This is a genomic window from Janibacter terrae (genome assembly GCF_039636765.1).
Classification (GTDB): Bacteria; Actinomycetota; Actinomycetes; order Actinomycetales; family Dermatophilaceae; genus Janibacter; species Janibacter terrae.
The window spans coordinates 666,506-891,570 of record NZ_CP144167.1; the positions used below are offsets into that span (position 1 = coordinate 666,506).

The window sequence follows — 225,065 nt, forward strand, 5'->3', positions numbered from 1 at the left end:
CTTGCCCTGCAGGTCGAGGTCCATCGACACGTCGATCCGCGTGGACCCCTCGGCGCCGGGCAGCACCGAGATGTCGACCGTGGCCGCGGCGCTGCCGGCCCCGCGGGCCTCGGTGCCGCGCGCTCGGATGTGGATCGCCCGGGACGGCTCGTCGTAGCGCAGGGTGCCCTCGCCGCCGTAGTTCAGCCGCATCGGCCCGAGGCCGACGGACATCTTGCCGGTGAAGTCCTCACCCGACAGGGACGTGAGGGTGACCCCGGGCAGGCTCTCGACCACCGTCTCGGGCCGCTGCAGCAACGGCCAGACCCGGTCGATGTCTGCGTGGATGGTCAGGGTGTGATCGATCTGCACGGTCACTCTCCTCCGGAGGTCGCGGTTGCCGCGCGCTCGCGCAGCAGTCGTCGGACGTGGTCTGGGTTGACGGGCGTGGAGCGCACCACGACGTCGTGCGGCCGAAGGGCGTCCTCCACGGCGTTGGCGATGGCCGCCTGCGGCCCGACGGCACCACCCTCGCCGAGCCCCTTGACGCCGAGGCGGTTGGTCGGGGTGGGGTAGCAGACCTCACCGAGACGGATCTCGGGCACCGTCTCCACGGTGGGCATGAGGTAGTCCATGTAGCTGGCGGTCGACGGCTGGCCGTTGGCGTCGTACTTGAGGTGCTCCAGGAGGGCGCCGCCGATGCCCTGGACCGCCCCGCCGAGGATCTGGCCGTCGGCGATCACGGGGTTGACGATGTTGCCCGCCTCGTGGACCACGACGTAGTCGAGGATCGTCGTGGCGCCGGTGGCGGTGTCGACCTCCACGACAGCGGCGTGCAACCCGCTGGAGGTCGCGTAGTTCGGCGGCTTGAAGTACGCGTGCGCGGACAGCCCGGCGCTCGGGTCGTCGCTCGGCGACCGCGTGAGCGCCCGGACCAGCTCGGCCAGGGTCATCGGTGCGGCGCCCGCCACGAGGACCTTGCCCGACTCGAGGCGCACGTCCTGCTCCGGCACGCCGTGCAGACCGGCCGCGGCGCGCTCGACCTGCGCGCGCAGCTCGCGGCAGGCCATGTCGATCGCGTTGCCCGCGGTCACCATCGCCCGGCTGGCGATCGTGCCCACGCCGTACTGGAGGTTCTGCGTGTCGCCGCCGACGAGCTCGATGGCCTCCATCGGGACGTCGAGGGCGTCCGAGGCGACCTGGACGAAGGTCGTGGCGTGCCCCTGTCCCTGCGACGGGGAACCCGTCGAGATCCGGACGGTGCCGGAGGGCAGGACGGTGGCCCGGGCCGACTCGAAGGGGCCCAGCCCGGACATCTCGATGTACATGCCCAGGCCCACGCCCCGGTGGATGCCGTCGCCGCGCAGCCGTTCCTGCTCCTCGCGGAAGGCCGGGAAGTCGATCATCTCCTCGACCATGTCGAGCATCTTCACGTAGTCGCCGGAGTCGATCTCCTGGGGCAGACCACGCCGGTCGAGCAACCCCGAGAAGTACGGCATGTCCTCCTCGGTGAGGAGGTTGATGCGCCGCACCTCCGCCGGGTCCTTGCCCAGCCGCAGGGCGAGCCGGTCCATGGCCCGCTCCATGGCGAACGCCGCCTCGGGACGGCCGGCTCCGCGGTAGGGAGTCGTGAACATCGTGTTGGTCAGCGTGCCGAAGACCTCGAGGTCGAGGTGCGGAACGCGGTAGGCGCCGGTGAGGTGCACGAGCGCGTTGTAGGCCACGACGAGACCGACGACGTTGCGGCAGCCCATGTTGGTGATGCAGCGGTCGCGGACCGCGAGCAACCGACCGTCCGCGTCGGCGGCGACCGTCAGGTGGTGGATCTGCTCCCGGGCGTGGGTGTCCGCGACCAGGTTCTCCGTCCGGTCGGCCTGCCAGCGCACGGTGCGGCCCAGCGCGCGGGCGGCGAAGGGGATGAGGATCTCCTCGACGATGAGGATCCCCTTCTGCCCGAAGCCACCTCCCACGTCGGGCGTGATGACGGCGACGTCGTCCGTCGACAGGCCGAGGCTGTGGGCGATGTGGTCACGGACGCGGTGCGGGGTCTGGGTGTTGGACCAGACCGTGAGCCGGTCGGTGTACGGGTCGACCGTCGCCACGATCCCGCGGGTCTCCATCGGGGAGGGGACGTAACGCTGGGAGGCGAAGGTCTCCTCGAGGACCACGGGCGCCGCGGCAATGGCGGCGTCGGCGTCACCGGTGCTGATGTGGGCGTGCAGCCCGATGTTGTCCTCGGCCTCGAGCAGGGCCTTGGGGGAGGAGGGGTCCAGGGCCGCCTCGGGGTCGATGACGACGGGCAGCGGCTCGTAGTCGACTCGGACCTCCTCGAGGGCGTCCTCGGCCAGGTACCGCGACTCGGCGACGACCATCACCATCGGCTGGCCGACGTAGTTGACCTCGTCGTGCGCGAGGGGAGGCATCGGCTGGATCTTGACCGTGGGGGCCACGTGCTCGACCAGTCCCGGGGGGACACGCACCTCCTCGATGTTGACGAGCGGCTCGACGACACCGAGCAGCGACCTCCCGTCGTAGACGGCCACGACGCCCGGGGCGCTCTGGGCTCCGGAGATGTCGATGGAGCGGATGCGCGCGTGCGCATGGGGGCTGCGGAGGAAGGCGAGGTGCAGCTGGTCCGGGAGCACCACGTCGTCGACGTAGCGCCCCTGCCCGCGCAGCAGACGGTCGTCCTCCACGCGCGGGACGGACTGGCCGACGAGGCGGGGTGCCTCGGTCGCCTCGGGCTCGTGGGTCGACTCACTCATGACCATCGCCCTCCTGCGCGACGCGCACGGACTGCCTCGCCGCACGCTCGATGCCCCGGTAGCCGGTGCAGCGACAGATGTTGCCGCTCAGCTGGTCCATCAGCTCGTCCTCGTCGACCGCCTCCTCGCGCTCGTGGAGCTCGGTGATCGACATGAGGAACCCGGAGGTGCAGAAGCCGCACTGGAGGCCGTGGTGGTCGTGGAAGGCCTGCTGCACCGGGTGCAGGGCACCCTCCGCCAACCCCTCCACGGTCCGGATCTCCCGGCCCGAGCACGCAGCGGCGAGCGTCAGGCAGGAGCGGACGGCGCGGCCGTCGACGAGGACGGTGCAGGCGCCGCAGGCGCCCTGCTCGCACCCCACGTGGGTGCCCGTGAGGGTGAGCCGCTCCCGCAGGAAGTCGCTCAGCAGCAGCCGGGACTCGACGTCCGCCGACACCCCGTGGCCGTTGACCTCGAGGTCGACGTGGCACCAGGCGGAGGGCTCGACGAGCAGGGGGGTGAGCGGGCTGCGCAGCGCAGCGGTCTTGTCGGTGGTCATCGGCACAGCTCCCAGGCGCGTCGGATGGATCGTTCGAGGAGGGTGCTCGCCAGCTCCAGCCGCAGCTCGGTGCTGGCGTGCACGTCGGTGGGTGGGTCCAGGGCGAGGGTGAGTGCGTGCCCGACCGCCGCCCAGTCGGCGGCATCGGGGTGCTGCCCCTCGAGCATCTCCTCGACGGCGGCGACGCGGACGGGGGTGCCGCCCACGCCGAAGAAGACCGCACGTGGTGCGCTCAGGCGGTCCTGCCGGCGGCCGGTACGGGTGGCCACGCCGACGGTCGCGAAGTCGCCGCGTCGCTGGGTGAACTCGCTGACGTCGTGGCGTGTGCCCTCGGGGGAGGGCGGGAACTCGACGGCGGTGACCAGCTCGTCGGGCTGGAGATCGGTCGTGAAGGTGCCGACGAAGAAGTCCGCGGCCGGGACCCGGCGCTGGCCCCGAGGGCCCACGACGTGGATCTCGGCATCGAGCAGGACAGCGACCGCCGGGAGCTCCGCGGACGAGTCGGCGTGGGCGAGGCTGCCGCAGACCGTGCCGCTGTTGCGGATCTGCGGGTGGCCGATGTGCCGGATCGCGCCGGTCACGGCCGGCCATCCCCTGCGCACCAGCGGGTGCGCCAGGGCATCGGACTGGCGTACCGCGGCACCGATGCGCAGCGCGCCGTCGGCCGTCACGTCGATGGCCTGGAGCTCGGGGACCCTCGTGATGTCCACGAGGACCTGCGGTCGGGCCAGGCGCATGTTGAGCACGGGGATCAGGGACTGGCCCCCGGCGAGGACCTTGACCTCTCGATCGTCCCTGGCCAGGTGGTTGACGACGTCCGCGACCGATGTGGCCGTGGCGTAGTCGAAGGGGGCGGGCTTCATTGCTGCTCCTCGGGGTTCGCGACCACTAAACCTTATCGCTCAACTGTTTTGGGGTAAACGGTCCCTGCGAGTCCGTCGGGCGCTCGACCTCCCTCTTGACCGATGCCCCTCACGTGATGCAAAGTAACTTACAGCCAAATAGTTGAGCACAAAGATGTGCACTGGCTCGGACCCCGGAGGAACCTGATGAAGACATCCCGCATGGTGGCGCTGGCCGGAGCCGCGAGCCTGGTCGTCGTCCTGGCCGGCTGCGGTGGCGACGACGCCGGCGCAAGCGCTGCCGCGACCGACGGCACGCTGGAGAAGACCGACCTCAAGGTCGGCTCGCTCCCCCTCACCGACTACGCCGCCCTCTACTGGGCGAACGAGAAGGGCTTCTTCGAGAAGGAGGGTCTCAAGGTCACCATCGAGCCCGTCCAGGGTGGCCCCGCCGGCGTCCAGAAGGTCGTCTCCGGCGAGCTCGACCTCACCAACTCCACCCCCTTCGGCACGGCCATGGCCGTCGACTCCGGCCTGCCGATCCGCTCCGTCGTCCTCACGAGTGCGCTCGCGGACAACGGCATCGGGATCTTCGTGCCCAAGGCCTCGCCGATCAAGGACATCAAGGACCTCGACGGCAAGTCGGTCGGCATCAACACGACGAAGAACATGGGCGACATCACCTTCAACAACCTCGCCAAGAGCGAGGGCGTGGACGTCACGCCGAAGTGGGTCGAGGTCCCCTTCCCCGAGATGATCAGCGGCATCAAGGCGAAGTCGATCGACGCCGGGTACATGCCCGAGCCCTTCATGTCAGGCGCCCGCAACGCCGGTCTGCGTCAGGTCGTCGACAACACCGACGGGCCCAACAAGGGTCTGGCCGGCTCGACCTACGTCGCCAGCCAGAAGTTCCTCGACGCCAACCCCGACACCGCCGCGGCCTTCGCCCGCGCGATGTACAAGGCCGGCGGCGACCTCAACGAGCACAAGGACGAGGCGCGCGCCTGGCTGCCCTCCATCGCCAAGCTCGACAAGTCCGTCGCCAAGGGCATCCCGCTGCCGACGTACTACGACGAGATGGACAAGGAGTCCTACACCAAGGCCGTCGACATCCTCAAGGAGCAGGAGCTCGTCAAGGCGGACCTGGACGTCGACTCGACGCTCTGGGCCCCCAAGGAGTAAGGCACCACTCCTCGAAGGGAGGACCGGATGAAACTCATCCACGAACCATTGGGCACCGCCCGGCAGGCAGTGCTCGGCGTCACCGGCGTCGTCGGTGTGGCGGTCGTCGCCGAGCTGCTCATGCGCACCCTCGTCACCAAGGACGGGCTGCCCGTCCCCAGCAAGGTCCTGGGCAGCCTCGGTGACCTCTTCGCCGACGAGAGCTTCTGGAGCGCCGTCGGCTTCACGATGGCGGAGTGGATGCTCGCGCTGCTCATGGCAGCCGTCGTCGGTGTCCTGGTGGGTGCCGCCATGGGCGCGTCGAGGGCGGCCATGATCACCTTCAACCTGCCGGTCGAGGCCTTCCGGGTCCTCCCTTCGATCGCCCTCGGGCCGATCCTCGTGCTCCTCCTCGGCAACGGCATGCTGCCGCTGTCCATCACCGTGGCGCTCGCCTGCGTGTGGCCGATCCTCCTCAACACCATGTACGGGGTGAAGGGGGCGGACACCACCGCCATCCAGACGGCCGAGTCCTTCGGGCTCTCCCGCGCGCAGGTCGTGCGCCGCGTCATCCTGCCGAGCGCCCTGCCCTTTGCCTTCACCGGCGTGCGGGTGGCCGCGTCCATCGGCCTCATCGTGGCAGTCTCCGCGGAGCTGCTCGTCGGCGGGGGCAACGGCATCGGCGGCTACATCCTCGTGGGCAGCGCCAACGCGACCAACCTCGACCTCGTGTACGCCGCCACGCTCGTGGCCGGTGTCCTGGGCGTGCTGGTCTCGCTGGTCATGTCGTTCATCGACGCCAAGGTCTTCGACTGGAAGAAGGGGTTGGCCCAGTGACCATCGCCCAGACCCGCTCCGGCGCCCGCGTCGCGGCCGCGCCCAGGACACGCAGGGGCAGGCTCACCCTCCCGGTCCGCATCGGCCTGCGGCTCCTGGTCCCCGTCGTCATCCTCCTCGTGTGGTGGGCCCTGTCCCGCTCCGCCACGAGCGGATACTTCGTCCCCAGCCCCCTGGAGTCCCTCCGCGCGGTCGGGACGATGTTCCTCTCCAGCGACCCCGGCCGGCTCTTCCTCGGCGAGGCGACCTTCACCCACTTCGTCCCGAGCGTGCTGCGGGCCCTGGCCGGTCTCGGCCTGGCGATCCTCGTGGGCGTGGGGGTGGGCGTGCTCCTCGGTGTCTTCCCGGTGCTGCACGCGCTCTTCCAGCCGCTCGTGCACGTGGGTCGCTCGTTGCCCAGCCCGGCGCTGCTCGGGGTCTTCTTCCTGCTCTTCGGCATCGGGGACTCGCCGAAGATCTTCCTCATCGCCTTCAGCGTCGTCTGGCCGATCCTCTTCAACACGATCGACGGCGTCATGTCGGTCGGCGAGGTCCGCTCCCAGGCCGCCGCCGTCTACCGGATCCCGACCCGGCTGGTCCTCACCCACATCGTCCTGCCGGGAGCCTCGCCCAAGATCTTCGCCGGCGTCAGGACGGCCATGTCCATGTCCCTGATCATCATGATCATCTCCGAGCTGCAGAAGTCCGACAACGGACTGGGCTACCTGCTCGTCTCCACCCAGCGCGACTTCGACTACCCCGGCTTCTTCGCCGTGCTCATCGTGCTCGCCGTGCTCGGCGTGGTCATGAACTTCATCTTCCTGCAGATCGAGCGCCGGGTCCTGGCCTGGCACCGAGGAGTGACGGCTCAAAATGACTGACACCACCACCCGCGCCATCAACGGCGTGCCCGAGCTCCAGCTCGACGGGATCTCCAAGAGCTATGGGAGCAACCTGGCGGTCCGTTCCATCACGGCCGACATCCCGGCGCACAAGATCTCCGTCATCGTCGGCCCCTCCGGCTGTGGCAAGTCGACGTTGCTGCGGATCATCAGCGGTCTCGACGAGCCCACCGAGGGCAGCGTGAACTTCGAGGGCCAGGCCGTGACCGGTGTCCCGGAGGGCCTCGCGATGGTCTTCCAGGACTACTCCCGATCGCTCTACCCGTGGATGCGCGTCGACAAGAACGTCGCCTTCCCGCTCTCCAAGCTGCCGAAGGCCGAGCGCGTGCGTCGGGTGGCCGAGGCGCTGGACGCGGTGGGCCTGACCGGTCGCACGCACCTCTACCCGTGGCAGATGTCGGGTGGCATGCAGCAGCGCGTCGCGATCGCCCGAGCCCTGGCCTCCCACCCCAAGCTGCTCGTCATGGACGAGCCCTACGCCTCGGTCGACGCGCAGACCCGTGCGGACCTCGAGGACCTGCTCCTGCGAATCCAGCGCGAGCTGGGCATCACCGTCCTCGTCGTCACCCACGACATCGACGAGAGCGTCTACCTGGCCGACCACATCATCGTCCTGTCGACGCCGCCGAGCGTCGTCACCGAGACGATCGACGTCGACCTGCCTCACCCTCGCGACCAGGTGACGACGAAGGCTGATCCGCGGTTCGTCGAGATCCGCGGCCACGTGGCCCGACTCCTGCGCCACCGCGAGCTGCAGGCGGTCGAGGAGGCGTCGTGAACCGTCGGGTCGCGGTCGTGGGCCACGGCGTCATCGGCGCCCGGGTGGCGGAGGAGCTGGCCCGGGGCGGCGTGGACGGCGCCGAGCTCGTCGGCATCGTCGTGCGGCACGCGCCGGACACCCCTGCGGGACCGCTCCTCACCCTCGAGCAGGCGCTGGACGCCGCGGACCTGGTCGTCGAGTGCGCCGGCCAGCCCGTGGTGCACGAGATCGTCGACGCGGTCCTCTCCCGCGGCTCCGACCTCGTCGTGACGTCGGTCGGGGCTCTGCTCGACGACCGGCTCGGTCCGCGGCTGGGCTCGCTCGGCCCGGGGCGGCTGCTCGCCACGCACGGCGCCGTAGGCGGCCTGGACCTGCTTGCCTCCGCTGCCCGCTCGGGTGGGCTGGACACCGTCCACGTCCGCACGACGAAGAAGGCTCCCGCGCTCGTGCGCGACTGGATGTCGGCCGCCGAGGCGGAGCGCATCACGCAGTCACCCGAGCCGGTGACCGTCTTCTGCGGGGGGCCGAGCGAGGCGGCCCGGCTCTTCCCCGACTCGCTCAACGTCGTCGCGGCGCTGGCCACGGCGGTCGGGTCCACCGACCGGGTCACCGTCGAGCTCGTCGGCGACCCCTCGGCGACCCGCACGACCCACGAGATCACGGCGAGCGGTGACATCGGGGACTACAGCTTCGTCATCCGCAACACCCCGAGCGCGCAGAACCCCCGCACGAGCGCGGTCACGGCCTGGTCCGTGCTGCAGACGATCGCCTCGCTCACGGGGCGCGCCCCCCTCATCGCCTGACCACCCCCCTTCGTCCCGCACGGAGGAAAACTCTTGACAGAAAATATCTTTGCGCTCAGACTTATGGCAACGACGGAAGGTAGGCCTCGGTTCAATGTCGACTGAGATCGCTCCACGAGGAGCAGAGCTGGCCCTGAGCCACCTCCTGCGCGACGAGGTCTTCGTCGCAGGCAGCTGGCGCACCGGCGCCGGTGAGGTCATCGAGACCGTCGACCCCGCGTCGGGCCGGGTCTTCGCCCGGCTGCACGCGGCCACCGTCGACGACGTGGACGAGGCCGTGCGGGCCGGTCAGCGAGCCGTCGTCGAGAGCGGCTGGCGGGCCGCCGCCCCCCACGAGCGCGCCGCGGTCCTGCGTCGCATCGGTGACGCGATCCTGCGGCGCGCCGACGACATCTCCGCCCTGCAGACCCTCGACACGGGCAAGACCGTGGGCGAGACCACCGCGCTGGCCCGCAGTGCTGCCGGCACCTTCCTCTACGTCGCCTCTGCGCTGGAGACCCTCGAGGACCAGGTGACGCCGTCGCGGGGCCCGTGGATGACGATCGCCACCTGGGAGCCCGTCGGGGTCGTCGCCTCGATCACTCCGTGGAACTCGCCCATCGCCAGCGACGCGCAGAAGATCGCCCCTGCGCTCGCCGCCGGCAACGCAGTCGTCGCCAAGCCGCCGGCCTGGGCTCCGTGGGTGACCCTGCTGCTCGCCCGCATCGCCGAGGAGGAGGGCCTGCCCGCCGGGCTGCTGTCCGTGCTCCCCGGACCCGGCCGGACGGTCGGCGAAGCGCTCGTCGCACACCCGGGCGTCGGCAAGCTGACCTTCACCGGTGGCACCTCGACCGGCCGTCACCTGGCCCACGTCGCCGCGGACAAGCTCATGCCGGCCACCCTCGAGCTCGGGGGCAAGTCGCCGACGATCGTCTTCGAGGACGCCGACCTCACCCAGGCGGTCGCCGGCATCCTCTACGGCGTCTTCTCCTCGAGCGGCCAGAGCTGCATCGCCGGCTCGCGGATCTTCGTCCAGCGCACGATCTTCGACGACGTCGTGGCCCGGCTCGTCGACGCGACCAGCCGGCTGCGCGTCGGTCCCGGCACCGACCCGCGCACCCAGGTCGGGCCGCTCATCACCCACAGCCACCGTGACCAGGTGGCCGCCATGGTGGACGCGGCCGTGGCGGAGGGGGCGCAGGTGCTCGTCGGGGGAGGGATCCCGCTGGACCCGGCCCTCGCGGACGGTGCCTACTACCTGCCGACGATCCTCGGCGGCGTCGACAACTCGGCGACGATCTGTCGCGAGGAGGTCTTCGGCCCCGTGGCCGTCGTCCTCCCCTTCGACGGCGAGGACGACCTGATCGCCCAGGCCAACGACAGCGACTACGGCCTCGCCAGCGGGATCTGGACCGCGGACTACCGCCGGATCCACCGCATCGCACGGGCGCTCGTCGCGGGGACGGTCTACGTCAACACGTACAAGCAGTTCAGCATCTCCACCCCCTTCGCCGGCGTCCGCGACAGCGGGGTCGGGGTCGAGAAGGGGCGGGAGGGCATCCGCTCGTACATGCGGCAGAAGTCCGTCTACATCGACCTGAGCGGTGAGCCCCTCCCGTGGGCCGCCGAGGAGGCGCGCGCCGCGTGCGCGCAGCCCCACGACCACAGCACCGCCTGACCACCACCACACCAGGAGAAGGACATGACCCAGCAGACCCACACCGAAGACACCCTGCAGCCCGGCGCGGACCTGGAGCAGCTCATCGACTCGTGCGTCGCCAGCCGCGAGACCCGCCTCGAGGACTGGGACGCCCTCGGCTTCCAGGCCGAGGCCGGCGGCGACCGCTTCCGCCGCGCCCAGATCCGGTACGTCGGCTCCGGTGCCACCGGCAACTTCGACAACGACAGCCGGATCATCCCCTCGCGAGGATTCACCTTCTCCAACATGCGCCTGCCCGCGGGTGCGGTCGGTCCGGAGCACACCCACAGCGACGTCGAGGAGGCCTTCTTCGTCCTCGAGGGGCAGATCGAGGTGTCCGTGCACGACGTGGCCGACGGCACCAAGACCGCGACCCGCACGCTCGGCTACCGCGACATGATCGTCGTGCCCGCGGGCGTGCCGCGCAGCCTGCGCAACGCGACGGACGAGGACGCGCTCTTCTGCGTCATCATCGGGACCAAGAAGCCGCAGCTCCCGACGTACCCCGAGACGTCGGAGATGCACGGCGTCACCCGCTGAGCCCGTCCACCCGTCACACCCAGCGCGAGGAGTTGTCATGAAGATCGGTTCGGAGTCGAGCCAGGTCCTGCGCGTCCACCAGAAGACGTGGGAGGCGCGGGGAGTCACGAGCGTCACGTTCGTCCACCCGCACGGCGAGGCGCTGCCCCGCTGGGAGCCCGGTGCGCACCTGTCCCTGCACCTGCCCGGTGGTCTCGTGCGCGAGTACTCGCTGTGCTCCGACCCCGACGACACCTCGCGCTGGACGGTGGCGGTGCTGCGCGTCGAGGACTCCCGCGGCGGCAGCAGCCTGATCCACGACCAGCTGCCCATCGGCGCCGAGATCCTCGTCGACGGCCCGCGCAACCTCTTCGAGCTCGATGACGCGTCCCCGCGTCACCTCCTCGTGGCAGGCGGCATCGGCATCACCCCGATCGTCGCCATGACCCGGGCGCTGCAGGCGAAGGGGGCCGACTGGCACCTCCTCTACACCGGCAGGTCCCGGGAGGTCATGGCCTTCGTCGACGAGATCAGCGGGCTGCCGCCCGAGCGGGTCACGATCCACGTCGACGACGAGGTGGGCGGTTTTGCCGACATCTCCGGCATGGTCGGTGGGATCGATCAGGAGACCACCGTCTACTGCTGCGGGCCGGCCACCCTCATGGAGGCCGTCGAGATCAACGTGCCCGACACCTCGCGGCTGCGCCTGGAGCGGTTCCGTGCGCCGGAGCCCAAGGTGGACGCGGACGCTGCGCCCGACGGGGCCTTCGACGTCGTCATCAGCAGCACCGGCGAGCGCATCCCCGTGGACGCGCAGACCTCCGTCCTCGACGCGCTCGCCGCCGCCGGTCACGACGTGCCCTTCTCGTGCACGGAGGGGATCTGCGGGACCTGCGAGACCGGCGTCGTCTCGGGCGAGATCGACCACCGTGACTTCCTCCTCACGGACGAGGAGAAGGAGTCCGGCTCCACGATGTGCATCTGCGTGTCGCGCTGCCGCGGCCCCGAGCTCGTCCTCGACCTCTGATACCAGCACCGACCCAGGAGCCGACATGAACTACTGCGACGAGCCCGTCGTCACCCTCCGCGGACTGCGCTCGGTGACCTTGCGCGTGCCCGAGGTCATCACGGCCAAGGACTTCTACACGCAGGTGTGGGGCCTGGGCCTGAGCGAGGAGGACGGCAACCGCTTCTGGCTGCGCGGTACCGGCCAGGACCACCACATCCTCCGGCTCGAGGAGCACCAGTCCAACGCCATGGGCGGGATCTCCTTCGCGGTCGCGACCCCGCGGGAGGTCGACGAGGCCGCCAGGCGGCTGGAGGCCGCCGGGATCCCGCTGCTGCGTGAGCCGGGCCGGCACGACGCCACCGCCGGCGGCTACTCGCTGGCCTTCGTCGACCCCGAGGGGCGCGTCGTCGAGCTCGCGAGCGAGCTCAACGCGGTCGTCCACCAGGACCGCGACGGCTACCCGAGCGTCCCCCGCCAGCTGGCGCACGTCGTCCTCAACACCGTCGACATCGAGGCGGCCACGCAGTTCTACACGCAGGTCCTCGGCATGCGGATCTCGGACTGGTCCGAGCGGCAGATGGCCTTCCTGCGCTGCACCCCCAAGCACCACGTCATCGCCTTCAACCAGGCACCCTGGACGTCGATCAACCACGTCGCCTACGAGCTGACGAGCATCGACCACTTCATGCGCGGCATCGGCAACCTCAAGGTGCACGGGATCGAGCCGCAGTGGGGGCCGGGTCGGCACGGTCCCGGCAACAACACCTTCTCCTACTTCACCGACCCGGCCGGGCTGGTGTGCGAGTACACCTCCGAGGTCGAGGAGATCGACGAGGACAGCTGGCTCTGCCGCACCTGGCGCCGCACCCCCGAGCTGTCCGACCAGTGGCGCACGGCGGGACCGCCGACCCAGGGGGTGCGCTCGGCGATGGCGGGCGTCCCCGACCTCGGGGCGCGGGACTCCGTGGACGCGGCGCCCGGGTACTTCCTCACCGACGGGCGCGAGGGCGTCGAGACGCCCGACCAGCGCGCTGCCACCGGCCGGTTCTGATGAGCACCATGGCGATCACCGGCTCACGCTCCTGGACCCTGGACGGGACCTCCCTCGTCGAGCACCGACCCGAGGGGACCCCGACCCGCACCGCTGTGCTCCTGCACGGGATCGGTGGCAACGCCGCGTCGCTCGGCGAGCTCGGTGACCGGCTTGCCGACCAGGGGGTCCTCGCGATCGCGTGGGACGCCCCCGGCTACGGCCGCTCCCGTGACCCGCGGGGGCCGGTCGACCTCGTCGACCGGCTCGCCGGGGTGATCACCGCCCGCCGGCTGGGCCGGGTCGACCTCGTCGGCACCTCGTGGGGTGGTGTCATCGCGACGGTCCTCGCGCACCGGCGTCCGGAGCTGGTCCGCTCGCTGGTCCTCGCCGACTCCACCCGGGGCTCGGCGACCGACGACGACAAGGCCCGCGCCATGCGCGCCAGGGTGGCCGAGCTCGAGAGCCTAGGTGCCGAGGAGTTCGCCGCCCGGCGCGCAGGACGGCTGGTCTCGCCGCACGCCGACGACGACGTCGCGGTGCAGGTGCGCCAGCAGATGGCCCGCGTGCGGGTCCCGGGCTACCGGGTGGCTGCCGAGTTCATGGCCGGCGCCGACACCGGCCCTCTCCTGCGCGGCATCACGGCGCCCACCTTGGTCGTCGTGGGGGAGGACGACGTCGTGACCGGGGTGCCCGAGTCCCGCCTGCTCGCCGATCGGATCCCGGGCGCGCAGCTGGGCATCATTCCCCTGGCCGGCCACGCGGCGGTCACGGAGCGTCCCGCAGCCGTTGCCGATGCGATCCTCGACTTCTGGGGTGGTCTGCGTGGGTGAGTCCCGTCTCGTCGTCGTCACCGGAGCGGCGCGGGGACTCGGCCGGGCGATCGCCGAGCGCTTCGTCGGTGACCGGCTCGTGCTGGCCGACATCCGCCTCGACCTTCTGGAGGCCACCGCCGCGGCGCTGCGCAGCGACGGGGCCGACGTGCAGGCCGTGCCCCTCGACATCGCGGATCGGGACTCGGTGCGGGCCCTGGCCCGTCTGGTCGAGGGCCTCGGCGGGGCGGACGTCCTCGTCAACAACGCGGCCAAGGCCGACGGCGTCGGTGGAGATGCCTTCTGGGAGCTCGACGAGGACCGGTTCGAGGAGATCCTGCGCATCAACACCACGGGCACATGGATGGTGAGCAAGCACCTCGTGGGCCCGATGCTGGCCCGGCGGTCCGGTGCGATCGTCAACATCGCGTCCGACGCAGCCTTCTACGGCTCGCCCCGGCTCGTGCACTACGTGGGGTCGAAGGGAGCGGTGCTCGCCATGACGCGGACGATGGCCCGCGACGCCGGCCCGTACGGGGTGCGGGTGAACGCCGTCGCGCCGGGCCTGACCCGGGTCGAGGCCACCGAGAGCGTGCCCGCGGACCGGTATGCGCTCTACGAGACCAACCGGGCGCTGGACCGCGACGCGACGCCCGCGGACATCGCCGGCGTCGTCCACTTCGTCGCCTCCGACGCGGCCGCGTACATGACGGGCCAGGCGCTCGTCGTGGACGGCGGCTTCGTCATGCCCACCTGACCCGAAGGACCCCCATGGATCTCCAGCTCACGGACCGCACGGTCCTCGTCACAGGCGCCAGCTCCGGCGTCGGCCTCGCGGTGACCCGCATGCTCGTCGCGGAAGGCGCCCGGGTCGTCGCCGTCGCGCGCGACGCGGCGCGCCTGGACGAGGTCGTGGCCGAGCTCGGCGCTGCCCAGGTCCTGGCGGTGACCGCCGACGTCACGGACCGCGCAGCGGTCGAGTTCGCGGTGACCGCCGGCGCCGAGCACTTCGGCGGTCTCGATGCCGTCGTCTGCAACGCGGGACGTTCGCTCATGGCCCGCATCAGCGACACCACGGACGAGCAGATCCGTGAGGAGCTGGACCTGAAGATCTTCGGGGCGTGGAACGTCATCCGTGCGGCGCGCCCCCACCTGACGGCCTCGCCGCTGGGTGCGGTCGTCAACACCAACGCCATCCTCGCCAAGCAGCCCGAGGGCAACCTGGCGATCACCTCGGCCGCCCGCGCGGCGCTGCTCAACCTCAGCCGCACCCTCGCCGAGGAGCTCGCCCCCGACGGGATCCGGGTCAACTCCGTCAACCTCGGACTCATCGACACCGGCCAGTGGCGCCGGCGCTTCGAGACCTACCGCGACGAGGGCGGCGACCTCGACTACGAGGCCTGGAGCGCCGGGATCGCCGCCGACCGGGGCATCTCCCTCGGCCGCTTCGGCACCGCCGACGAGGTCGCCTTCGCCATCATCTCCCTGCTCAGCCCCCGTGCTTCATACATCACCGGCGCGCACGTCGACGTCGGCGGAGGAGTGACCCGACAGCCATGACCCAGACCACGACAGACCTCAGCGCGGACCGCCACCAGGCGCGTCAGGCGACGGGCGGCGACGTCCTCGTCGAGGTGATGCGCCGCCACGGCATCACGCACGCCTTCGGCGTCATCAGCATCCACAACCTGCCTCTGGTCGAGGCGGTCTCGCGCGAGCTGACCTTCGTCGAGGTCCGGCACGAGGCGGCTGCAGTGAATGCCGCTGACGCCTTCGCCCGCGTGACCGGCGGGGTCGGCGTCGCCCTGACGTCCACCGGGACCGGTGCCGGCAACGCGGCGGGGTCCATGCTCGAGGCCCTCACCGCCGGCTCGCGCGTCCTGCACGTCACCGGCCAGGTCGAGGCGGACTGGATCGGCAGCAACCGCGGCATCATCCACGAGGTCCCGGCGCAGCTGGAGATGCTCACCGCGATCTCGAAGTCGGCGGCCCGCATCACCGTGGCCGAGGACTCCGCCCGGGTGCTGGAGGAGTCCGTCGCGACGATCCTCACCCCGCCCCACGGGCCCGTCTCCGTGGAGTGGCCCACCGACCTGCAGTACCTGGCGCGCCCGGACGCCCAGGTCGGCGCCGAGGCCCTGCCGGTCCCCGCACCGAGCGAAGGTTCGGTCGACGAGCTCGACGCCGCGGCAGCACTGCTGGCGGGTGCCCGCCGCCCCCTCCTGTGGCTCGGCGGTGGGGCTGCCGGAGCAGGCGAGCAGGTGCGCGAGCTCGCCCACCGGCTCGGGGCCGGGATCATCACGAGCAACTCGGGCCGGGGCATCGTGCCGGAGGACGACGACCTCGTCATCGGCAACTTCGGCTCGACCCCCCAGGGTGCCGCCCTGCTCGAGGACGCTGACGTCCTGCTGAGCATCGGCACCCACTTCCGCTCCAACGAGACCCGGAGCTACTCCCTTCGCCTCCCGCAGCAGCACGTGCAGGTGGACGTGGACCCGGCGGCCCTCGGGCGTGTGCACCCGGCGACGGTCGGTGTGCAGGGCGGCGCCGCGCACGTGGTGACCGCCCTCCTGGAGCGCATCACGCAGCCGGCGACCGAGGAGGGGTGGGCCGACCGGTCCCGCAGCGTGCGCCGTGAGGTCCGTGACCACCTGACCGGGTACATCGGCGGCTACGCCGAGATCTGTGGCGAGCTGCGCGCGCAGCTGCCCCGGGAGTCGGTCATCGCCCGGGACGTCACGATCCCGTCGAGCCAGTGGGGCAACCGGCTGCTCGAGATGTACTCCCGGGAGACCAACGTCTTCCCGCTCGGCGGTGGCATCGGCCAGGGGTTGGCGATGGGCATCGGCGCGGCGGTCGCACGTCCGGACGTCCCCACCGTCGTGATCGCCGGGGACGGCGGCCTGTCGGTCCACCTGGGTGAGCTGGCCTCCCTCCGGGGGAGCGGCGCCCACTGCGCCGTCATCGTCTTCAACGACTCCGGCTACGGCGTGCTGCGCAACATGCAGCAGGCCAACGACATGCGGCGGGCTGCGGTGGACCTGTGGACCCCGGACTTCCGGGCGCTCGCCGAGTCGATGGACATGCCCTACTGGCGCGTCGGCACACCGGGCAGCTTCGGCCCCGCACTCCGCGAGGCGCTGGCCACCGGCGCTCCCACGCTGATCGAGGTGGACGTCACCGCGCTCGAGCCCACGCCCGGAGCCTTCACGCCCCCGGTCCACATCCCGCAGCAGGAGGCGAGTGCCTGATGGACGACCTCACCCGACCCGTGGCCCTCGTGGGGGCCGACCGGGGCGAGCCGCCGAAGGGGGTGCGGTCCGTCACCGTGACGGGCGCTGACCGGGACACCTGGGCGAGCGGGGCCGCACGCCAGCTCACCGAGGGCATGCACGTCATCGCCATCGGCCACGACGCACCCGGCGCCCTGACCCTCGCAGCCAGCCACGCCGAGCGGGTCGTCTCGCTCGTCCTCGTCGACCCCGAGGTCGACCTCGAGGACGCCGAGCACGGCGCGACGATGGCCCGCATCGTCGTCCCGACGCTCGTCATCGCCTCGGCGCCGACCTCCGACGCGTCCATCGAGCAGCCGCAGTCCATCGCCGGCGGCGTCGACAACGGGGTCTTCGTGGTCATCGACGGTGCGACCGCACCGACGCTCGTCAACCGTCCGTCCTCAGTCCTCGAGTGGTCCTCCGCCTTCATGGAGATCGCCGAGGGCCTGGCCGAGACCCGCACCGACCTCATCCCACCGCGCGACCAGTCCTGAGGAGGAACCATGTCGCAGTACCTCGTGGTGCACCAGACGCACCCAGAACCCTTCAGCCCCTACGAGACCAAGCTGGCCGGCTCCATCATGGAGATCTTCGGCCGGGGGACCCACGACCTGCCCGGTCTCGTCGCGGGGCTCAACGACCTCGGCCTGCACGCCCCCGACGGGGGCCAGTGGACCGAGGACAACTTCCGTGACGAGATGCGAAGGATGGGCGACTGACATGACGACCACTGCACACGACACCCCGGCAGCCCCCGCGAGTGCCCGCCCGCGCCACGCCGTCGGCACGCGGCGCACCCTGACCGCGGACGAGCTGTCCGCCTTCGGCCTGCGCGACCGCTGGTACCCGATCCTGCCCGGGCACATGCTCGGCAACGGGTCGATGCAGAAGGTCACGCGCCTGGGCGTGGACTGGCTGCTCTTCCGTGACGCCACCGGGCGGGTCCGCATGCTCGAGGACCGGTGCCCGCACCGCAGCGCCCCTCTGTCGGCCGGGCAGCACCTCGGCGACCGGGTGGCCTGCCGCTACCACGGTGTCCAGGTGGACGGCACCGGCACCGTCATCTCCGTGCCCGGCATGCCCGGCTGCGCCCTCGAGGGTCGCCAGGCGACCGTCTCGCTCGAGGTCGTCGAGGCGGCCGGCGTGATCTTCGCCTTCGTGCCGCTCACCGAGGACAGCGAGCCCACCCCCTTCGTCCTGCCGGACCGCCTGGACGACGAGGAGCACTCGTACTTCCTCAACTACGTGGAGTGGGCGGGTCCGTGGCGCTTCTACATGGACAACGTGCTCGACCCGATGCACGGCGCCTTCCTGCACCGTGACTCGCACTCGATGTCCGGCGGGGACAACTCGGCACGCTTCCGCATCCGGGAGACCGAGCGCGGGTTCTTCTTCGAGAAGACCGACCAGCGCGGCAAGAACTTCGACTGGGTCGAGTTCGTCCGCGGCTCGATGGACCACGTCGACCTGGAGATCCCCTACGGCGACGAGGCCGGCCCCGGTGGGTCCTTCGGCATCGTGGGCATGTCCGTCCCGGTCGACGCCGACAACGTGTGCGTCTTCCACTGGCGCACCCGCAAGGTCTCGGGGTGGGAGCGGGAGGTGTGGCGCTTCCTCTACCGCACCGCGCTCGAGGAGAAGCACTGGAACGTGCTCGAGCAGGACCGTGCCGTCCTGGAGATCCTCGCGCACGACGCCGACTCCCACGAGCACCTCTACCAGCACGACCTCGGGGTCTCGCGCATCCGTCGCATGTACAAGGCGGATGCCAAGGCTCAGGCGAAGGTGCTGGCGGGAGAGGCATGACCGAGTCCGGGGCCCAGCGGGACGGTGAGCTCATGCTCACCGTCCTGCTCCGGCACGACCAGGGCCAGCACCTGGAGCAGATCCAGTCCTCGCTGGAGGAGCGTGACTGGTGGCACGGGTTCCCGCCCGAGGGCTGCGAGATCGTCTCCTGGGTGGTCGCGATGGGCATCGGGCAGATCGTCACGCTGCGCTTCCCGGCGGAGCGCCTCGCCGCGGTCAACGTCGAGCTCGAGCGTCGGGCGTGGGGGGTCTTCGCCACGGAGTTCTACCCCACCTACGACTTCCTCCCCGTCCGGGAGCGACTCACCCGCGAGGCCGACGAGCGAAGGGGGAGTGCGTGAGGGTCTCCGCCGACTCCGTGCCCGAGCCGCCGCGTCCGGGGATGTTCAGCAACGCCGTCGTCCGCGGGGACCGCTTCTGGGTCTCGGGGATGCATGCCGGTGGGCCGGACGGACCCGTGGGTGGCGACGACGTCCACCTGCAGGCGCGTGAGGCCTTCCGCCGCGTCGTGGCCCTCGTCGAGGCCTGCGGTGCGACCACCTCCGATGTGACCGCCCTGCGGATCTACCTCACCGATGTCGCCGACAAGGTGGCTGTCGGGCGCGCCAGGGCAGAGTTCTTCACCGGGGAGATGCCGTGCTCCACCCTCGTCGGCGTCAGCGCGCTCGTCGAGCCCGGCCTCGCGGTCGAGGTCGAGGCGGAGGGCGTCACCGGCACCACGTCGAGGTCGGTTCAGCCGTCGTGAGCCGACGCCTCGACATCCTGGTGTCCGGCGCGGGGATCGCTGGTTGCGCAGCAGCGATAGCGCTGGCCGAGGCCGGCCACGACGTGCGGCTCGTCGAGCGGCAGGAGGAGTGGGCGTTCGCCAGCTCTGGCATATTCCTCTACGCCAACGCCCTGGTGAGCCTCGAGGCGCTCGGAGCGCTCGACCCGGTCCTCGCCGCCGGCTTCGTCGTCCCCGAGGGGCGCAACCTCTACCTCGACCACCTCGGGGACCCGATCGTCACCACGTACTACCCCACGGCGGACGACGGGCGGATCCCGGCGGTCGTCGGGATCAAGCGGGCCGAGCTGCACCGCATCCTCGCCGACCGCCTCGCGGAGGTAGGTGTCGACGTCGAGCTCGGGACCACGATCGCCGACCTCGCCGAGGAGGCGCAGGGCGTCCGGGTCGTCACGAGCGACGGGCGAGTGTGCTCCCACGACCTCGTGGTCTCCTGCGAGGGGCTGCGGTCCCCCCTTCGGCAGTACGTCGCCCCCGGCAGCGAGGTGCGCTACTCGGGCTTCGGCATCTGGCGCAGCGTCCACGAGCGACCGCGGGACCTGACCGACAAGATCATGCAGATGGGAGCCGGCACCCGGCTCGGCATCATGCCGATCAGCGAGGACAGGCTCTACACCTTCGGTACCGTCGTCGACCCCGACAAGACCTGGCACCAGCGCGCGGACTGGCCGCGACTCATGCGCGAAGCCCTCGCCGAGCACCAGGGCCCGGCGCGCCCACTGCTCGACGAGGTGGACGACGCCACCGACGTCCTCTACACGGCTGTGGAGGAGGTGGCTCTGCCGCTTCCGTGGCACCGGGGGCGGGTGGTCCTCATCGGGGACGCCGCGCATGCCAGCACCCCCTTCATGGGGCAGGGCGGGGCGATGGCGCTCGAGGACACGCTGGTCCTGGCGCAGTCCCTCGAGGGGGACGACCTCGAGCAGGCGCTCACGCGGTTCGGAGAGCTCCGCCACCCCGTGTGCACGTACGCCCAGGACGTGTCCCGCCGGGTGGGTGAGGCGGGTGCCCGCGTCCGCGACGACTTCGCCGAGTTCGCGGCCGGTGCCCAGGCGGCCGTCGACGGCTTCTACGCCGAGCTGGACCGGCTGCGCACCGGGTCGGTGGTCTGAGCCGGGCTCAGGCGTCCTGCACGCGGGCGTCCGGCACGGCCTCGTGGATGGACCTCTCGAGCTTGCCCAGGCTCTTGGCCAAGCTGGCCCGCTCCGCGGTCGACAGGCCGACGAGGAGCCGGTCGAGGTTGGCGAAGTGCTGCTCCGCGACCCGGTCGACGAGCTCGACCCCCTTGTCGGTCAGCTGGACGTGGACGACGCGGTTGTCGCGGGTGTCCCGGGTGCGGACCACCAGGCCGTCGGCCTCCAGCCGACGCACCCGGAGGGTGAGGCCGCCCGTGGTGACGAGGGTGCTCTGCGCGAGGTCGCCTGCGGCGGCTCGGAACTCGGGCTGGCGCCGCAGCGCTGCGAGGACCTCGAAGCCCGACGCGCTCGTCCCGAGCGCCTCGAAGAGGTCGTTGATCTCCTTGCGGTAGAGCAGGAAGTTGCGGTGCAGCCGGCTGAAGACGTGCATCGGCGACACGTCGAGGCCGGGCTTGACCGTGGCCCATGACTCGATGATCTGGTCGACCTGGTCTGGCTGGTTCTTCATCACGGGTCCCCGGGAGGTGGTTGTTGTCACACAAAGAATATTAGCGCTAAGACGTTGGTTGTGCACACCACTGTGGTGGTTCTCGCCGGCGCCGCAGCGCCGTAATGTACGTCCATGCCTGCCGATGCCGCGTTCCTCGTCGCGGGGCTGGCCCTCCTCGTCGCCGTCGTCCTCCCGGGCCTGACTCGGAAGCTGGCCGTCTCCGCGCCGATGGTGCTGATCGGTCTGGGCATGGCCATCGGCCTGCTGCCCGTGCCCGACGGCGCCAATCTCGACCCCGTGGACTCCCGGGTGATCGTCGAGCACGTCACCGAGTTCACCGTGCTCGTGGCGCTCATGGGCGTGGGTCTCGCCCTGGACCGCCCGCTGTCCCTGCGTCGGCCGGGCACCTTCCGAGCCTGGGGGGCGACGTGGGGGCTGCTCCTGGTGACGATGCCGCTGACCATCGGCGCGGTGGCGCTGCTCGGGTGGACCGTCGGTGGGCTCGCGCCCGCGACCGCGCTCCTGCTGGGTGCCGTGCTCGCTCCCACCGATCCCGTGCTCGCGAGCGACGTGCAGGTGGAGGGGCCGGCGGTGGAGACCGACGACTCCCCGGTCGACGAGCGCGACGAGGTCCGCTTCGCCCTGACCTCGGAGGCGGGGCTCAACGACGGGCTGGCCTTCCCCTTCGTCCACGCGGCGATCCTCATGCTCACCGCCGGTGCCGTGTCCGACTGGGGGCCGCGCTGGCTCCTCTGGGACCTCGTCGGCAAGGTGGCGGTGGGGGTCGTCGTGGGCGTCGCGGCCGGGTGGCTGCTGGCCAAGCTCGCCTTCCGCGCCCCGAACCCGGCGGTACGCACCGCTGACCTGGGAGAGCCGACCTTCGCGCTGGCCGCCGTGTTCGCCGCCTACGGGGCCAGCGAGCTCCTCGGGGGATACGGGTTCCTGGCCGTCTTCGTGACGGCGATGACCATCCGGTCAGCGGACCGCGACCACGTCTACCACCGCCACATGCACGAGTTCGTCAACCGGCTCGAGCACCTGCTCGTCTTCGTCATCCTCCTGCTGCTGGGCGTGGCGCTCACGCGCGGGATCCTCGGGCACCTCGACGCGCGCGGCGCACTCCTCGGCGCGGGAGTCGTGCTCGTCGCGCGGCCACTGGCCGGCGCCGCCGGCCTGTGGATCGGCCGGCGGCGCGGTGGGCGGATCCACGGGCTGGACGTCCGGGAGCGAGCGGTGACCGCCTTCTTCGGCGTGCGGGGCATCGGCTCGCTGTACTACCTGGCCTACGCGGCCGGGCACGCACCGGTCGAGGGCGAACGCTGGCTGTGGTCGACGGTCACCTTCACCATCGTGCTGTCCGTCGTCGCCCACGGCGTCCTCGTCACGCCCGCCATGAGCTGGATCGAGCGCCACGGTGAGGACGGCATCGGTCCGGTCGAGGCCCTCACTCCTTCGCCGCACCCTCCTCGGCGCCCTCCATCGCCGCCTGGGCCTCGGTGACGATGCGACGGGTGGTCTCCTCCGCGAGCTCGGCGTGACCCGCGGCGACGGCCGCCGCGACCTCGACGTGCCAGTCGATGGCCCTCTGCTCGGGGATCTGCGGCATGAGGTCGTGCTCCGTGCGGCCGGTGAGTGCCTCGGCGACGAAGGGGGCGAAGCCCGACAGCAGCGCGTTGCCCGAGGCCTCGAGCAGAGTCCGGTGGAAGTCGATGTCGTGCTGCAGGTAGGGCCACAGGTCTCCCCGTGGCCCAGTGCTGGCCATCCCCGAGGCGGCGGCGCGCAGCTGCTCGACCTGCTCGGCGGTGGCGCGCTGGGAGGCGAGCCGGGCGGCCTGCGGTTCGATGCCCCGGCGCAGCTCGCTCACCTCGCGCAGCTGGGAGAGGCGCTGCGGTCCCTCCAGGCGCCAGTGGATGATCACCGGGCTGAGCGCCTCCCAGGAGTCCTCCGGCTGGATCGTCACGCCGACGCGGCGGCGTGAGGACGCCACGCCGATCGACTCGAGCACCTTGATGACCTCGCGCACGACGGTCCGCGAGACGCCGTAGCGGGCCTCGAACTGCTCCATGGAGAACACGTCGCCGGCCGACAGGCGTCCGTCCATGAGGTCGGACCCGATCTGCGTGAGCACCGTGTGGTGCAGGCCCCCGCCCCGCGTGCTGGTCATGGATCGGATTGTCGCAGAGGCGGGCGTCCTGGCCCCACGACGACGGTGCGCTCTTGCGCAATAAGCATACTTTTGTCACAGTGGGCGCCGCGGGCCGACGTGGGCCTGCCCCACGCCACCCGTAGGAGACACCGATGTTTCTCGTCGAGGACGCCGTCCCTGAGCCTGCCTACGGCTCCGGGGTCCTGCTCGCCATCGCCGCAGCGGCCGTGGCGCTGCTGCTCGTGCTGATCATCCGCTTCAAGGTCCACGCCTTCGTGGCCCTCGTGCTCGTCAGCTTCCTCACCGCGCTCGCGACGAGGATCGCGCCCGCCGACGTCGTGACGACGATGACCGACGGCTTCGGCCAGACCCTCGCCTCGGTCGCGCTCCTCGTCGGGCTGGGCGCGATGATCGGCCGGCTCCTCGAGGTGACCGGCGGGGCCCAGGTGCTCGCGGACACCCTCATCGCACGATTCGGCGAGGACCGGGCCCCCTTCGCCCTCGGCATCGCGTCGTTGCTCTTCGGCTTCCCGATCTTCTTCGACGCCGGCCTCGTCGTCATGCTGCCGATCATCTTCAGCGTCGCGCGGCGTTTCGGCGGGTCGGTCCTGCGCTACGCCTTCCCCGCGGCCGGTGCCTTCGCCGTCATGCACGCCTTCGTGCCGCCGCACCCCGGCCCGGTCGCCTCGGCCGAGCTCGTCGGCGCCGACATCGGCCTGCTCCTCGTCTTCGGTCTCCTCGTCGGCCTGCCGACCTGGTACGTCGCGTCCTATCTCTACGGCCTGTGGGCCGGCAGCCGGTACATGGTCGACGTCCCCGACCTGCTCTCCGGGGGCGACGTGGCAGGGGCGAAGGGGGAGACCCGCCTCCCGTCCTTCGCTCTCGTGCTCACGGTGCTCCTGCTCCCTATAGTCCTGATCTTCGTCGACACCGGCCTCAACACGCTCGCCACGTCGGGTGTGGTCGACGGTGACGCCACGTGGGTCAACGCGCTGCGCATCATCGGCAAGACGCCGATCGCGCTGCTCATCACGACCCTCTTCGCGATGGTGGCCCTCGGCTGGCGCAACCGGTCCAGGGCGATGACGGAGTCGATCCTGAACGACGCACTCGGGCCGGTGTGCGCGATCATCCTCATCACGGGTGCCGGCGGCATGTTCGGTGGAGTCCTGCGCGCCAGCGGCATCGGCCAGGCGCTCGCGGGCACGCTGGAGTCGACCGGGCTGCCCGTCATCGTCGCGGCTTTCGTCGTCGCCGCCACGCTGCGCATCGCGCAGGGCAGCGCGACCGTTGCCCTGACGACCGCCGCCGGCCTCATGGCCCCGACGATCGAGGCGACGTCGGGGCTGAGCTCGATCGACCTGGTGCTCATCGTCCTCGCGATCGCCGGCGGTGCCACGGTGCTGTCGCACGTCAACGACTCGGGCTTCTGGCTCGTCGGGCGCTTCCTGGGCATGGACGAGAAGACGACGCTCAAGACGTGGACCGTCATGGAGACGCTCATCGGCGTCGTCGGGTTCCTCATCGCCTTCGCCCTGAGCCTGGTGCTCTGACGTGACCACCCACGTCGTCGTCATGGGCGTCTCCGGGAGCGGCAAGACGACGGTGGCCGAGGGGGTCGCCGACCGCACCGGATGGATCTTCGCGGAGGCCGACGCCTTCCACCCGCAGGCCAACATCGACAAGATGGCGAGCGGCACGCCGCTCACCGACGAGGACCGGTGGCCCTGGCTGAGGGACCTCGCGGCGTGGATGGCCGAGCACGCGGCCCGCGGCGAGGACACCGTCATCACCTGCTCCGCCCTCAAGCGGGCCTACCGCGACGTGCTGCGCGCGGACGTCGCGGCTCTCGGTGCCGGGCACCGGATGGTCTTCGCCCACCTCGACGGCTCGGCGGAGGTCCTCGCCGAGCGACTCGCGGGGCGCCGGGGGCACTTCATGCCCGCGTCGCTCCTGCAGTCGCAGATCACCACCCTCGAGCCGCTCGGCCCGGACGAGGACGGTGTCCACCTGGACCTCACCGACACCCCCCGGCAGCTGGTTGAGCGGACCATGGCGAGCACCGTTCCGACGGGCTGAGCACCGGCCACGCGCACGAAGGGCGGTACCCCGGTCGGGGTACCGCCCTTCGTGCGCGTCCGGGGCCGGCTATCCGAAGATGGCCACCGCCGCGACTGTCGAGATGATCAGCCCGGCCATCACGGGTAGGAAGCACATCCGTGCCAGCTCGAGCACATTGACCCGAGCGAAGCCGGCCACCGCGATGAGCGAGGACCACGCGACGAAGGTGCCACCACCGGACCAGATGTTGCCCATCTGGCCGACGGCCGCGAGCGTCTCCGGGGAGACCCCGACGACCGGGGCGAGGCTGCCGGCGAGGGAACCGGTCAGGGGGAGGCCCGAGAACCCCGACCCGTCGAGCCCGGCGATGATGCCGATGGCGAGGATGCCCATCGCCGAGACGTACCCGTTCTCCGGGATGTACGCCTGAGCGCTGAGCACCGCGTCGAACAGGAGCGAGGGGCCCTGCGTGACACCTTCCGCGTTGGGCTCGACGCCGAGGATCGTGCCGGAGAAGTCCCCGTTGCCGATGAAGAAGAAGCCGGCGATCGGGAGGACGACGCCCATGGCCTTGAACGCGAAGACGAGGCCGTCGACGACGTGCTCGGCGGAGCGCTCGAGGAAGTTCTTGCGGCTCTCGGCGAAGGCTGCGAAGAAGATCGTCAGGGCCGCGATGCCACCGACGAGGGCAGCCGCGTCGCCACCGGTGACGCCGCTGTCCGACGTGAGCGTCCACACGAGGTAGACGATGAGGACCAGGTAGGCCAACGGCACCGCGAGTGCGAACGCCTTGGAGACCTTCGTCGAGATGCCGGGAGGCGTGTCGAAGTCGTCGGAATCGGGGTCGACGACCTCGCCCTCACGAGCGTGGGCGTGGGCGGACATCTCGTCACGCCGCAGTGCTGCCCCGTGCCCGGTCGTCGGTGAGTCGACGGCCGTGTGCTCCTCGAACTTGTCGACCGTGCCCTCCCACTCTGCCAAGTGCGCCGGGTCAGCGGTGCGCATCTTGCGGAACTCGAGGACGTAACCGATGGCCAGGGCGACACCACCGGTGATGAGCGAGAGCACGAGAGCCCGGTTGGCGATGATGTCCGGGTTGGCGTTGGCCGCCTTCGCGGACAGCCCCGGCGCCACTCGGATGACGAAGTCGCTCGAGAGCGCCATGCCCTGTCCGGCGACAGCGATCGCGAAGCCCGCGGCCAGGGGGCGCAGCCCGGAGCGGATGGCCACCGGGACGAGCACCGCACCGATGAGCGGGACCGCCGGGGTCGGCCAGAAGAAGAGCGAGATGATGTAGGTCGCGACGACGATGGTCCAGAAGGACAGGTGGCCGTTGCGCATCACCGGGCGGAATGGGGCGACCATCCGCTTGTCGGAGCCGAGCGCCTGGAGAGCCCCGAGCATCCCCGTCACCAGGGCGATGATGAGGAAGATGTTGAAAAGCTCCTTCGCCGCCACGAGGGTGGCGTTGAAGATCGCCGCAATGCCTGCCGGGAGGGAGCCGGTGTAGACGATTCCCACGAGCATGGTGAAGAAGACGGCCGGCACGATGATGTTCTTGCGCGCGAGCATCGTCGCGAGGATGGCGACGATGCCGATGAGATAGACCCAATGAGCTGCGGTGATCTCGATCACTTGGTTCTCCTGATCGAAGAGGGTGGTGCGTGGATGATGCGTCAGCCTGCCCAGCGGGTGTGACGCAGGTCTACGTGAAGGCTGCACAGTTGACGGCCCGAGATCCTGTGCACTCCTGCTGTAGGCGGGTGTCCTGCCGCAGATGAGGGTTGCCTCAGGGAAGATGTGTCAGCCTGCACCCGGACAGGCATCACGCGACGAAGGATGGTGGGCCGTGGGCGTCGAGACCGATCGCCGGACCGCGGTGGCCGCAGCCGGCGCGCTGCTGCTCGTCACCGTCATCGGCACCATGTCCAACAACATCATCAACGTCCCCCTGCGTCGGGTCGCGGCCGACTTCGACCAGCCCGTGGCCTATGCGGTCCTCTGCGTCAGCGCCTTCACCCTGATGCTCGCGATCAGCCTGCCCCTCACCGGCTGGCTCGGCGACCGGCTGGGTCGCAAGCGGGTGCTCGTCGGGTCCCTCGTCCTGATGAGCGTCGCGCAGGTCGCCGCGTCGCTGGCGCCCTCGCTGCCCTTCCTCATCGTCACGCGGGCCGTGCAGGGCCTCGCCTGCTCGGCGATCCCGCCCCTCGTCATGGGCATCCTCATGGTCCTCTACCCGGGGAGCCGTGGCCGCCTCATGGGGGCCTGGGCCACGGCCAACGGCGTCGGCCAGGCACTCGGTCCGCCGATCGGGGGTGTGCTCGCCGACTACTTCGGGTGGCGCTCCGTCTTCGTCCTCGTCGCGGTCCTCTCCGTCGTCACGATGGCCGTCATCCAGGTCACCGTGCCCAGCCTCGCTCCGCGCGAGTCCCCCTTCCACGTGGCCGGCGCCGTGCTGCTGACCGCGGGTGCGGGCCTGCTCCTGCTGAGCGGGACGCTCCTGTCCCAGCCCTCCGTCCCGGTGGCGCTCGACGTGGCGCTCGCCGTGGCCGGGCTGGGGCTGCTCGTGGGCTTCGTGACGTCCTCGCGCGGCAACCCGCGCGCCCTCATCCCCCTCCACCTCATCGTCGAGGTGCGCTTCCTGCGCAGCTGCTTCGCCGCCTTCGCGCAGATGTTCCTCCTCGGCACCTCGCTCGTCGCGGTCCCCCTCGTCCTGACCGGCCCGATGCACCTGTCCTACAGCAGCGCCGGCGCGTTGTTCTTCGTCCTGCCCGTGGTCATGGCCGTGTGCGCCCCGCTCGTCGGGCGCCAGTCCGAGCGCGGCTCGCCGCGTGCGGTCCTGCGCACCGGGCTGCTGCTCATGGTCGTCGCCGGGGTGGTCACCGCGTCCGTCGTCAGCGGGGACGCCCCGACGATCGCGCCCGTCCTCGCCTGCCTGCTCTTCATGGGTGGCGCGATGTCGATGGTCCAGACGCCGGCAGCGACCGGCGCGACCCGGTCGCCGGCCGGGGCATACGGCTCAGCGCTGGGGTTGTTCAACCTCACCCGCTTCGCCGGCATGACGGCCGGCGCCGCCTGGGTCGGCGTGCTCACGCCCCTCGACGGGCGCGCCTGGATGTTCGGCGGTGCGGCGGTCGTCGCGGCCGGGGCGCTCGCCGTGAGCTTCGCCGGGACCAGTCCCGCGGTCAAGGCCTCCTCGGCGCCCGCCTGAGCTCACCCGGAGTCGACGGACCGCGCGGCCCGGTCGGCAGTCGTGGCGAGCAGGTCGAGCTTCATCGCGAGCCACACGCCGAACTGGGTCTCGGGGTCGCGCAGGTCCTGCGCGATGGCCTTGGAGGCGCGGTCGAGCTTGTAGAGCATCGTGTTGCGGTGGACGTTGAGGTCCCGTGATGCCTGGGTGAGGTTGCCCCCGTCCTCGATGTACGTCCGGGTCGCCTCCTCGAGGTCCCCGGACGCGGAGCGAAGGGGGTCGAGCATCTCCGCCGCGTAGGTGCGTCCGCTGGAGCTCAGGGCCAGGTCGAGGAGGGTCACGTGGGTGCGCATCTGCAGGAAGCCGACCGGCTCGGTCTTGCCGAGCTGGTCCGCGAGCGAGAGCGCGATGCGCGCCTCGCGATAGCTGTCGCTGATCTGCATGGCCCCGTCCACGGGCCGACCGTAGGCGACGAGGAGGTGGCGGCTGGTCTCCGTCTGCAGCCGGCGGTGCAGGGCGCTCGCGTAGCCGGCGAGCTCCGCGCTGCCCTTGTCGCTGCCCGAGCGGGTGGCAGGAGCCACCTCGCGCACGACCGCGATGACGTCGCCGACGACGGCGGAGAGGGCCGCCCGGTCGTCGGCGCCGCGCAGCCGCAGGGCGGTGCGCGCCATGTTGGACAGGTGCTGGGGCGAGTCGTTCTCGGCGATGAGGCCCTCCGCCTGCACGATGACCACGCCGAAGCGGCGGTCCGTGGGGAAGCGCCGGTGGGCGGCGCGAGCCGCGAGGTCGGCCGCGCTCGGGAAGCGCCCGTGGAGCAGGGCGTGGACGAAGTTGCCGCGGGCGCGCTCCTCGGCGCGCTCGATGCTGCGCATCCGCAGCACTTCGGTCCCGACGATGGAGACGGCCTCCTGCAGGGCGATGACCCGGGTGGTCGTCTCGTGGCCGGTGTGCGCGTCGGACGGTGAGATGAGCACGAGCCAGCCCTCGGAGCGCTCGGCCACGGTCACCTCCGCGGCGATGACCTGGGCCACGTGCCCGTCGACCTCGACGCGGTGCTCGTGCACCGGGTGCTGGTCGGCGTCAAGGGCCCGGGGGACCTCCCCTTCCTCCGCGATCACCTTGCGGGCGATCGAGCCCGCCGTCGTCGAGTCCACCCAGGGGTGCCGGTCGCGGGAGACAGCCTGCATGGTGCTGGTCGTGTCGACGAAGGCGACCGCGCAGTCGGTGAGGCGCTCGAGCTGCTGGCAGATCGCCTCGAGGCCGGCGCCGCGGTGGAGCAGGGTCGCGAGGCGTTCGTGGATGCCGGTCGCGTAGCGCAGCACGTGGCTCTCATGGGCGAGGGCCAGCTGCGCGACGAGCCGGATGACCCCGTCGATCGAGGTGCCGGAGCCGAAGCCGAGGACCGGCATCGCCGCCCGCGCACCGGTCCACCGTGCCTCCTGCGGCTCGCGGACGAGGACCGCGGCGGCTCCGCGCTCGGCGAGGACCGGGAGGACGTCGGGGGTGAGCACGCCGTCGTCGCCCACGATGAGGGTGCGGGTGAGGTCGCTGGCGTTGGAGAGCGCCTCCTGGGCCGAGCGAGCCCACTCGAGGGGTGTCGTGCGGTCGCCGTCGCAGATCGTCGTCGCGTGACGCAGCAGGTGCTCCTCGAGGAGGCGGTCGAGGGTGAGGTGCTCGGAGACCTCGGCGTCCAACCGTTCCATTTGTGCAGTTTAACCATCTGGAGGTCCCGATTTACGTTCACTCGGTCCATTGAGTTGGGCACCTTCGTCGTCCACTGTGGGTCGTGACCACCCGTCGCCGCCCACGAAGGACGCGCCATGCACTCGATCTACCGCATCACCCTCGACGACGCCCTGCCCGTGCTCGCCGCAGCCCGCGCCAAGGCCGACGAGATCGGGGTGAAGCAGACCCTGTGCATCGTCGACGAGAGCGCCAACGTCATCGCCCTGCACCGCATCCCCGGGGCTCGGCTCACCGGCGTCGACATCTCGATCGCCAAGGCCTTCACCGCCGCCGGCCACGAGCGGGCGACGCACAAGTTCAACGAGGAGCCGAGCGGCCCGGCCCTCCCCGGCAACGAGGCCTTCGGCATCAGCCACATGATCCCCGGCAAGTTCGCGATCTTCGTCGGCGGGTTCCCGCTCGAGTACGAGGGCCAGATCGTCGGTGGCATCGGCGTGTCCGGCGGCAACGGCGAGCAGGACAAGGCCGTGGGCGCGGCGGCGATCGCGGCCTTCGAGCAGCATCTGGCGGCCAACCCTCCGGTCTGACACGATCGGGCTCGTGCCGTCGATGGAGACCAGCCCGAGCCCCGTGCCCGTCACCGCCCAGCGCCGCAGCGCGGGCGAGTGGAAGCAGGAGATCCTGCGCGCCTACAACCGGGTCACCCAGGAGCTCACGGGCGGTGGCGTCAGCCAGCAGCGCGTCCACCTGGCCGAGGAGTACGTCCTCGTCGTCGCGCGGCACCAGCGGGTGCCTACCCTGCGCACGATCGCGACAGTGGACGCCGCGTTGGCCCGGTGGGCCGACGTGGCGGTCGTCGACGCGGTGAAGGTCCGCTTCGGGCAGGTGCTGACCGACCTGGGTCTCGACGTCGTCACGGTCCTCAAGGACTACGACCCCGTCGCCGAGCTGACGGCCACCGTCGTGGTCCTCGGCTCGCCGGTCCCCTACGGCGACCCCTCGCCGGGGAGTGCGCCACCGGCCGCGATGTGATACACATCACCTACCTCGCCCGGTCCGCCGTCTCGTGACGGCGCCCTCGGGACAGGACCTCACACCCCACGAACGACCGCGGGAACTTCGACCGAAGAGCCCGCCCGTCCTCGCTGGTGGCGGGCTCGTTGAGCCCGATCCCCGGAGCCGACCGGCCCGGGGGCCATCCGAGCACGGAAGGTCGATCCCGTGGACACCACACCCCTCGCACCGCCCCCTTCGTCCCGCCCCTCGTCTGCGCCTCACGCCCCGGCGGTGACCCGATGAGCGCGCAGGCCCCCTGGGTCTACATCGCCGGTGTCATCGTGCTGATCGTCGTCATGGCGATGCGCCGCAATGTCATCGTCCCAGCCGTCATCGCGACGGCGGTCACGGCCTGGGCGTACACAGGCTCCTTCTTCAAGGGGCTCGCTGCCCCCTTCAACGGGCTCATCGTCGCGACGACCGAGCTGCTCAACATCTTCCTCGTCCTCGCCGTCATCGGTGCCCTCACCGGGGCCATGCGCGCGATGGACATCGACGCCCGGATGCTGCGGCCGCTCGTGCGGTTCATGCGCAACGGCCACCTCGCCTTCGGCGTGCTCTTCGTCGCGTCCTACCTCATGTCCCTCGTCTTCTGGCCGACACCGACCCTCGCGATCCTGGCCGCCGTGCTCATCCCCGCAGCCATCGCGGCCGGCCTGACCCGCCTGGGCGCCGCCATCGCCGTGGCGATCTCCGGGCAGGGGATGGCCCTGGCCTCCGACTACGTCATGGGGGTGGCCCCCGGGATCACGGCCAGCGGTGGCACCCTGGACGCCGACCTCATCGCCCACCGGGCGCTCATCCTCTCGTGGATCGTCGGCGCAGTCGCTGCGGCCCTGGCCTACCTCTGGACCTCGCGCGGCCACCTCGTCGTCGCCGAGTCCGAGAGACTGGTCGACGACCGCGAGGTCGTCAGTGCCGTCTCCGCCGGGCTGACCCGCAAGGAGACCGACCCGATCGAGGCGGTGCGCGACGAGGGGATCCTCAGCATCGGCGACGGCCGCTCGACCTACGCCGAGCGGCCGACGAGTGACCTGCAGAAGCGCATCATGGCGGTCGTCGTCCCCCTCGGCTTCCTCGCGATGGTCGTCGTCCTCTTTCTCTCCCGGTTCACCGATCTCTTCGCGGTGCTGCAGGAGGTGTCCGGGGCCGCGCTCATCGGCGGCGTCGGGTTCGCGCTCCTCTTCGTCATCTGCTTCCTCAGCGCGGCCGAGCCGCTCGAGGCGGTGGCCGACAACGTCGTCGACGGGCTCGTCTTCGCGTACAAGGCGATGGGGGCGGTGCTGCCGGTCGCGGGCTTCGTGCTCATGGGTGTCGGCGACTTCTCCGGTCGGATCATGACCCTGCCGGAGGGAGCCGACGCACCGGCCTTCCTCTTCGACGTCATCGTCGCCGGGCAGGACCACGTGCCCGCCTTCGCCCCCGCGACCTGCCTGGCCCTCATGGTGGCCGGCATGCTCATCGGTCTCGACGGCTCGGGCTGGGCCGGGCTGCCCCTCATCGGCTCGCTGTCCGAGGCGCTCGCCCCCGCTGCAGGGGTGGCCCCCGAGACGCTCGCGGCCATCGGCCAGAACGCGGCGTCGTGGACGGGAGGTGGGACGCTCGTCGTGTGGTCCTCCCTCGTGGCGGTCGCCGGCGTCACCGGCGTGCCCGTCATCGAGCTGGTCAGACGGCTCTTCGTCCCGGTCGTCAGCGGTCTCGTCGTGGCGACGCTCGCGGCGGGGGTGATCTTCTGATGGCCGGGCCCCAGTTCGTCCCGGAGCAGTCGGCACTCGTCGTCGTCGACATGCAGAACGCCTTCCTCGACCCCGCCGTCCGGTTCCGGTACGCACCCGCGGCGCTGGACATCGTCGGTCCGATCAACGCCCTGGCGCGCTGGTTCCGGTCCGCGGGCTCCCAGGTCGTCTGGGTGCGCACGACGAGCCGGGACGACCCCGCGGACTGGCCGAGCCTGCGCCGCCTGCTGGGCGACGAGGCCATGGACTTCCGGAGCGCGGTCCTCGCCGAGGACGCCCCCGGACAGGCGATGTGGCCCGGCATGGAGGTGGCGCCGCAGGACCGCGTCGTGCGCAAGTACCGGTACAGCGCCATGGTCGAGCCGGGCGGGGAGCTGCAGACGGTCCTGCAGGAGCAGGGCACGCGGATGCTCTTCGTCGCCGGCACCCAGACCAACATCTGCTGCGAGTCCACGGCCCGCGACGCGATGATGCTCGGTCATGACGCCGTCCTCGTGTCCGACTGCCTCGCTGCGGAGACGCCCGAGCTGCACGAGGCCTCGCTGGCGAGCTATGCCAGCGCCTTCGGTGGCGTGGTCAGCTCTGCGGAGATCATCGGGGGGTGACGCGCGTCGGCCGGGCAGGTCCCACGTGGGACCTGCCCGGCCGGGCGGGACGGGTTCGGTCAGCCGACCTGCGCGGTCAGCTCGATCTCGACGGGGGCGTCGCCGGGCAGGCTGGCGACACCCACCGCGGAGCGGGCGCAGCGGCCACGCGCGCCCAGGTGCGCCACGAGGGCATCGGTGGCGGCGTCGGCGACCCGCGAGTGCTCGGTGAACCCGCTGGCGGCGTGCACGTACACGGTCATCCGCAGCAGCGCGATGACCCGCTCGAGGCCGCCCGCCTCGGCGACGAGCGCGGAGAGCGCGTTCGTCGCGCTGATGGCGGCCGCCCGGCGGGCTTCGTCGACGTCGACCGCGTCACCCACGCGTCCGGTGACGGCGAGGACGCCGTCGACGCGCGGGGTCATCCCCGCGGTCACGACGACGTCACCGACCCTGCTCGTGGGGACGTAGTGCCCCTGGGGGTGGGGCGGGGCGGGCAGCTCGGGTGGGGTCACCATGCGACGGCGCTTCCTTCCATGCGTGGGTCGGCGCCCGCGGACAGGACGCCGGTCGTGGGGTTGCGGCTGATGGCCAGGGCGGATCCGCCCGGGCCGCCGCGCTGGACGGGGATCTCGCGGACCCGGTGCCCCGCGGTGCGCAGGGCGTCGAGCGTCTCGGGGGGCAGGCCGGCCTCGATCCGCACCTCCTGGGGCTCGTGGACGACGTCCGCGTCCGACCCGGGGAAGACGGTGAGGCGCGGCAGGGCCACGGCCTGCTGCGGGTCGAGCCCGTGGTCGACGAGATGGCTGAGGACCTGCATGTTCCACTGCACCTGCCCGTCGCCGCCGGGGCAGTTGCCGACGTGGCGCAGGCCGTCCTCGTCGTCGGCGACCCACGCGTTGAGGGTGTGCAGCGGCTTGCGCCGGGGCCGCACCTCGTTGGGGTGGTCCGGGACGAGGTAGGCCCCGCGGCCCAGACGGTTGTTGAGGACCACGCCTGTGCCGGGGACGGTGATCCGGGCGCCGAAGGTGAAGGCGAGCGAGTGGATCAGGCTCACGGACCTCCCTTCGTCGTCGACGCACACGGTGCTCGTCGTGTCACCGTCGATGCGGGCGGCGAGGGGTGCCTCGGAGGGCCTGCCGAGGTCCGTCCGCTGGCGGGTCAGGCGCTCGGGGTCGAGGAGCTCGCGCCAGGCGCCGTTGTCCGCGTTGACGTGGGTCAAGCGGTCGTCGAAGGCCGCGCGTGCCGCGCCCGCGAGCAGGGCGCACGAGCGGGCGTCGAGGAGGTCGAGGCCACCGAGGAGGCCATCCAGCAGCCCCGCCTGGTGCAGCACCATCCACCCGGCGGAGGGGACGGGCGTCTGGTGGAGGGTGAGACCGCCGTACGACCCGGTGATCGCCGCCTCCTCCTCGAGGGCGGCGCCGAGGGCCCACTCCGGACCGGCGAAGGGGGCGCCCCCCTTCGTCAGGAAGTCCAGGCAGCGCTCGGCCAGCTCGCCGCGGTAGAAGGACAGGGGGTCGTCGGCCAGCCGCTCGAGCGTGTCCGCGAGGTCTCGCTGGTGCAGGACCCGGCCGAGGTCGGGGACCTCACCGTCGGGGAGGAAGCACGCGGCGGTCGACGGGTCCGCGGCGAGCGGCTCCCGACGTTCGGTGATGTCGGCGCGGTTCTTCGCGGTGCAGGCAAAGCCGTTGCGCGCCAGGGAGATCCCCGTCGCCCAGAGCGAAGGGAGGCCCCACCGGGCGTGGCGGGCGAGGACGGCGTGCGCCGCCGGCGCCCCCGGGACGGCGACGGACAGCGGCCCGGTGAGGGGGATCGCGGCGTGGCCCCGGGACCGGTAGAAGTCGGCCGTGCCGCCGTCGGGCCCGAAACCGCTCCCGCCGACCGTCCAGACGCGGCCGTCCGGCTCCCGGACGATGGCGAAGAGGTCACCGCCGATCCCGCACTGGCCGGGCAGGACGACCCAGCCGACGGCAGCCATGGCCAAGCTCGCGTCGACGGCGTTGCCCCCGGCCGCGAGCACCCGCGCACCCTCGGTCGTGATGAGCGGGTGGCTCGACGCGACGGCGGACGAGCGCCCGAGCACCACCTGCTGGTGCTGTCCGAGGGTGGCGGGCGGGGTCATTCGCGCGGCTTCTTGCGGCGCGGACCCCCGTGCTCGATGTCCTTGCGACTCACGCCGACGAAGACCTCGCCGTCCTCCTCCTTGACCGCGTAGACGGCGATCGGCTCGGTGGCCGGCGGGTAGATGGGCTCCCCGCCGTCGAGCTCGAAGACGCTGCCGTGGCACGAGCAGCGGATGCCGTCGTCCTGCAGCTTGCCGCTGCTCAGCAGGCAGTCGAGGTGGGTGCAGTAGTTGCTCGTCGCGTAGGCCTTGCCCTTCAGGCGCGCGACGGCGCACTCGAGCTCGTCGACGTAGAAGCGCCGGACGTAGCCCTCGGGTACCTGGCCGCTGCGGCAGACCCGGTGGAAGACGACCTCGTCGTCGGGCGTGGTCTGGTCGCTGGTCTCGGTGTGCTCGCTCATGGTGTGGTCCTCCGGTCAGGGGGTGAAGTAGACAGTCTTGTCGGTGGTGTAGAAGCTCATCATCGAGGCGCCGGCCTGCTCCTTGAAGGTCTGCGTCGACGAGTGCTTCATGCCGCCGAAGGGGGCGTTCATCGCCATGCCGTTGGTGGCCTGGTTGACCTTGACCAACCCGGTGGCGACGTCTTGCGAGAACTGGATGGCCCGGCCGATGTCGGAGGTGACGATGCCTGCCGACAGGCCGTACCGGGTGTTGTTGACGACCCGGACCGCCTCGTCGTAGGACGACACGGTGATGAAGGCCAGTACGGGGGAGAAGACCTCCTCCTGGGCGAGCGCGGACAGCGGGTCGACATCGCGGAAGACCGTCGGTCGCACGAAGTAGCCACCGCCCGGGGGGTCCTCGTGGCTGTCCGCGGGCTCGACGAGCACGGCGCCGTCGGCGGCCGCGCCGTCGACGTAGTGGCGGAACTTGTCGATCTGAGCCCGGTTGGCGAGGGGACCAAAGGTCACCCCGTCGTCGAGGCCGTTGCCGACCCGGGCCGCCTTCGCCACCTCGCCGATGCGGCGGACGAGCTCGTCGGCCACCGCCTCGTGGACGACGACCCGGGAGGTCCCGGTGCAGGCCTGGCCGGACAGGCCGAAGGCGCCCTTGGCGATGATCGTGGCGGCCCGGTCGAGGTCGGAGTCCTCGAGGACGACGAGCGCGTTCTTGCCGCCCATCTCCAGCTGGGTGCGCACATCCACCCCGGTGACGTCGTGGATCGCGGTGCCCACCTCGGTCGAGCCGGTGAAGGTGACCGCGCGGACCTCGTCGTTGGCGACCATGGCCCGGCCGACGTCGGCGTGCCCGTGGACCAGGGCGAGGGCCCCCGACGGGACGCCCGCCTGGACGAGGGCCTCGACGAGCCGCTGCCCCATGAGGGGGGTGATCTCGCTCGGCTTGTAGATCACGGCGTTGCCGGCGGCGAGCGCCGGCCCGAGCTTGCGCGAGGGGATGTTCAGCGGGAAGTTCCACGGCGTGATGGCGGCGACGATGCCGACCGGCTCGCGGCGGGAGAACACGAGGCTGCCGTCACCGGTGGGGTAGGTCTCCCCGGTCATGCGCAGGGCCTCCCCGGCGAAGAAGCGCAGGTTCTGCGGGGTCCGCGTCGCCTCCATCCGTGCCTCGGAGAGGGTCTTGCCCTCCTCGCGCACGAGCTCGACCGCGAGGTCCTCGGCCTGGCCGGCGAGGATGTCGGCGGCGGCGACGAGGACGTCGGCCCGCTTCTCCGGGGACGTCGCCGCCCACGCGTGGCGGTGCTCGGCCAGGTGCGCGACGGCGTCGTCGACGTCCTGGGAGCTCGACTCGGGGGCGATCGAGACGAGCTCGTCCGGACGGGCGGGGTTGGTCCTCTCGAAGGACTCGCCCGACGCCGGCCAGACCCAGTCACCTCCGATGTAGTTGCCCTTGAGCTTGGTCATGACGCGGCTCCTTCCAGGGCCTCGAAGAGATCCCGTTCGGGATCGATGAGCAGGTCGGTCGGAACGGAGGCGGACATGTTGACCAGCTCCCGCGCCAGGCCGATCGTCTCCTCGTCGTTGAGCGAGAAGACGGCCGACACGACGCCCTGCCGGATGAAGAACGCGGTGAAGCTCTCGCTGTCGATGTCGCCGCGAACGACCATCTCGTCCCCGGGCTCGGGGTGTCCCACGCCCTGGAGGTTCATGCCGAACTGGTCGGACCAGTACCAGTGGGGATCGGAGTGGCTGGCATCGGCGCCGAGCATGGACTGCGCTGCCACCGAGGCCTGCTTGCTCGCGCTGTCGAAGTGCTCGACCCGGATCCGACCGTCGACCTGGGGGTGGTCCTGGTTGGCGACGTCACCGGCCGCCCAGACACCCGGCATGCTCGTGCGACCGGAGGCGTCCACGAGGATGCCGTTGTCGCACGCGATGCCGGAGGCCTCGGCGACCGCGGTGTCCGGCACGATGCCGATGGCGACGACGACGTGGTCGGCGTGCACCTCTCCCTGGTCGGTCTCGACCACGACACCGTTGTCGGTCTCGTGGATGTCGAGGACGGCGGTGGACAGGCGCAGGTCGACCCCCTTCGCCTCCTGGAGTCGGGCGCAGACGCGGGCCAGGTCGTCGCCGAGGGCGCGCAGCATGGGCTGGGCGGCCGCCTCGATGACGGTGACCTCGAGCCCGGCCTCACGCGCGGCGGAGGCGATCTCGGCGCCGATGAAGCCGCCGCCGACGATCGCGAGCCGGGTCGACGCGGCCATCGCGGCGCGGAGCCGGTCGGCGTCGTCGCGGGTACGCAGGTGATGGATCCGCTCGCCGGTCACGCCGCCGAGGGTCCGCGGGCTGCCACCCGTCGCGAGGAGCACGGCGTCGGCGGGCAGGCGTTCGCCCTCGGTCGTCACGACGACCGGGCCGTCCTCGATGCGCTCGACGGTCACGTCCGTGCGGACGGTGACGTCCTGGGCGCTCGTCCAGTCCTCCGGCAGGAGGTCGATGCTCGCGCCGGCGTCGGCCAGGTACTCCTTCGACAGCGGCGGGCGCTGGTAGGGGCGGTGGGGCTCGGCACCGAGCACGGTGATCGGGCCGGTGTACTTCTTGCGGCGCAGGGTGCGTGCTGCGACGGCGGCCGACTGGCCCCCGCCGACGATGACGACACCGGCCGGGAGGAGGGTGGGCTCGCTCATGCCGTGACCGCCGCGCCGGCCTCGGCGTCCTTGTCGGCGGGGTCGAGGCTCACCGAGATGGTGCCGTCCTCGGCCACGCGCACGGCGTAGGTCGGCTGGCACCCGTCCTGGTCCTCGGGCTCGCCGGTCGCCGGGTCGAACTTCCACTGGTGGCCGGGGCAGATCACCTTGCCGAAGAGGAGGGTCCCCTTGCTGAGCCGGCGTTCCTCGTGGATGCAGATGTCGTTGAGGGCGTAGACCTTGTCGCCGACGTAGAAGAGCGCGACCGCGACGTCACCGATCTCCACGCCCTTCTTCTTGCGCAGCTTGAGGTCCTTGACGTTGCCCACGTCGTGCCAGTTGCTCATCTCGTGCTCCAGGGGTCTGGGTGCCGGCCGGGCCGGCGGGGGGAGGTGCGGGTAGACGAAGAGCGGGCGCCCGGGACAGGCGCCCGCTCCGTGCCGGTCTCGGGTCAGGCGACGGCCGGCTCGAGGTCCTCGGCGACGTAGCTGTCGTAGAGGCTCTTGGTGTAGCTGAAGCGCATCTCGGCGCCGATGCGGACCGCCTCGAGGCAGCGCTGCTGCAGCTCGGGGGTGTCCGCGCCCTCGAGCACGATCTGGTAGCCGCGCTCGCCGTGGACCACGTCCGAGGTGATGTGCAGGTCGAAGAACTCGATCTCGTCCTCGGTGAAGCCGTAGGTCTCGCGCAGGGGGATGATCTGCTTCTTGTAGATGTCCGGGACCTGCGACTCGAGGCCGACGACCAGGGCGGCCGTCGCGACGACGTAGTGCTCGCGGTCGGCGATCTGGTAGCACCATGCCTGCAGGCCGCGGGTCACGGCGTTCATGTTGCGCGGGTCCTCGATGCGCTCGGCGGTCGTGCCGCACGCCTCGGCGAAGCGGATGAGCAGGTCGGTGTGCCGGATGTCGGCGAGCTCCTCCTCGTACATGTTCTGGAGGAGGAAGTCCTTGGCGTCCTTGTGGGTGTCCGGGGTGTTGCGGTAGACGAGCCCGAGGTAGTCGGCGAAGAAGCCGACGTAGTGGTAGTGGTTCTCCGCCCAGCGGGCGAAGTGCTTGCGCTGGAGCCGACCCTCGGCCCAAGCCTTGCTGAAGTTGGCGGTTGCGGCCTCGCGGCCCTTGATCGCGTCCTGCAGGGCGGCGCGGAAGTCTTCCTTGGAGAGAAGCTCAGCCATGTCAGTCACCATTTCTTGGTTCGATGCGGTCTCGTTCGATTCGCGGTAGGCGGGGGTGAATCGATGTCTCCACGCTAGGTCGGGCGGCAGCCCGTCGGCCACGGTCGAGGTGCACAAGGATCATGCCCATTTGTCATGCAGCATGACCCGGGCTCGGCGCACGCGCGCCAGCAAGGATGGGCGGGTGAGCCGATCCCGCACCACACCCGCGCCCCTCATCCGCCTGGACGACCTGCACCGACTGTCCACCACCGTCCTGGGCTCGGTCGGCATGCCGACCGAGCACGCCCGCTGGACCGCGGACGCCCTCGTCTGGGCGGACGCACACGGACTCCCGGCGCACGGCGTCGCGACCAAGCTCGTGCAGTGCGTCGAGCGCATCCGTGCCGGTGGCACCGTCGCCGACCCGCAGATCCGGGTCCTCCAGGACCGTCCGTCGCGGCAGGTCCTCGACGCCGGTGACGCCTGGGGTCAGGTCGTCGGCACCCTCGCCATGGAGCGGGCCGTCGAGCTGTCGCGGGTCACCGGGCTGGGCGCGGTCTCGGTGCGCAACGCGACCTCGGCCGCCGCGATGGGGTACTTCGCGGACCTGGCCGCCGAGCGCGGTTGCATCGGCCTCGCGGTGACCAACGGGCCCGCGCTCATCGCCGCCCCCGAGGGCACCCGCCGGGTCGTCGGCAACCAGGGCCACGCGTTGGCGGCGCCGGGCGAAGGGGGCGCCCGCCTCCTCTACGACACGGCCACGACGACGATGTCCACCGGCACGATGGACGGCTACCACGAGCGCGGTGAGCGGCTCCCGGACGGCGTGCTGCGGGACGCCGCCGGGGAGCCGACGAGCGACCCGGCGCTGTGGACCACCGGCCTGCTCGAGCCGATCGGCGGCCACCGGGGCTTCGGCCTCAGCCTCGCCCTCGAGGTCCTCACCGGCGTCCTCGCCGGCGGTGACCGCTTCGGGGCCGATGTCGGGCTGCCGACCCGGCTCGCCGAGCCGCAGGGCGTCAGCCTCTTCATGCTCGCTGTGGAGCCGACGGCCGGCGACGACCTCACCGGCCGGGTCCAGCACCTCCTCGACGTCGTCGCCGCGTCCGGTGAGGGGGCGCGCGCGCCCGGGGTGCGGGCCGTGCAGGAGTCGCGTCGGGCCCGGGAGCACGGGGTGGCCTACACGCCGGCCCAGGTCGCCCGGCTCACCGACCTTGCCCGCTCGTGCGGGGTGGCGGCGGACCTCGGCGCCTGAGCCACCGTGTCAGGCGGGGACGGTCACCGGCTCGACCGTCCGCTTGTCCAGCCGGGTGGCGACGGCGGCCCCGATCAGGAGCTGGAGCTGGTGGTAGAGCATGAGCGGCAGGACGACGAGACCCACCTGCTGGTCGGCGAAGAGGACGGAGGCCATCGGCAGGCCGGTGGCGAGTGACTTCGTCGAGCCGCAGAAGAGGATCGTCACGCTGTCGGCGCGCGAGAAGCCGGCCCGCTGCGCGACCAGCCACGTCGAGGCCAGGACGATGCCGAGCAGCAGGAGGCAGACGAGCGCCAGCAGCACGAGTCGCCCGACGGACAGGCTGGACCAGATGCCCTCGTTCATCCCCTTGCTGAAGGCCACGTAGACGACGAGCAGGATCGAGCCCCGGTCCACGACCTTGAGCGGCTTGCCCTTCTCCTTGACCCACCGCCCGATCCAGCGCCGCATCGCCTGGCCCGCGAGGAAGGGGAGGAGCAGCATGACGAAGATCTCCATGACGGCCGAGCCGTTGATCCCCCCGCCCTGGGCACGCATCAGCAGCCCGACGAGGAGGGGGGTGACGAAGATGCCGAGCAGGCTGGAGGCGCTCGCCGCGACGACCGCGGCCGGGATGTTGCCCCGCGCGACGGACACGAGGGCGATCGCCGACTGCACCGTCGAGGGCAGCACGCAGAGGTAGAGCAGGCCGAGGTACAGGGGCTCCCCGAGGAGCGCCGGGACGAAGCTCTTGAAGACCAGGCCGAGCACGGGGAACGCGAGGAAGGTCGTCACGAGGATGAAGGCCTGCAGTCGCCAGTGCCGCACGCCGTGGAGGACCTCGCTGCTCGAGAGCCTCGCCCCGTAGAGGAAGAACAACAGGCCGATGGCGATCTTCGAGGCCCAGCCGAAGGCGCTGAGGGCCACCCCGTCCGCTGGCAGCAGGGCCGCCACCAGCACGGTGGTGAGGATCATGAGGAGGAAGGGGTCGATACGGCTGGACGCCAGGAGCCGGGAGAGCATGCTCTCGACGGTAACCATTGCCCGCTGGTAACGGAACGCGATGAGCGAGGTAGTTGCCATCACGTTTCTTGATAACCTGCGTCGGTGTTCGACCCGACGCACCTGCGCAGCTTTCTGGCGGTGGAGAGCGCCCGCAACTTCACCGCCGCCGCCCGTCGCCTGGGCCTGCGCCAGAGCACGGTCAGCCAGCACGTCGCCAAGCTCGAGCAGGCCGCTGGCCGACGGCTGCTCCTGCGCGACACCCACTCGATGGAGCTCACCGCGGACGGTGCGGCCATGCTCGGCTTCGCGCGGGAGATCCTTGAGCGGGAGGAGGCCGCCCGGCGGTACTTCTCCGAGTCCACCCTCCGCGGTCGGGTGCGCTTCGGGGCGTCCGAGGACCTCGTCCTCCACGAGCTGCCGACGGTGCTCGCCGAGTTCCGCCGGGACCACCCCCGCGTCGACCTCGAGCTGACCGTCGCCCTGAGCGAGGACCTCAACCAGCTGATGGCCGACGGCCACCTGGACATCGCCTTCGGCAAGCAGCGCTCAGGGCTCGGGGACCGGGACCCCCGGGTGGTCTTCAGCGACGAGCTCGTGCTGCACTCGGCGCCCGGCTTCGTCCTCGACGACGGGGAGCCCATCCCCTTCGTCACCTACCCGCCCCCGGCCCTCACCCGAGCCATCGCGCTGGAGATGTTCCGCCGGGCGGGCATCCCGCACCGCATCACCTGCACGAGCGGCAGCCTGAACGGGCTGCGCGCCGCGGCACTGGCCGGGATGGGTGTCGTCCTGCACGCGGCCGGCATGCCACCGGACGGGCTGGTGCCCTTCGAGCACCCCCTCGTGCCGTCCGCCGGCCCGATCGACGTCGTCCTGACGACCCGACGCTCGGTGCCGAGCGCGCCCGAGGAGGCGCTCGTGCGGGCCATCCGGGCCAACGCCGACCGTCTGGCGCCGGGACGTCGGCGCCGATGAGCCGGTCCCGATGAGCCCGGCCTAGGCGCCGGCCACGCGCACGATCAGGGCCTGCGGGTCGACGCTCACCCGCAGCCGCGAGGCCTCCCCGATGACGTCGCCGTCGACCTGCACGGGGTGCGGCTCGTCGACCTCGGCGGTGTAGACCGAGCCGGAGGTGCGGATCAGCTCGGAGCCGTCGCGCATGCTGCGGCCGAGGACCCGGACCGCGACCGAGCCCCAGCCGATGAGCGTCCTCGGGGCGACGACCACGCCGTCGAGCAGACCGTCCTCGAGCCGGGCGCTCGGGACGAGCTGGATCCCGCCCTGCAGGGTGCCGCAGTTGCAGATGAGGAAGCTCCGGGCGCTCACCGGGTCCTGCTCCCGTCCGTCGACGCTCCACCGCACGCGGAAGCGGGTGACGAAGAGCTTGCGCAGCCCGGTGACGAAGTAGGCCGACCAGCCCACCCTGGCCTTGAGGTCCTCGCTCGTGCCGTCCATGATCTCCGCGTCGAAGCCCATGCCCGCCATGACGAGGAAGGGGTGGCGCTGCACCGGCGGACCCTCGACCGGGTGCTCGGCCTGCCCGGAGTCCTCGGTCGCCGGCTCCTCGGCGGGGTCGAGCTCGAGCCACGCGACGTCGATGGCCTTGTTGCGACCGTTGTACGCGACCCGGAGCGCGGGGACGAGGTCCACGCCGACGGGGATGTCGAGGTTGCGGGCCAGGAGGTTGCCCGTGCCGCGGGGGAGCAGCCCCATCGGTGTGCGCGTGCCGGCGAGGGCCACCGCGACCGCGCGGATGGTGCCGTCACCGCCGAGCGGGCAGACGACGTGGACGCCCTCGTCGAGCGCCTGACGCGTCTGGCCGGTCCCCGGGTCGTCGATCGTGGTCTCGATGAAGAGCGGCTCGGCCCAGCCGAGCTGGGTGCTCGCGGCCGCGAGCTCGGCGCGGGTCGCGGCGACGTCGGTGAACTTCGTCGGGTTGATGATGATCGCCGCCCGCCGGGGCGTCTCCCGCGCGTCCTTGTCCTTGCGGAAGCTGCCGCGGGTCGGGCGGGGCTTGCGGTGCCGAGCGCTCGGGGCGCCGGGGCCGGCGAGCACGAGCGCAGCGGCGACGCCGACGAGTACGAGGGAGAGCGCGATGACGATCGCCAAGAGGGTCCAGTCCGACACGCCGGTGACGCTACCGGACCGTAGGCCGTGGGCCCGTCGTCGACCGGGCCGGGGCGCCGGGCCGACAGCGTCCACATCGCGGATATCCTGCGTGTCGTGATCGACCTCAAGTTCCTGCGCGACCAGCCCGATGCCGTCCGAGCGAGCCAGCGTGCCCGCGGCGAGGACGAGTCACTCGTCGACACGGTGGTCGCCGCCGACGAGCGGCGCCGCGCGGCGATCGGGGCCTACGAGAGCGCGCGGGCGGAGCAGAAGGCCGCGAGCAAGGAGCTCGGTCCCGTCATGGGTCGTCTCGCCAGGGCGAAGAAGGCCGGGGAGGACGTCGCGGACCTCGAGGTCGAGGCGGCCGCCCTGCGGGACAAGGGGGCCGCGATGTCGGCCCGGGTCAAGGAGCTCGAGGCCGCGGCCGACGAGGCGAAGGGGGAGCTGGACACCTCCCTTCGCGCCATCGGCAATGTCATCCAGCCGGGCGTGCCCGCGGGCGGCGAGGAGGACTTCGACCTCGTCGAGGAGGTCGGTACCCCACGCGACTTCGCCGCGGAGGGCTTCGAGCCCAGGGACCACCTCGAGCTCGGCGAGCTGCTCGGCGCCATCGACATGGAGCGCGGTGCGAAGGTGAGCGGCAGCCGCTTCTACTACCTCACCGGGGTCGGTGCACAGCTCGAGTGGGCGCTCATGGGGCTGGCGCAGCGGATCGCCGGCGAGGAGGGGTTCACGCCCCTCGTCGTGCCCAACCTCGTGCGTCCGGAGACGATGGCCGGCGCCGGCTTCCTCGACGCGCACGGCGACGAGGTCTACCAGCTCCCCGCCGACGACCTGTACCTCACGGGCACCTCCGAGGTCGCGCTCGCCGGCTTCCACGCCGACGAGATCCTCGACCTGTCGCAGGGCCCGCTGCGCTACGTCTCGACCTCGACCTGCTACCGCCGCGAGGCCGGCAGCTACGGCAAGGACACCCGCGGCATCTTCCGGGTGCACCAGTTCCAGAAGACGGAGATGTTCGTCTTCTGCCGCCCCGAGGACGCCGTCGCCGAGCACGACAACCTGCTGCGCATCGAGCGCCGGGTCCTCGAGGCGCTCGAGCTGCCCTACCGGGTCATCGACGTCGCGGCCGGTGACCTCGGCGGGCCGGCGAGCCGCAAGTACGACTGCGAGGCGTGGGTGCCGACGCAGGCGAAGTACCGGGAGCTGACCTCGACGAGCAACTGCACGACCTTCCAGGCGCGTCGTCTGAACATCCGCGAGCGCAACGCGGAGGGCGGCGGCACGCGCACGATCGCCACGCTCAACGGGACGGCGATCACGAGCACCCGTCCGATCGTCGCGCTCCTCGAGAACCACCAGCAGGCCGACGGCTCCGTGCGCGTGCCCGCGGCCCTCCAGCCCTTCCTCGGTCGCGAGGTCATCGCCCCTCGTTGAGCACCACGGCGGACGCGAAGGGGGTCCCCCGGCGGCGCTCAGGTCCGTTGGCTAACTTGGAGGTGTCCGCCGACGGCGGTGGAGACGGAGGAGCTGGAGTGGATCTCGCTGCGCGGCACGCCGTGGGCACCCCCGCCCCGGTCGGTCGTGCCCGCCTCGTGGGCGCGGTGACCGCACGGGTCCTCGACGGCCAGGCGGTCGCGATCCACGGACCCCGCGGGATGGGGCGCAGCACCGTCCTCGACCTCGTGACGGCGGCGGTGCCCAACGCGGTGCCGGTGCGGCTGCACCGTCGGGGCACCCGGGGCCACGCCGCACAGGTCATCGCGCAGGCCTTCCCGGCCGAGACCCTGGACGAGCTGCCGGAGCGGATGCGCGCGCGGCTCGCCGACACCCGCCTGCTCTCCGGCAACGACCCGACGGCCCAGCTCGGGGACGCCCTGACCGAGCTGCTCACCACCCACGCCGCCCGAGCCCCCTTCGTCCTCGTCCTCGACGACGCCCAGCACCTCGACCTGCTGAGCCTCGTCGCGCTGCGGACGGCCGCCAGCCGCTCGCTCGGGCCCGGCACGCTCGGGATCCTGCTGTCGGTGGGGCCGGCGGAGGTGTCGGCGCGCACCGGCTTCGTGCCGGACCCGCTCGACACCCGGGAGATCCCGCTGCTGCACATCGACCTCGCGCCACTGGCCGGCGCGGACACGGTCGAGATGCTCACGTCCGTCGGTGTGCCGACCGACACGGCCCTGTGGGCGCACCGCGAGTCGGGTGGCAACCCCGGCCTGGCGCACCAGCTCGCGGCCGCGACGGACTCCCAGAGCCCCCTGGAGATGACCCGGGCGGTCGACGCCCTCGCGCGCGGCCACGCCAACGCGCTGTCCGAGCAGGTGCGCACGACGCTGCGCCGCGTCGCGGCCATGCACCAGCCGACGGCGGCGGTCCTCGGACGGATCTTCGGCCCGGACGCCGACGCGAGCATCGCCACGGCCCGGGCGCTCGCGATGATCGTCACCGAGGACGACTACCTGCGCCTCACGCCGGCTGCCCTGGGCGACGTGCTGCTCGAGTCGATCGACAGCGACGAGCTCGTGCGCCTGCACCGCGAGCTCGCCGAGCACGCCGACAACGACGGCCTGGTGCGTTACCACCTCGCGCTCGCCGGCGACCCGTCGACGAGCCCCGCCGACCTCGCGTCCTCCGCCGCTGGGGCCGCTGCGCGCGGCGAGCACGACCTCGCCGGCCACCTCTACCTGCTGGCCGCGGACGCCGGGACGCCCGAACGAGCCGAGTGGCTCACCTGCTGCCTGGAGAACGCGGTCATCGGCAAGGAGACCCGCGTCCTGCACCGCGCCGTCCAGGCCGCCGTCGAGCTCACCGACCCCAACCACCGGGTGCGCGCCGACCTCGCCCTCGTCGAGCTGGGCGACCCTGCTCCCGACGAGGTCCTCGTCTCCGCGATGCAGGCCTCGCGCCGGCACCCCGAGCTGCAGGCCCGCGTGCTGCTGCAGCGCGCCCGTGTCCTCCTCAGCACGCACGACCTGCGCACGGCACTCGACCTGGCCCGCCGCTCGGCGGAGCTGGCCGCCCGCGCCGACCGCCCGGACATCGAGGTCGAGGCGCTCACCGCCGCGGCCTCGGTGAGTCGCACGCTGGGCGAAGGGGGGGCCCGCGAGCTCATCGAGGAGGCCGCCGCGCTCGCCGCTCCGCCGCGGCCGGGCCAGGTGCACACCTCCGCGCGCTACATCGCGGCGCGCTTCGCGCTGCACGACGACGACCTGCAGCGAGCGCGCGCGGAGTTCGTCGACATGCTCGCCGACGTCGGCCAGGACGCCGGGTACGACACCGTGCACATCCTGCGCAGCCTCGTCGAGATCGTCGCGCGGCAGGGACGAGGACGCGAGGCGCTGGAGCTGGCGGGGCGGGCGACCCGGGCGGCGACGCACTTCGACACCCCGGTCGCGACCACCTGGTACATCGAGTCGGTGGCCGAGTCGGTGGGCGGGACCTTCGAGAGGTGCGCGGTGGTGAGCGCCCGCGGGGTCGCGCTCGCCCGGGAGCAGGACGACGAGCGCTACCTGCGCCGCCAGCTCACCTGTCTCGGGCTCGCTCGGCTGCACCTCGACGACCTCACGGGGGCGGTGGCGGTCTACCGGGAGCTGCGCGCGATCGACGCGGCGAGCGGGATCCAGGACGTGACGGCGCTGCGCTGGCACACCGATGCGGTGACGGCCCTCGCCCTCACCGGCGAGGTGGCCGAGGCCGAGGAGCTGCTGGCCCTGGTGCGCGAGAGCCTCGACTCCGGGCAGGGCGCCCCCGGCGTCGTCATCGCCGCGGACCGGGCGGCTGCCGAGATCGCGGCCGCGCGGGGTGACCTCGACGAGGCGCGCCGGCTCGTGACCCGGGCGGCCACGGCCGCCGCGGAGCGCCGGCTGCCCATCGAGCAGGCCCGCTCCCTGGTCGCGCTCGCCCACCTCGAGCGCCGGGCCCGGCGGACCGGTCGCAGCCGCGAGGCGTCCGAGCGGGCCCGTGAGGTGCTGCGGCCGCTGCATGCGGAGCCGTGGACGGCGTGGGTGCAGGCCCGGTTCCCCGAGGGCGCGGCGCTGCACAGCCTCGAGCCCGAGCAGTCGGACAGCGCCGACCCGCTCGCCGAGCTGACGCTCACCGAGCAGCAGGTCGCCGCCCTGGTCGCCGACGGCGCGAGCAACCGCGAGATCGCCCAGCGCCTCCACCTGAGCGTCAAGACGGTCGAGGGGACCCTGACGCGGATCTACCGCAAGTCCGGCGTGCGCTCGCGCACCCAGCTCGCGACCCTCGTCCTCGGCCATGGTTGGCGCTGATCCAAGGGAGGCGACCGGCCCCCACCCGACCCGCCGCCAACCTCCGCGTCAGTCCGTCGTCCGGGCGTTGAAGGCGCGCAGCGCCAGCGGCGCGATGACGAGCGTGATCCCGACGGACCAGATGATCGTCGCGAGCTCGGGGTGGTGCAGCGGCCACGGGGCGTCCGCGCGCAGGGGCTGACCGGCGACGCCCCAGTTGTCGCGCATGGCCTGGCTCAGGGCGCTGATGGGGTTCCACTCCGCGATCGTGCGCAGCCAGGTCGGCATGACGTCGGTGCGCGCGAAGGCGTTGGAGAGGAAGGTGACCGGGAAGATCGTCGTGAACATCAGCCCGTTGACCGCCTCGACGGAGCGCATGGCCGAGCCGACGAGGATGCCGATCCAGATCATCGCGAAGCCGAAGAGCAGCAGCAGCCCGTACCCGACGAGCGCGTTGACCACCCCGTCGTGGAGCCGCCACCCGATGAACAGACCCGTCACCGACATGACCGCGACGCCGATGCTCGAGTGGATGAGCGCGGCGATGCTGCGGGAGACGAGGATCGAGGAGCGCTGGATGGGCAGGGAGCGCAGGCGGTCGACCATGCCCTTGCCGATGTCGGTGTTGAGGCCGACGGCGACGATGAAGGAGCTGAAGGCGATGGTCTGCGCCATGATCCCGGGCAGCAGCCACGGCTTGTAGTCCACGCCGGGGATGTTGATGGAGCCGCCGAAGACGTACGCGAAGAGCAGCACGAACATGACCGGCTGGATCGTCACGTCGGTGAGCATCTCGGGCTGGCGCTTGATGTGCGTGAGGTTGCGGCGCACGAGGGTGGTGATCTGGCGGGTGCGGCTCGCCCCGGTCATGCCGGTGCCTCCTGGTTGCTGGACTCCCCGGCCGTGTGACCGGTGAGGGAGAGGAAGACGTCGTCGAGGCTGGGCCGCTGCATGCCGAGGTCGTCGACCTCGATCCCGGCCCCGTCGAGCTCGCCCGCGATCCGGGTCAGCTCCGCGACGGCGGCGCCCGGGGCGGTGAGCCGCCGAGCGTCCGCGTCGACGTGCAGCTCGCCGACGATCCGGCGGACGAGCCCGGCGGCCCGGCCGACCTCGTCGTGCCGGGAGACCGTGACGACGAGGCTCGTCGCGCCGGACTGGTTCTTCAGCTCGAGCGGGGTGCCCTGGGCGATGATCCTCCCGTGGTCGATGACGCAGACCCGGTCGGCCAGCTGGTCGGCCTCGTCGAGGTACTGCGTCGTAAGCAGCAGCGTCGTGCCGTCGCGCACGAGGTCACGCAGCACGTCCCACAGCTCGACGCGGCTGCGCGGGTCGAGGCCGGTGGTCGGCTCGTCGAGGAAGAGGACCGACGGGTGGGCGACGAGGCTGACCGCGAGGTCGATGCGCCGTCGCATGCCGCCGGAGTAGTCCCGGACCACCTTGTTGCCCGCCTCGGTCAGCGAGAACCGCTCGAGCAGGTCGTCGGCACGCCGGCGCACCTCGCGCCCGGGCAGGCCGTAGAGGTCGCCGATCAGACGCAGGTTCTCCCGCCCGGTCAGCAGGTCGTCGACCGTCGCGCTCTGGGCGGTCAGGCCCATGCTCGCGCGCACCGCGTCGGGCTGCGTCGCCACGTCGTGGCCGGCGACCCGGGCTGACCCGCTCGTGGGGACCGTCAGCGTCGTCATCATCCGCACGGTGGTCGTCTTGCCCGCGCCGTTGGGCCCCAGGAGGCCGAAGACGGTGCCCCGGGGCACCGTGAAGCTCACGTCGTCGACGGCCGTGAAGTCGCCGAATCGCTTGACCAGGCCCTCGGCCTCGATCACCGGTGTCGTCATGTCGGACCACGCTAGGGCCGGCACCCGAGCGCGCACTACCGCTTTTCGAGCTCGATGTGGTCGTCGGGGTCGTGGCTGCGGCGCAGCGAGCGGCGGACCATCCACACGAGCACACCGACGGCGGTCAGGACGATGAGCGCGTAGACGACCTTGCTGATCGGGTCCATGTACCGCTCGACGAGCTCGTAGCGGTCGCCGAGCTGGAACCCGATCCACACGAAGAGGCTGTTCCAGATGAGCGACCCGGCGCTCGTGTAGCCGACGAACTTCGCCAGCGGCATCCGGTCGATGCCGGCCGGGATCGAGATGAGGCTGCGGATGCCCGGCACGAAGCGCCCGAAGAAGACCGCCTTGGCCCCGTGCCTGGAGAACCACGCGTCGGTCTTGTCGATGTCCGCGACGTCGACGAGCGGCATCCGGCGCGCGATGCCCCGCAGCCGGTCCATGCCCAGCGCGGCGCCCAGCCCGTACAGCAGCAGCGCGCCCGTGACCGAGCCCAGCGTCGCCCAGAGGATCGCCTCGACGACGGAGTACCGGCCCTGCGCGGCGGTGAAACCGGCCAGGGGCAGGATCACCTCGCTCGGGATCGGCGGGAAGATGTTCTCGAGGAAGATCCCGAGCGCGATGCCGGGCCCCCCGATGCTGTCCATGAGGTCGAGGACCCACTGGACGATGGTGTTCATGCGGCCCTTCCGAGGGTGGCGTCTACGGTGGGGCCCCGTGGGCACCCCGGATGATCATGCCAAGGCTACGGGCGCTCCCTTCGCGCACCCTGTGAACCACGGGGTCGGGCCGTGGGAGGGTGACTGGCCGCAGGACGAGCGCCTCGACCCGCAGCTGCTCCGCGAGGGCGACCGGCGCAACGTCGAGGACCGGTACCGCTACTGGTCGCACGACGCGATCACCGCGGACCTGGCCACGCGGCGCCACGCCTTCCACGTCGCGATCGAGAACTGGGAGCACGACTTCAACATCGGCTCGGTGGTGCGCACCGCCAACGCGTTGGGGGCGGCCGCCTTCCACATCGTCGGCAAGCGGCGGTGGAACCGTCGCGGCGCGATGGTCACGGACCGCTACCAGGTCGAGCACCACCACCCCGACGTCCCGTCCTTCCTCGCCTGGGCGAGCACTGCGGGCGAAGGAGGGACCCCCCTTCCCGTCATCGGCATCGACAACGTGCCGGGATCGGTCCCGATCGAGACCCACGACCTGCCGCGCGGGTGCGTCCTCGTCCTCGGGCAGGAGGGCCCCGGCATCAGCCCGGAGATGCTCGCTGCCTGCGACGTGGTCCTGGCGATCAGCCAGTTCGGCTCGACGCGCTCGATGAACGCAGGTGCCGCCGCAGCCATCGCGATGCACGCGTGGGTGCGGCGGCACACCTTCGGTCAGGTACCCGGCGAGGGCTGACCCTGCGGTCGGGCGCTACCTGGTCGCGGCGAGGTCGATGTCCCCGCGGGAGGCGCCGAGCTCGCGCTCCATGCTGTCGAACTCGGCCTGGATCTCCGGGTCCGTGGACGGCTTGGCGAGCGAGACGGCGACCGTGACGAGCAGGTTGAGCAGGAAGCCGGGGACGATCTCGTACATCCGGTCGCTCAGGCTGTCGATGTTGCCCCAGACGAAGACCGTGACCGCGCCGACGACCATGCCGGCGAGGGCGCCGGTGGCCGTGAGGCGCCGCCAGTAGAGCGAGAGCAGGACGATCGGGCCGAAGGCGGCACCGAAGCCGGCCCACGCGAAGGCGACGAGCTCGAGGATCGCCGAGTCGGGGTCGAGGGCGAGGACGAGGCCGACGAGCGCGACGACGAGCACGCCGACCCGGCCGTAGAGGAGCAGCGCCTTGTCCGAGGCCTTGCGCCCGGTGAGGTTGACCAGGTCCTCGACGAGGGCGGAGGAGCAGACGACGAGCTGGCTCGACATCGTCGACATGATCGCGGCGAGGACGGCGGCGAGCACGAAGCCGGCGACGAGGGGGTGGAAGAAGATCTGCGCCAGCAGGAGGAAGACGGTCTCGGGGTCCTCGATCTGCTTCGCCGGGTCGGCACCGTTGAAGTAGGCGACACCGATGATCGCGGTGGTGATCGCGCCGAGCGCCGTGATGATCATCCAGGTGGTGCTGACGATCCGGCCGTAGTGCGCGTCGGCAGGGGTGCGCAGCGCCATGAACCGCACGATGATGTGCGGCTGGCCGAAGTAGCCCAGGCCCCACGCGGCCGTCGAGATGATCGCGAGGACGAGCAGGCCGGTGCCCTCGTCGCCGGCGAACAGGTTGAACACGTCCGGGTTGACGGCACGGGCACCGTCGGCGATCTCGCCCGGCGAGCCGACCTCGAAGAGCGCGACGAAGGGGACGGCGACGAGCGCGGCGAACATCAGCAGGCCCTGCGCGACGTCGGTGAGGGTCGCCCCGAGGAAGCCGCCGAAGAGCGTGTAGGCCAGCGTGACCGCGGCGACGAGGAGCACGCCGTGCAGGTAGGTCCAGCCGAAGGAGCTCTCGAAGAACTTGCCCGCGGCGACCATGCCGGAGGAGACGTAGAAGGTGAAGAAGGCGAGGATGACGACCGCCGCGACGATGCGCAGCAGGTTGGTCCGGTCGCGCAGGCGGCGCCCGAAGTAGCTCGGGATGGTGATCGAGTCGCCGGCGATCTCGGTGTAGGCGCGCAGGCGGGGCGCGACGAACTTCCAGTTGAGCCACGCGCCGATCGTCAGGCCGATGGCGATCCAGCTCTCGATGAGGCCGGAGGCGTAGATGGCACCGGGCAGGCCCATGAGCAGCCAGCCGGACATGTCGGCGGCGTTGGCGGACAGGGCCGCGACGGCCGGGTGCAGGCCGCGCTCGGCGAGCATGTACCCGTCGATGTTGCGGGTGCGGGTGTAGGCGTAGTAGCCGATCGCGAGCATCGCGGTGAAGTACACGCCGATGGCGATGAGCTGGTAGGTCGTCTCGGACACGACGAGGTCCTCTCCGGTTGGTGTGGCCGGGGCACACTACATCCGAAGGCGCCCGCACACACCCTGCGTCCTCCCTCGCTCCCTGAGGAGGTCGCGCAGCGACCGTCCCGAAGGGCAGTGTGAGGATGGACCCCATGGACAGCCGTGACACCCCCTTCGCCCCGTCCGCCCGGTCCGCGGTTGCCCCCTTCGAGGTCATGGACGTGCTCGCCACCGTCGCGCGGATGCGAGCTGAGGGAAGGGAGGTCGTCTCCCTCTGCGCCGGCGAGCCGAGCCAGGGCGCGCCGAGCGCGGTGCAGGTGGCGGCGGCCCGGATCCACGCGGAGGCACGGCCCCTCGGGTACACGCCGGCGCTCGGCACGACCCCCCTCCGGGCCGCGATCGCGGGCCACTACTCCCGCTGGTACGGCCTCGACGTCGACCCGGCCGAGGTCGCCGTGACGACCGGGAGCTCCGGTGGCTTCGTCCTGGCCTTCCTCGCGGCCTTCGACCACGGCGAGCGCGTCGCGCTGGCCCGCCCCGGCTACCCGGCGTACCGCAACATCCTCGAGGCGCTCGGCTGCGAGGTCGTCGACATCGCGACCGGCCCCACGGAGCGCTACCAGCCGACCGTCGCGCAGCTCGAGGCCGTCCACGCGCAGGCCCCGCTCGCCGGCCTCGTCCTCGCCTCGCCGGCGAACCCGACGGGCACGATGGTCGACCGCGGCGAGCTCACCGCGATCGCCGCCTGGTGCAGCGCCCACGGCGTCCGCCTCGTGAGCGACGAGATCTACCACGGCGTGACGTACGGCGAGGGCCCGGACGCGAAGGGGGTGAGCGCCCGGGAGGTCGACGAGCACGCGATCGTCGTCTCGTCCTTCAGCAAGTACTGGGGGATGACGGGGTGGCGACTGGGCTGGCTGCTCGTGCCGCAGGACCTGCGGTCGGCCGTCGACGCCCTCGCGGGCAACATCGCGCTGTGCCCGCCCGCCGCGGCGCAGGAGGCGGCGGTCGCGGCCTTCGCCGAGGAGACGTACGCGGAGGGCGAGGCCGCGCGGCTGCAGTTCGCGCGGGCGCGCGAGGTGCTGCTCCAGCGTGCCCCCGAGCTCGGGTGGGGCGCGGCGGCGCCCGCGGACGGCGCCTTCTACTACTGGGCCGAGCTCGGTGACGCGCTCGCGGGCTTCGCCGACTCCGGCGAGTACGCGGCCGCGCTGCTCGAGGCGACCGGTGTCGCGGTGACGCCCGGCGGGGACTTCGACCCGGTGATCGGGTCGCGCTGCGTGCGGCTGTCCCTCGCCGCCGGCCCGGAGGCCATCGCCGAGGCGCTCGACCGGATCATCGCCTGGCAGGCGTCGCGCTGACCGCATCCCGGCCGTCTCGCTCCCTGACGCGCGGAGCTACCCGGGCGTAACGGCGGTGACCCTTGGCCGGGCGCCGGGCGGATCTGCGAGGATCAGCAGGACGACCACCGAGCCGTGCCAGGAGGCCCACCGCCATGCCCATCGCAACCCCCGACGTCTATCGAGACATGCTCGACCGCGCGAAGGCCGGGTCCTTCGCCTACCCGGCCATCAACGTCACCTCGAGCCAGACCCTCAACGCCGCCATCCGCGGCTTCGCCGAGGCCGGCAGCGACGGCATCGTCCAGGTGTCCACCGGTGGTGGCGAGTACCTGTCCGGCCCGACCATCAAGGACATGGTCACCGGCTCGCTCGCGCTCGCGGCCTACGCGCAGGAGGTGGCGAAGAACTACGACGTCAACATCGCCCTGCACACCGACCACTGCCCCAAGGACAAGCTCGACGGGTTCGTCCGTCCGCTGCTCGCCGCGAGCAAGGAGCGGCGGGACGCCACCGGGCTGCCGATCTTCCAGTCGCACATGTGGGACGGGTCGGCGGTGCCGCTGGCCGAGAACCTGCAGATCGCCCAGGAGCTGCTCGAGCTGGCCAGGGCGGCCGACATCATCCTCGAGGTCGAGATCGGTGTCGTCGGCGGCGAGGAGGACGGGGTCGCCAACGAGATCAACGAGCAGCTGTACACGACCCCCGAGGACGCGCTCGCGACCGTCGAGGCCCTCGGTCTCGGTGAGAAGGGTCGCTACATGACGGCCCTCACCTTCGGCAACGTCCACGGCGTCTACAAGCCGGGCAACGTCAAGCTGCGCCCCGAGATCCTGAAGCAGTGCCAGGACGCGATCGTCGCGAAGTACGGCAGCGACCACGGCGAGCACCCGCTCGACCTCGTCTTCCACGGTGGCTCGGGCTCGAGCGCCCAGGAGATCAGCGACGCGGTCGACTTCGGCGTCGTCAAGATGAACGTCGACACCGACACGCAGTACGCCTTCACCCGCCCGGTCGCCGGCTGGATGCTCGAGAACTACACGGGCGTGCTGAAGATCGACGGCGAGGTCGGCAACAAGAAGCAGTACGACCCCCGCGCGTGGGGCAAGGAGGCCGAGGCGTCGATGGCCGCCCGCGTCGTCGAGGCCTGCGAGAACCTCCGCTCGGCCGGGACGTCGGTGAAGGCCTGATGGACAACCTGCTCGGCATCCCTGAGACCAAGCTGCCCGAGGACCCCGCCGCGGCGCGGATCGACGGGGGCGAGGACGCGGCGAAGGTGGCGGCGGACCTCCCTTCGTCCTCCCTGCCGTGGGCCGTCCTCGCCGAGACCGCGCTCGACGGCGGCCGCTCGATCGAGGCCTACGCCTACGCGCGGACCGGCTACCACCGCGGTCTCGACGCGCTGCGCCGCTCGGGCTGGAAGGGGCAGGGGCCGGTGCCGTGGGCCCATGTGCCCAACCGCGGCTTCCTGCGCTCCCTCGCCGCGCTGGCCCAGGCCGCCGGCGAGATCGGTGAGGCCGACGAGGAGCTGCGCTGCCGTACCTTCCTCAGCGACTCCTCGCTGGAGGCGGCCCGCGCGCTGCTCGGCTAACCCGGGACACACGAAGGGCGTCACGACCGTGGTCGTGACGCCCTGCGTGTCGGTCCGGTGTCCCGCAGCCCGGAGCATCCGGCGGGAGGCGCCGCTGAGAAGTCCCCTGATTTCGTGTGCGGCGCCCCCGCACTGATCACAGTTTGCACCATTCGTCCACGTGATCCCGGCACCCGACGGCCACTGGCACTAACATGCCACGCATGTCCCCGACCGCGGCACCCGACGACGAGCCGCTGCGCCGCCTCGAGCGCTACCTCGCCGCAGACACCATCCGCGTCGAGGAGGCCCGCGAGCGGCTCACCGACATCGGTGACCTCCTCATCACGCTGCGGGCCCGGATGCACAACATCGACCTCGGCGACGACCCCGGTGTGCAGGTGCTCACGCAGGACGTCGCCGCGCCGATCATCGACCGCATCGCCAGCCAGGTCGCGCGCGTCGACAACGTCGTCACCGACATCGAGCCGGGGGCGGGTCGCGAGGAGACCAGCACGCGCCACGAGCGCGACCGGGCGATGGCCGGGCAGGTGCAGCGCACGCTCGTCCACCCGATCGTCCTCGAGAGCGAGATCTCCAGCGCCGAGCTGGCCGCCGGCCGGACCGCCGGACAGCTGCAGCGGGTGTCCGACCTCGTCGAGTCCGCATTCTGCGTCCTGGGGGAGGAGGCCGTCCTCACCCTCGCCACGTGGGCCGACCCCACGTCCAACTACGTCCTGATCCGCAACCCCGCGCTCGTGCACCACTTCCGGGCGTGGTTCGAGCTGCTGTGGTCGCACGCACCGGTCATCGAGGCCGCCGATGCCGACGCCGACGAGGCGCTGCTGCACATGCTCATGCTCGGGGCCAAGGACGAGATGATCGCCCGCTCGCTCCACGTCGGTCTGCGCACCGTGCGCCGCCGGGTGGCCGCACTCATGGACCGCTACGGCGTCGCCACGCGCTTCCAGCTGGGCGCAGCGCTGGAGCGCGACGGTCGGCTGTCGGGGCCCGCTCGGTAGAGTGAGGGGGAGCAGCCACGGGCGCGCCCGTGGCTGGACTGCTGTCGAGACCCGCACCTGGTGCGGGCGAGGAGGACCGATGCCGGCGATCGTGCTGGTCGGCGCCCAGTGGGGCGACGAGGGCAAGGGCAAGGCCACCGACCTGATGGGCAACGACGTCGACTACGTCGTGAAGTTCAACGGTGGCAACAACGCGGGTCACACCGTCGTCATCGACGGTGAGAAGTACGCCCTGCACCTGCTGCCCTCGGGCATCCTCACCCCGAGCGTCGTGCCGGTCATCGGCAACGGCGTGGTCATCGACCTCGAGGTCCTCTTCCAGGAGCTCGACGGGCTCGACGAGCGCGGGGTGGACACCTCCAGGCTGCTCATCAGCGCCAACGCGCACATCATCGCGCCGTACAACCGCACGCTCGACAAGGTCACCGAGCGCTTCCTCGGCAAGCGCAAGATCGGCACCACGGGCCGTGGCATCGGCCCGACCTACGCCGACAAGATGAACCGCGTCGGCATCCGGGTGCAGGACATCTTCGACGAGGGGATCCTGCGGCAGAAGGTCGAGGCCGCCCTGGACCTCAAGAACCAGATCCTCGCCAAGGTCTACAACACGCGCGCCGCCGACGTCGACGCCGTCGTCGACGAGCTGCTCTCCTACGCCGACCGGCTGCGGCCCATGGTCGCCGACACCACCCTCGAGCTCGAGCAGGCGCTCGACGCCGGCAAGAACGTGCTCCTCGAGGCCGGTCAGGCGACCCTGCTCGACGTCGACCACGGCACCTACCCCTTCGTCACCTCGTCCTCGGCGACCGCCGGCGGTGCGTGCACCGGGTCGGGCATCCCGCCGACCCGCGTGAGCCGCGTCATCGCGATCCTCAAGGCGTACTCGACACGCGTGGGCGAGGGGCCCTTCCCGACCGAGCTCTTCGACGACGACGGCGAGTTCCTGCGCAAGACCGGCCACGAGTACGGCACGACGACCGGCCGGCCGCGCCGGTGCGGCTGGCTCGACGTGGTCGTCGGGCGCTACGCCACCCGCATCAACGGCGTCACGGACTTCGTCGTCACCAAGCTCGACGTCCTCACGGGGCTGGAGCGCGTGCCGATCTGCGTCGCCTACGAGATCGACGGCGAGCGGGTCGAGCAGATGCCCGTCAACCAGTCCGACGTGCACCACGCGAAGCCGATCTACGAGTACCTCGACGGCTGGTGGGAGGACATCACCCACTGCCGCACCTTCGAGGAGCTGCCCGCCAACGCCCAGGCCTACGTGCTGCGGGTCGAGGAGCTCGTCGGGGCGCGGGTCTCGGCCATCGGGGTCGGCCCGGCGCGCGAGGAGATCATCCCGCGGCACCCGTTGCTCGACGCCTGAGCCCCCCTTCGTCCGGCCAAATGCCGTTGCCAGCGAGGCCCGCGTGCACCATGGTGGGTGCACGGGCCCGCGGTCGCGGTCCCGGCCCCGAGCGAAGGGAGGTCCCATGAGCAACCACGAGAGCGCTCCCGAGGACGTGAAGGCGAAGTTCCGGGAGGCGCTGGAGAAGAAGCAGGCGCACGGCGGAGCCAATGTCTCGCCGAACGGGGCGCACGGCAAGGTCGAGGACGAGCACCGCGCCGAGACCAGTGCGACCCAGCAGATGTTCCGCCGCAAGAGCGGCTGACCACTCACTCCACCCGCGGCCCCCGGAGCGATTGCTCCGGGGGCCTTCGGGGTAGGGGGAACCCGTCCGACCTGCCCCAGACCCGAGGAGGCGCGCCCATGGGTGCCGACGACGCCACAGACCACGACCTGTCCGGGTCCGAACCGGTGCGGTGGACGACGAGTGCGTCCCCCGAGCGGGTGTGGGCGGTGATCGAGGACGCCTGGACCTACGGCGCCTGGGTCGTCGGGGCCTCCCGCGTGCGCTCCGTCGACGACTCCTGGCCGGCTGCCGGAGCTCAGCTGCACCACTCGATCGGCGTCTGGCCGGTCGTGCGTGACGACACGACGTCGGTCCTCGAGCACGACCCGGAGTGCCTGCGCATGGTGCTGGAGGCGCGGGTGCGGCCCTTCGGCACCCAGGTCGTCGAGCTCGAGGTGGGCCCCGGCCCGCGGGGCACCGTCGTCACGATGCGCGAGGACGCATCGGGCGGACTCGCGGCCCTGGTGCCCCGGCCGGTGCGCCAGGCCGGGCTGCGGGTCCGCAATCGTGAGGCCCTGCACCGCCTGTGCCTGCTGGCCGAGCGGGAGACCCGGGTCGAGAGGGCCTGACGCATGGAGACCGTCGACGCCGTCGTCATCGGTGCGGGCCACCACGGCCTCGTCACCGCCGCGTACCTCGCGGACTCCGGCTGGGACGTGCTCGTCGTCGAGGAGCGTGCGCAGGTCGGCGGGGCGGTCTCGAGCCGCAGCGACGGGGGCTGGACCGAGGACGAGTTCAGCGCCTGCCACCCGCTCGCGCTGGCCTCGCCGGTGCTTCGCGAGCTGGACCTCGAGGCACACGGGCTGGAGTGGCGCCACGCGCCGCGACCGCTCGCCCACCTCTCCGGTCCCGGCGAAGGGGGCGTCGCCCTCCACGCGGACCCGCAGGACACCGCTGCGGACCTCGAGCGGGAGCACCCGGGCGACGGGGCCGCCTGGCTCGAGATGGTCGAGCAGTGGCAGCGCGTGCGCGAGCCGCTCCTCGCCGCGCTGCTCACCCGCTGGCCCCCGGTGAAGGACGTCGCCCGCCTGGTCGCCCGGCTCGGAGTGCGCGAGGCGCCGGACCTCGCGCGGCTCGCCGTGCTGCCGGTGACCCAGCTGGCGCGCGAGGGCTTCGGCGGCACGGGGGCCGGGCAGCTGCTCGCGGGCAACGCGATGCACGCCGACATCCCACCGACCGCTCCGGGCAGCGGCCTGTACGGCTGGCTCATGACGATGCTGTGCCAGGAGGTGGGCTTCCCCTCGCCGCGCGGAGGCACCGGCCGGCTCGCCGAGGCGCTCCGGCGTCGTGCCGAGGGCGCGGGCGCCCGGATCGAGACCGGCACCTCGGTCGAGCGGGTCGTCGTCTCCGGAGGGCGGGTGCACGGGGTCGAGCTCGACGGCGGCCGCCGGGTGCGCACGCGACGGGCCGTCGTGGCGGACACGAGCGCGCAGGCACTCTACGAGGACCTGCTCGACACCGACGACGTGCCGCAGGGGCTGCGTCGCCGACTGCGGCGGTTCACCTGGGACCTGCCGACGGTCAAGCTCAACCTGCGCCTCGACGCGCCGATGCCCTGGTCCTCGCCCGCAGCGCGCGGCGCCGGCGTCCTGCACGTCGGCCACGACGTGCCGGGACTCGTCCGGTGGTCCGCGGACCTGGAGGCGGGAGAGGTGCCTGGGGCCCCCTTCGCCCTCGTCGGGCAGATGACGACGATCGACCCGTCGCGCTCACCCGCCGGTACCGAGGCGCTGTGGCTCTACACCCACCTCCCGCGCGACCGGTACGACGACCCCGCCGCGGTCGCGGCGACCGTCGCCGGGTGCGAGGAGATGCTCGACGCCCTCGCGCCGGGCTGGTCCGCCCACGAGGTCGGCCGCTGGGTGCAGGGCCCGCAGGACCTGGAGGCGGCGGACGCCAACCTCGGCCACGGCGCGGTGGGCGGCGGGACCCAGCAGCTCTTCCAGCAGGCGATCTGGCGACCGGTGACCGGTCTGGGTGGGCCCCGCACGCACGTCGCGGGCCTCTACCTGGGCAGCGCGGCCTCCCACCCCGGCGGCGGCGTGCACGGCGGGTGCGGGTACCTCGCGGCCCGCGCGGCCCTGCAGGACTCGCGGTGGTGGGGACGCCCGCGAGAGCAGCTGCTCGTCTCGGCGCTGCGCCGCTTCCACGACGAGCCCGCCTGAGCCAGGCGTCAGTCGGTCGGGCGCAGCACCGTCATCCGGTGCGCCGCGCGGGTGAGCACGACGTAGAGCACACGGGCCCCGCCGGGCGACTCCGCGACGATGGCGTCGGGGTCGACGACGAGCGTCGCGTCCCACTCCAGGCCCTTGGTCGACAGCGGGTCGATGACGACGACGCGACCCCCGTGCGAGCCGTCGAGCGGCAGGAGCGCCGCCGCGTGCCGCTGGGGCGCGATGACCGCGATGGACCCGTCGACCTCCGCGGCGAGGTCCGAGAGAGCCTGCGCCGCGAGGGTGGCGACGTCGGGTCGTGAGTCGTCGAGCGCGTCGCCGAAGGTGAGCTCGACCGGGCGTACGCCCGTCTCGCGCACCGCATCGGGGATGTCCGCGTCCGGGACCACGGGCAGGATGACCTCGCGCGCGTAGTCGAAGATCTCCTGCGCGTTGCGGTAGTTGGTCGTCATGTGGAAGGACTGCCGCGGCTGGGTGCCGTAGGCCTCGTCACGCGCCCGCTCGGCCTCGGCAACGTCCGGCCAGGAGGCCTGCGCGACGTCGCCGACGACGGTCCACGAGGCACGCCGGCCACGACGGCCGATCATCCGCCACTGCATGGGGGAGAGGTCCTGGGCCTCGTCGACGAGCACGTGCGCGTACTCACCGGGACGGCCCACCGTGCCGACGAGCAGGCGCTCGCGGGCGGTGGTCGGGGTGAGCTCGTGCTCGACCTCGGGCGCGCGGATCGCCGAGCCCATCGCCTGCAGCTCCTCGACGCCGTCGAGCTCCTCGATCTCGTAGAAGGAGCGCTCCTCCTGCTCGGGTGCCTCGACCTGGCCGACGCGGACCGACAGCTCGTCGACGAGGGCGACGTCGGAGACGCTCCACGTGCCGAGGCGCAGCGTCTCGCGGGCGGCGTGCGCGAGGTCCGCGGCGTCGCCCTGGCTGAGGACGGAGCGGCAGACCTCGTAGGCCAGCTCGGTGTCCTCGAGCCAGAGCAGGGCCTCGCGCGGGTCGACCTGGGGCCACCAGGCGGCGACGAAGTCGTCGATGGCCAGCGACTCGTCGAAGGCGTCCATGAACTCGTCGCGGTCCCCGTGGCGCACCTGCTTCCACGCGGCCTCGGCGAGCAGCTCGCGGGCGAACCGGGTCGCTTGGTTGCGGGTGCGGTCGCGCAGCGCCTTGCGGCGGATGTCGGCGAGGGCACGCTCGTCGAGGTGGAAGGGCAGGCCGTTGACCATGGCGCGCAGGCTCGTCGGGGCGCCCGGGACGGCGCGCGCCGCGAGCCGCGACAGGACCGTGCGCATCTGCAGCGAGCCCTTGGTCGCGGCGGTGGACGGCGGGTCGTGGCGGATGGCGGTGATGACGTCGACGATGTCACCCACCGAGCGCAGGGTGACCGAGTCCTCGCCGAGCGAAGGGAGGACCCGCTCGATGTACGCGGTGTACGCCGACGACGGTCCGATGACGAGGATGCCGCCGCTCTCGTAGCGGCGTCGGTTGGCGTAGAGCAGGTAGGCGGCGCGGTGCAGCGCGACGACGGTCTTGCCCGTCCCGGGGCCGCCGCTGATCTCGGTGATGCCACGGTCGGTGGCCCGGATCGCCTCGTCCTGGTGGGTCTGGATCGTCGCGACGATGTCGCGCATCTGCTGGCCGCGGCTGCGGGTCAGCGCCGCGAGCAGCGCACCGTCACCGACGACGACCATGTCGTCGGGGGCAACGGGGACCATGAGGTCGTCCTCGACGCCGACGACCCGCTCGCCGCGGCAGCGCAGCACCCGACGGCGGATGACGCCGTGGTTGTCGCCGGGGGTCGCCCGGTAGAAGGGGGAGGCGGCGGGGGCGCGCCAGTCGATGACGAGCGGCTCGTAGTCGTCGTCGCGGACCCCGAGGCGACCGATGTAGCGGATCTCCCGGTCGGGGTCCGCCTCCTGCCCGGCGTGGTCGAGGTCGAGCCGGCCGAAGACGAGGCCCTCGTGCTGGTGCTCGAGGTGTGCGACCCGGCGGGCGGCGTTGAAGACGAGGGCGTCGCGCTCGAAGAGCCCGGACATCTCCTCGTCGCGTACGTCACCGGTGCGGTCGGTGCGGCCGCGGGACATGCCGTCGACGGCGACGAGATCGGCACGCTTTCCGGCCTTGGTCAGTTCCGTGTAGACGCGGTCCAGGTGCTGCTGCTCAGTGGCGATCTCCGCAGCGACGGCGTCGACGTGGGTGTCGGTCACGGGTCGAGCTGCTCCCCTCCGGTTCGGGCGAAAGTGCGAGTCTACGGGGTCGGGCGGGCCGCTCGGTGACCTCCCGTGACCGTCTGGGTGTCCGCTCGGAGAGCGCCTCGACAAGTCTCATCATTCCCGTCTTGATTTCAACCTCAACGAAGTGTCACTATCTGGAGGTCGGCTTCGGCCGACGGTCGCGCGGTCGGTGTCCCCCCTGATGTCTGGACCCGCGACCCGGGGCGCAGCTCACGGCAGATACCCCCTGCCTGCCGAGAGCTGCGCCCCACTTTCATGTCCGGGCATCCGCAGGAGGCCGTCCGCGGCCGTCTTTGCTCGTGCTCCCTGAGGAGGCCGTCCGCGGCCGTCTCGAAGGGCCGTAGGCTCGCCCCGTGAAGGTTCTCGTCATCGGCTCCGGCGCCCGCGAGCACGCCCTCGTCCGCGCCCTCACCCTCGACCCCACGGTGGACGCGGTCATCGCCGCGCCAGGCAACCCCGGCACGGACGTGCTGGCACTCAACGAGCCGGTCGACCCCACCGACCCGGGCGCGGTCGTCGAGCTGGCCCGCCGGCACGAGGTCGACCTCGTCGTCGTCGGACCCGAGGCCCCGCTCGTCGCGGGCGTGGCAGATGCGCTGCGCGAGGCCGGCATCCGCTGCTTCGGCCCGGGCGCCGAGGCAGCGCGCCTCGAGGGCAGCAAGGCCTACGCCAAGGAGGTCATGGCCGCCGCTGAGGTGCCGACCGCCATGGCCCACGTCTGCACGACCGAGGAGCAGCTCGCCGAGGCGCTCGACTCCTTCGGTGCCCCCTACGTCGTCAAGGACGACGGGCTGGCGGCCGGCAAGGGGGTCGTCGTCACCGAGGACCGCGCCGCTGCCATGCGGCACGGCCTGGCCTGCCTGGCGAAGGGGGAGGACGCGCAGGTGGTCATCGAGGAGTTCCTCGACGGCCCCGAGGCGAGCCTCTTCTGCATCTGCGACGGCACCACGGTGGTCCCGCTCGACCTCGCCCAGGACTTCAAGCGGATCTTCGACGGCGACGAGGGTCCCAACACCGGCGGCATGGGGGCCTACAGCCCGCTGGCGTGGGCCCCGGACGGGCTCGTCGAGGACGTCGTGGCCCGGGTGGCCCAGCCGGTCGTGGAGGAGATGGCCCGGCGGGGGACCCCCTTCGTCGGGGTGCTGTACGTCGGCCTGGCGCTGACCTCTCGCGGCCCGAGGGTCATCGAGTTCAACGTGCGCTTCGGTGACCCCGAGACCCAGTCCGTCCTGGCCCGTCTGGAGTCGCCGCTGGCCGTGCTCCTCGCGGCGGCCGCGGACGGCAGCCTCGACGACCACGACCCGCTGCGCTGGAGCCCGCAGTCGGCCGTCACGGTCGTCATCGCGGCCGAGGGCTACCCGGCCTCGCCCCGCACCGGGGTCGCGATCGGGGGGCTCGAGGAGCTGACCTTCGGCGAGCTCGCTGAGCACGTCCACGTGCTGCACGCCGGCACCGCCTGCGACGACGCCGGGGAGCTCGTCTCGGCGGGCGGGAGGGTGCTGTCCGTCGTCGCGCTGGGCGACGACCTCGTGCAGGCCCGCGAGCGCGCCTACGCGGCGGTCGCGCAGATCGAGCTCGAGGGCGGCCACCACCGCACCGACATCGCGCTGCGCGCCGCGCGGGGCGAGATCCACGCCTGATCCCCTCGTCGGTGGGCGTGCCGGTCGCCCGACGGGGTAGGTGTGGTCCATGGACGAAGCACACCGCAGACCGGACGGCGTCAACGACCAGACGGTCGAGGCGCTCGGCAAGCTGTCCGAGGCCCTCGAGGTCGTCGAGGAGACCCGAGGGCACCTCTACGCCTTCCACCGTCGGTGCGGCACCGCCGACCTGACCCTCCAGGAGGCCGTGCGCCTCCTGCGCGAGGCCGGTCACGCCGAGATCGCCGAGGGCCTCCAGACCGACCTCGTGGGGCGCAACGTGCTCCCGGACCGCTGGAGCTACCAGATCGTCGAGGAGTACGACGCCCTGTACTACGAGCCCTTCCGTGCCGCCGAGGCCGCGGCACGCGAGGCGCTCGTCGAGGGCAAGCGGCACCTGTACGAGGCGGAGATGAAGGTGGCCGAGCGCCGCGACGGTCCCTGAGGCCGCCTGCGAGGATGACCCCATGAGCGAGGTACCCCTGCAGCTGCCCGGTTACGCCCACGTCTACTCGGGCAAGGTCCGCGATCTCTACGCGCCGCTCGGGGCCGACGGCGCCCCGCGCGCGGACCAGCTGCTGCTCGTCGCGAGCGACCGGATGTCGGCGTACGACTTCGTGCTCGACACCCCGATCCCCGACAAGGGCGTCGTGCTCACCCAGATGTCGCTGTGGTGGTTCGACCGGCTCGCCGACCTCGTGCCGCACCACGTCGTCTCCACGGACGTGCCGGCCGCGGTCGCCGGGCGCGCCGTCCTCGTCGAGCGCCTCGAGATGCTGCCCGTCGAGTGCGTGGCGCGTGCCTACCTCACGGGTGGGGGCCTGAACGAGTACCGCTCGACCGGTGCCGTCTCCGGGATCGCGCTGCCCGAGGGCCTCGTCGACGGTTCGCGCCTGCCGGAGCCGATCTTCACCCCGTCGACCAAGGCGCCCGTCGGCGAGCACGACGAGCCGATCCCGTACGCGGGGGTCGTGGCCGAGATCGGCGAGGACCTGGCGGCCCGCGTGCGCGACCTGACGGTGCGGATCCTCCAGCGCGGCAACGAGATCGCGACCGACCGGGGCATCATCCTCGCCGACACCAAGGTCGAGTTCGGCATGCGCGGCGACGACGTCGTCCTCGCCGACGAGGTCCTCACGCCCGACTCCTCGCGCTTCTGGCCCGCCGACCAGTGGGAGCCAGGGCACCCGCAGCCGAGCTACGACAAGCAGTTCGTCCGGGACTGGCTCACCTCACCGGCCTCGGGCTGGGACAAGGCCTCGGGCGAGGCCCCGCCGGCCCTGCCGGACGACGTCGTCGAGCAGACGCGGGCGAAGTACGTCGAGGCGTACGAACGCCTCACGGGGCAGACCTTCCGCGCCTGAGCCCGGCGAGGCAGACTGCGGGCATGACATCGACGGAGATGGACATCGCCCGCGCCAACGGACTCGCAGAGGTGTTGCGCCGCAGCGCTGCCCGCCACCGCGACAAGATCGCGATCATCGACGGGGACACCCGGTGGAGCTTTCGCGAGCTCGACGAGGTCGTGACCTCCGTGGCCGCCGGTCTGGCAGAGCGCGGGGTGACGCAGGGCGACCGGGTCGCCCTGCTCAGCCGCAACAGCGCCGACTTCGTCGCGATCGCCTGGGGTGCGGCGCGGCTCGGCGCGATCCTCGTGCCGATCAACTTCATGCTCACCGCCGACGAGGTCGGCTGGATCCTCGGTGACAGCGAGCCGGTCGCCTTCGTCGCGCAGGCCGAGTTCGTCGGGACCGCGGAGTCCGCGATCGAGGGCAGCGGGCAGGAGGTGACCACGCGGATCGTCTCCGGGGGAGGAGCCTCGGGGTGGACCCCCTTCGCCGATCTCGTCGGGACCGACTCCTCCGGCTGGACTCCGCCGGTCGTCGCGGACGACGACCCGATCCGCCTCATGTACACCTCGGGCACGGAGTCGCGGCCGAAGGGGGCGCTGCTCACCTCGCGCGCGCTGCAGGCCGAGTACCTGAGCGCGATCATCGACGGCGGCATGAGCGGGGACGACGTCGACCTGCACACCCTGCCGCTCTACCACTGCGCGCAGCTCGACTGCTTCCTCGGGCCGGACATCATGCTCGGCGCGACGAGCATCATCCTGCCCGCGCCGGACCCGGCGACCGTGCTCGCGAAGATCGCCGAGCACGGGGTGACGAAGTACTTCGCGCCGCCGACCGTGTGGATCGGGCTGCTGCGGCACGCGGACCTCGACGCGACCGACCTGTCGAGCCTGCGCAAGGGCTACTACGGCGCCTCGCCCATGCCCGTCGAGGTGCTCAAGGAGATCCAGCAGCGGCTGCCCGGGGTCGACCTGTGGAACTTCTACGGGCAGACCGAGCTCGCTCCCGTCGCGACGATCCTGCCGCCGCACGAGCAGCTGTCCCACGCCGGCTCCGCCGGGCGGCCCGTGCTCAACGTCGAGACCCGCCTCGTCGACGACGACGGCAACGAGGTGCCGGTGGGCGAGGTCGGCGAGGTCGTGCACCGCAGCCCGCAGATCGCCGCCGGGTACTGGCGCAACGAGGCCAAGACCGCCGAGGCCTTCGTGGGTGGCTGGTTCCACTCCGGCGACCTGGCCGTCGCGGACGACGAAGGGCGGATCACGATCGTCGACCGCAAGAAGGACATGATCAAGACCGGCGGGGAGAACGTCGCCTCCCGCGAGGTCGAGGAGGCGATCTACGCCCACCCGGACGTCGCCGAGGTCGCCGTCTTCGCCCTGCCGGACGCGACGTGGGTCGAGGCCGTCACGGCCACCGTCGTCGCGAAGGAGGGCTCCGGCCTGACCGTCGAGTCGGTCCGGGAGCACTGCGCCTCGGCCCTCGCGCCGTACAAGCGGCCCAAGCGGGTCGAGATCCTCACCGAGCTGCCCAAGAACCCGAGCGGCAAGATCCTCAAGCGACAGCTGCGGGAGATGTTCGGCTGATCGGAGGGTCTCCGCCGGGCTCAGATCCGGTACGCATCCCTGCGGTGGGAGATCGTGACGATGTGGACGCGCACGACCTCGTCGTCGATCTCGTAGATCACCCGGAACTGTCCGCTCCGGGCGGAGTGCAGGCCGTCCAACGGTGCGCGCAACGGCTTCCCGACGCGGTGCGGGTTGTCGCTGAGCGCGCCCAGGGCGAACTCCAGGCACGCGGCCGCCACGGGTTCGGGCAGGTCCGCGGTCAAGGCCCTGTGGGACTGCTTCGACCAGGTGATCTCGTAGGTCATCGCGAGGTCTGGGGCCGGCCTCGCCCGGCAGCGCGCATGGCCTCGACGACCTCGGCCGTGCTGAGGACCTCGCCCTGCCGTGCCTCATCCAAGGATGTGCCGATGTCGCGCACGAGCTCCGCGTCGGAGAGGACGTCGAGGGTCTCGATGAGGATGTCGTAGTCCTCGGCGCTCAGCAGGACCGCCTCCCGCCGCCCGTTGCGGGTGATCTCCACGCGCTGGTGCGTCCGCACGGCCTCGTCGACCATGCGGGACAGGTGGGCGCGAGCCTCGGCCAAGGGAACCATCGACATGTACATGATTCTAGCGTCTTTGGCGCCGGGGCGTCCCAGCTCGGGAACATCTCCGACTCGGCCGAGGATCGAGCGGGTGCGCACGGCGTCCGGGTCACGCCGACCGATACTGGGGCATGGCCACCTACATCGCCTTCCTCCGCGCGATCAACCTCGGCGCCACGCGCAGGTTCCCCAAGGCCGACGTGCAGCGGGTCGTCGAGGAGACCGGCGCGACCGACGTCGCGGTGCACCTCAACACCGGCAACGTGCGGCTGACGAGCCGGCAGCGCTCGACGGCCGCGGTGGCCGCGACGCTCGAGGCGGCCTTCCTCGCGGACAGGGGGTTCGAGGTCCCGACGATCGTCCTCACGCCGGAGGGGCTCGTCCAGGTCGTGGCGGACGCGGAAGAGGTGGCGCAGCAGGCCCCCTTCGCGGTGGCGGCGCACTACGTGACGCTGATGCGGGAGGCGCCCGACCGGGCCGGCGTCGCCCTGCTGGCCCACGAGGACGAAGGGGAGGTCGCCGCCGTCCGCGGACGGGCCGTGCACCTGGTGCTCGACGGCAAGGACCGCTACCACCAGGTGAAGCTGCCGGCGGCGGCCGACCGGGCCATGGGCGTGTGGACCAACCGCAACCTCATGGTCGTGCGCGACCTGGCCTCCCGCTGGGGCTAGCTAGCCCTCGTCGCGCGAGGGGTGGCTGCGCGCGATCTCCCGGTCGGTCAGCACGATGTGCACGCCGAGCGCCACGGCGGCCAGGACGGCGACGCTGAAGAAGAGCATCGCGATCGCCGGGAACCCGAGGACCGTCACGTCGGTCTCGACGCGCATCATCATCGCCGCGCCGATGATCGTCGCCGCGATGATCAGGCCGAGCGTCAGCCGGTTGGCGACCCGCTGCAGCACGAGGTGCAGCCGCTGCTCGTCGATGGCGTCCACCCGCAGCCGCATCTCGCCGCGGGCGAGGGTGTCGAGGATGCGGTTGGCCCGCTTGGGCAGCTGCGCGGTGAACTCCTTGGTCTCGATGGCGGCGGTGAGCAGGCCGCCGGGGGAGACCTTGAGCGAGGAGACGAAGATGTCCGAGACGTTGTCCCGGATCGCCTCCGCGGGGGAGAAGTCCGGGTCGAGGTGCGTCGTCGTCTGGTCGAGGTTGAGCAGAGCCTTGCCGATCATCGCCATCTCGGCGGGCGGCCGCAGGCCGTGGACCCCGGAGAGCCGGGACAGCTCGACGAGCAGCCGGCCGGCCTGCACGTCCGAGCCGCTGGCCACGGCCTCGCTCACGAGGTGCGCCACCTCGTCGCGGAAGGCGCCCGCGTCGTGGTCCTCGAGCGGGTGGCCCATGTCGGCCAGGACCGCCGCGGCCTCCTCGCCCTCCCCGTCGTTGATCGCGAGCAGCAGCTTGGTCACGTGCGTCTGGACCCGCTGGGGCACGGTGGCGACCATCCCGAGGTCGAGCAGCGCCAGGCGCCCGTCGTCGGTGACGAGCAGGTTGCCCGGGTGCGGGTCGGCGTGCAGCACCCCGTCGTCGAGGATCATCCGCAGGTAGCAGTGGAAGAGCTGCTCGACGAGGGGGCGGGCGTCGAGGTCGATGAGCGCCAGGGGGCCGAGGTCGGTGACCTTGCGGCCCTCGATGTGCTCCATCGTGAGCACCCGCGTCGTCGTCAGCTGGAGCACCGGCTCGGGCACGACGAGCCGGTCGTGCTCCTCGGTCAGCTCGATGAAGCGCAGCAGGTTGCGCGCCTCGCGGCGGTAGTCGAGCTCGTCGACGAGCGAGCGCCGGAACTGGCGCAGCAGCTGGTTGAGCCCGTAGGAGCGGCCGACGCTCGTGTGCTTGTCCGCGAGGCCGGTGATGGTGTCGAGCGCGTCCATGTCGCCGCGGACGGTCTCGCGCACGTCGGGCCGCTGCACCTTGACGACGACGTCCCGGCCGGAGCGGGTGGTCGCCCGGTGGACCTGACCGAGCGAGGCCGCCGCGAGCGGCTCCTCGTCGAAGGTGGCGAAGAGGTCCTTGATCCGCGCCCCGAGCTCCGCCTCGACGATCTCGCGGACCTGCTCGAAGGGGAACGGTTCCACCGAGTCCTGCAGCCGCGTCAGCGCCTCGGTGTAGGCCGGTGGCAGCAGGTCGAAGCGGGTGGAGAGCAGCTGGCCGAGCTTGATGTAGGTCGGCCCCATCGCCTCGAGGTCCGCGGCGAAGGCCTCGGCGCCCTCCGTCGTCCCCTGCGGGAGGTCCGCGTCGTCGGCGAGGTCGTCCTGCTGGGCTCCCGCGAAGAGGTCGCCCCGTCCGTGGCGCAGGAGGAGTCGCACGAGGTCGGAGTACCGGCTGCTGCTCATGGGCACATCCTGCCCAACTAGACTCGACGCCGGACGCACCCCCCTTCGCCAGTTCAGGAGACGCCCCGTGGGACGCATCGTCGTCGACGTCATGCTCAAGCCCGAGATCCTCGACCCGCAGGGTCAGGCGGTCCGCGGGGCGCTGCCCCGGCTCGGCCTGGACCAGTTCACCGACGTGAGGCAGGGCAAGCGCTTCGTCCTCTCCGTGGACGGTGACGTCACCGACGCGCACCTCGCACAGGCCCGGGAGGCCGCCGAGACGCTCCTGTCCAACCCCGTCATCGAGGACGTCGTGAGCGTCCACGAGCTGACGAGCGACGAGCCGGAGCAGGCGCCGATCACCGGGGCCGGCGCGTGAGGATCGGCGTCGTCACCTTCCCCGGCAGCCTCGACGACTCCGACGCCCGCCGCGCCGTCCGCATCGCCGGCGGCGAGGCCGTCGAGCTGTGGCACGGTCACGCGGACCTGCGCGGCGTCGACGCGGTCGTCATCCCCGGCGGGTTCTCGTACGGCGACTACCTGCGCGCGGGGGCCATCGCCCGCTTCGCCCCGGTCATGAGCGAGATCATCACGGCCGCGAAGGGGGGGCTCCCGGTCCTCGGGATCTGCAACGGCTTCCAGATCCTCACCGAGTCGCACCTGCTGCCGGGCTCGATGATCCAGAACGACCACCGCCGGTTCCTCTGCCGTGACCAGGTCCTGCGCGTCGAGAACGCGTCGACCGCGTGGACCACCGGTTTCGAGGACGGGCAGGAGATCACCGTCGTCCTGAAGAACCAGGACGGCCAGTTCGTCGCCGACGAGGCCACCCTCGACCGGCTCGAGGGCGAGGGCCAGGTCGCCTTCCGCTACGTCGGCGACAACCCCAACGGCTCCTCCCGCGGCATCGCCGGCATCACCAACGAGCGCGGCAACGTCGTCGGCCTCATGCCGCACCCCGAGCACGCCGTCGAGGAGGGCTACGGCCCGGGCCTCGACGGGCGCACCTTCTTCACCTCCGTCCTCGAGCAGATGGCGAGCGCATGAGTCAGCACCGCATGAGTACCCTCGACACCGTCACCCGCGCGGGCGAGAGCCCCGACACCGAGCAGCCCTGGGCCGAGCTCGGTCTCAAGGAGGACGAGTACGCGCGCATCCGCGAGATCCTCGGCCGTCGCCCGACGAGCGCCGAGCTGGCGATGTACTCGGTCATGTGGTCGGAGCACTGCAGCTACAAGTCCTCCAAGGTGCACCTGCGCCGCTTCGGTGACCTGCCGAGCGAGACCCCGCTCGGCAAGACCCTCGCCGGCATCGGCGAGAACGCGGGCGTCATCGACATCGGCCAGGGCTGGGCGGTGACCTTCAAGGTCGAGTCCCACAACCACCCGAGCTATGTCGAGCCCTACCAGGGTGCGGCGACCGGCATCGGCGGCATCGTCCGCGACATCATGGCGATGGGCGCGCGCCCGATCGCGGTGATGGACCCCCTTCGCTTCGGCGCCATCGACCACCCCGACACCGCGCGCGTCCTGCCCGGCGTCGTCAAGGGCATCGGCGGCTACGGCAACTCCCTCGGCCTGCCCAACATCGGCGGCGAGGTCGTCTTCGACGAGTGCTACCAGGGCAACCCGCTCGTCAACGCCCTGTGCGTCGGCTCGCTGCGCCACGAGGACCTGCACCTGGCCAACGCGTCGGGCGCGGGCAACAAGATCGTCCTCTTCGGCGCCAAGACGGGCGGCGACGGCATCGGTGGCGTCTCCGTGCTCGCCTCCGAGAGCTTTTCGGACGGCCCGACTGCGTCTTCTCGGCGGCCCGCCGTCCAGGTCGGCGACCCCTTCGCGGAGAAGGTGCTCATCGAGTGCTGCCTCGACCTCTACGCCGCCGGCGTCGTCGAGGGCATCCAGGACCTCGGTGGCGCGGGCCTGTCCTGCGCGACCTCCGAGCTCGCCTCCGCCGGTGACGGCGGCATGGCCGTCGAGCTCGACCGCGTCCCGCTGCGCGACTCCACGCTCTCCCCCGAGGAGATCCTCATGTCGGAGTCGCAGGAGCGGATGATGGCCGTGGTCGCGCCCGACAAGCTCGACGCCTTCCTCGAGATCACCGGTCGCTGGGACGTCGAGGCCGCCGTGCTCGGCGAGGTCACCGAGGGTGACCGCCTCACCGTCACGTGGCACGGCGAGACCATCGTCGACGTGCCGCCGCGCTCCGTGGCCCACGACGGCCCGGTCTACGAGCGTCCGATCGCCCGGCCGCAGTGGCTCGACGCGCTGCAGGAGGACGGGAGCGGCTCCCTTCCCCGTCCGAGCGACCTCGGCGCGGACCTGCTCGCGCTGCTCGCCTCGCCCAACATCTGCGACAAGTCCTGGGTCACCGACCAGTACGACCGCTACGTCCTGGGCAACACCAGGCGCGCGATGCCGCACGACTCCGGCGTGGTCCGCGTCGACGAGGAGTCCGGTCTCGGCGTCGCCGTCTCGACGGACTGCAACGGCCGCTTCGGCCGGCTCGACCCGTACGCCGGCGCGCAGCTGGCGCTCGCCGAGTCCTACCGCAATGTCGCGACGTCGGGGGCGTTGCCCCTGGCGGTCACCGACTGCCTCAACTTCGGCTCGCCGGAGGACCCGGCCGTCATGTGGCAGTTCCAGCAGGCCATCGACGGGCTCTTCGACGCGTGCCTCGAGCTCGGCATCCCGGTGACCGGCGGCAACGTCTCCTTCTACAACCAGACCGGGGAGACCGCGATCCACCCGACCCCGGTGGTCGGCGTGCTCGGCGTCCTCGACGACGTCGCGACGAGCGTCTCCTCCGGCTTCGGGGCGAAGGGGGAGACCGTCCTCCTCCTCGGCGCGACCCGCGACGAGCTCGACGGCGGCGAGTGGGCGCACGCGCTGCACGGCCACCTCGGCGGACGTCCGCCCCGGGTCGACCTCGCCGCGGAGAAGGCGCTCGCCGGCTTCTTCGGCGACGCGGTGCGCCGCGGCCTGCTCACCAGCGCCCACGACCTCTCCGACGGCGGCCTCGCGGTCGCCCTCGCCGAGTCCGTGCTCCACGGCGGCACCGGCGCGTCCGTCGACCTCGCCCCGGTCCTGGAGCGGGACGGCATCGACGCCTTCACCGCGCTGTACTCCGAGTCCACGGCGCGCGCCGTCGTCACCGTCTCCTCCGAGGAGGACCTCGCCGCGGTCGTCGGCATCGCCGAGACCCACGGGGTGCCGGTGGCGCGCATCGGCTCCACCGACGGCGGGACGCTCAAGGTCAAGGGTGCCTTCGAGCTGTCGCTCGAGCAGCTGCGCGAGGCGCACACGGGCACGATGGCGCGCTACTTCGGCTGACATGGGTGCCGACTGGCTGGTGGTCTTCGACTGCGACGGTGTGCTCGTCGACAGCGAACGCCTGAACGTGCGCACCTGGACCGGCATGATGCGTGACGCCGGGGTCGACTTCACCGAGACCGATGCGGTCGAGGCCTTCGTCGGCAAGGCCTACAAGGACAACCGGGTCACGCTCACCGAGCTCACCGGGGCGGTGCCCGACCCCGAGTGGGAGCGGGCCTGGCGGGCCGAGTTCGCGCGCAGCCAGGAGGAGCTCGAGCCGGTCGCCGGGGCGGCCGAGGCCGTCGCCGCCGTGCGCGACCTCGGCCTGCAGGTCTGCGTCGCCTCGGGGTCGCTGCTCGCGGCCATCGGCACCAAGCTCGAGCGCACCGGGCTCGACGGGTTCTTCCCGGAGGGGGTACGGTTCAGCGCCGAGCAGGTCGAGCACGGCAAGCCGGCGCCCGACGTCTTCCTCCTCGCGGCCCGTGAGATGGGCTACCCGCCGGAGCGCTGCATCGTCGTCGAGGACAGCCGCGCGGGCATCGAGGCGGCGGTCGCGGCCGGCATGCCGGTCGTCGGCTACCGCAGCGACATGACGCCGACGGGCTGGATGGCGGGCGCCAGCGCCGTCGTCGACGACCTGGCCGACCTCCCTTCGGTCCTCACCCGACTGACCGGCCTGGGCTGATCAGCGCACCCGCCAGCGCCCCGGGTCGGGAGCCGTGGGCGAAGGGCGGGACCCGGCGTCGGTGATCGCCTTCCCGGTCGCGGTGCGCCGGGTCAGCTCGGCGCCGGCCAGGACACCCGAGGGGAAGGGCCAGCGCCCCACCTGCCGTCGGATCTCGTCGAGATCGAGCGGGCGGTGCGCGGCGACGAGCACGGCGTTGCCGTAGCGGCGGCCCTTGAGGACATCGCGCATGGCGACGAGCGCCACGTGCTCGCACGCGGTGCGCAGCCCGGCGACGACGTCCGCGAGGTGGCGCCACCCCGGCTCGTCGGGGCAGTTCATGACGAGCACCCCGTCCGGTCGCAGCACCCGCGCCACGTGCCCGAAGAACTCGACGGTCTGGAGGTCCGCCGGGACCCTCCCCGCGTCGAAGGCGTCGACGACGACCGCGTGGGCCGACGCGTCCTTGAGCGCCTCGAGCCCGGGGCGACCGAGCTGGGGCCGCACCCGGATCCGGTGACCGCGCGGCAGCGGCAGCTCCTCGCGGACGACGGCGGTGAGGGCCTCGTCGGGCTCGAGGACGATCTGCGGCGACCCCGGGCGGGTGGCGTGGACCCAGCGGGGCAGGCTCAGGCCGGCGCCGCCGACGTGCGTCACCCCGATCGGGTCGGGCCCGGGGAAGACCGCGTCGAGCACCGCGGCCATGTGCTGCACGTACTCGAAGACGAGGTGCTCCGGGTCGTCGACGTCGACGTGGCTCTGCGGATGCCCGTCCCGCATGACCGTCACCCCGCCGTGATCGTCGGGCACGAACTCGATCTGCGTCTCAGCCACCCCCCGATCCTCCCCCACGCACGATCGGCCGGGCACGACGAAGGGGGCCACACACCGGATCTGGTACGTGACCCCCTTCGTCAGGCTGCTACTTGTTGTTGCCGACCCCGGGGCGGACCTTGGTGTCATTGCCCACGCCGGGGCGACCGTCGGCAGCGCCGGGGCGCTCACCGAGCTGGTTGCCCTTGCCGGGGCGCTCCGCGGCGTTGCCCTTGCCGGGGCGTGCGGAGTCACCAGCCGTGACCGTGACGGGGAAGGTCGCCGTGGTCCCGCTCGGCGCGGCGACCAGGGTGACGGTCGCGTCACCGGTCACCCCCTCGGGGACGGTGAAGCTGATGTCGGCGGTGCCGTTGCGGGTCGGGACGCCGTCGATCAGGCCCGCGGTGATCGGGAAGGTCCCGACGGAGCCGTCGCCGACGAAGACCTCGACCTGGGTGTTGGTCGGGGCGCCGAGGGAGGTGAGGTCGAAGCCGGAGGCCGTGAAGGAGACCTCCTCACCGGCGGTCAGGGCGGTGGGCTGGTCCGTGATGGCGATGGCCTGCTTGCGGAAGTCCGGGCCGACCTCGTCGCGCGCGGAGAAGTAGTTGACGAAGGCGTCGGTGTCGATGAGGCCGGTGTCCTTGGCGTTGCTGCCCTCCTGCAGGACGGTGAAGTTGTCACCGCCACCGATGAGGAAGGACCCGGAGCTGATCGTGTACGTCGCGGCCTCGTCGATGGGCGCGCCGTCGATGCTCACCGAGGTGATGTGGCTGCCCTTCGCCGCGTCGGGGTCGAAGGTGTAGGTCACGTTGTCCGACAGGCCCAGCTTGAGGAAGGGGCGCGAGGACCCCTCCGGCTGCCACTGCTCCTCCAGCAGGGTGATGACCTGGGCGCCCGTGAGGTCGACCGTCATCAGCGTGTTGGCGAAGGGGTTGATCGACGCCGCCTCGGCGTAGGTCACCTCGCCCGGGCCCTCGTCGGTGGACGGGGCGTACAGCAGCTCGGCCCGCAGCCCACCGGGGTTCATGATGCCGATGTCGGCGCCGGAGCGACCGGGCGCGTTGAGGGCGTCGAGCCAGATGTCGGCGGTGAGGTTGCCGAGGGTGGACTCGCGCTGGCGGTTGTCGCGCGTGCCGTCGGTGTGGGCGGTCGTGATGTCGTCGCTCACCGAGCCGATGACCTGCTTGCCGACCTCCTCGGCCTGCGCGACGGCCTCGTCGACGATCCGCGCGGCCGAGGTGTAGGCCGGGTCGTTCGCGCACCCGGCGGTCGGGGCCGCGACCGGGACGTTGGTGGCGGAGTACTGGGTGACCTTGCCGGTCGCGGGGTCGTATCCGAGCTCGAGCTGGCCGAGGTTGTCGGCGTAGGAGCCGGTCTGGAGGACCGGGCGGGTGCCCTCTTCGCCGGGGACGGGGGCGTCCCAGGCGTACTCCTTGTGGGTGTGGCCGGTGAAGATCGCGTCGACCTCGGCGGTCGTGTCGGTGACGATCTTGGCGAAGGCCCCGCCGGCGTCGATCTGCTCCTGCAGGGTCGTCACGCCGTCGCTCTCGGTCGCACCCTCGTGGTACTCGGCGACGACGATGTCGGCCTCGCCGTTGGTGGCGTCGCCGTCCTTGAGCTGGGCGGCCACGCGGTTGACCGCCTCGACCGGGTCGCCGAAGTCCAGGCCGGCGACGCCCTGCGGGGAGACGAGGGTCGGGGTGTCCTGGGTGACCGCGCCGACGATGCCGACGTCGAGGCCGCCGATCTCGAGGACCGTGTACTCCTGCATCGCGGGGATGGTCGTGCCGCGCTCGTAGACGTTGGCGCCGAGCTGGTCGTAGTCCGCCGCCCGGTCGACCCGACCGGTGAGGTCGGAGAAGCCGCGGTCGAACTCGTGGTTGCCGACGGCGGTGGCCCGCAGGCCGACCGCGTTGAGGAACTCGATCGTCGGCAGGTCCTCCTGGGAGGCCGAGGTGAAGGGCGAGGCGCCGATGTTGTCGCCGGCCGCCACGAGGGCGGTCGAGCCCTCGCCGAGTGACGCGCGGGTCGTGACGATCGTGCAGGCGAAGGCCTTGCCGAGGTCACCGGTGCCGTCGTCGTCGATGCGACCGTGGAAGTCGTTGAGGTTGAGCAGGTTGACCGTGGTCAGCGAGGCGTCGATGCCACCGGGGGCGACGGGGTCGGCGGCGTGGGCTGCACCGGCCGTGGCGAAGAGTGCGGTGGCCGCACCCGCGCCGACCAGCAGCGACAGGCCCTTCTTCGTGAGGGACATGCGGGGTTCCTCCCAGAACACAGGTGTGACGTGCCCGACAGCTGGGCATACAGGGAGGATCGTGCCTCACCCGGGATACCTCCGCAGTCCGAGCGACGACCCGTGGGTGGCTGATCGGTGAACGGTTCGACGGTGGGAGGATGGCCCCGTGCCGGCACGACGACGCATCCCCGTGGACGAAGGGTGGTCCGCCCTGCGCGCGTGGACCACGAGCGAGGACCGGGACGCGGTCGCTCGCCCGACGATCGCGACGGCCGTGCGGCACACCGTCGCCGAACTCGCGGACGCCGCCCCCGGCCGCAGCGTCGAGGTGCGGGTCCCCCCCTTCGCTGCCGCGCAGTGCGTCGAGGGACCGGTCCACACCCGCGGCACCCCGCCCGCCGTCGTCGAGACCGACGCCCGGACGTGGCTCGAGCTGGCCACCGGCGAGCTCGCCTGGGCCGACGGCGTGGCCTCCGGCCGCGTGCGGGTCAGCGGGCAGCGCACGGACCTGTCCGCGCACCTCCCGCTCGCCCGACCCTAGGGACGAAGGGAGCGGAGCAGCTCCTCGGCCACCTCGAGGATCCGCACGCTCTCGTCGAGCGGCATGAACGGGGACTCGGTCTCGCCCGCGGTGACCCGCAGCGCCACCTCGGTGGCCTCGTGGCGCAGACCCCGGTGCTTCTCGACGGGGTCGCCCGCCATCTCGTCGAGGACGACGCCGTCGGCGCCGACGAGCCGTATCGTCGTCGGCGTGTAGAACTGCGTGTCGAGCTCGAGCCGGGCCCGCGTGCCGTTCACCGAGGCGGTCGTCGGGGACGAGACGGACATGTCGGTCGCGAGCGAGGCGACCGCGCCCGTCGGTCCCTGCGTCACGAAGGCCAGGCGCCGGTCGACGCCACGGTCGGTGAGCGACCCGAGACCGGCCGCCGCGGTGAGCCCACCGAGCGCCAGCGAGGCGAAGGACAGTGGGTAGATGCCGAGGTCGAGCATCGCGCCACCGGCGAGGTCCGGGCTGGCGAGCCGCTCCGGGCCGTCCGGCCACAGCGGGATCGAGTGGTCCGCGAGGACCGTGCTCACCTCGCCCAGCAACCCCGCGTCGAGGACCTGGCGGAGGACGTCGATGTGGGGGAGGAAGCGGGTCCACATCGCCTCCATGCAGAAGATGCCGGCGGACCGGGCGGCCGCGACGATCTGCCGGGCCTCGGCCGCGGTGGGAGCCATCGGTTTCTCGACGAGGACGTGCTTGCCGGCCCCGATCGCGAGCAGCGCGTGCTCGAGGTGCTCGCTGTGCGGGCTCGCGACGTACACGACGTCGACCTGCGGGTCGGTGACGAGCGCGGCGTAGTCGCCGTGGGCCCGTGCGCCGGGCGCGTGCTCGGCGACGAAGGCCTGCGCGCGCCCGAGGTCGCGCGAGCCGACCGCGACGACCTCCTGCGAGGTGCCGCGGAGGGCGTCGGCGAGCTGGGCGGCGATCCACCCGGCACCGAGCAGACCCCACCGCAGACCGGGTGCCGAGGCCGGGTCCGGGGTCCGCGGCGCGGGCAGCGTCATGCCGGGCAGCGTCATGCCGGGCAGCGTCATGCCGGGCACGTCGGCAGGGGGGCGCTCGGTGCTCATGCGACCAACCTACGATGGAGGGGTGAAACCGAACCGCCCCCGCAGCCACCCGAAGCCCCTGCCCTTCGTCGCCACGGGCGCGGTCATCGGCTTCATCGTCTTCGGGCTCGTCTCCTGGTTCGGCCCCAACCGCAACGAGGGCTTCGACATCACCTACGACCCGGGCGCCACCCTCGGGTACATGAGCGTCCTCGGACTGTGCGTCGGCGGACTCGTCGGTGCCGTCGTCGCGGCGCTCCTCACGTACCGCAGGTAGGGGTCGACCGCGTCCTGTGGGACACTGGGCCCCGTGCCACGCGGAGACGGAAAGCTGTCCCATGACCTCCTCCCAGGTGAGAAGGGACCCCAGGACGCCTGCGGTGTCTTCGGCGTCTGGGCCCCGGGCGAGGACGTCGCCAAGCTGACCTACTACGGGCTGTACGCGCTGCAGCACCGTGGCCAGGAGTCCGCGGGCATCGCGACCTCCAACGGCCACCAGATCCTCGTCTACAAGGACATGGGCCTGGTGTCCCAGGTCTTCGACGAGCGGAGCCTGTCCACCCTTCGCGGCCACATGGCCGTCGGGCACTGCCGCTACTCCACGACCGGCGGGTCCACGTGGGAGAACGCGCAGCCGACGCTCGGCGGTCACGAGACCGGCACCGTCGCGCTCGCCCACAACGGCAACCTCGTCAACTCCGCCGAGCTGCGCGAGCTCGTCGAGAGCTACGGCGAGGAGATCCCCGGCGACGACGGCCGGATCCGCCGGATCACCGACGGCGAGCTGCGTCGCGGCAACACCTCCGACACGGCGCTCGTCACCGCGCTGCTCGCCCACGACGAGGACAGCAGCCTCGAGGAGGCGGCCATGGCGCTGCTCCCCAAGCTGCAGGGCGCCTTCTGCTTCGTCTTCATGAACGAGGACACCCTCTACGCCGCGCGCGACCCGCAGGGCCTGCGCCCGCTCGTCATCGGCCGGCTCGAGCGCGGCTGGGTCGTCGCCTCCGAGACCGCGGCCCTCGACATCGTCGGCGCCTCCTTCGTCCGCGAGATCGAGCCCGGCGAGCTCGTCGCGATCGACGAGGACGGCCTGCGCACCCGCCAGTTCGCGCAGCCGCGGCGCAAGGGCTGCGTCTTCGAGTACGTCTACCTCGCCCGTCCGGACACGACGATCAACGGCCGCACGGTCCACGAGGCCCGCGTCGAGATGGGCCGCGCCCTCGCCCGCGAGCACCCCGTGGAGGCCGACCTCGTCATCCCGACGCCGGAGTCCGGCACACCGGCGGCGATCGGCTACGCCCAGGAGTCCGGCGTCCCCTTCGGGCAGGGCCTGGTGAAGAACGCCTACGTCGGCCGCACCTTCATCCAGCCCAGCCAGACGATCCGCCAGCTCGGGATCCGGCTGAAGCTCAACCCGCTCAAGCACGTCATCAAGGGCAAGCGCCTCATCGTCGTCGACGACTCGATCGTCCGCGGCAACACCCAGCGCGCCCTCGTGCGCATGCTGCGCGAGGCCGGCGCGGCAGAGGTGCACGTGCGCATCTCCTCGCCGCCGATCAAGTGGCCCTGCTTCTTCGGCATCGACTTCGCGACCCGCGCCGAGCTCATCGCGACCGGGCTCGGCGTGGACGAGATCCGCACCTCGCTCGGCGCCGACTCCCTCGGCTACATCAGCGAGGAGGGCATGATCGCCGCGACCGAGCAGCCCGAGCACGAGCTCTGCACGGCCTGCTTCTCCGGCACCTACCCGATGGAGCTGCCGAGCGAGGACCGCCTCGGCAAGTCCCTGCTCGAGCTCGAGTTCACCCCCACCGAGGAAGCGGTACGACGCCCGTGACGACGCCGGACAAGACCCCGATCACCTACGCAGACGCCGGCGTCGACGTCGAGGCCGGTGACCGGGCCGTCGACCTGATGAAGGAGTCGGTCCGGCGCGCCACCCGGCCCGAGGTCCTCGGCGGGCTCGGCGGCTTCGCCGGCATGTTCGACGCGAGCGCCCTGCGGGGCATGCGACGGCCGGTGCTCGCGACCTCCACCGACGGCGTCGGCACCAAGGTCGCGATCGCCCAGGCCATGGACCGTCACGACACGATCGGCCAGGACCTCGTCGGCATGGTCGTCGACGACATCGTCGTCTGCGGCGCCGAGCCGCTCTTCATGACCGACTACATCGCGACGGGCAAGGTCGTCCCCGAGCGCATCGCGGCGATCGTCGCGGGCATCGCGAAGGGGTGCGAGCTCGCGGGTGTCGCGCTCGTCGGCGGCGAGACCGCGGAGCACCCCGGCCTGCTGGACCCGGACGAGTACGACGTGGCCGGTGCCGCCACCGGCGTCGTCGAGCACGACGAGGTCCTCGGGCCGGACCGCGTCGCCCCCGGCGACGTCGTCCTCGCGCTCGCCTCCTCGGGCCTGCACTCCAACGGCTACTCGCTCGTGCGGCAGGTCATCGCCTCGGCCGGCTGGGCGCTCGACCGCCACGTCGACGAGCTCGGCCGCGCCCTCGGCGACGAGCTCCTCGAGCCGACCCGCATCTACACCCGGGCGCTGCTCAACCTCGTCCGCGCGGAGGACGTCGACGTCCACGCGCTCAGCCACGTCACGGGCGGCGGCCTGGCCGCCAACCTCGCGCGGGTGCTGCCCGAGGGCACGATCGCCCGGGTCGACCGCGCGACGTGGACCCCGCCCGCGATCTTCTCGCTCGTCGGCGAGCTCGGCTCCGTGCCGCGCGCGGACCTCGAGCGCACGCTCAACATGGGCATCGGTTTCGTCGCGGCGCTGCCGCAGGCCTCCGTCGACACCGCCATCGCCCGCTCGCGGGCCGCCGGCATCGACGCCTGGGTCCTCGGTGAGGTCTCCGACGCCGCGACGACCCGCCCCGTGGCCGGCGTCGAGGTCGTCCAGGGCGCCAAGGGCGTGCACGGCGGGGCCGTGCAGGTCGTCGGGGAGCACGCCTGACCCCCGTGCGGGTGCTGGTGGCGGACGCCGAGGAGCAGCGTCGCCAGGCCCTCGTCGACGTCCTGGCCGCCGAGCCGGACCTGGAGGTGCTGACGCCCGCGGCCACGGTCGCCGAGATCGCCTCGACCCCGGAGCCGGCCGTCGTGCTGCTCGTGGGCGGCCTGCGGTTCTCCGGGCCCGTCGAGGCGCTCGGTCAGGTCCGTCACGACGACGCGCCGGCGTGGGTCGTCCTCACCGAGGACACCGACGAGCTGGCGGCGATCATCGCCGCGGGCGCCGACGGGTGCCTCGCGGAGTCGAGCACGCCGGTGCAGATCGGTGCCGCCGTGCGCGCGGCCGCCAACGGCGACCAGGCGTCGCTGGACCAGCCGGTGACCGGGCCCCTCGTGCAGCGGGTGCGCCGGGAGCGGCCACCGCTGACCGAGCGTGAGATCGAGGTGCTGCAGCTGGTGGAGGCCGGGCTGGGCAACCAGGAGATCGCCGCCCGGCTCTACCTCAGCCTGTCGAGCGTGAAGTCACACCTGTCGCACACGTACGGTCGTCTCGGGGTCCGGCGCCGTGAGGCAGCCGTCGCCGAAGCGCGTCGTCAGGGACTGATCTGACGGAGCGTCACCGCTCCGCCGAGGACCAGGGGTCGTGCTCGTAGTCCTCGTCGGTGTCCTGGGTGTCGTTGCGCGTCGCGCGACGAACCGGGTTGTCCGACTGACCGTGAAGTTCCGCCTCAAGCGCTCGCAGATCAGTGTCCGGCGAGTAGTACTTCAACTCGCGGGCCACCTTGGTCTGCTTCGCCTTCGCTCGGCCGCGCCCCATGGCGTGACCCCCTCATACGCTAGTGCGGGTCGGCACTGATCTTCCCGCCATCCCCAGGGGACGGCGGATCTACCAGAGCGGACCCGGATCTGTGTGGTTTCTCGTGAGTCCAACCGTACATGGTCCGAGTCTGTTCCGTACCATCGGTGCGAGGCGCGACCCGTAGGATCTGCCCGGACCGGCAGACGAAGGGAGCCCAGGTGGCAGCGGACGAGGTGGGGACCCCCCTTCGCGCCCTCGTGGTGACCGTCGTGCACCACCCGCAGGACTCCCGGATCCGGCACCGCGAGATCTCCGCGCTGCTCGCGGCGGGTTGGCAGGTGACCTATCTCGCTCCCTTCGTCGCCCACGAGCTCGAGGTCCCGGCGCCTGCCGGAGGGCTGGAGTGCCACGACCTGCCCCGCGCCGCCGGCCGTGACCGCCTGACCGCCGCCCGGGCCGCCCGCGCGGCCGTCCGCCGGCTCGGCCCGGAGCACGACGTGGTGGTCGTCCACGACCCCGAGCTGCTCCCCGCGACCGCCGGTCTGGGGCTGGAGCACCTGGTCTGGGACGTCCACGAGGACCCGGCCGGCGCGCTGGCGGTCAAGGAGTGGATGCCCGGTCCGCTGCGCCGCCCGGTCGCCGGGGCCTGGCGCCTCGCCGAGCGGCTCGTGGAGCGCCGGCACCCGCTGCTGCTCGCCGAGCACGCGTACGCCGACCGGTTCCGGGGCGAGCACGCCGTCGTGCCCAATGCCGTCGTCGTGCCCGAGGAGGTCCCGCCCGCCGGGGGCGCCCGGCTCGTGCACGTCGGCAACCTCACGCTCGCCCGAGGCAGCGAGGTCATGGCCGAGGTGGCCCGTCTGGCCCACGCCGGGTCCGACGGTGCGATCACGCTGGAGGTCGTCGGTCCGGCCCGGGACGAGGGCTCGCGGACGGCGATGGAGGCCGCAGCTGCCGAGGGGGTGCTCGTGTGGCACGGCTTCCAGCCCGCGGAGCGGGCGATGGCGATGATCGACGGTGCGCTCGCCGGGCTGTCCCTGCTGCGCGACCTGCCGAACTACCGCGGTTCGATGCCGACCAAGGTCGTCGAGTACCTGGCCCACGGCGTGCCCGCCATCACGACCCCGCTGCCGCTCGCCCGCGAGGTCGTCGAGGAGGCGGACGCGGGGGTGGTCGTGCCCTTCGACGACGCGCGCGCCGCCGCCGACGCCGCGCTGCGGCTCTGGCGCGACCCGTCCGGAGCGGCCGCGATGGGCGCCCGCGGCCGCGCGCTCGTGCGCGAGCGCTACGACTGGGCGAAGGGGGGCGCCGCCTTCGTCGACGCCCTCACGCAGATCGCCGCGGCCCGCTCGCCGCGCCGCGCCTGACCCCCCTTCGCCCGACCGCTCGTCCGCATTGCCCTAGGGGAATGCAGCCTCTCGCCGCCAGGACTCCGCATTGCCCTAGGGGAATGCAGAGTCCTGGCGCGCGAACCCTAGGACGAGGTGGGGGTGCCGGGGTCGCCGGCCGCCACGATCCGGCCCAGCCCGCCACGCAGGCGCGGGGGCAGGGCGTCGACGGTCCCGACGAGCGTGATCTCGCGGGGGGCGAGGCGCACGAGGGCCTTGCGGACCTGCGCGGGCAGGCGCTCGCTGCGGGTGAGCAGGAGCGGCGCGCCGGTGTGCCCCGAGGCGGCGATGGCGGTGAGCATCTCGACGCCCGTGGAGTGGACCGTGATCATCACGTCGCCGCCGGGCTCCACGGCGTCGTGCAGGGCGGCCGAGATGGCCATCGGGCCGCCATCAGGACCGAACTCGATCTCCGCCCCGGTCGCCGCGCGCAGCGCCTCGACGGTCTCGGTCTCCCAGTCCTCCTCGTCGCCCGCGAGCAGCAGCCGCTGCGGGCCGAGGTCGGCCAGCGCGGCGCGCAGCTCCTCGGGCAGGGTCTCGGACTCGCAGACGACGACCGCCCGGCCGTGGGCGGCCGCGACCTGCGAGATGACCGGCGCGCGGCCGGCGCTCGAGCCCAGCGTGACGTGGACGGTGTCGGTGTCGGCCGGGGGGAAGAGCTGGAGCAGGCGCGCGGAGACCACGGCCGCGTCATCGCTGTCGACGTGCTCGACCGGGCCGCCGGTGATCTCCTCGAGCGTCGCCCGGGTGTCGGGGTGGACGTGCTCGTCACCACCGACGACGACGACCCGCTCGGCGGCGAGCCGCTCCAGCTCCTCGCGCGCGGAGCCGGGCACGGAGCCGGGCCGCACCCACAGCAGTGGCCAGCCGAGGCGCGCGGCGATCGGCGCGACGGCGCGGGCCATGGCGGCACGCTGGACGCTGACGACGAAGACGCCCTCGACACCAGGGTCCCAGGTGCCGCGCACGGTGGCGGCCGTGACCTCGAACCGGTTGCTGCCGCCGAAGCGCCGCGTGCCCGCGACCTCGGGGTCGGGGACGGACGCGGTCTTGCGCTGCACGCGCTTGGGCAGGGTCGCCTCGTACTGCGGCAGGACCTCGTCGGTCGGGCCGTCCGCGATGAGCCGGCCCTGCTCCATCCACAGCACCCGGTCGCAGATCTGGCGGATGTTGCCGTTGGAGTGCGAGACGAGGAAGACGGTGCCGGCCTGCTCGCGGATCTGGGCGATGCGCTCGGCGCTCTTCTGCCGGAAGGCCCCGTCGCCGGTGGCCAGGGCCTCGTCGATCATCAGCACGTCGGGGGCGGCCGCGGTCGAGATCGCGAAGCGCAGCCGCGCGCCCATGCCGGAGGAGTACGTGCTCATCGGCAGGTAGACGGCGTCGCCGATCCCGGAGAACTCGACGATCTCGTCGAAACGCTCGGCGATCTCGTCCTTGCTCAGCCCGAGGGCCTGGGCGCCGATGTAGATGTTGCGCTCGCCGCTCAGCTTGCTCATGAGGACGGCGTTGACGCCCAGGAGGGAGGGCTCGCCGGCCACCCACAGCCGCCCGGCGGAAGGGGGGATGAGCCCCGCCACGGCGCGCAGCAGCGTCGACTTGCCCGAGCCGTTGCGGCCGATGATGCCGATGGACTCGCCGTGGTGCGCGACGAAGCTGACGTCCTTGACGGCATGCACCTCGCGCGTGCGCGGCATCCGCTCGGCGCCCACCATCGAGCGGAGCGAGCGCGCGCGGCCCTGCCCGGAGGGGGTGCCGCGGCGCCCGCCGCCGAAGACCTGGTACTTGACGTCGAGGTGGCTCACGACGACCGTCGGGGTGCCGATCTCGGGGCCCGTGCCCGGTGCGTGCTCAGCCACGGCCGTACTTCGCCTCGTCGCGCCAGAAGATGACCAGGCCCACGCAGGCGAGCCCGATGCCCCAGGCGGCCATCGCGAGCCAGTCGGTGAGGACGACGCCGTGCTCGGCGTCGGTGAGCAGGGCCTGGCGGCCGATCGTCAGCATGAGCGAGAAGGGCTGGTAGACGAGCAGGTCGTGCCAGACCGTCGGGAGGTTCTGCGCGTAGTGCTCGACCGGGAAGAAGACGCCCGAGACGTAGCGCAGGAGCCGCACCGTGACGGGGATGAGGTTGCCGATGTCGCGCGAGGCGTTGACCAGCCGGGCGCCGATGAAGGCGATGCCGAGCAGCGCGAGCCCCTGGAGCGCGAGCGCGACGGGGAAGAGCAGCCACTCCCAGTCGGGCGTCTCCCCGGTGACGAACATCAGGACGAAGAGCAGGAGGAAGGCCGGCAGCGCCGCGAGGAGCTCGGTGAGGGTCACCGAGATCGGCAGGATCGCGCGGGGGAAGTGCAGCGCGCGCACCAGCGAGAGGTTGCCGGTGATCGCCTTGACGCCGCGCGTGATGACCGACGAGGTGAACATGAACATCACCACGCCGATGGCGAGGAAGGCGATGAAGTTCTCGACGCCACCCTGGGTGTTGAGCAGCAGCCCGAAGATGACGAAGTAGCTGCCGATGAGCATCGCCGGGTTCAGCACGGCCCAGAGCTGCCCGAGGTGGTTGTCCTCGTTCCTGGCGTACGACTCGGCGGACGACAGGGTCCACACGAAGGACCGCCGGCGCCACAGGTCCCCGAGGTACCGGCGGAGGGGCGGACGCTCGGAGAGCGTCCGCAGCCCGTGCCGGGCCGCGAGCTCCGCGGCCTCCTCGCTGCTGAGTGCCGGGGGGAGGGGGGCCCGCTCGGGGGCCTCCGTCACAGGCGCTCGACCTTGTCGCTGTCCTGGGCGACGCCGCGCGTGTCGAAGAAGCGCTGCGCCGTGCCGGCGAGCGCCTCCACGTCGAAGGTCTTGTGGTTCTGGACGAGGACGGTCAGGTCCGCGGCGGCCACGGCGGCGTCGAGGTCCTCGACGCGCTCGGCCTCGGGCACGGCTCGCCAGTCGGCGACCTTGGCGTCGAAGTACTGGACCGTCGCCCCCTTCGCGATGAGCTGCTGGGCCAGCGGGACGGCCGGCGACTCACGCTGGTCGGCGATGTCGGGCTTGTACGTCACGCCGAGCAGGAGCACCGTCGAGCCCCGCAGCGGCTTGGCGTCCTCGTTGAGGATGTTCTGCGCGCGCTGGACGATGTACGCCGGCATCGTCGAGTTGATCTCCTGGGCGAGCTCGACGAAGCGGAAGGGGTAGCCCAGCTTCGCGCGGACGTTGTAGGAGAGGTAGTTGGGGTCGATCGGGATGCAGTGCCCGCCGACGCCGGGGCCGGGGTAGAAGGCCTGGAAGCCGAAGGGCTTGGTCTTGGCCGCCGCGATGACGTCCCACAGGTCGATGTCGAGGTCGTGGCAGAAGCGCGCCATCTCGTTGACCAGGGCGATGTTGATGTGGCGGTAGGTGTTCTCCAGCAGCTTGGCCGTCTCGGCCTCGCGGGTGCCCTTGGCCCGCACGACGGTGTCGACGAACTGGCCGTAGAAGGCCGCGGCCGCGTCACCGCAGGCGGGGGTGTGGCCGCCGACGACCTTGGGGGTGTTCTTGGCACCGAACTTCTCGTTGCCCGGGTCGATCCGCTCCGGCGAGAAGGCGAGGTGGAAGTCCTGGCCCGCGACGAGGCCCTTGGCCTCGAGGACCGGGCGGACGACCTCGTCGGTCGTGCCGGGGTAGGTCGTCGACTCGAGGATGACCGTCTGGCCGGCGTGCAGGTGCTCGGCGATCGTCGCGACGGCCGAGTTGATCGGGCCGAGGTCCGGGCCGCCGTCCTCGGAGAGGGGGGTCGGCACGCAGATGACGATCGTCGTGACCTCGTCGAGGCGACCGGCGTCGGTCGTGGCCTCGAAGCCCGCGTCGAGCATCGCGCGGATGTCGTCGTCCGACAGGTCGTCGACGTGCGACCTCCCGGAGTTCAGCGCGTCGACGACGCCCTGGTTGATGTCGAAACCGAGGACCTTGACCCCGACCTTGGAGGCTTCCTGGGCCAAGGGCAGTCCGACATAGCCCTGGCCGATGATCGCGACGTCCGCCACTGTGCATCCTTCTCGGTAGTCGTGCCCCGGAGGGCATGGGTAGCCACCGGGCGTCCGGTGGCTGGCGCGATCATACCGGCCGCCCCTGCGGGGTCGCAGGGCACGCGCCTACAGTGGCGCCATGCCAGGCGCGCCCGGAACCCCCCTTCCCGTCGTCCTCGCCACGAGCAACGGCGTCGGCATGGGGCACCTGACCCGGCAGCTCACGGTCGCGCTCAGCGCGCCGGACACCCTCGATCCCGTCCTCATGTCGCTCTCGGGCGCGCTGCCGACCGTCCGCACGGCCGTCGCCGAGGGGCGCCTGCCGGAGCTGCACGGCGTGCGCACCGAGTACTGCCCGTCACGCAAGAGCGGATGGCTGCCGAAGGGGGGACCTGCCCGGCGGTTGCGCGAGGTCCACCCCGCGTACAACTGGGAGCCGTACTTCGCCGACCGGGTCCGCGCTCTCGTCGCCGAGACCGGTGCCCGGCTCGTGCTCTTCGACGGCGTCGTCCCGTACGCCGGCCTGCGGTCCGCCCGCGAGCGGCTCGCGTCGACCCCCTTCGTCTGGATGCGCCGGGGTATGTGGCGCCCGGGCGCGGGCGAGAAGTTCCTCGAGCACGCCGCCCTCTTCGACCTCGTCGTCGAGCCGGGCGACTTCGCGCAGGCCGCGGACCGCGGCCCGACGGCCGGCCGCGGCGACGCGACCCGGGTCGCCCCGATCTCCATCGGCGAGGTGATCACGCTCCAGGACCGTGTGGAGGCCCGGCGGGCGCTCGGCCTGGACCCGGACCGGCCCGCGCTCCTGCTCACCCCCGGCACCGGGGCGCTCGAGGACGTCGGGTCCCCGGTGCGCGTGGCCCTGGAGACGCTGCGCCGCTCCGCGCCCGACTGGCAGGTCGCGGTGACCAGCCCCGCCCTCGCCCGGCACGGGATCGCCGGCGACGACGTCGTGCTCCTCACCGACGCCTACCCGCTCGCGCGCTCGCTCGCGGCCTTCGACGCGGCGGTGAGCGCGGCCGGCTACAACTCGGTCCACGAGCTGCTCGGTGCCGCGGTCCCGACCGTGCTCGTGCCGGGCCAGGCCCTGGGCACCGACGACCAGCCCGGTCGCGCCGCGGAGCTCGCCTCGGCCGGCGCCTGCCTCGCCGTCGCCCCGGACGACCCGGACGCGATGCGGACCGCGGTCGCCCGGGTCGTCGACCCGTCCGCCGCGGACGACCTGCGCGCCGCCTGCCGGGACCTGCCGCGCGCCACGGGCGGCGCCGAGACCGCCGAGCTCCTCGTCGAGCTCGCCGCGGGCGCTCCCGTCCCGGCGAGCCTGACGGAGGGCGGGCCGTGGGGACCTCCGGCGTGGCGCCGCGCGCTGCCCGACCCGCGCACCCCCGTCGAGATCGTCTCCGAGGGCGGTGCCGACGATGCGGTGCGAAGGGGGGCCCGCCCCCTTCGCGTCACGCAGGACCTGCCGGCGCACCGGGTCGGCGAGGACCCGCTCGAGCACCTCGTCGAGGGGTCCTCGGACGAGTACCGCCGGGTGCGGATGGACGTCGCGCGCTGGATCTACCGGTCCGGGCGTTGACGGCGGCGGGCGACCTCTCGGCGCGCCCGGCCCACCCGACGGCGGGCCAGCCGCAGCAGCGCCACCGGTGCCGAGTGCTCGCGGGCGACGCGGCGCGACCACGCCTCGTCGTCGACCGCACCGATGCCGACGACGGCGCCGTCGACCCAGGTGCGCCAACGTCCGGCCGCCGGGTCCTCGACGGGGGTCGGGCCGTCGACGTGGAGCAGGTCGGCCGCCTCCGCGATGCGCCGGTCCAGGCCCGGCGCGTCGGCGACGAGGTCGGCGGCACCGACACCGTGCCGCAGTGCGGTCGCGAGCAGCTCGCTGCGGGCGAGGTAGCAGGGGCCGGCCGCGCTGTGGACGCGCACGAGCCGGCGGTGCGGACGGTGCAGGTGGCGCACGAGGCGCTCGACCGCACCGTCGACGAAGACGGTGCCTTCCCGGTGCACGAGCACGAGCTCGGACGAGGCGACGGCCGCGGCGAGGGCCTCGGGGGCGCCCGGCGCGTCGGCGTCGACGCGGACGGGCGCGGCGTGTCCGGCAGGCATGGCCTCACCCTACGGGCGGGCGCGGTGGATAGCGTGGCCCCATGCGCGCGCTGACCACGGACCCCGCGGCGGGGGACACCCCGCTCGGCCGGGTGCCCGGGCCGGACAGCGACCGCCGGGCCCGGCTCGACCTCACCGGCACGGGCTGGACCCTGAGGAGCCCGTGGCGCCGGGGCACCGGCGGCACCTGGCAGCAGCCCGGCGCGCTCGCCGACGGGCTCGCGCGGCTCGACCACGTCCACGCCCTGGTGGTCGGCGCCGAGCCGACCGGCCCCTCGCCCGACGCCGCGACGACCGCGGCCCTGGCCACCTTCGTCACCCGGGCGATCGCCCGCGGCACCTTCGTCGTGGGCGACCTGCCCGCCGTCGTCTCCCGCCGGGTGCACGCCGACGTGCCGGGCGCCGCCCACGGCCGGCCCGGCGACCTCGCCTTCGACGTCGCGTCGGTGCGCCAGCGGCGGCAGGTGCTCGAGCCCCGCGTCGGGCACTCCCTGGCCCCGACGGTCTCGGTGCTCCTCGCCACCCGCCGGCCGCACCTGCTCGACGCGATCGCCGCGATGCTGCGCGCCCAGACCTACCGCCGGCTCGAGGTCGTCGTCGCCGTCCACGGCGGCGACCCCGACGACCTGCCCCGGCCCGACCTCGGCGACCTCGACGTGCGGGTCATCGCCACGCCGGCCGACCGCAGCCTCGGGCACGCCCTCGCGCTCGCGGCCGAGGCGGCGAGCGGCGAGCTGCTCACCAAGGTCGACGACGACGACCACTACGGGCCCGACCACGTCCTCGACCTCGTCATCGCCCGCCACGTCTCGGGGGCTCCGGTCGTCGGCAAGAGCAGCACCGTCGTCCACGTCGAGTCGCTGGACACCACCGTGCGGCGAGTCGTCGGGACCCCCGAGTCGCTGGTGCACCGGGTCGCGGGCGGCACGATCCTCGTCGGCGCCGACGAGCTGCGCGCCCTCGGCGGGTGGGCCGACGTGCCCCGGGCCGTGGACAGCGCCCTCATGCGGGCCGCGACCGCCGCCGGCGCGGCGATCTACCGACCGCACGACATCGGCTACGTCTACGTGCGGCACGCCGGCGAGGGCCACACGTGGTCCGCGGACGCCGGTCACTTCCTCGCCAACGCGCGCGAGCAGTGGCTCGGCCTGCTGCGCCACCCGGACTTCGGTACCTGAGGGCACGCCGGGTCCGCGTTTCGGAGCCTCGCAGGGGTGCGTGCCAGACTGATCAGCCGTACCACGCCCCCGATACGGCAAAGGACCACGATGGCTCCCCTGGTTGTGCACGTCACCGGTGCCCGCCCGAACTTCCCCAAGGCAGCGCCCGTCCTCGAGGCGCTCGGCACCTACGACGTGGAGCAGCTGCTCGTGCACACGGGCCAGCACTACGACGACAAGATGTCCGACATCTTCTTCCGCCAGCTGGGCATCCCCAAGCCCGACGTCAACCTCGGTGTCGGCTCCGGCCCGCACGGCGCGCAGACCGCCAAGGTCATGGAGGCGCTCGAGCAGCTCTTCACCGAGCGCCGCCCCGACCTCGTGGTCGTCTACGGCGACGTCAACTCCACCGTGGCCGCCGCGCTCGTCGCATCGAAGATGGGCATCACCTTCGCCCACGTCGAGGCGGGCCTGCGCTCCTTCGACATGACGATGCCCGAGGAGATCAACCGGCTCGTCACGGACAAGCTGTCCGACCTGCTGCTCACGACGAGCACCGACGCCATCGGCCACCTCGGCAACGAGGGCACCGACCCCGACAAGATCCACTTCGTCGGCAACCCGATGATCGACACGCTCCTGAAGAACAAGGACCGCTTCGACGTCGAGGCCGCCCGCCGCGAGGTCGGCCTCGAGGGCGACTACATCGTCGCCACGCTGCACCGCCCCGGCAACGTCGACGACCCGGAGGACGTCCGGGCGCTCGTCGCCGCGATGCACGCCGTCGCCGACCAGGCGCAGGTCGTCATCCCGCTGCACCCGCGCGGCCGGGCCCGCCTCGAGGAGGCCGGCTTCCTCGACCACGACCGGATGCGCGTCATCGACCCGCTCGGCTACCTCGAGTTCATGGGCCTCGTCCGCGGCGCCGCCGCGGTCGTCACCGACTCCGGGGGCGTGCAGGAGGAGACGACGATCCTCGGGGTCCCGTGCCTCACCCTTCGTCCCAACACCGAGCGCCCGGTGACCATCACCCACGGCACCAACCAGCTCGTCACCCGGGAGACCCTCTCCGACCGCGTGCGCGAGGTGCTCGCCACCGGTCCGCTGCAGGCCTGGGACACCCCGCCCCTCTGGGACGGGCACGCCGGTGAGCGCATCGCCAAGGTGCTCGCCGGGTCCGTGGGCGCTCCCCGACGAGGGCAGGCGTGACCGCCGGGCCGGGGGACACCACGCTGACCGCGGACGCCAAGGAGTCGGCCGCCGAGGCGCACCACGGGGCGAAGGGGAAGAAGAACCTCCGTGGCGACATCGAGGGGCTGCGGGCGGTCGCCGTCGGCACCGTCCTGCTCTACCACGTCGGCATCCCGTTCATCCCGGGCGGCTTCGTCGGCGTCGACATCTTCTTCGTCATCTCCGGGTTCCTCATCACCTCCCTGCTGCTGCGCGAGGCGGTGCGCACCGGCGGGATCTCGATCGGCGACTTCTACGCCCGACGGGCCCGCCGCCTGCTGCCGGCCGCGTCGGTCGTGCTGCTGTTCACCGCCGTCGCGGGGTGGCTCGTGCTCCCCGGGCCGGACCGGCTCAACCTCGGCACCGACGTCATCGCCGCGACCTTCTACGTCATCAACTGGGCGCTCGCGCTGCGGTCGGTGGACTACCTCGCGGAGGACGCGGCCCCCTCGGCGCTGCAGCACTACTGGTCGCTGTCCGTCGAGGAGCAGTTCTACGTCGTCTGGCCGCTCATCATCATCGCCGGGCTCTTCCTGGCCCGCCGCACGAGGATGCGGCCCAAGCCCTTGCTCTTCGGCATCCTCGGGATCATCGCGGCGGCCTCGCTCGTCTACTCGGTGCTGCACACGAGGTCCGACCCGGCGACCGCGTACTTCTACACGACGACGCGCGTGTGGGAGCTGGCCATCGGCGCGCTGCTCGCCTTCCTCGTGCTGCGCCTCACCGCGCTGCCGCGGCTCGCGGCCGAGCTCCTCGGCGGGCTCGGGCTGCTCATGATCCTGTGGTCGGCCTTCTTCCTGACCTCCAAGACCCCGTGGCCGGGGTCCTGGGCGCTCGTGCCGACCCTCGGCGCCGCCTGCATCATCGCCGCGGGCTGCTCGACGCAGGCCACGGCCACCGCGCGCCTGCTGAGCCTGAAGCCGATGGTGTGGATCGGTGGCCTGTCCTACGCGATCTACCTGTGGCACTGGCCGCTCATCACGCTCGCGCAGTCGGCCTACCCCGAGGTGCGCATCCGCCACCTCGTGGTGCTCGGCATCATCTCGATCGTCCTCGCCTGGCTGACGAAGCACCTCGTCGAGGACCCGATCCGCTTCCACCCCGGCCTGAGCGCCAAGGCCTCCCGCGGCCTGCTCTTCGGCCTGGCGTCGATGATCGTCACCGCGCTCGTCGGCACCGCGGTCTGGGCGACGGTGCCCAAGCTCGACGAGAACGCGAAGGTGACGGGCGCGACGAGCCTCGTCGCCAACCCCGAGAGCGACGACTGGACCATCCGCGAGGACCTCGACCAGGTCGTCACGAACTCGGGGACGGTCACGCCGGACCCGGCGGTGGCCCCCGAGGACGTGCCGAGCTACTACGACGACGACTGCCAGGTGCAGCCCGGCGACTCCGCGGTCGACACGTCCTGCGTCTACGGCGCCGCGGACGGCGACAAGACGATCGCCATGCTCGGCGACTCCAAGATGGGCCAGTGGTTCCCGGCCGTGGAGTCGATCGCGGGCAGCGAGGGCTGGCGCCTGGAGCTCTACCTCAAGTCGGCCTGCGCCTTCACCTACGACGGCGCCAAGTCCGACTGCGAGGAGTTCTCCAAGAACGCCAACAAGCACTTCGACGAGGAGGGTGCGCCCGACATCGCGCTCGTCTCCCAGGGTGCGCCCAGCTCGAAGGACCTGCGCGGCGGGATCGCCGAGGCGGTCAAGGAGCTGCAGGCCAAGGGCACCGAGGTCGTCATCGTCTCCGACTCCCCGCGCCCCGACCAGGGCGCCGTCTACACCTGCGTGGAGGAGCACCCGGACGACTTCTCGGCGTGCAGCTTCCCCGCCGCGGACAAGGGCCGCAAGGGCACCGGCACCAAGGCCCTCAAGGCCGCCGCCGACGAGACCACGGCGCCCTTCGTCGATCTCAACGAGTGGATCTGCCCGCCCGGTGACGAGTGCCCGCCGGTCATCGGCGACACGCTCGTCTACCGCCAGGGCAGCCACGTGACCGCCAGCTACATCCGTAGCCTGACGCCCATGCTCTACCGGGCGCTCGCCGCGGAGGACCTCACGACGAAGAACTCCAGCGAGATCACCGTCGACGACGTCCCGTAGCCAAGCCAAGGGCACGACGAAGGGGGGCCGCACCGGATCACCGGTGCGGCCCCCCGCTTCGTCGTCGGCGGACTCAGCCGAGCAGGCGGTGGTAGGCCTCGTCGGCGATCCGGGTGACATCGCTCCAGTCCCGCTCGGCGAGGACCCACTCGCGGGCCTGGCGGCCCATGCGCTCGCGCAGCTGCGGGTCGTCGAGGTAGCGAGCGATCTGGCGGGCCAGGTCGCTCGCGTCGCCCTTGTCGAAGACGAGGCCCCGCACGTCGGGCTCGACGATCTCGGTGAGCGCCGCGACCGAGCTGGAGATGCACGCCTTGCCCATCGCCATGGACTCGAAGGGCTTGATCGGGCTGATCAGCTCGCACACCGGCAGCGGCAGTCGGGGGAAGGGGGTCACCTGGAAGATCGACAGGTAGCGGGCGACCTCCTCGTGCGGCACGCGCCCGGTGAAGGTGACGACGTCGAGGACGTCGAGGTCGCGCGCCAGGCGGTGCAGGTAACCCTCGTAGTGGCCGTCGCCGACGATGATGACGGCGAAGTCGTCGCGGGTCGCCTTCAGCTGTGCCGCCGCCTCGAGGAGCAGGTCCAGGCCCTCGTAGTCGACGAGGCCGCCGGCGTAGCCGATGACGGTCTTGCCGCGCAGGCCGAGCTCGTCGAGCAGCGCCTCGTCGGGCTGGCGGGGCTCGAACTGCGCGGTGTGGACACCGTTGGGCAGCACGGCGATCCGGTCGGCGGGGCCGCCGCGGCGGATCATCTCCTCGCGCAGCGCCTCGGTGATGACGAAGGTGAGGTCGGCGTTCTGGACGATGTGCAGCTCCAGCGCGGTCATGTACCGGTAGGCGTCGGTCGTGCCGAAGGCCGGGTTGCGCGAGATCTTCATCAGGTCCTCGAGACCGCGCATCTCGTAGACGAAGGGGATGCCCAGCCGTCGCGCGGCGCGCAGGCCGGCGAGGCCGTTGTTCTGGAAGCTGCTCGCGTGGATCAGGCCGGCGCGGTGCTCGCGGGCGACCTCCTCGACGCGGCTGGCGAAGCGCTCGATGTAGCCGGCCATCGGGGTCGTCGGGTACTCCCGCTCGCCGGGCTCGAGCAGCCGCACGTAGGTCATCGTGTCGACGGTGCTCGTGGGCTCGACCACGCGGCGGTCGCCCTGCCCCCAGAAGTCGTACGGGAAGCCGAGGCGGGTCGCGGCGAGCATGTCCCAGCCCAGGCCCTGCAGGCCGGTGAGGATGCCGTGGCTGCGCGTGGCGTAGCCGCCCGAGCGGTGCGGCAGGGACTGCGCGAGGACGGACAGCACGGCGCGGGGGCGCGGCTCGTAGGCCCGCTCCCGGGCCTCGTCGACGGGCCAGCCGGTGCGGCCGATGTGGATCTGGTCGCTGACCTGGTCGTGGGTGGGGCGAGCCTTCTTGAGCCCGCCCTCGACGAGGCGCCCGGTGATGACCTGGGCCGTGTCGAGCCACCCCGCCCGGGCGGCACGCTGGGCGAGGGAGAGGGAGGTCTTCTTCGGGACGTTGCCGATCGTCTCGAGGCTGCTCGCGCGGTAGAGCTCGCGCAGCTCGTCCCAGCCCCTGAGGTTGCCGAGGGCGCGCGTGGCGGAGCGGAAGCCCTCGGGTGAGGTCAGGCCCACCTCGAGTGCGGTCGCGCGCTGGGCGTCGTCGTCGCCGGCGCCGCGGATCCTGGTCTCGGTGCGCACGAGCTCGAGGGAGTGCTGGCTGTGGCTGACCCGCCACGTGGCGGCGTTGGCGAGGAAGGCCTCGGCCTCGGTGACGTCGTCGGCCGCGAACCAGCCGAGGAGCCGCTCGGCGTCCTTGGTCGTGCGGGGCTGGGTCGTCGCGGCGAGGGCGTTGGCGCGGGTGACGAGCTCGCGGTTGCGGGCGCGCTGGGCGACGGCCATCGACAGGCCGAGCGCCTCGGCGTCGGGCTCCAGGTCGAGGGCGGTGCGGGCCTCCACGAGCGCCTCGTCGAGCCGGCCCAGGGACATGTAGGACCAGGCCCGCAGGCCGTGACCGGTGGCGCCCAGGGCGGACTCCGGCAGGCGCCCGAGGAGGCGCAGGCCCTGCTCGTACTGCTTGCCGCCGAGGACGAGCAGGCGGGCCTGGGCGAAGATCGCGCGCATCCCGACCGAGCCGCCGTGGCTCGGCAGGGCGGCCAGCGGCTCGAGCGGCACGCGGCGGACGACGGCGCGCGCGGCACGCTTGCCCTGGGACTTCGCGGTGTTCTTGTCGATGGAGGCCAATGGGGGTCCTTGTCGTCGTCGGTCGCGGGGTCGCCGCGGGTCAGAGGCTCACGTGGGTCGTCGGGTCACCGTAGAAGAGCAGGCGCCCGGTCGCGGTGAGGAAGGTCGAGTCGGTGACCGTCCAGGTGTGCGAGAGGCGGTCGTCGCCGCGCACGGAGACGTAGTTGTAGCGGTCGCCGGACCACACGCGCACGCCCTGGGCCATCGAGCGGTCGAGGATGTCGGAGTCGACGGCGCGCGGGATGTCGCTGAAGCGGACCTCGCGCACGACGTCCCCGGCGAAGAGCATCGAGCCGCCCTGGATCCGCCGCTCGTAGCGGTGCTCGGAGTCGGGGTAGCGCAGCACGACGGCGCCGGTGGAGCGCAGCCACACGTAGTGGGCCCACTTGCCGACGATCCCGGCGTCGGTGTGCGCGAAGGCGCCGAGCAGGTCCGACAGGTAGCGCGGCCCGTAGATGTTGTCGTCGTCCATCTTGGCGATGTACCGGCCACCGGCCGCGTCGACGCCGAGGTTCATGCACGCCCCGAGGGTGAGCGAGGCATCGGCGTGGACGATCTGCAGGTCCGTGACGCCCGCCTCGGTGGCGCGGCGGCGCAGGTCGGCGTCGTCGGTGTCGAGGCCGTGCAGGACGAGGACTAGCTCGACGGCGGGGTGGTCCTGCCGGCCGAGGTTGGCGAAGACATTGTCCAGCTCGTGGGTGCGGTTGGTCGGCACGACGGCCGAGATCGTCGCGGGCGTGATCGCGGGGACCTCGAGCCCGGCGGCCGTGGCGAGCTCGCGGGCGCGGTGGGCGCCGGTGTGCCCGGCGAGGATCGCGCGCTGCAGCCGCAGCCCCTCGCGGGCGACGAGCTCCTCCTGGTTGACCCTGGCGACGAGCTCGCTGCGCAGGGACCTGCTGTCGGTGACGCGAGGGACGAGGGCGTCGACCTCCGCGGGCAGGTCGGCGTGCGCCTCGGTGCCGACGACCGGCGTGCGGGCGGCTGCGGCGGCGACCGTCGTCCAGGCCGCGTCGGGGGAGGTGGCCGACAGGTCGAGCAGGACGCTCGCGTCACTCGCGGTGACGGCGTCGCCCACGCGCTCGGCGAGGCCCGCGGGCAGGGTCACGACGGCGGACTTGCCCGGGCGGCGCACGAGACGCGTCTGCGAGCGCGGCATCGGGGTGAGCGCCTCCTCGACGAGGCGGAGGGAGGAGTCGTCGGCGAGGCGGGAGAGGCCGTCGACGACGGCGAGCGCGCCGGAGCGCCGTCCGGTCGTCGGGTCCTCGCGGTCGTCGCCCACGGTGCGCGGCTGGGCCGCGGGGGCCCACCGCTGCGCCTCGCGGCCGCTCGCGGAGATGGCGTCGATCGCGGCCTGCGAGGAGGCACCGACGACGGTGACGTCCTGCGCCCAGGCCCCGGGCGCGGTGTCGTCGGTGACCCAGAGGACGACGGGCAGGTCGGCCCCCTTCGCGTTCGTGAGCAGCTCGCCGAGCGCGCTGCCGTCACCCCACCCGGGGACGGAGCCGCCGCGTCCCTCGAGGACGAGCAGGTCGGCGCGCGTGAGCGCCTCGCGCCAGCTGCGGCGGTCGAGGTCACGCTGGGTCCACTCCGGGGCGAGCAGGCCGCCGAGGTGCGGGCCGGCGGCGACGGCGACCGTGAGGTCGAGCGCGGGGACCGGCGAGTGCGGGGCGGTGGTGGTGGGCGAAGGGGGCGACGCCAGCTCGGGCTGCGCGGTCGGCTGCTCCTGCGGTGCCGGCCCGGCGGTCGCGGGTGCGACGGGCGCGGCGGGGGCTGCGGGAGTGCTCGGCCGCAGCTCGCCGACCGCGGCACGGGCAGCCCGTCGCAACCTGTCGGTGAGGGCGGCGGGGTTCGTCGATCGGCTCACGACGGGTCATCCTTCCACGTCGGCACCCCGGTCGCCGGGAGGGGGACGACGAAGGGCGTCACCGTGACGGTGACGCCCTTCGAGTGTGGCTCCGGTGGCCAGGGGCGGGGTCGAACCGCCGACCTTCCGATTTTCAGTCGGACGCTCGTACCAACTGAGCTACCTGGCCGAGCCGGTCCGAACCGGACCAGCGAGCGACCCTGACGGGACTCGAACCCGCGACCTCCGCCGTGACAGGGCGGCGCGCTAACCAACTGCGCTACAGGGCCTTGATGGTGCAAGGCTTCTTGCGTATCCCCAACGGGATTCGAACCCGTGCTACCGCCGTGAAAGGGCGGGGTCCTAGGCCGCTAGACGATGGGGACCCGTCTCCGAGAACCCCTCGCTACGCAGCAGGCAGCACCCGAATCCGTCGAGGACTCGGAAAGCATACGCAGACACTCGCCGGATCGCCAAAACGAGTCATTCCGGCCGTGCCCAGGCGGCCAGACGGTCGGCGTCCCACGTCGTGACGATGCGCTCCAGCGGAACCCCGAGACGCTCCGCGCGCTCGGCGCCGTAGGCCTTCATCTCCAGCTGGCCGGGGGCGTGCGCGTCGGAGTCGACGGCGAAGAGGCAGCCGATCTCCAGGGCCAGCTCGACGAGCTCGTCGGGTGGGTCGCAGCGCTCGGGGCGGGAGTTGATCTCCACGGCGACGTCGTGCTCGGCGCAGGCCTCGAAGACCGCCCGTGCGTCGAACTCGCTCTGCGGCCGCGTCCCGCGACCGCCCGTGACGAGCCGGCCGGTGCAGTGCCCGAGGACGTTGACCCGGGGGTTGCTCACGGCCGCGACCATGCGCCGGGTCATCGGGCCCTTGGCCATCCTGAGCTTGGAGTGCACGGACGCGGTGACGAGGTCGAGGCGGGCGAGCATCTCCGGCGTCTGGTCCAGCTCGCCGTCGTCGAGGATGTCGACCTCGATGCCGGATATGACCCGGAAGCTGTCGCCGAGCGAGGCGTCGATCTTGGCGAGCAGGTCCAGCTGCTGCGAGAGGCGTTGTGCCGTCAGCCCGTTGGCGATCCGCAGGCGGGGGGAGTGGTCGGTGAGGACCATCCACTCCTGCCCGAGCTCGTAGGCCGTGAGCACCATCTCGTCGATCGGGCTGCCGCCGTCGGACCAGTCCGAGTGCAGGTGGCAGTCGCCGATGATCGCCTCGGCGTACGCCTCGCCGCCCTCGACGAGCGGGCCGCCGTGCTCCTCCTGCTGGCGGGCGAGGTAGTCGGGCATCTCGCCGCGTACGGCCTGCTCGATGACGCCGGCCGTGGACTTCCCGATGCCGGCGAGGTCGGTGATGGTGCCGTCCTGCACCCGCTGCGCGACCTCCCCTTCGGCCAGGCCGCGCAGGACCTTGACCGCGCCGCGGAAGGCCTCGACGCGCCGGGTGTGCTGGCGCGCGCGCTCGAGGAGGAAGCCGACGCGCCGGAGTGCCTCGACCGGGTCGACCGGGGCCTGCAGGGGCTCGAGGGACCTCATCGCGTCACCACGAGGTGTGCAGGGGCCGGCCCTCGGCGAACCCGGCGGTGGACTGGAGGCCGACGAGGGCGCGCTCGTGGAACTCCTCGAGCGTCGTCGCCCCTGAGTACGTGCACGAGCTGCGCACCCCGCCGATGATCTCGTCGATGACGTCCTCGACGCCCGGCCCGGCGGGGTCGATGTACATCCGCGAGTTGGAGATGCCCTCCTCGAAGAGCGACTTGCGCGCCCGGTCGAAGGGGGAGTCCGTCGCCGTGCGGTTCTGCACCGCCCGCGCGGAGGCCATGCCGAAGGACTCCTTGTAGCTGCGACCGTCGGCGTCGGTCACGAGGTCGCCCGGGGACTCGAGGGTCCCCGCGAACCACGAGCCGATCATGACATTGCTCGCCCCGGCGGCCAGGGCCAGCGCGACGTCGCGCGGGTGGCGCACCCCGCCGTCGGCCCACACGTGCTTGCCGAGCTCGCGGGCCGCGGCCGCGCACTCGAGCACCGCCGAGAACTGGGGCCGTCCCACCGCGGTCATCATGCGGGTCGTGCACATCGCCCCCGGCCCCACGCCGACCTTGACGATGTCGGCGCCGGCCTCGATGAGCTCGCGGGTGCCCGCGGCCGAGACGACGTTGCCGGCGACGACCGGCACCTGCGGGTCGAGGGCGCGCACGGCAGCGAGGGCCTCGAGCATCTTGGTCTGGTGCCCGTGCGCGGTGTCGACGACGAGGACGTCGGCGCCCGCCGCGAGCAGGGCCGCGGCCTTGCCGCCGACGTCGCCGTTGATCCCGACGGCGGCGGCGACCCGCAGCCGCCCGTCCGCGTCGACGGCCGGGGTGTACATGCTGGCGCGCACCGCGCCCTGCCGGGTCTGGATGCCGACGAGCTTGCCGTCGGCGTCGACGACCGGGGCCACCCGGCGGCGCGCGCGGTCCAGCTCCTCGAAGGCCGACCGCGGGTCAGCGTCGGCCGGCAGCGTCATGAGGTCGGGGGACATGACGTCCTGCACCTGGGCGAAGCGGTCGACCTGGTCGAGGTCGCGTTCGGTGACGACACCGATGGGCCGCCCCCCTTCGACGACGATGCCCGCACCGTGGGCGCGCTTGTGGATCAGCGCGAGCGCCTCGCCGGCCGTCGCCGTCGGCGCGAGGGTGATCGGGGTGTCGTGCACGAGGTCGCGGCTCTTGACGAAGGCGATGACCTCGGCGACGACGTCCACCGGGATGTCCTGCGGGATGACGGTGAGGCCGCCGCGACGGGCGGTCGTCTCGGCCATGCGGCGCCCGGCGATGGCCGTCATGTTGGCGACGACGAGCGGGATCGTCGTGCCCGTACCGTCGCCCGTGCGCAGGTCGACCTCGTGGCGGCTCGCCACGTCGCTGCGCCGCGGCACCATGAAGACGTCGTCGTAGGTCAGGTCGAGCTGGGGCATCAGGCCGTTGAGGAAGTCCACGATGACGAGTCTAGGTGCGTCGGTGGGGGAGGATCTGGGCGTGAGCTTCCTGCACGAGACCCCCGCGGACGCCCGTCGCCGCGCCGCCCTGCGCCGCATGCGGACGGTGGCCACCGGCCTGCTCGTCCTCGCCGCCGTCGTCTTCCTCGCCACGCTCCGGCTCGACCACGACGGGGTGTGGGGCTTCGTCAACACCGCCGCCGAGGCCGCGATGGTGGGCGCGCTCGCGGACTGGTTCGCGGTCACCGCGCTCTTCCGGCACCCGCTCGGCATCCCCGTGCCGCACACGGCCCTGGTCAAGAAGCGGAAGGACGAGCTGGGGCGCAACCTGCAGGAGTTCGTCACGGAGAACTTCCTCACCGAGGAGATCGCGCGGGACCGGCTCGCCACCGCCCGCGTGGCCGAGCGGCTCGGCGCCTGGCTCCTCGTGCCGCGGCACCGTCGACGGGTGCTCGAGGAGATCGCCCGGGGCGGGACGCGGTCGCTGGAGCGGGTGGAGGACCAGGACGTCCACGACTTCCTCGCCGAGCTGCTGCTCCCGCGCCTCGCGCAGGAGCCGGTCAGCCCGATCCTCGGCTCGCTCCTCGAGGGCGTCGTCGACGGCGGCAACCACACGGGCCTGGTCGACCTGGGCATCGACGAGGTGCGGCAGTGGCTCGGCGACAACCCGCATCTATTCAAGCAGGTCGTCGGGGACAAGGCTCCCTGGTGGACCCCCGAGTGGGTCGACGACAAGGTCATCGACTGGACCTACCGGCAGGCCCTCGGCTGGCTCGACGAGATGCGTCGCAACGCGCACCACCCCGCCCGGGTCGCGCTCGACGACCTGCTCCAGCGCCTGGCCTCCGACCTGCAGCACGACTCCGACGTCATGGCGAGCGCCGAGGCGCTCAAGGAGCGGCTGCTGGCGCACCCCCAGGTGCCGACGAGCGCGGTCGCCGTGTGGCAGTCGCTGCGCACCTCGTTGCTCGGCGCGATGGCCGAGCGGGAGTCCTACTTCTGGAGCCGCGGCGACGAGCTGCTCACCCACCTGGGTACGCACCTCGTCGAGGACGAGGCCTGGCAGCAGCGCCTGGAGACCCATCTGGGCGAGGTCGTCGCCTTCTTCGTCAACACCTACGGCGACGAGCTCGCCGAGGTCATCTCGGTGACCGTCGAGCGCTGGGACGCCGACGAGGCGAGCGAGCGGATCGAGCTCTTCGTCGGCCGCGACCTGCAGTTCATCCGGATCAACGGCACCGTCGTCGGCGCGCTCGCCGGCCTGGCGATCCACACGGTCGCCGTCCTCCTCTCCTGACGACGAGGACGAAGGGGGGACCTCCCCTTCGCCCGCGGTGGGTCACGTCATGCACTACACCGGGGGCGATGGTGCACGACGTGACCCTCCACCGGGCTCAGCGGTGGGCGGCGAAGATCGCCCGCCGCTCGAGGTGCGCCGGGGTGTGCACCGGCAGGTCGGCGGGGTGGAGGTCGCCGCTCGGGCGGGGGGCGAGGCCCAGCCGCATCGCCGGGCGCTCGACGAGCCGCCACGAGGCGATCGCGAAGGGGAGCGTGCACGCGAAGGAGACGAGCCCGAAGACCGGCGCGGGGACGAGCGCGCCGAGGCCGAGCATGCCGAGCAGCTGCTGCACCGGCCAGCCGTAGACGTAGAGGCCGTAGGAGACGTCCTCCCGCGCGGCGATCCGGGTGCGCCAGGTCGCGCCGGCATGGAGCAGCGCGTAGGCGAGCGGGATCGGGGCGAGCAAGTTGAGCGCCGTCTCCGAGGTGGCAGCCAGCCCGGCGACCGTGAGGGCGGCGAGCACCGCGACCGGGGTGCTCGTGCGCAGCCGGTCGCGCAGCGCGTACGCGAGCACGCCGACGGCGAAGAAGGAGAAGAGCCGCAGCGCGCTCGTGATCATGTGCGCTGGGCCGGAGAGGTCGCCGACCAGCCACGACAGCACCGGGAGGGCGACGGCCGCGATGCCCGCGCTGAGCGCGAGGTGGCGGCGGACCCAGCCGATGCCGAGGGCGGCGCCGCACAGCAGGTACGCGGCGAACTCGTGCACGAGCGTCCACAGCGAGCCGTTCCACATGCCGGGGTTGGGCGCGCCGGCGAGCGTCCCGCCGATCGTCGGGTTGGTCATCAGGAGCATCGCGTTGTCGAGCACGTAGGCGAGCGACTGGGCGGGGTCCCACCCGTGGCCGCCGAGGAGGCCGCCGAGCGGCGCGAGGACGAAGGCGGTGACGGCCAGGCAGGCCCAGAACCCGGGGAAGATCCGCTGCGCCCTGCGCCGGATGTACGTCCCGAAGCCGTTGCGCAGCCGGCTGCCGGCGATGAGGTAGCCGGACAGCGCGAAGAACCCGCCCACGCCGATCGCCCCGAGCCGCTCCATCGCGCTCGGCCCGTAGCCGCCGAGCGGCCACGCGTGGGCGAGGATCACCGCCGCGGCGAGCAGGAGGCGCACCGCGCCCAGCGAGTTGTCGCGGGTGGACAGGGCGGCACCGACAGGGGAAGGCATCACCTCGACGGTAACGAAGAGGTAACGGCCCGTCACCTCGGGGTGGCGTGGCCTCCCTCACCGGGGCCACTCGTCTGCATTGCCCTAGGGGAATGCAGACGTCGGGGGGTCAGCGCAGGGGGTCGAAGGGGGTGAGCTCGGGGGCGGGACGTCCGGTCACCATCGTCTCCGCGAGGAGCTGCCCGGTCGCGGGGCCGAGCGTCATGCCCCACATGCCATGGCCTCCGGCCACGTGGACGAAGGGGGACCCCGTCGCCCCGATGAGGGGGAGGCCGTCGGCGGTGCAGGGCCGCGAGCCGACCCACTCGTCCTGCCGGTCGTCGAGGTCGACGCCGGTGAGGTACGGGCGGCTGGCGTCGACGATCGCGTCGATGCGCCGCGGGTCGAGCGCGGCCTCGGGCTTGCGGAACTCCATCATCCCGGCGACGCGCAGCCGGCCGCCGAGCGGCGTGCAGGCGACGCGCTGGACCGGCAGGTACACCGGGCCGCGCGGCTCGTGCTCGATCGGCACGGAGAAGCTGTACCCGCGCCCGGCCTGCACGTGCTCGCGCACGCCGAAGGGCTTGGCGAGCGCGTCGAGCCAGGTGCCGGTCGCGACGACGACCCGGTCGAAGCGCTCGTCGCCGGCGCCCGAGATCGTGAGGCGGACCCCCTTCGCCTCCTCCGTGATCGCGGTGACCTCGGCGCCCTCGCGGATCTTGCCCCCGCGGGCGCGCACGGAGTCGGCGAGGGAGTCGACGAACTCGCCGGGGTTGAGGTAGCGCTGCCCGAGGAGGCGGATGCCGGCGCCGATGCGGTCGGAGAAGGTCGGCTCGGCCGCGCGGACCTCGTCGCCGGTGAGCTCCTCGAAGCCGACCTCCTGGCCGGACGCGGCGATGTGCTGCAGCTCGGTGAGGAGGAACTCGGTCTCGGCCTTGGTCTCGTAGCCGGCGATGAAGGACTTCGCCTCGTGCGCGGGGGCGGTCACCCCGCCGGCGGCCAGCACGTCGAAGGCCGGCAGGGCGCGGCCGTTGATCGGCACGAGCGCCCGCATCGAGAGCGACCACCGGCGCATCGTGCTGTTGCGGGTGAAGGCGGCGAGGAACTTCAGCAGCCGCGGGTCCGTCGTCACCGGCACGTAGACGGGCGAGGCGGGGGAGATCACGGCCTTGATGCCGTAGGAGAGGACGGCCGGGTCGGGCAGCGGCGTCGAGATGCCCGGGGTGATCCAGCCGGCGTTGCCCCACGACGAGCCGGCGGCGACGCCGGTGCGGTCGAGGACCTCGACCTCGACCCCGTGCTCCTGCAGGAACCACGCGGTCGACAGGCCGACCATGCCGGCGCCGACGACGGCGACCTTGCGGGGGGCTGGGGTGGGGCTCATGACGTCCTCTCGTGCTGGTCGCCGCGGGGTCTCCGCGGGCTCCAGCCCACTGTGCCCCACGTCACAGGTGCGTGGCAAAGAGGGGCGAAGGGGGGAGCGCCCGGGCATGAGAACGCACTGACCCTGCCCTCAGCCAGGCGCCGAGGGGGAGGCCGGCGGCTGAACTCTTGCGTGCAGGGCGAGTGTTGCGAGGACCAGAAAGCCCCCGACCAGCAGTCCACCCGCGGCGCTCCTCCAGCTTTCCGAGAACGACCCGTGCATCAACGCCCAAGCAGGCACGGCCGCCGTCATGATCCCTTCGACCAGGGCGACGGCCCCGGTGAGGGCCCCGAGACGCAACCGGTCGAGGCCCAGCAGGAGGAAGAAGAGCAACCAGAGTCCAGCCCACGCCATCCAGATGACCCCGAACACGGGAGCGTCGTCTCTGAAGTTGAGGATCGCGTACCCCACGGCCGCGACCGCAACGAAGAGCGAGAACCACCCGAGGCCATGACCGGGGAGGTCGGCGAGGGCATTGATGCCCACCCAGAGGTAGGTGAAGCCGAACAGGTACAGTCCAGCCGCGGCCGCGACGACGGACTCGTCGCCGCCCGATGTCACGATGAGGTAGGTCGGGGTGAAGATCTGCATCGCTCCGACGAACAGGTTGAGCGGGGCGGCACCTCGTGGCGAGACCCCGCCCAGCAGCATGACGCCATTGACGATGAGGACGGCGCCGACGTAGAAGAGTCCGACGTTGGACATTGAAGTTCACCTCCTGGGGTCCCGGTGGCCGATCGCGACTGGCGATGGGCCACCGGGACAAACGAGATCACTCGGGCTTGGGCAGGATGTCTTTGTCGAAGATGTCCAGCGGGACCTTGAGAACGACAGCCGCGTTCGGGATGTCGACGATCCCACCGACGTGCATCTCGCAAGGAGCGACCGAGATGATCGTGTACGCCTGCTCCGGCGTGTACCCGAACTTCCCGAGGTACTCGATCGCCTGCTCCAGGGCCTGGACCGCGGCCATCGTGGTGTCGAGGTACTTCTGGTCCGATCCGCTGGCCGAGAGGCCGGTGAACGAGAGGTACCGGGTCCCGAACTGCGGGTCGAAAGGGGACGGTCGGAACATGGGCGTGCGGACGCCGTAGCGGGCCATGCCGTCCTTTACGACGCCGAACCGGTACCAGCCGACGCCATCCATCTCAATGGCGTTCCAGGTAACCTCCCCGTCCCCCTCGGCGAAGTGGAAGTCGCCGGAGGAGAAGAGTGCTCCGTCCACGAAGACCGGGTAGTAGACGCGTGATCCTCTCGAGAGGTTCTTGATGTCCATGTTCCCGCCGTTCTCACGAGGCGGGATGGTCCGCGCGGCGGTTTCGGCGACCCGGCGCCAGTCGTCACCCTCGAGATCTCTGAGCACCGCTTGGTCGATCGCGTCCGCCCGGGGCCCGGCGAGCCCGTCGGCAATGAGCGGGTCCTCGCGGTCATTCCAGATCTTGAGCAACTCGTGGGACGGCGCGACGCCCATGATCCCGGGGTGGCTGATAGCCGGGATCTCGACTCCTGGGATCTGGCGGCTCGTGGCATATGTGCCGTGCAGATCCCAGACCGTCTTGTACCCCTCCGGGAACGAGGACGCGAGCGGCCCGCCCATGCCGGGGAGGATGTTCGAGTAGCCGACCCCCGACAGCGGTTGTACGTCGAGGACGTCGACGACCAGCAGGTCGCCGGCCTTGACACCGTCGACGCGCACCGGACCGGTCAGTGGGTGGGTGCGCGTCAGGTCGAAGCTGTGGATGTCGCCATCGTCATCGACGTCCTTCAACTGGTAGTCGTCGTAGCCCCCTGTCTCGAGGATCAACTCGTCGCCGATGCCGACCTCCACCAGTGGCGGGATGTCCGGATGCCACCTGTTGTGACCGAGGTGCTTCTGCTCAGCCAGCGGGACACCGACCTCGCAGCTGAACCTCTGGACTCCCAGATCCCGCGTCTTGAAGCGGGAGACGCCCGAACGAGAGAAATCCGTGTCGTCAGTCATGACGTGCCTCCTTGTCGAGTAGGTGGCACCAAAGTACTTCCATGTGGAAATAAGTCAAGAGATTTTGGCAAGCAGCGCCGCCAGTGTCGCGGCCTCCCAGTCGGCGAGGGCGCCTAGCTTGGGCTCCAACGCCTCCGAGATCCGAGACGCAGCCTGACCGTGCCAGACGCGCCCGCGCTCGGTCACGCCGACCAGAACTCGGCGACGGTCCAAGCCATCGAGGGTCCGGTGGACCAACGCACGGTCAACCAAGCCATCGACGATCCGTGTCAGACTCGCCGCAGGTATGCCCAACGACGAACTGAGTTCACTCATCGTGCGCCCCTCGCTCCCTCGCGCCAAGGCGTTGACGACCTGCCACTGCGGTACTCCCAAGCCCTTCTCTGTCAGGGCGGAGGCTATTGACCTCTGGAGCGTCCCCGAGAGGCTCAGGACACGACTGGCCAGTTCGTCGGGAGGCAGCAGGCCGCCTCCTGACGAATTGCCCTTGACGACATCGCGCTTCCCCTGCATACTCGCCAACTATTCCATATGAGAGCGTCGCCCCCCAATCGTCGACCCCTTCGGAGGCCACATGGAGCCCCTCCGGATCGGTCTTGCCATCCCCCTTCAGGGGCCAGCGGGCATTTTTGGCCCATCATGCGAGGCTGCGGCTGCACTGGCGGTCGCCCAGCTCAACGAGCGCTCCGGGATCCTTGGCAGGCACGTTGAGCTCGACGTGGTGGACGCCGGAGCTCCGATAGAAACCTTCTGCGACCTCACGACGAAGAAGGTCCGTTCGGGCGAGCTGCACGCCGTTGTGGGCTGGCACATCTCGTCGGTTCGTCAGCACATGGCCCCGGTCCTCGCTCACCATGACGTCCCCTACGTTTACACCTCCCTGCATGAAGGGGCTGGCCAAGAGGAGGTTCTGTGCTCGGGCGAGACACCAGCCCTGCAGGTCCTGCCCGGCCTGCGATGGCTGAGGGAGCAGATGGGTATCCGGCGGTGGGCCGTCGTGGGCGCCGACTACGTGTGGCCCCGCCGCACCATGGGCGCCATCCGGCACTTCGCCTCTCTTGCTGGCATCGAGATCGTCCACGAGGAGACGGTGGCCTACGGCAACCGTGACTTCCGGGCAGTCTTGGGCCGCATAGCCGAAACACACGCGGAGGGGGTGGTCATGCTCCTCGTCGGACGAGACGCGGTGCTCTTCAACCGTCAGTTCGGGACCCAAGGACTGCACGAGCGGCTGCTGCGGTTCACGCCGCTGATGGAGGAAAACATGCTCCTCGCGTCCGGGGCGACCGCCACCCGCAATCTCTTCGTCGCGGCCGCGTACTTCAACACGCTCGCAACCGCTTCCGCACTCAACTTCGGGGGTTCGTACGCCGCTCGCTTCGGCTCGGCGGCGCCAGCACTGAACAACGCCGGGGAATCCTGCTACGAAGGTATTCTCGCGCTGGCTGCCTGCGCCGATGCGGCCGCCAGCCCGAACGCGAAGGCGATGCTGGCGAGGGTGGCGGACGCCGGGGTGACGTACGAAGGTCCGCGCGGGACCGTCCGGATCGGGCGGGGCGAATCTCAGCAGGCGGTGCACATCGCCAGCGCCGATGACAACGAGTTCACCGTCTTGGGGGCCCTGCCAGGTCGACCTCTCGCCGGCTGATGGTGGGAGGCGCATGTGCACGACCTGCCGCCCTCGTGGGACGGTTCATGACGAAGCAGCCACCAAGGGTCGCTGTTCTTGTCGTGACGTGTTCCAGTCGTCATGGCGCAGTTACGGGCGCGGTCGCTGGCAGCGGTCTACTCCCGAGACGAGACAGAGCCTCGATTGAGCGAGGCCTGGATCTTCGCACCGTGGACGGTATGAACTCTGAGACCCGTCCCGACCCCTTGCACTCCGCCGACCTCCGCCATCTGTCTCCCCGAGCGCGGGACGAGCGGTCCGGTTCGGCCTGTAGCCTCCCCTCGGGGGTTTCCTGCCCGATTCTTCCCAGCTTTTCCGCACCAAAGTTCCAACTAAACTCCCCATCCCCCGGGCCTCTAGCTCAACGGTCAGAGCTGCGGACTTTTAATCCGTAGGTTGTGGGTTCGAATCCCACGGGGCCCACCCACCACGACAGGAGCGTGAGGCGTGACGGCAGGCGTCGCCCTGGACCTCGTCCTCGTCCTGGCGCTCGCCCTGCACGCCGTCGCGATGTACCGGGTCGGGCTGGTCACCAGCGCCTTGTCCGTCCTCGGGTTGCTCGCCGGGGGCCTGCTCGCCCTGTGGGGGCTGCCCGGTGTCATCGACCGGCTGGGCCCCGTGGCCGACGACCCCCTGCTGCGCACCCTGGCCATGGTCGTCGGGGTCGTCGTCGTGGCCGGCCTCGGGCAGCAGCTCGGCGGGCTGCTCGGCGTGAGCCTGCGAGGGCTCGTCCGGCTGCGCCTCGCCCGCCATCTCGACTCGGTGCTCGGCGCGGCCGGTGCGCTCGTCGTGGGCGCGGTCCTCGTCTGGCTCGCGGCCGGCGCCGTGGTCGCTGCCCTGCCCGCGCCACCGGAGGCGATCACCTCCTCGCGGGTCGTCCAGGGCATCGACCGGGTCATGCCCGCCGGCGCCGACAAGGTCATGAGCAACGCCTACCGCTCGCTCGGGCCGGACGGCCTCCCCCGGGTCTTCACCGGCGTCGGCGCCGAGCCGATCATGCCGGTCGACCCGCCGTCGGCGGACGTCGTCCGGGGGCGGGGGATCGAGGCGGCTGCGGCCTCCGTGGTCAGGGTCGCCGGGCAGGCCGAGTGCGGCCGCGGGCAGACGGGCAGCGGCTGGGTCGCCGCGCCGGGCCGCATCGTCACCAACGCGCACGTCGTCGCCGGAGTCGACCACCCCTCCGTGCAGGTCGGCGGTACCGGCCCGGCCCATGACGCGACCGTCGTGGCCTTCGACCCCCGACGCGATGTCGCGGTCCTCGCCGTCCCGGGACTGGACGCCCCCGCGCTGCCGACCGGCCCGGCGCCGTCGCGCGGGGACGACGTCGTCGTCGCCGGGTTCCCGCTCGGCGGCCCCTACGACCTCGAGCCCGGCCGGGTGCGCTCCTCCCTCGAGGCGCGCGGCGCCGGCATCGACGGCAGCACCGGTGTCGTCCGTGACATCTACTCCGTCAACGTCCTGGTCGAGCACGGCAACTCGGGCGGCCCCCTGCTCACGCCTGCCGGGCAGGTCGTCGGGACGGTCTTCGCCACGTCCCGGACGCATGACCGCACCGGCTACGTCCTCACCCTCGACGAGACCCGATCGGTCATCGCGCAGGGCACGCGGTCGACCACAGCGGTCCCGACCGGGGCGTGCGTGTCGTGACCGACCTCGACCTCCACCTCGAGCGGGAGCGGGTCCAGCGCCGCACGCTGCGCGTCGTCGTCGCGAGCCAGGTGCTCGGCGGCGCCGGCCTGGCCGCCGGCATCGCGGTCGGGGCGCTGCTCGCCGAGGACATGCTCGGGTCGGAGGGACTGTCCGGCCTGCCGACGGCCCTGTTCACCCTCGGGTCCGCGCTCGCCGCCTTCCTCGTCGGGCGCTCGAGCCAGCGGCTCGGCCGCCGGGTCGGGCTCGGTCTCGGCTTCGCCGCCGGAGGGCTCGGCGCCGCCGGGGTCGTCCTCGCCGCGGTCATCGACAGCGTGCCCCTGCTCTTCGTCACCCTCTTCGTCTACGGCGCGGGCACGGCGACCAACCTGCAGGCCCGCTACGCCGGGACCGACCTCGCCCCTCCCGAGGGTCGCGGGCGCGCCGTCAGCGTCGCCATGGTCTCGACGACCTTCGGCGCCGTCGCCGGGCCCAACCTCATCGAACCCATGGGCAGCCTCGCCGCCGGCATCGGGATCCCCGTGCTCGCCGGGCCCTTCCTGCTGTCGGCGGTCGCCTACCTCGCCGCCGGCGCCGTCCTGCTGCTCCTCCTGCGCCCCGACCCCTACCTCCTCGCCCGGCGCATCGAGGCGGCGAGCGCGGTGGACGACGCGGCCGGGCCGGTGGTCGTGCCGCGGCCGGGCGTCGGGGCGTGGGTCGGGGCCGCGGTCATGGTCCTCACCCAGGTCGCCATGGTCGCGATCATGACGATGACCCCGGTGCACATGCGCGCCCACGACCACGGGATGGGCGCCGTCGGGCTCGTCATCAGCCTGCACGTCGCGGCGATGTTCCTCCCTTCGCTCGTCACGGGGGCGCTCGTCGACCGCGTCGGCCGCACCCAGATGGCGGTCGCGGCCGGCGTGACCCTGCTCGCCGCCGGCCTCGTCGCCGCCGTCGCGCCGACCGACTCGCTCGGGCTGCTCGTCCTGGCGCTCGTGCTCCTCGGGCTGGGCTGGAACTTCGGCCTGATCTCCGGCACCGCCCTCGTCGTCGATGCCACCGTCCCCGCCAACCGGCCGGGCACCCAGGGCACGATCGACGTGACGATCGCCCTCTCCGGCGCCGGCAGCGGCGTCATGTCCGGTGTCGTCATGGCCTCGACGAGCTACGCCGCCCTCGCCCTCGCCGGCGGCCTGCTCGCGCTCCTCCTGGTCCCCGTCCTGCTGTGGGCGAAGGGGGTCAGCGCACCGCCCGTCCCGCGTTGACGACGCCCTCGCCGAAGATGCCGTTGCGCTGGGTCGTGCCGACGCAGCGGACGCTCCCTTCGTCCGGGGGGCACGGCGCATCCGTGGCGCTCTGCTCCAGCTTCGCCGCGACGTCGGCAGGGGCCATCCGGTCGCCGTGGGCGCTGATGACCAGCGCGGCGACGCCCGAGGCGTGAGGGGAGGCCATCGACGTGCCCTGCAACCAGGTGTAGAGACCGCAGCGGCCGTCGGGGTCGGGATCGGTGTCGCCGATGCCCCCCGGGCAGCCGCGCACGACGCGCCGCGCACCCTCCTCGGTCACCCGCCCCCGGTCGTCGATGGCGCCCTCCGCGAGGGCGAGGCGGCGCGGCATCGCGGACAGCACGCCGCCCATGCCGTCGGTCTCCTCGCCGCCGGGTGCGGCCACGTCGACCTGGTCGCGGTCGAGCACGGAGGTCCAGTTGGAGAAGGTCGAGCGCTGCCCGTCCTCGTCGACGGAGGCGACACCGATGACGTGCTCTCCGTCGAGGGGGAGGCGCTCGCAGCGCTGCGGGTCGACGCGCCGGGATCGGGTCTCGCCACCGTAGTTGGGGCTCGTGTCGTCGCGGCGGGCGGCGCCGACGTCGCTGGACTCGTTGCCGGCCGAGCTGATGAGCGTCACGCCGGCCTCGTGGGTGAGGTCGTGGGCGCGGTGCATGAGCTCGATCGCCACGTCCTGGGCGTCGGCCTGCTCCGGGGTGTCGCCGGGGGCGCCGCCCCGGCAGGCGAGCAGCCACGGGTCGACGTAGAAGCTCATGTTGACCACGTCGAGGCGCTGGTCGGCCGCGTGCGTGAGCGCGTTGACCGTGGGGCCGAGGAAGAACATCCCCGAGTCCTGACCGGCGCGCAGGTCCACGAGGGTGGCGCCGGGCGCGACCCCGGTGACGCCGAGGTCGTTGGCCGCGGCGGCGATGGTCCCCGCGACGTGTGTGCCGTGGCCGTTGTCGTCGGTGCCGACGGGATCGACGCAGCCCTTGCTCTCGCACCGCCCGTCGAGGTCGACGATGTCGGCGACGAAGCTCTCGGACAGCTGCGTGTCGAGCACCGGTGCGAGGTCGGGGTGCGTGGCGTCGACGCCGGTGTCCATGACGCCGACGCGCACCTCGCGCCGCCCCTGCGTCACCTGGTGCGCGCCGCTCCCGTCGATCGTCTCCATGCCCCAGAGGAACCCGTCGAGCGGGTCGCCGCCCTCCGGCGCCGCGGGGGGCGAAGGGAGGTCCCGCGCGGGTGTGGTGTCGCCGGGCGTCGGCTCGGCGGGCGGCTCGGGCGTCCACCCGGCCTGTCGGTCGGTGACGGCCGCGCCGACCCCCTCGATCGCCTCGGCGCGCTCGGCGACGTCGTCGTCCTCGCTGCGCAGCGTGACCATGCCGACCGCGGAGTTGGTCGAGGTGAGGTCGAAGCCGTCGGCCTCGAGCGCGTCGGCGACCTGCGTGGTGTCGCCGGGCTCGTCGACGAGGACGACCCAGTCACGGCCCTGCGCCGGTGGGTCGAAGAGCTCGAAGGAGGACTGCGCCCGCGTGCTCGACGGCGTGCTGGAGCTGCTCGTGGGGTCGCCGTCGTCGGAGGAGCCCTCGAGGAGCGAGCAGCCGCTCGCCGCCAGGGCCAGCGTCGCGGCGCCCGCCGCCATGGCCGTCCACCTGCGTCGCTGCACGTCGTCCCCCTTCGTCCCTGCCGGAGGCAGCAGTCTGTCAGAGGCGTCGTCACGGCCCACCGAGCGTGGCGTAGGGTCGGCCCCGAGTCAGACGCACATCCGTGCAGAGGGAATCCGGTGCAAATCCGGAGCTGTCGCGCAGCGGTGAGGGTGACTGACGAGGCACTGTCCACTGGACCCACGTGGTCCGGGAAGGAGCCCCGTCGGGACGAACCCGAGTCCGAAAACCTGCTGGCTCGCTCGTCATCCGACCGGGCCTCGCGATCTGGGCCCCCGATGCACCTGGAGCCCTCGTGTCCCATGACCGCCCCGGCGGCCGCCGCGTCCCTGTCGTGCCGCTGTTCGCCACCCTCACCGGCGTGACCCTCGTCAGCGCCGTCGTCTCGCTCGCCCTGGGCTCGGAGCCGCTGCGCGTCGGTGGTGTCGTGGACGTCCTGCGGGCCCGGCTCACGGGGGTCCACGGACCCGACCCCACGTACGACACGATCGTCTGGGAGCTGCGCGCCCCGCGCATCGTCCTGGGCATGGTCGTGGGCGCGGGCCTGGCCGTGGCCGGCGCGTGCATGCAGACCCTCGTGCGCAACCCGCTCGCCGACCCCTACCTCCTCGGTGTCTCCTCGGGTGCGGGCGTCGGCGCGACCCTCGTCATCGTGCTCGGGGTGCTCAGCGGGTTCGGGGTGTGGGCGCTCTCGCTCGGCGCCCTCGCGGGCGCGTTGGTGGCGACGGCCCTCGTCCTCGGGGTCTCGCTGTGGCAGGGCGGGATCACCCCCCTTCGCCTCGTGCTGACGGGCGTGGTGATGTCTGCCGCCTTCTCCTCGGTCTCGAGCTTCCTCGTCTTCTTCAGCGCCGACCCGCGGGCGACGCAGTCGGTGCTCTTCTGGCTGCTCGGCAGCCTGTCCGGGTCCGTGTGGGACCAGGTGCTGCCGTCCGTGCTCGTCGTGGCCATCGGGCTGGTCGTGCTCCTGGCGCTGCACGCCTGGCTCGACGCGCTCGCCGCCGGGGGCGACGTCGCCGCCGCGCTCGGGGTGCCGGTGCGGGCACTGCGGACCGGGCTCTTCGTCCTGACCTCCGTGCTCGTCGGCGTCCTCGTCGCGGTCTCCGGCGGCATCGGGTTCGTCGGTCTCGTGGTGCCGCACCTGGCGCGCCTCCTCGTCGGCGCGCTCCACCGCAACGTCCTGCCGGTCGCCGCGGTGGGGGGCGCGCTCCTCATGCTCTGGGTCGACGTCGCCGCCCGGGTCGTCGTGCGCCCGCAGGAGATCCCGCTGAGCGTCGTCACGGGCCTCGTCGGGGCGCCGATCTTCCTGCTCCTCCTCGGCCGTCGTCACTACACCCACTCCGGGGGCGGCGCATGAGCCACCTCAGCTGCCACGGCCTCGCCTGCGCGGTCGGCGGCCGCACGGTCGTCACGGACGTCGACCTGAGCGTCGCGAAGGGGGAGATGCTCGCCCTCGTCGGCCGCAACGGCAGCGGCAAGTCCACGCTCGTCCGCACCCTCGTCGGGCTGCTCCCCGCCGTCGCCGGGACCGTCCACGTCGACGGCACCGACCTGCGTGGCCTCACCCCGCGCCGGCGCGCCAGCCGCCTCGCGTACGTCGGCCAGGAGGAGGGCCCGCCCGAGGACCTGCTCGTCGGTGAGATGGTCGCCCTGGGTCGCGTCCCGCACCGTGCACCGTGGTCGGTCGGGGCGAAGGGGGAGCACCACCTCGTCCTCGATGCCCTCACCGCCGTCGGGCTGGCGCACGAGGTCGACCGGCCCTGCCAGCACCTGTCCGGCGGCGAGCGCCGCCGCGCGATGCTCGCCCGCGGACTCGCCCAGGGCACCGACCTGCTGGTCCTCGACGAGCCGACCAACCACCTCGACATCCACCACCAGGTCCAGCTGCTCGACACCGTCCGTGGGCTCGGGCGCACGGTCCTCGCGGCCGTGCACGACCTGTCCCTCGCGGTCTCGCACTTCGACCGGGTGGCCGTGCTCCACGAGGGCCGGCTGCACGCGGTGGGGGAGCCGACCGAGGTGCTCACCCCACAGCTCGTCCGCGAGGTCTTCGGGGTCGAGGCCGTCCAGCTCACCGACCCGGCCACCGGTCGGGTCCACCTCTCCCTCGGCCCGGGCGCCCTGCCCGTGGCCGCCGACCGGAAGGCGCTCGCATGACCTCCCTTCGTCCGGCCCGCGCCGCCGCGGGCGTCCTCCTCGCCGGGACCCTGCTCGCCGCCTGCGGGAGCTCCGAGACCCGTGACGTCCCGCGCCCGGCCGAGGTGACGCTCGACAACTGCGGCACGGAGGCGAGCTTCCCCTCGCCGGCGCAGCGGATGTACGTCGCGGGCGACGGCAACCTGCTCGCGATGGTGCTCTCCCTCGGCGCGCAGGACCAGGTCGCCGGGGTGAGCGGCCTCGACGGCTCGCGGCGGGCGCTGTCGACGGCCTACGGTGCCGATGTCGTGGACGGGCTGCCGGTCGCGACCAAGGACTACCCGAGCATGGAGAACGTCATCGCCAGACGGCCCGACGTCATGCTCGCCGGCTGGAGCTACGGGTACTCCGAGGACAGCCGGCTCACCCCCGACCTCCTGCGTGAGCGGGGAGTCGCCGGGTACGTCCTGTCGGAGAGCTGCCGCCGGGCGGACGGCCGCCGCGGGACGATGCCCCCGTGGGAGGCGCTCGAGGCCGACCTCGACAACCTCGGCGCGATCACCGGTCGCGAGGACGAGGCGAAGGGGGTCACCGCCGACATCTCCCGCCGGCTGGCCGCGCTCGAGGAGGCCCCGCAGGCGACGGAGGCACCGACGGTCTTCCTCTTCGACTCCGGCACCCAGCAGATCTTCACCTCCGGCGCCTACGGGGCGCCGCAGGCGATCATCGAGGCCGCCGGGGGGCGCAATGCCACCGCGGGCATCAAGGACACGTGGACCGAGGTGTCGTGGGAGGAGCTGGTCAGCTCGCGCCCGGACTACATCGCCTTCGTCGACTACGCCGGGCAGAGCTACGAGGACAAGGTGCGGGTCCTCGAGTCCAACCCGGCCACCCGCGACCTGCCCGCCGTCACGGAGGAGCGCTACCTCAACCTGCCGATCTCGGCGTGGACGAGCAGCCCGCTCAACATCGACGCGGCGGAGTCGCTGCGGCGCGGGCTCGAGGAGCACGACCTCGTGCCGGCGAGCCCCATCGAGCCCGAGCACGACCTGGCGGTGCGGTGACTATGGTGGATCGCGTGGGAGTCACGTACACGGCATCAGAGCGTCTGGCACGCATCGTCCTCGACCGGCCCGAGGCCGGCAACGCCCTCGACCTGGCGATGGCCCGGCAGCTGCGCGACCGGCTCGAGCGCGCCCTCGGCGACCCCTATGTCGACATCATCGTCCTGACCGCCAACGGGCCCGACTTCTGCGTCGGCTCCGACACGACGGAGGCCGAGCAGGCCGACGACCCGACCACCGCGGTCTTCGAGCTGGCGGCGGCCCTCGAGGAGCTCTTCGCGATGCTCAACTCCTCGAGCAAGCTCGTCCTCGTCGGCGTCCACGGTCGGGCGATGGGCTCCGGCCTCGGCCTCGTGCTCGCCGGCGACCTCGCCTTCTGCAGCAACGACGCGAGCTTCCGCGTCTCGCCGCAGGGTGGGACCGGGGCACCCGACCCGGGGCTGGCCTGGCTGCTTCCCCGCGCCATCGGGCAGCAGCGCGCCCTGGCCTTCGGGCTCGGAGGCCGCACCCTCGACGCATCGACGGCCGACGACTGGGGCATCGCCGAGCTCGCCCCGGACGGGGACGTGCCTGCGGCGCTCAAGGACGCCGCCGACAACCTCGGCGGCAAGCACCTGTGGGCCAACTCGGAGATGCGGCGCCTGCTGCACGCGTCGTGGGAGACCTCGCGCACCGAGCTCTCGCAGTCCGAGGCCGTGACCCTCGTGCGCGCCCTGCTCATGCGCAACAAGGGCTGAGCGATGTCCGAGCCGGGCAAGCCCCGGCGTCCGCTCCACTTCGGGCCGGACGCCATGGAGGCGCACGGCGGCACCCTGCCCGACCCCGCCGAGACGGCCGAGGCCGCGCACGCCGCCGCGCGCACCGTGGTCGACGCCGGTCGTGGCGATGCCTCCCTGGCCACGACCGACCGGCTCGTGCGCCTCGTCGACGACCTGGGCATCGACACCCTCGCCCAGCTGTGGGCCGGCCGCCCCGCCCGCAGCCTGCCGGGCGCGCTGTGGCGGGTCTACGTCCTGCGCACCTGGATCCAGCGCGCCCCCGAGGTCGCTGCCCGCGAGTACGGGGCCGGGCTGGCGGTCGCGGAGGTGAGCCACGCGATCGCCGGTGTGGTCGACCCGCCGCGTGCGGGCGAGGTGCGCGAGCTGTCCGACCGCATCCTCTCCGGCGTGTTCGACGGCGACCTCGCCGTGGCGCTGGAGCGCGCCGCGGCCTTCTGCCGGGTGGTCGCGACCGGCAGGGCCCACCTCGAGGACGGCGACCTCGTCGCGGCCGCGTCGATGGTGACGACCGCCGAGGACCTCGAGGCGTGCGCGCGGTTGTGGCGGCGCGACGCGCTGCACTGATCGGCTGCATATCCCGGGATCGGCCGGCGCGCGACTCCAGCGGGCACTGTGCAGATGTGGTTCACCAACTGTTCACCGTTTGCGAGCCGACCGGACACCGGGGCTACCTACCTTCGGGACGTACGACCACGGCGGTCGCGGCGGGCTGCCCTCGTCGCGCGTCCGTGTCCCACCCCTCCAGAGAGGTTCGACAGACGTGATTCGCTCCACCCGCAGCCGCAAGGTCCTGACCGCCACCGCTGCTCTTGCACTCTCGTTCTCGATGGCCGCGTGTGGCGCGGGCAACGAGGGCGGCAACGACTCCTCCGGCTCCAGCGAGGGCGAAGGCTCCTCCGCCGCCGGCTCGATCAAGGGCGCCGGCGCCAGCTCCATGGAGAAGGCCCAGAACGAGTGGATCGCCAAGTTCACCGAGGAGGCCCCCGACGCCACCGTCGAGTACGCCCCCGACGGCTCCGGCACCGGCCGTGAGAAGTTCATCAACGGCGCCGTGGACTTCGCCGGCACCGACTCGGCCATGGACGACGAGGAGATGGCCTCCGCCAAGGACAAGGGCTGCACCGGCGAGACCATCCAGTTCCCGGTCTACGTCTCGCCGATCGCCGTCGCCTACAACCTCAAGGGCGTCGACAGCCTCAACCTCAGCGCCGACGTCATCGCCGACATCTTCTCCGGCAAGATCAAGACGTGGGACGACCCGGCGATCGCCAAGGAGAACGAGGGCGTCGAGCTCCCCGACACCAAGATCACCCCGGTCAACCGCTCGGACGAGTCCGGCACCTCGAAGAACTTCTCCTCGTACCTGGCCGAGGCCGCCCCGGAGAACTGGAAGCACGAGCCCGAGGACGTCTGGCCCATCAAGGGTGGCGAGGCCGCCAAGGGCACGTCCGGTGTCGTCGACACCATCGGCGCGGGCGAGGGCAACATCGGCTACGCCGACGCCTCGCAGATCGGTGACCTCAAGGCCGCCAAGATCAAGGCCGGCAAGGAGTACATCGAGTACAGCCCCGAGGCCGCCGCCAAGATCCTCGAGAGCGCCAAGCGCGTCGACGAGGCGAGCAAGACCAACTACGCCGTCAAGCTCGACCGCGGCAACGCGGGCGAGGGTGTCTACCCGGTCGTCCTGGTCTCCTACGCCGTCGCCTGCACGGACTACGAGGACCCCGAGGTCGCGGGCACCGTCAAGTCCTACCTCGAGTACGCCGTGTCCGAGGACGGCCAGGCGGCCGCCTCCGAGGCGGCCGGTTCGGCCCCGCTGAGCGAGACCGCGTCCAAGAACGCCACCGACGCGCTGGGCCAGATCAAGACCGACTGACTAGCGTGACCCCAGGGTCGTCTCCGATCGGCCCTGTGGCTGCTGAGCAGTCACAGGGCCGATCGGTCTGTCGCCCCCACGTCTCACCCTCCCCCTGAAGGAAGCAGCAGGAGCTCGTGACCAGCACCTCCGTGGACCAGAACTCGTCCAGCCTGACGTCAGGCCGGCGCTATGGGGACAGCATCTTCAGTGCGCTGTCCTTCTCCGCCGGCATCGCGATCCTCGCCGTCCTCGTCGGCGTCACGGCCTTCCTGTTCTTCGGCGCCAAGGACGCGATCGTCGCCGACCCGAGCGAGGTCCGCGGTGGCAACGGCCTGATCAGCTACGTCGGGCCACTGATCTTCGGCACCCTGCTCTCATCGGTCATCGCCCTGCTCATCGCACTGCCGCTGTCGGTCGGCATCGCGCTCTTCATCAGCCACTACGCGCCGCGGCGGCTCGCCGCGGGCCTGGGCTACGTCGTCGACCTCCTCGCGGCCGTGCCCTCGATCATCTTCGGCCTGTGGGGCATGCAGATCGCCGGCAGCGCCGTGCCGGTCTTCGAGTTCCTCTTCGACCAGCTGGGGTTCATCCCGCTCTTCTCCGGTGAGTCCGTCACCACCACCGGCCGCACGATGCTCATGATCGGCATCGTCCTGGCGATCATGATCCTGCCGATCATGACGGCCGTGAACCGCGAGGTCTTCCTCCAGACCCCGCGCCTGCACGAGGAGGCCTCGTTGGCCCTGGGTGCCACCCGCTGGGAGATGATCCGCCAGACGGTCATCCCCTTCGGCAAGTCCGGCGTCATCTCCGGTGCCATGCTCGGCCTCGGCCGCGCGCTCGGCGAGACGATGGCCGTCGCGATCATCCTCTCGGCGAGCGGCGGCGGTTACTCCTGGGAGCTGCTCACGTCGAACACGCCGGGCACCATCGCCGGTGACATCGCGCTGAACTTCCCCGAGTCCTTCGGTGTCGAGCGCAGCACCCTCTTCGTCTCGGGTCTCGCCCTCTTCGTCGTCACCTTCCTCGTCAACATGTTCGCCCGGTGGATCATCTCCCGCCGTTCCGAGTTCTCAGGAGCCAACTGATGACCACGACGACCCACGACGACGTCCACGCAGAGGGGCGCCTGGAGCAGCCCGTGCGCTGGGCGATCCTCGGCGGCTCGGCCGTCGCGGCCATCGCGCTCATGGCGGTCCTCGGGGCGCTCAACCCGCTGAGCGTCGTCCTCGTCGGCGCGCTCGTCTACTGCGTCGTCATCTACGTCGCGGCCCGGGCCGTCGAGGGTCCGCGGCACGCGACCGACCGGCTCGTCACCGGCGTCGTGACGACGACCTTCCTGCTGGCGATGATCCCGCTGCTGTCGGTGATCTGGACGATCCTGTCCAAGGGCCTCGACCGTCTCGACGTCGAGTTCTTCACCTTCTCCATGCGTGGCGTCGGTTCCGGCGAGATCGGTGGTGCGTACCACGCGATCATCGGCACGCTCATCACCACGGGCATCGCGACCCTCATCTCGGTGCCGATCGGGCTGTTCGCCGCGATCTACCTCACCGAGTACGGCAACAAGAGCCTCATCTCCCGGGGCCTGACCTTCTTCGTCGACGTCATGACGGGCATCCCGTCGATCGTCGCCGGACTGTTCGCGATCGGCCTGTTCACCTGGCTGCTCCAGGACGTCGCCTACCAGGCCGGCATCGTCGGTGCCGTCGCGCTCTCCGTGCTGATGATCCCGACCGTCGTGCGCTCGAGCGAGGAGATGCTGCGCCTGGTCCCCAACGAGCTGCGCGAGGCGAGCTACGCCCTGGGCGTCTCGAAGTGGCTGACGATCGTCAAGGTCGTCCTGCCGACGGCCGTCGCCGGCCTGGCCACGGGCATCACCCTGGCCATCGCCCGCGTCATGGGCGAGACCGCCCCGCTCCTCATCACCATGGGCGCGGCCAAGGCCGTGAACTTCAATCCCTTCGAGGGGTCGATGTCCGCGCTGCCGCTCTTCGCCTACAGCTCGTACGCGAACCCCGGCACCAACAAGGAGGACAGCCTGGCCGCCGCGTGGACCGCGGCCCTGGTCCTCATGGCGATCGTCATGCTGCTCAACGTCGTGGCCCGCCTCATCTCCAAGTTCTTCGCCCCCAAGACCGGTCGCTGACGGCCACCAGATAAGGATCCCACCGTGTCCAAGCGCATCGACGTCAAGAACCTCGACATCTACTACGGCGACTTCCTCGCCGTGAAGGACGTGTCCGTCACCATCGAGCCCCGCTCGGTGACCGCCCTCATCGGTCCCTCGGGCTGTGGCAAGTCGACCTTCCTCCGCTCGCTCAACCGGATGCACGAGGTCATCCCGGGTGCCCACGTCGACGGCGAGGTCATCGTCGACGGGGAGAACCTCTACGCCAAGGGCGTCGACCCGGTCATGGTCCGCCGCAAGGTCGGCATGGTCTTCCAGAAGCCCAACCCCTTCCCGACGATGTCGATCAAGGAGAACGTCCTCGCGGGCGTCAAGCTCAACAACAAGCGCATCAAGCGATCGGACGCCGATGCGCTCGTGGAGTCCAGCCTGCGCGGCGCCAACCTGTGGAACGAGGTCAAGGACCGCCTCGACAAGCCCGGCTCCGGCCTGTCCGGCGGCCAGCAGCAGCGACTGTGCATCGCCCGCACCATCGCGGTCCGGCCCGAGGTCGTCCTCATGGACGAGCCCTGCTCGGCGCTCGACCCCATCTCCACGCTCGCGATCGAGGACCTGATCACCGAGCTCAAGGAGAACTACACGATCGTCATCGTGACGCACAACATGCAGCAGGCCGCGCGCGTGTCCGACCGGACCGGCTTCTTCAACATCGAGGGCACCGGCAAGCCGGGGCAGCTCGTCGAGTTCGACGACACGCAGAAGATCTTCAACAACCCGGGCCAGAAGGCGACCGAGGACTACATCTCCGGCCGCTTCGGGTGAGCGACCTCCCCTTCGTCACGAGGGGGAACGGCGACGGCCGGCGGATCCGACAGGGGGGATCCGCCGGCCGTTCGTCGTCTCCTCGCCCGGGTGGCGGGCTCAGACGCCGAACGCGCGGCTGAGCACCCACATGCACACGGCGGCCAGGGCTCCCGCGCCCGGGAAGGTGAAGATCCAGGCGCCGACGATGTTCTTGGCGACCCCCCACCGGACGGCCTTGAGGGACTTCGTCGCCCCGACGCCCATGATGGCCGAGGTGATCGCGTGGGTCGTCGAGATCGGTGCCCGGAGCATCGTCGCGACGTAGAGGATCGACGCCGCGGTGACCTCGGCGGCGAAGCCCTGCGGCGGGTCGAGGTGGATGATGCCGCGCCCGAGCGTGCGCATGATGCGCCACCCGCCGGCGTAGGTGCCGAGGGAGATGACGACGGCCGACATGACGAGGACCCACAGGGGGATGCTGTGGTCGCCGCCCGGCTGGTAGCCGGCGACGGTGAGGGCGAGGACGACGACTCCGGCCGTCTTGGCCGCGTCCTGCATGCCGTGGCCGAAGGCCATCGCGGCCGCCGAGGCGGTCTGGGCCATGCGGAAGCCGCGCTTGGTGCGCCCGGGGTTCGCGTCGTGGAAGATCCGCAGGATCACCTTCATGACGCAGAAGCCGAGGATGACGCCGACGACGGGTGAGATGAGCATCGGGATGATGACCTTCTCGAGGATGCCGGCCCACTTCACCGTGGCACCGGCTGCCAGCGCCGCGCCGCCGAGGCCGCCGATGAGGGCATGCGACGAGGACGAGGGGAGTCCGAACCACCAGGTGAGCAGGTTCCAGCCGATGGCGCCGAGCAGCGCCGCACCGCACAGGACGAGACCGAGGTGCCCGTCGGGGGCGTCGATGATGCCGTTGCCGACCGTCTCGGCGACCTTGGCGCCGAAGAAGGCGCCGAAGAGGTTGGCCACGGCCGCCATGGCGAGCGCGGCCCGCGGCGTGAGGGCCCGCGTCGAGACCGACGTCGCGATCGCGTTGGCGGCGTCGTGGAAACCGTTGGTGTAGTTGAAGCCCATCGCCAGGAGGGTGACGAGCGCGACGGGGAGCCACTCCACGAGGGTCAGGACTCCTTGATGGCGATGGTCTCGACCCGGTGGGCGACGGTCTCGAAGGCGTCGGCCGCCTGCTCGAGCCGCTCGATGATGTCCTTGTGCTTGATCACCTCGATGGGGTCGGTGACCGCGCCGCCGAAGAGGTCGCGCAGCAGCGTGCGGTGGATGACATCGCCCTCGTTCTCCAGGCGGTTGATCTCCACCCAGTACTCGGGCAGTTCCTTCATCGTGGCCAGCCGCGGCATGGTCTCGGCCGTGAGCGCGGCCATCCGCGTGATGACCTCGAGCTGCCGCGTGACGTCGGGCATGAGGCCGTCCATGCGGTAGAGCACGACCATCTGACCGACCTGCTCCAGGGCGTCGGTGCAGTCGTCGAGGGAGGCTGCGAGCTCGACGATGTCACCGTGGTCGAAGGGGGTGACGAAGCTCGAGTTGACCTTGTGGATGATGGCGTGGGTCGCCTCGTCCGCCTCGTGCTCGATGTCCTTGAGCCGAGGGAGGATCACCTCGCGCCCGGCGGCGTCGGAGGCCAGCAGCTCGGTGAGGACCTCTGCGGCGGCGACGGCCTGGTGGGCGCTGTCGGCGAGGAGCTGGAAGAACGCGTCGTCCCGGGAGGACGGTCGGAAGAAGCCCACGGGCGTCAGACTCCGGTTCGTGAGGGTGGAAGGTCGCCCCCAGCGTAGGACCGATCTGTCACGTGCGCGTCATCGGCCGTTCATCCAGACGGACGAGGAGTGCACCGGGTCGGGAAGCGCCTCACGGCGCACGGCCGCTCGTGGCGGCGAATTTTGGGACCCGGGGCTACCGCGACCCGGTGCACTGCCCAAGGGTAACCGCGACGGGCGCCCTCGTGTTCCCGGGCGGGACGAAGGGGGCTCAGCCGCGGTCGAGCGGGTGGTGCCGCTCCGCGGCGATGATCCGGGCCTGCGGCCCGGTGCCGACGACGTGCGCGATGAGCGCCTCGCCCTTGGCCAGTCCCTGCGCGAGGACGTCGTCGATGACCGAGCGGGCGACGAGTCCCGGGGCGAAGGTGGGGTCGACCCGTTCGCGCAGCAGGCCCACGAGGTCCGGGAGCACCGGCCCGTGGCTGCACAGCGCCGCCGGCACCCCGCGCTCGAGGAGGTGGTCCAGGTGGTGCGCCGCGCGGCTCGGGTCCTGCGCGTGCCCCTCCTCGGAGAGGCCGGGCTTGAGCCGCAGCCTGCCGCCCGTCGCGGTGGCGTAGGGGGCGAGGGTCTCGCTCGCCCGGGTCGAGGGGCTGCTCACGAGCCGCTCGATGCCGAACCCGGCGAGCAGCGGCACGAGGTCTGCGGCCTGCTCGCGCCCGTGGTCGTCGAGCGGGCGCAGCCAGTCGCTGTCGTCCCAGGAGGACCGGGGGCGGGCCTTGGCATGCCGGAGCAGCGCGAGCGGCCACGTCGAGAGGTTGCCCGCGGCGTCCGCGGCGATGATGGCCTCGACCTGCGCACGGTCGCGGCCGTAGGTCAGCCGGTCCCGGGCCCCGGTGGCCTCGAGCCAGGCGACCTCGTCGACCTCGTGGACGAGCCCGCCGTCACCGCCGGTGACCTCGGCGGCCCAGTAGCGCACCTCCTTGACCGCGGGTGCGCCACCGGAGACGACCGTGTACGTCGTCGTCGGCAGCGGGTGGCCGAGCCGGACGCGCAGGCCGGTCTCCTCGAGCGTCTCCCGCGCCGCGGCGACGGGGAAGGTCTCGCCCGGGTCGAGCTTGCCCTTGGCCCACGACCAGTCGTCGTAGCGCGGCCGGTGGACGAGGGCCAGCTCCAGCTGCCCACGACGACGCCGCCACGGCAGGGTCCCCGCGGCCAGGACGGTGGCCATCCTCAGCGCCGCGCCTTGCGGCGACGCCGGGCGTGCTGGGCGATCAGGGCGGCCTGGATGTCGGGCAGGGGGGTGCTGTCGGCGGCGAGGTGCACGCGGCGCCAGCGGCCGTCACCGTCGAGGGACCAGTGCGCGTAGTCGCCGGACATGCCCCGCTCGACGAGGTCGAAGACCTGCTCGACGTGACGCTCCTCCTTGATCCGCACGAGCGCCTCGACACGGCGGTCGAGGTTGCGGTGCATGAGGTCGGCCGAGCCGATCCACGCCTCGCGGTCGGGGCCGGTGCCGAAGAGGAAGATCCGCGAGTGCTCGAGGAACCGGCCGAGGACGGAGTGCACGGTGATGTTCTCGCTGAGGCCGACGACGCCGGGTCGGATCGCGCAGATCCCGCGGACCCAGATGTCGACGCGCACGCCGGCGCCGCTCGCCCGGTAGAGCGCGTCGATCGTCTTCTCGTCGACGAGCGAGTTGACCTTGAAGGCGACGTAGCCGTCACCGGTGCGCCCCTGGCGCTGGATCTCCCGCTCGATCCGCTCGAGCAGCCCGTCGCGGATGCTGCGCGGGGCGACGAGCAGCCGCTTGAACTTGCTGCGCGGTGCGAGCCCGGACAGCTGGTTGAACAACCGGGTGAGGTCCTGGCCGACCTCCGGGTCGGAGGTGAGCAGGCCGAAGTCCTCGTAGAGCCGCGCGGTCTTGGGGTTGTAGTTGCCGGTGCCGACGTGGCAGTACCGCTTGACGCCGTCGGGCTCCTGCCGGACGACGAGCGCCAGCTTGCAGTGGGTCTTCAGCCCGACGATGCCGTAGACGACGTGCACGCCGGCGTGCTCGAGCTTGCGCGCCCACTCGATGTTGTTCTGCTCGTCGAAGCGGGCCTTGATCTCGACGACGGCGAGCACCTGCTTGCCGGCCTCGGCGGCGTCGATGAGCGCGTCGACGACGGGGCTGTCACCGCTCGTGCGGTAGAGCGTCTGCTTGATCGCAAGGACCTGCGGGTCGGCGGCGGCCTGCTCGATGAAGGCCTGCACCGACGTCGAGAAGGAGTCGTAGGGGTGCTGCAGCAGGACGTCCTGCTTGGCGATGCGGCCGATGAGGTTGGCGGCCTTGGAGGACTCGGCGGGGGCGAGGTCGGCGTTGGTCCGGGCGACGAAGGGGGGGTAGTGCAGGTCGGTCCGGTCGATGTCGGCGATCTCGTTGAGACCGCGCAGGTCGAGCGGGGCGGGGAGGCGGTAGACCTCGTCCTCGGTGACCCCGAGCTCGCGGGAGAGCAGCTCCATGACGTGGTCGTCGAGGTCCTCCTCGACCTCCAGGCGCACCGGCGGACCGAAGCGGCGTCGGGTCAGCTCCCTCTCGAGGGCGGCGAGCAGGTTCTCGGCGTCGTCCTCCTCGACCTCGAGGTCCTCGTTGCGGGTGACCCGGAAGGAGTAGTGCTCGTGGACCTCCATGCCCGGGAAGAGCTGGTCGAGGTGGGCGGCGATGACGTCCTCGAGCGGGACGAAGCGGGCCTCGAAGAGGTCAGCGGTCACTGACGCCCGGGCGCGGCGCACCTTGAGGAAGCGGGGGAGCGAGGGCGGCATCTTGATGCGCGCGAAGTGCTCCTTGCCCGTCTTGGGGTTGATGAGGATCACGGCGAGGTTGAGCGAGAGCCCCGAGATGTACGGGAAGGGGTGCGCCGGGTCGACCGCGAGCGGCGTGAGCACGGGGTAGATCTCGTCGCTGAAGAGCTCGCCCAGGCGCTCCTGCTCGGACGCCTCGACCTCGCTCCAGCGCACGATGCTGATGCCCTCCTCCACGAGGGCCGGGCGCACGCTCTCGTCGAAGATGCGGGTCTGCATGCGTGTCAGGTCGTGCGCGATCCGCGAGATCTGCTCGAGCACCTCGCGCGGCTCGAGGCCGGAGGGGCTGCGCACCGCGATGCCGGTGGCGATGCGGCGCTTGAGCCCGGCCACGCGGACCATGAAGAACTCGTCGAGGTTGCTCGTGAAGATCGCGAGGAAGCGGGCGCGCTCGAGCAGCGGGACCTGCTCGTCCGCCGCGAGCTGGAGCACCCGCTCGTTGAACTGCAGCCAGCTGATCTCCCGGTCGAGGTACCGGTCGACGGGCAGGTCGAGGGCGTCGACGGTGTCCGGGTCCTCATCGTTGACCACCCGGACGAACCGGCCGTTGGAGCCCCGGGGCCGCAGCTCCGGGGTGGCGCCGGGGGAGGACGAGGTGATCGAGACGTCGCCGGTCGTCGGCCGCGGGGCGACCGCGGGGCGGGGTTGGGGGGAGGAGTCCGGCATGGCCGTCATCCTGCCACTGCGGTGTGAACCTCACGTGAATACATGACGTGCAGGGCGCTGCGGGTGAAACCGGCCCGTTCGTAGGTCGCCAGGGCGGGTGCGTTGTCGCCCTCGACGTACAGCTCGACCTCGCGCACGCCCCGTCGCGCGAGGTGCGCCAGGCCCAGGCGGGTGAGCGGTCCGGCGAGCCCGCGGCCGTGGTGGTCGGGGCGGATGCCGACGACGTAGACCTCGCCGACGTCGCCGTCGGGCGGGTCGACCTTGGTCCAGTGGAAGCCGATGATCTCGCCCGCCTCCTCGAGCAGGACGAGCCCGTCGGCGTCGAACCACGGCTGGGCCATGCGCTCCTGCAGGCCGGCGGTGTCGAGCGCCCCCTGCTCGGGGTGGTCGGCGAAGGCGGCGGCGTTGACGGCGAGCAGCTCCTCGTCGTCGGCCCCGGGCACGAAGGCGCGGTGCCGGACGCCGTCGGGCAGTGGCGGGTCCTGCTCGTCGCCGGGCTGCACGGGCCGGGCGAGGACGAGCAGCTCGCGCACGACGGCCAGGCCGAGCGAGGCGGCGAGAGCAGCGGCGCCGGGCAGGTTGCCGTGCGCCCACGGGCGCGCGTCCGGGCGACGCTCGAGGGCGGCGGTCAGGAGGGCGGTCCCGACCCCCTTCGCCCGCTCCTTCGGGGCCACGAAGGCCTCGACGGACCCGTCCGCGGCGATCGCCGCGTATCCGAGCACCCGGTCCCCGTCGGTCGCGAGGAGGTGCTCGCCCTCCCGCGGCAGGCCGAGGAGGAAGGCCTCGCTCAGCGGGGCCGTGCCGTCGGCGGTCGTCGCGGACCGGGCGAGGGCCCGGACCTGCTCCACGTGGTCCGGCTCGAGCCGGACGAAGGGAGTCACCGTCACCTTCACGAGATCACCTCTGCCTCTGCGTCGTCGTCCGGCTCCCGGGTGGGGACGAAGCGGTAGCCGACATTGCGCACGGTACCGATGAGTTGCTCGTGCTCGGCGCCGAGCTTGGCCCGCAGCCGGCGCACGTGCACGTCGACCGTGCGCGTGCCGCCGTAGTAGTCGTAGCCCCAGACCTCCTGCAGCAGCTGGGCGCGGGTGAAGACCCGGCCCGGGTGCTGGGCGAGGTGCTTGAGCAGCTCGAACTCCTTGTACGTGAGATCGAGCAGGCGCGACCCGAGCCGGGCGGAGTAGCTCGCCTCGTCGATGACCAGGTCGCCGGCGACGATCCGCTCGTCCGCCTCGTCCTCGTCCTCGGTGCGCGTCATCGCCAGGCGCAACCGGGCCTCGACCTCGGCCGGGCCGGCGCGGTCGAGGAGGATGTCGTCGACCGCCCACTCGGCGTTGACCGCGGTGAGCCCGCCCTCGGTGAGGATCGCGATGACCGGCATCGTCGTCCCGCTCACTCGCAGCACCCGGCACAGGGAGCGCGCCTGGGCGAGCTCGATGCGCGCGTCGACGAGGACGACGTCGACGCTCGGGGCATCGATGACCGCGGAGGCCTGCGCCGGCAGCGTGCGCACCTGGTGCCCGAGCAGGCCCAGCGCCGGCAGCACCTCGGCGCTCGGCGCCAGGTCGTCCGTGAGGAGCAGGAGTCGGGCCATCGGCCTCAGAATATGCGGCGGGGGCCGATACCCTCGCCACGTGACCACCCCCGTGCCCGCCGAGCCACAGACCCGCGCCGCGCGCCGGCAGACGCTGCGCGCCGGGACCCGCCCCGCGGACGCAGGAGCCCCGGTCGCCCGTCCCCGCCCCGTCGTGGCGGCCGCCACCGTCGTCACCGGGCTCCTCCTGTCAGCGGCTGCCGCGTCGGGGGAGCACCTCCTGTGGGTCGGGGTCCTCGTCGTCGCCGGTCTGGTCGTGGCGGTCGGCTGGCCGCGGCTGGTCGGGTCGCGCAGCCCCGGGGGTGCCGCGGTCGTCCTGGCCGTCACCGCCGTCGCGCTCGGTGTCGCGCTCGGCCTGCGGGACGCCGAGCCCTTCCTCGAGCACGTGCCCGCCGCGCTGGCCACCGGCATCATCGCCATGTGCCTGCACCCGCTCGTGCAGGCCTCCGCCCGGGTGGACCTCGCGCGCGCGCTCACGGGGACGGGGCTGGGCGTGCTCATCATCGGTGGCTCGGGCCTGATGCTCAGCACGACCTTCGCCGGTGACTCGGGTCCGCCCGTCGTCGTCGGCATCAGCGTGGCGGTCGCCGCGCTGGCGGACCTGGGGCTCGAGCGCCGCCGCACGAGCGCCTGGATGCTCCCGGTCGCGATGCTCGTCGGCGCGGTCGTCGGCGTGCTCGCCCACCTCGTGCTCGCGGGCGAGGTCGCCGCCTGGCCGGCGCTGCTCGGTGTGACGGCCAGCGGCACGGCGGTCGCCCTGCGGCGGGTGCTCGCGCAGCAGCCGGCCATCGACACCCTGCCCGGTGCGGCCGCAGCCGGCGTCAGCTCGGTCCTCGTCGTCGCGCCCCTGGTCCACCTCGTGGCCCGCCTGCCCCTCGGCTGACCCCTCTACGATGGGCGCGTGTTCACCCTCGACCCCACGATCCACCCGGACATCGCCCCCCTCGCCTGGCTCGTCGGCCGCTGGGAGGGTGCCGGTGTCCTCGGCTACCCGACGATCGAGTCGGCCCACTTCGGCCAGGAGGTCGTCGTCACCCACGACGGGCGGCCCTTCCTGAGGTGGGAGAGCCAGTCGTGGATCCTCGACGAGGAGGGCAACAAGCTGCGCCCCTCCGGCACCGAGCTCGGCTTCTGGCGTCCCGGGGGCGAAGGGGAGGCGGAGCTGCTCCTCGTGCACCCCACGGGCATCGTGGAGATGTACTACGGGACCGTGGAGCCCGGCCGCATCCACCTGCAGACCGACGGGGTCATCCGCAGCCCCCACGCCAAGGAGTACTCCGCGGCCAAGCGCATGTACGGCCTCGTGCAGTCCAACCTCATGTGGGTCATGGACATGGCCGCCATGGGCCAGCCCCTGACGAGCCACCTCTCGGCGGAGCTCAAGCGCATCGAGTGACCGCCGTGACCCCGCATTCCCCTAGTGCAATGCGCCAGGACCCTGCATTCCCCTAAGGCAATGCGCCAGGACGCTGCATTCCCCTAGGGCAATGCAGGGTCCTGGCGTCCCGCGGGCTACGGCTGGTAGCTCTCCATGCGGTCGGTGCGCAGGGCGTCGCTCAGCTCGCTCATGCCCTGCTCGTCGAGGACGTCGATCGACCCGCCGTCGGGCGCCGTGCCGTAGCCGCTGAAGGGCGCGGTGACGAAGTGGATGTCGCTCCCGCGCACCGAGCGCATCTTGACGGCCTCGCTGCGGATCTTGCCGCCGGTGAGCGAGTTGTCGACGACCGTGTTGGACGTGCCCGCGTCGATCACCGCGTTGAGCTTGCCCGGGTTGAGCAGCACGCCCGGGGTGAGCGTCTTGGCCATGATCCCCTTGAGCCAGGCCTGCTGGCGCTGGCCGCGGGAGATGTCCCCCTCGGCGAGGGTCTTGCGCTCGCGCACGTAGAGCAGGGCGCGCTCGCCGTCCAGGTCGACCGAGCCTCGGGGGAACTGCGGGCTGGGCTGGGAGTTGTTGACCGTGACGCCCCCGAGGGCGTCGGTGAGGTTCTTGAACCCCTCGAAGTCGGTCTTGGCGACGTGGTCGACCTTCACGCCGACGAGGTCCTGGATCGTGCGGACGAGCAGCGGGGACTGGCCGTAGGCGTAGGCCGCGTTGATCTTGTCCTCGCCGCGGCCGGGGATCGGCACGTAGAGGTCACGGGGGAAGTGGATGATCCAGACCTGGCCGCGGTCCTGGTCCACGTGGACCAGCTGGATCACGTCGGCACGGCTCGCGGTCTCGCCGGGGCGCGCGTCGGACCCGATGAGCAGGTAGTTGGTGCCCTCGTCGGCGACGAGCTTCTTGCCCTTGCTCGTCGTGGTCTGCCCCGCCGCGCTGCCGAGCAGCGCCTCGTGCTTGAGGTTGCGGTCGACCTTGCTCGAGAGGAACCAGCCGTACCCGCCGACGCCGACGACGACGAGCAGCAGGAGGGCCAGCACCGACACGACGATGCGTCGGCCGCGTCCCAGGCGGCGGTGCCGCCTGGGGTGCTCCCCCCCGGTCCCGTCGGCGGTCTCGTCCTGGCCGTCGTCGAACTCTTCGAGCATGGCGTCATCGTACGGGCCCGACGTCGTCGGGGCGGCCGGGTCGTAGATTGGTCCCATGGACGATCCGGGCGAGGTGCTGCGCCGCGCGGGCCTGCGGATGACCGACCAGCGTCGGCGTGTCCTCGACGTGCTCACCGTGCGGTCGCACCTCACGCCCGAGGTGATCGCGCAGGTGGTGGCCGAGGACGGGGGCCCGGCCCTGCCCCCTTCGACCATCTACCGCACGCTCGACGCGCTCGAGGGCGTCGGCCTCGTCGACCACACCCACCTCGACCACCGGGCCCCGACCTACCACCTGGCCGGGCACCACGGGCACCTCCACCTCGTCTGCCGGTCGTGCGCGCGAGTCGTCGAGGTGTCCCCGGGGCTCGCCGCGTCCATGGTCGAGCAGCTCCGCACCGAGGTCGGCTTCGTGGCCGACCCGACCCACATGGCCATCCACGGCCGGTGCGCCGAGTGCGCACGGACCCCCGAAGGAGGGGCATGACCACCTCACCACTGCTCCAGGCACCCGGCGCCGTCCCCGGCGACGGCCTCGACGCCGGCGTCGCGGCCCACTACGGCGACCCGATGCGCGAGCAACGTCTCCTCGCCGAGGGGCTCGGCGTCGTCGACCTCTCCCACCGCGGCGTCATCACGGTGACCGGGCCCGATCGCCTCTCGTGGCTGCACTCGCTCACCTCGCAGCAGCTGACCGGGCTGCCGCCGCGCACCTCTGCCGAGTCGCTCGTCCTGAGCCCCAAGGGCCACGTCGAGCACGCGCTGCACCTCGTCGACGACGGCGGGACGACGTGGATCACGGTCGAGCCCGGCACCGCGCCGGCGCTCGCGGCATGGCTCGACGGGATGCGGTTCATGCTCCGGGTCGAGGTCGCCGACGTGTCCGAGGAGTACGCCGTGCTCGGCGAGACCGTCGACCGCGAGGGCGACGAAGGGGAGCCCCCCACGTGGGTGGACCCGTGGCCCCGGGTCGTCGGGGACACCGCGACCTACGGGCCGCCGGAGGAGGAGCACCCGGGGCGGGACCGCCGCTGGCGCGAGGTGATCGTGCCCGCCGGCGAACTGTCCACCGCGGTCGGCGACCGCGAGCTCGCCGGCACCTGGGCCGCCGAGGCCCTGCGCGTCGCCGCCTGGCGCCCGCGCCTCGGTGCGGAGACCGACCACCGCACCATCGCCCACGAGGTCGACTGGCTGCGCACCGCGGTGCACCTGCACAAGGGCTGCTACCGCGGCCAGGAGACGATCGCCCGGGTGCACAACCTCGGTCGGCCGCCCCGTCGTCTGGCCTTCCTCCACCTCGACGGGTCCGGCCACACGCTCCCCGACATCGGCGCGGAAATCTCGTCGGGGGACAAGGTCGTCGGCCACATCACCTCCCGCGCGCGCCACCACGACGACGGCCCCATCGCCCTCGCCGTGCTCAAGCGCAACACCGACGCCGAGGCCGAGCTGCTCGTCGCGCCCGACATCGCCGCGGCGCAGACCGAGATCGTCCCCCGCTGACGCGGGAGGTGAGGTCGCTCACCTGTGCTGTCCAGGGCTTGCACGTGCTAACCATGGCAAGCACAATGGAGTCATGTCGAAGAACCCGCTCGAGGGCCTGCCCGGTGCGTTGGGCAACAACCTGGGGGACTACCTACGCGAGCAGCGCCTGCTCGCCAAGCTCTCCGTGCGGCAGCTGTCGGCACTCGCCGGTGTCTCCAACCCCTACCTGAGTCAGATCGAACGAGGGGTCAAGCGGCCGAGCGCCGAGATCCTCCAGCAGATCGCCCGGGGGCTGTCGATCTCCGCCGAGACCCTCTACGTCCAGGCGGGTCTGCTCGACCCCAAGGACGCGGCGGCGGAGGCCGGGGCGACGACCCGCGCGGCCATCCGCACCGATCCCGCGCTCACGGCGCGCCAGCGACAGACCCTGCTCGAGATCTACGAGTCCTTCGTCGGGGCGGGCGCTGCGGCGCTCGACCCGGCGGAGCCCTCCCGGCCGACCCCTCGGTCGCGGGCGACCCACAAGGCCGCCAGGCAGGCGAAGGGGGCCACCCCGGCCCCCGCGCAGAAGAAGGCCGCGTCCCCCGCCCGGGGGAAGGCGGCCGGCACCAAGGGCTCGACGACGACGTCGCGCTCGAAGACCTCGGCGGCGAAGAAGTCTGCCGGGCGTTCGACCACGACCTCGTCCCGTACGAGCACCACAAGGAGAACCTCATGAGCGTCACCACCACCGTCAAGAAGGTCGTCACCGACCAGACCTACGCCACGATCGGCGCGACCGACCTCACCGTCGAGACCGTCCGCGGCTACACCACCCAGCTCGCCGCCCTGCGCGCCGAGCTCGAGCCCAAGAAGGTCCAGGCGCGCGTCAAGTCCGCCCCGGCCGACGCGCAGGCCTACTACGCCGACCTCGCCAAGCGTGGCGAGGCACTCGTGACCCGCATCCGCAACCAGAAGGCCACCAAGGACCTCGTCGGCCAGGCCGAGTCCACCGTCGCGCTGGGCAAGGGCGCCGTCACCACGGTCAAGAAGGCCGTCGCCGACGTCGAGCGGTCCGCCAAGGCCACCCTGACCATCGGTCGCAAGGAGGCCGCCAAGGCCGCCGACGCCGTCGTCGACTCCGTGGACGTCGACGTCAAGGTCGACACCGCCAAGGCGAAGAAGGCCGTCTCCACCTCGGCCAAGCGCACCACGACCGCCGCCAAGCGCACCTCCACGACCACCAAGAAGGCCGCGGCCCGCACCCGCACCGCGACCAAGTCGACCGCGACCGCCGCCAAGACGACGGCCGCCAAGACCGCCGTGGCTGCTGACAAGGCTGCCGACAAGGTCGGCGACTGACGGTAGCCTCCGGCGGGTGACCGCCCAGGCTCCTGACCCCACCGCCCTCGACGACGCCCCCGTGCTGGTCCACGTGACCCGCGGGGGCTTCGTCGAGTCCGCCCACCGCGCGACGCTCGTCGCGACCGACGCTGCCGGGGGGACCCCCCTTCGCCACGGCCGGGTGGACGACCCCGTCCTGCCGCGCTCCTCGCTCAAGCCGGTCCAGGCCCTCGCGATGGTCCGTCACGGCCTCGACCTCCCGCCGCACCTGCTCGCCCTCGTGTGCTCGAGCCACTCCGCGGAGGAGGTCCACCGCGAGGCCGTCGCCGAGATCCTCGCGCGCGTCGACCTCGACCTCACCGCGCTGCAGAACACGCCCGCCCTGCCGCTCGGCGAGCTCGAGCACGCGCGCTGGCTCGTCGCCGGCACCGCCCCCGCACCGGTCGCCCAGGACTGCTCCGGCAAGCACGCGGGCATGCTCGTCACCTGCCGCGTCAACGGCTGGCCCATCGAGGACTACCTCGACCCCGGGCACCCCCTCCAGCAGGCGATCGCTGCGACGACGGCCGAGGTCGTCGGCCCCGTCTCGCACACGACCGTGGACGGCTGCGGCGCACCGCTCTTCGCCGTCCCGCTGTCGGGCCTGGCGGCGTCCTTCGGGCACCTCGCCTCCGCCGGTGCCGAGAGCGACGAAGGGAGGGTCGCGGCCGCCATGCGTGCCGCGCCGCACATGGTCGGCGGCACCGGTCGGGACGTCACCGCCTTCATGGAGGCCGTGCCCGGACTCATCGCCAAGGACGGCGCCGAGTCCGTCTACGCGGCAGGGCTGCCCGACGGTCGCGGGGTCGCGGTCAAGGTCGCCGACGGGGCTCCCGTCGCCCGCGCCCGGCAGGGCCTGCTCGCGCACGCCCTCCTCGAGCTCGGGGTCGACACCCCCGGTCTGCGCGCGCTCGCCGACCAGCCCGTCCTCGGCCACGGCCGGCCCGTCGGGGCCGTCGAGGTCGTCGGCCTGGGCGCGTGACGGGCACGGCATGAGGACCGTCCTGCAGCGGGTCACCTCGGCCCGGGTCACCGTCGCCGGCGAGGTCGTCGGCGAGATCGGGACCGGGCTCGTCGCCCTCGTCGGTGTCACGCACGACGACGGGCCGGAGGAGGTCGCGACCACCGTGCGCAAGATCACCGAGCTGCGGATCATGCGCGACGAGCAGTCGGTGACCGACTGCGGCGCAGCGGTGCTCGTCGTCAGCCAGTTCACCCTCCACGCCGACGTGCGCAAGGGGCGCCGCCCCTCCTGGAACGCCGCCGCCCCCGGGTCCGTCGCGGAGCCGGTCGTCGAGGCCGTCGTCGCCGGCCTGCGGGAGCGGGGGATCGAGGTGGCGACGGGCCGGTTCGGCGCGCAGATGGCGCTCGACGTCCACGGGGACGGTCCGGTGACCATCGTCCTGGACGTGCCCGTCTAGTCTGTGGCGGTGGACATCTTCGGCCAGATCCAGGGATGGATCGTCCTGGTACTCGGACTGCTCGCGCTGTGCGCGGAGGTCTTCGCCCTCGTGCACGCGGTGCGCCAGCGCCCGGACGCCTTCGTCGCGACCAGCAAGCAGACCAAGGTCTTCTGGGTCGTCGCGCTCGCGATCGCGACGCTCATGGGCCTCGCGGCCCTCGGGGGCATCGGCATCCTCGCGATCATCGGCATCGTCATCGCCGGCGTCTACCTCGCGGACGTGCGCCCCGCCATCGACGAGGTCATGGGTCGGCGTCGCTGAGTCGGGCACAATGACCGGGCACACGACCGTGCACCGCACCACCAGCCAAGGGGAATACGTGAGCCATCTGCCGGACCCTCGAGAGGGCATGTTCGTCTCGGAGCGCCCGTGGGGTGGCTTCCAGCAGTTCACCTGCAACGAGCCGTCGACGGTCAAGGTCATCACGGTCGACCCCGGCCACCGGCTGTCGCTGCAGACGCACGAGCGCCGGGCCGAGTTCTGGCAGGTCCTCGACGGCCCGATCGACGTCACCGTCGGCGAGGACTCGTGGAGCGCCCAGCCGGGTGAGCAGATCTGGGTCCCCGTGGGGGCCAGGCACCGCATGGGCAACACCTCGGACCGGCCCGCCCGGGTCCTGGAGATCGGGTACGGCGAGTTCGACGAGGACGACATCGAGCGCCTCGAGGACGACTACCAGCGCTGAGCCAGCGGACCGCTCCGCGGGGCGACGACCGCCCACGGGAGGGTCAGCTCGCCGAGGCGCCAGCGCGCCGGGCCGCCGAGGACCGCCACCCGCTCCGCGACCTCCGTGCAGGCGGCCACGGCCTGCTGCCGCGCGCCGTACGGGGCGAAGGGGGAGGCCCGCCGCCACGCGTCGTCGAGCAGCCGGAGCAGGTCGTGCACCGGCTCGCCCGGGATGTTGCGGTGGATGAGCGCCTTGGGCAGCCGCTCGGCGACGACGGAGGGCAGACGCTGCGCACCGAGGTCGCGCAGCCGCCACGAGAGCGTCAGGGTGAGCGGACCGGTCGCGTCGAGCGTGATCCAGCTGCCGAGGCGCCCCAGCTCGTCGCACGTGCCCTCGACGAGGATCCCGAGCGGGTCGAGCCGGTCGATCATCGTGCGCCAGGGTCCCTCGACCTCGGTCTCGTCGTACTGGCGGAGCACGTTGAAGGCGCGCACCACCCGCGCGTCGGCGTCCCCGGGCAGCGGCACCTCGAAGCCGCCGAGTGCGAAGTCCACCCCCGACCGCGCCCACGCCTGGGCCGCGGCGACCCGCTCCGGGTCGATCTCCAGGCCGGTGACGTGCAGGTCCGGCCGCACCGGGGCCAGCCGGTCCGCCCACTCGACGGTCGTCACGCCGCTCGCGCCGTGGCCGAGGTCGACGAGGTGTGGAGGTCCCCCCTTCGTCAGGCGGTCGCGGTGGGTCGCGAGCAGCCAGCGGTCGCACCGACGCAACCGGTTGGGGTTGGTCGTGCCGCGCGTGATGTTGCCGAGGTGGCGCTGGGTGGGCACGTCGGCAGCGTAGGCGCCGCGCCGAACTAGGGTGATGGGGTGTGGCACGCGGACCGGAGGGTGAGCTGGAGCATGGTGGCCCTGCTCCTCTCCCTGAGCGGTGCCCTCCTGCTGGCCCTGAGCATCTGGGTCCCGCCCGCCCTCGGCCGTGACTCGGGGGTCCGTCCGGTGCAGCCCGGGCTGCTCGTCGTGGCGCCCGAGGCGAGCGGTGTCGTCACCCTCGGTGAGGGGCGCGCGGTCCAGCTCGACGGGAGCGGGTTGCGCCTGACCAACCGCGGCAGCCTGCTCTTCCGCACGGTGCGCGGCGGCTCGCCGGTCTCCGCGCTGCAGGGCGAGGTCGAGGGCCGCGGCACCGAGCGCCACGAGGAGATCTCGCACGCGCTGAGCAACCTCGAGATCGATCGCCTGTCGATCCAGCCGGGGGAGGCCACGTGGTCGGGCCGGCTCACCGGCGATGACCGCGAGCTGCCCGCGACCGTCACCGTCCGGTACGTCGGCTCGTACCTCACCCTCGAGGTCACGGCGAAGGGGGCCGACGCCGTCGTCGTGCACTCCGCCCAGGAGCTCGGCACGGTCGGCCGCCAGCCGGGCCTGCCGGAGCAGCCGCTCCGCACGCGCGCGTGGTGGGTCGGGGACGGGCCGGCACCCGTGCGCGATGCGTACCGCACCGAGCTCGGGACCCTGGTCGGCATCGGTCCCGAGGGGTCGCACCGGGGTGTCGACCTGCGTCGGATGGGCCACACCGACCTGCACGCGTGGTCCCCGTCGGCGACGCTGTCCGTGACGAGCTACCGAAGGGTGATCGAGAGTGAGTGAGCACACGAGCGGCCGGGAGGTCCGCCGGGTCGCGATGATCAGCGTGCACACCTCGCCGCTGGCGCAGCCGGGCACGGGTGACGCCGGCGGCCTCAACGTCTACGTCGTCGAGGCCGCCCGCGAGCTGGCGAGGCGCGGGGTCGAGGTCGTCATCTTCACCCGGCGCACCGCGGCGGACCTGCCCGACGAGGTCGAGATGTTCCCCGGGGTCACCGTGCGCCACGTCGATGCCGGACCCTACGAGGGCCTGGTCAAGGAGGACCTGCCCGGGCAGCTGTGCGCCTTCGCCGCCGGGATCATGCGCGAGATCGCCATGGTGCCCGCGGGCCACTACGACGTCGCGCACTCGCACTACTGGCTCTCGGGGCAGGTCGGGTGGCTCGTCGCCGAGCGGTGGCAGGTCCCGCTCGTGCACACGATGCACACGATGGCCCGGGTGAAGAACCGCCAGCTGGCCGAGGACGACGTCCCCGAGCCGGCCGGGCGCGAGATCGGCGAGTCGCAGGTCGTCGACATCGCCGACCGGCTCCTGGCCAACACCGAGCGGGAGGCGAGCGAGCTCGTCGAGTACTACGACGCGGACCCGGCGAAGGTCGTCGTCGTGCCGCCGGGCGTCGACCTCGACATCTTCACGCCGGGTGACCGGGACGCCGCCCGTGAGCGGGTCGGCATCGCCCGCGACGCGGTCGTCCTGCTCTTCGTCGGGCGCATCCAGCCACTCAAGGCACCGGACGTGCTCGTGCGGGCGGCCGCCGAGTTGCTCGAGCGCCGTCCCGGCCTGCGCGATCGCCTCGTCGTCGCCGTGCTCGGCGGCGCCTCCGGCCGCGGGCTCGCGGCCCCGGACCGCCTGCGGCTGCTCGGTGAGGAGCTCGGCGTCTCCGACGTGCTCCACCTCGCGCCGCCGTCGACCCGCACCGAGCTGGCCGACTGGTACCGCGCCGCGGACGTCGTCACCGTCCCCTCGTACACCGAGTCCTTCGGCCTCGTCGCCATCGAGGCGCTGGCCTCGGGCGCGGTGGTCCTCGCGGCCGAGGTGGGTGGCCTGCCCACCGCCGTCGGCGACGCGGGCGTCCTCGTGCCGGGGCACGACCCGCGCCGCTGGGCCGACGAGCTCCTCGCCGTCCTCGAGGACCCCGAGCGGGCCGCGGACCTGCGATCGCGCGCGCGCCGGCACGCCGAGGCCTTCGGCTGGTCGAGCACCGTCGACCGGCTGCTCGACGTCTACGGCGACGCCGTCGCCGCGCGCACGTCCGCAACCACCCTGGAGGTCTCCCGATGACCACGTCCGATCGTGAGCAGGCCCTGGCGGTCGTCACCCGAGTCGTGACCGACGCCGACCTCGAGCACGAAGGGGGTGCCCGCGACGGCGAGCTCGTCGTCACCCTGCCGGGGGACAAGAAGCTCAAGACCGTCGTCTCCCTCGTCGTCGGCGACAACGCGCTGTCGGTCTCGGCCTTCGTCATCCGCAACGCGGACGAGAACCACGAGGAGTTCTACCGCTACCTCCTGCGCCGCAACCTGCGCATGCCCCTCCTCGCGTACTCCATCGATGCCTCCGGTGACGTCTACGTCGGCGGGCGGATCCCCCTTCGCGCGGTGACCGACGAGCTCGTCGACCAGGTGCTCGGGGTGGTGCTCGAGGCGGCCGACGCACCCTTCAACGAGCTGCTGCTCCTCGGGTTCCGGTCCTCGATGCAGAAGGAGTGGGACTGGCGCGTCTCGCGCGGCGAGTCGCTGCGCAACCTCGAGGCATTCCGGGCCGTGCTCGAGCGCACGGACGGCCCCGCCGAGGCCTGACGGGCGTCGATACGCTGTGCCCATGTCGACTCTGATCCTGCTGCGCCACGGCCGTTCCGACTGGAACGAGAAGAACCTCTTCACCGGATGGGTCGACGTCGACCTCATCGACCGGGGACGCGCCGAGGCGGTGCGCGGCGGCGAGCTGATGAAGGAGGCGGGCATCCTCCCCGACGTCGTGCACACCTCCGTCCTGCGCCGGGCCATCACCACCGCCAACCTCGCCCTCGACGCCGCCGACCGCCACTGGATCCCGGTGCGGCGCGACTGGCGGCTCAACGAGCGCCACTACGGTGCGCTGCAGGGGCTCGACAAGGCCGCGACGCGGGAGAAGTACGGCGAGGAGCAGTTCATGCTCTGGCGGCGCAGCTTCGACACCCCGCCGCCGGCCATCGACGTCGACAACGAGTTCGCGCAGACGGACGACCCGCGCTACGCGGGCCTGGAGGTGCCGCGCACCGAGTGCCTCAAGGACGTCATCGAGCGCCTCATGCCGTACTGGGAGGGTCCGATCCGCGAGGACCTCGCCACCGGCCGCACCGTCCTGGTCACCGCGCACGGCAACTCGCTGCGCGCTCTCGTCAAGCACCTCGACGGCATCAGCGACGAGGACATCGCCGGGCTCAACATCCCGACCGGCATGCCGCTCGTCTACGACCTCGGCGAGGACTTCATGCCGACGCGTCCGGCCGAGTACCTCGACCCGGAGGCCGCGGCCGCCGAGGCCGCCGCCGTCGCCAACCAGGGCAAGTAGCGAGACCCGGTCGGGACCCCGTCTCGGGCGCGGGGCCGTGGGCGCTCGGCTCAGACGCCGTCGTCGACGTCGAGGGCGTCGTCGGAAGGGTGGAACTCACCGGTGACGAGGAAGCCGACCCGACGGGCGATCGTCACGGCGTGGTCGCCGAAGCGCTCGTAGTAGCGGCTGAGCAGCGCGGCGTCGACGGCCCGCGTCGTGCCGTGCTGCCAGGTGCCCTCGGCCAGCTGGGTGAACATGTCGCGGTGCAGCTCGTCGAGGCGGTCGTCGATCTGCTCGATGGCGCGGGCACCGTAGGCGTCCTGGGTGCGGATGGTGTCGGCGGCACGTGCGACGATCTCCTCCGCGGCGCGTCCCATGCTCGCGAAGGACTCGCGCACCTCGTCCGGGATCGCGTTCTCGGGATAGCGCAGGCGCACCACCTGCGCGACGTGGCGGGCGAGGTCGCCCATGCGCTCGAGGTCGCCGGAGATGCGCATCGAGGCGACGACCGTGCGCAGGTCGCTCGCGACGGGGGCCTGGCGCGCGAGCAGGTCGATCGACCGCTGGTCGAGCTCGTTGCGACGCCGGTCGATCTCCTGGTCCGCGGCGATCACCGCGTCGGCGACCTGCACGTCGGCGTCGAGGAGGGCGGCCGTCGACTGGCGGATGGCGCCCGCGACGAGGTGGGCGAGCTCGACGAGGTCGGCGGCGACCTGCTCCAGCTCGTCGTGGAAGACCTGACGCATCGGCAGCTCCTGTGATCGGTGGTGGAAGAGGGTGTCCCGGCCCCATGAGACCTCGTCCGGGTGAACGTCGTCGGGCGAGCAGGTGAACTCCGCGGAGGACCGTGCGGTGCCCGGCCACCCGGTCCCAGCATGCCCCACCGGAGAAGTACCCTCGGTGACGTGGAGCCAACGACAGCGGCAATTCTCGGTGGCATCGCCGGCCTGCTCATCGGCTTCCTCGTTTGGGCGGCGATCGACTTCAGCGATCGCGAGCGCGCTGTGCCACCGGAGCCGGAGCCGGAGGTGCCGCGGGGCGTCGGCGACGTCCTCGCCGTGCTGCGCTCGTCCGGGGTCGTGCTCGACCGGACCGGGCGGGTCGTCACCAACTCACCCGCGGCAGTCAGCTACGGCCTCGTCCGCAACGGTCGTCTGGCCCACCCGGCGATCTCCACCATGGTCGAGCAGGTCGCGCGCGACGACGTGATCCGTGACGCCCAGCTGGAGATCGCCCGCCCGGGCCTGAGCTCCGTCGTCTACGTCTCGGCCCGCGTGGCCCCGCTCGGCGCCGACCACCTGCTGCTCCTCGTCGACGACCAGACCCAGGGCCGCCGGCTCGAGGAGACCCGGCGCGACTTCGTCGCCAACGTCAGCCACGAGCTCAAGACCCCCGTCGGTGGCATCTCGCTGCTCGCCGAGGCCGTCATGGACGCCAAGGACGACCCCGAGGCCGTCGACCGCTTCGCCCGGCGGATGCAGGGCGAGGCCACCCGCCTGTCGAGCCTGATCAAGGAGATCGTCGAGCTCTCGCGGCTCCAGGGCACCCCTGTCCTGCAGGACCCGCAGCTCGTCGACGTCGAGGACGTCGTAGCCCTCGCGCTGGAGCACCTGCGCATTGAGGCCGAGGCCAAGGACATCACCCTGACCGACAAGGTCTCCGAGGAGCTCTACGTCCGGGGCGACGAGGACATGCTCATCACGGCCGTGCGCAACCTCGTCGGCAATGCGATCTCCTACTCCGACCCCGGGACGGCGGTCGGCGTCGGCGCCCGCCTGCAGGGCGACACCGTGGAGATCGCCGTGACCGACCAGGGGCCCGGGATCCCCGAGCACGAGCAGACGCGGATCTTCGAGCGCTTCTACCGGATGGACGCCGCCCGGTCACGCGCCACCGGGGGGACCGGGCTGGGGCTGTCGATCGTCAAGCACATCTGCGCCAACCACGGCGGCGACATCCAGGTGTGGAGCGACGGCGCGCACGGCTCGACCTTCACCATCCGCCTGCCCGTCGCGCCGGAGACCCTCGAGGTCGAGCGCCCCGCGCCTCCCGTCACCCCCTCACCCACCACCCCCTGAATGAAGGAGAGCCGCTGATGACACGCATCCTCGTGGTCGAGGACGAGGTGTCCTTCTCGGACCCCCTGTCCTATCTGCTCGACAAGGAGGGATACGACGTCGAGGTCGCCGAGACCGGGCCCGACGCGATCTCGGCCTTCGACGCGGACGGTGCCGACCTCGTGCTCCTGGACCTCATGCTCCCCGGGCTGTCCGGCATCGACGTGTGCCGGGCCATCCGGCAGCGGTCCAACGTCCCGGTGATCATGCTGACCGCCAAGGACGGCGAGATCGACAAGGTCGTCGGGCTCGAGATCGGTGCCGACGACTACGTCACCAAGCCCTACAGCTCGCGTGAGCTGCTCGCGCGCGTCAAGGCGGTGCTGCGTCGCAACAGCGAGCCCGAGGAGCTGCTGCCCGCGACGATCGAGGGCGGCCCGGTGCGCATGGACATCGACCGTCACGTCGTCTCCGTCAACGGCACCCAGGTGCAGCTGCCGCTCAAGGAGTTCGAGCTGCTCGAGATGCTCCTGCGCAACGTGGGCCGGGTGCTCACCCGCGTGCAGATCATCGATCGGGTGTGGGGCAGCGACTACGTCGGCGACACCAAGACCCTCGACGTCCACATCAAGCGGCTGCGCGCCAAGATCGAGCCGGACCCGGCCAAGCCGGTCCACATCGTCACCGTGCGCGGCCTGGGCTACAAGTTCGAGGGCTGAGGGTTCCCCCCTTCGTCCTGACGCACCGGAGGCCGGTACCCGTCGCGGGTACCGGCCTCCGGTGCGTGGTGCCGAGCGGGTCGTTCGCCCGTGGGTCAGTGGCCCTCGGACTCGCCGTCGTCGGCCTTCGTCGGACCGGGGGTCGGGGTCCAGCCCTCGGGGGCGTAGTCCTCGTAGTAGCCGGCCGGGTCGAGGACGGGGACGCTCACCGGCGTGGTCTCGGAGCCGTCGGAGACCTCCGCGTCGGTCATGTCGCCGGGGCCGGCGTCGACCTTGTCGAGCGTGAGGTGCTTGTCCTCGCTGAGCGAGACCGTCTGGTGCGCGGGGATGCGGGTCCTGACCGAGGCGTCGCCGACGCTGAGGGAGAAGGTGAGCGGCTTGCCGGAGGTGTTCTCCACGGTGCCGGTGACCGTGGCCTCGCCGCCCTGGCCCCCGCTGACGAGGGCGAGGTTGCGCACCTGGGCGCTCTCGAGGTCGACGGGGACGCCGTCGCCCAAGGACATGGTCTCGGCCGTCTGGAAGGGGGAGTTGACCGAGCAGCCGGCAGTGCCGGCCGCGAGGGCGAGGGCCACGAGGACGGCGCGGCTGCGGGTGACGAGGTTGCGCTTCACGGGGCACAGCCTAGCGGGGGCGTCCTCGGAGGTGGGTACCGGTGCGGCACACCCCACGCGCGCCCTCGCCTGCCCGGCCCCTAGGCGCGGAGGTGCGCGGGCGCGGAGGGCCATTGTGGTGCCGTGAGCGCCGGTGCGACCCACGACACGCCGTGATATTCTGGAGGTCGCGAAAGGGGAAATCTCCACATGGTTTTCAAGGTCGGCGAGACGGTCGTGTACCCCCACCACGGGGCTGCTCTGATCGAAGAGATCAAGATCCGAACGATCAAGGGTGAGGACAAGCAGTACCTCAAGCTCAAGGTGGCCCAGGGTGACCTGACCATCGAGGTGCCCGCCGAGAACTGCGACCTCGTGGGTGTCCGCGACGTCGTGGGCAAGGAGGGCTTGGACCGCGTCTTCGAGGTGCTGCGCACGCCGCACGCCGAGGAGCCGACGAACTGGTCCCGCCGCTACAAGGCGAACCTCGAGAAGCTGGCCTCCGGTGACGTCATCAAGGTGGCCGAGGTCGTCCGCGACCTGTGGCGCCGTGAGAAGGACCGGGGCCTGTCCGCCGGTGAGAAGCGGATGCTGGCCAAGGCGCGCCAGATCCTCGTCTCCGAGCTCGCGCTCGCCGAGAAGACGGACGAGGACAAGGCCGAGGTCATCCTCGACGAGGTCCTGGCTTCCTGAGCACACACCTGACCGACGACGCCCGCACCGCTCCCGGTGTGGGCGTCGTCGTCGTCGCGGCCGGCTCGGGGACCCGCCTCGGGGCCGACCGGCCCAAGGCCTTCGTCGAGCTCGCCGGCGCGACCATCCTCGAGCACGCCCTCCGAGGGGTGCTCGCCGCCGGACCCGCCGAGGTCGTCCTCGTCGTGCCGCAGGCGCAGCTGGCACCCGCCGGCCAGATCGTCGGGCGGGTCCCCGCGCAGGACGTCGGGGTGGCCGTGGTCGCCGGTGGCGCCGAGCGGACCGAGTCCGTCGCCCGCGGGCTCGACGCGCTCTCCGAGCGGGTGACGATGGTCCTCGTGCACGACGCCGCCCGGTGCCTCACGCCCGTCGCGGTCTTCGACCGGGTCGTCGCCGCGGTCGCGACAGGTGCTGCCGGCGCGATCCCCGGGCTGCCGGTCGTCGACACCATCAAGGTCGTCGACGAGCGGGGGGTCATCACGTCGACGCCGGTGCGCGAGAGCCTGCGCGCCGTGCAGACCCCCCAGGGCTTCGACCGCGCGGTCCTCGCCGCCGCCCACGCCGCCGGAGTCCTCGCCACCGATGACGCGGCCCTCGTCGAGGCCCTCGGCCACGACGTGGTCGTCGTCGAGGGCGACCCCCGCGCGCTCAAGATCACGACCCCCGAGGACCTCGCCCGCGCCGAGCGCCTCCTGGCCGCGTCCGGCTGAGTCCGTCCTCCCCCCTTCCTGCATTGCCCTAGGGGAATGCAGGTTCAGGCGTGCATTGCCCTAGGGGAATGCAGGGTTCAGGTGCGCAGGTCCGCTGGTGGGGCGGCGGAGAGCTGGCGCCGCACGGCGAGAGCCGCGGCGCGGCCGGCGCGGTTGCCGCCGATCGTGCTCGCCGACGGCCCGTAGCCCACGAGCTGCACGCGGGGGTCGACCGCGCTCGTGACGGAGGTCTGCACGTCCCGGCTGCCGGGCAGCAGGGCGATGCCGCCCGCGGCGCTGCGCAGGCGAAGGGGGGCGAGGTGCCGGATCGCGGGGCGGAACCCCGTGGCCCACAGGATCGCGTCGGCGGCGGCGAAGCTCCCGTCCGCCCAACGCACCCCGTCACGCTCGACCCGCTCGAACATCGGTCGACGCCGCCCGTAGACGCCGGTGCGTGCCGCGGTCATCTCCTGGGGGCGCAGCGCCAGGCCCGTGACGGACACGACGCTGGCGGGGGGCCTCCCTTCGCGCACCCGGCGCTCGACGAGCTCGACGGCGTCCCGGCCGGAGAACTGCGGGTTCCACACCGGCTCGCGTCGCGTCACCCAGGTGACCTCGGCGATCGGTGCGATCTCGCCGATGAACTGCACGGCCGAGGCGCCGCCACCGACGACGACGACCTGCAGGCCGCGGAAGTGCTCGGCGCCCGGGTAGGCGACCGTGTGCCACTGCTCCCCGGCGAAGTCCCGCTGGCCCGGGTACGTCGGCACGAAGGGGTGCGTCCACGTCCCCGTCGCGTTGACGAGCGTCCGCGTGGTCCAGGTCCTCGAGCCCGCGTGGACGACGAGCAGGCCGTCCTCGTCGGTGACCCGGTCGACGCGGACGGGCCGCAGGACGGGCAGGTCGTGGGTCTGCTCGTACTCGTCGAACCACCGCGCGATGACCTCGTTGGCCCGGTCGGCGGAACCGCCCGGGGCAGGGGCATCGGGCAGGTCGGCGACCCCGTGCACGTCGTCCATCGACAGCGAGTCCCAGCGGTGCTGCCACGCGCCGCCCGCCCGCTCGTTGCCGTCCAGGACGACGTGGTCGATGCCGAGACGGCGCAGGTGGAAGGACGCGGACAGACCGCCCTGGCCGGCGCCGATGACGAGCGAGTCGAGGGTCTCCACGCTCGTGCAACGCCCGGTCGCGACGCGTTGATCCCTGCGGCTGCGACACTGCCGCCATGACTGCGAACCACATCGACGGCGTCGGTCGGCTGCCACGGACCGGGATCGGCGTCGACGTCCACGCCCTCGCGGCCCCCGAGTCGGGGCGCCAGCTCTGGGTCGCCGGTCTGCTGTGGCCCGGCGAGGTCGGGCTCGAGGGCCACTCCGACGCGGACGTCGCCTGCCACGCCGCGTGCGACGCGCTCTTCTCCGCGGCCGGGATCGGCGACCTCGGCACGCACTTCGGGACCGGGCGCCCCGAGCTCGAGGGCGCTTCGGGCGCAAGGCTGCTCGCGGAGGCGGCCCGGCTCGTGCGGGCAGCGGGCTACGAGATCGGCAACATCGCCGTGCAGGTCATCGGCAACCGGCCCAAGATCGGCACCCGCCGTGAGGAGGCCCAGGAGGCCATGTCGGCGGCCTGCGGCGCGCCGGTGAGCGTCAGCGGCACGACGACCGACGGGCTCGGCCTGACGGGTCGGGGCGAGGGGGCGGCCGCGGTCGCGACCGCGCTCGTCGTCCCCGCCTGAGGGCGAAGGGGAGGACTCAGGTCCTGCGGCGGTCGGCGAGCTCGCGGACGAAGGCCCGGACGACGGGACGCCAGGCCTCGGCCACGCGCGGCTGCGCCTGCTCGACCTCGGCCAGCGCGGTGGGCACGTCGGTGCCGGACACGGCCGGGGTGTCGGGCTCCTTGGCCGCCCAGCGGGCGACGACGGGGAGGTCGGCCTCGGGGTGCCCCTGCACGCCCCAGACGGTCGGTGCGAGACGGGCGAGGAGCAGGTCGCCGTGCTCGTTGGCGGCGAGGGCGACCGCCCCCTCGGGCAGGGCCGTGACGATGTCGTCGTTCCACTGCGCGACGGGGGCACCGGTCGTGCTGCCGAGGACCGGGTCGCCCGCGAGGTGCCCGGTGTCGCTCACGGTGCACACGCCGATCGTGCGGCCGCGCGGGTTGCGCGCGACGTCGCCGCCGAGCGCGACGGCCGCGAGCTGGTGCCCGAGGCAGATGCCCATGGTCGGGGTCGCCCGCTCCGCGGCCGTGCGGATCAGCTCGCGCACGGTCGGCAGCCACGGGGCCACGTCGTCGTCGCGGCAGCCCATCTCGCCCCCGAGGACGAGCAGGCCGTCGTGCTGCTCGAGGTCACTCGGCAGCGCGTCGCCGACGTAGGGGCGCCGGACGTCGAGCTCGACGCCGGCCTCGGTGAGCCAGGTCCCGACGAGTGCCGGTGGGCAGGTCTCCTGGTGCTGGACGACGAGGAGGCTCATCGGGTGGTCGTCGGCGCTCGCCGCCCGGTGACGGCCCCCGCGCCGAGGAGGCCGAGCCCGACCACGTTCAGCAGCAGGGCCGGGGCCGACACGAGCCAGTGGAACTGGTAGCCGCGGTCGAGCTGCATGATGAGGAAGGTGCCGAAGGCGCTCATGAGCTGCCCCATCACGAGCACGGCGGCACCGCCGACGACGAGCTTCCACCAGAGACCGGCGTCGCGGCGCACCAGGGCGATCACGCCGATCACGGCTACGGTGATCATGGCCGGGAGCGACCAGCCGAGCTGCGTCAGCAGGTAGGTGAACTGGTGGTCGAGGCCCATGCGCGCCACCCTATGTCGCTGCCGGTCGCGGGGTGCGTCAGGCCGTCCTGACGCGGGGCCGCGGCGAGGCGAGCCGGGCGAGCCGCTGCAGCTCGGAGATGTGACCGCACAGGGCCTCGCGGCCGGCGGGAGTGAGGGTCACTCGCGTCGTGCGTCGACCGTCCGTCAGCTCCCGCCCCACCGTGACGTAGCCCTCGGCCTCGAGGCTGCGTAGGTGCTTGCTCAGCGCGGAGTCCGACAGGCCGATCTCGTCGCGGACCTCGGCGAAGGGCAGGCCCCGAGTCGGTGCCAGCAGGGCACAGATCTGCAGCCGGTGCGGCTGGTGCACCACCGGGTCGAAGATCGGCCGAGGCATGGCACCCAGAGTAGGTGACTTGCCTCGGCGGCAAGACGCCGCTCGCCCGCCGCCGCAGGCGGATCCGCGGCCACCCCGGACCCGCGGCTGTCGTCCCCTTCGCCCGTGGGCCACGATGGGGGCAGAGACCGGGCCACCCGGCCCACCAGCGAAGGGAGTCGCGTCGTGCCGCAGACCGTCAAGGCAGTCATCGCCCGCTCGAAGGGAGCCGACGTCGAGCTCGTCGACATCGTCGTCCCCGACCCCGGACCCGGCGAGGCCGTCGTCCAGGTGCACTCCTGCGGGGTGTGCCACACCGACCTGCACTACCGCGAGGGCGGGATCAACGACGAGTTCCCCTTCCTCCTCGGCCACGAGGCGGCCGGCGTCGTCGAGGCCGTCGGCGAGGGTGTCACCGACGTCGCGCCGGGCGACTTCGTCATCCTCAACTGGCGCGCCGTGTGCGGCCAGTGCCGCGCCTGCCTCAAGGGCAAGCCCCAGTACTGCTTCGACACCCACAACGCCACCCAGCGGATGACCATCGCCGAGACCGGCGAGGAGCTCACCCCGGCCCTCGGGATCGGCGCCTTCGCGGAGAAGACCCTCGTCGCCGCCGGCCAGTGCACCAAGGTCGACGGCGAGGCCGACGCGGCCGCCGTGGGCCTGCTCGGCTGCGGCGTCATGGCCGGCTTCGGCGCGGCGGTCAACACCGGCGAGGTCACCCGCGGCGAGTCGATCGCCGTCATCGGCTGCGGGGGCGTCGGCAACGCGGCCATCGCGGGCGCGCAGGTCGCCGGCGCGACGACGATCATCGCCGTCGACACCGACCCCCGCAAGCTCGAGATCGCCAAGGGCTTCGGCGCCACGCACACCGTCGACGCGAGCGCCGAGGACACCGTCGAGCGGGTCCGCGAGCTCACCGGCGGCTTCGGCGCGGACGTCGTCGTCGAGGCGGTCGGCCTGCCGCAGACCTACGAGCAGGCCTTCTACGCCCGCGATCTCGCCGGGCGCCTCGTGCTCGTCGGCGTGCCGACCCCCGACAAGGAGGTCACCCTCCCGATGATCGAGATCTTCGGTCGCGGCGGCTCGCTGAGGTCCAGCTGGTACGGCGACTGCCTGCCGAGCCGCGACTTCCCGATGCTCGTCGACCTCTACCGCCAGGGCCGCTTCGACCTCGACGCCTTCGTCACCGAGCGGATCGGGCTGGGCGACATCGAGTCCGCCTTCGACAAGATGCACTCCGGTGACGTGCTGCGATCGGTCGTGGTCCTGTGACGGCGCGCACCGACAAGGTCGTCACCTCGGGCACCTTCGAGCTCGACGGCGGGTCCTGGGAGGTCGACAACAACGTGTGGGTCGTCGGCGACGACGCGGAGTGCATCGTCATCGACGCCGGCCACGAGGCCGCCCCTATCCTCGAGGCGATCGGCGACCGGACGCTCGTGGCCGTCGTGAGCACCCACGCCCACAACGACCACGTCAACGCGGCGGCCGAGGTCGCGGATGCCAAGGGCGCCCCGATCTGGCTGCACCCCGACGAGGCGCCGCTGTGGGAGATGACCTACCCCGACCGGGCCCCCGACGGCGCACTCGCCCACGGTCAGGTCATCACCGTCGCCGGCACCGAGCTCACCGTGCTGCACACGCCGGGCCACGCGCCCGGTGCCTGCTGCCTGCACGCCCCCGGTCTCGGGGTCCTCTTCTCCGGGGACACCCTCTTCCAGGGGGGTCCCGGCGCGACCGGCCGCTCGTTCTCCGACTTCCCGACGATCGTCGAGTCGATCCGCGAGGAGCTGCTCGTCCTGCCCCCGGCCACCGTCGTCCACACCGGCCACGGGGACGACACGACGATCGGCGCGGAGGCACCGCACGTGCAGGAGTGGCTCGACCGCGGGCACTGAGCCGTCGGCGCGGCGGCGCGTGGCGGTTAACCTTGGGCCCGTGACCCTGCAGCTCTTCGACACCGCCACGCGCACCCAGCGCGACTTCGTCCCCGTGACCCCCGGTCGGGTGGGGATGTACATCTGCGGTCTCACGACGCAGGGCGCGCCGCACATCGGCCACCTGCGCTTCGCCGTCTCCTTCGACGTGCTGCGGCGCTGGCTCGTGCGCGGTCACGGCTACGACGTGACGCTCGTGCGCAATGTCACCGACATCGACGACAAGATCCTGCGCAAGGCGGCCGAGTCCGGCGAGGAGTGGTGGGCGCTCAGCTACCGCAACGAGCGCTACACGACCCAGGCCCTCGAGCTGCTCGGTGTGCTGCCGCCGACGTACGAGCCGCGCGCCACCGGCCACATCCCCGAGATGGTCCAGCTCGTCGACACCCTCGTCGAGCGCGGGCACGCCTACCCGGCGGCCGACGGCAGCGGGGACGTCTACTTCGACGTCAAGAGCTGGGCCGACTACGGCGAGCTGTCCAACCAGGGCCTCGACGACATGGTCGCCGCCGACGATGCCGACCCGCGCGGCAAGCGCGACCCGCGCGACTTCGCCCTGTGGAAGGGCCGCAAGGACGACGAGCCCGGGACCGCCACGTGGCCCACCCCCTACGGCCCCGGCCGCCCCGGCTGGCACCTCGAGTGCTCCGCCATGGCTCGCAAGTACCTCGGCGACACCTTCGACATCCACGGTGGCGGCATCGACCTGCGCTTCCCGCACCACGAGAACGAGCAGGCCCAGTCGCGCGCCGCCGGGCTCGGCTTCGCCGGCTACTGGCTGCACAACGGCTGGGTGACGGTCAGGGGCGAGAAGATGGGCAAGTCCCTCGGCAACGCCCTCGAGGTCCAGCACCTGGTGCAGGAGCACGACCCGCTCACCGTGCGCTACTTCCTCACCGCCGCGCACTACCGCTCGATGATCGAGTACCACCCGGGTTCCCTCGAGGAGGCCGGAGCCGCCGTCGAGCGGATCGAGGGCTTCCTGCGCCGGGCGCTACCCGGCCAGTCGGTGCTCGAGGCCGACCCGGCCGTCGAGCTGCCGGCCGAGTTCGCCGCGTCGATGGACGACGACCTCGGCGTCGCGGGGGCACTCGCGGTCATCCACGAGACCGTGCGGGCCGGCAACACCGCGCTGGACGAAGGGGGACGGGACGAGGCCGCCGAGATCGCCGCCACGGTCGTCGCGATGACCGACGTCCTCGGGATCAACCCGCTGTCGGCGACGTGGGGTGGTGCCGGGGGCAGCCGCGAGGGTGACCTCACCGTGGCCCTCGACGCGCTCGTGCAGCTGCAGGTCGAGGCCCGCGCCAAGGCCCGTGCCGCGCGCGACTTCGACACCGCCGACCAGATCCGCGACGCACTCGTCGCCGCGGGCATCACCATCGAGGACACCCCGCGCGGCGCGCGGTGGAGCCTCGCCAGGAAGGACCACTGATGACTGGTAACAGCTCACGCCGTGGAGCGGTGCGTCGCACCGGGTCCAAGAAGGGCCCGCAGGTCGGGTCCGGCGGGCAACGTCGCCGCGGACTCGAGGGCAAGGGACCCACGCCCAAGGCCCACGAGCGCCCCAACCACAAGGCCTACAAGCCCGCGGACAAGCGCCCGGCACGCCCCTCCGGCGGTCGCAAGAAGTCCGGCTCGACCGAGATGATCGCCGGCCGCAACTCCGTCGTCGAGGCGCTGCGCACCGAGGTGCCGATCTCGACGATGTACATCGCCAACCGCATCGACAGCGACGACCGGGTCCGCGAGGCCCTGACGATCGCGGCCGAGGCCGGCATCCCGATCATGGAGACCCCGCGCGGTGAGCTCGACCGGCTCACCGACGGGGCGGTCCACCAGGGCCTCGCCGCCCAGGTGCCGCCGTACGAGTACGCGCACCCGCAGGACTTCGTCGACTCGCAGCTGCCGGGCGTCCCGCTCGTCGTCGCGCTCGACGGCATCACGGACCCGCGCAACCTCGGCGCCATCGTGCGGTCCGTGGGCGCCTTCGGCGGTCACGGCGTCGTCGTCCCGCAGCGGCGCAGCGCCGGAATGACGGCCTCCGCGTGGAAGACCTCGGCCGGCGCCGCCGCTCGCGTGCCGGTGGCGCAGGCGAGCAACCTCGTGCGGGCGCTCGAGGACTACCGCAAGGCCGGGTTCTTCGTCATCGGCCTCGACATGGAGGGTGACGTCGAGCTGCCCGGCCTCGAGCTGGCGACCTCGCCGCTCGTCGTCGTCGTGGGCTCCGAGGGCAAGGGCCTGTCGCGGCTCGTGCGCGAGACCTGCGACCAGATCGTCTCGATCCCGATGGTCAGCACGACCGAGTCGCTCAACGCCGGGATCGCCGCCGGCGTCACCCTCTACGAGGTCGCCCGGCTGCGCAGGGGGGCCTGAGCAGGCCCACCCTGCGCCACGGGGGCCGGGCTCAGGCCTTGGGTGCGTGGATGACGTGCGTCTTGCCGACGATGTCGGCCAGGGTGCGGTCGTCGTCGTCGACGAGCATCCAGATCCAGCTGATGATGCCGGCGAACTGGTGGACCAGCTCGCGCAGGGCCGCCGGGCCGAGCTCGGGGTTGGCGCCCGTCCCGGAGTTGATGATCTTCAGGCCGGTGACCTTCTTGCCGATGCTCTGACCCGTCTTCGTCACGCGCCACACGCGGTTCCACGCGATCATCGCCAGGCCGGCGAGGACGCTCAGCAGGAGCATGAGGACGCCGAGGCCCACGAGCGCGCCGGAGCCGCTGCCCGGGACCTCGCACCTGCTGGAGGAGTAGCCGCCGCAGTCGTAGGTGTCGGGCATGCCGGCGACGATGAGCGAGATGCCGATGACCATCGGGATGACGGCCGCGGTGAAGCTGAGAGCGGCGTCGATGATCCCGGGGAGGATCCGGTCGGCGAAGGTCGCCGACCTGTCGTAGCGCTGCTCCACCCAGGCGAGCGATCCCGGCTGGTCCGGGGTGCGGCCCTGCGGGAAGGGCGGCGGCTGGGGTGACCCGGTCGGCGGCTGCGGCGCACCTCCGTACGGCGCGCCCCCGTACGGCGTGCCCTGCGTCGGATCCGTCATGTCTGCCTCTCGTCGTCGACGACGGGCAGCAGCTGGGTGTCCGTCCCCAGCACCGCCTGCTCGTCGGGCTTGCTCGGCAGGACGTCCCGCAGGTACTCCGCGATGGCGTCCTCGATGGGGACATCGTGCCCCACGCGTTCGGCCATGTACCAACGGTGCTCGAGGATCTCGTGGAAGATCTCGGCCGGCTCCAGCTTGGCGCGCAGCTGCGGCGGGATGCGTCGTGCGGTCGGCTCGTAGACGCGGTCGAGCCACTCGTGCGCGACGAGCGCCTCGTCGTCACCCTGGCGGTCCATGGCCGCCCGGTAGGAGTCGAGGTCGTTGAGCAGGCGCCGCGCCTGGTTCTCCTCGACGTCGAGGCCGGTGAGGCGCAGCAGCCGCCGCGAGTGGTGCCCGGCGTCGACGACCTTGGGCTCGATGCGCAGGTGGGTGCCGTCGAGGTCGGTCGACATCTCCAGCTCGTCGACGTCGAAGCCGAGCAGGTTGAGCCGGCGGATGCGCTCGTCGACCCGCCAGCGGTCGCCGGCCTCGAACCACTCGTCGCCCGTGAGCTCGTCCCACAGGCCGCGGTAGCGCTCGATGACGTCGTGAGCGACCGCGACCGGGTCGAGCGTCTCCGGCAGGTAGCCGCCGGCGGCGAGGTCCATGAGCTCGCCGGCGATGTTGGTCTGGGCGAGGTCGAGGTCGTGCTCGCGCTGCCCGGTGCTCAGCGAGTCGTGCAGCTCACCGGTCTCGGCGTCGACGAGGTAGGCGGTGAAGGCCCCCGCGTCGCGCCGGAAGAGGGTGTTGGACAGCGAGACGTCGCCCCAGAAGAAGCCCGCGAGGTGCAGTCGCACGAGCAGCACCGCGAGCGCGTCGGCCAGGCGCACGCCCGTGTCCTCGCGCAGGTGCTGGCTGAAGAGCACCCGGTAGGGGAGGGAGAACTGCAGGTGCCGGGTGATGAGGCAGGCGTCGAGCGGGTGCCCCTCCGCGTCGGTGCGCCCGGAGACGACCGCGAGCGGCTCGACGCACGGCAGGTCGAGGCGGCGCAGCAGCCGGAGCAGCCGGTACTCGTTGCGCGCGAGCTCGGCCTTGATCTCCTTCACCGCGATGACCCCGCCGGAGAGCCGCACGAACCGCACCACGTGCCGGGAGATGCCGCGCGGGAGCGCGGCCAGGCGCTCCTGCGGCCACTCCTCGAGCGGGACCGACCACGGCAGGTCGAGCAGGGCGGGGTCCGGGCGCGCCGCCGAGATGTCCAGGGGCACGGGTGCCTCCCTCCGTCGATCCCCCCAGTGTGGCGCAGGAGGCGGGGGCGAAGGGGGCGGAGCGCTCAGCCGCGCAGCCGGGCCAGCTCGGCGAGGACGGCGGGCACGAGCGTGCAGTCCTCGATGCGCAACGTGGCGGCGGTCTCGCCCGGACCGACCTTGATGCCGAGGTCGTCCCCGGTCAGGACCGCGAAGGCGTGCTCGTCGGTCACGTCGTCGCCGAGGTAGACGGTGGCGTCGACGCCGAGCTCGGTGGCGAGCGCGCGCAGCGCGGTGCCCTTGTCGGCGCGCAGGACGCTCAGCTCGTGCACGCCCTTGCCGGCGAGATGCGTGACCCCGTCGTGCCGGGCGGCCTCCTCGGCGATCGCTGCGGCGATCGGCAGGACCTCCTCGGGCAGCCCGCGGGTGTGCAGGACGACGGCGGTCGGCTTGTGCTCCAGGCGGATCCGCGGCTCGCGGGTCGCGACGGTCGCCGTGACGTGGCCGCGCAGCGCGGCGACGGCGGCATCGGTGCCCTCCGGGAGCACCCCGCCCGAGCTGGACTCCGCGCCGTGGCTGCCGATCCGGGCGACCGCCGACCTCTCCAACCCGGTGAGGGCGGTGAGCGTGGCCAGGTCGCGCCCCGAGACCACGGCCGCCCACGTGTCGGCGGCGGCGGCGAGGGCGGTCAGGGCGTCGATGCTGCCGGGCTGGGCCCGAGCGTCCATCGGGTCGAGGACGAAGGGGGCGAGCACCCCGTCGAAGTCGGTCGCCACGAGCAGGCGCGGCGCCGCCGCGACCGCGGCCAGGGCAGCGGTGACCGGCTGCGGGAGGGGCACGTCAGGCCCCCTTCGACCGGCCGGGACGCTGCGGCGCGCTCTCGAGGTTGCTGAGGAACCGGTCGGCCCACCGCTGCACGTCGTACTCGCAGACCCGGCGGCGCAGGGCCCGCATCAGGCGCCGCTTCTCCTTGGGGTCGGTCTCGAGGGCGCGGACCATCGTCTGCTTGAGGCCCTCGATGTCGTGCGGGTTGCACACGAAGGCCTGGTGCAGCTCGTGCCAGGCGCCGGTGAACTCGCTGAGCACGAGCGCGCCGCCCTCGTCGTGGCGGCAGGTGACGTACTCCTTGGCCACGAGGTTCATCCCGTCGCGCAGCGGGGTGACGAGCATGACGTCGGCGACCTGGAAGAGCGCGGCCATCTCCTCGCGCGGATAGCTCTGGTGCAGGTAGTGCACCGCCGGTGCGCCGAGGTCGGAGTACGTGCCGTTGATCCGCCCGACCGTCGTCTCGATCTCGGTGCGCAGCGTCTTGTAGGCCTCGACGCGCTCGCGGCTCGGGGTCGCGACCTGGACGAAGGTGATCTCCGGCGGGACGAAGACGCCCTCGTCGAGCAGCTCCTCGTAGGCCTTGAGCCGGTGCCGGATGCCCTTGGTGTAGTCGAGCCGGTCGACGCCGAGCATGACGATGTCGGGGTTGCCGAGTGACTCACGGATCTCTTGCGCCCGCTCCTGCACCGGCTCGCTGCGGGCGAGCTCGTCCAGCCCCGCGTAGTCGATGCTGATCGGCACCGCGGAGGCCCGGACCACGCGCTCGCCACCGTCCGGGCCCTTGGCGGTGACCGTCTCGCCCTTCGTGGCGCACCCACCGAGCTGCCGCGCCGCCCGCACGAAGTTCTGCGCGTCGGCCTGGCGCTGGAAGCCCAGGTAGTCCGCGCCGAGGAGCCCCTCGATGATCTTGGCGCGCCACGGCAGCTGCGCGAAGAGCCCGACGGGCGGGAAGGGGATGTGGTTGAACCAGCCGATGCGCACGTCGGGCCGGCGGGCGCGCACCATCGCCGGCACCAGCTGCAGCTGGTAGTCGTGGATCCAGACCTTGGCCCCCGGCGCGGCAATCTCGCAGACCGCGTCGGCGAACCGGGCGTTGACGACCTCGTAGTCCTGCCACCACTCGCGGTGGAAGTGCGCGGGGACGATGACGTCGTGGTAGATCGGCCACAGGGTGTCGTTGCTGAAGCCCTCGTAGTAGGTGGTCTGCTCCTCCTCCGAGAGCGGGACCGGGTGGAGCCACATCCCCGACTCCTCGAAGGGGGCGGGTGCCTCGCCGGTCTCGCCGGCCCACCCCACCCACGCGCCCTCGCGGCCGCGCATGACGGAGTCCATGGCGGTGACGAGGCCACCGGGGGAGCGGTGCCACTCGCTGCTGCCGTCTGGGGCGACGACGCGGTCGACGGGGAGCCTGTTGGCGGCGATGACGAGGTCGAACGTGCGCTGGCGTGACACGGGTGCTACCTCCGGAGGGTCGTTGGGTCCACCCTATGTACCCGCCAGGCCTTCCACCGACGCGTCCGGAGCACTACCGTCGATACATGAAGATCTCGGACGTGTTGCGCACCAAGGGCACCGACGTCGTCACGGTCCCGCCCGACTCGACGGTCGCGGAGCTGCTCGGGCTCCTCGCCGAGCACCACATCGGCGCCGTCGTCGTCTCCTCGGCCGGCGGGGTCGTCGACGGGATCGTCTCCGAGCGTGACGTCGTGCGGCGCCTGCACGACGTCGGCACGCAGATCCTCGACGGGCCGGTCAGCGCGATCATGACCGCCGAGGTGCACATCTGCGGTGAGCACGACGACATCAGCGATCTCGAGACGCAGATGACGGAGCGTCGCATCCGCCACGTCCCGGTCGTGCGCGACGGGCGGCTCGTGGCCATCGTGAGCATCGGCGACGTGGTCAAGCACCGCATCCGTGACCTGTCCGCCGAGCGCGACCAGCTCGAGGCCTACATCACGCAGTGACCGGTGGTGCACAGGCGCCACACAGCCGACGCTCCGACGACGCCCACCCGCGGCCTTCTACGCTGGGTGCCATGACGACACAGCGCCTCGGGCCCGAGCCCGCCCCGGAACCCCGGGGAGACGTCGCGGTGGCGCACTACGACACCATCGGCCCCTACCGCGTCCTGCAGCAGCTCGGGCAGGGCGGCATGGGCATCGTGCACCTCGCGCTCGACGCGCGCGGGCGCGCGGTCGCCGTCAAGGTCCTGCGCTCGCACGTCGCCCACGACGAGGACGCCCGCGCCCGCCTCGGGCGCGAGGTCGACACCCTCGCCCGGGTCCGCTCCCAGCGCATCGCGCCGGTCTTCGACGCTGACCTGGAGGCGGACCAGCCGTACATCGTCACGCGCTACGTGCCCGGCCCGAGCCTGGAGCAGCACGTCCGCGAGGAGGGTCCGCTCGACGCCCAGGCCCTGCTGCGCCTCGCTCGAGGCCTGACCGAGGCGCTGCGCGCCATCCACGAGGTCGGCGTCATCCACCGCGACCTCAAGCCGGGCAACGTCCTCCTGCTCGACGGCGACCCGGTCGTCATCGACTTCGGCATCGCGCACGTCGTCGAGAGCTCCCGGATGACCATGACGGGCCTCGTCATGGGCACTCCCGGGTACCTCTCGCCCGAGCTGGTCGAAGGGGGTGACGTCACGACCGCGACCGACTGGTGGGGGTGGGCGGCGACGCTCGTCTTCGCCGCGACCGGGCGCTCCCCCTTCGGTCGTGGCGGCATGGAGGCCGTCCTCGCCCGGGTCTGCCGTGGCGACGTCGACCTGCACGACGTCGACCCCGAGCTCGCCCCGCTGCTCTACGCGGCGCTCACCCCCGACCCCCGCCTGCGGCCCGACGCCGACGAGGTGCTGCTCGCCCTCGAGGCCTGGGCCAACGGGCGCCCGGTGACCGAGGTGCTGCCGCAGCGCACCCGCGCTCTCGCCCCTGACGCGACCCGCGCCCTGCCGCCCGTCGCCGCGCCGCCCGCGCAGCGCAACGAGCCGCCGGCGCCGTGGGGCACCAATGACTGGACCGACCCGCGACCGGCCCCGCAGCCGGCGTCCGTCGCGGCGCCCGTGCCGCAGCCGCAGGACAACGGCTGGGGGATGCTGCCCCAACGTGAGCGGGCGCCCTGGCCCGGGACCCAGCAGCCCGGGACCCAGCAGCCCGGCCCCGGGGTCGGGATCGGCGACCGTCCGGGTGACCCGCGCATCGGGCGTCCCCGGCGCAGCGACGTCCTCGCCGCCCTGCTCGCTGCCGCGGTCGCCCTGACCGCGGCCCTTCCGTGGGTCGGCCTCGTGGTGGCGCTCGGCTGGTCCTGGCTCGCCCGGACCGTCGACCGGTCGATGACGGGCACCGTGCGCCGACGCCACCGCTACGGCCGGCGACGCAGCGACGGCTTCGCCGCCGCAGCGGCCTCGCCGTGGCACCTCGTCACCGCGGCGCTCACGACCGTCGTCGCCGCGCTGCTCCCGGTCGCCGTCGGTGGTGCGGGCCTGCTCGCGACCGCCCTCGCCCAGACCTCCGTCGACGGCCTCGGGGTTCGTCTGGACGCGCCCCTGCCGATCGCCGTGGGTTCGCTGCTCGCGCTGCTCACCGGGTGGTGGGGCCCCGGTGGCCCCGGCCTGCGTCGCGGCAGCCGCAGCCTCGTGCGCAGCGTGACCGGCGTGCCGGCCGCCCGGGGGCTCGTCGTCGCCGTGCTCCTCGTCGTCGCGCTCGGTGTCCTCGGCGCGCTCGCCGTGGGGGCGATCGACGTCTCCTGGTGGCCCGCGCTGCAGTCGCCACTGCCGACCCCGGGGCAGCTACCCAGCCGATGACGACACCCCCGCCTCCGCCCCCTTCGTCCCCGCGGCCGCGACGTCGGCCGGCCCGGCGGGCCGCCGCGACCCCGCACGACGGGACGCCGGTCCCGCAGACGGGGCCGCAGCCCAAGCCGCGTCGGCGGCCGAGCCTGCGCGGCGAGCAACCGACCGAGACGATCCCGCTGCGCGGTTCCCTGCGCGGCACGCCCTACCGTGACCCGCGGGTCACCCGCGCCGTCGCCGAGGAGCGCGCGGCCACCCACGCGATGGACCTCGCGCTGCGCGTCGCCGAGGTCATGCTCCGCTCCGGGTCGAGTGCCGCGGGTGTCGAGTCGGCCACGATCGCCGTCGGCGTCGCCGCCGGCCTCGAGGACCTCGACGTCGACCTGACGATGCAGTCGATGCACATGCAGTGCCGCACCCCGTCGGGCCAGACGATCTCCCGGCTGCGCGTCGTCCGCCAGCCGCGCCTCGACTTCGCCCGGCTGGCGCTGGTGCACGCACTCGTCGACGACCTCGTTTCGGGGGACATCGACATCGAGCAGGCCGAGTCCCAGCTGCGCGAGATCAGCCGGACGCCGCGGACGTGGTCCCGGTGGTTCGTGACCCTCGCCGAGGGTGGGGTCGCCGGTGGCGTCGCGCTGATCCTCGGGGCGAGCCTGCCCGCCGTGCTCGTCGCGATGCTCGCGGCCTGTGTGACGATCCTGCTCGCCGGCCTCATCGAGCGGCTCAACCTGCCCGACTTCTACCTCGGGGCGCTCGGCGGGGCGACCGCCACCGTCATCGCCTTCACCTCCTACGTGCTCAGCACGTACGGCATCCTCCCGATCTCCCCGGCGGACTTCGCCTTCATCGTCGCCGGTGGCATCGTCGCGCTGCTCCCGTCGCGGACGCTGATCTCCGCGATGGAGGACGTCCTCTCCGGCTTCCCGGTGACGGGCACCGCTCGGCTCTTCGCGGTGCTGCTGCACACCTTCGGGCTCATCGTGGGTGTCGCCGGGGGGCTGGGCCTGTGCCTGCAGGTCGGTGGCTGGCTCGACGTGGGCCTGACGCCACCGCCGCTCGACAAGCTCGCCTGGGCGTCGGCGGCGCTGCCGATGGTCATCTTCGGCTCGGTGCTCATCGGCCTCGCGGGGGCCGTCACCCTCCAGGACAGCCACCGGCTGCTGCTGCCCTCGGCGCTGCTGTGCGCCGTCGGCGTGAGCGTCGCGGCGGGGGTGATCAGCCTGGGCGTCGGCCGGGTCACGGCGACGGGTCTGGCGGCCGTCGTCATCGGCTTCCTCGCCCGCTTCATCGCGCTGCGGATGGACTCGCCCGCGCTCACGCTCTCGGTGCCGGCGTCCTTCGGCCTCTATCCCGGGCTCGGGATCTTCATCGGTCTGTACCACATGACCAGCCCGCCGACGATCAGCGACGGGTCGGACACGACGGCCGGTCTCTTCAGCGTCCTGGGGGCGCTCGGCGTCATCATGGCGATCGCCACGGGCAACACCCTCGGCGACCGGCTGGCCGCCCCCTTCGACGCCCCGGTGGCCCAGCGACGCCGCGTCGCCGTGGAGCAGGAGTCGGACCGCCGCGACGTCGAGGGCTGGGACATCGTCTGACCAGTGCCTGACGAATCCAGGTCACGGGATTGACTCGGTAGATCACGGGAAGGTAACGTTCCCGCCGTCCTCGAATGACGCCAGAACTGCTGGCAGCTTCACCACGAAGCCCCCTGAACTCCGTGGAAGGAACCCACACTCTGATGTTCTACTCGCCCAAGCACGCCCCCACCGTGACCACCTCGCCCGCCCGCCGCCGCATCGCCGGTGTCGCCGTGGCAGGCGCGACCGCGGCCGTCGGCTCCGTGGCCACCGCCCAGAGCTCCTCCGCCGCGACCAACGCCAACGTGTGGGACGCCGTCGCCCAGTGCGAGAGCGGTGGCAACTGGTCGATCAACACCGGCAACGGCTTCTACGGCGGCTTGCAGTTCACCAGCCAGACCTGGCAGGGCTTCGGCGGCGGCAAGTACGCCTCCAACGCGCACCAGGCCACCAAGGCGCAGCAGATCGAGATCGCGCAGGAGGTCCTCAAGGTGCAGGGGCCCGGCGCGTGGCCGGTGTGCTCGCAGAAGGCCGGCCTGACCAAGGCCAACGGCATGGTCGGTGGCGGCTCGACTGCCCCCGCCCCGACGCAGGCCCGGCAGCAGGCCCCGGAGCAGGCCTCGCGCTCCGAGGTCCGCGCCCCCGCGACCGCCGGCGCGCTCGTCGTCGACGGCATCCGCGGTCCGAAGACCAACGCCGCCATCGAGAAGTGGGTCGGCACCGCGCAGGACGGCACCCTGAGCTCCGCCGACGTCCAGGCCCTCCAGGCCAAGGTCGGCACCGGGCAGGACGGCGTCATCGGCCCGAAGACCACCTCGGCTCTCCAGCAGGTCGTCGGCGCCGACGTCGACGGCATCTGGGGCCCGCAGACCACCTCCAAGCTGCAGGCGTACCTCAACGCCAACTGATCCCAGCAGCCTCGCGAAGGGGGCCGCGCACCGACTCGGTGCGTGGCCCCCTTCGTCGTGCTCGGGGGTGCGGAGACGTGTGACACGAGGTGTCCACGGGGTCTGAGTTACAGGTCTGTATTTATGGTGCGGGTGTTGTCTGTGTGACTCCTGAGTCCTTAGCGTCGCTCTCGGACCTGCACGGGGTGCCCCTGCCCGTGCTCCGCCGAGATGAGGACTGCCACATGTTCAGCACCAATGACTTCCCCGACCAGCCGGTCTCCCGCCGCGGCCGTCGCCTGCGCGTCGCCGGCGGTGTCGTCACCGTCGGCGCCCTGGCCGCCGGTGGCATGGTCGTCGCCACCAACGCCGGCGCCGCCGAGACGGTCTGGGACCGCCTCGCCGCCTGCGAGTCGACCAGCAACTGGAGCATCAACACCGGCAACGGCTACTACGGCGGTGTGCAGTTCTCCTTCCAGACGTGGAAGGGGTTCGGCGGCCAGCAGTACGCGTACACCGCCGACCGCGCCACCAAGGGACAGCAGATCGAGATCGCGCAGAAGGTCCTCAAGGTGCAGGGCCCGGGCGCGTGGCCGGTCTGCTCCCGCCGGGCCGGCCTGACCCTCGCCAACGGACTGGCCGTCGACCCCTACAGCGGTGCCGAGCGCCCCTCGCGCGACAGCGACCGCACGCCCGCGACCACGGTGACCTCGACCGGCGGCAAGCTCGCCGTCGACGGCGTCCAGGGCCCGCGCACCAACGCCGGCATCGAGAAGTGGGGCGGTCGCCCCGTGAACGGCTACCTCGACAGCGCCGACAAGCAGGCCATGCAGCGCAAGCTCGGCGTCTCCGTGGACGGCATCGTCGGCCCGCAGACCACTCGCGCGCTCCAGGGCCGGGTCGGCGCCACGGTGGACGGCCAGTGGGGCCCGCAGACCACGTCGCGCCTGCAGTCCTGGCTCAACCGCAACGTCCTCTGACACGACCGATGACTCGGTGACGACCGGGGCCGCGGGCTACGATGCCGCGGTCCCGGTCTTCGCGTCCCGGGCTCGCTGGCGTGGCGCAATTGGTAGCGCACCTGTCTTGTAAACAGGTGGTTGAGGGTTCGAGTCCCTTCGCCAGCTCTCTGAGCAGGGCAAACGCCTCACCCACGACCCTGCACCCCCTTCAAGCCTCCACTTTCGCCTCCACTTTGGCCCGGCGAAGGGGGCCGCGGGTCGGCCGCTTCGAGCGCCGCGAGCACCCGAGGATCCTGCTCCCCGCGACCCAGGTAGACGTCCTGCGTCATCGACACCCGCGAGTGGCCGAGCTGGTCGGCGATGATCCGCGCCGTCACCCCCGACCCGTCGAGGATGCTCGCCGTCGTCTTGCGCCAGGCGTGCGAGGTCACCCACTCCAGGTCGCTGTCCGAGCGCACCTCGTAGAGCCACCGGCTCACCGTGCGCGGCTCACGGAAGCCCCCATCGATCGTGCCGAAGACCGGCTCGTCCGGACCCACCCCGACCTCAGCGCGCCGCCGCAGCATCGAGACGCACCACTGAGGCAGGGGGAGGAGGCGCTGCCCGGCAGCCGACTTCGTGGCCTTGCGGATCAGGCCCTGACCGGTCACCCGGATCAGCGTGGACGTCACCTCGACCGTGCCGCGCTCCAGGTCGACCTCCGACCAGAGCACGGCGACGACCTCACCGATCCGCAGCCCCGTCGCCAGCATGAAGGCGCACAGGTCCGGCAGGTCGTGCTCGACCGCCCGAGGATCACGGGTCACGGCCAGGAACCACGCCGCCCGCTCCTGCTCGGTCAGGGCACGCGGCCGACGACGCGGACCGGCACTCAACCGCCGCACCTCCCGCGTCGGGTTGAACCGCACCGCACCCTCACGCACCGCCCGACCCATCGCCCCCGAGATCACCGCCCGCGACGTGCGCGAGGTGGCCGACCCGACCCTCTCGTGCAGGTCCACCAAGAAGCGATCCACGATGGGCGTCGTCACCTCACCCAAGCGCAGGTTGCCCAACGCGGGGGAGACGTGCCGCCGCCACTGGTAACGATAGGTCTGCACCGTCCCCGGTGACCGCTCACCCATCCGCACGAGCTGGTCGAGGTCGGTCAGCCACTGGCGCACCGCCTCGTCCAAGGTGTCCCGAGCCGTCAGCCCACCGACGCCGGTCGTGGCCGCATCCTCCAGGGCTGTGGTGAGTGCTCGTTGCGCCGCGGCCTGGGACGAGCCCCACCGCTCCACCCGCCGCTTGCGACCGTCGAAGCCCCGGAACCACGCCCGAGCCTTGTACGTCGCCCCGGAGTCCGTGGCCACGCGCACCGTCGAGATGGCACCCCACTCACCCGGAGCCAACCCCTGCCGTCCCACCGCTCACGCCGCCGTCTGCTCATCGAGCCACGCGAAGACGTCACTCTCCCGGTAGCGCAGCCGCCGACCGATCTTCAACGCCGGAGGCCCCTCGCCCTGGCACCGCCAGTCATAGAGCGCCCCCACGGGCACCCCGAGGAACGTGGCGACGTCCTGGACGGTCCATAGCGGGTCGTGTCGATTGCACATCTCAATCCCCTTCTCTCCCATTGCCTGCCATCGGTCTGTCAGTGCGTCCGTGCCCTCTCGGCCCGCCACTGGTCATAGGCACGAGCACGATCCGCAGCAGCTAGGGCCAACGCCGTGTCCCCGTCCGTCTCCCACCCGGTGCCCACATAGCTCCAGGAGCCGACGACGAGGGTGGTCTCCTCCTCGTCATCCGCGATGAGGTCCGCGAAGTCGAGGACGGGCACCTCACGTCCGTCACGAGCGCAGTCGGCGGCGATCCGCTGCCACCGCTGCCGCGCCCGACGCAACGCCCCGAGCGTGATCGAGTAGCGCCGCGACTTGCTGGAGAAGTGCCCCCGGAAGCCGAGCATGTGCACCCACTTGCCCAGCAGCTCGTAGTCATCGCCCGACGTCCGCTGGTCCGCGAGGTCATCCAGAGTCGCCCGCAGACGCCGGTAGTGGGCCGACTCCCTTCGCGGATCGGTCGTGTCCGACGCGGCCTTGGTCGCGTACTTCGCCAGATAGCCGGCCACCTGCTCACCCACCAGCGGAGCGTCCGGGTCGTCCCCCCGGGTCGCCGTCACGGACCGGGCATCGACCTGCGCGCCGAACTGCAGCCGACCGCCACCCTGACCGCCGCACGACGGAGCATCGAAGTGGACCCGCGACACCGCATCCTCGAGGAGCCCGGCCAGCACCCCAGCCGAGACCGCCGCAGGCGCAGCCGCATACCCCTCCGGCGTCTTCGGGCCATCGAGACGCACCAACGCATGGAAGTGCACCACGCCCCGCGCCTGGTACTCCGCGACCTTCGCGTACTGCAAGGTCGCCACCTCCCGCAGCCGAGAGTCCGGCACACCCAGCGCACGAGAGATCACCCGACGAGCCGTGATCGTGAAGCGTCGCCACAATTCAGGAGCCCACCACTGCCAGATCGCGTGCCCCACGTAGTCGTAGCAGTCCGCGCAGATCGGCGTCCCCACGTCGAGGTCACCGTCCTCGTGAGCCCGCCAGCACGCCACCGGACGACCGTGCTCGCACACCCCGTGCCCATCACGAGGACGGCACCGCTGCCCTCCCTTCCCCGCATGCACCGGACCGAAGGACGGAGCCGTCAACGTCAAGAAGACCAACGGATTGCCGCTGACCCCCTCCGGCACGCTCTTGCCCCCGACCACACCGGCCCGGATCATCTCGAAGGTGTCCCGCGCATAGATCCGCGAGCAGGCCGGGCACACACTCGCCCGCCGATTGCCGCACCGCACATAGGTCACGCCGAAGGGCTCGTGCGTCGAGGAGTAGGTCGACACCACCTCGCCCGTGGCCCGGTCCACCCGCGACGAGGACCCGACCAACTTGATCGGGTGCGCGCAGTGCCCGACCCGCGCCGCCGCATCCGCCCAGGCATCGAAGGTGCCGCCCATGAGGCGATCCACGACACCCTGCCGAGCAGCGGCCCCGAGGCTCCCCAGATCCAGCGGTGCATCGTCGCTGTAGCCGGGGAACCCGAAGGGGGCGCTGCGGTCAACCATCAGAGCTCGCCCGCCGCCCCACTCGCGCACACGCAGTCGAGACACACGAGGTGATCGCGGCCGTGGCCGATCACGTAGGCCCAGCCCTCGCAGAAGGTCGTGGCCGCCGCGATGGCGTCCGATGTCGTCGGGAAGATCGTCCGCGCATCGAAGCGCCGCACGAAGACCACCCCGCACTCATCGCACGCGACCGCCGCGCCCCGACCCAACGACGAGCGAAGGGGGAGCACCTCAGAGGGAGCAGCCGCCAGCATCCAGCTCATGCCGTCTCACCCAGCCCGAACCGCTCGTGATCCAACGTGCCGCCCCACACGCCCTGGTCGTCCCACGCCAGCGCGTAGTCCAGGCACATCGCCCGCACCGGGCACGAAGCGCACACCTCCAGCGCCTTGTCCGTGTCGTCGCGACCACGCTCCGGAAACCACCAGTCCGGGTGCGGGTGGCGCACGCATGCCCCGTGGAGATTGAGCGTTGCCAACGTCCGCGTGGCAGCGCGAGAGCGCTCATTCGGCATCATGACGAACCCCTTCCCGAGATGACTCCCAGCGCTTCGCCGCCGGGTAGTGCGCCGCTGTGGCCTTGATGAGCGAGTCCGGCCAGAAGTGCGCCCGCACCCGCGCCACCTCGCCCTCCTCCGTGACGAGGTAGCCAGCACCCCGCATGTCGTCCGGGATGCGATGGGCCGGAGCCTCATCACTCAGACCCGACCCGAGGACCATCTGGACCTCCTCGACGCTCTGGAGACGCAGCGCCACCGTCTGCGTGAAGAGACCCCGCATCGGGACCGTCTCCTTCTTCGGGTCCTGCACGAACGCGACGACGACAACCCCCATCGCCCGGCCCTGCGTCAAGATCTCCGACAGGAGGCGATTGCCCTCCTTCTTCACCCCGGCATCCGCGTAGGCCGTCAACGCCGCCAGCTCGTCAATGACCAGGACGTGCAACGGATCGCCCGGCATCGGCTCATGCAGCCGGGACTGCCCGACCATGCGGACCGCTCGCTCATCGATGATCGCCAGCAGATCCCGCAGCACCTCCACCGCCTGCTCCGGCTTGTACGCCGTGCGATACATCAGGCCATCGCCCATCGCGATCTCCACGCCACGCTTGAGATCCACGCCGTGCACCCGCACCGCGTCCTGTCTGATCCACGGACCCAGCGAGGCCACCGAGCCCCACAGGATCGAGCCCTTCCCCGAGCCGGACCGGCCAGCGACCAGCGTGTGCCTGCCCACCAGCGACAGCCGCCACGGGTCGCCCGACTCCTCCCGGCCGACCTCGACCGGCTCCAGGGCCGCGCCCGGTGCACGATCCGCAGGAATCCTCGCCGTCGTCGCACCCGCCAGCGCGTCACCCATCGTCAACCGCAACTCCGCGACCGCAGCCGAAGGCGTCGAGACCCGGAAGCTCGCAACACCGAAGTCAGCCGCGAACTTCTCCGCCACCGCAGCGATCTCCGACGAGGACTGCCCCCGGCGAGCACGGATGCGAGTGACGACCACACCGCCGCACGAGGTCACGCCCAGCAAGGCCGGATCGACCCACCCGCGACCGTCCTTGGTCTGGATCTCCTTCGACAGACCGGCCGCCCGAGCGACATGCGCGAAGTCTCTCCGCACGTAGCGCCGGTAGAACCACGCCACGACCTGATTGGGGTATCGCAGCGCGACCACGAAGGCCGCGATGAAGACGAGCAGCGCAGCCACGCCCACCACGGCCCCGAGCATCTGGAGCTGCGATCCGAGGACCGCGACCCAGGAGGTGTCAGACGGACCGGTCGGTAGCCCCCACGAGGTCCGCTCAGGAGCGCGACCGGCGAACCAGCCCGCACCGAGCAGCGTCACGCACACCGCCAGCAGCCGCCACAGGACCGGGCCAGCCGCCTGGACCGTGAGGACACCCCCACGGACCAGACGACGAACCCTCACGGCACGCATCACGCAGCCGCCGACTCCGAGCGACCCGAGACCGAAGGCTTCGCACCCTTGCCCGGAGCCGTCATCCCCTCCGCCCGGAAGGACCACGCCAGCCGAGGACGAGCCCCGTTGTCATCGACGTAAGGAAGAGCCGTCAGACCGACGAACTCCACCGGAGTCCACGGGAACGGCGTCCCATTGTCCGGAGGAACCGGCTGCACCTTCGCCGCGATCTTGATCGACAGCGCCGTCTCCTTCTTGCCGGCCTCCTCGTCCGCGTCCAGGACCGTCACCTGCCACAACGGCAGCCCCGAGTCCTTGTCCAACTGCTGCGGCCTCGACCCATCCGGCCGCTTGTCCGCGTTGAAGTCCGCCACCGGCTCCACACCCCCCTTCAAGAACGCACCCGCGGGGAAGACGTCCGCGTGACCGACCGCGAACCGACGCTGCATCGCCATGTGACTCACTCCTAAGTGGTATAGGCCAGTAACTCCAAGGTGGCATATACCACTTGGCCGCGCAACCGGGAGCGAGAGGGAATGTGGACGAAGAGCTAAGAGAGCTCGTAGCGGTGCTCGGCCGTGAAGCTACCGGGCGGGTAGACGGCCTCAGCGAACTCGATGGGGGAGTCAGTGCCGTCGTAGACGATGTGCTCGACCAGCAGGACCGGGGCGTTGACGTCCGCCAATCCAAGTGCGGCGCAGTCCTCTTCGCCTGCCGCCCGCGCTGTCATGCGATCACGTGCGTAGCGTGCGACCCGGCCAGTCTGCTCTTCGACGTAGCCGACTGTGCCCGTGCGGATGCGCTCGGTCGACAGCAGCCGTGGTGCCTGTGCGGCAAGCTCCGCGCTGAACCACGACGTGGACGCTTCGATGCGCTCGTCCCCGTCCCAGGTGATCCGTCGACGCCGGATCGCGGCTGAGCCATCCGGGAGTGCGAGGCCTCGGGCCACGTGCTCGGGAGGGTGCTCGATCACTTCGGCCGACACGATCTCGGCCCGCTCGTTCCCGCTGTAGATGCGGCCGGCTCGCTTGGCCCGCGCGTAGCGGTCGACCGGGCGGCGATGAACGTTCAGGTCCGAAACGAAGGTGCCGGAGCCCTGCACCGAGTGAAGGAAGCCCTCGGTGCGAAGGAGTGCCAGGGCCTTGGTGGCGGTGGGGCGTGAGACCTCGTACTGGGCAGCCAGTGCTCGCTCGCTCGGCACCTCGTCGCCGGCTCGCAGTTCCCCGCTGAGGATGCGCGTGCGGAAGTCGTCCGCGATGCGCCGGAACTTCGCAGGGGGCGGGCCGCTCATCACTCACTCTCCATCTGGCTAATACCACTTAAGGGTAGAGGTTGCAGGGGCGGCAAGACACAATCGGTCCATGAGGACGCTCTACGTGGCAGCAGGAGGCGGCGGCGATGCAGTCGGTGCGCTCCTAGCTCGGCGTGCCCTCGGAGACACGGATGAGCGACCTCCCCTCGTGACGACATGCGCGTGGGAACGCCTGCGGATCGACCCAGTGCCCGGCCCGCGTGCTCGCACTGACTTCATTGGGCTGGGCCTCGTAGGCGGCGAGCCCTGCGAGGTGCTACCGACGTCGGACACGGTTCCACCGGGGCGGTCGGTCCTTCCCCGCCTGGCCGAAACGAGCGGTGCGCGGATTTTCGTGCACGACTTCGAAGGTGGTGCTGTCGGGCTCGCTCACCAGCTGCGGCGACTATCAGCGTCGCTGGATGTGGACCGCCTTGTGGTGCTTGACGTCGGCGGGGACGTGATGGCGCGGGGCCCGGAACCGACGCTCAAGAGCCCTCTGGCCGACTCGCTCACTCTGGCCGCCGCTCTGGGGACGGGCATCGCCACCACGTTGGCAGTCGTTGGCCCAGGAGCTGACGCTGAACTATCTGAGAGCAAAGTCCTTACCTTGTTGAAGAGCGTCGACGCAGAATCCGTCGGCCGGGTCGTTTCAGGAGACGTGACGGCCCTTTCGCCTGTGCTCTGCTGGCACCCGACTGAGGCCACGGCCTTGGTGGCTGCAGGGGCACGCGGAATGAGAGGGTCCGTAGCTATGCGGCGAGGTCGGGACCCAGTCCCATTGACTGAGCACACTGCGACCGCATGGGCGATTCCCCACCCTAGCTTTGCGTCACTGCCCCTCGCGCGACTGCTCAGGGAGACAGTGAACCTGTCGGAGGCTGAAGACGTCATGAGCGCCACCTCCGTGAACGAAATCGACTTCGAACGGCAGGTCGCCTCGAAGGCCCCGTATCCGCATTCCCAGATACCCCTTCCCGGCGTCATCGCGAAAATGACCGAGGTCGGAGCAACTCACATCACAAGCCGACGATTGGCTGAGGTCCTGAGTCCCCAAGAGCTGGACGAGTTGGAGGCGAGTGCGGTGCAGCCGTCGAACGGTCTGTGGTCGAAGGGAGACCTAAACGGATGGGCAGCTCGATGACAGGACGTGTCCCCACCGCTCAGAACTCAGCGCTGACTTAGCGCACGGGCCTGGACTGCCGGCAACGGCGTGCAGGGACAGGTGGGCACTGGGACTGTGACGTAGATCACATGACGTACGTCTCCCAAAAGCCTTGTACGTCCCGAACATGTGCTACAGTTAGAGCGTACACGGAGATGACCCGCCATCGCAGGGACTCGCGACATCGTAGGTCGCAGCCCTGAAATAACGGGTCATCGAGATTTATGGTTTAAATCAGTGTATCAGCCTCGAGACCGTGGCGCAGCCCCTTGTATCGGCTGCAAGGCGGACTCGAGGCTGCTCCTCGATTCGACGGAAGGACGCCACATGCCTGAGGTTACGTTCCCCGCCCTTAGCGGTAAGATGGGTGACCGCGATTTCTACATGACGGTAATGAGCTTGCGTGATGCGGCTGCCTTCTTCGATCCCACGCCAGCATCTCTTCCCGCTGAACTTCGAGCCCAGCGCCCACTTCAAGAAAAGCGCATCCCTGAGATCGCCCAATACTTGATAGAGAAGGAGGACGACTGGGTCTTCGGCAGTCTTACGGTGTCTTTCGATGGCGAGTCATCGTACTCGGCGTCAAAGAGCGAGCTTACCTTTGACACTACGACAGACTTTGTAATTGTCGATGGACAGCACCGGTTGGCAGCAATTCAGCGTGCGATCAAAGATGACCCGCTACTTCGTACGCAGCAAATCGGCGTCATGCTAATCCCCTTTGAGAGCCTCGACCGCAACCAGCAGATGTTCAGTGATCTGAACCGTACGGTTCAGAAGACAAGTCGCTCATTGGACATTCTCTACGATCACGACGACCCTATGAATGGGGTTGTTAAGGCTGTAGCCGCTAGGGTTCCGCTGTTCAAGAATAGGGTGGAAAAGAACGCGACCTCTCTCGCGGTCCGATCGCGGCATTTCATCACTCTTTCGTCATTGTATGACGCCTGCAGGCAGCTCCTGGGAGGTCAGGTGGTCGTGTCTGGACTGAAGTCCGACGACGAGGCGATTGCCGCCGCAGAGGAGTTGTGCGTGGCCTACTGGACTGCGCTGAGTGAGCTAATAGAGCCGTGGCAGGAAGTGCTGCAAGGAGATATGAAGCCCGCCGAAGCGCGTATAAACTTCATCGCCGCCCATGCCGTTGCTTTTTGGGCACTGGGCACGGCGGGCTCGCAGGTCCTCGGTATACAGTCAATGGCGGATTGGTCCCGACCGATCGACCTGTCCGTACTCCAGCCTCTTTCGCAGGTTGATTGGGCCAAGACGAACCCTGACTGGCAGGGGATTGTGATGCTGGGCAATGCTGTCGTGACTAGGCACCAGACTCGCGCGGCACTTTCAAAGCGCATCTGCCACCTGGTCAGTCCCGAGGATTTCGAGGACGCATCGAAGGTCTTGGAAGTGGCCACATGACGGACGAGTCGACTTCCGGGCCTTGCATGGAGCTGTCGCTGAGTCTGTGAATAGCCCTAGTGGGCTGGCTCGGAAAAGGGTGACCCGCGTGCCATGAGACGCTGTCTAGTACGCGATTGCTTGGGCCCCATAATTGCCGAACGCATGGGCGTGCCTCAACGTCTGCGGGACCTTGATCCTCCATTGATCCCATCGGCGTACTTCGCCGGCTTGGCGGGATGTCCCCCACGCCATCCATTGGCGAGCGCCCATGCTTCCATCTCTCGACTGGGGAGGTGGATGCCGGCATCGTGTAAGCCCAGAGGCGCCTTAATGACGACCGCCTTCTCGTGTCCAGCGGAAATCGTGTTGTTGTGGTTGATCCCATGAGTGATGGATCGCATTGCCTCCTCGATCTCGAGCTCCAGAATCGCGACCGTTTTCCTTGCCCAGTCTTGCGCGGTGCTGAGAGGCTCTGGCCTGCACGCACCCACCCAAGGGCCAACCTCACTTTTATTCCATGAGGATACGCAGAGCCCATTGATGTCTCTGCCCTGATCATCAGGATGCCCAAGCTCTTCGCAGTGGGCCACAGCGCCCACACTCAACTCTGAAGAGCCGCTTAAGACGTCCGATTCAGGCCATCGACTTGCTTCAGTAGGCCGCACAGGCGACTCCGAACAGAGTGGCCCAATAGCAACGCGCCGCGAAGGACCAGCCACTACTCCCCGGTGAAATCCCGCGTAGGGCTAGGAGCTCGAAAGCCCCTATCGTCCAGGAAGCGCAGAGTCAAAAGGTTCTCGTGCCCAGACAACCAGCGCTTAACGGTCGTCCTAGGCTCACCGGCCGCGATGCCAGCAAATGCAGCCACTCTGAGGTGGTGAGGACTGCGCGTCGTTCGGACCGCCTCCCTTATTGCGAGTCGGCACTCGCTGTGGTCCCACCTAGATAGACGTTGCGCGGCAAGCGCAAACAGAGGAAGCGATGTGCGCCCGTCGGCCAGCACCGAAGCGAAGTAGTCTCGAGTGGCCTTGCGAGGACGTCGGACCCCAGACCTTAACGCCGTGCCGAAGTTCGCCACCGCCCACGGGTACGTCGCCCAGGGAGTCTTCACATAGTTGAGGAACCAGTCTTGGTAGTCCGCAATGCCGACCGATTCCCGAAACAGACGAGCAAGGTGGTCCGACCCGTGGGGCATGCGATGTGCGCATTCCATCAGCTCGGGCACCTTGTCAAATTTCGTGAACGACCGCATCCGAGTCGTCGCGAAACGCAATGTGGTTCGGTTCACATTGTCCGGCTTGGCAAGAATTTCCTCCAGCATCTCGTCCAAAAGAGGCGTCTCGGGTTCCTTTCTCACGCCTCTCTTTGGCTTGTTATCCATAACGAGCGCCTCAAGCACAAGTTCGTTGTCGATCGCGCTGTGCTCGATCTGAAGTGCACGCTGAACGGCGTCCGGCCCTTCGAGTAGCTCTGTCTTTCTTGAGTTCAGATTCAAGCCCAGAGTTGCGGCTTCACTCTGTAGTTCCACCTGTGCTCTGCGCAAGGGACCCGCATCTTGGCCGAACAACCACATGTCGTCCATCCAACGCGCCCAAGAATACTCTTTGGGCTCGCCGGGCTGCGCTTTGCCAACTTGGTGCGACTGCGACTGTAAGATCAGGTCCAGATTCTGCAGGTAGAAACTGGATAGTACAGCCGAGGCGCTAGAGCGCTGCGGAATTCCTGCTCGTCCAGACGATCCTTCCCAGGCCTCCAACATCCCGCACAGACGGTCAACGGGCTTTCCACTTGGAAGCGAGTTCGAGACCGCATCGTTTAGATGCGTAACGGAGATGCTCGCAAAACAAGAGACGATGTCCGTCAGAAGAAGCACTTCGAACTCGTCCGCCGAATTGAGGAGATGGCCTCGAAAGCGGGCCCATTCATCACCGTTTCGCTCGTAGACACCCCTGGCTGGCCCGTCAATACTCAGACGCCACCCGAAAACGTTTCGGTCGAGTTCGCCTATTAGTTGGGGGCTGAAGTAATCAACGAGTGCCGTATAGGTCAGTCTATCCACCAAATCCAAAACCATCGCTGGCCTTGCTGCGAAGTTCTCCTTCGGGACGTCAACGTGAGCCACTTGCCCCACGGTGTCCGAATTCAGATTCGTCAGCACCAGCTCAGGGTGCTTCAACAGATAGCCGTACTCCGGCCATCCCCAAGGGTCGCGGTGCCAATCCCCGATAGCCTCGCTCTTAAGGTTGCTCACCGCCCGGGGCAGATCCAGCATCTCTTGCCACCGAGGTCCGCGTTTTCCCGTCATAGATCAAACGTAACTTGCGCCAACGTACGAAGGTCGGCTTGCGAGAGTTGATTTTCGCCAGCGCTCCGGCCCGAGGCGGTGGCCGATCACACCAGTGGCTTGTCCTGGCGGCCGCTGGACTCCTGACGTGGCGTGCCTCGAGCCACCGGAATCGTGCGGCACGCACACAACATGCCGTGAGGACTTTCTCTACTGACTCAAGCGCGCCTCCGGCGCGAGCCGGCGGGCCTTCGGCCCGCCGCCGTGCCGGGCGTGCGGCCTGCGGCCGTTCCGGGCGCGGCGGCAAACCTCGGCCTGGCCGGCATGGCGAAGCGGGCGGCGCCTGCTGGACACCGCCCGCTACCTGTCGAGAGCTAGCTACGTGGTCGGGCGACCCTCGGCGCCGCCGCCCGGGAGGGGATGCCGGTAGGCGGTCGGGATCAGCTCTGACCGATCTGGCGTCCAGTTGGACCAAACCCGCCAGCGGCCACCCGAACAGTTGAGCTCCCCGTCCATCTGGATTTGATCGATCACGACGAGAGTCGTCGAGATGGCCTCTGAATGACGCACTTCGCCCTCTGTGATGTCGATAGCCAATCGATCTGTCGTGCTGCCTTTCACCTCGATGTGACGCTCCTCGTCTCCGCGCCGCAGAGTCACGTCCCACGACTCGCGGGCACCTACGTCCTCGGCCATGTACCCAAGTGCGTCGCCGTAGTGCTTGATGACCTGCTCAACGGCGTACCGCTCCACTGCCCTTCTGCGTTCGGCGTCAGGCTGCCGTCCATAGCCAGACGCCCCGGCCCCTGCTCGACTCTTCGGAGCTCGCGGCGTCGCAGAGTCGCCGGGCTCATCGACCGCGGCCTGGCCCAGCTCCTTCAGCTCGGGGATGGCGTCGACCAGGGCAGCCGGGAACTTGGTCAGGTACGCCTGGGCGGAGCGAATCGGTCTCTTGTCGGAGATCGCAAACGGGAAGTAGATGGCTCCGTTGAAGGTGCTCTCCAGCCCGGTGCGCACGTTCCTGAGCTCTTGCTCCAGCTCTCGCACGCGGTCCAAGTGAACCGGGCTCGCCAGTTCCCGATATCCCTGAAGTGGGACTTCCCAAGCGTCCTCCAGACCCACATTCGGGTGCGTCCGGCCGTACGTCCCTCGGCTCTGCCATTCCAACGAGGATGCGAAGGCCGGCGCCGCTACATGTGAGTACCCCACGAGCGCAGGACCCGACTCTTTGTGCCAATGGAGAACGAGGTCACCAGGTCGGACATGCCTCAGAAGCTCGTACGACCACTCCTCGCGCCCGGCGTCGTTCACCTGAGGCGCGATCAAGTTGACGCCGAGATCCTCCCGATTCGTGATCTCTACCCAATACCGCTCACGACTGTCACCCAGCCACCACTCATTGATTGGCATGCCTCGAAGACTAGGAGAGGTTGGCGACAACGTGCCCACTCTCGGTGCGCCCGAGCGGAGCACGTCACCTCCACGCCTCCGACCCTCCGCTCCACTCTCCGCCCACCTCCGGGCCGCATCAAGGGCGCTCCGCGTCACTACGTGATGGACTCCGTCCACCCTTGACCCGGCCACTCCGGCAGGCTCCTCTGCTCCGCTACAGGGTCGGTGGCTAGATCCGGCCAGCCCTCCACTTACGCCTCCTCTTTCGTCCCGAGAAGGAGCGATCCAGCCCGAGACCCGTCCGCGCATGCACGCGAAAACCGTTGGAAACACAGGGAATTCGAGTCCCAGCAGAACCCAGCCGAGGACCACCGCAGGGAAACAGGTGGTTGAGGGTTCGAGTCCCTTCGCCAGCTCTCCGAGCAGGACAAGCACCTCACTCATCGCCTTCGGCGTCAGCAACGGTGCGCGGGTCGACCGCTTCGAGGGCCGCGAGCACCCGCGGATCCCGCTCACGAGGACCAGATGGACGTCCGGCGTCATGGACACGCGCGAGTGACCGAGCTGGTCCGAGCCGTCCCCCGACCCGTCGAGGATGCTCGCCGACGATGGTCCTGAAGGCCATGCCGCCCGCGATGGGGGAGGACTATGGCCTATAGGACCTCGGTCCGAGGTCCGTCCGAGTGAGGAGGCGCGTCATGGCGACCACATCCACCCGTCGTCCCGTCGAGGCAGGACGCTACGTGCGCAACGCCTGGCTGAGCGTGCTGCTGCTGCCCATTGCCTTCGGGTTGGCCTTCTTGGTCGGGGAGGGTCTCATCGGCCTCCTCGGCTACCCCGTCGGGGACGGGTCCAGCGATGCGCCGCTGTGGGCGGTCCTTGTCTCCACCATCCCTGCCCTGCTCGTGTTCTGCGTGCCGGCCGTCGTCTCGTCGTGGTTTGCCCGGCGCGGGGCTTTCCTCGGCGACCGCCGCGGATGGGTGCCAGCGATCCTGCTGATCATCATCGCGTTGGCCTTCATCGCGATGAACGTCCTGGCCGGACTCGGTCTCGAGGCGTCGCTTGGCTAGAGGTCGTACCGCTGCCCCGGAGGTCCCGCCCGATTCGGGAATGGCTCCCTCAGGGAAGTCGGTCGTCCAGGGCGCTCCCGTCACTAGGGGCGTCAGCCGCGCTCGGCCAACCACGTGTTGATCGAGTCCTTGAGCGGCGTCTCCTGCTCGCCCACCAGCACGACGCCCGCGTCTCCCGACGACGAGGTTAGGGTGACTCCCTTCGTCGGACCGTCGGCCCCGATGATCACGTCCACCTCACCGCGTTCGACCGCGGCGGAGAGGGCGTCGAGCTCGCCGACCTGCCAGCTGGGGTGGGCGCCGATCGAGTCCGCGTAGTCGGTGACGAGCGCAGCGGCGGGGCCGCTGACGTCGCCACCCTCGCCGGGGACGGCCGTCGGTGGGTTGTCGACGACGCCGACGTTGAGGATCCCGGTGCTCTCCGCGCGGGAGAGGGCCGAGCCGGGCTCCGAGCAGCCGACGAGCAGCAGCGGCAGCAGCAGGATCCCCAGGAGTCGTCGCACGGGACCCATGATGCCTGCATACGATGAGCGCCATGCGCCTGTCGACCCGTGAGTGGCTCTCGGCGCACGGCCACGTCCATGAGGCCTTCGACGCGGGCGACCTCGCCGCCCGGCTCACCGAGCGCGTCAGCGTCGTCATCCCCGCCCGCAACGAGGCTGCCACCGTCGGTGAGGTCGTCGCCGGCCTGCGCCGCGAGCTCGTCGAGCGGGTGCCGCTCGTCGGCGAGCTCGTCGTCATCGACTCCGACTCCACCGACGCGACCGCGGCGATCGCCGCCGACGCCGGCGCGACCGTCCACCGCTCCGCGGACATCGCGCCGCACCTCGGCACCCACCCCGGCAAGGGCGAGGCGTTGTGGAAGTCGCTCTTCGTCACCACCGGCGAGCTGCTCGTCTTCGTGGACGCCGACCTCACGGAGTGGGGGCCGCACTTCGTCACCGGGCTCGTGGGCGCCCTCACGGCCGACCCCGGGACGGTGCTCGTCAAGGGCTGGTACGACCGGGTCATGGATGTCCCGGGCAGCGCGCCCAGCACCGAGGGCGGCCGCGTCACCGAGCTCGTCGCCCGCCCCGTGCTCGACCTGTGGTGGCCCGAGCTCGCCGGCGTCGTCCAGCCGCTCGCGGGGGAGTGGGCCGCGCGGCGCTCCTTCATGGAGACGCTCACGGTGCCCACCGGCTACGGGGTCGAGATCGCCTCGCTGCTCGACGCCCTTCGCGGGCACGGCCTCGACGGCATCGCCCAGGTCGACCTCGGCGCCCGCGCCCACCGCCACCAGCGGGACCACGACCTCGCCGTCATGGCCGCGGAGCTGCTCGCCGTCGTCCACGCCCGACGCGACGGCGAGCCGGTCCCGGTGACCGTCGCGGCGGACGAGCTCGAGCAGTACACGCGCGAAGGGGGATGGCGCACCCGCCCCGTCCCGCTCGCCCAGCGCCCGCCCGCGATCGACCAACCGGGCTACCCGGGAGGGACCCGATGAGGCTCGGCCGACACACCTTCGCCGACGACGCGATGCTCGTCATGGCGATCGTCAACCGCACGCCCGACTCCTTCTACGACAAGGGCGCGACCTTCGCCGAGGACAGGGCGATGGCGCGCGTCGACCTCGTCGTCGAGCAGGGGGCCGAGATCGTCGACATCGGCGGCGTCAAGGCTGCACCCGGTGGCGACGTCGACGTCGCCGAGGAGATCGACCGCGTGTCCGGCTTCGTCGCGCGGGTCCGTGCGGCCCATCCGCAGCTCGTGATCTCGGTGGACACGTGGCGCGCGGAGGTCGGCGAATCCGTCTGTGCCGCAGGCGCGGACGTCCTCAACGACGCGTGGGGCGGGGCCGACCCGGCGCTCGTCGACGTCGCCGCGCGCCACGACGTCGGCATCATCTGCACGCACACCGGCGGGGCCGAGCCGCGGACGCGCCCCTTCCGCACCGGCTTCGAGCGGGACGTGGTCGAGGACGTGCTCGACGGGGTGCTCGGGTACGCCGAGCGCGCCCGCGCCGCGGGCGTCGCGGCCGAGTCGATCGTCATCGACCCGGCGCACGACTTCGGCAAGAACACCCACCACACCCTCGAGGTGACCCGCCGGCTCGACGAGATGGTCGACACCGGCTGGCCGGTGCTCGTCTCGTTGTCCAACAAGGACTTCGTCGGCGAGACGCTCGACCGCCCGGTCGACCAGCGCCTCGTCGGCACCCTCGCGACGACCGCCGTCTCGGCGTGGCTCGGTGCGCGGATCTACCGGGTGCACGAGGTCGCGGAGACCCGCCAGGTGCTCGACATGGTTGCCACGCTGCGCGGAGAGCGACCGCCTGCCCGGACGATGCGGGGGCTGGCATGAGCGGGGTGCGGACTGAGGGCACGAGCGAGGGACGAGCCGTGCCCGCAAGGACGGACCCGTCGCGATCAACCAGCATGAGTGTCGTGGCCGTCGTCGTCGTGCCGGCCGCCCCGGCGCTGCTGGCCGGGCTCGGGGGGAGCGCCGACCCCCTGGGGGGCCTACGTGCCCGTGCGGCAGCCCTCGTCGCCGAGACCGTGCGCGCGAAGGGGGCCGACCGTCTCGTCGTCATCGGCGCGGGGCGGACCACCCGCGCCTGGCCCGTCGACGCGCCCTCCGGTGCAGCGCGGTTCACGACCGGTCGGGTCCCCGAGGACGCGCTGCCGACGGACCTCGAGATCGGTCGGGCCCTCGCCCCCTCTGGAGGGGGCGAGCTGCTCCTGCTGTCCGTCGCCGCTGATGCCTCTGCCGAGGACTGCGCCGCCGTCGGCGGCGATCTCGCTGCCGGACCCGACGCCGTCCTCGTGGTCGTCGCCGACGGGCCCGCCACCCTCACCGACAAGGCGCCGGGCCACCTCCAGCCGGATGCCGCCCCCTTCGCCGCCGGGCTGGCCGAGGCGCTGGCGTCCGCGGACGTGGCCGCGCTCGCTGCCCTCGACCCCGTGACTTGTGACCGGTTGTGGATGCGCGGGCGCGCGGCCCTGCAGGTCCTCGCCGCAGCCGCGCCCGGCCTGCGCGGCGAGCTCGTCGCGGACGAGGCGCCCTTCGGTGTGCAGTACCTGCTGGCCCGCTGGACCTAGCCGGGTGGCGCTAACGCCGTCGGGCGACCCGCTCCAGCGCGTGCGCGGCCTGCTCGGGCGTCGCGCCGAGCGCGGCAGCCCGGTCGAGGAAGGCCCCGGCCGCCGCCTCGAGCCGAGCCCGGCCCTCGGCGCCAGCAGCCTCGGGCCGCGCGGCGACGCGGGTGCCGGCCCCGCGTGCGGTCGTCACGAGCCCCGTGGCCTCGAGCTCCTTGTAGGCGCGGGCGACCGTGCCGGTCGCGAGACCGAGGTCGCTCGCGAGCTGCCGGACCGCGGGGAGGCGCTCGCCCGGGGGCAGCCGACCGGACTCGATGAGGGCGGTCAGCTGCAGCCGCACCTGCTCGAAGGGCGGCTCGCGTGCCGCCGGGTCGATCGTGAGGAGCTCGCGCACCGTTCCATCCTCCCAGCCAGGGCGCGGATCACCAGTGGGTCACGGGCGGCGGCCGACGCGCTCGAGCGCCTGCACGGCCTGCTGCCGCGTGGCCCCGAGGCCGCGGGCCCGGGCGAGGTAGGACTCGGCGGCGTCCTCCAGCAGGGACAGCGCCGCGCGCGAGGTCGGCGCCGGCCGCGGCGCGACCCGCGTCCCACCGCCGCGGCGCGTCGTGACGAGACCCGAGCCCTCGAGCTCCTTGTAGGCGCGGGCGACCGTGCCGGTGGCGAGCCCGAGGTCGGCGGCGAGCTGCCGGACGGAGGGCAGGCGATCACCGCCCGTCAGCTGACCGGTCTCGATGAGCGTCGTCAGCTGCCGGCGCACCTGCTCGAAGGGCGGCGTCGGGTCGACGAGGTCGATCGTCACCGAGACGCTCACAGCGGCACCCCGACGGGCGTGGCCTCACCGCGCTGCGGCGGCGGGACGTCGTCGACGCGCACCCCGGGCCCGGCGCAGAGCCCGGCGAAGGCGACGACACCCACCACGGTGGCCGCCGCGGCCCCGACGAGGCTGAGCTCGGCGAGCAGGCCGTAGCCGCCCGGGGCGCAGTCCGAGGCGCGGGCGCCGATCGCCATGAGGACCAGGACGGGGGTGAGCGTCATGCACGCGACGAGCGTCAGCGACTGCAGCACTCCGGCGATGGACCAACGGCGCAGCCCCGCATCGAGCCCGACGCTCTCGGCGGCCGGGCTCGGGCGCCGCGCGATGACGACGCACGTCGCCGCGGCCACGAGGACGCTCACCGCCGTCGCGAGGACGATCGGCAGGGCGTAGTGGCTCCCGGGCCAGGGCGTGCGGGTGTGCGTCACGCCGTCGCAGACGACGCTGATCGCCCGGCCGGCGCGACCGAGGTCGTCCGCGCTGCCGTAGAGGGTCCCGACGACGAGGGCGCCGGTGAGTGCCAGCAGTGCGCCGCTCGCGGTGACCAGCCAACCCCGCGGCACGAGGTCGCCGAGCCGCCGCGGTCGCAGGTCGGCGCTGCGGGTGACCGTCATCGGCCGACGGAAGCTCGCCTCCCCGTGCCCGATGAGCACGACGACGAGGATCCCCGCGACCGCCGGGACGACGGCTGGCGCGGTGTCGGTCCCGTCGACGCCGACCACGAGGGCGTGGCGTCGCGCGAGGACGGCGACGAGGACCGCTGCGACCAGCCCGAGGACGAGGGCGAAGGGGAGGACGAGAGCGCCGGCCATGACCACACCTTTGTATCGGTTGACTGGGACAAGTCGAGGGTGCACCCCCTTCGCTCTTGTGTCAAGCAACCGGTACATCTGGGGCGACGTCGCCCGCCTTCGTAGCATGTACCCGGTGACCGGGACCCGACAGCTGCACAACATCGGCCGGCGTCGCGCGTACGCCATCTGGGGCGCCGCCCTCGCCGTCTACGTCCTCGCCGTCTTCCACCGGACCTCGCTCGGGGTCGCCGGCCTGCTCGCCGCCGACCGCTTCGGCATCAACGCCAGCCAGCTCGCGACCTTCACCGTCCTGCAGCTCGCGGTCTACGCCGCCATGCAGGTGCCCGTCGGGGTGATGCTCGACCGCTTCGGCTCGCGCGCGCTGATCGTCTCCGGGCTCGTGTGCATGACCGCGGGGCAGCTGTGGTTCGCCTTCGCCGACAGCTTCGCGATGGGGCTCGGGGCGCGCGTGCTCGTCGGGGCCGGCGACGCCATGGTCTTCACCGCGGTGCTGCGCCTCGTCGCGCTGTGGTTCCTCGTGCGGCAGGCGCCGGTCATCACCCAGCTCACCGGCATGATCGGCCAGATGGGCGCGGTCGCGGCGGCCGTGCCGCTGAGCGCCGCGCTCCACGGTCTCGGCTGGACCCGTACCTATGCGCTCGCCGCCTCCCTCGGCGTGGTCCTGCTGCTCGGCGTCTTCGCCTTCGTCAAGGACTCGCCGTACGAGCGGGGCGCGGTCGAGCGGATCAAGATCCGCGCCCTTCGCCACAGCCTCACCGAGGTCTGGCGCGACCCGGGGACGCGGCTCGGGCTCTCGGTGCACTTCACCGCGCAGTTCGCGCCGACGGTCTTCGCGCTGCTGTGGGGCTACCCCTTCCTCGTCTCGGGGCAGGGGCTCAGCCCGACGATGGCCTCGACCCTGCTCACCCTCATGACCGTCGTCGCGCTCTTCGCGGGGCCGACCATCGGGCGGTGGACGAGCCGCTACCCGTACTACCGCTCCGTCGTCGCGCTCGGGGTCGTCGCCGCGATCTCGCTCGTGTGGGCGATCGTCCTCGCCATGCCCGACCGGTCGCCGCTGTGGCTGCTCGTCGTCCTCGTCGCGGTCACGGCCGTCGGTGGCCCGGGCTCGATGATCGCCTTCGACCTGGCCCGCAGCTTCCACCGCAACGACCGCCTCGGCCGGGCATCGGGCGTGGTCAACATGGGCGGCTTCATCGCCTCGCTCGTGACGATGGCGCTCATCGGCCTCGTCCTCGATCGACTCGCCCCCGGCGGCCCGGAGACGTACACGCTCGACGACTTCCGCATCGCGATGAGCGTGCAGTTCCTCCTGTGGGCCTTCGGCGCCTGGATGATCTGGCGCTACCGGCAGCGCAGCCTGGCCCGCGTCGCGGACGTCCCCGGCGCGATGGACGCCCTGCGGCGCGGTGACGCCCTGCTCCCGGGGATCTCCCGGGACCACGACGACTGACGGGGGTCAGAGCCCCGCGAGCAGGTTGCGCGAGATGACCAGCCGCTGGATCTGGTTGGTCCCCTCGAAGATCTGGGTCACCTTCGCCTCGCGGAAGTACCGCTCCACCGGGAAGTCCTGGGTGAAGCCGGCGCCGCCGAGGACCTGGATGGCGTCGGTCGTCACCTGCATGGCGGCGTCGGTCGCGACGAGCTTGGCCACCGCGGCCTCCTTGCCGAAGGCGCGGCCGGCGTCGCGCAGCCGCGCCGCGTGCAGGTACGTCGCGCGGGCGCTCGTCGTGGCGGCCTCCATGTCGGCGAGGAGGAAGGCCAGGCCCTGGTTGCTCGCGATGGTCCGGCCGAACTGCTCGCGCTCGGAGGCGTACTTCGCCGCGACGTCCAGCGCCGACTGCGCGAGGCCGGTGGCGACGGCGGCGATCCCGAGCCGGCCGGCGTCGAGGCCCGCCAGGGCCATCGGCACGCCGCGACCCAGCTCGCCGATCTGCCGGTCCCCGGTGACGGGCACGTCCTCGAAGATCACCTCCCGCACGGTGTCGCCGTGCAGGCCCATCTTCTTCTCCGGCGCGCCGAAGGAGATGCCCTCGGCATCCGCCGGCACGATGAAGCAGCTGACACCGCGGCCGCCGTCGTCGCTCGTGCGGGCGAAGGTCGTGTAGTAGTCGGCGTGGCCCGCGTGCGAGATCCACGCCTTGCGGCCGCGGATGCGCCAGTCCTCCCCGTCGCGCGTCGCGCGGGTGGTCATCGCGCCGATGTCGGAGCCGGCGAGCGGCTCGGAGAGGGCGTAGGCGCCGAGCAGGTCGCCCGAGAGCATGTCCGGCAGCAGCGCCTGCTGCTGCTCGGGGGTGCCGACGGTGTGCACCGCGTACGCCGTCAGCGAGTGCACCGAGACACCGACCGCGACCGAGGCCCAGGCGGTGGCGATCTCCTCGACCACCTGCAGGTAGACCTCGTAGGGCTGCCCGCCGCCGCCGAGCTCCTCGGGGTAGGGCAGGGAGAGCAGCCCTGCCTGCCCGAGGGTGCGGAAGACCTCCCGCGGGAAGACCTCCTCGGTGGCCGCGCGCGCCTCGACCTCGTCGACCTGCGGCAGCAGGGTCTTGTCACAGATCGCCCGGGTGAGCTCGATGAGGTCGTCGCCGATCTCCGTGGGCATGAGCCTCGTCGCTGTCATGCGGCCCACTCTAGGAGGCGCCTACGGTGGAGGGGTGAGACCACCCTTCGCCCGTACCGCCGCGACCACCGCAGCCCTGGCGCTCGCGCTCGCCGCCTGCTCCGCCGACGAAGGGAGCGACCCGGGCCCCACGACGACCTCGCCCTCCTCCTCGGCGGGGTCGCCGTCCACGACGAGCACGTCGACGAGCACGACGAAGCCGGCGCCGAAGGCCGCCGTCGAGGGTGCACCCGCGGCACTGACCCAGGCCGTCGCGAAGAAGTACGGCAGCCGCCCGCTCGACGGCAAGGCCTCCCTCGGGCGCTGGCGCGGCGAGCGGGTCGCGGTCGTGACGGCCGACGACGACGTGACGCTCGCGGTGCAGCCGCGGGGCCGCACGGGGTGGAAGGTCGTCGGCGGCTGGTGGCCGAGCCTCGGCAGCGCAGGCAGGGCCGACCTCGGGGGCTCACGCCACGTCCTCGTCATCGGCTCCGACGCGCGCCCGGGTCAGGACGTGGAGCGCTCCCGGGCCGATGCGATCCAGCTCCTCGGCGTCGACGGCAAGGGTGGCGCAGGCCTCATGGGCTTCGCGCGCGACCTGTGGGTGCCCATCCCCGGGCACGGGCAGGGCAAGCTCAACTCCTCGATGGTCTTCGCCGGGCCGAGCGGGCAGACCGAGTCCGTCGCGAGCATCAGCGGCATCGACGTCGACGGCTACGTCGTGACCGGGTTCGACGGCTTCGAGCGGATCGTCGACGACCTCGGCGGGCTCAACTTCGTCGCGCCGCGCGGCCTGGACTCCCACCTCACCGGCGGCCAGATCGACAAGGGCTACAACCACCTGAGCGGCAAGGAGGCGCTCGCGTGGTCGCGCGAGCGCAAGAGCCTGCCCGGCGGTGACTTCGACCGTTCGCGCAACCAGGGGCTGCTCCTGGCCTCGGCCGCGATCCAGGCGCGGCTGCGCGGGCCGGGCGCCCTGCCGCGGGCGCTCACCGTCATCGACGAGCACGCGAGCAGCGACCTGTCGGCGCAGGAGATGCTCGTCTTCACGGCCTCGTTCTACCGGGTCGACCCGACCCGGGTCGGCCGGGCGGTCGCCAAGGGGCCCACCGCCATGCAGTCGGGCCAGTCGATCGTCCGGCTCGACGGCGCGTCCCAGGCCGCCTTCCGCGACTTCCGGGACGGTCGGCTCAGCTGACGCGCGCCGGGTGCACCCGCACCTGGGTCGCCTTGAGCGAGACCCACACCCTCGCACCGGGACGAAGGGGGAGCGCCGCCAGTGCCGCAGGGGTGATCTCGGCGCTCATCTGCGCCGGCTCGTCCAGATGCACCCGCACCCGCCCGGCGTGGGCCTCGACCCGCGCGACCCGGGCCGGCCAGATGTTGCGCGGCGACCCCTCGGGCCGCTCGCGGTGCAGCGAGAGCGCGTCCGGGGTGAAGGTCACCCAGCACGGGCCGCTCACCTCGTGCGGCCCGGTGGCGATGAGCAGGGCGTCTGTCTGCGCGCCCCCGCCCGGGACCGCTTGCGCCCGAAGGAGGTTGACGCCCGCCAGGCCCGCGGTGAAGGCGCTGTGCGGTCGGTCGAGGACCTCGCGGACCGGCCCGTGCTCGACCCGCTCGCCGAGCACGGTGAGGGTGTCCCGCGGGCCGTCGGCGACGGTGAGCACGTCGAGGACGTCGTGCGTGACGAGCACGACGACGAGGTCGTCGCGGGCGTGGGTCACCTCGGAGAGCACGGCCCGCATCGCTGGCGTCGCCTCGACGTCGAGTGCGGCCAGCGGTTCGTCGAGCAGGAGGGCGGCCGGCTCCGCGGCGAGCGCCCGGGCGAGCGCGACCCGCGCCGCCTGGCCGCCGGAGAGCTGCTCGGGCCGCCGGTCGGCGAGCTCGGCCATGCCCACGACGGACAGCCAGTGGTCCGCGGTGGCGCGGGACTCCCTTCGCCCTCGCCCGAGACTGCGTGGGCCGAAGGCGACGTTGTCGCGCACCCCGAGGTGCGGGAAGAGCCGCGTGGCCTGCGACATGAGGACGACCCGGCGGCGGTGCGGCGGCAGGTCGTCGAGGGGGCGTCCGTCGAGGAGGACGCGGGAGGCGTCGGGCCGGCCCAGACCGGCGACGACCGACAGGAGCGAGGACTTGCCCGAGCCGTTGGGCCCGGCCACGGCGTGCCGGCCCGCGGGCAGGTCGAGGTCGACGTCGAGCCCGCGCTCGGCCCACCGGGCGGCGACCTGGAGCCGGCTCACCGGGCGCGCCCGGTCGTGCGTGCGTAGACGGTGCCGACGATGACGGTCGCGAGGACGACGAGCACGAGCGAGAGCGCGATCGCCGCGTCCTGGTCGCTCTCGCGCTGGAGGTAGATCTCCAGCGGCAGCGTGCGGGTGCGGCCCTGCGCGGAGCCGGCGAAGGTCAGCGTCGCGCCGAACTCGCCGAGCGCCCGCGCGAAGGCGAGGACGCAGCCCGAGACGAGTCCCGGCGCGACGAGGGGGAGCGTGACGCGGCTCAGGCGCCGCCACGGCCCGGCGCCGAGGGTCGCGGCCGCCTGCTCGTGGTGGACGTCGAGCCCGCGGACGGCCCCCTCGAGCGAGAGGACGAGGAAGGGGAGCGCGACGAAGGTCTGCGCGAGGACGACCGCGGTGGTCGAGTAGGAGATCGAGATGCCTGCGGCGACGAGGTGCTCACCGAGCAGCCCACGTCGGCCGAAGGTCGTGAGCAGCGCGAGCCCCCCGACGACCGGCGGCAGGACGAGCGGCACGAGGACGAGCGCGCGCAGCACCGACTGGCCGGGCCACCGGCCGCGGGCGAGGAGCAGGGCGAGCGGCGCGCCGAGGAGGACGCAGAGCCCGGTCGCGACGGCGGCGGTGCGCAGCGAGAGCAGGAGCGCGGTGACCGACGCGTCGGAGGTGAGGAGCGGCAGGAGCGAGCCGAGGTCGACCGAGGTGATGAGCCCGAGCAGCGGGACGACGACGACGAGGACCGCGCCCGCCGCCGGCAGCCACAACCAACGAGGCAGCGTCACGGCGCGCCGAACCCCTTGTCCCGCAGGACCTGCTGGCCCTCCGGCCCGGTGACGAAGTCGATGAACTCCTGGGCCTCCGCGGGTGAGGAGGCGTCGGCCAGCGCCGCGATCGGGTAGCGGCTCACGACCTCGTCCGCCCCCTTCGTCTCGACGGTCCCGACCTCGTCGCCGGCGCCGGCCGCGTCCGTGACGTAGACGACCCCGGCGTCGGCCTCGCCGGTCCTCACCTTGGTGAGCACGTCGGTCACCTTGGACTCCTCGCTGGCGGGGTCGAGGGTGAGGCCCTGCTGCTCGGTGAGCTCCTTGGTCGCGGCGCCGCAGGGGACCGGCTCGGCGCAGACGACGACGTCGAGGTCGGGCCTCGGCAGGTCGGTCAGGCCGGTGATCTCCTTCGGGTTGCCGGGCTCGGTGATGATCGTCAGGACGTTCGTCGCGAAGATCGTCGGGTCGCCCGTGACCGCGTCAGCGACCTGGTCCATGGTGGCCTCGTCGGCCGATGCGAAGACGTCGAGCCGGGCGCCGTTGTCGATCTGCGAGGCCAGGTCGGAGGAGCCGGCGAACTGGTACTCGACGCTCACGTCCTCGTGCTCGGCCTCGTAGGCGTCCGCGATCTCCTCGAAGGGTGCGGTGAGCGAGGCGGCCGCGGCCACGCGCAGGGTGGTGCCGGAGGAGCCGGCGCCCTCGGCGGAGGTGCCGCAGGCGGGGAGCGCCAGGGCGAGGGCGGCGACGGAGGTTGCGGCGAGCAGGCGCGTCACGAAGAGGCTCCCGGGGTGCCGATGACGACATTGGTCGACTTGATGGAGGCGACCGCGACCACGCCGGGCTCCAGGCCGAGCTCGTCGGCGGCCTCGCGGGACATCAGCGAGACGATGCGGAAGGGGCCGGCCTGCAGGCTGACCTGGGCCATCACCCCGTCGCGCTGCACCTCGGTGACGATGCCGCGCATGCGGTTGCGGGCCGACTCGTCACGGACCGGGCCGACGGGGGCGGGGTGCGAGATCTCCTGGGCCACGCGGGCCAGGTCGGCGCCGTCGACGAGGGTGGGGCCCTCCCCCTTCGTCGCGGACAGGCGCCCGCCGTCGATCCACCGCCGGACGGTGTCGGGCGAGACCGCGAGCAGCTCGGCGGCCTCCGAGACCCGCATCTGCGTCATGATCGCGACGCTATCACCGCATCTGCGCCCCGACCCTGCATTGCCCTAGGGCAATGCAGGTCCGCGGGTCGTCAGTCCTCGGGCAGGTCCGCAGGGCCGAAGGGGGTCGGCTCGCCGATCTTCGGCGTCACCGTGTCGCCGGAGGAGCGGCCGGTGAGGCGGCGGTGCACCCACGGCGCCGCGTACGCGCGGGCCCAGGTGGCGGTCTCGGCGACCTGCTGGCGGCGCGGCGCCGGTGGCAGGGTCTCGAGCGGCGTGGTGTGCCAGGCCGGGTCGGCGACCGGCTGGTCGAGCGCGACGAGGGCGGCATGGGCCACCCTCCGGTGCCCCTCGGTGCTCAGGTGGATCCGGTCGGTGGCCCAGAGCCGCCAGTCCCTGAGCGCCTTGAGCCCCCAGAGGTTGAGCACGTGCGCGCCGTGACGCTGGGCGATCGTGAAGACATTGGCCGAGTGCTCGCCGTGGCGGGCGCGCAGGTGGGACAGCAACCCGGCGTCCTTGGGGTCCGCCGGGGTGGCCACGAGGACGTCCGCGCCGGTGGCCCGGATCCTCGCGACGGCCCGCTCGAGCCGGTCGGCCACCTCGTCCAGGTCGACCCGGGGTCGCAGGATGTCGTTGCCCCCGCCGACGACCGAGACGAGGTCGGGACCCATCGACAGGGCCGTCTCGAGCTGGGGTCCGACGACGTCGTCGAGCTTGCGGCCGCGGATCGCGAGGTTGGCGTAGCGGAACCCGCCGTCGGGCACCCGCGTCGACAGCTCGCCCGCGAGCCGGTCCGCCCAGCCGACGTACCTGCCCTCCTGCCGCGGGTCCGCGTCGGACATCCCCTCCGAGAAGGAGTCGCCGATCGCGACATAGGTGCGCCAGCGGTGGGGGGTGTCGTTCACGTGGGGAGGCCTCCGGGTCGGCAGACGAGCAGGTGGTACGGCACGGGCATGCGTGCGTCGGCAACGGTACGCCGCTCGACGCGCAGGCCTGCGGCCTCCAGCGCCGCCACGTCCTCGTCGAGCGGCCGCAGGGTGAAGCCCTCCCGGGTGAACGGCTGTGCGCGCATCCAGTCCGGGTCGGCGACCCCGAGCACGCCGCACCCGGTCGGCGCGAGGACGCGCCGCAGCTCGCGGGCGGCGGGCGCGAGGTCGGGCACGAAGTAGATGGTGTTGAGGCTGATCCACCCGTCGAGCTGCCCGTCCGAGAAGGGCAGCGCCTGCATCGACCCCTGGTGCACGGTCAGGGTGTCCGCCGCGATCTCGTCACGGTGGCGCCGGCGGGTCCGCCGCACCATCGAGCGGGAGGGGTCGACGCCGTGGACGTGGCCCCAGGGGTGCAGGTGGGCGAGGAGCAGGTCGATCCCGACCCCGCCGCCGAAGCCGATGTCGACGACCGTCTCGCTGCCGCTGAGGCCCAGCGCCGTGACCGCCTCGGTCGTCACCACCCGGTTGCCCCGGTTCAGCGCCCGTGCGGCGAGCGCGCCGAGGGGCCCGGAGGGGCCGCCCAGCTGGCGGCTCACGACCCGCCACCACGCCCTGCCCACGGGGGAACCCATGGCAGCAAGGCTAGGACCGGGCCTCCCGGCGTGTACAGGTCAGGCGGGCAGGCCCCAGTCGACCGGCTCGGCGCCCTGCCGCGCGAGCAGCTCGTTGGTCCGGCTGAAGGGCCGCGAGCCGAAGAAGCCGTTGCGCGCGGACAGCGGCGAGGGGTGCGAGCTCTCGATGCGCGGCACGTCGCCGAGCGCCGGCGCCAGGCTGCGCGCGTTGCGGCCCCAGAGGATCGCGACGAGCGGGCCGCCCCGGCGCGCGAGCACCTCGATGGCCCGGTCGGTGACCCGCTCCCAGCCCTTGCCCTGGTGGCTGTTGGCCGCGCCCGGGCGCACCGTGAGGCACCGGTTGAGCAGCATGACGCCCTGCTCGGCCCATGGCGTGAGGTCGCCGTTGCCGGGCACCGGCACCCCGAGGTCGTCGACGAGCTCGCGGTGGATGTTGACCAGGGACCGGGGGAGCGGCCGCACGTCAGGGGCCACGGCGAAGGACAGCCCGATCGCGTGCCCCGGTGTGGGGTAGGGGTCCTGGCCCACGACGAGGACCTTGACCTCGTCGACCGGGATGGTGAAGGCACGCAGCACGTGCTCGCCGGCGGGCAGGTACCCGTGGCCCGCAGCGACCTCCTCGCGCAGGAAGGCGCCCATGGCGGTGATGGAGTCGGCGACCGGCGCGAGCGCATCGGCCCACGACGGGTGGACGAGGTCGGTGAGTGGTTGCGCGGTCACGGGACCAACCTAGGACGGACGCGACGGAACCCCCCGGCACAGGGGGGTCCCGTCGCGTCAGGGGTGCGGAGCGAAGGTCAGCAGGTCGCACCTGACGGCGGCACGGGCGCGCCGGCCAGGTCGTGCAGCTCGATCTTCACGGCGTGCTCGACGAGCGGCGCGAGGAACTCGGGGTGGAGGTTGGTCGGCTCGATGCGCTCACGCGCCGTCGCGACCATCGCCTCGATGCGCTCGCAGGCCACCTGCGGGTACCGCACGCACAGGTCAGCGGCCATGTTGGCCATGACGTGGTCCATGTGAGGGCTGAACATCTGCGTCTCCTTGACGTCGAAGGTGAACACAAGGTTAACATCACATGGACGGCGCGGGGAAGTGTTTGCCTGCGCGACACCTCGGGGCCGGGGTCGTCAACTGTTCGCCGTCACGTCGCCGACTGTGCATCTCGGACGCACCCACGGCTCGGTGCAATGGGGGACCGGGCCGTCACCCAAGGAGGACCCCATGCCGACCACCCACGAGCGCGATCGCGAGTTCGAGCGGATCGTCGACGAGCTGCACGACCGCTACGCCGGCACCTTCACGAGGGACGAGGTCGCACAGGTCGTCGGCGACTCCCGCGCCCGCCTGGAGCGCACCGCGACGGTCGACACCTACCTGCCCGTCCTCGCGCAGCGCTTCGCCAGGGACCGCCTGCGCTCGATCGCGCGGTCCCGCGGCGGCGCGGAGCGGGGCACGACCCACCTGCTCTTCGTCTGCAACGGCAACGCGGGCCGCTCGCAGATGGCCGCGGCCTTCGCGGAGGCGATCGGCGAAGGGAGGTACGTCGCCTCGTCCGCCGGTCTCGACCCGCTGGACGCCGTGCTGCCCGACGTGCGGGCGGCGATGCGGGAGAAGGGGATCGAGCTGCCCGAGGCCTACCCCAAGCCGATCACCGACGACGTGTTCTCCGCGGCCGACGTCGTCGTCGGTCTCGGCGTCGCCGAGGACGACCTGCCGGTGGCCCGGCACAAGGTCCTGTGGGACATCCCGCCGGTCATCGACCGCAGCCCGGCGCAGGTCCGGGCCGCACGGGACGACATCGAGACGCGCGTGCGCGGCCTCGTCGCAGACCTCGACCTCGACGTGCACGGCGACGCGCGCCCCTAGAGTGCCTCAGTGCACGGATTCCCTGACGACAACACCTCGCTGGCCGAGCTGGCCCAGATCGTCCTCGACTACTCCAAGGAGCGGCTCGAGCTCGACCCGGTCCCGCTCGACGGTCCGCGCTCGCTCGCGCAGCTCGAGGCGACGGCCGGGCAGACGGTGACCGCCGAGGGGCTCGGTGGCCACGCCGCGATGGACCTCTTCGCCGAGGTCCTGGCGCCGGCCTGCCTGTCCGTCGATCACCCGCGCTACCTCTCCTTCATCCCGTGCGCCCCGACCGAGGCCGCCGCGATGTTCGACCTCGTCGTCGGCGCCAGCTCGATCTACGCCGGTTCCTGGCTCGAGGGCTCGGGCGCCGTGTACGCCGAGAACCAGGCGCTCCGCTGGATCTCCGACCTCATCGGCCTGCCGGCCGAGGCGGGCGGCGTCTTCGTCCCCGGCGGCACCATCGGCAACCTCTCCGCGCTCGTCGCGGCGCGCACCGAGGCCCGTCGCACGGCGGCCGAGGGGCAGCGGCCCTTCCGCGTCGCGACCACTCGCGGCGCGCACTCCTCGATCCAGTCCGCCTGCGACGTCATGGACGCCGAGCTGACGACCGTCGAGCCCGACGAGCGCGGCCGGCTCACGGGTGAGCGGCTCCGCGAGGTCCTCCTGGAGGGCGGCCCCGAGACCTACTTCGCCGTCGTCGCGACGGCGGGGACGACGAACTTCGGGATCATCGACGACCTCGCCTCGGTCGCCGAGGTGTGCCGCGAGCTCGGCATCTGGTTCCACGTCGACGGGGCGTACGGCGGGGCGGGCCTGGCCGCGCCCTCGGTCCGGCACCTCTACGCGGGGATCGAGCACTGCGACAGCTTCATCGTCGACCCCCACAAGTGGCTCTTCGCCCCCTTCGACTGCTGCGCGCTGATCTACCGCAACCCGGCCGCGGCCCGCAAAGCCCACACGCAACGAGCCGGCTACCTCGACGTGCTCACCGCGGCCACCGACTGGAACCCCACCGACTACTCCGTGGGTCTGACCCGACGGGCGCGCGGGCTGCCCTTCTGGTTCTCCCTCGCGACCCACGGCACCGAGGCGTACACGACCGCGGTCGAGGGCACCCTCGACGTCGCGTCCTTCGCCGAGGCCGAGATCCACCGGCGCGAGGAGCTCGAGCTCGTCGGTGAGCGCTTCCTCTCCGTCGTCGTCTTCCGTCGCATCGGCTGGACGGCCGCGGACTACGCGGCATGGTCCGACCGCATCCTCGAGGAGGAGTTCGCCTTCGTCGTGCCGACCAACCACGAGGGCGAGACTCTGGCGCGCTTCGCGATCGTCAACCCCCAGACGACCACGGCGGACATCGCCGCGATCCTCGACTCGATGGTCTGACGGGCCCCCGCGCGAGGCGACCGCGGACCGGTCGGGGATGTGACGGATGGGGCGAAGGGGGCGCACGGGACGCTGAGCGGGGTGCCTGTCCAGCCGACACGCCGAGGGAATGACAGGCATGTGATTCGGTCGGTACAGTGCGACGCGTGAACCTCGCCGACCAGACCGCCGCGCCGACCCCCTCGGTCCCGCTCACGGACCGCGACCGCGAGATCCTCGCCTTCGAGCGCCAGTGGTGGAAGTACGCCGGCTCCAAGGAGCAGGCGATCAAGGAGCTGTTCGACATGAGCTCCACGCGCTACTACCAGGTGCTCAACGGCCTCATCAACAACCCGGCCGCGCTCTCCGAGGACCCGATGCTCATCAAGCGGCTGCGCCGCCTGCGCGACCAGCGCCAGCGCACCCGCAGCGCCCGCCGCCTCGGCTTCGAGGTCTGAGCCGCTCCGCCGCCGTGGCTGGCAGAGTGGGCGGCATGAGCGCACTCGACTGGACCACCCCCGAGGGACTCGCCGCGATCAAGGCCCACCTGGCCGATCGCATCGACGGCTGGCGCGACCCGGTCGCATGGGCGGTCGGCATATCCCCGGCGAGCAGCGACCCGGACTTCGAGTTCCCGCACGTGAACCTCCCCGGCGGCTGGCACGGGCTCTCGGCGGTCGTGCTCGCCTCGGTCCTGCACCACGACGGCTCGACGGCGACCCTGCCCGTCTCGACCCTCCAGCTGCAGGCCGCGGTCGAGGGCCTCGAGCCCGCCGAGGCCACGCCGGGGGAGCACCCCAACCTCGGTGCCTGGCGTGCGCTGCTCGCCGCTGCGCACGACAACCCGGCGCGGGAGCTCGTCGCGGTCTTCGTCGCCGATCTCGACGACCCGGTCTCCTCCGACGAGGACGGCCGGATGCGGGCGGGCTTCGAGCACCACCACCCCCGTACCTGACGAAGGGGGCCCGCCCCCCTTCGTCCTCGTAAGACGGGCGGGGTGACGTTTGCACTCTCACAGGGAGAGTGCCAATAATGGCGTTAGCACTCTCCGCGTGAGAGTGACAATCCTTGACCGGTCAGGTGAGGGGTGCGAACGCACGGTGACGTGAGCCGCGTGGTCGCACCTCGTCCGTCGCGGGCGCCCCCGGTCATGACCCTTCGATTCGCGTGGAGGACCACCCGAATGGCAAAGCTCATTGCTTTTGACGAGGAGGCCCGTCGCGGCCTCGAGCGGGGCATGAACACCCTCGCTGACGCCGTCAAGGTCACCCTCGGCCCCAAGGGCCGCAATGTCGTCCTGGAGAAGAAGTGGGGCGCACCCACGATCACCAACGATGGCGTGTCCATCGCCAAGGAGATCGAGCTCGACGACCCCTACGAGAAGATCGGCGCCGAGCTGGTCAAGGAGGTCGCGAAGAAGACCGACGACGTCGCCGGTGACGGCACGACGACGGCCACCGTCCTCGCCCAGGCGCTCGTGCGCGAGGGCCTGCGCAATGTCGCGGCCGGCGCCAACCCGATGGCGCTCAAGCGCGGCATCGAGAAGGCCACCGCCGCCGTCAGCGAGGAGCTCCTCGCGATGGCCAAGGAGATCGAGACCAAGGAGCAGATCGCTGCCACGGCCTCCATCTCCGCTGCTGACCCGGAGATCGGCGCCAAGATCGCCGAGGCCATGGACAAGGTCGGCAAGGAAGGCGTCATCACCGTCGAGGAGAGCAACACCTTCGGTCTCGAGCTCGAGCTCACCGAGGGCATGCGCTTCGACAAGGGCTACATCTCCGGCTACTTCGTCACCGACACCGAGCGCATGGAGACGGTGCTCGAGGACCCCTACGTCCTCATCGCCAACTCCAAGATCGGCTCGATCAAGGACCTGCTGCCGCTCCTGGAGAAGGTCATGCAGGCCGGCAAGCCGCTGCTGATCATCGCCGAGGACGTCGAGGGCGAGGCGCTGTCGACGCTCGTCGTCAACAAGCTCAAGGGCACCTTCAAGTCCGTCGCCGTCAAGGCCCCGGGCTTCGGTGACCGCCGCAAGGCCATGCTCGCCGACATCGCCATCCTCACCGGTGGCCAGGTCATCTCCGAGGAGGTCGGCCTCTCCCTCGAGACCGCCGAGCTCGACCTGCTGGGTCGGGCCCGCAAGGTCGTCGTCACCAAGGACGAGACGACGATCGTCGAGGGTGCCGGTGACCAGGACCAGATCGGCGGCCGCGTGTCGCAGATCAAGGCCGAGATCGAGAACAGCGACTCGGACTACGACCGCGAGAAGCTGCAGGAGCGCCTCGCCAAGCTCGCCGGCGGCGTCGCCGTCATCCGTGCGGGTGCGGCCACCGAGGTCGAGCTCAAGGAGCGCAAGCACCGCATCGAGGACGCCGTGCGCAACGCCAAGGCCGCCGTCGAGGAGGGCATCGTCGCCGGTGGCGGCGTCGCGCTCCTGCAGGCGACCAAGGTGGCCTTCGAGAAGCTCTCGCTCGAGGGTGACGAGGCGACCGGCGCCAACATCGTGCGCGTCGCAGCCTCCGCCCCGCTCAAGCAGATCGCGACCAACGCCGGCCTCAACGGCGGCGTCGTGACCGAGAAGGTGGAGAACCTCCCCGCGGGCGAGGGCCTCAACGCGGCCACCGGCGAGTACGTCGACATGATCGCCCAGGGCATCATCGACCCCGCCAAGGTGACCCGCAGCGCGCTGCAGAACGCCGCCTCCATCGCGGCGCTCTTCCTCACCACCGAGGCCGTCGTGGCCGACAAGCCGGAGAAGGCCGCTGCGGCCATGCCCGGTGGCGACGACATGGGTGGCATGGGCGGCATGGGCTTCTGAGCCCACCGCTGCGCACGACGAAGGGCGGTCCCTCCTCACGGGGGGACCGCCCTTCGTCGTCGGCCCGGGCGGGAGGACGGGTGGGTAACCTCGGCCCATGACGTCACCGCAGGAGCTGGCGGACTCGCTGGGCCGCACCGGGTACCTCGCCGACGAGGACCTCGCGACCGTCGTCTTCCTCGCCCGGGAGATGCAGCGGCCGCTGCTGCTCGAGGGCGAGCCCGGCACCGGCAAGACCGCGCTGGCACAGGCGCTGGCGCAGATCGAGGGCGTGCCGCTCATCCGCCTGCAGTGCTACGAGGGCATCGACGCCTCGCAGGCGCTCTACGACTGGGACTTCCCGCGGCAGATCCTCCACCTGCGCACGCTCGAGGCGCTCACGGCGAGCGGGCAGCCGGACGCCGCGGCGGCCGAGCGGACGCTCTTCGACGAGCGGTTCCTGCTCGAGCGGCCCGTGCTGCAGGCCCTGCGGGGTGCTCCCGCCGTCCTGCTCGTCGACGAGGTCGACCGCGCCGACGACGAGTTCGAGGCCTTCCTGCTCGAGGTGCTCTCGTCGTGGACGGTGAGCATCCCCGAGCTCGGCACGATCCGGGCGCAGACCCCGCCGACGGTCGTGCTCACCTCCAACCGCACCCGTGAGCTGCACGACGCCCTCAAGCGCCGCTGCCTCTACCACTGGATCGACCACCCCGGGCTCGACCGCGAGGTGGCGATCGTCCGCAGCCGGGTCCCGGAGGTCAGCGAGACGCTCGCCCGGCAGGTCGCCGTCGCGGTGCAGCAGCTGCGCTCCGAGGGCCTGCTCAAGCCACCGGGCGTCGCGGAGACGCTCGACTGGGTGGTCGCGCTGCAGCACCTCGGGGCGGTCGAGCTCGACCTCGAGGTCGCCGCCCGCACCCTCGGCGCGGTCGTGAAGTACCGCGAGGACACCGACCGGGTCCGCCAGGCCCTCGACCGGGTGCTCGGCGGGTGACCGTCCCCTCCGCGACCGGGCCCGCGGTCGACGAGGTGCTGCTGGGCTTCGCGCACGCCCTCCGCGCGGCGGGGGTGGACGTCACGCACGACCGGGCCTCCGCCTTCCTCGAGGCGGCCGCGCTCGTCGGCGCGGGCGACCTCGCGGGCGTGCGTCGAGCCGCGCGGGCCACGCTCTGCGCCGGGCCGGAGGACCTGCGGCGCCTCGACCAGGTCTTCGCCGGGTGGTTCTCCGGGGCGGAGGGCATGCCCGCGGCTCCGCGACCGGGGCGCGAGGTCACGGCGTCGTCCCCGGTGCCGCTCGACGACGACCCGGTCGAAGGAGGTGACCCCGGTGAGGTGGTGAGGGCGGCCGCCTCCCGGCGGGAGGTCCTGCGCCACCGCGACGTGGCCGGGCTGGGCGCCGAGGACAAGGTCCTGCTCGACCGGCTCATCGGCGAGCTCCGGCCGCGCCTGCCCGAGCGGCGCGCCACCCGTCGCGCACCGTGGCGCCGCGGGGAGATCGACGCGCACCGCACGATGCGCACGATGCTGCGTCGGATGGGGGAGCCGAGCCGGATCGACCACCGGCGGCGGGCGAGCCGCCCGCGCCGCGTCGTCGTCCTCGTGGACGTCTCCGGGTCGATGCGCGCCTACGCCGACGCCCTCCTGCGGGTGGCGCACGCGCTCGTCCAGGCACCACGGGCCGGCCCCGCGGCCCGTTCCGTCGAGGTCTTCGCGCTCGGCACCCGCCTCACCCGGGTCACCGACGCGCTGCGCGTCCGTGACCCGGAGCGCGCCCTCGTCCGCGCGGGCGAGCAGGTGCCCGACTGGTCCGGCGGCACCCGGCTCGGCGAGGTGCTGCGGGTCTTCCTCGACCGGCCGGCCACCCGCAACCTGGCCCGCGGTGCCGTCGTGGTCATCGTGAGCGACGGCTGGGAGCGGGGCGACTGCCGGGAGCTCGGCGAGCAGGTCGCGCGGATGCAGCTGCTGGCCCACCGGGTGGTGTGGGCCAACCCGCACCGGGGCAAGGACGGGTATCTTCCGGTGCAGGCCGGTATCGTCGCCGCCCTGCCGCACGTGGACGCCTTCGTCGCCGGGCACTCGCTGCGGTCCTTCGAGGAGCTGTTGGAGGTCGTTGCCCGTGCGTGAGGTCCTGCCGGAGCTGCTGGCGTGGTGGGAGCAGGGGCACCCCGTCGGGGTCGGGACCGTCGTCGCGACCTGGCGCTCGGCGCCGCGACCGGCCGGTGCCTCGATGCTCGTCGGCCCCGACGGCACCGCGGTCGGGTCGGTGTCGGGCGGGTGCGTCGAGGGCGCGGTCTACGAGCGCGCCGAGGAGGTCCTCGAGACCCGGACCCCGGTCCTCGAGCGCTACGGCGTCTCCGACGACGACGCGATGTCGGTCGGGCTGACCTGCGGCGGCATCCTCGACGTGTGGGTCGAGCGGTTCGACCGCGAGAGCTTCCCCGAGCTCGGCGAGGTCGCGGCCGACGTGGCGGCCGGGCGGCCGGTTGCCGTGGCGACGGTCATCGAGCACCCCGACCCGCAGTGGCTCGGACGCCGGGTGGTCATCCGCCCCGACGAGGAGCCGCAGGTCTCTCTCGGGTCCCCGCGCGTCGACGCGGCGGTCCGGGACGACGCGCTCGGCCAGCTCGCCCTCGGGCACAACGCCACGATCGGCTACGGCCCCGACGGTGAGCGTCGCGGCGAGGGGATGCGGGTCTTCGTGTGGGCCTTCGCCCCACCGCCGCGCATGCTCGTGTTCGGCGCGATCGACTTCGCCGCCGCGGTCGCCCGGGTCGGCTCCTTCCTCGGCTACCGGGTCACGGTGTGCGATGCCCGCCCGGTCTTCGCCACCCGTTCGCGGTTCGCCGACGCCGACGAGGTCGTCGTCGACTGGCCGCACCGCTACCTCGCCGCCGAGCAGGCCGCCGGCCGGATCGACGGGCGCACGGTCATCACGGTGCTCACCCACGACCCCAAGTTCGACGTCCCCCTCCTCGAGGTCGCGCTGCGGCTGCCGGAGGTCGGCTACATCGGCGCGATGGGTTCGCGTCGCACGCACGAGGACCGGGAGCAGCGGTTGCTCGAGGCAGGGGTGACCCCGGCCGAGCTCGCCCCGCTCCGCAGCCCGGTGGGCCTCGACCTGGGCGCGCGCACGCCCGAGGAGACGGCGATCAGCATCGCCGCGGAGTTCATCGCGGACCGGTGGGGCGGGTCCGGTCGGTCGCTGGCGGAGCGATCCGGACGCATCCACCACTCCCTCGAGGACTGACCGGGCCGAAGGGGGTGACCGCGGCGGGGACGTCTGGCAGCATGAGCCGCATCACACCGTCGTGATCGCCCCCAGGAGGGTCCCCATGGTCAGGATCGAGCTCGTCGTGGACGGCCAGAGGGTGGCCGATGACATCGAACCGCGGATGCTGTTGGTCCACTACCTGCGGGAGGTGGTGGGCAGGACCGGCACGGTGATCGGGTGCGACACCTCCAACTGCGGTGCCTGCACGGTCCACCTCGACGGCAGGAGCGTGAAGTCCTGCAACGTCCTGGCCGTCCAGGCGGACGGGGCGGAGGTCACGACGATCGAGGGCCTGGCCGAGGGCGACGAGCTGCACCCGGTGCAGGCCGCCTTCCACGAGTGCCACGCGCTGCAGTGCGGCTACTGCACCCCCGGCATGATCATGCAGGCCGTCGACCTGCTCCGGGACAACCCGGACCCCACCGAGGAGGAGGTGCGCGTCGGCCTCGAGGGCAACCTCTGCCGGTGCACCGGGTACCACAACATCGTCCGCGCGGTCCTGACCGCGGCCGGGTCGAGCGAGACCCCCGGAGGTGCGCGATGACCGCCGAGGCGACCGAGGCGCCGGCCCGCGAGATCGGCCGCGACCGCCGCCGCAAGGAGGACCGGCGCCTCATCACCGGGCGCACCCGCTGGACCGACAACATCGTCCTGCCCGGCATGCTGCACGTGGCGATGGTCCGGTCCCCCTTCGCCCACGCCCGCATCGTCGCCGTCGACCTGAGCGAGGCGCGTCAGGCGAGCAATGTCGTCGCCGTCTACTCCGGCGCCGACCTCGACGAGAGCGCCGGCGTGCTCATCAACGCGTGGCCGCTCACCCCCGACCAGGTCACCCCCACGCACCCGCCGATGCCGGCCGACCGGGTGACCTTCGCCGGGGAGGTCGTCGCGGTCGTCGTGGCCCGCACCGCGGCGGAGGCCCGGGACGCGGCGGAGCTCGTCGACATCGACTACGAGGAGCTGCCCGCGGCGCTGGACCTCAAGGAGGCCGCGCAGGACACGGTGCTCGCGCACCCCGACCTCGGCACCAACAAGTCGGCCCTCTGGGTCTTCGACTCGAAGGAGGCCGGGACCGGCGGCGACGTCGAGGAGGCGATCGCCACCGCCCGCGAGGGCGGCATCCTCATCGAGCGTGAGTACCGCCAGCAGCGGCTGATCCCCGCCTTCATGGAGCCGCGCTCGGTCGTCGTCGACCCGACGGGCGAGCAGCTGACGATGTGGTCGGCGACCCAGGTCCCGCACATCCTGCGCTTCGCGCTCGCGGCGACGACGGGCGTCCCGGAGTCGAAGATCCGGGTCATCGCCCCGGACGTCGGCGGCGGCTTCGGCGGCAAGCTGCAGGTGACGCCCGAGGAGTGGCTCGTCTGGTGGGTGGCCCGCCAGCTCGGCCGACCGGTGAAGTACACCGAGACCCGCTCCGAGTCGCTGATGGCCGCCCACCACGGCCGCGACCAGTGGCAGCGCCTGACCCTCGCGGCGGACAAGGAGGGCCATGTCACCGGCCTCAAGGTCGACCTCCTCGCCGACCTCGGCTCCTACGTCGCGCTCATCGGCGGGGGCATCCCCGTCCTCGGCGCGTTCATGTTCAACGCCATCTACAAGTTCCCGGCGTACCACTTCTCGATGCAGTCGGTGCTCACCAACAAGGCCTGGACCGACGCCTACCGTGGCGCCGGTCGGCCCGAGGCGACCTTCGCCATCGAGCGACTCATGGACGAGCTCGCGGCCGAGCTCGGCGAGGACCCGCTCGTCGTCCGCGAGCGCAACTGGATCCGGCACGACGAGTTCCCCTTCACCTCGGTCGCCGGGCTCGAGTACGACTCCGGCAACTACGAGGCCGCCACGGCCAAGGCCAAGGAGATGTTCGGCTACGACGCGTTGCGCGAGGAGCAGCGCCAGCGCCGCGAGCGCAAGGACCCGGTCCAGCTCGGCATCGGCATCTCGACCTTCACCGAGATGTGCGGCCTGGCGCCCAGCCGGGTGCTCGGCAGCCTCGACTACGGGGCCGGCGGCTGGGAGCACGCGAGCATCCGGATGCTCGCGACGGGCAAGGTCGAGGTCGTCGTCGGCGTGAGCCCGCACGGCCAGGGGCACGAGACGGCCTTCAGCCAGATCGTCGCCGACCGGCTCGGCGTCCCCTTCGAGGACGTGGAGGTGCTGCACGGCGACACCCAGATCTCCCACAAGGGCATGGACACCTACGGCTCCCGGTCCCTCGTCGTCGGCGGCGAGGCCGTCGTCCGGGCGGCGGACAAGGTGATCGACAAGGCGCGCCGCTACGCCGCGCACATGCTCGAGGCCAACCCCGACGACCTCGAGCTCAAGGACGGCCGGCTCGGCGTGGCCGGCACCGACCAGTCGGTGGCGCTGACCGAGATCGCGACCGCGGCCTTCGCCTCGCACGACTACCCGGACGACATCGAGCCGGGCATCGACGCCGAGGCGACCTTCGACCCGGTGAACTTCAACTACCCGCACGGCACGCACCTGTGCGCCATGGAGGTCGACACCGAGACCGGTCAGGTGCGGCTGCGCAAGTACACCTGCGTCGACGACGTCGGTCAGGTGATCAACCCGCTCATCGTCGACGGCCAGATCCACGGTGGCCTCGTCCAGGGCATCGCCCAGGCGCTGTGGGAGGAGGCGGTCCACGACGACTCGGGCACGCTCGTGAGCGCGAGCTTCGTCGACTACCTCGTCCCGACGGCGGCCGACACGATCAGCTTCGACACCGCGACGACGACCACCTTGGCCACGTCCAACACGCTGGGGACGAAGGGGGTCGGCGAGGCCGGCACCATCGCCTCCACCCCGTGCATCGTCAACGGCGTCGTCGACGCCCTCCGCCCCTTCGGCATCGACGACGTCCAGATGCCGTGCACCCCAGAGCGGGTCTGGCAGGCGCTGCGGTCCGGCAGGGACGAGGAGACGACGGGGGCGGCGGCGCCCCACTTCGACCCGGACGGCGGCAACTTCGACGACATGAGCGGCACCGCGGAAGGAGCAGGGCGATGATCCCGGCGAAGTTCGACTACGCCGCCCCCGCGACGGTCGAGGAGGCCCTCGGCCTGCTCGCGGAGCACGGTGACGAGGCCAAGGTGATCGCCGGGGGGCAGTCCCTGCTGCCGGTGCTGCGGATGCGCCTCAACGCTCCCGAGCTGGTCGTCGACCTCGGTCGGATCGAGTCGCTGCGGGGCATCCGCGTCGACGGCGACACCGTGACGATCGGGGCGATGACGCCCTACCACGAGATCCTCGCCGACGAGACGGTCCGCGAGCGGTGCACGCTGCTCCACCAGGCGATCACCGAGGTGGCCGACCCGCAGATCCGCCACCGCGGCACGCTCGGTGGGGCGCTGGTCCACGCCGACCCCGCCGGTGACTGCGGCGCCCCGGTGCTGGCGATGGATGCCGAGCTGGTCGTCACCGGCCCGGGCGGTGAGCGCGTCGTCCCGGCGGCCGAGTTCTTCGAGGGGCTCTTCACGACCGCCGTCGGCGAGGACGAGCTGCTCACCGCGATCCGCGTCCCCGCCTACGACGGCTGGGGCTCGCACTACGAGAAGTTCGTGCGCATCGCCCACCAGTGGCCGATCGTCGCCGTCGCCGCGCAGGTGCGCACAGAGGGCGGGTCGATCGCCGAGGCCCGGATCGGCCTGACCAACATGGGCGCGACCCCCCTTCGCGCGTCGGCGGTGGAGGCGGGCCTCGTGGGTGCGGCCACCACCCAGGAGGCCGTCCGGGCCGCGTGCGACCGGGCCGCCGAGGGCACCGACCCGCCGTCCGACCTCAACGGGGACGCCGACTACCGCCGGCACCTCGCGACCGTGCTGACCCGACGGGCCGTCCTCGCGGCCGTCGGCGGATGAGAGGACTGTCGTGCAGCTGACCCACTCCTTCACCGTGCCCGCCGGGATCGAGCAGACCTGGGCCGCCCTCGAGGACATCGAGTCCGTGGCCGGGTGCTTCCCCGGCGCCCAGGTGACCCACGCCGACGCCAGCTCCTTCGAGGGCACCGTCAAGGTCAAACTCGGACCGATCGCCCTCGTGTACAAGGGGTCCGGCGAGTTCGTCGACAAGGACGCCGGGGCCCACCGCATGACGATCCGGGCCAGCGGCAAGGACAAGCGCGGCAACGGCACCGCCGGCGCCGACGTCGTCGCGACGATGACCGAGGAGGGGCCCGGGCAGACCCACGTCGAGGTCGTCACCGACCTCAACGTCACCGGCAAGCCGGCGCAGTTCGGGCGCGGGGTCATGCAGGACGTCTCGGACAAGCTGCTCGGGCAGTTCGTCGACTGCCTCGCCGACCGGCTCGGGTCCGCCGGGACGGCCGCCGGGACGGCCGCCGAGGCGCCCGGAGAGGCGCACCTCGAGACGCCCGCCGAGCCGGTGCCCGGTGACGCCGCCCCGTCCGCCGCTGCAGCGCCAACGCAGGCCGTGCCGGCGAGCGGCCCCCGGGTCACGGACGACGCCGTGGACCTCGGCGCGGTCGCGCTGCCGGTCCTGCTGCGCACGTACGGGCCCACGCTCGCCGCCGCCCTGGGCGGGCTGGTCCTGGGCCTGCTCCTCGGGCGGGGCCGACGCCGCCGGTCGTCCTGAGCCGACACCGGCCCCTGCCCTCGCGGCACGCCGATGACCCCGCGCCCAGCCGCTTCCCACCCGCGCGGGGGAGGATGAGCGGATGACCGCACCCTCCCCGCTCGTCCTCGGCCCCCTCCTGCGCTTCGTGGGCGAGCACGACGCCTCGATCTGGGTGGAGACCGCTGCCCCCGCCCGGGTCACCGTGCACACTGACGGGCGGTCCTGGGGCGCCGCGACCTTCGTCGTCGAGGAGCACCACTACGCGCTCGTCCTGCTCGACGGCCTCGAGCCCGGCCGCGAGTACACCTACTCCGTGCGCATCGACGACGGCGAGGTCTGGCCCCTGGCGGACTCGCCCTTCCCGGCCCCGACGATCGCCACCCTCGACCACGACCGCCCGGCCCGGCTGGCCTTCGGTTCCTGCCGCACGAGCGTCCCGCACGACGCGGAGCACCACGCCAGCCACGGGGTCGACGCGCTGCGCACCTTCGCGCTGTCCCTGGCGAAGGGGGAGTCCCCCCGCCCCGACGCCCTCGCCCTCCTCGGCGACCAGGTCTACGCCGACGAGACGAGCGAGGAGATGCGCGAGTTCATCGCCTCCCGGCGCAGCCTCGAGGAGCCCCCCGGCGAGGAGATCAAGGACTACGCCGAGTACGCGCACCTCTACCACCTCGCGTGGACCGACCCGGCGATCCGCTGGGTGCTCTCGGTCCTGCCGAGCGCGATGATCTTCGACGACCACGACATCCGTGACGACTGGAACACCTCGTGGACCTGGCAGCAGGAGATCAACGCGACCCCGTGGTGGCACGAGCGTCTCGTCGCGGGCCTCACCAGCTACTGGGTCCACCAGCACATCGGCAACCTCGCGCCCGAGGAGCTCGCCGAGGACAGGATCTGGACGCTGCTCGACGGCGCCGGGCCCGGCGAGGTCGACCTGACCGCCCCCCTTCGTGCCCTCGCCGAGCGCGTCGACGAGGAGCCGGAGTCGTATCGCTGGAGCTACACCCGCCAGCTCGGCGGGTCGCGCCTGATCATGCTCGACTCCCGCGCCGCGCGGGTGCTGGAGCCGGGGCGCCGCTCGATGCTCGACGACGACGAGCTCGCCTGGCTCGACGAGCAGCTCACCGGCGACCTCGACCACCTCTTCATCGGGACCTCCCTGCCCTTCATGCTGCCGCCGGGTCTCCACGACGCCGAGGCGATCAGTGAGTCGCTCGCCGGACCCGACCGGTCGCAGCCGGTGCACCGGGCCACCGAGGCGCTGCGCCAGGTCATCGACCTCGAGCACTGGGGTGCCTTCCAGTCCGGCTTCGTCGAGGTCTTCGACCTCGTCATGTCCGTCGCCCGCGGCGAGCGCGGCACGGCCCCGACGACGATCACCTTCCTCTCCGGTGACGTGCACAACTCCTACGTCGCCGAGGTCGTCGACCCGGCCGCGCACGGCGCCACCAGCCGCATCGTCCAGGCGGTCTGCAGCCCGATCCGCAACCCGATGCCCCGCGCCCTGCGCGTCCTCATGTCGCAGATGGCCAGGGGCCTCGTGCGGCCGATGCGGTGGCTCGCCGCCCGGACGAAGGGGGTCCCCGACCCGGCCTACCCGTGGCGCGTGACCGAAGGGCCCTGGTTCGACAACAACCTCGCAGTCGCCGAGGTCGGGCCCGACGGGGTCACCCTGCGGTGGGTCACCGGCGACGTCGTCGACGGCGACGACGCCCACCCGAGGCTGCGCGAGGTCGCCTGCGTCCGCGTCTGAGGCGGGCCGCACCCTCCCTTCGAGGCTCGCTGGCGCTCGCGCCTCAGGGCGGCGCCGTCGTCGTGGTCGCCGCAGGGCCCTGCCGGGGGGATACCCCCATGACTCGGGCCCCGCAGGAGCCTAGGTTTGAGGCGACACGACGGACCGACAGGGGAGCACGACGACATGGGCACACAGGTTGCCGCGAGCACGCACAGGATCACGAAGGTGTACGGCCGGGGAGAGGCGAGCGTCACCGCCCTCGACGGCATCGACCTCGACATCGGCGCCCGCCAGTTCACGGCCATCATGGGGCCCTCCGGCTCCGGCAAGTCGACGCTGATGCACTGCCTCGCCGGGCTCGACTCGGTGACCGACGGCCGGGCGATGATCGGTGACACCGACATCACCCGGCTGCGGGAGAAGGACCTCACGAGGCTGCGGCGCGACCGCATCGGCTTCGTCTTCCAGGCCTTCAACCTCATCCCGACGCTCACCGCCGAGGAGAACATCCTCCTGCCGCTCGCCATCGCGGGCCGCAAGGCCGACCCCCAGTGGTTCGACCTCGTCATCGACACCGTCGGGCTGCGCGACCGCCTCGGCCACCGGCCCGGTGAGCTCTCCGGCGGCCAGCAGCAGCGCGTCGCCTGCGCCCGCGCGCTGGTGTCCAAGCCGGAGATCATCTTCGCCGACGAGCCCACCGGCAACCTCGACTCGACCTCGGGCGCGGAGGTGCTCGGGTTCCTGCGGCGCAGCGTCGACGAGTTCGACCAGACGATCGTCATGGTCACCCACGACCCGGTCGCCGCCAGCCACACCGACCGGGTGCTCTTCCTCGCCGACGGCAAGATCGTCGACGAGCTGTGGGAGCCCGAGCGCGAGACCGTCCTCGAGCGCATGGTCGCGCTCACGGCTGCGGGGGCCCGCTGATGCTGCGCGCGACCTTCACGAGCCTGCTGGCGCGCAAGGCGCGCCTGCTGATGAGCGCGACGGCGATCATCCTCGGCACGGCCTTCGTCGCCGGTTCGCTGATCTTCACCGACACCCTCGGCCGCACCTTCGACGGGATTCTGGACGGCACCGTCGGTGACGTCGTCGTCCAGGCCGAGCAGACCGACGAGTACGGCGGGTCGGGGGGCGGTGCGATCACCGCGGCCCGGGTCGCGAAGCTCGCCGACCTGCCCGGCGCGGACCGTGCCGACGGCAGCGTCGACGCCTTCGGGGTCTTCGTCGTCGGGGACAACGGCAAGGTCGTCGGCGGGCAGGGCGCCCCCGCCCTCGCCTTCAACTACACCGATGCCCCCAACCAGCTCGGCGTGCAGCCGATCTCGCTGGTGGAGGGGCGCGCACCCGAGCGTGCGGGCGAGGTCGTCGTCGACACCAAGACCCTGGAGCGGGCCGGGTACGCGGTCGGGGACACGGTCCCCTTCGTCACCACCGGCGCGACCCCGCGCCTGGAGGCCGAGGTCGTCGGCTCGATGACCTTCGGCGAAGGGGGCATGGCCGGCGCCTCGATCTCCGTCTTCGACACCGCGACCATGCAAGAGCTGTTCATGGACGGCAAGGACGAGTACTCGTCCGTGTGGGTCACCGCCGAGGACGGGGTCAGCCAGCAGGAGCTGCTGGACCAGGTGCAGCCGCTCGTGCCCGAGGGCTACAAGGGCTGGACGGGGCGGGCGCTGGCCGACGAGTCGGCCAACGACGTCGAGCAGGCGCTGGGCTTCATCACGACCTTCCTGCTCGTCTTCGCCGGGATCGCGCTCTTCGTCGGGTCCTTCCTCATCGTCAACACCTTCAGCATCCTGGTGGCCCAGCGGGGTCGGGAGCTCGCCCTCCTGCGCGCGATCGGTGCCAGCCGGCGGCAGGTCGTGCGCTCCGTGCTCGTCGAGGCCCTCGTCGTGGGAGTCATCGGCTCGACCGTCGGGCTGCTGCTCGGCGTGCTCCTCGCGGTGGGCATCCGGGCGCTCTTCGCCATCTTCGGTCTCGACCTGTCGGGGAGCGGGTTGGTCTTCGCGCCACGCACGATCATCGCGACCTTCGCCGTCGGCATCATCGTGACGATGCTGGCCGCATGGATCCCGGCCCACAAGGCCGGGTCGGTGCCGCCCGTGGCGGCGATGCGGGAGTCGATGGACACCAACACGGTGCGCCGCCCGGTCCGGCGCGTGCTCGAGGTCGGCGTGCTCGCGCTCGGCGTCGCGGCCTTCCTCATCGGGCTCTTCGTCGCCGACACCCGGGAGATCTGGTGGATCGGCGGGGGCATCTTCGGGATGGTCCTCGGCGTCGCCTTCCTCGCGGCGCTCGTCGGGCGACCGGTCATCTCGGGGCTCGGCATGGTCTTCCGCAGGGCCTTCGGCAGCGTCGGCCACATGGCCGAGCAGAACGCCGTGCGCAACCCCGGTCGTACCGCGGCCACGGCGTCCGCGCTGATGATCGGCATGACCCTCGTCGCCCTGATGGGCGTGGTCGCCTCGAGCGCCACCGCGAGCATCGACCGGCAGATCAAGGACTCCTTCCGCGCGGACTTCGTGCTGAGCAATGCGGTCGGGCAGCCCTTCTCGGCGACCGTCGCCGACCAGGTCGCGCAGGTCGACGGGGTGCGTGAGGTCTCCCCGGTGCGCTTCGTCAGCGCCGACGTCGACGGCGGCCAGATCTACGCGGTCGCGATCGAGCCGAAGAGCTTCGCCCAGGTGGAGCCGATCGAGACGACGCAGGGGAGCGCCGACCTCACCCGGGAGACGATCCTGCTCTCGACGGATCATGAGGGTGGCCGCTCGGTCGGTGACACGGTGACGGTGAAGATCGGCACCCAGACCCGGGAGCTGCAGGTGGCCGGCTTCTACGACGAGATCCCGGCCCTGCAGAACCCCGAGGTCCTGCTCTCGACCGAGACCGTGGAGGGCATAGGGTCACGGGGCACCGACAACTCGGCCTTCATCCTCCTGGACGAGGGCGCCGACAAGATGAGGGTCGAGGAGGCGATCAACGGCGTCATCGCCGAGCAGCCGCTCGTCACACTCAAGGACCAGGAGGGCTACGCCGACGAGCAGCGGGGTCTGATCAACCAGCTCCTCTTCCTCATCTACGCCCTGCTGGGGCTGGCGATCGTCATCGCCGTCCTCGGTATCGTCAACACGCTCGGCCTGTCGGTCATGGAGCGCACGCGCGAGATCGGCCTGCTGCGGGCGGTGGGTCTCTCCCGGGCGCAGCTGCGCCGGATGATCCGCCTGGAGTCGGTGACAATCGCGCTCCTGGGGGCCCTGCTCGGCATCGGGCTCGGGGTCGTCTCGGGGGTCGCGATCCAGCGGGCGCTCGTCGACGACGGCATCACCGAGCTCGCGATCCCGTGGGTCTCGCTCATCGGCTTCGTCGTCGCGGCCGGCGTCGTCGGGGTGCTGGCGGCGCTGCTGCCGGCCCGCCGGGCGGCCCGGATGGACGTGCTGCAGGCGATCTCCACGGAGTGACGAGGTGGGAGAGGTGACCCGAGGTCGAAGGGGGGCGGTGACCGCGGCGGTCACCGCCCCCCTTCGCCGTGCGCCGGGCTCACCGACCGGGGCGCATCATCCCCGTGACCCCCGTCTCGGTCGTGGAGTACGACTCGCTCGCCTCACCGAGGGCGCGGCTGATCTCGTCGAGGCTTTCCTTGACGGTGCGCTGCGTGGCCCGCCAGTCGTTGATGAGGTCCTGGAAGGACGTGGAGGCGTCACCCTGCCACTCGTCCTGGAGCGAGATGAGGCGGCTCATCATGCTCGCGACGGTCGTCTCGACGTCCTCGCTGATGCGGGCGACGTCGGTGGAGCTGCTCGCGACCTGCTCGGTGTTGACGGTGAACGTGGCCATGCTGGTCCCCTTCGCTGGTGGCCGGGCCCGAGTGGCCCGGTCCTCCTCAGACGGTAGGAGGGATCGGGCTCGGGGCCGGCGGGTTATCCACAGCCGGCTGCTCGCGACGGGTCCGCTCGAGTGCCTGCGCGTAGCCGACGCCCATCCCCAGGAGCAGCAGCCCCGCGACGATGAAGCTCAGCACCCGCGGGATGCCGCTCAGGAAGGACAGGTCGAAGAAGAGCAGCTTGCCGACCGCCAACGCGGCGAGGGCCAGCCCGGCGGGCACCGCGACGGCGGAGCCGCGCAGGCCCCGCAGCAGCAGGGTCGCGGCGATCGCCATCCAGAGCACGGTGGCACCGGTCTGGCCGGCCGTGAACCCGCCGCCGGCATCGTCCACGGCGCTGCCGAGGAGGGCCCCACCGAGGACGACGGCGGCCCCGGCGCTCAGCACCGCGATCGCGACGAGCGCGCGGGGCAGCGCCGGCTCGAGTGCCGGCGCGCGGCCGGTCAGGGCCCGGGCGAGCACGAGGTGGAGCGCGACGAGGCCGATCGCCGAGGCCAGCTGGGCGCCGCCGATGAAGCCGGCCTCGCCCCGCAGGACGACGAAGGGGAGCAGGCTCAGGCCGGCGATCGTGGCGAGGGCCGCGAGGCAGGACGCGACGACGAGCGTCGCGACGTGCCGGGAGACCAGAGCGGTCACGGCCCAGACGAGGGCGGTGCCGACGATCGCGAGGACGGCCCACTCGCCGCTCGTCACGGGCCGCAGCGCCGTGAGGAGCGAGGTGACGCCGGCGGTCGCGAGGGCGATCTCCTGCAGGCGCAGGTGGATCGGTGTGCCGGGGGTCTGGTCGGCCAGCACGGCGACGAGCACGAGCAGGCAGGTGGCGACGACGAGCAGGCCGGCGCCGACCCACCGGTCGTCGGCGGCGAGGCCGGCGAAGACGGCGGGCGCGATGCCGACGGGCAGCAGGACGCCGAGCTGGTCGGGCAGCCGCGCGGTGCGGGCCCCGGCGAGGGTGGTGCCGACGACGAGCAGGGCCAGGAGCACCGCCAGCAGGGCCGCGAGGCCGGCCCGCTCCGCGGCCACGGCGAGCACCGAGAGGAAGAGCGCGGTGGGGACGATGCGCGCTGCCTCGAGCACGTGCCAGCGGCGGCCGATGTGCGCCGGCCAGGTGGCCGCGGTGAGCACGAGGAGGAAGGCGCCGGTCAGCAGTCCGTGGTCGATGCCGACGAAGGGGGCCATGAGGGCCACGCCGAGCACGGCGATCGTCGCGAGCAGCTGGCTGTCCCACGCCCGGGCCAGGAGGACGCCGCCGAGCGCGATCAGGCCGGCGAGCACCATGCCGACGGCGAGCGGTACCCACGCGTAGACGTAGGTGACCGCGAGGACGTCGAGGTAGGCCGTCGCGATGCCGGTGGAGGCGAGACCGAGCGCGCCGACGGTCCCGGCCGGGCGACGGCGCACGAGCACCGCGGCCCCGACGAGCGCGCCGGCGAGGAGCGCGCCGCTGACGACGCGTGCGACCGGGCCGAAGTACCCCATCTGGATGGCCAGGGCGAGCAGGAAGGCGACGCCGATGAGGGTGATGGCGGCACCGACGACGGCGAGCAGCTTGGCGACGAGCCCGTCGCGCTGCCACCACGGGATCGTAGGCGGCAGCGGGACGGCGGGCGCGGGGGGAGCAGCGCCTGCGGCGGGAGCATGGGACGCCGGCGGCGGCGTCACGAGCCCCGGCACGGGGGCGGTCTGCGCGGGCAGGTCGTGCGGGGTGGCCGACGCGGCCGGGAGCTCGTCACCGACCTCGACGACCGGGACGGAGGGGGCCGCCGTGGGGGCCCGGTGCTCGGGCGTGGCCTCGGTCGCGAGGTGGGAACGGAGGCGGGCCAGCTCGTTGCCGACTCCGTACATGCGCGACATCGCGTCCGCGAAGTCGTCCTCGATCGCGCGCACCCTCTCGAGGACCGGGTCTCCTGACATGCTCATGCCCCCAGTGTGCCGTTGTCGGCACACCGGGGGCATGAGTTCGGCTACTCAGCGCCGCCTTCAGACGCCACACCCGAAGGCGGGGGTAGCACCCCTGTGGGAGCCAGAGGAAGTCGGTGCCGGTGTCGGGGGAGGAGACGATCGTGCACGCGTTGCTTCCCTCTCCTGTGCTCCTGCGACCATCCTGCGACACCCGGCTTGGACGCCGCTGGCATCGACCTGTGAGTCGCCTGAGCGAGGAGCGGTCCCTCAGGAGGTCGTGGTGGGCGCGGTGCCCAGGGTCGCCGTGATCGACAGCTCCTTGCCGTCGCGGATGACCGCGAGGTCGACGGTGGTGTCGATCTTGTGCGCATGGATGAGCCCGACGAGGGACTCGGCCGAGGAGACCGGCGTCTTGTCGACGCCGACGATGAGGTCGCCCTCGCGCAGGCCCGCCTCGGCGGCGGGGCTACCGCCGGAGACGGACTCGACCTTCGCGCCCGACCGGCTCGCGGCCCCCTGGGTCGCGGTGCCGTCGCTCGGGGTGACCCCGAGGAAGGCGTGCTGGGCCGAGCCGTCCTCGATGAGCTGCTGGGCGATCCAGCTCGCCTCGTCGACGGGGATGGCGAAGCCGATGCCGATGCTGCCGGACTGCCCGCCGGAGCCACCGAGGCTGGCGATGGAGGAGTTGATCCCGACGAGCCGGCCGGCAGCGTCGACGAGCGCCCCTCCGGAGTTGCCCGGGTTGACCGCGGCCGAGGTCTGGATCGCGGAGGTCACGACCGGCGCGCCCTGCGGCTGCCCGAAGGGCGACTGGCCCTGGCCCTCGCTCGAGCTCGTCGTCACGGGACGGTTGAGCGCGCTCACGATGCCCGTGGTCACGGTGCCGGAGAGGCCGAGGGGGTTGCCGATCGCCATGACGGGGTCGCCGACCTGCAGCTGGTCGGACGAGCCGACGGTGATCGGCGTGAGGCCCTCGGGTGGGTCGGTGAGCGTCACCACGGCGAGGTCGGTGGAGGCGTCCTCACCCGCGATCGTCGCCTCGTAGGTCTTGCCGTCGGCGAGCGTCACCGTGATCTGGGGGTTGTCGCCGGCGCCGCTCACGACGTGGTGGTTGGTCAGCACGTGGCCCTTGGTGTCGATCACCACGCCGGAGCCTTCTCCGCCGGACCCGTTGCCCTGCACCGTGATGGACACGACGCTCGGAGAGACGGCCGCCGTCACCGCGTTCCAGTCCGGGTTGGTCTTCGCGGCGCTGCTCACCGGGACGACGTCCGCGGCGCTGGAGGCCGCGTCGGACGCGGTCGCGACCGTGGCCGGGCCGGTGTCGGCGAGGCTGATGGCCCCCCACGTGCCGCCGGTGGCGAGTGCCGCGGACAGGAGGCCGACAGCGGCCAGCTCACCGAACCGGCGCCCCCCGTGCCGCGGCAGGCGGGGCGGAGGGGGTGCGGCGAGTGCCGTCGTGTACGGGGTGGTCGGCGTGGGGCCGTCCTGTCGCGGCTGGTGCGGCGGCAGCGGCGCGGTGGGCTGGCTCATCAGGTCTCCTTGTCCGAAGCGGTGCCCTCACTCTCGCGCGCGGACTTCGGACGACCCTTGGCCCCACCTGTGGGGTTCCTGTGCGACCGTTCGTCTGCATTGCCCTAGGGCAATGCGGCCTTGCGCGACCGTTCGTCTGCATTGCCCTAGGTGTAACTGGGCATGACCTTGGTGACACGGGTCTTGGCGCGGCTGGCTGGGGGTTGGTCCCCGATGGCGCTGTGTGGGCGATGGTAGTTGTAGTGGGTCACCCAGATCTGTAGCTGTCGTCGGCGGGCTTCTTCGGAGGGGTAGGCGTCGGCGTAGAGGACCTCGCGGGCCATGGTCTGCTGGTAGCGCTCGACCTTGCCGTTGTGCTTGGGCGTGTAGGGCTTGATCCGCTTGTGCTTCGAGGCGAAGGAGAGCACCGAGCGGGTGAAGTTCTTGGCGCGGTAGCAGGACCCGTTGTCGGTGACGATGCGGGTGATGCGGGTGATGCCGTGCGCGGCGAAGAAGACCCGGGCGCGGGCCAGGAACGCGATCGCGGTCGCGGCGCTCTCGTCGTCGTGGGCCTCGGTGTAGACCATCCGGGTGAAGCCGTCCACGGCCGAGTGCAGGTAGGTGTAGCCCACCTTGGCGCCGCGGTGGTGTCCTCGCAGGCCGCGGGCCCGGTCAGCGTCCGAGCCGCGGCCGTGGACGCGCCACCCGCCCCCGGGCGGGATGCGTCCGACCTTCTTCACGTCCAGGTGGATCATGTGCCCGGGGTAGCGCGCGATGATCTTGCCGGCGGGCTGCTGGCGCAGGGGCTGCCCGTCGACGTCCAGGTCCCGCAGCCGGTTCAAGCCCTCGCGGCGCAGGATCCGGGCGATGGTGCACACCGCCACGTTCGTGCCCTCATCGGCCAGCGCCAGATGGATGCGCCGCGCGGACCACTTACGGCGCCGCAGCTCGATGATCCGCTCGACCACCGGTTCGGCAGTCGCGCTCGGGGAGCGTTGTGGCCGGCTGGAGCGGTCGTGCAGCCCTTCCTCGCCGTGCTCGCGGTAGCGGGCTACCCATTTGGACAGGCACTGGCGTGAGATCGCGGCCTCGGCTGCGACGTGCGCGATCGGCCGCGGGCCGGCCTCATCATTGGCCTGACCCAGCACTCGCTCGATCAGACGTAGGCGACCACCAGGGGTCATCGGGGCATTAGCGTGGGACACAGGGCAGGTTCCTTTGGCTGGCTCGTGATGAACGGCTTTGACACCCTCATCCTGTCGCCACGGGGACCTGCCCGCCCTGTTACGCCCCTCCTCGTGTCACCAACCTCATGCCCCGCAACACCTAGGGGAATGCGGGGTCGAAGGGGGTCAGACGCGGGCGGGGCGGACCGGAGCGCCGGCCGGCAGCTCGACGCGGAAGGTCGCGCCGCCGCCGGGGGTCTCCAGGACCGTCACCGAGCCGTGGTGCTGGGAGACGATCGCGGCCACGATCGCCAGCCCGAGGCCGCTGCCGCCCCGGGCGCGCGAGCGCGCCTTGTCGACGCGGAAGAAGCGCTCGAAGACGCGCTCTGCGACGCGCGGGTCGATGCCGGCCCCGTGGTCGCGCACCTCGATGACGGCACGGTCGCCGACCTGACCCGTGCGCACCTCGACGAGGACGTGGTCGGCGGTGTGCATGAGCGCGTTGCCGATGAGGTTGCTGAGCACCTGGCGCAGCCGGCCGTCGTCACCACGCAGCATCACCGGGGTGAGCTCGCCGTCGAGGCCGACGAGCTGGATGCGGCGGTGCGGCGCGCGGGCGCGGGCGTCGTGCACGGTCTCGGCGCACAGGACGACGAGATCGACCTCGGCGAGCTCGAGCGGTCGCTGGTCGTCGAGGCGGGCGAGGAGCAGCAGGTCGTCGACGAGGCCGGTCATGCGCGAGGCCTCGCCCTCGATGCGCTCCAGGGCCTGGCTCGTCTGGGCAGGACCCTGGACGGCGCCCTGCCGGTAGAGCTCGGCGTACCCGCGCACGGTGGCGAGCGGGGTGCGCAGCTCGTGGCTGGCGTCGGCGACGAACTGGCGCATCTTGGTCTCGGAGGCCTCCTGCACGGCGAAGCTGCGCTCGATCTGGCCGAGCATCGAGTTGAGCGACTCGCTGAGACTGGCCACCTCGTCGTGGCTGTGCCGCACGGGTACCCGTCGGGCCAGGTCGCCCGCGGCGATCGCGGCGGCGGTGTCCTCGATGCGACGAAGGGGGCGGAAGGCCCGGCGCGTCGCGAACCAGCCGAGCAGCCCGCAGGTGACGAGGGCCGCGAGGCCGACGACCGCGGTGACGACGGCGAAGCGCTGGATGACCTCGTTGACCCCGGTCATCGGCATGCCGACGGCGAAGGTCGAGCCGTCGGTGTAGGGGCCGGCGATGAAGCGCCAGCGGGTCCGGCCGTCAGCCGAGGTGACGGTGAAGGGCTGGCGGGTCCGCACCCGAGGGTCGTCCAGGGCGAGCGACGGTACATCGGGCTGGGTCGTCTCGCCGGTCGGCAGGCGATACTGCCACGGGGAGCCGTCGGCGGGCTGGCGGACGAAGAAGAAGTTGGTCGGCCCCGAGCGCATGTCGCGCCGGTAGAAGCTCGTGTCCTCCTCGCCCTGGGTCAGGAGGCCGGAGGTGTCCTCGGCGACCGGCTCGGCGACGGCCCGGAGCTGGTCGTCGACATTGGCCTTGAGGTCTCGCTGCAGGAGGTAGGCGGTCGTGAGGGAGGTCGCCAGGAGGCCGGTCATCAGCAGGGTCAGCAGGATGACGATGAGCCGCCACGTGAGCGGCATCGCCTCGAGCTTGCGCACCAGGGGCGCGGTGACCCGCTCCACGCTCACTCCGGCGGAAGTCGCAGCACGTAGCCGAAGCCGCGCTTGGTGTGGATGAGCGGTGGCAGACCCTCGGTGTCGATCTTGCGCCGCAGGTAGGAGATGTAGGACTCGACGATCCCCATCTCGCCGCGGAAGTCGTAGTCCCAGACGTGGTCGAGGATCTGCGCCTTGGACAGCACCCGGTTGGGGTTGAGCATCAGGTAGCGCAGCAGCTTGAACTCGGTCGGCGAGACGTCGATCGACCGGCCCGCGCGGCGCACCTCGTGGCCCTCGTCGTCGAGCTCGAGGTCGGCGAAGCGCAGCACCGACTCGGCGCTCGGCACGTCCTGGGTGCGCCGCAGGATGACCCGGATGCGAGCGATGACCTCCTCGAGCGAGAAGGGCTTGGTCACGTAGTCGTCGCCCCCGACCGTGAGGCCCTTGAGCTTGTCGTCGAGGGAGTCGCGGGCGGTGAGGAAGAGGATCGGCTGGCGGCGCTCGGCGGCCCGCAGCTTGGCGGCGACCTCGAAGCCGTCGATGTCCGGCAGCATGACGTCGAGGACGATGAGGTCGGGCTCGAGGCGGTGCACGGCGTCGAGCGCGGCCTGCCCGTCGCCGGCGACCTGGACCTCGAAGCCCGCGAAGCGCAGCGACGTGGCGAGGAGCTCGCGGATGTTGGGCTCGTCCTCGACCACGAGGAGGCAGGGGCTCTCGTCCGGGGAGATGGCTGAGGTGCTCACCGTATCGAGTGTGCGCCCGGTGTCTGGGCGTTGGCTGGGAGATCTCTGGGGCGAGGTGTCCCCGGCAGGTCACGGACTCACAACGAAGGGGGTCCGCGCGGGCTCTAGCGCCCCCCTTCGTCTCCTGATTTGGTCGGGTGGAGGGACTCGGCGGACCGGGAGCGCCCTGGGGAAGACCCTCCGAGGGGGAGGTAGTCGTGCGTCACTCTCGCACCCTGGCCGGATCCGCCGCATTCATGCTCGCCCTGGTCCTCGCGGCCTGCGGGAGCTCAGACTCCGACAGCGAGGGGTCGGGGGACAAGCTCGCCCAGCTCAAGGAGAAGGGCACCGTCACCGTCGCCTTCGCCGGCGAGGAGCCCTACTCCTACGAGAAGGACGGCGAGCTCACCGGCGCCACGATCGCGCTGCACAAGAAGATCTTCAAGGAGATGGGGATCAACGAGGTCAAGGGCGTCAAGACCGAGTGGGGCTCGCTCATCCCGGGCCTGAACGCCGGACGCTTTGACGTCATCTCCGCGGGCATGTCGATCCTGCCGGATCGGTGCAAGCAGGCCTCCTTCGGTGACCCGGAGATCCTCTACACGACCGCGCTCATGGTCCCCGAGGGCAACCCCAAGAACCTCAAGGACCTCGACGACGTCAAGGAGTCGGGCGCCAAGCTCGTCACGATGTCCGGCGCGATCGAGTCCGACTACGCCAAGTCCCTGGGGATCAAGGCGACCGAGGTCGGCAGCCCGCAGGACGGCATGGACGCGGTGACCCGCGGCCGCGGTGACGTCTTCGCGCTCACGGGGATCTCCCTTCGCGCGATGGCCGAGAAGAGCCCGGACGCCAAGGTCGAGGTGACCGAGCCCTTCGTCGCTGTCGTCGACGGCAAGGAGCAGGTCGGCGCCGGCGCGACCGTCTTCCGCAAGGAGGACGAGACGCTGCGCGACGCCTACAACAAGGAGCTCGCCAAGATCACCAAGGACAAGGAGTCCTACGAGGAGGTCATCGGTGAGTTCGGCTTCACCGACGCCGAGCGCCCCAAGGGTGACCTGACCACCGAGCAGCTCTGCGCGGGCGAGCTGCCCGACGCGAAGTGACCGAGAACCTCGACGCGCTGCGGGATGCCCTGCCGCGGTTGGGCGAGGGCGTGCTCGTCACGCTCCAGCTCACCCTCGGCGGGGCGCTCGTCGCCTTCCTCGTCTCCGTCCTGCTCGGGCTGCTGTCGATCAGCCGGGTCGCGCCCGTGCGGTGGCTCTCCACGGTCGTCGTCGAGTTCTTCCGCGGGACCTCCCTCGTCGTGCAGCTCTTCTGGCTGTACTACGTCATGCCGCTCTTCGGCGTGAGCTGGGACGCGGTCCTCACCGGCGTCATCGCCCTCGGGCTCAACTACGGGGCCTACGGCGCCGAGATCGTGCGCGGCTCGATCAACGCGGTCGACAAGGGCCAGTGGGAGGGCGCCACCGCCCTCAACATGTCGCCGCTGACGCGGATGCGGCGGATCATCTGGCCGCAGGCCTGGGCGCTCATGCTCTCCGGGTACAACAACCTGCTGATCATGCTCGTCAAGGGCACGGCGGTCGCGCTCTTCATCGGGCTGCAGGACCTCACCTACGAGGTCGAGGAGCTGCGCAGCAGCACGGGGGCGACGATCTTCGCCTACAGCGTCGGCCTGCTCGCCTACTACCTCATCGCGCTCGTGCTCTCGCAGGGCCTGAGGCAGCTCGAGAAGCGCGCGCGCCGCCGGCTCGGCATGCCCGTCCGGGGCACGCACGCGACAGCGGGGGTGAGCATCTGATGATGCCCGCGATCACCTTCGAGGAGTTCTGGAGCTGGGAGGCCGCCGCCGAGCTGCTGCCGGAGCTGCTCTCCGTCTTCGTCAAGGTCACCCTGCTCGTCACCGTGCTGGGCACGGCCATCGCCGCCTCGCTCGGGCTGCTGCTCGCCGTGATCACCGAGGTCCTGCCGCGGGCGCTGTCGGCGCTGCTGCGCTGGGTCATGGACGTCATCCGGATGACCCCCCTCATCGTCCAGCTGCTCTTCGCGAGCTTCCTCGTGCCGGTCAGCTGGGACCTCATGTGGGTGGGCACCGCGGTCATCGGCGTGCACTACGCGACGTACATGGCCGAGTCGTACATCGCCGGCATCGCCTCGGTCGACCGCGGCCAGTGGGAGGCGGCGCGTGCGCTCAGCCTGCCCCAGGGCCGCACCTGGCGGGCCGTCGTCCTGCCGCAGGCGCTACGGGCGACGCTGCCGGCCTTCGGCAACTGGGCGATCTCGATGTTCAAGGACACACCCTTCCTCTTCGCGATCACCGTGCTCGAGATGGTCACCGTGGCCCAGCAGTACGGCAACAACACCTTCCGCTACAACGAGGCCTTCACCATCGCCGGCCTCATCTTCCTCGCGGCGAGCCTCGTCACGGCCGTCGCCGTCCGCAGACTGGAGCGTGCACTTGTCTACTGACACGACGACCGCGGGGGCCCCCCCTTCGTCCCCGACGCCACCGGTCATCCGCTTCGAGGACGTCGACAAGTCCTTCGGGGACACCACGGTCCTCTCCGGGCTGGACTTCGACGTCGCCCAGGGCGAGCGGGTCACGCTCATCGGGCCGAGCGGGTCGGGCAAGACGACGATCCTGCGGCTCGTCATGACGCTCGAGGAGCTCACCGGCGGCTACATCTGGATCGACGGCCGGCCGCTCACCCACGACAAGCGGGACGGCAAGCGGATCCGGTTGCGGGAGAAGGAGGTCGCCGCGACCCGCAAGAAGATCGGCATGGTCTTCCAGCACTTCAACCTCTTCCCCAACATGTCGGTCATCGACAACGTGACCGAGGCGCCGGTGCACGTGCTCGGCCGCAGCAAGGACGAGGCGCGCGAGCGCGGGCTCGCCCTGCTCGACCAGGTGGGGCTGAAGGACCGCGCCGACGAGCACCCGAGCCGTCTCTCCGGAGGTCAGAAGCAGCGCGTCGCGATCGCCCGCGCGCTCGCGATGGACCCCAAGATCCTGCTGCTCGACGAGGTGACCTCCGCGCTCGACCCGGAGCTCGTCGGTGACGTCCTGCAGGTGCTGCGCGATGTCGCCGACTCGACCGACATCTCGATGCTCATCGTCACGCACGAGATGAAGTTCGCCCGCGACGTCTCGCACAAGGTGATGATGTTCGACCGCGGCCAGGTGCTCGAGCAGGGGACCCCGGACCAGATCCTCGGCAACCCCTCGCACGAACGGACCCGGAAGTTCCTCGACTCGATCCTCTGACCCGGGGAGGCCCGATCGGGCTAGAGGTCGTCGGCGTCGAGGATCCGGTAGGCGTACCCCTGCTCGGCGAGGAAGCGCTGCCGGTGGGCGGCGAACTCCGCGTCGACGGTGTCGCGGGTGACGACGGTGTAGAAGTGCGCGGTGCGGCCGTCCCCCTTCGGCCGCAGGACCCGACCGAGGCGCTGGGCCTCCTCCTGGCGGGAGCCGAAGGTCCCGCTCACCTGGATCGCGACGCTCGCCTCGGGCAGGTCGACGGAGAAGTTGGCCACCTTGGACACGACGAGCAGGCTCGACCTCCCTTCGCGGAAGTCGGCGAAGAGCTCCTGACGCTGCTTCACGGGGGTCTCCCCGGTGATGAGGTCGGCGTCGAGCTGCTCGGCGAGCTCGTGGAGCTGGTCGAGGTACTGGCCGATGACGAGCGTGGGCTCGCCCCGGTGCCGGTCGACGATCTTGCGGACGATCCTGAGCTTGACCGGTGAGCAGGACGCGAGCCGGTAGCGGTCGTCGGGCTCGGCGACCGCGTACGCCATCCGCTCGGCGTCGGACAGGGTCACGCGGACCTCGACGCAGTCGGCCGGGGCGATGTAGCCCTGCGCCTCGATGTCCTTCCACGGCGCGTCGAACCGCTTGGGCCCGATGAGCGAGAAGACGTCGGCCTCGCGGCCGTCCTCACGTACGAGGGTCGCGGTGAGGCCGAGGCGCCGGCGGGCCTGCAGGTCGGCGGTCATGCGGAAGATCGGCGCGGGCAGCAGGTGCACCTCGTCGTAGACGACGAGGCCCCAGTCGCGCGCGTCGAGCAGGTCGAGGTGCGGGTAGATGCCCTTGCGCTTGAGCGTGAGGACCTGGTAGGTCGCGATGGTCACCGGGCGGATCTCCTTGCGCGCACCGGAGTACTCGCCGATCTCGTCCTCGGTGAGCGTGGTCCGCTCGAGGAGCTCGTCCTTCCACTGCCGCGCGCTCACCGTGTTGGTCACGAGGATGAGCGTCGTCGCCTTGGCGGCGGCCATCGCGCCGGCGCCGACGAGCGTCTTGCCCGCCCCGCACGGGAGCACGACGACGCCCGACCCGCCGTCCCAGAACCCGTCGACGGCCTGCTGCTGGTAGGGCCGCAGCTCCCAGCCGTCCTGCGTCAGGTCGATCGGGTGGGCCTCGCCGTCGACGTACCCGGCGCGGTCCTCGGCCGGCCAGCCGACCTTGAGCAGCTCCTGCTTGAGGGTGCCGCGCTCGGAGGGGTGGACGACGACCTCGTCGGGGGAGAGCATCTCGCCGAGCAGCGGCTTGATCTTCTTGTGCCGCATGACCTCGGTGAGCACGGCGCGGTCGGTGGCGCGCAGCACGAGCTGCTCCCCGTCCTTGTCCAGCACGAGCCGGCCGTAGCGGTCCATCGTCTCGGCGATGTCGACGAGCAGGGCCTGCGGGACGGGGTAGCGCGAGTGGGTGACGAGGGCGTCGACGACCTGCTCGGCGTCGTGGCCGGCAGCCCGGGCGTTCCACAGGCCGAGCGGGGTGATCCGGTAGGTGTGGATGTGCTCCGGGGCGCGCTCGAGCTCGGCGAAGGGGGCGATGGCCCGCCGCGCGTCCGCCGAGCGCTCGTGGTCGACCTCGAGCAGCAGCGTCTTGTCGCTCTGGACGATGAGCGCGCCGTCGAGGCTCACGTCGAGCTCCCGGCCGCGACGACGACGACGAAGAACCCGACGACCGCCAGGACCGTCAGCAACATGAGCGCGCCGAAGGTGATCCAGCCGATGTTGGTCAGACGCCGCGCGCCCTCGGGGTCGGTGGCGTTCTTCGTCAGGCCGAGGATGCCGAGGATGAGCGCCGGGATGCCTGCGACGCAGCAGTACCCGGACGCCATGGCCATGCCGGAGAAGACGACGAGGACGATCGCCGAGACGTTGACCGGCGCCGGTGGCGGCAGGTGCCCGTAGGGCGGCGGCGCGAACGGGCCCGGTCCCGCCGGGCCCGGCCCCATCGGGGCAGGCGGCCGGGCGCCGGGCTCGTACGCCGGCGAGCGAGCGGGCTCGTCGTCGCGCACGTACGGGTCGGACACGTAGGGGTCCGTGCCCTGCGGGTCGGGCCGCTGCGACGGGTACGGGTCCTGGCTCATCTGTGGTGTCCTCCCTGACCCGTGGTGTCCCGGGCCCGGCACCACGGTACGTGATGAGAACATGTCCTCATGAGTCGTGCACTGCCGCAGACCGAGCCGCTGACGGGCCTGCCCGAGCGGGTGACGATCTACGAGGTCGGGGCCCGTGACGGGTTGCAGAACGAGAAGGCGAGCGTCCCCACCGACGTCAAGGCCGAGTTCGTCCGCCGCCTCGTCGCCGCCGGCCTCGAGACCGTGGAGACCACCTCCTTCGTCTCCCCCCGCTGGGTGCCGCAGCTCGCCGACGCGACCGAGCTGCTGGACCAGCTCGGTGAGGCGGGGCGGGGCCCCCTTCGTCCCGTGCTCGTGCCCAACGAGCGGGGTCTCGACCGCGCGCTCGAGGCCGGGGTCGGTGCCGTGGCGATCTTCGGGAGCGCGACGGAGACCTTCGCGCAGAAGAACCTCGGGCGCTCGCGCGCGGAGTCGGTCCAGATGTTCGCGCCGGTCGTGCAGCGGGCGCAGGACGCCGGGCTCTGGGTCCGCGCGTACGTCTCGATGTGCTTCGGGGACCCGTGGGAGGGCCCGGTGCCGGTGACACAGGTCGCCGACGCCTGCGCCGAGCTCATGGACCTCGGTTGTGACCAGCTCTCGGTCGGCGACACCATCGGCACCGGCACCGCCGGGCACGTCGAGGCGCTGCTCGCGGAGCTCGACCGGCGCGGCATCGGGACGGACCGGGTCGGCGTGCACTTCCACGACACCTACGGCCAGGCACTCGCCAACACGCTGACCGCGCTGCGCGCCGGCGTCACCGTCGTCGACGCGTCCACCGGCGGTCTCGGCGGCTGCCCCTACGCGAAGTCGGCGACCGGCAACCTCGCGACCGAGGACCTCGTGTGGATGCTCGACGGGGCCGGTGTCGAGACGGGCGTCGACCTCGACGCCCTCGTGTCGACGAGCGTGTGGATGGCCGAGCAGCTCGGCAAGCCCTCGCCGTCGCGGGTGGTCAAGGCCCTGACGGGCGCCTGACGAAGGGGGATCCTCACCCCGGGGCGACGACCCCGGTGATCCGGTGCAGGGAGAACATCTGCAGCGTCGAGTCGACCTCGCCGATCACCCTGCCGCCCTCGACGGCGGTGGGGTGGAAGAGCATCCGCCTGGTCGCGCCGGTCGCGTCGGCGATGCCGAGCCAGACGGCTGCCCGGTCGGCGACGGCCTCGCGCAGGAGCGCCGAGCTGCTCGCCGGGTCGAGCGCAGGGATCGTCGGCGCGCCGTCGTCGTCGACGCGGCGCTGGTGCTCGGCGCGGACCTCGCCCTCGCGCAGCCGGCGCAGGACGTCGGGCGAGGGCTCGGGGGCGACCTCGACGACCGGGCGCTCGCGCCGCGGCGTGATCCGCTGGCCGGGCGGCCGGACCGAGACGACGCCGCCCACGCCCTCGAGGGCAGGTGAGGCGCCGACCTCACGCAGCGCCTCGAGCAGCACCGTCGGCCCCACGGGCGAGACGAGGACGGTCGGGGCGAGCTGGCGCAGCTGCAGGTGGGTGAGGTCGCGGTGGGTCAGCAGGGTCTCGAGGTGGGTCGGGTCGTCGCTGCGCAGGTAGCTGCCCGCGGTGCCGACCCGCAGCTGCCCGTGGCGCCGGGCCACGTCGCGCACGAGGTAGTCGAGCGGCTGCGGGACCGGGGTCGCGCTGAACCGCGCGAGCGTCTCGAGCAGGTCGTCGGCGGTCAACCCGGCGTCGAAGGCCGCGCGCAGCGAGGTCTCGGTGAACCGGTGGACGCCCGCGCCCCCGCGCGACTCGAGCACCGCGCTGCGCCGCAGGAGCGTGGCGAGCTCGGGGACGGGGGTGCCCGGGACGATCGCGGTGAGGTCGGCCTGGAGGAGGAGCCGGTCGACGGGCTCGGGCACGAGGGCGGCGAGTGCCCGGGTCGCGGCGGCCTCGTCGGTACCCAGCAGCCGGCCGAAGGAGCCGAGCGCGCCGCGGCCGGTGATCCCGAGGGCCTCGCACTCCCTCACGAGCCCGGCGACGACCTCGTCGGCCTGGTGCGGCATGCGCCGCGGCCGGCGGTGGCGCAGCAGCGCGACCAGCTCGGTCGGGGTGGGCGCGGTCCCGGGCGCCAGCGCGGCGAGGATCTCGAGCAGGTCGTGGCGCAGGGCGCGGACCGGTGGCCAGACCATGCCCTCGGAGAGCGCGTTGACGCGACCGCCGTCGTCGGGAGCAGGCACGACGCCGGCGCGCAGGGAGTGCAGCCACGGACCGGCGAGGGCGGTCCAGCGCTCGGCGGGGGTGTGCGAGCGCCAGTCCTCGACGGCGGTGGTGAGCCGCCACGTCGGCTCGGCCGCCTGGTCGTCGCAGATGAGGTGGGCGCCGAGCGCGAGGTCGAGCAGGAAGGTCGCGCTCGGCTCGTCGACGTCGACCTTGCCCGCGAGGGAGCGCAGGTCGCGCACCGCGAGACCCCCGCTGCGCAGCACCCGGGGGCGGGCGGCCTCGATGTGGTCGAGCAGCTCGTCGACGAGGGCGAGCGCCTCGGTGGCAGAGGCCGCGGCGGCGAGGTCGACGTCGCCGGCGTCGGCCGTGCGCGCGGCGATCTCGGGTCCGGTCAGCGGGGTCTGGAGGAGGCGTCCGCCGCGCACCTGCAGGGCGACCTCGCGCGGCACGACGACGTGGTCGGCGTCGGCCGTGGCGACGAGCCCGGCGTCGACCAGGTCGGCCACGGCGAGGCCGGTGCGCCCCTCGGGGTCGCTCGGCCGGGCCGCGGTGGGTCCGTGCTGGGCGATGCGCTCGAGGACGCGTCGCGGCTCCGGGCGAAGGGAGGAGACCGCCTCCTCGAGGTCGTCCGGCAGGGCGTGGCCCAGGTCCTGCGACGTCGGGCCGAGCCCCGCGGGGTGCGGGCCGAGGACGTCGGTGACGGTCCGGGCGAGGACCGGTCCGTCCGGAGAACGCCACAGGAGGGCGGCGACGGTGAGGTCCTCGAGGAGGGGGGCGGCGCCCCCTTCGTCCGTGCCCAGGAGGG

General features: G+C 71.9%; 221 protein-coding genes, 5 tRNA genes and 1 riboswitch (2 of these 227 running past the window's edge). Of the genes, 130 read left to right on the top strand and 96 right to left on the bottom strand.

Annotation, left to right across the window (positions count from 1 at the left end):
• The 4 genes in view from V3C34_RS03355 to V3C34_RS03370 are tightly spaced (at most 2 nt apart) and all read right to left on the bottom strand, a layout consistent with a single transcriptional unit that may run on beyond the window.
• A protein-coding gene (locus V3C34_RS03355) for an SRPBCC family protein (RefSeq protein WP_346008067.1) crosses the window boundary here: on the bottom strand, positions 1-351 show its 5' portion. Its footprint begins 363 nt before the window's first position; the window shows 351 of its 714 coding nt (coding positions 1-351); its start codon is at positions 349-351; its stop codon lies off the left edge, out of view.
• A 2-nt stretch (positions 352-353) separates the two neighbouring features.
• Entirely contained in the window at positions 354-2,744 is a 2,391-nt protein-coding gene (locus tag V3C34_RS03360; protein WP_346008068.1) for a xanthine dehydrogenase family protein molybdopterin-binding subunit, read from the bottom strand.
• On the bottom strand, positions 2,737-3,282 hold the full coding sequence (locus V3C34_RS03365; RefSeq protein ID WP_346008069.1) for a (2Fe-2S)-binding protein: 546 nt from the start codon (positions 3,280-3,282) through the stop codon (positions 2,737-2,739). The genes V3C34_RS03360 and V3C34_RS03365 overlap by 8 nt, the downstream gene beginning before the upstream one ends.
• Complete coding sequence (locus V3C34_RS03370) at positions 3,279-4,145, bottom strand: xanthine dehydrogenase family protein subunit M (RefSeq protein ID WP_346008070.1); 867 nt, start codon at positions 4,143-4,145, stop codon at positions 3,279-3,281. Before V3C34_RS03370 ends, V3C34_RS03365 begins: the two co-directional genes overlap by 4 nt.
• Before the next feature lie 186 nt (positions 4,146-4,331).
• Here V3C34_RS03370 and V3C34_RS03375 point away from each other — a divergent pair, with 186 nt between their 5' ends.
• From V3C34_RS03375 to V3C34_RS03465, 19 genes are all read left to right on the top strand, one after another.
• Positions 4,332-5,306, top strand: coding sequence for an ABC transporter substrate-binding protein (locus V3C34_RS03375; protein WP_346008071.1), 975 nt, complete (start codon positions 4,332-4,334; stop codon positions 5,304-5,306).
• 27 nt (positions 5,307-5,333) lie between these two features.
• Positions 5,334-6,122 (top strand): ABC transporter permease, encoded by a 789-nt coding sequence (locus V3C34_RS03380; protein ID WP_338538979.1) that lies wholly within the window; start codon positions 5,334-5,336, stop codon positions 6,120-6,122.
• The gene (locus V3C34_RS03385; protein ID WP_346008072.1) at positions 6,119-6,982 is read left to right on the top strand and encodes an ABC transporter permease; all 864 of its coding nucleotides are present in this window, start codon (positions 6,119-6,121) and stop codon (positions 6,980-6,982) included. The genes V3C34_RS03380 and V3C34_RS03385 overlap by 4 nt, the downstream gene beginning before the upstream one ends.
• Positions 6,975-7,781, top strand: coding sequence for an ABC transporter ATP-binding protein (locus V3C34_RS03390; RefSeq protein WP_338538977.1), 807 nt, complete (start codon positions 6,975-6,977; stop codon positions 7,779-7,781). Before V3C34_RS03385 ends, V3C34_RS03390 begins: the two co-directional genes overlap by 8 nt.
• Positions 7,778-8,566 (top strand): aspartate dehydrogenase domain-containing protein, encoded by a 789-nt coding sequence (locus V3C34_RS03395; RefSeq protein ID WP_346008073.1) that lies wholly within the window; start codon positions 7,778-7,780, stop codon positions 8,564-8,566. Before V3C34_RS03390 ends, V3C34_RS03395 begins: the two co-directional genes overlap by 4 nt.
• A 94-nt stretch (positions 8,567-8,660) precedes the next feature.
• Positions 8,661-10,223 (top strand): aldehyde dehydrogenase, encoded by a 1,563-nt coding sequence (locus tag V3C34_RS03400; RefSeq protein WP_346008074.1) that lies wholly within the window; start codon positions 8,661-8,663, stop codon positions 10,221-10,223.
• A 24-nt stretch (positions 10,224-10,247) separates the two neighbouring features.
• Complete coding sequence (locus V3C34_RS03405) at positions 10,248-10,784, top strand: cupin domain-containing protein (RefSeq protein ID WP_338538974.1); 537 nt, start codon at positions 10,248-10,250, stop codon at positions 10,782-10,784.
• 37 nt (positions 10,785-10,821) lie between these two features.
• The gene (locus tag V3C34_RS03410; protein ID WP_338538973.1) at positions 10,822-11,790 is read left to right on the top strand and encodes a PDR/VanB family oxidoreductase; all 969 of its coding nucleotides are present in this window, start codon (positions 10,822-10,824) and stop codon (positions 11,788-11,790) included.
• Between the two features lie 25 nt (positions 11,791-11,815).
• Complete coding sequence (locus V3C34_RS03415) at positions 11,816-12,823, top strand: VOC family protein (protein ID WP_338538972.1); 1,008 nt, start codon at positions 11,816-11,818, stop codon at positions 12,821-12,823.
• 8 nt (positions 12,824-12,831) lie between these two features.
• Positions 12,832-13,635, top strand: a complete 804-nt coding sequence (locus V3C34_RS03420; protein ID WP_346008075.1) for an alpha/beta hydrolase — start codon at positions 12,832-12,834, stop codon at positions 13,633-13,635.
• Complete coding sequence (locus V3C34_RS03425; protein WP_338538970.1) at positions 13,628-14,371, top strand: SDR family oxidoreductase; 744 nt, start codon at positions 13,628-13,630, stop codon at positions 14,369-14,371. The genes V3C34_RS03420 and V3C34_RS03425 overlap by 8 nt, the downstream gene beginning before the upstream one ends.
• A 14-nt stretch (positions 14,372-14,385) precedes the next feature.
• Positions 14,386-15,174 carry an SDR family oxidoreductase gene (locus V3C34_RS03430; RefSeq protein WP_346008076.1) on the top strand — a complete coding sequence of 263 codons (789 nt, stop codon included), beginning with the start codon at positions 14,386-14,388 and terminating at the stop codon, positions 15,172-15,174.
• Positions 15,171-16,865, top strand: a complete 1,695-nt coding sequence (locus V3C34_RS03435) for a thiamine pyrophosphate-binding protein (RefSeq protein ID WP_346008077.1) — start codon at positions 15,171-15,173, stop codon at positions 16,863-16,865. Before V3C34_RS03430 ends, V3C34_RS03435 begins: the two co-directional genes overlap by 4 nt.
• A complete protein-coding gene (locus tag V3C34_RS03440) occupies positions 16,865-17,383 on the top strand; it encodes an alpha/beta hydrolase (protein WP_346008078.1) in 519 nt (172 codons plus the stop codon). Before V3C34_RS03435 ends, V3C34_RS03440 begins: the two co-directional genes overlap by 1 nt.
• Before the next feature lie 9 nt (positions 17,384-17,392).
• Complete coding sequence (locus V3C34_RS03445) at positions 17,393-17,608, top strand: recombinase-like helix-turn-helix domain-containing protein (protein WP_338538966.1); 216 nt, start codon at positions 17,393-17,395, stop codon at positions 17,606-17,608.
• Position 17,609: 1 nt separating this feature from the next.
• Positions 17,610-18,695, top strand: a complete 1,086-nt coding sequence (locus tag V3C34_RS03450) for a Rieske 2Fe-2S domain-containing protein (protein ID WP_338538965.1) — start codon at positions 17,610-17,612, stop codon at positions 18,693-18,695.
• The gene (locus tag V3C34_RS03455; RefSeq protein WP_338538964.1) at positions 18,692-19,036 is read left to right on the top strand and encodes a hypothetical protein; all 345 of its coding nucleotides are present in this window, start codon (positions 18,692-18,694) and stop codon (positions 19,034-19,036) included. The genes V3C34_RS03450 and V3C34_RS03455 overlap by 4 nt, the downstream gene beginning before the upstream one ends.
• A complete protein-coding gene (locus tag V3C34_RS03460; RefSeq protein ID WP_338538963.1) occupies positions 19,033-19,440 on the top strand; it encodes a RidA family protein in 408 nt (135 codons plus the stop codon). The genes V3C34_RS03455 and V3C34_RS03460 overlap by 4 nt, the downstream gene beginning before the upstream one ends.
• Complete coding sequence (locus V3C34_RS03465; RefSeq protein WP_346008079.1) at positions 19,437-20,591, top strand: FAD-dependent oxidoreductase; 1,155 nt, start codon at positions 19,437-19,439, stop codon at positions 20,589-20,591. The genes V3C34_RS03460 and V3C34_RS03465 overlap by 4 nt, the downstream gene beginning before the upstream one ends.
• 7 nt (positions 20,592-20,598) lie before the next feature.
• Here V3C34_RS03465 and V3C34_RS03470 read toward each other — a convergent pair whose 3' ends face one another.
• Positions 20,599-21,123, bottom strand: coding sequence for a MarR family winged helix-turn-helix transcriptional regulator (locus V3C34_RS03470; RefSeq protein WP_338538961.1), 525 nt, complete (start codon positions 21,121-21,123; stop codon positions 20,599-20,601).
• Between the two features lie 114 nt (positions 21,124-21,237).
• Here V3C34_RS03470 and V3C34_RS03475 point away from each other — a divergent pair, with 114 nt between their 5' ends.
• Entirely contained in the window at positions 21,238-22,605 is a 1,368-nt protein-coding gene (locus V3C34_RS03475) for a cation:proton antiporter (protein ID WP_346008080.1), read from the top strand.
• On the opposite strand, the gene V3C34_RS03480 is transcribed toward V3C34_RS03475, so the two are convergent.
• Complete coding sequence (locus V3C34_RS03480) at positions 22,550-23,269, bottom strand: FadR/GntR family transcriptional regulator (protein ID WP_346008081.1); 720 nt, start codon at positions 23,267-23,269, stop codon at positions 22,550-22,552. The two genes, V3C34_RS03475 and V3C34_RS03480, sit on opposite strands and share 56 nt — an antisense overlap.
• Before the next feature lie 134 nt (positions 23,270-23,403).
• Here V3C34_RS03480 and V3C34_RS03485 point away from each other — a divergent pair, with 134 nt between their 5' ends.
• On the top strand, positions 23,404-24,804 hold the full coding sequence (locus tag V3C34_RS03485) for a GntP family permease (protein WP_346008082.1): 1,401 nt from the start codon (positions 23,404-23,406) through the stop codon (positions 24,802-24,804).
• Position 24,805: 1 nt separating this feature from the next.
• Complete coding sequence (locus V3C34_RS03490; protein WP_346008083.1) at positions 24,806-25,330, top strand: gluconokinase; 525 nt, start codon at positions 24,806-24,808, stop codon at positions 25,328-25,330.
• Between the two features lie 69 nt (positions 25,331-25,399).
• Here the strand turns inward: V3C34_RS03490 and V3C34_RS03495 are convergent, their stop codons facing one another.
• Positions 25,400-26,947, bottom strand: coding sequence for a hypothetical protein (locus V3C34_RS03495; protein WP_346008084.1), 1,548 nt, complete (start codon positions 26,945-26,947; stop codon positions 25,400-25,402).
• Positions 26,948-27,161: 214 nt separating this feature from the next.
• Here V3C34_RS03495 and V3C34_RS03500 point away from each other — a divergent pair, with 214 nt between their 5' ends.
• Positions 27,162-28,523, top strand: a complete 1,362-nt coding sequence (locus V3C34_RS03500) for an MFS transporter (protein WP_346008085.1) — start codon at positions 27,162-27,164, stop codon at positions 28,521-28,523.
• Between the two features lie 2 nt (positions 28,524-28,525).
• Here V3C34_RS03500 and V3C34_RS03505 read toward each other — a convergent pair whose 3' ends face one another.
• Positions 28,526-30,205, bottom strand: a complete 1,680-nt coding sequence (locus V3C34_RS03505) for a helix-turn-helix domain-containing protein (protein ID WP_346008086.1) — start codon at positions 30,203-30,205, stop codon at positions 28,526-28,528.
• A 117-nt stretch (positions 30,206-30,322) separates the two neighbouring features.
• Between V3C34_RS03505 and V3C34_RS03510 the strand changes: the two genes are divergently transcribed.
• From V3C34_RS03510 to V3C34_RS03525, 4 genes are all read left to right on the top strand, one after another.
• On the top strand, positions 30,323-30,775 hold the full coding sequence (locus V3C34_RS03510) for a heme-binding protein (protein ID WP_346008087.1): 453 nt from the start codon (positions 30,323-30,325) through the stop codon (positions 30,773-30,775).
• 13 nt (positions 30,776-30,788) lie between these two features.
• On the top strand, positions 30,789-31,220 hold the full coding sequence (locus V3C34_RS03515) for a hypothetical protein (protein WP_428832200.1): 432 nt from the start codon (positions 30,789-30,791) through the stop codon (positions 31,218-31,220).
• Positions 31,221-31,483: 263 nt separating this feature from the next.
• Positions 31,484-32,980 carry a hypothetical protein gene (locus tag V3C34_RS03520; protein WP_346008088.1) on the top strand — a complete coding sequence of 499 codons (1,497 nt, stop codon included), beginning with the start codon at positions 31,484-31,486 and terminating at the stop codon, positions 32,978-32,980.
• Positions 32,980-33,585, top strand: a complete 606-nt coding sequence (locus V3C34_RS03525; RefSeq protein WP_346008089.1) for a cysteine hydrolase — start codon at positions 32,980-32,982, stop codon at positions 33,583-33,585. Before V3C34_RS03520 ends, V3C34_RS03525 begins: the two co-directional genes overlap by 1 nt.
• A 59-nt stretch (positions 33,586-33,644) precedes the next feature.
• Here the strand turns inward: V3C34_RS03525 and V3C34_RS03530 are convergent, their stop codons facing one another.
• The 7 genes from V3C34_RS03530 to V3C34_RS03560 form a co-directional block, all read right to left on the bottom strand.
• The gene (locus V3C34_RS03530) at positions 33,645-34,082 is read right to left on the bottom strand and encodes a RidA family protein (RefSeq protein ID WP_346008090.1); all 438 of its coding nucleotides are present in this window, start codon (positions 34,080-34,082) and stop codon (positions 33,645-33,647) included.
• Positions 34,076-35,686, bottom strand: coding sequence for a gamma-glutamyltransferase family protein (locus V3C34_RS03535; RefSeq protein ID WP_346008091.1), 1,611 nt, complete (start codon positions 35,684-35,686; stop codon positions 34,076-34,078). The genes V3C34_RS03530 and V3C34_RS03535 overlap by 7 nt, the downstream gene beginning before the upstream one ends.
• Positions 35,683-36,087: a Rieske (2Fe-2S) protein gene (locus tag V3C34_RS03540; RefSeq protein ID WP_346008092.1), complete on the bottom strand. Its 405-nt coding sequence runs from the start codon at positions 36,085-36,087 to the stop codon at positions 35,683-35,685. The genes V3C34_RS03535 and V3C34_RS03540 overlap by 4 nt, the downstream gene beginning before the upstream one ends.
• A gap of 15 nt (positions 36,088-36,102) precedes the next feature.
• Complete coding sequence (locus tag V3C34_RS03545) at positions 36,103-37,548, bottom strand: aldehyde dehydrogenase family protein (RefSeq protein WP_346008093.1); 1,446 nt, start codon at positions 37,546-37,548, stop codon at positions 36,103-36,105.
• Positions 37,545-38,774 (bottom strand): NAD(P)/FAD-dependent oxidoreductase, encoded by a 1,230-nt coding sequence (locus V3C34_RS03550; RefSeq protein WP_346008094.1) that lies wholly within the window; start codon positions 38,772-38,774, stop codon positions 37,545-37,547. Before V3C34_RS03550 ends, V3C34_RS03545 begins: the two co-directional genes overlap by 4 nt.
• Entirely contained in the window at positions 38,771-39,121 is a 351-nt protein-coding gene (locus V3C34_RS03555) for a Rieske (2Fe-2S) protein (protein WP_346008095.1), read from the bottom strand. The genes V3C34_RS03550 and V3C34_RS03555 overlap by 4 nt, the downstream gene beginning before the upstream one ends.
• A gap of 104 nt (positions 39,122-39,225) precedes the next feature.
• Complete coding sequence (locus V3C34_RS03560; protein WP_346008096.1) at positions 39,226-39,945, bottom strand: iron-containing redox enzyme family protein; 720 nt, start codon at positions 39,943-39,945, stop codon at positions 39,226-39,228.
• A gap of 184 nt (positions 39,946-40,129) precedes the next feature.
• Here V3C34_RS03560 and V3C34_RS03565 point away from each other — a divergent pair, with 184 nt between their 5' ends.
• Entirely contained in the window at positions 40,130-41,182 is a 1,053-nt protein-coding gene (locus V3C34_RS03565) for an Ldh family oxidoreductase (protein ID WP_346008097.1), read from the top strand.
• A gap of 9 nt (positions 41,183-41,191) precedes the next feature.
• Here V3C34_RS03565 and V3C34_RS03570 read toward each other — a convergent pair whose 3' ends face one another.
• Positions 41,192-42,184 (bottom strand): bile acid:sodium symporter family protein, encoded by a 993-nt coding sequence (locus V3C34_RS03570; protein ID WP_346008098.1) that lies wholly within the window; start codon positions 42,182-42,184, stop codon positions 41,192-41,194.
• Positions 42,185-42,268: 84 nt separating this feature from the next.
• On the opposite strand from V3C34_RS03570, the gene V3C34_RS03575 reads away from it, so the two are divergent.
• Positions 42,269-43,141 (top strand): LysR family transcriptional regulator, encoded by an 873-nt coding sequence (locus V3C34_RS03575; RefSeq protein WP_346008099.1) that lies wholly within the window; start codon positions 42,269-42,271, stop codon positions 43,139-43,141.
• A 21-nt stretch (positions 43,142-43,162) separates the two neighbouring features.
• On the opposite strand, the gene V3C34_RS03580 is transcribed toward V3C34_RS03575, so the two are convergent.
• The gene (locus V3C34_RS03580) at positions 43,163-44,293 is read right to left on the bottom strand and encodes a diacylglycerol/lipid kinase family protein (protein ID WP_346008100.1); all 1,131 of its coding nucleotides are present in this window, start codon (positions 44,291-44,293) and stop codon (positions 43,163-43,165) included.
• A gap of 96 nt (positions 44,294-44,389) precedes the next feature.
• On the opposite strand from V3C34_RS03580, the gene serS reads away from it, so the two are divergent.
• Both serS and V3C34_RS03590 read left to right on the top strand, forming a co-directional pair.
• Positions 44,390-45,712 carry a serine--tRNA ligase gene (gene serS, locus V3C34_RS03585; protein ID WP_346008101.1) on the top strand — a complete coding sequence of 441 codons (1,323 nt, stop codon included), beginning with the start codon at positions 44,390-44,392 and terminating at the stop codon, positions 45,710-45,712.
• 98 nt (positions 45,713-45,810) lie between these two features.
• Complete coding sequence (locus V3C34_RS03590; RefSeq protein ID WP_346008102.1) at positions 45,811-48,546, top strand: LuxR C-terminal-related transcriptional regulator; 2,736 nt, start codon at positions 45,811-45,813, stop codon at positions 48,544-48,546.
• A gap of 48 nt (positions 48,547-48,594) precedes the next feature.
• Here V3C34_RS03590 and V3C34_RS03595 read toward each other — a convergent pair whose 3' ends face one another.
• Genes V3C34_RS03595 through V3C34_RS03605 form a run of 3 tightly spaced genes read right to left on the bottom strand, consistent with a single transcriptional unit; the run spans position 48,595 to position 51,040 of the window.
• Entirely contained in the window at positions 48,595-49,395 is an 801-nt protein-coding gene (locus V3C34_RS03595) for an ABC transporter permease (protein WP_068425029.1), read from the bottom strand.
• A complete protein-coding gene (locus V3C34_RS03600) occupies positions 49,392-50,357 on the bottom strand; it encodes an ATP-binding cassette domain-containing protein (RefSeq protein WP_346008103.1) in 966 nt (321 codons plus the stop codon). Before V3C34_RS03600 ends, V3C34_RS03595 begins: the two co-directional genes overlap by 4 nt.
• A 35-nt stretch (positions 50,358-50,392) precedes the next feature.
• The gene (locus V3C34_RS03605) at positions 50,393-51,040 is read right to left on the bottom strand and encodes a DedA family protein (protein WP_346008104.1); all 648 of its coding nucleotides are present in this window, start codon (positions 51,038-51,040) and stop codon (positions 50,393-50,395) included.
• A 91-nt stretch (positions 51,041-51,131) separates the two neighbouring features.
• Between V3C34_RS03605 and V3C34_RS03610 the strand changes: the two genes are divergently transcribed.
• The gene (locus V3C34_RS03610; RefSeq protein ID WP_346008105.1) at positions 51,132-51,764 is read left to right on the top strand and encodes a TrmH family RNA methyltransferase; all 633 of its coding nucleotides are present in this window, start codon (positions 51,132-51,134) and stop codon (positions 51,762-51,764) included.
• Positions 51,765-51,779: 15 nt separating this feature from the next.
• Here V3C34_RS03610 and putP read toward each other — a convergent pair whose 3' ends face one another.
• Complete coding sequence (putP, locus tag V3C34_RS03615; RefSeq protein WP_346008106.1) at positions 51,780-53,306, bottom strand: sodium/proline symporter PutP; 1,527 nt, start codon at positions 53,304-53,306, stop codon at positions 51,780-51,782.
• Between the two features lie 134 nt (positions 53,307-53,440).
• Here putP and V3C34_RS03620 point away from each other — a divergent pair, with 134 nt between their 5' ends.
• From V3C34_RS03620 to V3C34_RS03655, 8 genes are all read left to right on the top strand, one after another.
• Positions 53,441-54,646 carry a pyridoxal phosphate-dependent aminotransferase gene (locus V3C34_RS03620; protein WP_068327111.1) on the top strand — a complete coding sequence of 402 codons (1,206 nt, stop codon included), beginning with the start codon at positions 53,441-53,443 and terminating at the stop codon, positions 54,644-54,646.
• A gap of 134 nt (positions 54,647-54,780) precedes the next feature.
• On the top strand, positions 54,781-55,815 hold the full coding sequence (gene fbaA, locus V3C34_RS03625) for a class II fructose-bisphosphate aldolase (RefSeq protein WP_068327109.1): 1,035 nt from the start codon (positions 54,781-54,783) through the stop codon (positions 55,813-55,815).
• Complete coding sequence (locus V3C34_RS03630; protein WP_068327106.1) at positions 55,815-56,216, top strand: DUF3151 domain-containing protein; 402 nt, start codon at positions 55,815-55,817, stop codon at positions 56,214-56,216. The genes fbaA and V3C34_RS03630 overlap by 1 nt, the downstream gene beginning before the upstream one ends.
• Positions 56,217-56,419: 203 nt before the next feature.
• Positions 56,420-57,217, top strand: a complete 798-nt coding sequence (locus V3C34_RS03635; RefSeq protein WP_346008107.1) for a hypothetical protein — start codon at positions 56,420-56,422, stop codon at positions 57,215-57,217.
• A 79-nt stretch (positions 57,218-57,296) separates the two neighbouring features.
• Positions 57,297-58,586, top strand: coding sequence for an adenylosuccinate synthase (locus tag V3C34_RS03640; protein ID WP_068425011.1), 1,290 nt, complete (start codon positions 57,297-57,299; stop codon positions 58,584-58,586).
• 106 nt (positions 58,587-58,692) lie between these two features.
• On the top strand, positions 58,693-58,872 hold the full coding sequence (locus V3C34_RS03645) for a DUF5302 domain-containing protein (RefSeq protein WP_346008108.1): 180 nt from the start codon (positions 58,693-58,695) through the stop codon (positions 58,870-58,872).
• A 98-nt stretch (positions 58,873-58,970) separates the two neighbouring features.
• The gene (locus tag V3C34_RS03650) at positions 58,971-59,462 is read left to right on the top strand and encodes an SRPBCC family protein (protein ID WP_346008109.1); all 492 of its coding nucleotides are present in this window, start codon (positions 58,971-58,973) and stop codon (positions 59,460-59,462) included.
• Between the two features lie 3 nt (positions 59,463-59,465).
• Positions 59,466-61,058 (top strand): NAD(P)/FAD-dependent oxidoreductase, encoded by a 1,593-nt coding sequence (locus tag V3C34_RS03655; protein WP_346008110.1) that lies wholly within the window; start codon positions 59,466-59,468, stop codon positions 61,056-61,058.
• Between the two features lie 8 nt (positions 61,059-61,066).
• On the opposite strand, the gene V3C34_RS03660 is transcribed toward V3C34_RS03655, so the two are convergent.
• Complete coding sequence (locus V3C34_RS03660; protein WP_068327090.1) at positions 61,067-63,271, bottom strand: HelD family protein; 2,205 nt, start codon at positions 63,269-63,271, stop codon at positions 61,067-61,069.
• Positions 63,272-63,651: 380 nt separating this feature from the next.
• On the opposite strand from V3C34_RS03660, the gene purD reads away from it, so the two are divergent.
• Genes purD through V3C34_RS03680 form a run of 4 tightly spaced genes read left to right on the top strand, consistent with a single transcriptional unit; the run spans position 63,652 to position 67,876 of the window.
• Positions 63,652-64,938 carry a phosphoribosylamine--glycine ligase gene (gene purD / locus V3C34_RS03665; RefSeq protein ID WP_345913585.1) on the top strand — a complete coding sequence of 429 codons (1,287 nt, stop codon included), beginning with the start codon at positions 63,652-63,654 and terminating at the stop codon, positions 64,936-64,938.
• 49 nt (positions 64,939-64,987) lie between these two features.
• Complete coding sequence (locus V3C34_RS03670; RefSeq protein ID WP_346008111.1) at positions 64,988-65,383, top strand: hypothetical protein; 396 nt, start codon at positions 64,988-64,990, stop codon at positions 65,381-65,383.
• Positions 65,384-65,405: 22 nt separating this feature from the next.
• The gene (locus V3C34_RS03675; protein ID WP_338538946.1) at positions 65,406-66,302 is read left to right on the top strand and encodes a phosphoribosylaminoimidazolesuccinocarboxamide synthase; all 897 of its coding nucleotides are present in this window, start codon (positions 65,406-65,408) and stop codon (positions 66,300-66,302) included.
• Between the two features lie 23 nt (positions 66,303-66,325).
• On the top strand, positions 66,326-67,876 hold the full coding sequence (locus V3C34_RS03680; RefSeq protein ID WP_346008112.1) for a fatty acyl-CoA synthetase: 1,551 nt from the start codon (positions 66,326-66,328) through the stop codon (positions 67,874-67,876).
• 20 nt (positions 67,877-67,896) lie between these two features.
• Here V3C34_RS03680 and V3C34_RS03685 read toward each other — a convergent pair whose 3' ends face one another.
• Both V3C34_RS03685 and V3C34_RS03690 read right to left on the bottom strand, forming a co-directional pair.
• Entirely contained in the window at positions 67,897-68,163 is a 267-nt protein-coding gene (locus V3C34_RS03685; RefSeq protein ID WP_346008113.1) for a type II toxin-antitoxin system RelE/ParE family toxin, read from the bottom strand.
• Positions 68,160-68,456, bottom strand: coding sequence for a type II toxin-antitoxin system Phd/YefM family antitoxin (locus V3C34_RS03690; RefSeq protein ID WP_082817237.1), 297 nt, complete (start codon positions 68,454-68,456; stop codon positions 68,160-68,162). Before V3C34_RS03690 ends, V3C34_RS03685 begins: the two co-directional genes overlap by 4 nt.
• Positions 68,457-68,572: 116 nt before the next feature.
• Between V3C34_RS03690 and V3C34_RS03695 the strand changes: the two genes are divergently transcribed.
• Positions 68,573-69,112, top strand: a complete 540-nt coding sequence (locus V3C34_RS03695) for a DUF1697 domain-containing protein (RefSeq protein ID WP_346008114.1) — start codon at positions 68,573-68,575, stop codon at positions 69,110-69,112.
• Here the strand turns inward: V3C34_RS03695 and V3C34_RS03700 are convergent, their stop codons facing one another.
• On the bottom strand, positions 69,113-70,768 hold the full coding sequence (locus V3C34_RS03700) for an ABC1 kinase family protein (protein ID WP_068424975.1): 1,656 nt from the start codon (positions 70,766-70,768) through the stop codon (positions 69,113-69,115).
• A 67-nt stretch (positions 70,769-70,835) separates the two neighbouring features.
• Here V3C34_RS03700 and purS point away from each other — a divergent pair, with 67 nt between their 5' ends.
• The 4 genes from purS to V3C34_RS03720 are packed head-to-tail and all read left to right on the top strand — an operon-like array spanning position 70,836 to position 74,746.
• The gene (purS, locus tag V3C34_RS03705; RefSeq protein ID WP_068327062.1) at positions 70,836-71,126 is read left to right on the top strand and encodes a phosphoribosylformylglycinamidine synthase subunit PurS; all 291 of its coding nucleotides are present in this window, start codon (positions 70,836-70,838) and stop codon (positions 71,124-71,126) included.
• Entirely contained in the window at positions 71,123-71,794 is a 672-nt protein-coding gene (gene purQ, locus V3C34_RS03710) for a phosphoribosylformylglycinamidine synthase subunit PurQ (RefSeq protein WP_068327059.1), read from the top strand. The genes purS and purQ overlap by 4 nt, the downstream gene beginning before the upstream one ends.
• The gene (gene purL / locus V3C34_RS03715) at positions 71,791-74,079 is read left to right on the top strand and encodes a phosphoribosylformylglycinamidine synthase subunit PurL (RefSeq protein ID WP_068327057.1); all 2,289 of its coding nucleotides are present in this window, start codon (positions 71,791-71,793) and stop codon (positions 74,077-74,079) included. The genes purQ and purL overlap by 4 nt, the downstream gene beginning before the upstream one ends.
• Position 74,080: 1 nt before the next feature.
• Positions 74,081-74,746 (top strand): HAD family hydrolase, encoded by a 666-nt coding sequence (locus tag V3C34_RS03720; protein ID WP_068327054.1) that lies wholly within the window; start codon positions 74,081-74,083, stop codon positions 74,744-74,746.
• Here V3C34_RS03720 and V3C34_RS03725 read toward each other — a convergent pair whose 3' ends face one another.
• The gene (locus V3C34_RS03725) at positions 74,747-75,559 is read right to left on the bottom strand and encodes a fused MFS/spermidine synthase (RefSeq protein WP_346008115.1); all 813 of its coding nucleotides are present in this window, start codon (positions 75,557-75,559) and stop codon (positions 74,747-74,749) included.
• A gap of 88 nt (positions 75,560-75,647) precedes the next feature.
• Positions 75,648-77,792: a bifunctional UDP-sugar hydrolase/5'-nucleotidase gene (locus V3C34_RS03730; protein ID WP_346008116.1), complete on the bottom strand. Its 2,145-nt coding sequence runs from the start codon at positions 77,790-77,792 to the stop codon at positions 75,648-75,650.
• Positions 77,793-77,940: 148 nt separating this feature from the next.
• Between V3C34_RS03730 and V3C34_RS03735 the strand changes: the two genes are divergently transcribed.
• Positions 77,941-78,315: a sterol carrier family protein gene (locus V3C34_RS03735; protein ID WP_068327049.1), complete on the top strand. Its 375-nt coding sequence runs from the start codon at positions 77,941-77,943 to the stop codon at positions 78,313-78,315.
• On the opposite strand, the gene V3C34_RS03740 is transcribed toward V3C34_RS03735, so the two are convergent.
• On the bottom strand, positions 78,312-79,391 hold the full coding sequence (locus V3C34_RS03740; RefSeq protein WP_346008117.1) for a Gfo/Idh/MocA family oxidoreductase: 1,080 nt from the start codon (positions 79,389-79,391) through the stop codon (positions 78,312-78,314). The genes V3C34_RS03735 and V3C34_RS03740 overlap by 4 nt on opposite strands.
• A 22-nt stretch (positions 79,392-79,413) precedes the next feature.
• On the opposite strand from V3C34_RS03740, the gene V3C34_RS03745 reads away from it, so the two are divergent.
• The 4 genes from V3C34_RS03745 to V3C34_RS03760 are packed head-to-tail and all read left to right on the top strand — an operon-like array spanning position 79,414 to position 82,927.
• A complete protein-coding gene (locus tag V3C34_RS03745) occupies positions 79,414-79,647 on the top strand; it encodes a hypothetical protein (RefSeq protein ID WP_068327046.1) in 234 nt (77 codons plus the stop codon).
• Positions 79,648-79,680: 33 nt separating this feature from the next.
• Complete coding sequence (purF, locus tag V3C34_RS03750) at positions 79,681-81,207, top strand: amidophosphoribosyltransferase (RefSeq protein ID WP_338538938.1); 1,527 nt, start codon at positions 79,681-79,683, stop codon at positions 81,205-81,207.
• Positions 81,204-82,325, top strand: coding sequence for a phosphoribosylformylglycinamidine cyclo-ligase (gene purM / locus V3C34_RS03755; RefSeq protein WP_346008118.1), 1,122 nt, complete (start codon positions 81,204-81,206; stop codon positions 82,323-82,325). The genes purF and purM overlap by 4 nt, the downstream gene beginning before the upstream one ends.
• Positions 82,326-82,330: 5 nt before the next feature.
• Positions 82,331-82,927, top strand: coding sequence for a response regulator transcription factor (locus tag V3C34_RS03760; protein WP_082807658.1), 597 nt, complete (start codon positions 82,331-82,333; stop codon positions 82,925-82,927).
• A gap of 7 nt (positions 82,928-82,934) precedes the next feature.
• Here V3C34_RS03760 and V3C34_RS03765 read toward each other — a convergent pair whose 3' ends face one another.
• Positions 82,935-83,135: a DUF3073 domain-containing protein gene (locus V3C34_RS03765; RefSeq protein WP_068327034.1), complete on the bottom strand. Its 201-nt coding sequence runs from the start codon at positions 83,133-83,135 to the stop codon at positions 82,935-82,937.
• A gap of 200 nt (positions 83,136-83,335) precedes the next feature.
• On the opposite strand from V3C34_RS03765, the gene V3C34_RS03770 reads away from it, so the two are divergent.
• Positions 83,336-84,481, top strand: coding sequence for a glycosyltransferase (locus V3C34_RS03770; protein ID WP_346008119.1), 1,146 nt, complete (start codon positions 83,336-83,338; stop codon positions 84,479-84,481).
• A gap of 107 nt (positions 84,482-84,588) precedes the next feature.
• On the opposite strand, the gene V3C34_RS03775 is transcribed toward V3C34_RS03770, so the two are convergent.
• From V3C34_RS03775 to V3C34_RS03785, 3 genes are read right to left on the bottom strand one after another with little or no spacing between them, the layout of a single operon-like run.
• A complete protein-coding gene (locus V3C34_RS03775) occupies positions 84,589-86,358 on the bottom strand; it encodes an ATP-binding cassette domain-containing protein (RefSeq protein WP_346008120.1) in 1,770 nt (589 codons plus the stop codon).
• Complete coding sequence (locus V3C34_RS03780) at positions 86,351-87,256, bottom strand: ABC transporter permease (RefSeq protein ID WP_346008121.1); 906 nt, start codon at positions 87,254-87,256, stop codon at positions 86,351-86,353. Before V3C34_RS03780 ends, V3C34_RS03775 begins: the two co-directional genes overlap by 8 nt.
• The gene (locus V3C34_RS03785; RefSeq protein ID WP_068424954.1) at positions 87,253-88,509 is read right to left on the bottom strand and encodes a nucleotide sugar dehydrogenase; all 1,257 of its coding nucleotides are present in this window, start codon (positions 88,507-88,509) and stop codon (positions 87,253-87,255) included. Before V3C34_RS03785 ends, V3C34_RS03780 begins: the two co-directional genes overlap by 4 nt.
• A gap of 121 nt (positions 88,510-88,630) precedes the next feature.
• On the opposite strand from V3C34_RS03785, the gene V3C34_RS03790 reads away from it, so the two are divergent.
• On the top strand, positions 88,631-90,067 hold the full coding sequence (locus tag V3C34_RS03790; RefSeq protein ID WP_346008122.1) for a hypothetical protein: 1,437 nt from the start codon (positions 88,631-88,633) through the stop codon (positions 90,065-90,067).
• On the opposite strand, the gene V3C34_RS03795 is transcribed toward V3C34_RS03790, so the two are convergent.
• Positions 90,049-90,597: a hypothetical protein gene (locus V3C34_RS03795; protein ID WP_346008123.1), complete on the bottom strand. Its 549-nt coding sequence runs from the start codon at positions 90,595-90,597 to the stop codon at positions 90,049-90,051. The two genes, V3C34_RS03790 and V3C34_RS03795, sit on opposite strands and share 19 nt — an antisense overlap.
• A 41-nt stretch (positions 90,598-90,638) precedes the next feature.
• Here V3C34_RS03795 and V3C34_RS03800 point away from each other — a divergent pair, with 41 nt between their 5' ends.
• The 3 genes from V3C34_RS03800 to V3C34_RS03810 all read left to right on the top strand — a co-directional run bounded on the left by V3C34_RS03800 (position 90,639) and on the right by V3C34_RS03810 (position 95,083).
• Positions 90,639-91,775: a glycosyltransferase gene (locus tag V3C34_RS03800; protein ID WP_346008124.1), complete on the top strand. Its 1,137-nt coding sequence runs from the start codon at positions 90,639-90,641 to the stop codon at positions 91,773-91,775.
• Between the two features lie 90 nt (positions 91,776-91,865).
• A complete protein-coding gene (wecB, locus tag V3C34_RS03805) occupies positions 91,866-92,966 on the top strand; it encodes a non-hydrolyzing UDP-N-acetylglucosamine 2-epimerase (RefSeq protein WP_338538930.1) in 1,101 nt (366 codons plus the stop codon).
• The gene (locus V3C34_RS03810) at positions 92,963-95,083 is read left to right on the top strand and encodes an acyltransferase family protein (protein ID WP_346008125.1); all 2,121 of its coding nucleotides are present in this window, start codon (positions 92,963-92,965) and stop codon (positions 95,081-95,083) included. Before wecB ends, V3C34_RS03810 begins: the two co-directional genes overlap by 4 nt.
• 73 nt (positions 95,084-95,156) lie before the next feature.
• Here the strand turns inward: V3C34_RS03810 and V3C34_RS03815 are convergent, their stop codons facing one another.
• The 7 genes from V3C34_RS03815 to V3C34_RS03845 form a co-directional block, all read right to left on the bottom strand.
• A complete protein-coding gene (locus V3C34_RS03815) occupies positions 95,157-97,313 on the bottom strand; it encodes a glycosyltransferase family 4 protein (RefSeq protein ID WP_346008126.1) in 2,157 nt (718 codons plus the stop codon).
• Between the two features lie 40 nt (positions 97,314-97,353).
• The gene (locus tag V3C34_RS03820) at positions 97,354-99,177 is read right to left on the bottom strand and encodes a glycosyltransferase (RefSeq protein WP_346008127.1); all 1,824 of its coding nucleotides are present in this window, start codon (positions 99,175-99,177) and stop codon (positions 97,354-97,356) included.
• Positions 99,178-99,272: 95 nt separating this feature from the next.
• Positions 99,273-99,346 (bottom strand) — tRNA-Phe (locus V3C34_RS03825).
• A 26-nt stretch (positions 99,347-99,372) separates the two neighbouring features.
• Positions 99,373-99,446 (bottom strand) — tRNA-Asp (locus tag V3C34_RS03830).
• Between the two features lie 23 nt (positions 99,447-99,469).
• Positions 99,470-99,542, bottom strand: a tRNA-Glu gene (locus V3C34_RS03835).
• Between the two features lie 97 nt (positions 99,543-99,639).
• Positions 99,640-100,689, bottom strand: a complete 1,050-nt coding sequence (locus V3C34_RS03840; RefSeq protein ID WP_346008128.1) for a PHP domain-containing protein — start codon at positions 100,687-100,689, stop codon at positions 99,640-99,642.
• A 4-nt stretch (positions 100,690-100,693) separates the two neighbouring features.
• Complete coding sequence (locus tag V3C34_RS03845; RefSeq protein WP_346008129.1) at positions 100,694-102,130, bottom strand: GuaB1 family IMP dehydrogenase-related protein; 1,437 nt, start codon at positions 102,128-102,130, stop codon at positions 100,694-100,696.
• Positions 102,131-102,170: 40 nt separating this feature from the next.
• On the opposite strand from V3C34_RS03845, the gene V3C34_RS03850 reads away from it, so the two are divergent.
• The gene (locus V3C34_RS03850; RefSeq protein WP_346008130.1) at positions 102,171-103,427 is read left to right on the top strand and encodes a DUF445 domain-containing protein; all 1,257 of its coding nucleotides are present in this window, start codon (positions 102,171-102,173) and stop codon (positions 103,425-103,427) included.
• 97 nt (positions 103,428-103,524) lie between these two features.
• Here V3C34_RS03850 and V3C34_RS03855 read toward each other — a convergent pair whose 3' ends face one another.
• The 5 genes from V3C34_RS03855 to V3C34_RS17705 form a co-directional block, all read right to left on the bottom strand.
• Positions 103,525-104,628, bottom strand: a complete 1,104-nt coding sequence (locus V3C34_RS03855) for an acyltransferase (protein WP_346008131.1) — start codon at positions 104,626-104,628, stop codon at positions 103,525-103,527.
• A gap of 109 nt (positions 104,629-104,737) precedes the next feature.
• Entirely contained in the window at positions 104,738-105,991 is a 1,254-nt protein-coding gene (locus V3C34_RS03860; RefSeq protein WP_345913609.1) for an NAD(P)/FAD-dependent oxidoreductase, read from the bottom strand.
• Positions 105,992-106,120: 129 nt separating this feature from the next.
• Complete coding sequence (locus tag V3C34_RS03865; RefSeq protein ID WP_346008132.1) at positions 106,121-106,735, bottom strand: AmiS/UreI family transporter; 615 nt, start codon at positions 106,733-106,735, stop codon at positions 106,121-106,123.
• A 67-nt stretch (positions 106,736-106,802) separates the two neighbouring features.
• A complete protein-coding gene (locus tag V3C34_RS03870) occupies positions 106,803-108,011 on the bottom strand; it encodes an acetamidase/formamidase family protein (RefSeq protein ID WP_346008133.1) in 1,209 nt (402 codons plus the stop codon).
• 54 nt (positions 108,012-108,065) lie between these two features.
• Positions 108,066-108,524 carry a MarR family winged helix-turn-helix transcriptional regulator gene (locus tag V3C34_RS17705; protein ID WP_428832201.1) on the bottom strand — a complete coding sequence of 153 codons (459 nt, stop codon included), beginning with the start codon at positions 108,522-108,524 and terminating at the stop codon, positions 108,066-108,068.
• A 61-nt stretch (positions 108,525-108,585) separates the two neighbouring features.
• Between V3C34_RS17705 and V3C34_RS03875 the strand changes: the two genes are divergently transcribed.
• The 4 genes from V3C34_RS03875 to V3C34_RS03890 all read left to right on the top strand — a co-directional run bounded on the left by V3C34_RS03875 (position 108,586) and on the right by V3C34_RS03890 (position 112,574).
• A complete protein-coding gene (locus V3C34_RS03875) occupies positions 108,586-109,659 on the top strand; it encodes a substrate-binding domain-containing protein (protein ID WP_346008134.1) in 1,074 nt (357 codons plus the stop codon).
• A gap of 371 nt (positions 109,660-110,030) precedes the next feature.
• Positions 110,031-110,103, top strand: a tRNA-Lys gene (locus V3C34_RS03880).
• A 24-nt stretch (positions 110,104-110,127) separates the two neighbouring features.
• Positions 110,128-111,327 (top strand): MarP family serine protease, encoded by a 1,200-nt coding sequence (locus tag V3C34_RS03885; protein ID WP_338538923.1) that lies wholly within the window; start codon positions 110,128-110,130, stop codon positions 111,325-111,327.
• Positions 111,324-112,574 carry an MFS transporter gene (locus V3C34_RS03890; RefSeq protein WP_346008135.1) on the top strand — a complete coding sequence of 417 codons (1,251 nt, stop codon included), beginning with the start codon at positions 111,324-111,326 and terminating at the stop codon, positions 112,572-112,574. Before V3C34_RS03885 ends, V3C34_RS03890 begins: the two co-directional genes overlap by 4 nt.
• On the opposite strand, the gene V3C34_RS03895 is transcribed toward V3C34_RS03890, so the two are convergent.
• Positions 112,549-114,243, bottom strand: a complete 1,695-nt coding sequence (locus tag V3C34_RS03895; RefSeq protein WP_346008136.1) for a S8 family peptidase — start codon at positions 114,241-114,243, stop codon at positions 112,549-112,551. The genes V3C34_RS03890 and V3C34_RS03895 overlap by 26 nt on opposite strands.
• A gap of 60 nt (positions 114,244-114,303) precedes the next feature.
• A riboswitch (cobalamin riboswitch) is annotated at positions 114,304-114,492 on the top strand.
• Positions 114,493-114,536: 44 nt separating this feature from the next.
• Between V3C34_RS03895 and V3C34_RS03900 the strand changes: the two genes are divergently transcribed.
• The 9 genes from V3C34_RS03900 (at position 114,537) to pstB (ending at position 123,028) form a co-directional block, all read left to right on the top strand.
• Positions 114,537-115,595, top strand: coding sequence for an iron ABC transporter permease (locus V3C34_RS03900; RefSeq protein WP_346008137.1), 1,059 nt, complete (start codon positions 114,537-114,539; stop codon positions 115,593-115,595).
• Positions 115,592-116,395 carry an ABC transporter ATP-binding protein gene (locus V3C34_RS03905; protein ID WP_346008138.1) on the top strand — a complete coding sequence of 268 codons (804 nt, stop codon included), beginning with the start codon at positions 115,592-115,594 and terminating at the stop codon, positions 116,393-116,395. Before V3C34_RS03900 ends, V3C34_RS03905 begins: the two co-directional genes overlap by 4 nt.
• On the top strand, positions 116,392-117,438 hold the full coding sequence (locus V3C34_RS03910) for an ABC transporter substrate-binding protein (RefSeq protein ID WP_338538917.1): 1,047 nt from the start codon (positions 116,392-116,394) through the stop codon (positions 117,436-117,438). Before V3C34_RS03905 ends, V3C34_RS03910 begins: the two co-directional genes overlap by 4 nt.
• Before the next feature lie 14 nt (positions 117,439-117,452).
• The gene (locus V3C34_RS03915; protein ID WP_346008139.1) at positions 117,453-118,175 is read left to right on the top strand and encodes an enoyl-CoA hydratase/isomerase family protein; all 723 of its coding nucleotides are present in this window, start codon (positions 117,453-117,455) and stop codon (positions 118,173-118,175) included.
• A 3-nt stretch (positions 118,176-118,178) separates the two neighbouring features.
• Positions 118,179-118,781: a hypothetical protein gene (locus V3C34_RS03920; protein ID WP_346008140.1), complete on the top strand. Its 603-nt coding sequence runs from the start codon at positions 118,179-118,181 to the stop codon at positions 118,779-118,781.
• Between the two features lie 196 nt (positions 118,782-118,977).
• Positions 118,978-120,093 (top strand): phosphate ABC transporter substrate-binding protein PstS, encoded by a 1,116-nt coding sequence (gene pstS, locus V3C34_RS03925; protein ID WP_346008141.1) that lies wholly within the window; start codon positions 118,978-118,980, stop codon positions 120,091-120,093.
• A gap of 116 nt (positions 120,094-120,209) precedes the next feature.
• Positions 120,210-121,163 (top strand): phosphate ABC transporter permease subunit PstC, encoded by a 954-nt coding sequence (gene pstC, locus V3C34_RS03930; RefSeq protein ID WP_346008142.1) that lies wholly within the window; start codon positions 120,210-120,212, stop codon positions 121,161-121,163.
• Positions 121,163-122,224 carry a phosphate ABC transporter permease PstA gene (gene pstA, locus V3C34_RS03935; RefSeq protein WP_068326967.1) on the top strand — a complete coding sequence of 354 codons (1,062 nt, stop codon included), beginning with the start codon at positions 121,163-121,165 and terminating at the stop codon, positions 122,222-122,224. The genes pstC and pstA overlap by 1 nt, the downstream gene beginning before the upstream one ends.
• Before the next feature lie 24 nt (positions 122,225-122,248).
• On the top strand, positions 122,249-123,028 hold the full coding sequence (gene pstB / locus V3C34_RS03940) for a phosphate ABC transporter ATP-binding protein PstB (protein WP_068326964.1): 780 nt from the start codon (positions 122,249-122,251) through the stop codon (positions 123,026-123,028).
• A gap of 99 nt (positions 123,029-123,127) precedes the next feature.
• On the opposite strand, the gene V3C34_RS03945 is transcribed toward pstB, so the two are convergent.
• The 6 genes from V3C34_RS03945 to V3C34_RS03970 form a co-directional block, all read right to left on the bottom strand.
• Positions 123,128-124,129 carry an inorganic phosphate transporter gene (locus V3C34_RS03945; protein ID WP_281178006.1) on the bottom strand — a complete coding sequence of 334 codons (1,002 nt, stop codon included), beginning with the start codon at positions 124,127-124,129 and terminating at the stop codon, positions 123,128-123,130.
• A 5-nt stretch (positions 124,130-124,134) separates the two neighbouring features.
• Entirely contained in the window at positions 124,135-124,761 is a 627-nt protein-coding gene (locus V3C34_RS03950; RefSeq protein WP_068424363.1) for a DUF47 domain-containing protein, read from the bottom strand.
• 241 nt (positions 124,762-125,002) lie between these two features.
• Positions 125,003-125,959 carry an NUDIX hydrolase gene (locus V3C34_RS03955; RefSeq protein ID WP_346008143.1) on the bottom strand — a complete coding sequence of 319 codons (957 nt, stop codon included), beginning with the start codon at positions 125,957-125,959 and terminating at the stop codon, positions 125,003-125,005.
• 2 nt (positions 125,960-125,961) lie between these two features.
• Positions 125,962-128,238, bottom strand: a complete 2,277-nt coding sequence (locus tag V3C34_RS03960; protein ID WP_346008144.1) for an RNA degradosome polyphosphate kinase — start codon at positions 128,236-128,238, stop codon at positions 125,962-125,964.
• A 5-nt stretch (positions 128,239-128,243) separates the two neighbouring features.
• Complete coding sequence (gene mshD, locus V3C34_RS03965; RefSeq protein ID WP_346008145.1) at positions 128,244-129,131, bottom strand: mycothiol synthase; 888 nt, start codon at positions 129,129-129,131, stop codon at positions 128,244-128,246.
• Entirely contained in the window at positions 129,128-129,832 is a 705-nt protein-coding gene (locus V3C34_RS03970; RefSeq protein ID WP_346008146.1) for a response regulator transcription factor, read from the bottom strand. Before V3C34_RS03970 ends, mshD begins: the two co-directional genes overlap by 4 nt.
• 40 nt (positions 129,833-129,872) lie before the next feature.
• On the opposite strand from V3C34_RS03970, the gene V3C34_RS03975 reads away from it, so the two are divergent.
• Complete coding sequence (locus V3C34_RS03975; RefSeq protein ID WP_346008147.1) at positions 129,873-130,715, top strand: hypothetical protein; 843 nt, start codon at positions 129,873-129,875, stop codon at positions 130,713-130,715.
• 18 nt (positions 130,716-130,733) lie between these two features.
• Positions 130,734-131,228 (top strand): FABP family protein, encoded by a 495-nt coding sequence (locus V3C34_RS03980; RefSeq protein WP_068326943.1) that lies wholly within the window; start codon positions 130,734-130,736, stop codon positions 131,226-131,228.
• Positions 131,229-131,344: 116 nt separating this feature from the next.
• Here V3C34_RS03980 and V3C34_RS03985 read toward each other — a convergent pair whose 3' ends face one another.
• Positions 131,345-132,358 carry an LCP family protein gene (locus V3C34_RS03985; RefSeq protein WP_068424374.1) on the bottom strand — a complete coding sequence of 338 codons (1,014 nt, stop codon included), beginning with the start codon at positions 132,356-132,358 and terminating at the stop codon, positions 131,345-131,347.
• A gap of 55 nt (positions 132,359-132,413) precedes the next feature.
• On the opposite strand from V3C34_RS03985, the gene V3C34_RS03990 reads away from it, so the two are divergent.
• From V3C34_RS03990 to V3C34_RS04025, 8 genes are all read left to right on the top strand, one after another.
• Entirely contained in the window at positions 132,414-132,845 is a 432-nt protein-coding gene (locus V3C34_RS03990) for a Fur family transcriptional regulator (protein WP_068326939.1), read from the top strand.
• On the top strand, positions 132,842-133,861 hold the full coding sequence (locus tag V3C34_RS03995) for a folate-binding protein (protein ID WP_346008148.1): 1,020 nt from the start codon (positions 132,842-132,844) through the stop codon (positions 133,859-133,861). The genes V3C34_RS03990 and V3C34_RS03995 overlap by 4 nt, the downstream gene beginning before the upstream one ends.
• A 73-nt stretch (positions 133,862-133,934) precedes the next feature.
• Entirely contained in the window at positions 133,935-134,561 is a 627-nt protein-coding gene (locus tag V3C34_RS04000; RefSeq protein ID WP_082807648.1) for a helix-turn-helix domain-containing protein, read from the top strand.
• Positions 134,558-135,184: a hypothetical protein gene (locus V3C34_RS04005; protein ID WP_068326932.1), complete on the top strand. Its 627-nt coding sequence runs from the start codon at positions 134,558-134,560 to the stop codon at positions 135,182-135,184. Before V3C34_RS04000 ends, V3C34_RS04005 begins: the two co-directional genes overlap by 4 nt.
• A gap of 16 nt (positions 135,185-135,200) precedes the next feature.
• Entirely contained in the window at positions 135,201-136,187 is a 987-nt protein-coding gene (locus tag V3C34_RS04010) for an asparaginase (protein WP_068326929.1), read from the top strand.
• A 10-nt stretch (positions 136,188-136,197) separates the two neighbouring features.
• Positions 136,198-136,626: a D-aminoacyl-tRNA deacylase gene (dtd, locus tag V3C34_RS04015; protein ID WP_346008149.1), complete on the top strand. Its 429-nt coding sequence runs from the start codon at positions 136,198-136,200 to the stop codon at positions 136,624-136,626.
• Between the two features lie 9 nt (positions 136,627-136,635).
• Entirely contained in the window at positions 136,636-136,929 is a 294-nt protein-coding gene (locus V3C34_RS04020) for a DUF2516 family protein (RefSeq protein ID WP_068329167.1), read from the top strand.
• A gap of 58 nt (positions 136,930-136,987) precedes the next feature.
• On the top strand, positions 136,988-137,353 hold the full coding sequence (locus tag V3C34_RS04025; protein WP_068329164.1) for a phosphomannose isomerase type II C-terminal cupin domain: 366 nt from the start codon (positions 136,988-136,990) through the stop codon (positions 137,351-137,353).
• Here V3C34_RS04025 and V3C34_RS04030 read toward each other — a convergent pair.
• The gene (locus V3C34_RS04030; protein WP_346008150.1) at positions 137,341-138,162 is read right to left on the bottom strand and encodes a class I SAM-dependent methyltransferase; all 822 of its coding nucleotides are present in this window, start codon (positions 138,160-138,162) and stop codon (positions 137,341-137,343) included. The two genes, V3C34_RS04025 and V3C34_RS04030, sit on opposite strands and share 13 nt — an antisense overlap.
• Positions 138,163-138,234: 72 nt before the next feature.
• On the opposite strand from V3C34_RS04030, the gene V3C34_RS04035 reads away from it, so the two are divergent.
• The 4 genes from V3C34_RS04035 to V3C34_RS04050 are packed head-to-tail and all read left to right on the top strand — an operon-like array spanning position 138,235 to position 141,529.
• Entirely contained in the window at positions 138,235-138,978 is a 744-nt protein-coding gene (locus V3C34_RS04035; protein ID WP_346008151.1) for a hypothetical protein, read from the top strand.
• 34 nt (positions 138,979-139,012) lie between these two features.
• Complete coding sequence (mshA, locus tag V3C34_RS04040) at positions 139,013-140,257, top strand: D-inositol-3-phosphate glycosyltransferase (RefSeq protein WP_346008548.1); 1,245 nt, start codon at positions 139,013-139,015, stop codon at positions 140,255-140,257.
• Complete coding sequence (locus V3C34_RS04045) at positions 140,254-140,775, top strand: YbjN domain-containing protein (protein ID WP_068326915.1); 522 nt, start codon at positions 140,254-140,256, stop codon at positions 140,773-140,775. Before mshA ends, V3C34_RS04045 begins: the two co-directional genes overlap by 4 nt.
• 22 nt (positions 140,776-140,797) lie before the next feature.
• Positions 140,798-141,529: a phosphoglyceromutase gene (locus tag V3C34_RS04050; RefSeq protein WP_068424385.1), complete on the top strand. Its 732-nt coding sequence runs from the start codon at positions 140,798-140,800 to the stop codon at positions 141,527-141,529.
• A gap of 50 nt (positions 141,530-141,579) precedes the next feature.
• Here V3C34_RS04050 and phoU read toward each other — a convergent pair whose 3' ends face one another.
• Positions 141,580-142,257, bottom strand: a complete 678-nt coding sequence (gene phoU / locus V3C34_RS04055; protein ID WP_068326909.1) for a phosphate signaling complex protein PhoU — start codon at positions 142,255-142,257, stop codon at positions 141,580-141,582.
• Positions 142,258-142,416: 159 nt separating this feature from the next.
• Between phoU and V3C34_RS04060 the strand changes: the two genes are divergently transcribed.
• Together V3C34_RS04060 and V3C34_RS04065 are read left to right on the top strand one after the other, a co-directional pair.
• Complete coding sequence (locus V3C34_RS04060; RefSeq protein ID WP_068326905.1) at positions 142,417-143,589, top strand: sensor histidine kinase; 1,173 nt, start codon at positions 142,417-142,419, stop codon at positions 143,587-143,589.
• Positions 143,590-143,606: 17 nt separating this feature from the next.
• Entirely contained in the window at positions 143,607-144,287 is a 681-nt protein-coding gene (locus V3C34_RS04065; protein ID WP_068326902.1) for a response regulator transcription factor, read from the top strand.
• 95 nt (positions 144,288-144,382) lie between these two features.
• On the opposite strand, the gene V3C34_RS04070 is transcribed toward V3C34_RS04065, so the two are convergent.
• Positions 144,383-144,898, bottom strand: coding sequence for a hypothetical protein (locus V3C34_RS04070; protein ID WP_068326899.1), 516 nt, complete (start codon positions 144,896-144,898; stop codon positions 144,383-144,385).
• Between the two features lie 189 nt (positions 144,899-145,087).
• Here V3C34_RS04070 and V3C34_RS04075 point away from each other — a divergent pair, with 189 nt between their 5' ends.
• Positions 145,088-145,570 (top strand): CarD family transcriptional regulator, encoded by a 483-nt coding sequence (locus V3C34_RS04075; RefSeq protein WP_068326896.1) that lies wholly within the window; start codon positions 145,088-145,090, stop codon positions 145,568-145,570.
• A 38-nt stretch (positions 145,571-145,608) separates the two neighbouring features.
• Entirely contained in the window at positions 145,609-146,280 is a 672-nt protein-coding gene (gene ispD, locus V3C34_RS04080) for a 2-C-methyl-D-erythritol 4-phosphate cytidylyltransferase (RefSeq protein ID WP_068424392.1), read from the top strand.
• 77 nt (positions 146,281-146,357) lie between these two features.
• Here ispD and V3C34_RS04085 read toward each other — a convergent pair whose 3' ends face one another.
• Positions 146,358-147,428 (bottom strand): NAD(P)-binding domain-containing protein, encoded by a 1,071-nt coding sequence (locus tag V3C34_RS04085; RefSeq protein WP_346008152.1) that lies wholly within the window; start codon positions 147,426-147,428, stop codon positions 146,358-146,360.
• 56 nt (positions 147,429-147,484) lie between these two features.
• Here V3C34_RS04085 and ispF point away from each other — a divergent pair, with 56 nt between their 5' ends.
• The gene (gene ispF, locus V3C34_RS04090) at positions 147,485-147,994 is read left to right on the top strand and encodes a 2-C-methyl-D-erythritol 2,4-cyclodiphosphate synthase (protein WP_346008153.1); all 510 of its coding nucleotides are present in this window, start codon (positions 147,485-147,487) and stop codon (positions 147,992-147,994) included.
• A 16-nt stretch (positions 147,995-148,010) separates the two neighbouring features.
• Here the strand turns inward: ispF and V3C34_RS04095 are convergent, their stop codons facing one another.
• Genes V3C34_RS04095 through V3C34_RS04105 form a run of 3 tightly spaced genes read right to left on the bottom strand, consistent with a single transcriptional unit; the run spans position 148,011 to position 149,405 of the window.
• On the bottom strand, positions 148,011-148,727 hold the full coding sequence (locus V3C34_RS04095) for a type 1 glutamine amidotransferase (protein WP_346008154.1): 717 nt from the start codon (positions 148,725-148,727) through the stop codon (positions 148,011-148,013).
• A complete protein-coding gene (locus V3C34_RS04100) occupies positions 148,724-149,050 on the bottom strand; it encodes a hypothetical protein (RefSeq protein ID WP_345913638.1) in 327 nt (108 codons plus the stop codon). The genes V3C34_RS04095 and V3C34_RS04100 overlap by 4 nt, the downstream gene beginning before the upstream one ends.
• A gap of 37 nt (positions 149,051-149,087) precedes the next feature.
• Positions 149,088-149,405: a transcriptional regulator gene (locus V3C34_RS04105; RefSeq protein ID WP_346008155.1), complete on the bottom strand. Its 318-nt coding sequence runs from the start codon at positions 149,403-149,405 to the stop codon at positions 149,088-149,090.
• A 165-nt stretch (positions 149,406-149,570) separates the two neighbouring features.
• On the opposite strand from V3C34_RS04105, the gene V3C34_RS04110 reads away from it, so the two are divergent.
• The 4 genes from V3C34_RS04110 to rlmB are packed head-to-tail and all read left to right on the top strand — an operon-like array spanning position 149,571 to position 153,700.
• Positions 149,571-150,659: an S-(hydroxymethyl)mycothiol dehydrogenase gene (locus V3C34_RS04110; RefSeq protein ID WP_068424407.1), complete on the top strand. Its 1,089-nt coding sequence runs from the start codon at positions 149,571-149,573 to the stop codon at positions 150,657-150,659.
• Positions 150,656-151,285, top strand: coding sequence for an MBL fold metallo-hydrolase (locus V3C34_RS04115; RefSeq protein ID WP_068424409.1), 630 nt, complete (start codon positions 150,656-150,658; stop codon positions 151,283-151,285). The genes V3C34_RS04110 and V3C34_RS04115 overlap by 4 nt, the downstream gene beginning before the upstream one ends.
• Positions 151,286-151,325: 40 nt before the next feature.
• Positions 151,326-152,759 (top strand): cysteine--tRNA ligase, encoded by a 1,434-nt coding sequence (gene cysS / locus V3C34_RS04120; protein WP_068326870.1) that lies wholly within the window; start codon positions 151,326-151,328, stop codon positions 152,757-152,759.
• A complete protein-coding gene (gene rlmB / locus V3C34_RS04125) occupies positions 152,759-153,700 on the top strand; it encodes a 23S rRNA (guanosine(2251)-2'-O)-methyltransferase RlmB (RefSeq protein ID WP_068424411.1) in 942 nt (313 codons plus the stop codon). Before cysS ends, rlmB begins: the two co-directional genes overlap by 1 nt.
• A gap of 31 nt (positions 153,701-153,731) precedes the next feature.
• Here the strand turns inward: rlmB and V3C34_RS04130 are convergent, their stop codons facing one another.
• The 4 genes from V3C34_RS04130 to V3C34_RS04145 all read right to left on the bottom strand — a co-directional run bounded on the left by V3C34_RS04130 (position 153,732) and on the right by V3C34_RS04145 (position 157,876).
• Complete coding sequence (locus V3C34_RS04130) at positions 153,732-154,370, bottom strand: RDD family protein (protein WP_346008156.1); 639 nt, start codon at positions 154,368-154,370, stop codon at positions 153,732-153,734.
• Complete coding sequence (locus V3C34_RS04135) at positions 154,367-155,617, bottom strand: DUF4032 domain-containing protein (RefSeq protein WP_068424414.1); 1,251 nt, start codon at positions 155,615-155,617, stop codon at positions 154,367-154,369. The genes V3C34_RS04130 and V3C34_RS04135 overlap by 4 nt, the downstream gene beginning before the upstream one ends.
• Positions 155,618-155,682: 65 nt before the next feature.
• On the bottom strand, positions 155,683-156,435 hold the full coding sequence (gene otsB / locus V3C34_RS04140) for a trehalose-phosphatase (RefSeq protein ID WP_346008157.1): 753 nt from the start codon (positions 156,433-156,435) through the stop codon (positions 155,683-155,685).
• Position 156,436: 1 nt separating this feature from the next.
• A complete protein-coding gene (locus V3C34_RS04145) occupies positions 156,437-157,876 on the bottom strand; it encodes a trehalose-6-phosphate synthase (RefSeq protein ID WP_346008158.1) in 1,440 nt (479 codons plus the stop codon).
• 86 nt (positions 157,877-157,962) lie between these two features.
• Here V3C34_RS04145 and V3C34_RS04150 point away from each other — a divergent pair, with 86 nt between their 5' ends.
• From V3C34_RS04150 to V3C34_RS04175, 6 genes are all read left to right on the top strand, one after another.
• Positions 157,963-158,391, top strand: coding sequence for a CBS domain-containing protein (locus V3C34_RS04150; RefSeq protein WP_346008159.1), 429 nt, complete (start codon positions 157,963-157,965; stop codon positions 158,389-158,391).
• A gap of 71 nt (positions 158,392-158,462) precedes the next feature.
• A complete protein-coding gene (locus V3C34_RS04155) occupies positions 158,463-160,229 on the top strand; it encodes a serine/threonine-protein kinase (protein ID WP_346008160.1) in 1,767 nt (588 codons plus the stop codon).
• Positions 160,226-161,818 carry a threonine/serine ThrE exporter family protein gene (locus tag V3C34_RS04160; protein ID WP_068326845.1) on the top strand — a complete coding sequence of 531 codons (1,593 nt, stop codon included), beginning with the start codon at positions 160,226-160,228 and terminating at the stop codon, positions 161,816-161,818. Before V3C34_RS04155 ends, V3C34_RS04160 begins: the two co-directional genes overlap by 4 nt.
• Positions 161,819-161,991: 173 nt before the next feature.
• Positions 161,992-162,708 (top strand): transglycosylase family protein, encoded by a 717-nt coding sequence (locus tag V3C34_RS04165; RefSeq protein ID WP_338538897.1) that lies wholly within the window; start codon positions 161,992-161,994, stop codon positions 162,706-162,708.
• 224 nt (positions 162,709-162,932) lie between these two features.
• The gene (locus tag V3C34_RS04170; RefSeq protein ID WP_346008161.1) at positions 162,933-163,667 is read left to right on the top strand and encodes a transglycosylase family protein; all 735 of its coding nucleotides are present in this window, start codon (positions 162,933-162,935) and stop codon (positions 163,665-163,667) included.
• 74 nt (positions 163,668-163,741) lie between these two features.
• Positions 163,742-163,814, top strand: a tRNA-Thr gene (locus V3C34_RS04175).
• A gap of 20 nt (positions 163,815-163,834) precedes the next feature.
• On the opposite strand, the gene V3C34_RS04180 is transcribed toward V3C34_RS04175, so the two are convergent.
• The 8 genes from V3C34_RS04180 to V3C34_RS04215 form a co-directional block, all read right to left on the bottom strand.
• Positions 163,835-165,007 (bottom strand): tyrosine-type recombinase/integrase, encoded by a 1,173-nt coding sequence (locus tag V3C34_RS04180; RefSeq protein ID WP_346008162.1) that lies wholly within the window; start codon positions 165,005-165,007, stop codon positions 163,835-163,837.
• A gap of 51 nt (positions 165,008-165,058) precedes the next feature.
• On the bottom strand, positions 165,059-165,244 hold the full coding sequence (locus V3C34_RS04185) for a helix-turn-helix transcriptional regulator (protein ID WP_040880612.1): 186 nt from the start codon (positions 165,242-165,244) through the stop codon (positions 165,059-165,061).
• A gap of 38 nt (positions 165,245-165,282) precedes the next feature.
• Positions 165,283-166,755 (bottom strand): replication initiator, encoded by a 1,473-nt coding sequence (locus tag V3C34_RS04190; protein ID WP_346008163.1) that lies wholly within the window; start codon positions 166,753-166,755, stop codon positions 165,283-165,285.
• Complete coding sequence (locus V3C34_RS04195; RefSeq protein ID WP_346008164.1) at positions 166,755-167,018, bottom strand: hypothetical protein; 264 nt, start codon at positions 167,016-167,018, stop codon at positions 166,755-166,757. The genes V3C34_RS04190 and V3C34_RS04195 overlap by 1 nt, the downstream gene beginning before the upstream one ends.
• The gene (locus V3C34_RS04200) at positions 167,015-167,203 is read right to left on the bottom strand and encodes a WhiB family transcriptional regulator (protein WP_346008165.1); all 189 of its coding nucleotides are present in this window, start codon (positions 167,201-167,203) and stop codon (positions 167,015-167,017) included. Before V3C34_RS04200 ends, V3C34_RS04195 begins: the two co-directional genes overlap by 4 nt.
• 55 nt (positions 167,204-167,258) lie before the next feature.
• Positions 167,259-168,461, bottom strand: coding sequence for a hypothetical protein (locus V3C34_RS04205; protein WP_346008166.1), 1,203 nt, complete (start codon positions 168,459-168,461; stop codon positions 167,259-167,261).
• Between the two features lie 230 nt (positions 168,462-168,691).
• Positions 168,692-169,129, bottom strand: a complete 438-nt coding sequence (locus tag V3C34_RS04210) for a plasmid replication, integration and excision activator (RefSeq protein WP_346008167.1) — start codon at positions 169,127-169,129, stop codon at positions 168,692-168,694.
• 95 nt (positions 169,130-169,224) lie between these two features.
• Positions 169,225-169,965 (bottom strand): GntR family transcriptional regulator, encoded by a 741-nt coding sequence (locus tag V3C34_RS04215; RefSeq protein WP_346008168.1) that lies wholly within the window; start codon positions 169,963-169,965, stop codon positions 169,225-169,227.
• A 70-nt stretch (positions 169,966-170,035) separates the two neighbouring features.
• On the opposite strand from V3C34_RS04215, the gene V3C34_RS04220 reads away from it, so the two are divergent.
• Positions 170,036-171,109, top strand: a complete 1,074-nt coding sequence (locus V3C34_RS04220; RefSeq protein ID WP_346008169.1) for a DUF1152 domain-containing protein — start codon at positions 170,036-170,038, stop codon at positions 171,107-171,109.
• A gap of 348 nt (positions 171,110-171,457) precedes the next feature.
• On the top strand, positions 171,458-172,543 hold the full coding sequence (locus V3C34_RS04225; protein WP_346008170.1) for a DNA sulfur modification protein DndB: 1,086 nt from the start codon (positions 171,458-171,460) through the stop codon (positions 172,541-172,543).
• Positions 172,544-173,243: 700 nt separating this feature from the next.
• On the opposite strand, the gene V3C34_RS04230 is transcribed toward V3C34_RS04225, so the two are convergent.
• Both V3C34_RS04230 and V3C34_RS04235 read right to left on the bottom strand, forming a co-directional pair.
• On the bottom strand, positions 173,244-174,797 hold the full coding sequence (locus tag V3C34_RS04230; protein WP_346008171.1) for an RNA-directed DNA polymerase: 1,554 nt from the start codon (positions 174,795-174,797) through the stop codon (positions 173,244-173,246).
• A 390-nt stretch (positions 174,798-175,187) separates the two neighbouring features.
• The gene (locus V3C34_RS04235) at positions 175,188-176,219 is read right to left on the bottom strand and encodes a protein NO VEIN domain-containing protein (RefSeq protein WP_346008172.1); all 1,032 of its coding nucleotides are present in this window, start codon (positions 176,217-176,219) and stop codon (positions 175,188-175,190) included.
• A gap of 680 nt (positions 176,220-176,899) precedes the next feature.
• On the opposite strand from V3C34_RS04235, the gene V3C34_RS04240 reads away from it, so the two are divergent.
• Complete coding sequence (locus tag V3C34_RS04240; RefSeq protein ID WP_346008173.1) at positions 176,900-177,271, top strand: hypothetical protein; 372 nt, start codon at positions 176,900-176,902, stop codon at positions 177,269-177,271.
• Positions 177,272-177,363: 92 nt separating this feature from the next.
• Here V3C34_RS04240 and V3C34_RS04245 read toward each other — a convergent pair whose 3' ends face one another.
• Entirely contained in the window at positions 177,364-177,774 is a 411-nt protein-coding gene (locus tag V3C34_RS04245; RefSeq protein ID WP_346008174.1) for a hypothetical protein, read from the bottom strand.
• A 32-nt stretch (positions 177,775-177,806) separates the two neighbouring features.
• On the opposite strand from V3C34_RS04245, the gene V3C34_RS04250 reads away from it, so the two are divergent.
• The 3 genes from V3C34_RS04250 (at position 177,807) to V3C34_RS04260 (ending at position 180,348) form a co-directional block, all read left to right on the top strand.
• Complete coding sequence (locus tag V3C34_RS04250; protein ID WP_346008175.1) at positions 177,807-178,754, top strand: glucosyl-3-phosphoglycerate synthase; 948 nt, start codon at positions 177,807-177,809, stop codon at positions 178,752-178,754.
• Positions 178,751-179,611 carry a dihydropteroate synthase gene (gene folP / locus V3C34_RS04255; RefSeq protein WP_346008176.1) on the top strand — a complete coding sequence of 287 codons (861 nt, stop codon included), beginning with the start codon at positions 178,751-178,753 and terminating at the stop codon, positions 179,609-179,611. Before V3C34_RS04250 ends, folP begins: the two co-directional genes overlap by 4 nt.
• 83 nt (positions 179,612-179,694) lie before the next feature.
• A complete protein-coding gene (locus tag V3C34_RS04260) occupies positions 179,695-180,348 on the top strand; it encodes a hypothetical protein (protein WP_068424449.1) in 654 nt (217 codons plus the stop codon).
• Positions 180,349-180,358: 10 nt separating this feature from the next.
• Here the strand turns inward: V3C34_RS04260 and V3C34_RS04265 are convergent, their stop codons facing one another.
• The 3 genes from V3C34_RS04265 to V3C34_RS04275 are packed head-to-tail and all read right to left on the bottom strand — an operon-like array spanning position 180,359 to position 181,968.
• Positions 180,359-180,736, bottom strand: coding sequence for a GntR family transcriptional regulator (locus V3C34_RS04265; protein ID WP_068326794.1), 378 nt, complete (start codon positions 180,734-180,736; stop codon positions 180,359-180,361).
• A gap of 39 nt (positions 180,737-180,775) precedes the next feature.
• Positions 180,776-181,153 carry a GntR family transcriptional regulator gene (locus V3C34_RS04270; RefSeq protein ID WP_068326791.1) on the bottom strand — a complete coding sequence of 126 codons (378 nt, stop codon included), beginning with the start codon at positions 181,151-181,153 and terminating at the stop codon, positions 180,776-180,778.
• Positions 181,150-181,968, bottom strand: coding sequence for a hypothetical protein (locus tag V3C34_RS04275; RefSeq protein ID WP_346008177.1), 819 nt, complete (start codon positions 181,966-181,968; stop codon positions 181,150-181,152). The genes V3C34_RS04270 and V3C34_RS04275 overlap by 4 nt, the downstream gene beginning before the upstream one ends.
• Positions 181,969-182,074: 106 nt before the next feature.
• Here V3C34_RS04275 and V3C34_RS04280 point away from each other — a divergent pair, with 106 nt between their 5' ends.
• On the top strand, positions 182,075-183,424 hold the full coding sequence (locus V3C34_RS04280) for an MFS transporter (protein WP_346008178.1): 1,350 nt from the start codon (positions 182,075-182,077) through the stop codon (positions 183,422-183,424).
• 6 nt (positions 183,425-183,430) lie between these two features.
• Here V3C34_RS04280 and V3C34_RS04285 read toward each other — a convergent pair whose 3' ends face one another.
• Positions 183,431-184,591, bottom strand: a complete 1,161-nt coding sequence (locus tag V3C34_RS04285; RefSeq protein WP_346008179.1) for an acyl-CoA dehydrogenase family protein — start codon at positions 184,589-184,591, stop codon at positions 183,431-183,433.
• Between the two features lie 34 nt (positions 184,592-184,625).
• Here V3C34_RS04285 and V3C34_RS04290 point away from each other — a divergent pair, with 34 nt between their 5' ends.
• Complete coding sequence (locus tag V3C34_RS04290) at positions 184,626-185,768, top strand: LCP family protein (protein WP_346008180.1); 1,143 nt, start codon at positions 184,626-184,628, stop codon at positions 185,766-185,768.
• On the opposite strand, the gene V3C34_RS04295 is transcribed toward V3C34_RS04290, so the two are convergent.
• The 8 genes from V3C34_RS04295 to V3C34_RS04330 form a co-directional block, all read right to left on the bottom strand.
• Entirely contained in the window at positions 185,761-186,810 is a 1,050-nt protein-coding gene (locus V3C34_RS04295; RefSeq protein WP_346008181.1) for a sulfate/molybdate ABC transporter ATP-binding protein, read from the bottom strand. The genes V3C34_RS04290 and V3C34_RS04295 overlap by 8 nt on opposite strands.
• Positions 186,807-187,583, bottom strand: coding sequence for an ABC transporter permease (locus V3C34_RS04300; RefSeq protein ID WP_068326777.1), 777 nt, complete (start codon positions 187,581-187,583; stop codon positions 186,807-186,809). Before V3C34_RS04300 ends, V3C34_RS04295 begins: the two co-directional genes overlap by 4 nt.
• On the bottom strand, positions 187,580-188,338 hold the full coding sequence (modA, locus tag V3C34_RS04305) for a molybdate ABC transporter substrate-binding protein (RefSeq protein WP_346008182.1): 759 nt from the start codon (positions 188,336-188,338) through the stop codon (positions 187,580-187,582). Before modA ends, V3C34_RS04300 begins: the two co-directional genes overlap by 4 nt.
• Positions 188,335-188,736, bottom strand: a complete 402-nt coding sequence (locus V3C34_RS04310) for a TOBE domain-containing protein (protein WP_068424884.1) — start codon at positions 188,734-188,736, stop codon at positions 188,335-188,337. Before V3C34_RS04310 ends, modA begins: the two co-directional genes overlap by 4 nt.
• A gap of 71 nt (positions 188,737-188,807) precedes the next feature.
• Positions 188,808-189,620 carry an SGNH/GDSL hydrolase family protein gene (locus V3C34_RS04315; RefSeq protein WP_346008183.1) on the bottom strand — a complete coding sequence of 271 codons (813 nt, stop codon included), beginning with the start codon at positions 189,618-189,620 and terminating at the stop codon, positions 188,808-188,810.
• Complete coding sequence (locus V3C34_RS04320) at positions 189,617-190,276, bottom strand: class I SAM-dependent methyltransferase (protein WP_346008184.1); 660 nt, start codon at positions 190,274-190,276, stop codon at positions 189,617-189,619. Before V3C34_RS04320 ends, V3C34_RS04315 begins: the two co-directional genes overlap by 4 nt.
• Before the next feature lie 39 nt (positions 190,277-190,315).
• Positions 190,316-190,996 (bottom strand): uracil-DNA glycosylase, encoded by a 681-nt coding sequence (locus tag V3C34_RS04325; protein ID WP_346008185.1) that lies wholly within the window; start codon positions 190,994-190,996, stop codon positions 190,316-190,318.
• A 77-nt stretch (positions 190,997-191,073) separates the two neighbouring features.
• Positions 191,074-191,307, bottom strand: coding sequence for a three-helix bundle dimerization domain-containing protein (locus V3C34_RS04330; protein WP_169701978.1), 234 nt, complete (start codon positions 191,305-191,307; stop codon positions 191,074-191,076).
• 190 nt (positions 191,308-191,497) lie between these two features.
• Here V3C34_RS04330 and V3C34_RS04335 point away from each other — a divergent pair, with 190 nt between their 5' ends.
• The 15 genes from V3C34_RS04335 to V3C34_RS04405 all read left to right on the top strand — a co-directional run bounded on the left by V3C34_RS04335 (position 191,498) and on the right by V3C34_RS04405 (position 209,334).
• Positions 191,498-192,142, top strand: a complete 645-nt coding sequence (locus V3C34_RS04335) for a low molecular weight phosphatase family protein (RefSeq protein WP_346008186.1) — start codon at positions 191,498-191,500, stop codon at positions 192,140-192,142.
• 9 nt (positions 192,143-192,151) lie between these two features.
• On the top strand, positions 192,152-193,510 hold the full coding sequence (locus V3C34_RS04340; protein ID WP_346008187.1) for a pyridoxal phosphate-dependent decarboxylase family protein: 1,359 nt from the start codon (positions 192,152-192,154) through the stop codon (positions 193,508-193,510).
• Between the two features lie 146 nt (positions 193,511-193,656).
• Positions 193,657-193,947 (top strand): DUF3263 domain-containing protein, encoded by a 291-nt coding sequence (locus V3C34_RS04345; protein ID WP_068326746.1) that lies wholly within the window; start codon positions 193,657-193,659, stop codon positions 193,945-193,947.
• Positions 193,948-193,982: 35 nt separating this feature from the next.
• Complete coding sequence (locus V3C34_RS04350) at positions 193,983-194,444, top strand: hypothetical protein (protein ID WP_346008188.1); 462 nt, start codon at positions 193,983-193,985, stop codon at positions 194,442-194,444.
• A 228-nt stretch (positions 194,445-194,672) separates the two neighbouring features.
• A complete protein-coding gene (gene groL / locus V3C34_RS04355; RefSeq protein ID WP_068326743.1) occupies positions 194,673-196,307 on the top strand; it encodes a chaperonin GroEL in 1,635 nt (544 codons plus the stop codon).
• A gap of 97 nt (positions 196,308-196,404) precedes the next feature.
• The gene (locus tag V3C34_RS04360; protein WP_345914217.1) at positions 196,405-197,277 is read left to right on the top strand and encodes a MoxR family ATPase; all 873 of its coding nucleotides are present in this window, start codon (positions 196,405-196,407) and stop codon (positions 197,275-197,277) included.
• Positions 197,274-198,407: a vWA domain-containing protein gene (locus V3C34_RS04365; protein ID WP_345914216.1), complete on the top strand. Its 1,134-nt coding sequence runs from the start codon at positions 197,274-197,276 to the stop codon at positions 198,405-198,407. The genes V3C34_RS04360 and V3C34_RS04365 overlap by 4 nt, the downstream gene beginning before the upstream one ends.
• Positions 198,400-199,530, top strand: a complete 1,131-nt coding sequence (locus V3C34_RS04370) for an XdhC family protein (RefSeq protein WP_346008189.1) — start codon at positions 198,400-198,402, stop codon at positions 199,528-199,530. Before V3C34_RS04365 ends, V3C34_RS04370 begins: the two co-directional genes overlap by 8 nt.
• Before the next feature lie 85 nt (positions 199,531-199,615).
• Complete coding sequence (locus V3C34_RS04375) at positions 199,616-200,098, top strand: (2Fe-2S)-binding protein (protein ID WP_068424497.1); 483 nt, start codon at positions 199,616-199,618, stop codon at positions 200,096-200,098.
• Positions 200,095-202,569 carry a xanthine dehydrogenase family protein molybdopterin-binding subunit gene (locus V3C34_RS04380; protein WP_346008190.1) on the top strand — a complete coding sequence of 825 codons (2,475 nt, stop codon included), beginning with the start codon at positions 200,095-200,097 and terminating at the stop codon, positions 202,567-202,569. The genes V3C34_RS04375 and V3C34_RS04380 overlap by 4 nt, the downstream gene beginning before the upstream one ends.
• Complete coding sequence (locus tag V3C34_RS04385; RefSeq protein WP_068326727.1) at positions 202,566-203,420, top strand: FAD binding domain-containing protein; 855 nt, start codon at positions 202,566-202,568, stop codon at positions 203,418-203,420. Before V3C34_RS04380 ends, V3C34_RS04385 begins: the two co-directional genes overlap by 4 nt.
• A gap of 10 nt (positions 203,421-203,430) precedes the next feature.
• Positions 203,431-204,153: an SRPBCC family protein gene (locus V3C34_RS04390; RefSeq protein WP_346008191.1), complete on the top strand. Its 723-nt coding sequence runs from the start codon at positions 203,431-203,433 to the stop codon at positions 204,151-204,153.
• 82 nt (positions 204,154-204,235) lie between these two features.
• Positions 204,236-205,891 carry an alkaline phosphatase D family protein gene (locus V3C34_RS04395; RefSeq protein ID WP_346008192.1) on the top strand — a complete coding sequence of 552 codons (1,656 nt, stop codon included), beginning with the start codon at positions 204,236-204,238 and terminating at the stop codon, positions 205,889-205,891.
• Between the two features lie 165 nt (positions 205,892-206,056).
• Positions 206,057-206,800 (top strand): ABC transporter ATP-binding protein, encoded by a 744-nt coding sequence (locus tag V3C34_RS04400; RefSeq protein WP_338538868.1) that lies wholly within the window; start codon positions 206,057-206,059, stop codon positions 206,798-206,800.
• Positions 206,800-209,334, top strand: coding sequence for an ABC transporter permease (locus V3C34_RS04405; protein ID WP_346008193.1), 2,535 nt, complete (start codon positions 206,800-206,802; stop codon positions 209,332-209,334). The genes V3C34_RS04400 and V3C34_RS04405 overlap by 1 nt, the downstream gene beginning before the upstream one ends.
• Before the next feature lie 79 nt (positions 209,335-209,413).
• Here the strand turns inward: V3C34_RS04405 and V3C34_RS04410 are convergent, their stop codons facing one another.
• From V3C34_RS04410 to V3C34_RS04435, 6 genes are all read right to left on the bottom strand, one after another.
• Positions 209,414-209,710, bottom strand: a complete 297-nt coding sequence (locus V3C34_RS04410) for a WXG100 family type VII secretion target (RefSeq protein WP_338538866.1) — start codon at positions 209,708-209,710, stop codon at positions 209,414-209,416.
• A gap of 46 nt (positions 209,711-209,756) precedes the next feature.
• Positions 209,757-211,676, bottom strand: a complete 1,920-nt coding sequence (locus tag V3C34_RS04415) for a DUF2339 domain-containing protein (protein ID WP_346008194.1) — start codon at positions 211,674-211,676, stop codon at positions 209,757-209,759.
• A gap of 249 nt (positions 211,677-211,925) precedes the next feature.
• Positions 211,926-213,191, bottom strand: a complete 1,266-nt coding sequence (locus V3C34_RS04420; protein WP_346008195.1) for a S1C family serine protease — start codon at positions 213,189-213,191, stop codon at positions 211,926-211,928.
• Positions 213,192-213,337: 146 nt separating this feature from the next.
• On the bottom strand, positions 213,338-214,375 hold the full coding sequence (locus V3C34_RS04425; RefSeq protein WP_068321680.1) for an IS481 family transposase: 1,038 nt from the start codon (positions 214,373-214,375) through the stop codon (positions 213,338-213,340).
• Positions 214,376-214,522: 147 nt separating this feature from the next.
• Entirely contained in the window at positions 214,523-215,998 is a 1,476-nt protein-coding gene (locus V3C34_RS04430; RefSeq protein WP_245634798.1) for a sensor histidine kinase, read from the bottom strand.
• 2 nt (positions 215,999-216,000) lie between these two features.
• Positions 216,001-216,717 carry a response regulator transcription factor gene (locus V3C34_RS04435; RefSeq protein WP_346008196.1) on the bottom strand — a complete coding sequence of 239 codons (717 nt, stop codon included), beginning with the start codon at positions 216,715-216,717 and terminating at the stop codon, positions 216,001-216,003.
• Positions 216,718-216,914: 197 nt separating this feature from the next.
• Here V3C34_RS04435 and ehuB point away from each other — a divergent pair, with 197 nt between their 5' ends.
• The 4 genes from ehuB to ehuA are packed head-to-tail and all read left to right on the top strand — an operon-like array spanning position 216,915 to position 219,967.
• Complete coding sequence (ehuB, locus tag V3C34_RS04440) at positions 216,915-217,802, top strand: ectoine/hydroxyectoine ABC transporter substrate-binding protein EhuB (protein WP_245634799.1); 888 nt, start codon at positions 216,915-216,917, stop codon at positions 217,800-217,802.
• The gene (gene ehuC, locus V3C34_RS04445) at positions 217,799-218,500 is read left to right on the top strand and encodes an ectoine/hydroxyectoine ABC transporter permease subunit EhuC (protein ID WP_068326699.1); all 702 of its coding nucleotides are present in this window, start codon (positions 217,799-217,801) and stop codon (positions 218,498-218,500) included. The genes ehuB and ehuC overlap by 4 nt, the downstream gene beginning before the upstream one ends.
• On the top strand, positions 218,500-219,168 hold the full coding sequence (locus V3C34_RS04450; RefSeq protein ID WP_346008197.1) for an amino acid ABC transporter permease: 669 nt from the start codon (positions 218,500-218,502) through the stop codon (positions 219,166-219,168). Before ehuC ends, V3C34_RS04450 begins: the two co-directional genes overlap by 1 nt.
• Complete coding sequence (ehuA, locus tag V3C34_RS04455) at positions 219,158-219,967, top strand: ectoine/hydroxyectoine ABC transporter ATP-binding protein EhuA (protein WP_428832204.1); 810 nt, start codon at positions 219,158-219,160, stop codon at positions 219,965-219,967. Before V3C34_RS04450 ends, ehuA begins: the two co-directional genes overlap by 11 nt.
• Before the next feature lie 20 nt (positions 219,968-219,987).
• On the opposite strand, the gene V3C34_RS04460 is transcribed toward ehuA, so the two are convergent.
• Both V3C34_RS04460 and V3C34_RS04465 read right to left on the bottom strand, forming a co-directional pair.
• Positions 219,988-221,622 (bottom strand): DNA repair helicase XPB, encoded by a 1,635-nt coding sequence (locus V3C34_RS04460; protein ID WP_346008198.1) that lies wholly within the window; start codon positions 221,620-221,622, stop codon positions 219,988-219,990.
• Complete coding sequence (locus tag V3C34_RS04465; protein ID WP_346008199.1) at positions 221,619-222,074, bottom strand: hypothetical protein; 456 nt, start codon at positions 222,072-222,074, stop codon at positions 221,619-221,621. Before V3C34_RS04465 ends, V3C34_RS04460 begins: the two co-directional genes overlap by 4 nt.
• Before the next feature lie 69 nt (positions 222,075-222,143).
• Here V3C34_RS04465 and V3C34_RS04470 point away from each other — a divergent pair, with 69 nt between their 5' ends.
• Complete coding sequence (locus V3C34_RS04470) at positions 222,144-223,082, top strand: hydroxymethylglutaryl-CoA lyase (protein WP_346008200.1); 939 nt, start codon at positions 222,144-222,146, stop codon at positions 223,080-223,082.
• A gap of 13 nt (positions 223,083-223,095) precedes the next feature.
• Here the strand turns inward: V3C34_RS04470 and V3C34_RS04475 are convergent, their stop codons facing one another.
• A protein-coding gene (locus tag V3C34_RS04475; RefSeq protein ID WP_346008201.1) for a helicase-associated domain-containing protein crosses the window boundary here: on the bottom strand, positions 223,096-225,065 show its 3' portion. Its footprint extends 232 nt past the window's final position; 1,970 of the gene's 2,202 nt are visible here — the last part of the coding sequence; its start codon lies beyond the right edge, outside the window — the gene reads right to left on this strand; it ends in the stop codon at positions 223,096-223,098.

Excerpts from the sequence above, each read along its gene's own strand:
- V3C34_RS03855 (WP_346008131.1), bottom strand. The coding sequence starts at position 104,628 with ATGCCTTCCCCTGTCGGTGCCGCCCTGTCCACCCGCGACAACTCGCTG.
- V3C34_RS04405 (WP_346008193.1), top strand. The coding sequence starts at position 206,800 with ATGCTGCGCGCGACCTTCACGAGCCTGCTGGCGCGCAAGGCGCGCCTG.
- V3C34_RS04375 (WP_068424497.1), top strand. The coding sequence starts at position 199,616 with ATGGTCAGGATCGAGCTCGTCGTGGACGGCCAGAGGGTGGCCGATGAC.
- V3C34_RS03410 (WP_338538973.1), top strand. The coding sequence starts at position 10,822 with ATGAAGATCGGTTCGGAGTCGAGCCAGGTCCTGCGCGTCCACCAGAAG.
- V3C34_RS04195 (WP_346008164.1), bottom strand. The coding sequence starts at position 167,018 with ATGAGCTGGATGCTGGCGGCTGCTCCCTCTGAGGTGCTCCCCCTTCGC.
- V3C34_RS03485 (WP_346008082.1), top strand. The coding sequence starts at position 23,404 with ATGTTTCTCGTCGAGGACGCCGTCCCTGAGCCTGCCTACGGCTCCGGG.
- rlmB (WP_068424411.1), top strand. The coding sequence starts at position 152,759 with ATGACTGGTAACAGCTCACGCCGTGGAGCGGTGCGTCGCACCGGGTCC.
- V3C34_RS04395 (WP_346008192.1), top strand. The coding sequence starts at position 204,236 with ATGACCGCACCCTCCCCGCTCGTCCTCGGCCCCCTCCTGCGCTTCGTG.
- V3C34_RS04465 (WP_346008199.1), bottom strand. The coding sequence starts at position 222,074 with ATGAGCCAGGACCCGTACCCGTCGCAGCGGCCCGACCCGCAGGGCACG.
- V3C34_RS04470 (WP_346008200.1), top strand. The coding sequence starts at position 222,144 with ATGAGTCGTGCACTGCCGCAGACCGAGCCGCTGACGGGCCTGCCCGAG.
- V3C34_RS04045 (WP_068326915.1), top strand. The coding sequence starts at position 140,254 with ATGACCACGTCCGATCGTGAGCAGGCCCTGGCGGTCGTCACCCGAGTC.
- V3C34_RS03605 (WP_346008104.1), bottom strand. The coding sequence starts at position 51,040 with ATGAACACCATCGTCCAGTGGGTCCTCGACCTCATGGACAGCATCGGG.
- V3C34_RS03990 (WP_068326939.1), top strand. The coding sequence starts at position 132,414 with ATGGACGATCCGGGCGAGGTGCTGCGCCGCGCGGGCCTGCGGATGACC.
- V3C34_RS03680 (WP_346008112.1), top strand. The coding sequence starts at position 66,326 with ATGACATCGACGGAGATGGACATCGCCCGCGCCAACGGACTCGCAGAG.
- V3C34_RS03595 (WP_068425029.1), bottom strand. The coding sequence starts at position 49,395 with ATGACCGGGGCGAGCCGCACCCGCCAGATCACCACCCTCGTGCGCCGC.
- wecB (WP_338538930.1), top strand. The coding sequence starts at position 91,866 with ATGGCTCCCCTGGTTGTGCACGTCACCGGTGCCCGCCCGAACTTCCCC.
- V3C34_RS04210 (WP_346008167.1), bottom strand. The coding sequence starts at position 169,129 with ATGGCGATGCAGCGTCGGTTCGCGGTCGGTCACGCGGACGTCTTCCCC.
- V3C34_RS04170 (WP_346008161.1), top strand. The coding sequence starts at position 162,933 with ATGTTCAGCACCAATGACTTCCCCGACCAGCCGGTCTCCCGCCGCGGC.
- V3C34_RS04065 (WP_068326902.1), top strand. The coding sequence starts at position 143,607 with ATGACACGCATCCTCGTGGTCGAGGACGAGGTGTCCTTCTCGGACCCC.
- V3C34_RS03535 (WP_346008091.1), bottom strand. The coding sequence starts at position 35,686 with ATGACCCCGCCCGCCACCCTCGGACAGCACCAGCAGGTGGTGCTCGGG.
- V3C34_RS03985 (WP_068424374.1), bottom strand. The coding sequence starts at position 132,358 with ATGCTCGAAGAGTTCGACGACGGCCAGGACGAGACCGCCGACGGGACC.
- V3C34_RS03645 (WP_346008108.1), top strand. The coding sequence starts at position 58,693 with ATGAGCAACCACGAGAGCGCTCCCGAGGACGTGAAGGCGAAGTTCCGG.
- V3C34_RS03475 (WP_346008080.1), top strand. The coding sequence starts at position 21,238 with ATGCCTGCCGATGCCGCGTTCCTCGTCGCGGGGCTGGCCCTCCTCGTC.
- V3C34_RS04190 (WP_346008163.1), bottom strand. The coding sequence starts at position 166,755 with ATGGTTGACCGCAGCGCCCCCTTCGGGTTCCCCGGCTACAGCGACGAT.
- V3C34_RS03380 (WP_338538979.1), top strand. The coding sequence starts at position 5,334 with ATGAAACTCATCCACGAACCATTGGGCACCGCCCGGCAGGCAGTGCTC.
- V3C34_RS03620 (WP_068327111.1), top strand. The coding sequence starts at position 53,441 with ATGGACAGCCGTGACACCCCCTTCGCCCCGTCCGCCCGGTCCGCGGTT.
- V3C34_RS03740 (WP_346008117.1), bottom strand. The coding sequence starts at position 79,391 with ATGAGCACCGAGCGCCCCCCTGCCGACGTGCCCGGCATGACGCTGCCC.
- V3C34_RS03370 (WP_346008070.1), bottom strand. The coding sequence starts at position 4,145 with ATGAAGCCCGCCCCCTTCGACTACGCCACGGCCACATCGGTCGCGGAC.
- V3C34_RS03600 (WP_346008103.1), bottom strand. The coding sequence starts at position 50,357 with ATGACGACACCGGTGATCGAGGCCGAGGGCCTGGTCAAGCGATTCGGC.
- V3C34_RS04275 (WP_346008177.1), bottom strand. The coding sequence starts at position 181,968 with ATGGCCGGCGCTCTCGTCCTCCCCTTCGCCCTCGTCCTCGGGCTGGTC.
- V3C34_RS04150 (WP_346008159.1), top strand. The coding sequence starts at position 157,963 with ATGAAGATCTCGGACGTGTTGCGCACCAAGGGCACCGACGTCGTCACG.
- V3C34_RS03955 (WP_346008143.1), bottom strand. The coding sequence starts at position 125,959 with ATGGCCACCGTCCTGGCCGCGGGGACCCTGCCGTGGCGGCGTCGTCGT.
- V3C34_RS03570 (WP_346008098.1), bottom strand. The coding sequence starts at position 42,184 with ATGCTCTCCCGGCTCCTGGCGTCCAGCCGTATCGACCCCTTCCTCCTC.
- dtd (WP_346008149.1), top strand. The coding sequence starts at position 136,198 with ATGAGGACCGTCCTGCAGCGGGTCACCTCGGCCCGGGTCACCGTCGCC.
- pstA (WP_068326967.1), top strand. The coding sequence starts at position 121,163 with ATGACCACGACGACCCACGACGACGTCCACGCAGAGGGGCGCCTGGAG.
- V3C34_RS03520 (WP_346008088.1), top strand. The coding sequence starts at position 31,484 with ATGAGCGCGCAGGCCCCCTGGGTCTACATCGCCGGTGTCATCGTGCTG.
- mshA (WP_346008548.1), top strand. The coding sequence starts at position 139,013 with ATGATCAGCGTGCACACCTCGCCGCTGGCGCAGCCGGGCACGGGTGAC.
- V3C34_RS03445 (WP_338538966.1), top strand. The coding sequence starts at position 17,393 with ATGTCGCAGTACCTCGTGGTGCACCAGACGCACCCAGAACCCTTCAGC.
- V3C34_RS03795 (WP_346008123.1), bottom strand. The coding sequence starts at position 90,597 with ATGCCTGCCGGACACGCCGCGCCCGTCCGCGTCGACGCCGACGCGCCG.
- V3C34_RS04000 (WP_082807648.1), top strand. The coding sequence starts at position 133,935 with ATGTCGAAGAACCCGCTCGAGGGCCTGCCCGGTGCGTTGGGCAACAAC.
- V3C34_RS04155 (WP_346008160.1), top strand. The coding sequence starts at position 158,463 with ATGACGACACAGCGCCTCGGGCCCGAGCCCGCCCCGGAACCCCGGGGA.
- V3C34_RS03690 (WP_082817237.1), bottom strand. The coding sequence starts at position 68,456 with ATGTCGATGGTTCCCTTGGCCGAGGCTCGCGCCCACCTGTCCCGCATG.
- V3C34_RS04380 (WP_346008190.1), top strand. The coding sequence starts at position 200,095 with ATGACCGCCGAGGCGACCGAGGCGCCGGCCCGCGAGATCGGCCGCGAC.
- V3C34_RS04330 (WP_169701978.1), bottom strand. The coding sequence starts at position 191,307 with ATGTTCAGCCCTCACATGGACCACGTCATGGCCAACATGGCCGCTGAC.
- V3C34_RS03455 (WP_338538964.1), top strand. The coding sequence starts at position 18,692 with ATGACCGAGTCCGGGGCCCAGCGGGACGGTGAGCTCATGCTCACCGTC.
- V3C34_RS03655 (WP_346008110.1), top strand. The coding sequence starts at position 59,466 with ATGGAGACCGTCGACGCCGTCGTCATCGGTGCGGGCCACCACGGCCTC.
- V3C34_RS03870 (WP_346008133.1), bottom strand. The coding sequence starts at position 108,011 with ATGACTGACGACACGGATTTCTCTCGTTCGGGCGTCTCCCGCTTCAAG.
- V3C34_RS04240 (WP_346008173.1), top strand. The coding sequence starts at position 176,900 with ATGGCGACCACATCCACCCGTCGTCCCGTCGAGGCAGGACGCTACGTG.
- V3C34_RS04420 (WP_346008195.1), bottom strand. The coding sequence starts at position 213,191 with ATGAGCCAGCCCACCGCGCCGCTGCCGCCGCACCAGCCGCGACAGGAC.
- V3C34_RS03440 (WP_346008078.1), top strand. The coding sequence starts at position 16,865 with ATGGACGACCTCACCCGACCCGTGGCCCTCGTGGGGGCCGACCGGGGC.
- V3C34_RS04130 (WP_346008156.1), bottom strand. The coding sequence starts at position 154,370 with ATGACGGATCCGACGCAGGGCACGCCGTACGGGGGCGCGCCGTACGGA.
- V3C34_RS03960 (WP_346008144.1), bottom strand. The coding sequence starts at position 128,238 with ATGCCGGACTCCTCCCCCCAACCCCGCCCCGCGGTCGCCCCGCGGCCG.
- V3C34_RS03865 (WP_346008132.1), bottom strand. The coding sequence starts at position 106,735 with ATGTCCAACGTCGGACTCTTCTACGTCGGCGCCGTCCTCATCGTCAAT.
- V3C34_RS03790 (WP_346008122.1), top strand. The coding sequence starts at position 88,631 with ATGCCAGGCGCGCCCGGAACCCCCCTTCCCGTCGTCCTCGCCACGAGC.
- V3C34_RS04095 (WP_346008154.1), bottom strand. The coding sequence starts at position 148,727 with ATGAGCCTCCTCGTCGTCCAGCACCAGGAGACCTGCCCACCGGCACTC.
- V3C34_RS04105 (WP_346008155.1), bottom strand. The coding sequence starts at position 149,405 with ATGCCTCGGCCGATCTTCGACCCGGTGGTGCACCAGCCGCACCGGCTG.
- V3C34_RS04250 (WP_346008175.1), top strand. The coding sequence starts at position 177,807 with ATGCGCCTGTCGACCCGTGAGTGGCTCTCGGCGCACGGCCACGTCCAT.
- V3C34_RS03550 (WP_346008094.1), bottom strand. The coding sequence starts at position 38,774 with ATGAGCGAGCCCACCCTCCTCCCGGCCGGTGTCGTCATCGTCGGCGGG.
- V3C34_RS04160 (WP_068326845.1), top strand. The coding sequence starts at position 160,226 with ATGACGACACCCCCGCCTCCGCCCCCTTCGTCCCCGCGGCCGCGACGT.
- V3C34_RS04050 (WP_068424385.1), top strand. The coding sequence starts at position 140,798 with ATGTCGACTCTGATCCTGCTGCGCCACGGCCGTTCCGACTGGAACGAG.
- fbaA (WP_068327109.1), top strand. The coding sequence starts at position 54,781 with ATGCCCATCGCAACCCCCGACGTCTATCGAGACATGCTCGACCGCGCG.
- V3C34_RS04005 (WP_068326932.1), top strand. The coding sequence starts at position 134,558 with ATGAGCGTCACCACCACCGTCAAGAAGGTCGTCACCGACCAGACCTAC.
- V3C34_RS04350 (WP_346008188.1), top strand. The coding sequence starts at position 193,983 with ATGAGCGCACTCGACTGGACCACCCCCGAGGGACTCGCCGCGATCAAG.
- V3C34_RS03450 (WP_338538965.1), top strand. The coding sequence starts at position 17,610 with ATGACGACCACTGCACACGACACCCCGGCAGCCCCCGCGAGTGCCCGC.
- V3C34_RS04415 (WP_346008194.1), bottom strand. The coding sequence starts at position 211,676 with ATGAGCATGTCAGGAGACCCGGTCCTCGAGAGGGTGCGCGCGATCGAG.
- V3C34_RS04220 (WP_346008169.1), top strand. The coding sequence starts at position 170,036 with ATGAGGACGCTCTACGTGGCAGCAGGAGGCGGCGGCGATGCAGTCGGT.
- V3C34_RS03920 (WP_346008140.1), top strand. The coding sequence starts at position 118,179 with ATGTCCGAGCCGGGCAAGCCCCGGCGTCCGCTCCACTTCGGGCCGGAC.
- V3C34_RS03685 (WP_346008113.1), bottom strand. The coding sequence starts at position 68,163 with ATGACCTACGAGATCACCTGGTCGAAGCAGTCCCACAGGGCCTTGACC.
- V3C34_RS03995 (WP_346008148.1), top strand. The coding sequence starts at position 132,842 with ATGACCACCTCACCACTGCTCCAGGCACCCGGCGCCGTCCCCGGCGAC.
- V3C34_RS03470 (WP_338538961.1), bottom strand. The coding sequence starts at position 21,123 with ATGAAGAACCAGCCAGACCAGGTCGACCAGATCATCGAGTCATGGGCC.
- V3C34_RS03435 (WP_346008077.1), top strand. The coding sequence starts at position 15,171 with ATGACCCAGACCACGACAGACCTCAGCGCGGACCGCCACCAGGCGCGT.
- ispF (WP_346008153.1), top strand. The coding sequence starts at position 147,485 with ATGACTGCGAACCACATCGACGGCGTCGGTCGGCTGCCACGGACCGGG.
- V3C34_RS04280 (WP_346008178.1), top strand. The coding sequence starts at position 182,075 with ATGTACCCGGTGACCGGGACCCGACAGCTGCACAACATCGGCCGGCGT.
- V3C34_RS03405 (WP_338538974.1), top strand. The coding sequence starts at position 10,248 with ATGACCCAGCAGACCCACACCGAAGACACCCTGCAGCCCGGCGCGGAC.
- V3C34_RS04215 (WP_346008168.1), bottom strand. The coding sequence starts at position 169,965 with ATGAGCGGCCCGCCCCCTGCGAAGTTCCGGCGCATCGCGGACGACTTC.
- V3C34_RS03905 (WP_346008138.1), top strand. The coding sequence starts at position 115,592 with ATGAGCCACCTCAGCTGCCACGGCCTCGCCTGCGCGGTCGGCGGCCGC.
- V3C34_RS03800 (WP_346008124.1), top strand. The coding sequence starts at position 90,639 with ATGCGCGCGCTGACCACGGACCCCGCGGCGGGGGACACCCCGCTCGGC.
- V3C34_RS04450 (WP_346008197.1), top strand. The coding sequence starts at position 218,500 with ATGATGCCCGCGATCACCTTCGAGGAGTTCTGGAGCTGGGAGGCCGCC.
- V3C34_RS04335 (WP_346008186.1), top strand. The coding sequence starts at position 191,498 with ATGCCGACCACCCACGAGCGCGATCGCGAGTTCGAGCGGATCGTCGAC.
- V3C34_RS03730 (WP_346008116.1), bottom strand. The coding sequence starts at position 77,792 with ATGTCCCTCACGAAGAAGGGCCTGTCGCTGCTGGTCGGCGCGGGTGCG.
- V3C34_RS04400 (WP_338538868.1), top strand. The coding sequence starts at position 206,057 with ATGGGCACACAGGTTGCCGCGAGCACGCACAGGATCACGAAGGTGTAC.
- V3C34_RS04075 (WP_068326896.1), top strand. The coding sequence starts at position 145,088 with ATGGTTTTCAAGGTCGGCGAGACGGTCGTGTACCCCCACCACGGGGCT.
- V3C34_RS03650 (WP_346008109.1), top strand. The coding sequence starts at position 58,971 with ATGGGTGCCGACGACGCCACAGACCACGACCTGTCCGGGTCCGAACCG.
- V3C34_RS04235 (WP_346008172.1), bottom strand. The coding sequence starts at position 176,219 with ATGCCAATCAATGAGTGGTGGCTGGGTGACAGTCGTGAGCGGTATTGG.
- V3C34_RS03360 (WP_346008068.1), bottom strand. The coding sequence starts at position 2,744 with ATGAGTGAGTCGACCCACGAGCCCGAGGCGACCGAGGCACCCCGCCTC.
- V3C34_RS17705 (WP_428832201.1), bottom strand. The coding sequence starts at position 108,524 with ATGCAGGGGAAGCGCGATGTCGTCAAGGGCAATTCGTCAGGAGGCGGC.
- V3C34_RS03860 (WP_345913609.1), bottom strand. The coding sequence starts at position 105,991 with ATGAGCCCCACCCCAGCCCCCCGCAAGGTCGCCGTCGTCGGCGCCGGC.
- V3C34_RS03695 (WP_346008114.1), top strand. The coding sequence starts at position 68,573 with ATGGCCACCTACATCGCCTTCCTCCGCGCGATCAACCTCGGCGCCACG.
- V3C34_RS03530 (WP_346008090.1), bottom strand. The coding sequence starts at position 34,082 with ATGGTGACCCCACCCGAGCTGCCCGCCCCGCCCCACCCCCAGGGGCAC.
- V3C34_RS03505 (WP_346008086.1), bottom strand. The coding sequence starts at position 30,205 with ATGGAACGGTTGGACGCCGAGGTCTCCGAGCACCTCACCCTCGACCGC.
- V3C34_RS04320 (WP_346008184.1), bottom strand. The coding sequence starts at position 190,276 with ATGGGTTCCCCCGTGGGCAGGGCGTGGTGGCGGGTCGTGAGCCGCCAG.
- V3C34_RS03430 (WP_346008076.1), top strand. The coding sequence starts at position 14,386 with ATGGATCTCCAGCTCACGGACCGCACGGTCCTCGTCACAGGCGCCAGC.
- V3C34_RS03545 (WP_346008093.1), bottom strand. The coding sequence starts at position 37,548 with ATGACCAAGCTCAAGGGCAACTACATCGGAGGTGACTGGGTCTGGCCG.
- V3C34_RS04035 (WP_346008151.1), top strand. The coding sequence starts at position 138,235 with ATGGTGGCCCTGCTCCTCTCCCTGAGCGGTGCCCTCCTGCTGGCCCTG.
- V3C34_RS03630 (WP_068327106.1), top strand. The coding sequence starts at position 55,815 with ATGGACAACCTGCTCGGCATCCCTGAGACCAAGCTGCCCGAGGACCCC.
- V3C34_RS04185 (WP_040880612.1), bottom strand. The coding sequence starts at position 165,244 with ATGTGCAATCGACACGACCCGCTATGGACCGTCCAGGACGTCGCCACG.
- V3C34_RS03365 (WP_346008069.1), bottom strand. The coding sequence starts at position 3,282 with ATGACCACCGACAAGACCGCTGCGCTGCGCAGCCCGCTCACCCCCCTG.
- V3C34_RS03670 (WP_346008111.1), top strand. The coding sequence starts at position 64,988 with ATGGACGAAGCACACCGCAGACCGGACGGCGTCAACGACCAGACGGTC.
- V3C34_RS03415 (WP_338538972.1), top strand. The coding sequence starts at position 11,816 with ATGAACTACTGCGACGAGCCCGTCGTCACCCTCCGCGGACTGCGCTCG.
- V3C34_RS03375 (WP_346008071.1), top strand. The coding sequence starts at position 4,332 with ATGAAGACATCCCGCATGGTGGCGCTGGCCGGAGCCGCGAGCCTGGTC.
- V3C34_RS03720 (WP_068327054.1), top strand. The coding sequence starts at position 74,081 with ATGGGTGCCGACTGGCTGGTGGTCTTCGACTGCGACGGTGTGCTCGTC.
- V3C34_RS04230 (WP_346008171.1), bottom strand. The coding sequence starts at position 174,797 with ATGCTGGATCTGCCCCGGGCGGTGAGCAACCTTAAGAGCGAGGCTATC.
- V3C34_RS04360 (WP_345914217.1), top strand. The coding sequence starts at position 196,405 with ATGACGTCACCGCAGGAGCTGGCGGACTCGCTGGGCCGCACCGGGTAC.
- V3C34_RS04285 (WP_346008179.1), bottom strand. The coding sequence starts at position 184,591 with ATGACAGCGACGAGGCTCATGCCCACGGAGATCGGCGACGACCTCATC.
- V3C34_RS03910 (WP_338538917.1), top strand. The coding sequence starts at position 116,392 with ATGACCTCCCTTCGTCCGGCCCGCGCCGCCGCGGGCGTCCTCCTCGCC.
- groL (WP_068326743.1), top strand. The coding sequence starts at position 194,673 with ATGGCAAAGCTCATTGCTTTTGACGAGGAGGCCCGTCGCGGCCTCGAG.
- V3C34_RS03640 (WP_068425011.1), top strand. The coding sequence starts at position 57,297 with ATGCCGGCGATCGTGCTGGTCGGCGCCCAGTGGGGCGACGAGGGCAAG.
- V3C34_RS04100 (WP_345913638.1), bottom strand. The coding sequence starts at position 149,050 with ATGGGCCTCGACCACCAGTTCACCTACCTGCTGACGCAGCTCGGCTGG.
- V3C34_RS03700 (WP_068424975.1), bottom strand. The coding sequence starts at position 70,768 with ATGAGCAGCAGCCGGTACTCCGACCTCGTGCGACTCCTCCTGCGCCAC.
- V3C34_RS03420 (WP_346008075.1), top strand. The coding sequence starts at position 12,832 with ATGGCGATCACCGGCTCACGCTCCTGGACCCTGGACGGGACCTCCCTC.
- V3C34_RS03840 (WP_346008128.1), bottom strand. The coding sequence starts at position 100,689 with ATGAGGTCCCTCGAGCCCCTGCAGGCCCCGGTCGACCCGGTCGAGGCA.
- V3C34_RS03635 (WP_346008107.1), top strand. The coding sequence starts at position 56,420 with ATGTCCCCGACCGCGGCACCCGACGACGAGCCGCTGCGCCGCCTCGAG.
- V3C34_RS04385 (WP_068326727.1), top strand. The coding sequence starts at position 202,566 with ATGATCCCGGCGAAGTTCGACTACGCCGCCCCCGCGACGGTCGAGGAG.
- V3C34_RS03525 (WP_346008089.1), top strand. The coding sequence starts at position 32,980 with ATGGCCGGGCCCCAGTTCGTCCCGGAGCAGTCGGCACTCGTCGTCGTC.
- V3C34_RS03560 (WP_346008096.1), bottom strand. The coding sequence starts at position 39,945 with ATGGCTGAGCTTCTCTCCAAGGAAGACTTCCGCGCCGCCCTGCAGGAC.
- V3C34_RS03970 (WP_346008146.1), bottom strand. The coding sequence starts at position 129,832 with ATGGCCCGACTCCTGCTCCTCACGGACGACCTGGCGCCGAGCGCCGAG.
- V3C34_RS04410 (WP_338538866.1), bottom strand. The coding sequence starts at position 209,710 with ATGGCCACGTTCACCGTCAACACCGAGCAGGTCGCGAGCAGCTCCACC.
- folP (WP_346008176.1), top strand. The coding sequence starts at position 178,751 with ATGAGGCTCGGCCGACACACCTTCGCCGACGACGCGATGCTCGTCATG.
- V3C34_RS03480 (WP_346008081.1), bottom strand. The coding sequence starts at position 23,269 with ATGACCAGCACGCGGGGCGGGGGCCTGCACCACACGGTGCTCACGCAG.
- V3C34_RS03390 (WP_338538977.1), top strand. The coding sequence starts at position 6,975 with ATGACTGACACCACCACCCGCGCCATCAACGGCGTGCCCGAGCTCCAG.
- V3C34_RS03675 (WP_338538946.1), top strand. The coding sequence starts at position 65,406 with ATGAGCGAGGTACCCCTGCAGCTGCCCGGTTACGCCCACGTCTACTCG.
- V3C34_RS03400 (WP_346008074.1), top strand. The coding sequence starts at position 8,661 with ATGTCGACTGAGATCGCTCCACGAGGAGCAGAGCTGGCCCTGAGCCAC.
- phoU (WP_068326909.1), bottom strand. The coding sequence starts at position 142,257 with ATGCGTCAGGTCTTCCACGACGAGCTGGAGCAGGTCGCCGCCGACCTC.
- V3C34_RS04225 (WP_346008170.1), top strand. The coding sequence starts at position 171,458 with ATGCCTGAGGTTACGTTCCCCGCCCTTAGCGGTAAGATGGGTGACCGC.
- V3C34_RS03555 (WP_346008095.1), bottom strand. The coding sequence starts at position 39,121 with ATGAGCAACTGGCACGACGTGGGCAACGTCAAGGACCTCAAGCTGCGC.
- V3C34_RS03540 (WP_346008092.1), bottom strand. The coding sequence starts at position 36,087 with ATGAGCGAGCACACCGAGACCAGCGACCAGACCACGCCCGACGACGAG.
- V3C34_RS03510 (WP_346008087.1), top strand. The coding sequence starts at position 30,323 with ATGCACTCGATCTACCGCATCACCCTCGACGACGCCCTGCCCGTGCTC.
- V3C34_RS03875 (WP_346008134.1), top strand. The coding sequence starts at position 108,586 with ATGGAGCCCCTCCGGATCGGTCTTGCCATCCCCCTTCAGGGGCCAGCG.
- V3C34_RS04310 (WP_068424884.1), bottom strand. The coding sequence starts at position 188,736 with ATGACGCAGATGCGGGTCTCGGAGGCCGCCGAGCTGCTCGCGGTCTCG.
- V3C34_RS03765 (WP_068327034.1), bottom strand. The coding sequence starts at position 83,135 with ATGGGGCGCGGCCGAGCGAAGGCGAAGCAGACCAAGGTGGCCCGCGAG.
- purL (WP_068327057.1), top strand. The coding sequence starts at position 71,791 with ATGAGTCAGCACCGCATGAGTACCCTCGACACCGTCACCCGCGCGGGC.